This is a genomic window from Robiginitalea insularis, assembly GCF_052497835.1.
Window position 1 is genome coordinate 542,610 of the sequence record NZ_CP199296.1, and the last position, 230,686, is coordinate 773,295.

A 230,686-nucleotide genomic window follows, 5' to 3' on the forward strand; every position below is an offset into this window, starting at 1 on the left:
GCCTGAGATCGGTAAACCCCAGTGCTCCTTCTGAGCGTATCGGCAAGCCCGAGCTGCTGCGAATCTCTGTCAAATCAGGGGTAGTGACGTAAAAGGTGGTCTGTCCGTATTTCCTGAACAGATTGCAACCATTCCTGTTGCGGAGTTCAAGGACCCCCGAATTAACAGCTGCGCTAACCTCTGCCCGGAGATTGCTGCCTGTTTCCAGGCGCACCAGCTGCTCCGGGCCCTGACGAATAACAAGTCTTACATTCTCAAAAACGATGATGCTGCTGAAAGCAGGCAATACCAGTTCTTCGCTAATACGGTCCCCGGTCGTTTGGAAGCAGTCCGGACTGTTTTCACCGCAACCCAGCAAGAACAAGGACATAAAAGCCGGAATAAGCCAAGAAATCTTTTTGCGCATTGTATTAACTTTTATCGACTCCATTACAATCTCACCCCTATCCCGAATTCAAGGGCTTCTGCCTTGGCTGCGTGCGACTTCAGGCTAACAGCGGCGAACCAGCGCGGCCCAAAATAGCGCTTCAGCCCAATACGGTTGTATACCCTTCCCTCAAAATCAAAGGGATAGTAAATATAATACCCCAACTGGGTCACAACGCTCAGGGAATTTATAAACAATTCATGGCCTGCAAACAGGCCTACCCTCTTAAAATCTGCCCCGGGATCCACACCTAATTCCGGAAAGGAATTACTCTGGAAACCAATAAGTTCTTTAAGAAAGTTGGAAAAAAATACGTCGGTCCCCAATTGAATGGCACTGACCCTGCCCAGGCGCTTATCTGCATAGGCAGAAAATATATAGAAAGGAAATTGTCCGGATCCCACTACGTCACTTTCATTGATACCCGAGCGAAAAACCCCGTTAAACCGTATGGGTTCCGTCACTTTTTTGGCTTCATATCCTATATATTCCGGGGAAATTTCCGGATCGAGATCGTAAAGCAATCCCGCTCCGATCGCAATGGTATTGGTTGAGGTGTTAGGGGCCCGGAAATTGGCATTTGAATAGTGCACCAGGTTGATTCCGGCCTGTATCCCAAGGCGTCCCAGAAGTCGCTCACGCTGATACTGTAACATCAAATAGGTGGAACTCAGCAAATGACTGCCATAGGCATTATTGCGGAAATTATCACGGGCATCGTACGGATTGGTATTGTAGGCAATTCCCTGACCAATCCTGAATTGCAGCTTGCGACTGAGAAAATAAAAATTGTAATGGGCGTAAATCCCCAGGTTTACTCCCAGGGTTGCATTGCGCATGTCCTGGTAAACAAAGGAAATACCCGTATCGGGATAATTATAGAGGGACTCCCAGTTTTCCTCCCCAAAGGTTTTTTTGTTCAGGCTGAAGACAAAGCCGGAAGGATGCGAAGCAATCAGGTGAGAAATATCGGTATTATGCAGCAGCACCGAACCATAGAAAGGACTAAAATCCAGGTACCTGGAGGTCTCCCGGACCTGAGCCGACGCTACATTCATCCACAACAGGCTTCCGACTAAGATCCAAATCCATCCCCTCATGGGGGCTAAAGGTAGTATTTTTGGGTCAAGTCTCAGGGCAAGGAAGGGTTGATATTAAAAGACTGCTTCTGCAATTGCCTTGATATTATCGGACTGGCCCATAGAATAATAATGGAGGACGGGCACCCCTGCATCTTTCAATTCCCGGGACTGTTCGATAGCCCATTCAATCCCTACCTGCCTTACTGCCTTGTTATCCCTGCAACCCTCCACGGCCTCTATCAGTAAATCCGGGAGTTCCGTTCGGAAAACCTGGGGTAAGAGCTGTAAGTGACGTTTAACTGCAATGGGCTTGATCCCTGGAATAATCGGAACTTTTATCCCCATTTCCCTGGCCAGTTCCACAAACTCAAAATACCTGCGGTTATCAAAAAACATCTGGGTAACCACATAGTCTGCACCCAGATCCACCTTGTGCTTCAGCCATTTTAAATCGGTTTTAAGGGAGGGGGATTCCAGGTGCTTTTCCGGATAGCCTGCCACCCCAATACAAAAATCCGGGCAATTGTCGGTTTCGATTACTTCGTGCAGATACCTGCCTTTGTTGAGCTTTACAATCTGCGCTACCAGATCTGAGGCATAGCTATGGCCTCCTGCAGTAGGCTCAAAATATTTCTCTTCCTTCATGGCATCCCCCCTCAGGGCCATGACGTTGTCCAGACCGAGGTAGTGACAATCTACCAGCAGGTATTCGGTTTCCTCTTTGGTAAAACCTCCGCAAAGTACGTGCGGGATGGCATCCACGTTGTATTTGTGTTTGATTGCCGCACAAATGCCGAGTGTTCCCGGCCGCATACGGGTGACTCGCTTGTCGTAAAGACCATCGCGGTCTATATACACGTATTCCTCACGGGAAGTGGTCACATCTATAAACGGAGGTTTGAATTCCATCAGCGGATCTATATTCCTGTAAAGCTCCTCTATATTCTTCCCCTTTACCGGAGGGATAATTTCAAAAGAGAACAGGGTTTCTCCTGCCTTTTTAATATGTTCTGTAACTTTCATTTTATCGGTATATATAAAATTTCTGTGCCCTTCATCGCTTCTTTCAGTCTTCCGCCAGATTCGGACTCAGCCATCGGGTAGCCTCCTCCAGGGAAATTCCCTTACGCGCTGCGTAATCTTCTAACTGGTCCTGCCCTATTTTTCCAAGGCCGAAATAACGGGCATGCGGATGTGCAAAATAATAGCCACTAACACTGGCTGCCGGCCACATGGCCAGACTTTCCGTTAGCTTCACCCCTAGGCGCTCTTCCACTTCCAGCAACTCCCAAATAGTAAGTTTTTCAAGGTGGTCCGGACAGGCGGGGTATCCGGGTGCAGGCCTTATTCCCGTATAGGATTCACGGATAAGGGCATCATTGTCCAGCTGTTCGCCCAGGGCGTAGCCCCAGTGACGGATCCGTACTTCCCGGTGAAGGTATTCCGCAAAGGCCTCTGCCAGCCGGTCTGCCAGGGCTTTCACCATTATGCTGTTGTAGTCATCGAGCTTCTCCTGATAGTCTGTGGCCAGCTCCTCAGCTCCCCAACCCGCTGTAACGCAAAAGCAACCCATGTAATCCTGCAACCCGCTGGAAGCTGGGGCTATGTAATCAGCAAGCGCCAGATTGGGAACACCTTGTCGCTTCTTTCCCTGTTGCCGCAGGGTCCGAAAAACAAAAGTTTCCTTTTCCCCGGCTGTAATTTCAATATCATCAGCCCCCTGTCGCCTGGCCGGAAACAGCCCGAACACCGCTTTGGCCACCAGCTTTTTCTGACTAATCAGTTCCCGAAGCATTTTTTGGGCATCGCTGTACAGGGCACTGGCCTGTTTTCCAACAAGTTCATCTTCCAGAATTTCCGGGAATTTTCCATGCAAGTCCCAGGCCCTGAAAAAAGGTGACCAGTCAATAAAGGGAACGAGTTTATGGAGTTCAAACTGATCGATTTGTTGAATCCCCAATTGCCTGGGCACCGTAATATCTTCCTTGCGCCAGCTAATATCAGCCGCATTCAGACGGGCCTCCTCCAAAGAAAGGTAGGTTTTCTGTTTTTTTCGCTGCAGGAACTTTTCCCGAAAGGACTCATAATCCAGTTTTACCGCCTTTTTGTAGCCGGTACCCTGTTCTTTCTGCAGCAGATCACCAACTACCGTAACTGCACGGCTGGCATCATTTACATGCACCACCGCAGCCTTGTATTCAGGGTCAATTTTTACTGCTGTATGGGCCTTGCTGGTAGTGGCTCCCCCAATCAGCAGGGGAAGTTCCAGGCCCTGCCGCTGCATTTCCTTTGCCAGGAAAACCATCTCGTCCAGGGAGGGGGTAATAAGCCCGCTCAAGCCTATGATATCTACCTGGTGCTCCCGGGCGGCCTGTATTATTTTCTCGGGTGGAACCATAACCCCCAGGTCAATGATCTCGTAATTATTGCAGGCCAATACAACGCTGACTATATTCTTCCCTATATCGTGAACGTCTCCCTTTACGGTAGCCATCAGGATCTTACCAGCTGCTTTAGGGGATTCCCCGCCTTTGGCATTGGCCTCTTCTATAAACGGCGTGAGGTAGGCAACAGCCTTCTTCATGACCCTTGCCGATTTCACTACCTGAGGCAGGAACATCTTCCCGCTGCCAAAAAGATCTCCCACCACGTTCATACCGTGCATGAGCGGGCCCTCAATAACCTCAATGGGCTGCTTAAAGGTTTGTCGGGCCTCCTCAACGTCCTGCTCTATATATTCGTCTATGCCTTTGACCAGGGCCCGGGTAATCCGTTCCTGCAGAGAGTCTTCCCGCCAGCTGAGATCTACTTTACGAGTTTTCTGGCTACCTGAAACCCCTTCGGCATATTCCAGCAGGCGCTCGGTTGCATCTTCCCTCCTGTTGAGCAGCACGTCCTCCACATGTTCCAGCAGCTCCCCGGGAATATCGTCATAGACCTCCAAAAGGGATGGATTCACAATACCCATATTCATCCCGGCCTTTATGGCATGGTACAGAAATGCAGAATGCATGGCTTCCCGTACCGGATTATTCCCCCTAAAACTAAACGAAACATTACTCACCCCTCCGCTTACGCTGCAATGTGGCAGGTTTTCCCGAACCCAGCGGGTAGCCTCTATAAAATCCAGGGCATTGCGCTTGTGCTCTTCCATCCCGGTTGCCACCGGAAAGATATTCAGGTCAAAGATGATATCCTCAGCAGGAAAACGGGCCTGGTTTATCAGTAAGTCGTAAGAACGGCGCGCGATTTCTATCCGCCGCTGCAGGGTATCTGCCTGTCCCTTTTCGTCAAAGGCCATCACAATTATGGCTGCCCCGTATCTGCGTATCAGCTTGGCCTGCCTGAGGAAGGTTTCCTCCCCTTCCTTCAGGCTGATGGAATTGACCACACACTTCCCCTGCACCACCTGCAGCCCGGCTTCAATTATTTCCCATTTGGAGCTGTCGATCATGATGGGAAGGCGGGCAATATCTGGTTCCGCCATCAGCAGGTTCAGGAAAGTTACCATGGCCCTTTTACCATCTATCAGACCATCATCCATATTCACATCAATGATCTGCGCCCCGCCCTCTACCTGATCGCGGGCAATTTCGACGGCTTCCTCGAAGCGATCTTCCTTGACCAACCGGAGGAATTTACGGGAACCGGCAACATTGGTACGCTCCCCTACATTGATAAAATTACTCTCGGGAGTAATCACAAGGGGTTCCAGTCCTGCTAATTTTAAATATTTCTTTTGTCCGTTATTCAACACAAATCAATTTTCATTCTATCATATAGGGTGGGAAGCACTTCAGGCGATTGTTTTAAAAAGGCTGTTTTGTATGTACGGGCCGCGGTTTGTAATCTGCGCACAGCCTGGCAATAGCAGAGATATGTTCGGGAGTGGTGCCGCAGCAACCCCCTACTATGTTCACCAGGCCCTTGTCAAGATATTCCCTGATCTGCCGTGCCATCTGCTGCGGGCTTTGGTCGTATTCCCCGAAAGCATTGGGCAGGCCGGCGTTGGGATGGGCAGATACCCCACCCTCCCATTTGGCAGCGAGGACCTCGAGGTGCGGTACCAACTGGCTGGCTCCAAGGGCACAGTTGAACCCAACCGTTAACAGGGGTATATGTGATATGGAAATCAGAAAAGCTTCGGCCGTCTGCCCTGATAAGGTCCTGCCGGAGGCATCCGTTATGGTTCCGCTTATCATAACCGGAATGTCGATGGCCCGTTCTTCCCGAACCTCTTCAATTGCAAAGAGGGCCGCCTTCGCATTGAGGGTGTCAAATACGGTTTCCACCAGTAGTATATCCACACCTCCATCCAGAAGACCGGTTATCTGTTCTTTATAAGATTCGCGCAACTCGTTAAAGCTGATGGCGCGATACCCGGGGTCGTTTACATCCGGGGACATACTCGCCGTTTTGTTGGTAGGTCCTATACTTCCGGCAACAAAACGGGGTTTATCGGGCTGCTTGCGGCTAAATCGATCGGCAGCCTCCCGGGCAATACCGGCAGCCGCCTTATTGATTTCATAAACCTGTTCCTGCATTCCGTAATCTGCCATGGCGATCGAGGTAGCCGAGAAAGTATTGGTTTCGATTATATCCGCACCCGCCTCCAGGTATTTGGAATGAATTTCCAGGATAGCCTCCGGTTGGGTCAGGGATAGGAGGTCGTTATTGCCTTGTAAGGGCTGGTCCCAATCCGTAAACCGGTTTCCCCGGAAATCTGCTTCCTTAAAGGAATACTGCTGCAGCATGGTCCCCATGGCACCATCAAGTACCAGGATCCTATTCTGTAATAATGATTCTATTTCTGACATATGTAATGTATCAGGCCTGTTGCAGGATTCCCTTTAGGAAATCAAAAATCAAGAAAAGGAAAGGTAATTAGAGGCCCGGATAAAATTGTTATCTGCCCCGGGTAGTGAATCGCTTCAGTGTTCCCCTCGGGATAGAATGTAGCACCTTCTTTGCCTGCTAGGAGCGGCAAAGGGTTGCTAAGGTATCAAAGGGTCTATTCCCTCCACCTTTCTTGATAACTTCGCAAAAAGGCAATGAACTGCAACAAAGTAACGGCAGTACATTGTCAAAAGCAAACAATATACCTGCTTTTTACTATTAAAAAATAAGGCCGGGAAATCCCTGAGGATTATTGACCCGGCCTTACCAACCAACTTTCTTAAAGCTCATCCAATAGCCTTTATTACATGATATTTAGGCTTTATTGAGTATCGTTCAAAATGAGAATCACCTCTGTCGCCGGGGCAAAAGGTTTTAACTGCGAGAATCAAAGCATTTTTTTTGTATAAACCATACCCCTTTTAATCAGTATTTCAGGTGTTTAAAAAACCTACTGCTGCCGTATGATGGGTTTGCGGATCGATCAGGATAAAGGTCCCGTTTTCTTTATTCCGTGTATAATCATCAAAATAGATCGGTTTTGCCAACTTGATTTGTACCTCCCCTATTTCATTTAACCCTAAAGCCTGTGGTGAGGACTCCTGACCCGAATAATCCGTGGCTATGGTATTATCCAGGCTGATGATCTTGGAAGCTACCTTGTTCGAATGATGCTGCAGGGTATAGCGGGCTCCTGCCCTCAGCGGTTTCTGGTCCATCCAGCAGATAGTTGCCCGCAAGTCCTTTTCGACTGCCGGCTTCTCCCCACTTCTGACGATCATATCCCCGCGTACCACATTTACATCATCTTCCAGGGTGATGGTGATGCTGCTCCCCGGCGCGGCTTCAGAAAGGGGTCGGTCAAAGAAAAACAGCTCCTTTATCCTGCTTCGGGTACCCGAAGGGAGAATGGTTACTTCATCATTAGGCTTAAGGGTTCCCCCGTACAGTTTCCCGGCGTAGCCCCGAAAATCGTGGAAATCGTTGGTTTTCGGGCGAATAACCAGTTGTACCGGAAAGCGAGCAGTACCGGAATCTTCACGTAACTGTGCCAAATCCAGGCCTTCCAGATACTGTAACAGGCTGGGGCCTATGTACCAGGACATTTTCCCTGATTTGCGCACCACATTATCCCCCTGCAGAGCACTTACCGGGATATAGGTAATCCGCTGCTGATCATAGTTGCTGTTTTCATTGAGAGCTTCAAAAGCCTCCCGGATGCTATCAAAAACTTCCTGCTCATAGTCTACCAGGTCCATTTTATTCACGGCAACGATCACTTCCTTTACCCGGAGCAGGTTGTTTATAAAGAAGTGCCGGTAGGTTTGCTCCACCACGCCCTTGCGGGCATCTATCAGGATAATTGCAGCTTGTGAAGTGGAGGCGCCCGTTACCATGTTTCGGGTATATTCCACGTGCCCCGGGGTATCCGCCACAATATAACTCCTGGTTGGGGTGGAAAAATAAATATGGGCCACGTCAATGGTAATACCCTGCTCCCGTTCGGCTACCAGTCCATCAGTGGCCAGTGAAAAATCCAGGTAATCAAACCCCTTTTTCCGGCTGCTTTCGGCTATGGCCTGCAATTTATCCTCCGTAAGTGAGTGGGTGTCATATAACAGCCTTCCGATAAGCGTACTTTTCCCGTCGTCTACGCTTCCAGCCGTTGCAATTTTTAATACGTTCATATCTGCCTCTTAAAAATATCCCTGTTGTTTTCTTTTTTCCATGGCCGCCTCGGACCGCTTGTCATCTATACGTGCCCCGCGTTCTGAAATCTTTGAGTCCCTGATCTCCGAAACCACTTTATCCAGTGTGTCTGCCTCGGAAAGTACTGCCGCTGTGCAGGACATATCGCCAACCGTCCGGAAGCGGACTTTACGCTTTTCCACCTCTTCCTCAGGCGCCCGGAATACTACCTCATCTTCAGCAGACCAGATTAGCCCGTCCCGGATAAAGGTCTCGCGTTCATGTGCAAAATAAATACTGGGCAGGTCTATCTGCTCCTCCCGGATATAGGACCAAACATCCAGTTCCGTCCAGTTGCTTATTGGAAAAACCCGGACGTTCTGGCCATGGTCAATCTCTCCGTTCAGATAATCAAACAATTCCGGGCGCTGGTTTTTCTCATCCCATTGACCGAAATCATCCCGCACCGAAAAAATCCGCTCCTTGGCCCTGGCCTTTTCTTCATCCCTGCGGGCCCCGCCAATACAGGCATCAAATTTGAATTCTTCAATGGCATCAAGCAGAGTGGTGGTCTGCAGTTGGTTTCGGCTGGCGTATTTTCCGGTTTCCTCTACTACCTTGCCCTGGTCTATGGAGTCCTGAACGTGCCGGACAATGAGTTCCAGCCCTAGTTCCCGGACCAGTGCATCGCGAAAGGCGATGGTTTCCGGAAAGTTGTGACCCGTATCGATGTGCAGCAGCGGAAACGGAATGCGCGCCGGATAAAATGCCTTCTGTGCCAGCCTTACAAGGGTAATCGAATCCTTCCCTCCCGAAAACAGCAACACGGGTCGTTCAAACTGTGCAACTACTTCGCGAATGATAAAGATTGCTTCATGTTCCAGTGCATTGTCCGGATATCCCCCGGAAACTTGGTATGAATCCAGGGCCTGCCGGCTTAAGGTTTCTGTTAGTGTATTCAAAATGAATAGGGTTTAATTGATATATAATTTATGGGGCATTTTAATGATGCAGGCCGCACTCCCTGTTGGCCAGTACTTTGGTTGGGTCAAAGTACTTCAGCTCATTTGGTAAACCGTGCATTTTCAGATAGGCATCCAGTTCTGCATCGGTATAATGGTAAAAAGGGCTCACCTTGAGTATCCCGTCGGATGAATAACTGAGGACATCCAGGGAATCGCGATGGGGGGTCTGTCCTTTGCGAAGGTTTGTAAACCATATTTTGGGCTGGTGTGTCCGCATCGCCCTCCGAAAGGGCTCTAATTTTACTTCTTCTGTAAAAGCTGCATGCCTGGAGTCGTCAATATCAGGAATGCCCATGATCACATCACGGTGCGCCTTCGTTTTTAACGGCACGTATAAACTAAGGTTCAGATCCAGGCTCTTAATGAGCGCTTCAGCGTGCCTGTAGGTCTGTGGGGTATTATAACCCGTATCGCACCAGATTATCTCAATGCCCGGATCAACACGGGTTACTGCATGCAGGATGGCTGCCTCATAGGGCCTGAAATTGGTGGTTACCACCGCTTTTTGCCTGAGATCCAATGCCCAGCCGATGATTTCGGAAGGTGGGATCCCCTTAAACTGCTGATTCAGATGTTCTATTTGTTCTGCTGAATATTTCATAAATCAGATGATGGGATTTATTAATGTTTTCCCCAGGAGATGGCATTCCAAACCCTTTCATGGAAAAAGTAAAGCATCATTTTTGTTATCAGTTCCACCAGGCCAATAGAAAAAGCCACAGAGAGGGTCCCTGTAATAATCCAGGAAATCACAATGGTATCCAGTGTGCCCACTACCCGCCAGCTCAAGGTCTTGGCAATGCTTCGCCAGGGATGATCCGATTTCCGGTCAGCCTTATACTGATTTGCTGTCTTGTTTGATCTGTTAAAGAGTAGCTGGTCTGCAATCATTAAATAACCTATAGTTTTAGTAGAGTAAGCAAACATAACACTCTTTTGGCAAGTGAACCTTAAGGCAGAGTGAAAATTATCCTTTTATCCTATAGTTTTAATAGATTTTTAATAATCAGCAGGAAATATTAAGAAATTCACACAGCAGGCCTATATGAACCTGAATACAATCAGTAAATTTTACAGAATATCGGCAAGGGAATTGTTTCGGTAAACCTCCAGGGCGCTGTCGCGAACCCACAGCATCAATTTATGTACCGAACACTTTTGTTCATCCGGGCAATCCTCACAGGCCTCATAAAAGTTGAGGCTTACGCAGGGAACCATGGCTATCGGTCCTTCCAGTACCCGCATGACTGCGGTTAAAGGAATAGCAGCGGGATCTTTGATCAGGTAGTAACCGCCCCCCTTTCCCTTTTTGGAACCCAGGAATCCGTTTTTCCTCAGGGTAAGCAGAATACTTTCCAGAAATTTCTGTGAGATATTCTCATGACGGGCAATCTCGGCTATCTGAACCGGTTTGCGGTCCTCCCGTGTTGCCAGATAGGTCAGGGCTTTGAGCCCATATTTGGTTTTCTTGGAAAGCATCGTACTAAGATAGGAAAAATAGACAGATGCCTTAGCCCAGTTTACCCAGGGCCTGCCCCAGATCCTTAACTATATCTTCCGGATGCTCCAGCCCAACAGATACGCGCACCATCCCGTCGCTAATCCCGGATTTTGCCCGCTCCTCCGGGCCGAGTTTGCTGTGGGTGGTTGAGGCCGGGTGGGTTACGATACTCCTTGTATCCCCAAGGTTTGCGGAAAGGGACAGCAACTGGATCTGGTCAAAGAATTTCCGTCCTGCCGCTACCCCGCCATCTACTTCAAAGGCCACAACACAGCCGCCTGCCTTCATTTGCTTTTTGGCCAGGGCATATTGGGGGTGTGAGGGCAGGAAGGGGTACTTTACCCAATTCACCCTGGGGTGCTGCTCCAGAAACTGTGCAACGGCCAGGGCATTTTCGCAGTGGCGGTCTACCCGTACCGCAAGGGTTTCCAGGCTTTTGGATAGCAGCCAGGCATTAAAAGGGGAAAGGGCCGGACCGGTTATTCGCGAAAAACGATAAACTTTATCTATAAGCTCACGGTTTCCAACGGTAATACCCCCCAAGACCCTGCCCTGCCCGTCCATGAGTTTGGTGCCCGAATGTATGACCAGGTCTGCTCCGAAACGGATGGGCTGTTGCAGGTAAGGCGTGGCGAAACAATTGTCTATGATCAGCAATAAGCCGTGTTCCCGGGCAATTTGAGAAAGCCGCTCCAAGTCCAGGATGTCCACCCCTGGATTGGTGGGGGATTCTGCGTACAAAATACGGGTTTCAGGCCGTATCAAAGCTGCTATTTCCTCGGGCTTATCAAAAGGAAAATAAGAATGGTCAATATTCCAGCGGGGGAAAAACTGGTTGAACAGGGTATGGGTAGAGCCGAAAACGGAACGGGAGGCTATTATATGGTCCCCGCTCTGCAATAGGGCTGCAAAGGTGGAGAAAACGGCTGACATCCCTGAGGCAAAGGCAAAACCAGCCTCCGCCCCTTCCATCCGGCAAACTTTTTCAATCAGCTCAGAGGTGTTGGGGTTTGAATAACGGGAGTAAATAATGCGGTCTTTCTCTTCGGCAAAGGATGCCCGCATGTCTTCCGCATCATCAAAAACAAAACTGGAGGTCAGGTACACAGGGGCTGAGTGCTCCTGAAAATCGCTGCGTTTTGCCTGTATTCTGATGGCATCTGTTTCGAATTTGTTCTTTTCCATTTCCTGAAACTTAAAAATTAATCCGCATAGCCCTTTTCCGCTATCCTGAGAATATCCCCGAAAACCCCCCGGGCAGTAACCGCTGCTCCGGCTCCTGCCCCCTGAATAACCAGGGGTTTATCGCCATAAGATTCGGTGAAAATTTCTATAAGGGAGTCTGCCCCCTGAACCTGCCCCAGTGTACTTTCTTTGGGGACCGCAACCAGCTTTACCTGCAGTACGCCTTTATCCTGCTGTAAATCCCCGGAAAGTTCACCCACATAACGCAACACAAAACCCGGAGGCAATGCTGCCTTTTTTGAACGGTAATGTCCATCCAGTGGGGCTGAAAGTTCCCCGAGATCCTTTTCTGAATGGGTGCGGAGGTCTTCCGGGATCAGGTTTTCAATCTGAATATCTTCAAATTCATTTTTAAGGTCCAGCTCCCGGGCCAGGATAAGCAATTTCCGGCCCACATCATTACCAGACAGGTCTTCACGAGGGTCCGGTTCGGTATACCCCTTCTCCCTCGCTTGCTGCAAGACCTCGGAAAAAGACAGGTTTTCCGCAGAGAAGGTATTAAAAATATAGCTCAGCGAACCTGAAAAGACACCCCTGATACCGGTTATATTTTCCCCGGACAAATGCAGCAATTTGATAGTGTCTATGAGCGGCAGTCCGGCACCCACATTGGTTTCGTACAAATAATTTTTCTGGTTATCCTTCAGCAATTTGCGCAATTCACGGTATGCTTCAAACCCAAGGGTGTTGGCAATCTTGTTTGAGGACACCAGATCGAAGCTGTTCCGGATCAATTCCGGGTAATGCCCCACAAAAGCCGTACTGGCTGTATTATCCACAGCTATCAGGTTTTCCAGATGGTGTTTTCGGGCATAGTTGAATAACTGTTGCAGGGAATATCCCGGCTCAAGATCCTGAAGTCGCTTTTGCCAGTCTTTACCGATTCCCTTGTGATCCAGTAACAACCTGCTGGAATTGGCAATGGCAAAAATATTGAAACGGATGCTTTTGCGGGATTCGATATTCTCGGCCGAATCCAGTAGTTGTTCAATCAGGGTTGCCCCCACATTTCCGATGCCAAAGAGCACCAGGTTTATTTTCTGGCTGATACCAAATATCTGACCGTGAATAACATTGATCGCCTTGAGCATATCCGCTTTTTTCACTACCAGGCTTACATTTTTTCCGGTTACCGTATTGTTGAAAAGCAGCGGTACAATCTGGTTGCGGATCAGGGCCGTGTAGGGTTTGTGAAAACTACTGAGATCCTGTCCTACAATGGAAATTACGGAGACATCTGAAACAATCTGAATTCTGTTTATATCCTGTCGCTTCAGATCATCTTCAAACTCCCTTTCCAGTGCCGTTTTGGCCTGTCCGGCCTGTTCTGCTTTCACCACCAGCCCTATCCCTCTTTCGGAGGAACCCTGGGAAATAATCCCTACGCTGATATCGCTTTGCCCCAGTGCCCTGAAGATCCGCGCATCGATCCCTACCCTCCCTAAAAGACCGCGCCCTTCCAGGTTTATAAGGGCTTCATTTTCAATTACGGAGAGAGACCGGATACCTTCCTTACTGGGCTCCGCACTGATAAGTGTGCCCTCGCTGTCTTCCTTAAAAGTATTGAGGATGCGAAGCGGGATATTCTTTTCCAAAAGGGGGATAATGGTTTTTGCATGCAAAATATTTGCCCCGAAATTGGCCAGTTCATTGGCTTCACTATACGATAACCGGCTGATTTTCTGCGCCTCCGGAACCAGGCCAGGGTCTGCAGTGAATATCCCGTCTACATGGGTATAGTTCTGCAATTCATCGGCATTGAGAAAATTCGCCAGCAGGGAAGCAGTGTAATTACTTCCATTCCTGCCCAGAGTGGTAGTTTCGTTTTTTTGGTTGGAAGCGATAAAACCGGTGATCACCGGTATGTCTCCAGGCTTCAGGGAATGGTAAAAGCGGATCACATTTTCTTCGGAAAGTGGGTAATCCACCTGGGCATCCCCAAAACGGGTATCGGTCTTGATCAGCTCACGGGCATCTACCCGAATGGCCTGCAAGCCCTCTTTAAGCAACAGCTCCGTTAAAACCCATGCCGATATGAGCTCCCCGAAAGCAAGGACCTGATCTTTTGTTTTCGGGCTGTAATCTCCAACCAGGCGGATCCCCTGCAGCAAACTAAAAAGTGCCTCAAAGGATTCGCGCAAGTCAATTTCCGAATAGGTGTACTGCTGGTAGTTTACAAAAGCCTGATACCCCTCTGAGAAATCCTCTCCCGAAGCTGCTGTATTGAGTAATTCAATCAACTGGTCTGTGGCTTTCTGACGGGCAGAAAGCACCACTACCAAACGATCCCCGGCAGCCGTCTGTTTCTTGATAATCTGCAGTACGCGTTCCACACCCTCTCCGTTTGCCAGGGATTTCCCCCCGAATTTAAGCACCTTCAGACGGCCCTCCTTTTCGGCTTCCCTGAAAATGGGGCGCAGCAACTGCTCCATTTGTTCGAACTCGATCAAGAACGCATCGTGCCCGTGAACGGACTGTATCTCGCCATAGGTGACATTATTGTTTGCCTGAGCCAGCTGTTTGTAGGTCTCCTTGTTTTCCGTAGCTGTAAAAAACAAATCCGAATCTACCCCAATGATATGGATATTCGTATCGCTTTGCTGTAAGGCTTCAAAGGCAGTATCCCCGTTTCGGGTTATGTCAATGGTCTTCAGGAGCTGGTTGGTTAATTTATAGGCGGCCAGCTGAAAGCGTTCCTGTAATTTCTTCCCATGGTGCAGCAGCCAGCTTTCCACGTTAAATCGCTGGAGGAGCTGGTCGGTAGATCGCTGAAATCGCTGTTTGAAGGATTCAGGGGTCCTGTAGCACAGCATGGCATGCATGCGGGCATCGTGAACCGGCTGTCTTGAATTGACCAGGAACTGTTCCTGTATCTGGCAATTGGCAATCAACCAGTCTGTGGATTTCCAGTCTGAGGCAACCGGGATCAGATGGGTAAAGAAACCCGGCCTGAGAGCTGCCATTTCCCAGGCAATCCCACCGCCAAGGGAACCGCCTATCAGGGCAAATACTTTTTGAATCTGAAGGGATTCCAGACCCATCAAAAAGATCCGCGCAATATCTGCTGCTACAAATTCCTTGTAACGTTCTATTAAAAACCCGTCGTAACCATTACCCGGAATATTAAAGCATAGCACCGTGTACCTGTTGGTATCTATACATTTATCAGGCCCCACAAGCGAAGCCCACCAGCCATCCGGACCGGCCACCAGTGAATTTCCGGTAAGGGCATGGTTGACAAGGACCACAGGAGCCGAATGCAATGGTTTACCAAAGGTCTGGTAAGAAAGGGAAATATCGATCACAGCCCCATTAAGGGTGGTAAAACCGGGAATACCCAAATACTGTAATCCCGGTATTTCCTCCCTGTCCGTACTTTTAGTGGTACTTCCTCCCATTTCTTTGTTTATGGCCATACCTCCCGGGTTAGGATGCGGTTAATACCGATGCGTCGATGCTTGCAAATGCCTGCTCAAGGTCTGCGGTCAGGTCCGTGAGATCCTCAAGGCCCACAGACAACCTTATAAGGTCCTTGGTGACTCCTGTGGCCTCTTGTGCGGCATCGTCCAGCTGCTGATGTGTGGTGCTGGCCGGATGGATGATCAGGGACTTTGTATCCCCTATATTGGCCAAAAGGGAGAACACCTGGGTATTATCTGCAATCTTTTTGGCCGATTCGTAACCGCCCTTTACCCCAAAAGAAAGAATTCCGCTCTGACCCTTGGGCAGGTAAGCCTGCGCAAGGCCAAAGTAAGGGCTGCTTTCCAGGCCTGGATAGTTGACCCAGCTCACCTCTTTGCGCTGCTGCAACCATTTCGCCAGGGCCAGGGCATTTTCACTGTGCTTTTTAATCCTAACCTCCAGGGTTTCCAATCCCTGCAGGATCTGGAAGGCGTTGAAAGGACTCAGGCACGCCCCGTGGTCGCGAAGGCCTTCAATGCGGACCTTGGCGATGAACGCAGCAGGGCCAAGGGCTTCATGGTATACCAGGCCGTGGTAGCCCGGGGAGGGTTCGGTGAACTCAGGAAATTTACCATTCGCCCAATCGAAGGTTCCCGCATCTATAATAGCACCTCCAAGCGCGGTACCATTCCCGTTGATGTATTTTGTGAGTGAGTGAATGACAATATTTGCCCCGTGCTCTAAGGGGTTCAGCAAGGCCGGCGTCGCCACGGTGTTATCGACAATAAATGGAACCCTGGCCTTTTTGGCCTCACTTGAAATAGCCTTCAGGTCTAGCACATCCAGTTTGGGGTTGCCCAGGGACTCAACAAAGAAGGCCCGGGTGTTTTCCTGAACAGCCTTTCCGAAATTGGCAGGGTCTTCCGGATCCACAAAGGTGGTTGTGATCCCCAGCCGGGGCAGGGTTACGCTCAGCAGGTTATAGGTCCCTCCGTAGAGACTGCTGGAGGCCACAATGTGATCCCCGGCCTTCAGCAGCACCAGCAGGGCTGTGTTGATAGCACCAGTGCCCGATGCGGTCACTACAGAAGCAATACCGCCCTCGAGGGCGGCAAGACGCTGTTCGAGGATGTCGTTGGTGGGATTGTTGATCCGGGTATAGATATTCCCGAATTCCGCCAGGGAAAACAAATTGGCTGCATGGTCCGAATTATTGAACACATAGGCTGTGCTCTGATAGATCGGGATTGCACGGGTTCCGCCGTGCGCATTGGTGTCGTGACCGGCGTGTAATGCTCTGGTCGAAAATTTCTGATCGCTCATGATTTTAGTTTTTTTATTTGTTGAACATGAAATAAAAAAGCCAAACCAAACGTCAGCCCTCCTGGCTGGCGCACAAATCAAAAAAGTTAAAAAGAAAGAAAATACCCGAAATTAATGGGTGTGTGTTATCTGTCCCGCCTAATACGGGATAGAATGTAGCACCTTCTTTGCTTCTGACACAAAGGGTTGCTAAGGCTTCAAAGGGTCTATTCCCTCCACCTTTCTTGATAACTATTCAATAAGAGTTTGAACTTTGGAATCCCAAATATAGGGATGGATTTTCGAAAAATCCTAATTATCCTACTAATTTTATATGTTAAAAGCTTCCTTTACGGCTTCCACCATATCCAGTTTTTCCCAGGTAAACAGTTCCACTTCCAGCTCCACCCTTCCATTGTAAGGGGATTCAAAGACTTTGGATACTGTGCGCGGGGTTTTTCCCATATGTCCATAGGCCGCTGTTTCCAGATAGATCGGGTTGCGCAATTTTAAGCGCTGTTCTATGGCAAAGGGCCGCATATCGAAAAGTTCAGCCACCTTTGACGCTATTTGCCCGTCGGTCAGTCCTGTTTTGGAAGTTCCATAGGTATTCACGTAAATGGAGGTGGGTTCTACCAGGCCGATCGCATAGCTTAACTGCACTAAAATTTCATCAGCAACCCCTGCAGCAACCAGGTTTTTGGCTGCATGCCGGGCGGCGTAAGCAGCGGAACGGTCTACCTTACTCGGGTCTTTTCCGCTAAAAGCGCCACCCCCATGGGCTCCCTTTCCACCATAGGTATCCACGATAATCTTTCGCCCGGTCAGGCCTGTATCCCCATGCGGGCCCCCGATTACAAATTTTCCCGTGGGGTTAATGTGATAGGTGATGTCCTTATTGAACAGGGCAGCGATACGGGCGGGCAATTTGGCAATGACCCTTGGTATCAGGATGGACAGCAGGTCTTTTTTAATTTGCCTCAGCATTAGGGCATCATCCTGGTCAAAGGGATCGTGCTGTGTGGAAATAACCACCGTGTCTATACGGATGGGTTCGTTCTGATCCGAATATTCGATGGTGACCTGCGCCTTGGCATCCGGACGAAGGTAGCCTATGGCATCCCCCTCCTTCCGCAACAGGGCCAGTTCAAAGAGGATCCTGTGGGCAATATCCTGGGCCAGGGGCATGAAATTGTCCGTCTCCCGTGTGGCGTAGCCAAACATCATCCCCTGGTCTCCGGCCCCCTGTTGTTCCTTTTCACCCCGGTCTACCCCCTGGTTGATGTCCTGGGACTGCTCATGTATGAGGGATATAATGCCGCAGGAATCCCCGCTAAACTGATACGCCCCTTTGGTATAGCCAATATTGTTGATCACCTCACGGGTAATTTGCTGCAGGTCTACATAGGTGTGGCTCTTTACTTCCCCCGCCAATACCACCTGCCCGGTTGTAACCAGGGTTTCACAGGCAACCTTGCTCTCCGGGTCAAAAGCCAGGAAATTATCGAGCAGGGCATCACTGATCTGATCGGCTATTTTATCGGGATGTCCTTCACTTACGGATTCTGAGGTAAATAAATAAGGCATACTTATCTGTTGTTTAAGGGACCGATAAAACTGAGATAATGCCTGAAAGGAAGATTGCATTCGCTTTTACCGCGATGCAAACTGCTTTAGCATTTTTATGGAGAATCTAAGCCCCGAGGTTGCAATCAGTCAAATCTATCCTCTGTAATGGAACGCAAAAATAACCGAATTCTTATTGTCGGCAAAATCGGAAAACAAAAAAGCTGCTTTTTTACCTACCCCTGTATATTCCAACCAGATTTCGTGCAGTTCTTTGGATGACAAAGTATAAAAGTTTCGCTTTTAAGCAGTGAAGGCCCTATTTATCTCTTGGTAATGAAAGAGATGCAGGCTACAAACTGATCTGTTGAGATTTCTCCCTTATTTCATCTAATTTTTTTCCCTTAGCAGGAGATACTTCGTATATTGCTCAACCCTATTTCAGACGACTAAACACAAATAAGATCAGCATGCATATTGCAGTTGCCGGTAACATTGGCGCCGGTAAAACAACCCTTACGAAACTCCTTTCCAAACACTACAGATGGGAAGCCCATTTTGAGGATGTGGTGGACAATCCGTATCTGGACGACTTCTACACCCAGATGGAACGCTGGAGTTTTAACCTGCAGATCTATTTCCTGAACAGCCGGTATCGGCAGATCCTGAAAATCCGTGAAAGCGGGAAAAATGTGATCCAGGATCGCACCATCTATGAAGATGCCCATATTTTCGCCCCAAACCTTCACGCCATGGGGCTGATGACCAATCGGGACTTTACCAATTACTCCAGTCTTTTTGAGCTGATGGAAAGCCTGGTCCTCCCTCCGGACCTGTTAATTTACCTGAGGTCTTCCATCCCTAACCTGGTCAATCAGATCCATAAAAGAGGTCGGGATTACGAAAACTCCATCTCAATTGATTACCTGAGCAGACTCAATGAGCGTTATGAGGCCTGGGTGCAGAGCTATGAAAAGGGAAAGTTACTGGTCATTGACGTAGACCGGCTCGATTTCGTGGACAACCCGGAACACCTTGGAGAGGTAATCAATAAAATTGATGCCGAGATCCACGGTCTGTTTTAAACCAGTCCTAATTTTCGGGCATGCGCCTGAAACTCCCAACTATCATCTACCAAAAATACCGGGGTCTGCTGCTCTTGTTTTATGAGTGCCCTTACCCGTCTCATCCGCCCGCGATGACGGACGGTGCGTAAGAATATTGCCTTGATCCGACCGGGAAATTTCCGGGTAATTTCCAGATAGATATCGGCATCCCGCTCCCCGCTGTCACCAATCAGGATAAAAGGCAGCTCCTTATAGGTCTGAAGGATGTTTTCAATGGCGAGCTGCTTGTGGGGCCCGGGCGTTTTTTTCCGGCCCAATAAGCTGGCCATGCTTCTTAGCAGGATGGGTCCTTTCGGAAAATGGTTTTTTTTAAGAAAGTATTCCAGGTAGCGGTATAGGTTCCAGGGGCTGTGGCTTACATAAAAAACCGGGTTAGCCTGTTTTCCGTCGGTTCCGGCATGCAGTTTCTGATAGAGTTCTGCCGCCCCGTGCAGGGGAATCCGGCTTTCCGCATGCTTAAAAAGGGTATTGATGATTACCTGCCATTTCATGTAGGAGGTCACCCCCGTATGCAGGATGGTGTCATCTATATCGCTTATAATACCAAAGCGGGCTGAGGGTGAAGGGATCAGGAAGGTTCCTGGGAAGCGGTTATCTCGCAGCACCCTGCGTTTGCCATCCGGGGCTGTGAAAGAGACCTCATAAGAGACCCATCCTTCAGAATCGGCCAAAGCCTTCAGGTTTTCGGCCCTGGCATCGAGCAGGAAATAACCCTGGGAGTCGGTTTGTGCTCCCAGGCTCCTGCCATCCGGCAGGCGTAGTTGCAACGGACAATTTCGGATCTGGTCCGTATCAAAGCGTTCCCAGCTGTTAAAAATGAGCCGGAACAAGCCCTTCTGCCCCAGGTCTATTTCAGGATCTTCCAGTGCCCTGCCACGTGCGAACAATTGGGTGTCCGTTCCATAACTCAGAAAGGAGATAAGTTGAAGTGGATCGTTTTTGCCACGGATAAACATACCTTAAAAGTACAAAAGAACACCCCTTCTCAAACGGTTGTCAAAAAAAAGCCCCGGAAGATCTCCCGGGGCTTTGAATAGGTATGAATAACGGTATGTTTATTCCGTTGTAATCTTAATTTCCTTTTCTACCTTTTTTGAAGCTCCTTTAGGGGCCAGGTTGTCCAGTTGGGCCTGTACATCTTCTTTGGTACCCTTAATGGTTTCTTCGGTAACAGAAGCTTCCCCGTTCTCAGTGGTGGTTGTCGTAACCAGGGCGGTATACATGCCTGCCTCGTCACTTTCCATTTTCACTTCCACACGGGTGCTGGTTTCCGATTTTTCGGCATAGGCCGTAATCGCGTCGGCTGAAAGGGCAATACTGGGTGCAATTACCAGGGCCACAACCGAAATAAGCTTCAACAGAATGTTAAGGGAAGGGCCGGAAGTATCCTTAAACGGATCCCCAACGGTATCCCCAACAACAGCAGCTTTATGGGCGTCTGTTCCCTTACGTCCCTGCTCTTCTATCATTTTCTTGGCGTTGTCCCATGCACCTCCGGCATTAGACTGGAAAATAGCCATCAGTACACCGGCAGTGGTAACCCCTGCCAGCAGCCCTCCGAGCATTTCGGCTCCGCCGATAAACCCGATTGCGACCGGCACAGCAATAGCCAGTAATCCCGGTAAAACCATTTCCTTAATAGAAGCCTGTGTGGAAATAGCCACACATTTCTCGTATTCTGCTACACCATCAGCCTCGTCAAATATCTTACGGTCTGCTTCTGAGGCTTTGGACATATCCGAATCGTACTTCCGCATCACTTCCAGAGCTGCTTTGAGCTGCGGAATATCCCGGAATTGGCGCCTCACCTCTTCGATCATCGCCATAGCAGCGCGTCCAACAGCGTTCATAGACAGTGCTGAGAATACAAAGGGAAGCATCCCTCCTAACAGCAAGCCAGCCATGATATCCGGACGGGATACGTCAATTGCGGTTACATTGGCAGTTTTCATAAAGGCAGCAAACAGCGCCAGGGCCGTTAAGGCTGCAGAGGCAATTGCAAATCCTTTTCCAATGGCTGCAGTGGTATTACCAACAGCATCCAGTTTATCGGTGCGCTCCCTTACTTCAGGGGGAAGTTCGGACATCTCTGCGATACCTCCTGCATTGTCCGAAATTGGACCATAAGCATCTACGGCCAGCTGTATTCCGGTATTGGCCAGCATCCCAACGGCTGCAATAGCAATCCCGTAGAGCCCGGCAAAATGATGGGATACCAGGATGGCCGCCGCAATCAAAATGATCGGGATAGCAGTAGACATCATCCCAACTCCCAATCCTGCAATAATATTGGTAGCAGCCCCTGTTTCGGACTGTCGGACTATAGACTTTACGGGTTTGGTACCGGTACCGGTATAATATTCAGTTACTTTTCCAACCAGCAAGCCGGCAACCAATCCTGCGATAGTTGCCCAGAAAACGCCTAGTGAAGAGAATTCCTTTCCGCCTTCAACCCAGCTGGAAGGCAGCATCAGGTCAATCAGGAAGTAAGAAGCTACCAGCATAAAGACTGCTGATACGATCTCTCCTGTATTGAGGGCTCTGTGCGGAGATCCTCCGTCCTTTACACGAACGAAGAAGGTTCCGAGAATGGACATCACAATCCCGACACCGGCCAGAACCAATGGAAGGTATACAGCTCCCAGGCCGTCAAAAGCTTCCTGGAATTCGGGCAGCACTACAAAGGAGGCTCCCAATACCATGGTTCCTATAATGGACCCTACATAGGATTCAAAAAGGTCAGCACCCATTCCGGCTACGTCCCCAACATTATCCCCTACGTTATCAGCAATGGTGGCAGGGTTAAGCGGGTGGTCTTCCGGAATCCCGGCCTCCACTTTTCCTACCAGGTCGGCTCCCACATCGGCAGCCTTGGTATAAATCCCCCCGCCCACACGGGCAAAAAGGGCGATGGACGAAGCTCCGAGCGAAAAACCGGAAAGTACGTTCAGTACTTCCGCTATTGCCCAGCCTTGTCCGCTGTAAAACGTGAACAGCCCGCTCAGTCCGAGAACGCCGAGGCCTACAACACCCATCCCCATAACGGAGCCTCCTGCAAAAGCAACCTCAAGGGCTTTTCCAAGAGAGGTACGGGCAGCATGCGTGGTTCGCACATTGGCCTTGGTAGCTACTTTCATTCCAATAAATCCGGCAAGGGCAGAACAGATTGCTCCTACAATAAAGGATACGGCAACCATTCCGTTTGACCCGGCCTCATTCTGTCCCTTAAAGAAAAGGAGGACAGCTACGGCGGCGACAAATACCATCAAAACTTTGTATTCAGCCTTGAGGAAAGACATCGCACCGTCGGCAATGTTTTTGGCGATACGAGCCATTTTAGGATCTCCTTCTTCCTGTTTGGATACCCATGCATTTTTAACAAATACAAAGACGAGTCCCAAAATTCCAAAGACCCATAAATAATTCACGATTTGTTCCATCATGTCAGTTATTTAGTTATTTAAAGCGGCTGCAAAAGTAGTAAAAGGGTTTAGAATATAAAAGCTATTTTTCCATCGCGAAACCGTCCTTAAAATCCAGACAAGCATCTGAATCCATATCAGAAATGTATCCCGAAGGCACCCGTAATACTAAATGCCCGGGCGTCCGGATTATCCAGGTAATTACCCCTGAAATTGAAGTCTATCCTGAAAATTTTAAAAATATTGCCCACTCCAAAAGAATACTCCCAGTAAATCTGGTCATCAGGGGCCTGCAGGGGTATATTGGCAGGGGCACTAAGGGCGATGTTGGCATCCGAAAGGGATCCCCAGGCCCCCCTAATCCCGACAATCTCACGCAGATTCCATTTCCGGATCAGGGGCAGGCGCGAAAACAGCCGACCGTTAAAATTGTGCTCCAGGTGCACCGAAGCATAGGTGTCTGTTACGAATTCATAAAAATCCAGGTTGGGGAAGGTGTTGTAAATAGAGAAGAGGGTTTGGTTTCCCGGGATCACATTGAGCAGTCCCAGAGGCACTTCCCCGAAGGTTTTCCCGACTTCCACAGTGCTGTACAGGCGTCCGAAACCCCCAACCTGCCAGGGTTGGTTATAGGAAAACTGCAGGCGCTGATAATCAAAATCACTTTCCAGAAACCCCCGCAGCCCCTGGGTATATTGCAAAAACAGGGTGCTGTAATCATTGTTGATGTCCCGTCTTTCCACCCCGTAGCCAATAGTGCGTTTCCCGGGGGAGTAAATCAGGGTGGTGGCCAGTTCGAATTGCTTGATCTCCGAAGAAATCCCTCCGGGGGCATCCGGGTCAATATAATCCAGGCTGAAAGCATCGGGCAGGGCGGAACGAAGCGTCCTGAAACTGCCCCCAAACCGCAACCTGAAATTGGTCAGGGGCTCCGCTTCAATATTCAGCGTACTCAGGTTGATATTGGTCAGGCGGTCATTTTGCCCAACTGTAAATACGGCACTGGAGGCTATACTCCTTCCCAGCACATCTGTGGTGGTCGTCAGACTGATGCCCAGTTGTTCCACATCGCGCCGGTTGCCCCCAGAAATGATCAGGCGGTTTTTGCGATCCAGCAACCATTTCCCCGAGATCCCATATTTAAAACGCTTGTCCATGAAACCATAGGCCATATATCCTTCCAGCCGCCAGGGGTCGTTCTGGCCAAAATAGGTTCGTGCTCCCCCCCTGAGGCGGATACCTTCAGCGTCATTATACCCGAAAATACTGTAGATGTCTCCTATATCCAGGTTCCATTTGTCAATTTCGATATAACCGGAACCCAGGATACTGGCAATATTGTAATAGGTCCTGAATTTGGGTACCGTCCGCAGGGTGTCCAGCAGTTTATAGATTCCCGTTTCATCTTTATTTAAAGCCTCCAGCCGGTTTTGCTCCCAGAAAATTGAATCCCGCTCAAATATCCTGGGATCAAACGGGTCAGATTCGTTTTTGTAAAAACTCCTGGGCAACTCCCTGTTAAATAAGTAGTTGTCATACACCGTGGTCCGTTTTCCGTAAACCCCCCTTGAGGATTCCTTTTTGCTAAAGGCAAAATCAGAAAGCATATAATCCCTTTTGAGCAGAAATACCGAATCAGAAAGGACCTCAAAATCCTGTTCGATATAAATCTCCTTGACCCAATTGATATTGGCACTCTTGGTTACTTGCAAGTTTATTTTTGAAATGGCAAAAGTGGTGTCGTTTACCCAGAAATCTCCCTTGAATGTGAGCTCGTTTTTCCGCCTGGGGTAATAAATAATGTTGTAACACCATTTATTGTCAATATAGGCGCTGTCCGAAAGCACATAATTATAGGTGTCAACCCCTGTTCGCGATAATGGGCTGGTAAAGCTTTTATCAAAGAACTTGAGGTAGTTGTTATAGATGTCATATTCGGAGTAGAGATCCTGCACAAAGGCGATAATTGCCTGGTTATTGCTGAAGCCCGAATTTTTATTACCAAGGACGTCCCGTCTTTCCAGGGCCATCTTGTTGTCTCCCTGTACCTTGGTAATTTTTTCATTGATGAAAATGGGCAGGTAGGTCTTTCCGGTAATCCGTGAGGTATCCAGGTCTTCAAACATAAATTCGAGCCCCCTGAAGACCTTGCTCTGCATCAGGGCACTGTCTATGGTATTAAGGTCAAATTCAACCTTTTCGTATTCGTCGTACTGATACTGATCGAACATTTTCAGGCCGTTGATGCGCTTTTTGGCCCATATTTTCCTGAGGATGTCGATCGCAGGATTGTTTTTTTTGGACTGCTTCCCTACATAAAGGATCACTTCGTCCAGTTGCTCCCCCTCCTCCAAAACAATTTCCATCTGCAGATTAACGCGCCTTTCCAGCACTATTTCCCGGGTGGCATACCCCACAAAGGAAACGAGCAGCGTATCGTAATCCGATTCTGATTCCAGGTAAAAACGGCCATTATCATTGGTAATAGTGCCTTCTGTGGAATTCTTGAACAAGACATTGGCGAAGGCAACCTCCTCTCCGTTGCTGTCGGTAACCAACCCGCCAACCTTGGTTTGGCCTAAAGCCAGAAAACCGGTTAGCAGGAAGAGCAAACAAAAGGATATACGCATGTACTTTAGACTTTGTTCAGCTTATGAAATCGGTCAAAAACAGTGCCGAAAATTCTTTATTACAAGAGTAAAGTACTGATCGGATAGCTTGTGGTTTTAATTAAAAAACTTCGCATACTTTTCATTCGTCTGCGAAGTTTACACAGCTTGTGTAAGCCGTTTCTATTTATACATCACCTTCTTTACGGCCTTTATAACGTCCTCATGGTTGGGAAGCCATTCCTCCAGGAGTACCGGAGAATAAGGGGCCGGGGTATCGGCTGTATTTATTTTGACAATAGGTGCATCCAGGTAATCGAAAGCTTTGTCCTGAACCTGATAGGTTATTTCCGTGGCTACATTTCCGAAAGGCCAGGCCTCTTCCAGTATGACCAGGCGGTTGGTCTTGCGGACAGATGTCAGCACAGTATCTATATCCAGCGGTCGTACAGTACGCAAATCAATGATTTCACAGGAAATGTCCTCTTCCTGCAGCTTTTCTGCAGCTGTATACGCATCCTTGATGATCTTGCCAAAGGAAACAATGGTCACATCTGTCCCTTCCCGGCCTATTTCGGCCACTCCAAGCGGGATGGTGAACTCTCCTTCGGGAACCTCCCCCTTGTCTCCGTACATCTGTTCGGATTCCATAAAAATAACGGGGTCATCGTCCCGGATGGCAGACTTGAGCAATCCCTTAGCATCCTTTGGATTGGAAGGAACCACTACCTTCAGACCCGGGCAATTGGCGAACCAGCTTTCAAAAGCCTGTGAATGCGTAGCAGCAAGTTGTCCTGCAGAAGCGGTCGGGCCCCTGAAAACGATCGGGATGTTGAATTGCCCGCCGGACATCTGCCGCATTTTTGCGGCATTATTGATTATCTGGTCTATCCCTACCAGGGAGAAATTAAAGGTCATGAATTCGATAATCGGACGATTCCCGATCATGGCAGAACCTACCCCGATCCCGGCAAAACCCAGTTCCGAAATAGGTGTGTCAATTACCCGCTCCGGACCAAATTCATCCAGCATCCCTTTTGAAGCTTTATAGGCCCCGTTGTATTCTGCAACTTCTTCTCCCATCAGGTAAATGGAATCGTCCCGGCGCATCTCCTCCGACATGGCTTCGGCAATGGCTTCTCTGAATTGTAATGTCTTCATTCCGTATTAATTCTGCCCCTCCGGGCTTTTATCATTAAAATGCCCGTAAAAATAGAAAATAATACGGCAAAACCAGATTCGAAAAAAGTAAAATTTGGAAGAATTTTATTATGCATGCATAGTATTTTAGAAAAATATTGGCTATCTTAGCAGCCGTCAAAAAAATTGAAAATAACGGTCATATGAAGATATTAGTCTGTATCAGCAGCGTTCCGGATACTACTTCAAAAATTAACTTTACAGCCGACAACACGGCCTTCGACACCAACGGGGTACAATTTGTAATCAATCCAAATGACGAGTTCGGCCTTACCCGTGCCATGTGGTTCAAAGAAAAACAAGGGGCTACCGTCCATATTGCAACCGTTGGCCTGGCCACCGTGGAGCCCGTTATGCGCAAGGCACTGGCAATAGGTGCCGACGAAGCAATCCGGGTTGACGCAGCACCCACCGACGGCCTTTTTGTGGCCAACCAATTAGCAGCAATTATTAAAGACGGGGGTTACGATCTGGTAATCGCAGGAAGGGAATCTATTGACTACAATGGCGGGATGGTACCCGGAATGATTGCTGCCATGCTGGGTATGAATTTTGTCAACACCTGTATCCAAATGGAAATTGAAGGAGACAAGGCGAAGGCGGTCCGGGAAATTGACGGAGGGAAGGAAACTCTGGAAACCAGCCTCCCGCTGATTATAGGGGGGCAAAAAGGCCTGGTGGAGGAAAGTGACCTGCGAATTCCTAACATGCGCGGGATCATGATGGCAAGGCAGAAAAAACTGGAAGTTATACCTGCTACCGATGCCGCAAAGGGTACCGAGGAAGTACGATATGAAAAACCGGCACCTAAAGGCCCTGTTAAACTGGTTGATCCCGATAAGCTGGATGAATTGATCTCCCTGCTCCATAACGAAGCCAAGGTCATTTAAAGACCCCAAAATCAAACAAAAAAATTAGTCTTATACAATATGTCAGTACTCGTATATACCGAAACAGAAAAAGGAAATTTTAAAAAATCTGCCTTTGAGGTGGCCAGTTATGCCACCGCTCTGGCTTCCGAAATGGGAACAGATGCCATTGCCCTGGCCGTGAATGCATCCCAACCGGAAGCCCTGGGGAGCTATGGTATTTCAAAGGTTTTAAACCTGTCAGAAGACCGCTTGTCCGTATTCAATGCCAAGGCAATTGCCATGGCCTTAAAACAGGCGGCAGACCAAACAGGTTCCAGTATTATAATTGTGAGCTCCAGTACAGACTCCAAATTCGCCGCTTCCCTGCTGGGAGGTATGCTGGGGGCCGGATATACCCCAAATGTAGTTGCCCTGCCGGAAAGCACCTCTCCCCTTACGGTAAAGCGCACAGCATTCAGCAATAAAGGTTTTGCCATTACTGAAATCAAGACCGGGAAAGCCATTATCGGAGTCTCAAACAATGCCTTCGGACTAATCGAAAAAGCAGGGGATGCAGTCGTTGAATCTTTCGAGGCCAACCTGCCGGAAGAAGCCTTCAGTACCCAGTCGGTATCGGTTGACAAGGCCACGGACAAAGTAACTATTGCAGATGCAGAAATTGTCGTCTCCGGGGGAAGGGGCCTAAAGGGTCCTGAAAACTGGGGAATGATTGAAGAACTGGCAGAGGTGCTGGGGGCAGCCACCGCTTGTTCCAAGCCTGTTTCCGACCTCGGCTGGAGGCCACACGGGGAGCATGTTGGACAAACGGGAAAACCAGTTGCCAGCAACCTGTATATCGCCATTGGAATTTCGGGTGCCATTCAGCACCTGGCCGGGGTAAATGCCTCAAAAACCAAAGTGGTCATCAATACCGATCCTGAAGCACCTTTCTTTAAAGCGGCAGACTACGGAGTGGTGGGTGATGCCTTTGAAGTGGTACCCGAACTGGTCGAAAAATTAAAGGAATTTAAAGCTCAAAACGGCTAATTTTTGTTAATTTGTCCCTTTAAAGGGCTGTTAAATGACCGGACAACCCTGTTATTTAACAGCCCTTCTTTATTTACATATATTTATGAGCCTAGTAAGGTTGAAAATAAAAGGAATCTCGTACAGCCAGACACAAAATGGCGCCTACGCCCTGATTCTTAATGAAGTGGAAGGTGACCGAAAATTACCTATAGTGATAGGAGCCTTTGAAGCTCAGTCTATAGCGATAGCACTCGAAAAAGAAATCAAGCCCCCCCGTCCGCTTACCCACGATCTTTTTAAGAATTTTGCGGACCGTTTCGATATTGTGATCAAGCAGGTAATTATCCACAAACTCGTAGATGGGGTATTTTATTCCAGTATTATTTGCGAAAGGGATAAGATAGAAGAGATAATCGATGCCCGAACCAGCGATGCCATTGCCCTGGCCCTGCGTTTTGACGCCCCAATTTTCACCTACAAGACCATTCTTGACAAGGCCGGAATCTTCCTGAAATTTTCGAGTAAAGAAAAGGATAAAGAAGATAAGGACGACAGTATTGTAGTGGACGAGATTCTGCAGGAAAGCGAGGCCGTCGAGATTGATTCTGCCGCTTCCTCCGCCTACAAGGAAATGAGTCTGGACGAATTACATAAAGAACTGGAAAAGGCCGTTGCCAGTGAAGACTACGAAAAAGCGGCCCAGTTGCGGGACGAAATTTCTAAACGAAAAAGCTGATTTGAAAGCCCAGCGAACCTTTGTTTTTTGGTGTCTTTTACTGATGGGTTACGCCTTTACCGGGACATCAGCCCTACAGGCCCAAACTCCGGTAACCGATAGTATTGCCCTGCAGTCAGATACCAGTATTCTCAATGATATCAACGAGCCAGTGCTGCGGGAGATTATCCCCAATGAGGGATTCGGGACAGAATCACTGCTAAGGGGTATTCTCGGGATGCTGGTCTTGTTGGCCGTGGCTTACCTGTTTAGCGCCAACCGCAGGAGGATACAGTGGCGGACCGTGGGAATCGGCCTGGCCATACAGCTGTTACTGGCCATCGGGGTGTTGAAAGTGCCGGCAGTACAGTGGTTCTTTAACCTGTTGGGGCAGTTTTTCAACAGCATCCTTAATTTCACCATCGCCGGTAGTACCTTTTTGTTTGGGAACCTGATGGATTTGGATAACGCCAACATCGGTTATGTTTTTGCCTTCCAAATCCTGCCTACCATCATCTTTTTTTCAGCCCTCACCTCGGTCCTGTATTATCTGGGGATCATTCAAAAAATTGTAAAAGGCCTGGCCTGGCTGCTGAGCCGCTCCCTGGGCATTTCTGGTCCTGAAAGCCTTAGTGTTGCCGGAAATATCTTCCTGGGCCAGACTGAAGCCCCGCTGCTGATCAAGGCCTATCTGGAGAAGATGAACCGCTCTGAAATCCTGCTGGTTATGATTGGTGGGATGGCCACAGTTGCCGGTGGTGTTTTGGCCGCTTATATCGGTTTTCTGGGGGGTAACGACCCGGAATTGCGTCTGGAATTCGCGCGCCATCTGATTGCCGCCTCGGTAATGGCAGCCCCTGGTGCCATCGTAATCTCCAAAATGCTCTATCCGCAGACCGAAGCGGTAGATAGCGTTATTCGTATTTCCAATGAAAAAATCGGAAGCAATATCCTGGATGCCATTGCCAATGGAACAACTGAAGGCCTGAAACTGGCGGTCAATGTGGGAGCCATGTTACTGGTATTTGTTGCCTTTATTGCCATGCTCAATGGCATTTTAGGCTGGGTAGGAGATTTCAGTACCATCAATGGATGGATTGCTGCCAACACCCCTTATGAGTCCCTCTCCCTTGAAGCCATTCTCGGGGCTATTTTTGCCCCGCTTATGTGGCTGATCGGGGTAAATTCCCAGGATATCATGATGATGGGGCAACTGCTGGGAATCAAACTGGCGGCCAGTGAATTTGTAGGCTACATACAATTGGCCGAATTGAAAGACTTTACGAGCGACACTCATCTGAACTACCAGAAGTCTGTGCTGATGGCCCCTATATGCTGTGCGGATTTGCAAATTTCGCCTCCATTGGCATTCAGATCGGGGGTATTGGTTCCCTGGCTCCCGGACAGCGAAAAACCCTCTCCGAATTCGGTTTAAAAGCGGTTCTTGGAGGTACCCTTGCCTCCCTGCTGTCGGCCACCCTGGCCGGAATGATACTGGGCTGATCTGTAAGCCGCACCCGGGGGTTGATAAGTAGTGGAAAAAAAGCGCATCCTATCAGTCTTAACCACCTCCTCATTGTTTATTTTAGTCTGCGCCTAATGAAAAAGATCACGAGCGAAAAATAATCAGGCCCTTATGAAACAATACCACGACCTGCTGAACCACGTACTGGAAAACGGACAATCCAAAACAGACCGCACAGGAACCGGAACACTCAGTGTTTTTGGCTACCAAATGCGTTTTGACCTGTCTGAAGGCTTTCCACTGGTCACCACCAAGAAAATCCATGTTAAATCCGTAATCCATGAGCTGCTTTGGTTCCTCAAAGGAGACACCAACGTGCAATACCTGCAAGAGAACGGGGTGCGGATTTGGAATGAATGGGCCGACGAAAACGGTGACCTGGGGCCGGTTTACGGGCATCAGTGGCGCAACTGGAATTCTGAAAATATCGACCAGATCAAACAACTCCTCAGTACGCTGAAAAACAACCCAGACAGCCGCCGGATGCTGGTTGCCGCCTGGAATCCGTCTGTATTGCCGGATACTTCGCTTTCCTTTGCCGAAAATGTTGCAGCAGGCAAAGCGGCCTTACCTCCCTGTCATGCCTTTTTTCAGTTTTACGTGGCAGACGGCAAATTGTCCTGCCAGCTCTATCAGCGCTCTGCCGATATCTTTCTGGGCGTTCCTTTCAATATCGCGTCCTATGCGCTGTTAACCCTGATGATTGCACAGGTCTGCGATCTGCAACCAGGAGATTTTATACATACCTTCGGAGACGCCCATATTTATAACAACCATATGGAACAGATTCAGTTACAACTGAGCAGAGAACCCCGCCCGTTACCCAGCATGAAACTGAATCCGGAAATCAAGGATCTGTTTGCCTTTCGCTTTGAAGATTTCCAACTGGAAAACTACGATCCGCATCCGCATATCAAAGGGGCTGTAGCTGTTTAAGGTTTTAAGTAACAGCCGCCAACCCTTTCTCTGCTAATTGTCTATCACTTAAAGGCATCGCTTTCTGCCATTTTCGGAATAAATAAAATCGTAAATTATTGAATACGGTCAACTGAGTTCGGGAGGGTAACCCCAGTAACTTTGGGCCCCGACGTGATATTTTTCTATCTTTAGGGAAAAGATGCCATGCCGCTTACCTTAAACCGGGCCGAACAGTTTTTAACCACCCGATCGCTCTCAGAAAAAATCTGTAATCCCCTCCAAACGGAAGATTATGTAGTCCAACCGGTGGACTATGTGTCTCCGCCCAAATGGCATTTGGGGCATAGCAGCTGGTTTTTTGAGGCCTTTATCCTGCAGCAAAACTTTCCGGGCTACCGCAATTTTCACGAAGACTTTGCCTTTGTCTTCAACAGCTACTACGAGGCGATGGGAAAAAGGGTTATTCGCGGAGAGCGCGGGAATTTATCACGCCCGCCGGTATCTGAGGTATATGCCTACCGGAAACATGTAACGGATCACCTGCTGGAATTGCTCAATCGGGAAGTATCCGATGAATTACTGTCGCTGGTGGAGATCGGCATACATCACGAACAACAACATCAGGAGTTACTGCTAACCGACATTAAATACATCCTTGGCCATAACCCCTTACTACCTGCTTATTCAGACAAACCCCCGCAGGAGTACCCTGGCCCTTCGGAGCCATCCCAATGGATTTCCGTCCCGGCAGGCACCCATACCATCGGACATCATGGAGCGGGGTTTTGTTTTGACAACGAACTGGGGTGCCACCAGGTGCTGTTGCAGGACTTTGACATTGCCTCCCAGCCTGCAACCAATCAGTTAATGCTGGACTTTATAGCCGATGGAGGTTACAAGCGATTTGAGCTGTGGCATGCCGAAGGCTGGGACTGGGTAAAAACGGAAAATATTCAGGCACCGCTATACTGGCATTGTATTGACGGGGTCTGGCATTATTATACACTACAAGGGCTGATACCGGTTAAACCGGAAGCCCCGCTGGCGCACATATCTTATTACGAAGCCTTTGCCCTGGCCCAGTGGAAAGGCTTTCGCCTGCCTACGGAATTTGAATGGGAAGCAGCCCAAAGTATGTTTGACTGGGGGCTGCGATGGGAATGGACAGAAAGCGCCTATAGCCCTTACCCTGGCTTTTCAAAAGCTCCCGGAGCCCTGGGGGAGTACAACGGAAAATTTATGGTTAACCAGAAAGTCTTAAGGGGGGCATCCGTAGCCACCCCTCCGGGGCATTCAAGGGCTACTTACCGCAATTTTTTTCATCCGCATTTGCGCTGGCAGTATACGGGCTTAAGGTTTGCGCGCTAATCCCGACTAAAGATTTATATGCATAAAAAGAAAAACCAATTACTATCAGATTTTGCACAGTCCGTGATGGACGGCCTGAGTGACTATCCCAAACACCTGCCTTCGCGCTATATTTACGATCAGCAGGGAGATAAGTTGTTCCAGCAAATTATGCAATTGCCGGAGTATTACCTCACCCGCTGCGAGATGGAGATCCTGGCGGAAAATAAAACGGCACTGGCTGAAATCTTTTCCCCGGACGGGAAGCCCTTTAACCTGATTGAACTGGGTGCCGGGGACGGGACCAAAACCAGGCTATTATTACAATCCCTGAAAACGCTTGGGGCCTCTTTTACCTTTATGCCGATTGATATCAGTGAAAATGCGCTGGAGGAATTAGAAAACCGCCTGAAGAGCGAATTTCCAGGACTGGCCATAGACCCCTGGAAGGGCACTTACTTTCAAATGCTGGAGCAAATCAACACCCTAAACGAAGATCGGAAGGTAATCCTGTTTCTCGGATCGAATATCGGCAATATGCTGCATCCGGAGGCGGTGCGATTTTTAAGGGGCCTGCAGCAGGCAATGAGGGAAGGGGATTTTTTACTGGTGGGCTTTGACCAGAAAAAAGACCCGCAGAAAATCCTGGATGCCTATAACGATGCTACAGGGGTAACCGCAGCATTCAATAAAAACATCCTGAGACGCATCAACCGGGTATTCGGGGCAGATTTTGATCTGGATAAATACAAACACTGGGAGGTTTACGACCCGCAAACCGGTTCGGCTAAAAGCTATTTGCTGGCAACAGAGGCTATGGAGGTACGCATAGAGGCTCTGGATTTAAACGTATCCTTTCACCCCTGGGAAAGCATCCACGTTGAGTTATCCCAAAAATACGACGATTCCACGGTTGAATGGCTGGCCAGGGAGGCCGGGCTGCAAATAGTCAACAGCTATTCGGACCGCTCCAATTTTTACAAAAACTACTTATTCAAAAAACACAAATCCTAATACGAGATATAGGGTACGCAATTAGGTTCCTGTAAAATAAAAACGGGCCCTCCCTGAGGAAGGCCCGTTTAGCACTTTGCAATAAGCTCTTTGTTCTACACTTCCAGAACTGCGTTCTCGGCACCGGCATAGTCATTCCACTGGTAGCGGTCTGCCTCAGCCTCATTGACGTAGGAGCCATCCACCAGGTAACGGAATTCATAAGAATTCTCTTTTGGAAGGTCAAAAGTCCCCTTGAAGGTTCCGTTCTTCAATTTCTTTAATAGGCTGCCTTTGGGGTTCCAGTTATTGAAGTCTCCCACTACAGCTACTTTTTTAGCCTCTTCAGCAGGTACGGTAAAAGTTACCTTACATACCGGCTTTGATTTCAGATATTGTTTCTTTATTGCCATGATTTGTTGTTTTTCAAATTTTAGTGCAAAGCAACACATAAAAGGTGTAAAACACAATTTGACAAAATAGATTTATCATTTTCGTAAAATAGAAAATGGATTCCCTTAATCTTCTTAAAATATTGGGGGTTAAATTATTAAGCTGAAACCGGCCTTAGGTGGTTTTTATCACTTCCAAAAGCCTGTCCAGGTCGTTTTCTGAATTATAGCAATGAAAGCTTATGCGTATCCCCTCCCCTCTTCGCGAACAGACAATATCGTTTTTGCGAAGCTTTGAATAGCGATGGTTTGTATCGGGGATATTAAAAATGGTACTGTGTTGTTTTTCGGGCAAACCCTTCTCCCACATTCCCAGAGACTGTAATTCAGCCTGAATTTTCCGGCTAAGCTCGCGATTGTAACGGTCAATTTCAGACAGGCCCAAATCCTGTAATAATCCCAGGGAAAAATACAGGCTGCCGAAATTGTGGGTGTCCAGGTGTCCGGGCTCTAATTTCTTTGCAAAGGGAATTGCATCCTTCCGGCTGAGATCGGCCTCCACCGAATTAAAGCCTGTAGTTGGAATATCGAAAAATGCCTCTATTCCCTCCCGAAAACACATAAATCCATTCCCATTCCCCCCCAAAAGCCACTTATAACCGCTGGCCCCGAGAACATCTATACCGGATTTTTCAAAATCCATTTCAAAAGCGCCGAGGTACTGGGTGCCATCGGCAATGATCAGCAGGTCCGGGAATTCCGTTTTCAGTTGTGATAAATCCTCCGGGGAAATTATTTCACCCCCTATCCATTGAACCATACTAAGGGCAAGGACCTGAATTTGATGGGTGCTGACGGCCTCCCGGATATCCTGCAACAACTCATTGGACACAGGAATATGCTGCAGTTGAAACCCGCGGGTTTCAAAGGGCCAGTTTACAGAAGGATAGTCTCCCTCCAGCAACAGAACCTTTTTATCTTTGGACAGGCCTTCCAGAAGCAGGTTAAGGCCCAGTGAAAAATTTGGAATCAAAGCTATACGGGCAGAAGCGCAATTAAAGCACTCCGATATCCGGTTTCGGGTCTGGTCCAGGATTTTCAGTGCCGGGATTTTCATTTCACTTCCACCCATCAGATAATCCAGGTCGTCTTCCTGCCGCCATTCAAGTAAGCCGTCATGCATCAGGCCCCAGGCTGCTGTGTTGAGATAGGTATGCACTTCCAGGGCTGGAAAATGTTTTCTGAAGCTCTTAAATGCATCCATAAGACTGAGTTGAATTTCCGTTATCTTTGCTTTTAAAGATACATATTCGGATGTTATCTAAAAACAAAAAGGGAACTACACTGGACCTTGAACAGCACGAACAACTTGAATACGCCCAGAGGCGTATCCGTCAGAAAAAGAACCTCTATCGCCATTTTGTATTTTTTCTGATCGGATCGGTTTTCCTTGTTTTCCTGAACAAGATCCTGAAGTACGGCGAAACCTACGACTGGTATCTCTGGGTAATTTTGGTGTGGAGTTTTTTTCTGCTGGTCCACCTGGTGCAGGTTTTCATTATGGACCCCTTTATGGGGCAACAATGGGAGCGCAGACAGCGGGAACAATTGCTACAGAAACAGCAGGAGCGTATCCGTGCCCTTCAGAAAGAAGTAGAAGCTTCCCATCCGCTTCCTGAACCTACTAAAAAAAAAGACCTTTGACGCAACTGATTTTAATTGCAGCCGCAGGCGAGCAAAATGAACTGGGAAAGGATAACGACCTGCCCTGGCACCTTCCGGATGATTTCAAAAGATTTAAGCGAATTACCTCAGGACATACCATTATAATGGGTCGGAAAACTTTTGAGAGTTTTCCCAGGCCCCTGCCCGACCGGAAGCACCTGATCATAACCCGGGATACCCATTATACCGTATCCCACCCGGATTGTACGGTTGTACATTCTGTAAAGGATGCCCTTTCCATTGTAGCCAAACTGGACAAGGCCTTTATTATTGGGGGAGGTGAAATATACCATCAATTCTTGCCGTACGCCACCTCTATTGAACTCACCCGGGTACATGCCAGCTTTAAAGCAGATACCTGGTTCCCTAAAATCGAGGAAGCAAATTGGAAACTCATTGCGGAAGAACACCATCCGGCAGACGAGCGGCATAAGCATGCCTTTACCTACTTGTCTTACGTGCCGAGATCTTAAAATTCTGCCGCATCTGCTTTTTCGGGCTTTCCCATTTCTTTGAGTACCCGGTTTATCACTGCCGGATCTGCATTGGTATACAACTGATGAGTACCCGTTTCGCCGGATGGGTTCAGCAATGCTGCAGCTTCCAGTACAGCGCGGGTCTGACGGGCGACGGCGGGGCCGCAGTCTACAATTTGCACCGATTCGGGTAATAATTCCCTGAGCTGGGGTATGAGCAGGGGGTAATGCGTACAGCCCAGCACCAGATGATCAATGCCCCTATCCAACATCGGGCTGAGCAGCCCGGCAAGGTGCTCCCGGGCATTTTCAGAATCCTGCAAGCCCTTTTCGATTAGCCCGACCAGGCCGGTACCCTCCTGCCCGATCACCTCAATCCCCGCGGTATAGGATGCCGAAGTGGAAGAAAACAAATTGCTGGCCAGGGTGCCCCTGGTGGCTAGCACCCCTATCCGCTTGCTCCTGGATTGCAGTGCAGCCGGTTTGATGGCGGGTTCGATTCCAATAAAGGGCACATTGAATTCATTTCGCAGCCGGGAAATGGCATTGGTGGTGGCGGTGTTGCAAGCCACTACAATTAGCTTACAGCCCTTTTCCAGTAACCACCGGGTATTTTTCCTGCTCAACTGATAAATTTCTTCCACGGATTTTTCTCCGTAAGGAGCATTGGCCGCATCGGACAGGTAAATCGTATTTTCTGAAGGAAGCAGCAGCAGGAGCTCCCGCCAGACCGTCAGGCCTCCTACGCCCGAATCGAAAATTCCAATTGCTGCTTTTTCCATGCTTATATCTCCTACGCTCCCATAAAAATAAAAAAACCGCCCATCTAATGAGCGGTTTCCTTAAGCGGGTTTGCTTTTATCAGAATCCCAGTTCCTTTTTTACTTCAGGCATCAGGTCTTTTCCTTTTGCAACGATCAGACCCAGTCCTGGGCTGGCGTCTACAACGTAATCATAGCCCTGGGCAGCAGCTACTTTTTGAATGGCGTTGTTCGCCTTCTCTAAGATAGGCTGATACAATTCTGCCTGCTTTTTTCCGAGTTCCTGCTGGGCAGCCTGCTGGGCCTCCCCGATGTTCTTTTCAAAACCCTGCAGTTCAATTGCACGTTTCTGGTTCTCTTCATCAGTTTTTGAACTCGCTTCGTTATTGTACTGGGTGTATTTGTTTCGCAACTCAGTTACGGAGCTCTGGATATCTGCCTTGTAGGTTTCTTCCAGTTTTTTCAGTTCCGCCTGGGCAGCCTTCATCTCCGGCATTTGTGCTAACAACTCGGTCACGTTAATATGAGCCACCTTGCTCTGGGCTTGCATAAAGCCAGTAGCAGCTACAAACAAAACGACCGCTACAGCTACCTTTTTTAAATGTTTCATGATGTTTAATTTGCTAATTTGAGTTATTACTAATTGATTCTATGTTAGTTTATTGAATCCTTTTCTTTCTCGGTGGCCTCTTTGCGTTCTTCCTCTTTGGCTTTCCTGCGGGCCTCCCTTTCTTCCAATAATTTCTTTCTTCTCGCCTCGTATGCCTTCTTGCGTTCTTCTCTCAATTTCAGTGCTTCTGACCTTTTGTCGGCTGCGGCTTTCTGGCGTGCTTCCTCAGCCTCTGCTGCCCGGGTCTGTCGCTCTAGCAAGGCCTCTGAAACAGATTCCTCAATTTCATCATCCCCTTCAAACTGTTCCAGGCGATCATCAGCTTTTTTCTGAGGCTTGCTAACCCTTCTGGTCCTGGCTATTCCCCTTAAAATCAGGTCACTGATATCATGCCTTTTTTCGGAGTACAACATTACGACATCCGCCGATTTATCGAAAATAAAATCATACTTTTTATTCGCTCCTATTTTCTGTACTTCATTAAAAACCTGGTCCTGTATGGGCTGGATCAGGCGCTGCTTTTGCAAGACCAGATCCCCCCTGGGTCCGAAACGGGCCTGCTGGTAATCCAGCAATTCCTTTTCCATGATCTGAATTTCCTCCTCCCTTTCGAGGATAAGCTCGTCTGTTAGCAATACGCGTTCTGCGAGCAAATCCTTTTTCTCCTGTTCAATGAGGCGCTGTTTGGCCTCAATTTCAGATTTCCACTGGTTAACCCTCTTGTCTAACTGCTCAGTTGCTTCCCGGTATTCCTCTACATTTTCAAGGATATATTCCATATCAACGTAACCGATCCGTACTCCGCGCTGTGCCGTTGCCACTAATGACATTCCAAGAACGCCCAGAAGGATAATTATTTTGTGTTTCATTCCAGAACTGTTTTGTATGATAGAAAATATCGTGCCAAAATTACTAAATCTTTTAAAATGAACGATTTAACAAAAAAGGACTGTATCTAAAAACAGACATGGGATCAGAATTGTTGCCCAATAATAAAGTGCGTTTGCCACCCGCTAGGTCCCTGACCCGCAGATTGTGGCCTCAGATCTTCATCAAAACCGTATCCAAAGTCAATTCCCAACAGTCCGAAGGCTGGCATAAAAATTCGGAGCCCTACCCCGGCCGATCTTCTTAATGCAAACGGATTAAAGTCCCGAAAATTGTTGAAGGAGTTACCGGCTTCCATAAAAGTCAGGGCATAAATAGAGGCCGTGGGCTTCAGGGTTAGCGGGTAGCGCAGTTCCAGGGAATATTTGTTGTATACAATCCCGCCCTCCTGCTGCTGTGTAATAGGATCGACCGGGGTGAGAGAGTTGTTTTCGTATCCCCTCAGCTGAATAACTTCCCGTCCATCCAGGGTAAAGTTTCGCCCTAATCCATCTCCCCCAAGGAAGAAACGCTCAAAAGGAACTTTTCCCACCTCACTGTTGTAAGCTCCCAAAAATCCAAATTCCGCATTGGTGCGGAGGACCAGTTTTCCAACGATCCTGGAATACCAGTCTCCTTTAAACTTGATCTTGTAGTATTCCAGCCAGCGGAAACGCTCCTGGTCTACCTGTTCCAGTTCTCTTTGCTCTTCGGGAGTCAGGGATTGCCCCAGCCTTGCCCGTTCTACCTGCAATTCGTTCAGCTCTTCGCTGCGCTCTTTCAGACCCGCGAAATCCTTATTGCTAAACAGCGAATAGGGAGGAGTAAACTTGGCTGTAATTTCGAAAATACTTCCTGTAAGCGGAAAGATGAATCCCGGGCCTGCAGAACTCCTGGATATACCAAAGGTATAGGCAAAGGAATTGGATTGGCCATTACCAAAGTTAAATAGCCCGGTCCGGTAGTTCTGAAAATTATACAGCTGGTAGCTCAGGGCATGCGAGATGGTAAAAAAGTCATCCGGCCACTGTACCCGCTTGGCCAACCCGGCCGAAATACCCGTAATGGAGAACTGTTGGTTTTTATCTACCTGTACCCGGCCACTATTGTTAAAGGAAGCCAGAAACTGCTGGGTACGGGAAAGCGACAGGTTAAAGCGCACCGGCTTCCGCCCGCCCAGCCAGGGTTCAGAGAAATTCAGGCTGTAGACACGGAAGGTACGGCTCGCCTGCAAACGCAGGGCAAAGGTCTGTCCGTCCCCCATGGGGACCGGCTTGTAAGCTTCCCCTTTAAATAAGTTCTGAATTGAAAAATTGTTAAAAGACAGGCCAAGGGTACCTATAAAGCCACCACCGCCATATCCACCCTGCAACTCTACCTGGCTGGAGCCGGATTTTACAAGATCCAGTTTCAGGTCCACCGTTCCCTCATTAGGGTTGGGGTTATCTATGGTGGGCTTGATCTGTTCCGGGTCAAAAAAGCCCAGCTGTCCCAATTCGCGCACTGTCCGGATAATGTCTTCCTTGCTGTAGCGCTGCCCGGGCCGGGTCCTTATCTCCCTGTAGATAACATGGTCATTTGTAACCTCGTTTCCACCGATTGTTACCCGGTTTATAAAGGTTTCCTTCCCTTCAATAATGCGAATCTCAAAATCGATGGTATCCTTTTCGGCTGAAACTTCTACCGGATTAATCCGCGAGAATAAATAACCATTGTTCTGGTAGAGGTTGGTGATATCGTCGCTATCTGGTTTGGTGTCATCCGCAATCCTTTTGCGCAATAACACCCCATTATAGGTATCCCCTTTTTTGATCCCAAGGACTTGGCTGAGCTGCCGGTCTGTGTAAACGCTATTACCGACAAAATCAATATCGCCAAAGTAATACTTGTTGCCCTCCTCCACGGCAATCCGAATGTTGATCTTGTTGTCGCCAATGCGCTCAATCGTATCGGAAAGGACACGGGCATCCCTGTAACCATTTTCAGCATATTTGTCGATCAGGGATTTGAGGTCTTCCTGATAATCTGCCTCGATGTATTTTGATTTTTTCCAGAAACGACCCAATCTTTTTTCCTTGGTGTTTTTCATGGCGCCCCGGAGTTTGCCGCCGGATAGCTTCTCATTGCCCTCAAAAACAATATCCTTCACCTTTACCCGGTCGCCCTTGTTTACATTGATGACCATGTTGCGGGCGTTGGTCTCCGAAGTATCAACGGAAGTGGCAATGGTAACCCTGGCATTCAGGAACCCCTGCTTTTTGTACTTGTTTTCGAGATAATTCCGGGTATTGGAAATCAGGCTTTCGGTAATCTTCTTTCCCTTTTTGAGGTCTGTATCATTTACCAGGTCATCTACCTTACGCTTTTTCACTCCGTAAAACGTAACCTTGGAAAGTGAGGGGCGTTCCAGGATATTTAATTCGAGGAATATCTCGTCCCCCTCTATCCGGGTAATGTAAAAGGAAACGTCGCTGAAGAGCTCCAGACCCCAGAGCTTATTGATGACTTCGCTGATCTCATCTCCCGGAATGGTTATCGGTTGTCCTTCCCTCAGACCGGTGTATGTTTTTACGGTTTGTTCGTTATAGCTCTGTAACCCGGTAACTTCAATACCCCCGAGAATATATGTCTTCCCATTCTCGTAGGATATATCCTGAGCGTTGGCAAGCGCGGTAAGAAGAAATGCTATGGTTAGGAGTAGCTGCTTTAGTGGAAGGGTTGCAGAACTGCCACTAATGAATTTGTTCGCTTGTTTTTCCAAATCTTCGTTCTCTGTTCTGATAACTTTTAATAGCCTCTAGGAGGTGCTCCTCTCTGAAATCCGGCCAGAATGTTTCCGTAAAATACAATTCCGCATAGGCTATCTGCCATAATAAAAAATTGCTGATCCGATGTTCCCCGCTGGTTCGGATTAGCAAGTCCACGTCCGGCAAATTATGCGTGTAAAGATGATCATTAATAATGGTTTCATCAATATTATCGGGTGAAATTATATTATTTTTAACTTTGGATGCAATGGCCTTAAAAGCCGATGTTAGCTCCTCCCGGGAACCATAACTAAGGGCCAGGGTAAGGGTCATTGCGGTGTTCTGCCGGGTCTGTTCCATCACTTCCTTAAGCTGCTTCAGCACCTTTTTCGGAAGGCTGTCTATACGACCTATGGCATTGAGGCGAATATTATTCTTGTGAAGCGTCTTTACTTCTTTCCTTAGGGAAGCCACCAACAGGCTCATCAGGCTGTCTATTTCCAGTTTGGGGCGATTCCAGTTTTCTGTGCTAAAGGCGTATAAGGTGAGGTGTTTTATACCCAGTTTTCCGGAAGTTTCTACGGCATCCCGCACAGACTGTACTCCGTTTTCATGACCGAAGACACGGAGTTTACCCCGCTGTTTGGCCCAGCGGCCATTGCCATCCATAATGATGGCAAGGTGCGCAGGTATGCGCCCCTCTTTTAAGTCTTCTATAGTGTTCATCAAACCTAATTATACTCAAAGCAATCCGAGCAGGGCTTCCTTCCAAAGGTATACGTCAGGGTAATTCCTGAAAAAACATACCAGTCATCACTGAAAATATTCCCCAACCGAAAGGCTTCGAAATTCGAACCCTCCGGATTACTTGCGTCCAGGTTATCCGTAAAGGTATACCTGGCGCCAATTTCAGCCCCGAGGATTACTTGCTGGTGAAGCCGCAATTTGGCCCCAACCGTCATCGGAATGGCAAATGATCCCTCGCGCTGATTCACATCAATTAACAGGCCGGCGTCGAAATAATTAAAATCGTACCTGAAATAGGTAATCCCCGTATACAAATATGGGGTAAATGCCGGACCGATTTTATGAAGGTTATACTCCACAAAATTTACTTCCAGGCCGGCTGATGCCTCCAGAATGCTGTTATCCATTCGCAGGCCTCGCCGACTTCTCGATTGGAGCGATGATTTGCTGTCGTCTGCCGTAAAACTACCATGGATCACACTGGCCCTCCAGGCATACCGCTTGCTCTTGTTCCATTTGAAGATGGCCCCAAAAGCAGGCCCGCTGGGCAGTATGAAATTCATCCGGCCGATATCGCCAATATTATTAGCCCCTCCGGCAAATAAGCCCACTTCGTAGGTTTGCCCCTGAAGCGAACTGAAAATCAACATGCACAATACGGCAAAAACGATCCTCATCTAATCCAAAAGTTTGCAAATATAGCAATTTAACGCCCTACGACAGCAGTAAAAACACCATATTTATGTTTCATTTGATAAACAACTTTTGTGAATATTTATTGCCCGCCGGACCCGTTCAATTCCTGCGGTCTTCCCCCCAAAGCAGCTTATTGCGAATCGTTTTAAGGAAACTTTCAGAAGCGTACTCAACCATTTTAATACTAAAGTCTGCCTTTCTGACCCGTATTTCGGTACCATTGTCCAAACTGGCTATGCGCGAATCCATAGACAGCAAATGCTGTTCTTCACGCCCGGACACCACCAGTCTTATTTCGGTATCATCTGAAATGACCATAGGGCGCGCATTCAGGTTGTGCGGGGCTATAGGGGTGATAACCAGGGAGCGCGCGGTTGGCGTGATTACAGGCCCCCCGCAGCTAAGACTGTATCCGGTAGACCCGGTAGGTGTTGCTATGATAAGACCATCTGCCCAGTAAGAGGTCAGATATTCGTCGTTCAGGTAGGTGTCTACCGTAATCATGGAGGTTGTATCCTTGCGGCTCACAGTGATTTCATTCAGAGCGAAATTGAGCTGCGTCCCGCCCGGGGTCTGTCCATCAAAACTGGCAGCAACCAGGCTGCGGTCTACCAGATGGTAATTTCCTGCCACAAATTCCCGGACCAGGCGGTCAACTTCTTCCTTTCGGAAGGTTGAAAGAAACCCCAGCCGTCCCGTATTGACCCCTACTATGGGGATTCCCATATCCCTGATATAGGTGATGGCCCTGAGAATAGTCCCGTCCCCGCCAAAGCTGACCATCAGATCAAAACTGGAATCCAGGCCTTCAGAAACTGTAAAACCCGGATAGCGATCTGTTCCATATCCCAAAAAATCAGAAAATTCGGTTTCAATGGCTACCGATGCCTGTACCGATTCCAGTGCAGAAAGTAGTTCCGAGACCGGGCCGGCAACCTCCTCGTTGTAGGTTTGCCCGTAGAGTGCAACCTTCATGAGGTTTATACATTTAGATATTTATCCAAGTAATTGGAGCGTTGTTTGAGTTCTTCCAAAAAACGGTCTTCCATGTTACCGAACAGGATGTTGTAGCGATACCGCCTGAATGTCTGAATGACCTCATTGATATTCTGTCCGTTCATTTTCAGAGTAATCTGTACCGTATCATTAGTCATCTTGGTAATAAAAGCCCCCAGTAAGCGGGTATTGTTACCTTCCACAATTTGTGCGATCTCACTGAAACTGTAGTCTTGTATGGCTTTTGCGATTACCAGTACGGCTCCCGGCTCTGTAAAAAATGGCATTTCCGTAAAAATACCCACAACATCGCTCAGGTCGTAATACCCCAGGACCTGTTCCTGGGTATTGATCACCGGCATCAGGTTTGCATCATTTCGTGTAAATCCCTCGAGGATGTCCAGCCAGGAAGCATCTTCCCGGACAGAAAAGGATTCCAGTTGGTAGCGAAACTCTTCCACCAAACTGGTTTCCTGGAAATTCTCCAGATCGGCTTCCCCCAGTAATCCGACAAAACGCCCTTCATGCACAATGGCCACGTGTGAATACGTGCTGTGCGTGAAAAAGTGGATTACTTCCTTAAGTGAATCCTCCAATTCAAAGACCGGAATGGTACTGATTATGTGTTCCTGCATATCCATGAGCGCAAAACCTGTTGCAAATTACTAATTTTAAAGAGCAAAAGGCATGCCTAATTTGTATTTTTGCAGGGATTTTCAGTAATACCCAGAGATTTAATGACCCGACTCAGTGTAAATATCAATAAAATAGCAACCCTCAGAAATGCCAGGGGTGGAAACCTCCCCGACCTTCTGAAAACTGCAGAAGACATAGAATCCTTTGGTGCCCAGGGGATTACAATTCATCCCCGTCCTGACGAAAGGCATATCCGCTATCAGGATGCCAGGGATTTGAAGTCCGTTGTCCGTACGGAATTCAACATAGAAGGAAATCCGATTGAGTCTTTTGAAAAGCTGGTACTTGAGGTGCTCCCAGAGCAGGTAACTCTGGTCCCGGATGCCCCTGATGCCATTACCTCCAACGCCGGCTGGAATACTCTTAAACACCAGGACTATCTTCGGGAAGTGATCGGAAGATTCAAAAAGGCAGGGATACGCACCTCTATTTTCGTGGATCCGGACCCTGAAATGGTACGGGCGGCAAAAGATACAGGCACGGATCGGATAGAACTGTATACGGAAAGCTATGCCAAGGGCTTTCCGGACAATCCGGAAACGGCCATTGCTCCCTTCCGCAGGGCAGCGGAAGCAGCCCTTGAAGTAGGGTTGGGCCTCAATGCAGGCCATGACCTGAATCTTGAGAATATCCGCTTCTTTAAGGAGCAAATCCCGGGTTTACTGGAAGTGTCCATCGGCCATGCACTCATCTGTGAGGCATTATACCTGGGTCTTGAAAACACTATAAACATGTATAAACATCGCCTTTCCTGATGGAGTTATATTCAAAAGTACTTGGGGCAGGAAAGCCCCTGATAATCCTCCACGGTTTTCTGGGCATGTCCGACAACTGGAAAACCCTTGGAAAGAAATATGCAGACAGCGGGCTGGAAGTACACCTGCTGGACCAGCGCAATCACGGCAGAAGTGGTTGGGATTCCCGATTTGACTACCCTACCATGGCAGCTGACCTCCTGGAATATATGGATAGCAAGGGCCTTTCCAGCGCGAGTGTGCTGGGACATTCCATGGGCGGAAAAACGGCAATGGAATTTGCCTGCAGATATCCCTCCCGGGTATTAAACTTGCTTGTAGCAGATATAGCTCCTAAATATTATCCTCCTCACCATAAACATATCCTGGATGCATTACATTCCATCCCCCTGGAAAAAATGGAGTCCCGGACAGAGGCGGATGATTATCTGGCCCAAAGCATCACCGAATGGGGCGTAAGGCAGTTTCTGCTCAAAAACCTGTACTGGGAAAACCCTAAAAAGCTGGGATTTCGCTTTAACCTGAAAGTGCTGAGCAGCTCCATGGAAGCAATAGGCGCGACCCTGGAATCAAACGCTGCCTACAGCGGGCCGGTTTTGTTTCTGCGCGGTGGGAATTCTGACTACATTAAAGATTCAGATGCGCCGCTGATGAAAAAACATTTCCCCAACTATCAGCTGGTAACCATCCCCGAAACGGGGCACTGGCTGCATGCCGAGAAGCCGGATGTTTTCTTTGAAAAAACGATCACATTTATCAAATCCTGAATCAATTAGCCCTTATATTATGCATGCATAATTTTTTAAGGGGTCATATTGCGAGTGTCATAATTTTAGTTAATTTTGAGAATGCCTGCCCGAGAGGCGGCGCTATCAACTAACTCAAATTTGATCTTATGAAAAAGCTTTTGGCTTTACTGGCTGCTCTTGGCCTTTTTTTCGTCTCCTGTAGCGACGATGATGTGATAACAGATCCCGGACCCGATCCTGATCCGGTCAATTATACCAGTGGCTCTGCCGACTTTAGCAACTATGTTGCATTGGGTAATTCACTCACTGCCGGTTATTCGGATGCAGCCCTCTTTATAGACGGGCAAACGGCCTCTTTCCCAAACATGCTGGCAGGTTCATTTGCCCTGGCGGGGGGTGGCGATTTTACCATTCCTTTTATGGCTGACAATCTCGGGGGAGCAACCCTGGCGGGAACTCCTATTTTCGGGAACCGGCTTTTTCTTGATTTTTCTACAGGAGACCCCTTGCCTACCCCGGTTCCCGGGCAGGGAAGTACGGAAATATCAAATGTCCTCGCCGGGCCCTTTAACAATATGGGCGTACCCGGTGCCAAAAGCTTTCACCTGGTAGCTCCTGGCTATGGAAATGTTGCAGGGGTAGCCGCTGGCCTGGCCAACCCTTATTTTGCGCGTTTTGCTAGTAACCCTGGTACTACTGTCCTAACAGATGCCCTAACCCAGAACCCAACTTTTTTCACACTTTGGATTGGAAATAACGATGTACTGAGCTTTGCCACTTCTGGAGGCGCTGGGGTGGATCAAACCGGAAACCCAGATCCTACTACCTATGGTGGGAATGACCTGACCGATCCCCAGCTTTTTGAAAACATCTACACTGCCCTGCTCCAGGGCTTAACAGCCAACGGAGCCAAAGGGGTAGTTGCCAACATCCCGGATGTAACGACCATCCCGTTTTTTACAACGGTCCCTTTTGCGCCCTTAGATCCGACCAATCCCGACTTCGGGCCGCAGATACCGCTTCTGAATGCTCAATTCGCAGACCTTAACAATGTCTTTGCCTTTTTGGGAGTGCCGGAACGCTCCATAACGTTCAGTACCACCGGGGCAAGTGCTCTTTTAATAAAAGATGAAGATCTGCCTGATCTTTCCGCTCAGATAACGGCCACACTAATAGGGGGTGGCCTGGATGCTCCCACAGCAGGTCTGTTGGGAATGCTCTACGGGCAAGCACGGCAGGCCACGGCGGACGATTTAATTGTATTTACCAGTCAGACGGTAATTGCAGAACTCAATACAGATGCCTTCGCCATGTTGCAGGGACTCGGTCTTCCTGCGGAAACTGCCGGGCAGCTATCCATAAATGGTATCACCTACCCTTTGGAAGACCGGTGGGTACTGACGCCAGAAGAACAGGAAATGATCGCCAATGCAACAGCCAATTTTAATGCCACTATTGCAGCTTTGGCTGACACCTACAACCTGGGTCTGGTGGATGCCAGTGCCTATCTGAATACCTTAGCAGATGCAGGTATAACCCTCAGTGACGGAAGCGTTGTTACAGCAACCTATGGAACAGGTGGAGGTTTTTCGTTAGACGGGGTGCATCCCTCCCCGCGTGGCTATGCGCTGATTGCAAATGAATTTATTGAGGTTATTGAAAATACGTATGGAGCCGAACTGCCAAGGGTAAACCCGCTTGATTTCACCGGCCTGTATATCAATTAGAAAAAATTTAATCTTATATTTAAGGGTACTGCTTCTATAGTGGTACCCTTTTTTTAATTCAACCAATTATGAACTTTATCATCCGATTACTACTGAGCGCTCTTGCGGTTGTTTTATTGGCCAATATATTGCCTGGAGTTAGCGTGGATTCGTACGGGGTTGCCATTCTGGTGGCTGTAGTGTTAAGCCTTCTCAATTTTTTGGTAAAGCCCCTGCTGGTAATCTTTACTCTGCCAGTTACTATCCTGACCCTGGGGCTCTTCCTGCTCATTATAAATGCCATTATTATCCTGCTGGCAGATTGGCTGGTTACGGGCTTTGATGTTGCGGGAATCTGGTGGGCATTGCTCTTTTCGCTACTTTTATCGCTCCTGCAATCCATTCTTTTTTCCTTCCTGAAGCAGGATTCCAAATAGCAAACTACTTATTGAAAGACAGTCGGTTAAAAACTTGCCCGGCGATATAAAATACGCTATTTTTGCATCCCATTTTTATATGCATAAAAATCGCTAGATGAATATTACCAAAGAACAAATAGATGAGCTTAATGCCGTTCTGAAAGTTGCTATCACCAAGGAAGACTATCAGGACAAGGTCGATAAAATACTTAAAGATTACCGAAAGAATGCCAACATTCCGGGCTTTCGCAAAGGTCAGGTCCCTATGGGGCTGATCAAAAAGCAATACGGCCGGGCTGTTTTGGTAGATGAGGTCAACAAATTGATCCAGGATAACCTGAATAACTACCTTGTAGAAGAAAAACTGGATGTACTGGGGAACCCCCTGCCCAAGCAACAGGATAATTTCAACTGGGATGCCGATGAATTTGCATTCGAGTTTGAACTGGGCCTTGCCCCGGAATTTGAAGTTTCCCTGAAAACCAAAAAAGCAATTCCTCATTACAAGATTGTTGCAGACAAGAAAATGATCGATGATCAGGTCTTAAGGATCCGCAAGCAATACGGGAAGCTGGTTTCCAAAAAGGAAGTTGGCCCCAAGGATGAAGTGAACGGAACTTTTACCAATGAAGCAGAAGGGATCGATCAGAAAAGCACTGTAGAACTTTCCAAGATCAAGAGCAAGAAAGCTATTGACGCTTTAAAAGGAAGCAAGGTTGGAGAAACGGTTAGCCTGAAAACCAAGGGCCTGTTCAAGGAAGCTTATTTGCTGCCCAGCACCCTGGGAATTGAAAAAGAAAAGGCTGAAGGGCTCAATATTGAAGTTAATTTCACCATTGCCGAAATAAATGAAAGGGAGCCTGCAGAACTGAACCAGGAATTATTCGACAAGTTATTCGGAGAAGGCAAGGTAAGCTCTGAAAAGGAAATGCGTGCAAAGATCAAAGAAGATTCCGAAGGGCAATTCCAGCAGCAATCAGACCAGAAGCTGCTCAATGACGTAACCGAACGCCTTATTGAGACGGTGAAATTTGATCTCCCTACCGAATTCCTGAAAAAATGGATGCAAACCACCGGGGAAAACCCATTGACTGAAGAACAAGCCAGCGATGAATTTGAACGTTCCGAAAAAGGGCTGCGGTACCAGCTGATTGAAGGAAAACTCATAAAAGATCACGAGCTGGATATTCAATACGATGAATTAAAGGAATTCGCCAAAGGGTTCATCAAAACCCAGATGGCGCAATACGGCCAGCTTAACCCTAAGGAAGAAGACCTCGAAAATATCGCATCCCGGGTTATGAGCAACCAGGAAGAAGTCAAAAGGCTGTCTGAACAACTGATGAGCCAGAAGTTGCTGAAGTTGTACAAGGAAAAGGCCAATCTGAAGAACAAAGAGGTTACCTACGAAGAGTTCGTAAAAGAAGTGTACGGCTAGGGAAGACCCGGCTGGCACAAATTAGCGCGAATTTCAGCGGGAATTATTAAAAATAGTATCTTTACGGTGCCGGGGAATTATCTTTCGGCACCTTTTTTTTAACCACTAGTGAAGGCAATTGATGAACTATACAAAGGAATTTAAAGATTTCGCCATTAAAGACCAGGGGCTGAGCAGCCTGTATCTGGAAAGCGGGCTGCAGAGCATGTACCCGGTCAGTATGACCCCGAATATTATTGAGGAACGGCAGCTCAATGCCATCGCCATGGACGTGTTCTCACGGCTGATGATGGACCGGATTATTTTTCTGGGAACCGGAATCAATGATCAGGTAGCCAATATTGTACAGGCCCAGCTATTATTCCTGGCCAGTGCGGATTCCTCCAAAGATATTCAGATCTACATTAACTCCCCCGGGGGAAGCGTATACGCCGGGCTGGGTATTTACGATACCATGCAGTTTATTAAGCCGGATGTGGCTACCATTTGTACGGGGATGGCTGCCTCCATGGCCGCCGTACTGCTTTGTGCAGGCGAAAAAGGAAAACGCAGCGGGCTGAAACATTCCCGGGTGATGATCCACCAACCTATGTCGGGAGCACAGGGGCAGGCCAGCGATATCGAAATTGCAGCCAAAGAAGTCCTGAAAATCAAGGATGAGCTCTATGAGATCATTGCCAAGCACAGCGGGCAATCTTTTGACAAAGTTTATGAAGACAGCGACCGGGATTACTGGATGAAGGCAGAAGAAGCCCGGAAATACGGAATGATCGATGAAATCCTGGAGCGGGACACCGAATAACCGATGGTCCAACCTTTTGAACTGAAGCCCGAAAACAGGGACATGAAGACAATTTTACGCACAAAAAACGTTTTTATCTTATAGACGCGCTCAATTATGGCTAAGGAGAATTTAGAATGTTCCTTTTGCGGGAGAAAGAAACCCGAAACCAATCTGCTGATTGCAGGGCTGGACGCGCACATTTGCGACCGCTGCATTGAACAGGCACATGGGATTGTGGCGGAGGAGTCCCGGCAGGCCAAAAGCGATGACCTTTCATCTGAACTGGTCCTGAAGAAACCCATGGAAATCAAGGGCTTCCTCGATACCTATATTATTGGGCAGGAGCGTACCAAAAAAGTATTGTCTGTAGCTGTTTACAACCATTACAAGCGCCTTTTGCAGCCCTCTTCCAAGGAAGACGAAATCGAAATACAGAAAAGTAACATTGTAATGGTCGGACAAACCGGTACGGGAAAAACCCTGATGGCGAAGACCATTTCGCGGATGCTGAATGTACCCCTGGCCATAGTCGATGCAACGGTACTTACAGAGGCCGGATATGTTGGAGAAGATGTGGAGAGCATATTGACCCGACTTTTGCAGGCGGCTGACTACAACCTCGAAAAAGCAGAAAGAGGAATCGTCTTTATAGATGAAATCGACAAGATTGCGCGAAAGAGCGATAATCCTTCCATTACCCGGGATGTTTCAGGGGAAGGCGTACAACAGGGGCTTTTAAAGTTGCTGGAAGGCACTACCGTAAATGTGCCGCCCAAGGGCGGGCGCAAGCACCCGGACCAGAAATTTATTGAGGTCAATACAGAAAACATACTCTTTATTGCAGGCGGGGCCTTTGACGGTATCGAACGCATTATCACCAAGCGGCTCAATATGCAGGCCATTGGCTACAGTGCCACCAAGCGAGAAGAGAGCCTGGATGCCGAAAATGTACTGCAGTATATTATCCCGAAAGATTTAAAGGAGTTTGGACTGATCCCTGAGATCATCGGCCGGTTGCCGGTGCTCACCCATATGAACCCCCTGGATCGCAAGACCTTACGGGCCATTCTTACCGAACCAAAGAACGCCATCATTAAGCAATATGAAAAATTGTTCCAGATGGACGGCATCAGTTTTAAGATAACCGAGCAGGCCTTAGACTACATTGTGGACAAGGCTATAGAGTATAAACTGGGTGCGCGAGGGTTGCGCTCGTTATGCGAGGCGGTCTTTACCGATGCCATGTTTGAATTGCCGAGCTCTGACGAAAACGAGTTTAAGGTAACCAAGCCCTATGCAGAGGAAAAATTGTCCTTTGAAACGATCAAGAAATTGAAGGCTGTTTCCTGATTATCCCTGATATTGCTTTTTCAGCACATCATCCAGAAGGTTCATACACACTTCCCTGATAATTTTCTCATCCGAATACAGTTCACGACCAAAGCGTGGAACCATTTTATATTCGATGCCCCGGGAAACAGCCCAGGAGGCTGAAGGAATATCCCCGTGGTATTCCCCGAACATCAGTTTTACAGGACAGGAAGGTTTTTCCAGCTGCTCGCTGAGTAAAACTGGGGAGATCGAATACAAGGATTTTACAGGAAGGCCCATCAGGGCAGCTTGCCAGGCTATGGTTCCCCCTGCGCAAAAAGTCAGGTAGTGGCTGGGGATTTTCTCTTTTCGCAATAACTGCCGGGCCGCTCTTTCCACTCCGCCCCCGGCAAGGGCTTCACAAATGTTTTCAGGGGTGTTTCCAGCGGATTCAATTCCGCTTAATTGTTGGCTATCGTAAAAAACGATGTCAAAATACTGCTGCAGATATCCCAGATAAGAAGTAATCCACAGCCCTTTTTTGGAGCCCCACATGTCAGATAAAATCACAAGCCTTTCCGCCATAGTTGTAGTATTGATAAGAATAAGCAGGTTAATTCGGGACATGAATTTGGCTATTTATTTGCGGAAACCAGCCAATTTTTAGTTCAGCAGAGGTAAATCATCGATGTACATCCCTGTAAGGCACATTTTACAAGGATTTAAGGCATTTATTTACCACAAAACAATACCTATTATCTAACAATCTATTTATCAGCTTTTTAGAACCTCTTTCCAAAACTAATCCCTGCCCTGGGGTAGCCCAGGTCAAGGAGGTCTCCCCCACCTCCAAGGCGGCGTCCCAAGCCGATAAAGGCCATTCCCATCCAGCCTTTAGCACTGACCAGCTTAACCCCGGCTGCAAACCCCAGGCCAAAGGAAAATTCATTTTCTGAATCCGTACCATCAAAGCTAAAAATATCATACTTCGAATTATAGAAAGCGGCATTTGCCTCCACAAAAAACCCATCGGCCCGGTTATTCCCAAAGTAATACCTGAAAAAGGGTGCCAGGCCTTGCTGAATCTCAATTTCATCATTCAGGGCGATCGCTAGGGAAAAGCCTATCCCGGTTTCGTTTGAAAGGATGCGCTCGTACGTAATTTCGGGAATTTCCAGTACGGAATACAAAAGGTTCAGTGATAGTTCGTTAGAGCCCGAATCCGAACCGGCGGGCTGTTGGGCGCTTGCCATCCCAAGGGAAAGGCAAAGCAATACGGACATAAAGGATTTCATAATTTTGGATTTTGGTTCACTGCAAAACTATGAAGGGACAGGTTCTGGCTATCCCATTTCCTGTTGCAGGCAAAAATCCGGACAATTATTGCAAGATGGGGGCCATGTTCCTGCGATACTGCGTTGGAGTCATCCCGGCAAACTTCTTGAAGGCGTTATAGAAGGTGGATTTGGAATTAAAGCCGCATTCCAGGCCAATGGAAACAATGGTGTAAGGTGCAAATTCTTTCATCGAAAGCAGTCTGCAGGCTTCCTCAACCCGATAGGAATTGATATAATCGGAAAAGTTTTTGCCGGAATGCTGGTTGACCAGCCTGGAGAGTGTACTGCTGCCCATGATGACCTCTTCCGCCACGGTATCCAGGCTTAAATAGGGGTCAAGATATTTTTTTTCCTCGCGTATAAGGGCATCGAATTTTTCAAAATCCCGACTGTGCTTTGCATTGGACTGTCCCGATTGAGCGGGCTGTATTTGCGGACCAGAACCCCCATGCCCCACCCTGACGAATTCCCTGAGCGCCAGACGGTCTTTAAGCAGGACATACTGAAAAAAAGCCTGGTAGCCCACCCAGTAAATCAACAGGGAGGATCCGATTCTCAAAGGGTAATAGCTATAGGGTGGTTTTATGTTCTCAGAGAAAATATTTAAGAGGATGGCTACCAGCCAGAGTGCAATTACCACCCCTCCGAGTTTCATAAAGGTCTTCACCCAGTTCAGGTTGTCAAAGGTTAGAATGGGCCGGTAAAGGGAATCGTATTTATAGATAATGCGGATGCATTTCACAAAAAGGACAAGGGAATAAACCAGAGTTACCAGGTCTTCCAGGTAATCGTACATATTGATGTCTTCCCGGTCCATAATACCCCGTGAGATCAGATAGAGCATTGCGATCCTGCAGCCGACCTCCATAAAAAAAATGGTCAGGGTAAGCCGGATAAAGGGTAATTTCCGTTTTTCAATCTGCAGATAATACACCAGGAAGGTGTAGAAGAAAGGAACAATGAGCACATACCAGGGAAACACAAAATGCTCCACATAATAGTTGAAAGATAAAAGGCCCTTGTCCACACACCAGGACTGCAGGTTGTTCAGGGATATAAAAAGCACAAAGAGGTTCAGAAATATGACCGGCTTTTCGAGCCTGCGCCGCGTCAGGAAGGTGGCGATATTAAAGATAAAGCCTTGAACCGCACCGGCAATCATCAGAAAATTAAAAATTGCAGTCCAGTCCATATTCGATTAAAGCAGCATTAAACCTGACTTATAGGTTGGTTATCTTTCAGCAGCTCATCCATGTATTCCCGGCTGTTGGAAAGGCGGGGTATTTTATGCTGGCCTCCCAGTTTGCCCTTGGCCTTCAGCCAGTCGTAAAACAGGTTATCCCTGGCTACATTGAGCCGTATAGGGTTCAGGGTAATGTTTTTATAGCGCTTGGCCTCGTAATCTGAGTTAAGCTGCTGCAGGGCCTTATCCAGTTGTTCTGAGAATTCCTGCAAGTCTTTCGGAGGGTTACGGAATTCCACCAACCACTCGTGGGCTCCTTTCTCACCGCCTGACATAAAAATAGGCGCCACCGTATATTCCTTGATGCTTGCCCCGGTTTGGGTGCAAACCCGTTTGAGCGCCTCTTCTGAGTTCTCTATAATGAGTTCCTCTCCAAAGACGTTGATATGGTGTTTGGTACGGCCCGTAATCCGGATGCGGTAGGGGCTGGTACTGGTAAAGCGCACCGTATCTCCAATCTGATACCTCCAGAGCCCGGCATTTGTGGTGATGATTATCGCATAGTTCACACCCTGCTGCACCTCCCAGAGCGGAATAACCTTTTGTTCGGGCTTGCCGAAAGTGTCCATTGGGATGAATTCATAGAAAATCCCGTAGTCCAGCATCAGCAACAGGTCCTGGCTGTTATTCTGGTCCTGGATGGCAAAAAACCCTTCGGATGCGTTGTAGATCTCGTAATAACGGAAGCGCTCTCGGGGCAACAATTGTCGGTACTGCTCCCGGTAGGGGTTAAAGCTGACCCCCCCGTGAAAATACACCTCGAGGTTCTCCCATATTTCAAACAGGTGCCTCTTGCCGGTTTTCTCTATTACCTGATTGAGCAAAACCAGCATCCAGGAGGGTACCCCGGCCAGGCTGGTAACATTTTCCTGAATACTTTCTTCAATAATAGCCTGCAGTTTATGCTCCCATTCACTCATCAGGGAAACCCGGTTGCTGGGGGTACTGCTTAGTTCCGCCCAGAAGGGCATATTATCGATAAGGATGGCGGAAAGGTCCCCGAAATAGGTACCGTTGTCTTCGTATAATTCCTTACTGCCTCCCAGGCGCAGGCTTTTGCCTGTAAATAATTGCGAATCCGGGTTGTTGTTCAGGTACAGGCACAGGAGGTCTTTGCCAGACTTGTAATGGCAGTCCTCCAAAGCCTCAGTACTTACCGGGATGAATTTGCTCTTGGCATTGGTGGTTCCGCTGCTTTTGGCAAACCACTTGATGGCCGTGGGCCAGAAGATATTCTGTTCTCCTTTTCGGGCCCTTTCGATCATGGGCTCCATCTCTTCATAGGTCACAATGGGTACCCGTTCCGCAAAGCGCTGGTAGCTGGTGATGCTTTCATATCCATACTGCAAGCCCACTTCGGTCTCGTCCGCAAAATCGATCAGGTTCAGCAATACTTCCTGTTGCACTTCTTCCGGGTATTTCAGGAATAGTTCGATCTGATGATACCTTTTTTTGAGTAACCAGGAGGCAATTGAATTGAAAAGCGGAATAGGCATTTTTGGTATCTTTACGGCCGGGGGACAGTTTTTAAATATACTATAAAATTCTATTTCTTAAACCAAGATTTCATGCAGTACGAGGGTGTTTTACGAAAAATGCAGACTGAATTCCACTCCCCTATAGACTATTATCTGGTCTTCCCAGGAGATTTTATACATATGAACCTGCTGCTGGATCAGCAGATCCGGATCCATTTCATCAAATTCCAATGCCTCAACTGCGGGGAGGACCGCCCTATTTACCGGCAGGGATTTTGCCGGAACTGTTTCTTTGAGACCCCGGCTGCCGGGGACTGGATCATGCATCCCGAAAAAAGTACTGCCCATCTGGGCAAAGAAGATCGGGACCTTGAGTTTGAAAAAAAAATGCAGTTGCAGCCCCATATTGTATACCTGGCCAACTCCAGTAATGTGAAAGTAGGGGTTACCCGAAAGGCCCAGGTCCCGACCCGCTGGATAGACCAGGGAGCTCATGAGGCTATCGAAATTGTAGAGACCCCCAACCGCTACCTTGCAGGGATCACGGAAGTAGCCCTGAAGGAACACGTAAGTGATAAGACCAATTGGCGCAAAATGCTGAGTAACCACCTCGAAGATGTGGACCTTTTCGCCTGGCGGGAACGGCTAAAGCCCTATATCCCGGAAGAAGCAGCCCCATATTTTATTGGAAGCACCCAGGAAACTGTCCTGAAATTCCCGGTGCTGCAATACCCGGAAAAGGTCAAAAGCCTGAACCTTGATAAAACCCCGGAATACAAGGGTACCCTTAAAGGGATTAAAGGGCAGTACCTCCTTTTTGAGGACAATACTGTCTTTAACGTCCGCGGGAGTGAAGGATACTACGTTGGCCTGAGCCTTCTTTAGGAAAGCCTTTTAAACAAGCCTTACTGTACTGAATCCTTGGCGGTCTTGACGGTGTCTTTTTTCTTTTTTCCAAGCAAACCGCCCAACAGGTCTTTGGCCGCTTTTTTGGCTACCTGCTCTCCCGTACTGGTTTTTGGGGCTGTGCTGTCTTTGGGGGTGGTACCACTAACCTCTTTGAGGATCCCGCCGATTCCTTTTTCCGCTGCACCTCCGGTCGCAGTGCTGTCAGTGGTCGTCTGCTGCCCGGTCAGGATACTCCCCAGCAGGCTTTTGGCTTTCTCGCTGCCCTTGTCAATAAGGCGCTGTTTTTGCAGGGCCACCAAATGATCTCCCAATTGCTTTACCCCGCTGCTAAAATCGGTGCTGACCTGGGGGGAGTTGTAGTTCCCTCCTATTTGGGCTGTTACCGGGATAGTGAGTCCTTGCAGGGAAGGGTCATTCAGCTGGGTAATCAGTTTATTGACTTCCGGGCCCAGATATTTTGAGGGCACATTAAGTACTGCCTTATAATTGAGTTGCTGGTCAAAAGTATGGCCCCCGCTTACTTCAATGGCAATATCCTCGTAGGCTATGGTAAAGGGTTTAACCTGTACCCTTCCATTTTCAAAGGACAGGGCCGTTTTAAGCGACCTGAGATCGAGTTTTTCCATGTTCAGGAACTCCAGGCGAGAATCCAGGGCCTGCATTACCTGGGCTTTACGTCCGTTGATTTCCGATGTTAGCAGTTCCGCTGCCACCTTTCCGCCCAGACTCATCAGGTCCGGGCTGAAATCGTCCGTAAGCGCACCGGAAAGGTTTACTGTCGAATTCAGGCGGCCTTCCAGGATGGAGGCGATAGGTGCCAGGGTCCTGAACAATTCTATGGCTTTAAACGTCTCTGAAATTTTAAAGTCGCTGATACCGAGGTTCATATCAAAGCGGGGTTTGTCTTGCAGGGTGTTCAATTCCCCGTTCAGGGAAAGGCTCCCTTCGAGGGCCCTGCTGCGCACCTCCCTGAATTCGATTTTCTGATCGTGTATCCGCAATTCCCCACTCACCTCCTTTAGGGGAAGTTTGTCGTACTGTACCTCAGCTGCCCTGCCGTTGATCACCAAATCCAGGTTGGCCGGAATTTTGAACGCAGCTGCAGCCGGTTCCCCTCCCTGACCAGCTTCGGTTGCCTCCGGAGTTTGAAAATCACTTACTACCAGCTTTTGGGAGTTTAACTCAAAATTTCCCTGTAGCAGCCCGTCACTGAGCAGGGCCCCCAGGTAATTCCGAAGGCTGCCGGTAAGGCTGAAATCACTTTGTCCCAGACGGCCGCTGAATTGTTGCAGGCGGGCTGTGGCAGGGTCAAAACTAAGTGCGGCATTCTGAATGTTTACCGGATCCTTAAAGGAGGCCGACTCAAACCTGAGTTCCTTTGCTGAAAGGGTACCGGAGGTTTTAATCCTGGAGTAGTTCCTTTTTTCGACGGCTTCCATATCAAATTCCGATTGCAGGTCCATTTGCAGGCGGCCGGCCAGGCCGGGATCGCTTTCCAGCGGATAGGTCTGCGCAATCTTGCCCAGGTCCAGGCTTCCTTTCAGGGCTGCCTTTACACGGGGGTTTGTGGTTAGCTCGCGAATGGTGGAACTGAATTCAAAAACATCTGAATCGATACGGAAGCTGGCGCCCGGTATTTCGAGCCAGGTATCTTCAGATTGCCCGCTCTGGTTGCGCAAGGCTGCTTTAAAGTTAATATCGCTAACCCCTTTGGATAACTGTGGGTATTTGTAGGATGCTCCTGCTGCCTGCATTAAAATTTCAAAACCAGGGATGCGGGTTTCCGTATTTGCCCCCTTTATGGTCCCTTCCAGATTAAACTGCCCGGTAGTGGCAACCCCCTCAAGGTTGCCGGAATAGGCTTCGGGCACCAAAGCCAGGAAATTTTTAAAGTCGGAATCCGGGGTCTTGAACTGCAGGTCCAATTCCTGCCCCTCTTCCGTCAGACGGACGCTGCCTTCAAATACCAGCGGCATCTGGTTGATGGTACCCGTATTCTCCTTAAAGGTGTAGGTGTCGGTTTCCAGGTCCATCCCGATCAGGGCATCCAGTTGCAGGCTGTTTTTATTCAGGTACTGCAGGCTGTCCATGAAAAAACTGATCCTGGCATCTGTATGGGTTTGCAATTCCGACTGCTCCAGGGAGAGGTCCCCACGGCCATTGTGGTTGATTTCAGAGAGTTCAAATTGAATTCCCCCCTTCAGATCCTCATAGCGTATCCGGGCATTTTGCAGGCGGTATTCCTGCAGGTCCAGGGTGAACCCCTCAGAATCCTGCTCAGCAGTTGCAGGGGACTCATCCGGAAGCGCAATGAGGTAATTGGCCCGGTCTTCAGGGTCAACCTTAAGACGTAAATCTGCCCCGTCTACAAATAGTTCGCGAATGCCGATAGGTTCTCCTTCCCCTTTGAATAATTCAGAGATCCCCATCACCAGATAGGCTTCGGAGGCTTTAAAGAGGGTATCTCCCTCAAAAGGAGCCTTATTGATAATAACCATGTCGGTAAGCGAGACCCGGGCATTGGGAAAACTGCGCAGCAGACTCAGGTCCGCATCCGCGAAATCAAAACGGGCATTGATGGATTTATTTACGTTGTTTTTCAGGATGGGGCCTATTTTGGCTTCCAAAAACAGGGGGATGGCCACTAACAAGCCCAGCAGTACCAGCAGGGAGATAGCCAGCCATTTTAAAATTTTCTTTGTCTTCATGGGTGATTCAGGAGTTTGTATGCTCTTTCGTATTTATACGGTCCTGCCTGTGTCGATTTCCCGGCTGCTTCTTAAAAGTCCAGCTGGATTTCTTCGTTTTGCTTCAGGCCAAACCGCCGTTTCAATATATATACGAAAAAATAGAGAAAAGGGGTGTCGATAAAGGCAATTAAAACTTTGAAGAGGAAGCCGCTGATTACCAGGCCGTAATACAGCTCCCAGGGAATAACACCGAAGATACACAGCAGGCTAACCACCGTAAAGGTGTCTATGAATTGAGAGGAGAAAGTGGAAAAGTTATTCCGCAACCAAAGCATTTTTCCATTGGTTACCCGTTTCCAGAAATGGTAGATGGCTATATCCACATACTGCGCCAGCAGGTAGGCCAGCATAGAAGCCAGAACCGCTATGGGGGAAAGGGCAAATACCTGGCTGAAGGTCTCATCCCCAATGGGGGAAGATTCAATGGCCGGCGCCCAGTTGGCCAGCAGAATGATCCCCATGGAAAAAAAGGAAGCAAAAATCCCGGCGGTTACAACCTGGTTGGCTTTCTTTTTCCCGTAGATTTCAGAGATCAGGTCGGTAATGAGAAAGGTAATCGGATAGGGCAAAACACCAACCGAAATTTCGAAAAGTGGCGCCCCCAGAAATTCTATATCCCCAAAAGGCCTCCAGTAAAAAAATTTCTGGAAAATGAGGTTGGAGACCACCAGGGAGGTGATAAAAAGGGCTCCCAGATACAGGTAAATACGATAAGCTGCTTTCTGGTCTTTAAGATTCATATATTACTGGATCTTGAGGGTGTATGGCATCCGCGCCTGAAGCCCTTCCCGGCCCAGTTGGGTCCTGATTTCTTTTAGGATACGGGTCCATTCGGAACCCAGCTGAGCTTCCAGGCTTGCCTCCGAAACCTTTGCAGTTGCCCCCAGATCATCCATCAGCCGTTCCAGGCCCGATTTATAACGCGGCAGGTTCTGCACCCGGAATTCAGAAACGCCTGCAAGTTCTGCCGCTACTTCCAGGGCTCTATCAAGACCACCCAACTCATCGATCAAGCCCAGTTCCAGTGCCTGGGTACCACTCCAGACCCTGCCCTGTGCAAGGCTGTCTGCGCGCTGCAAGCTAATGCCCCGGCCATCGGCTACCCGTTTCAGAAAGGTTTGATAGCTTTCTTCAACCCCTTCGGTCAGGACTTCCCGAAAACCATCGCTCATGGGCTCAAAAAAGGAATAATCTATGCTGTACTGGTTGGTTCCCACCTGCTCTGCATTGATCCCGATCTTATCGGAAAGGCCTCCCATATTTGGTATGGTGAGGAAGACCCCGATAGATCCGGTAATTGCCGTAGGCTCTGCAATGATCTGTTCGGCACCCACAGCCATATAATAGCCCCCTGAAGCCGCAATGTCGCTTATAGAGACCACCACCGGCTTCTTTTCCTGTGTCTGTCTGATTTCCCTCCAGATGATTTCAGAACTCAGGGCACTTCCCCCTGGGGAGTTAATCCTGATGACCACGGCCTTTATCTGATCGTCCTCGCGGGCTTTTTTCAGGGCCTTTTGCATCATCCCCTGCCCTATAAATTCAGGACTGCCTTCCCCGTAAAGGATTTCCCCCTGGGCAAAGACAACAGCTATTTTATCTTTTCCGCTATACTGCCTCTTGGTTTTGGTGTAGATCAGGTAATCCGACAGATTGAGGATCTCCGGCTTATCGTCTCCTGAACCACTGGCAATAGCCAGCTTTCGGTCATACTCATCCTTGTAAAGAATTGCATCAATGAGGCCGGTGTTAATGGCCCCCCGGGCATTACGGGCTTCCAGGTTTTCCGCTATGGCGTCCAGCCGATCTACTTCTATGCCGCGGCTTTCGCCGATTTCCTGCCGGATCTGCAGCCAGATCGATTCGATCAGTTCACTGATCTGCTCCCGGTTTTCGGAACTCATTTGATCCGAAAGGAAGGGTTCTACGGCACTCTTGTATTTTCCATGGCGCACCACCTCCATCTTCAATCCGGTTTTTTCCTGAAAATCAGCAAAGTACAGCACCTCTGCCCCCAGGCCCTTAAAATCCAGGTTGCCTACAGGGTTCATAAAAATGCTGTCTGCCACACTGGAGAGGTAATAGTCTTTCTGCATGTAAAAATCCCCGTAAGCGTAAACGAACTTTCCGGATTCCCTGAAATCTTCCAGGGCGTTGCGGATGGCGCGCGTCTGGGAAATCCCGGCCAGCAGGTACGGCCCGTTCAGGCTGATCCCTTTGATTCGGTCGTCTTCTTTAGCCAGGTGGATGGCTTTGGTAATCTCATTGAGGCCCTGTGTCCCATTAAAAAGCAGAGCAAAAGGGTCTTCCGGATCGGTATCTGAATATTCGGCAATGGGGTAAGGAAAATTCACCTGCAGCACAGAATCAGAACGAATGACCACCTTACTGCCCGAATCCAGCAGGCTTACAAAAATGATGAACATAAAGAAAATGATCCCGAAAGCCATCAGGGTTCCCAGGATGGCTGCCAGCAAGTTGCGTAAAAATGCCATGTGTACCTTACAATTTTAGGCGCAAAGATAACCATAAAGAAGAGATATTTTCCCTTCCTCGGAACTATGCCACCACAGGGAAGCAAAGTCCGCAGCTTTTCCTTACTTTGCTCCCGGATATGAATGGCCTTACAACATCTTATTTGTCCCTGGGCAGTAATCTGGGGAACCGAGCTTACCATTTGCAAAAAGCGCTGCTGGAAATTGACAGGCGAGTCGGAAAGGTTTTGCGTATAAGTCCTGTTTACGAGTCTCCGGCCTGGGGATTTGAGGGGGAAGACTTTTTAAACTGCTGCATTTCAGTGCAGACCAGCCATACTGCGGAAGAGCTATTGGGGGAAGTACTCCGCATTGAATCGGAATTGGGAAGAATGCGATCGGCAGATGGGAATTACAAGTCACGAACGCTGGATATCGATATACTTTATTTCGATCGGGAAATATTTTCGGAAGACCATATCAGGGTCCCGCATCCGCAATTGCAAAAGCGCCGTTTTGTCCTGAAACCCCTGGCAGACATAGCCCCTCAGTTTTATCACCCGTTACTGAATAAAGACAGCCGAAACCTGCTGCAGGAATGCCGTGACAAGACCCCTTTAGAGAAAACAGGCCTGCAATTATATCCCGATCTGAAAAGCCTGTTTGCCAGCCAGGATTTTATCGCAATTGAGGGGAACATAGGGGCCGGAAAGACCACCCTGGCGACGAAAATAGCCGAAGAGCTAAACGGGAAACTCATCCTGGAACGCTTTGCAGATAACCCCTTCCTGCCCAAATTTTACCAGGACCAGGCGCGATATGCCTTTCCGCTGGAAATGTCTTTTCTCGCAGACCGCTACCAGCAGTTTATTGAGGATACCCGGCAGCTGGACCTTTTCAGCAGTTTTATGATCAGCGATTACGATATTTACAAAAGCCTCATCTTTGCCAAGGTTACCCTGGGACCTGAAGAATTTGAACTGTATCGCAAACTTTTCGGTTTTATGTATAAGGAAGTGCGCAAGCCCCGACTGTATATTTACCTCTACCAGCAAACCGATCGCCTTTTGGAACAGATTGCCCGCCGTGGGCGCGATTACGAACAGGGCATCCCGGCGGATTACCTTGAAGACATTCAAAAAGGGTATTTTGCCTTTATGAAGAATTCCCCGGACCTGAATTCACTAATTATAGACGTAAGCGAGCTGGATTTTGTCTCCAGCCGGGCGGACTACGAAAACATCATAGACCAGATGGTCCGATTTACGGTCGGAAAGTAGCAGAAGTCGAAAAATTTGGGCAGAATTTGCAAAAATGCCGGTTTTTTTATTTCTTGGAAGCCGGTTTAAATAACCAAACTGACTAACTCAAATACTAATACCTGTCCCGGCTCTAAGGAGCCGGGATTTTTTTTGTTTTCGACCAGAAGTCCCAGACCACTATTCCTGCAGCGACGGAGATATTCAATGAATGTTTGGTGCCCAGTTGCGGAATCTCCAACACGCCGTGGCAGCGGTTGACCACTGCCTGTGAAACCCCTTTGACCTCATGCCCCAAAATAAAGGCATAGGGCTTGCCGGGATCCGGCTCAAAACGATCCAGGGCAATCGATTCTTCGGTCTGTTCTACGGCATAGCACTGGTAGTTATTCCTGAGGGATGCCAAAAGATCCTCAGTGCTTTCGACATATTCCCAGGCCACACTCTCGGTAGCCCCCAGGGCCGTTTTCCGGATTTCCTTATGCGGGGGGCGGGCCGTTATGCCACAGAGGTATATTTTCTCAATTCTAAAGGCGTCGGCGGTACGGAAAACCGAACCCACATTGTGCAGGCTCCTGACATTATCCAGGACAAGCACGGCAGGGGTTTTAGGGGCTTCCTTAAAGGCCTCTACATCCAGGCGATCCAGTTCCTCGTTTTTTAATTTGCGCATCCGTATCTATTAGCGTTCACAAAAATACACTAAAAGTGGATTTTGACATCCGGTGTATCCCTTAAGTAAGTTATCCCAAAATATCAACATCCGTTGAACAGTGGCGGCGAATCCCTTATTTTCGTTTGTCTGCAACCCAAAATCACTTTTCACCCATTATGGCATCCAAAGGAAAGAAAGAAACCCCGCTGATGAAGCAGTATAACGGTATCAAAACCCGATACCCGGATGCGCTTTTGCTTTTCAGGGTGGGTGACTTTTACGAAACCTTCGGAGAGGATGCCGAGCGGGCCGCGAAGATCCTGGATATTGTCCTTACCCAGCGCAATAATGGCGGCGACCAGACCGCTCTGGCCGGGTTTCCGCACCATGCACTGAATACTTACCTGCCCAAGCTGGTAAAGGCAGGGCAAAGGGTGGCCATCTGTGACCAGCTGGAAGACCCCAAACAGACCAAGACCATTGTAAAACGGGGGGTAACCGAACTGGTGACGCCCGGGGTTTCGCTAAGCGACGAACTCTTACAGGCTAAAGACAACAACTTTTTATGCGCCCTGCATTTTGGCAATACCCGTATGGGGATTGCCTTCCTTGATATTTCCACCGGGGAGTTTTTCCTGGCCGAGGCGGGGCGGGAAGGAATTGACAAATGGCTTCAGAACTTCCGGCCTAAAGAAGTCCTGGTCTCCAAAAAACACAAGGAAGAATACAAGTCACTCTTTGGCAACCGCTTCCACCATTTCTTTGTGGAAGACTGGGTATTTCAGGAAGATTATGCCCGGGAGACGCTTATGGGTCATTTTAAAACGGCCGGACTGAAAGGCTTTGGAGTAGAGACCATGCCCGCAGGTATTGTTGCTGCCGGGACGGTACTGCACTATGTCAATGAAACGCGTCACCGGCAATTGGGGCACATCTGTACCCTGAAGCGGCTGGCTGAGGAAGAGCATGTCTGGATGGACCGCTTTACCATTCAGAACCTCGAAATTTTCAATACCCGCGAAGACAAAGGGGTTTCCCTGCTGGAAGTAATTGACCAGACTACCACCCCCATGGGCGGACGGCTGCTCAGACGCTGGCTGGCCATGCCGCTGAAAGAAATAGACGCTATCCGCAAAAGGCATCAAGTGGTTGCCCACTATGTCCAACAGGATGAGGAAGCCCTGAAACTACAGGGGCTGCTCAAACGTATTGGAGACCTGGAACGCCTGATAGCCAAGGTGGCTGCCGGGAAGATCAGCCCCAGGGAAACGGTACAACTCAAAAATGCGCTGGAGACCCTGGTTCCTGTTAAAGCCCTGGTATCTGCAGCTTCCGAAACGGAAGTGGCCGCACTGGGCACTGCCCTGGATCCTTGTGAGCCGCTCAGGGATCGTATTAAACAAATGCTGCTGGAAGAGGCCCCGGTAAGCATTGGCAAGGGTGCTACCATAGCGGAGGGGTTTTCGGAAGAACTGGATGAATTGCGCAAGCTGGCGCACTCCGGCAAGGACTACCTGGACCAGATGCTGGAGCGGGAGACGGAGCGCACGGGAATCACTTCGCTAAAGATAGCATCCAACAACGTTTTTGGCTACTACATTGAGGTGCGCAATACCCATAAGGACAAGGTGCCGCCGGAATGGATCCGCAAGCAGACCCTGGTAAGTGCAGAACGTTACATTACTGAAGAACTGAAGGAATACGAGGCCAAAATCCTGGGGGCGGAAGAACGCATCCTGGACCTGGAACAGCAACTGTTTGCACAGCTGCTGGTCTGGATGCAGGAATACGTACAAGCGGTGCAGCAAAATGCGCAGCTGATCGCCCGTCTGGATTGCCTCTGCAGTTTTGCCCGCCTGGCACTGGAAAACCAGTATACTGCCCCGGTCATGAATGAGGGCACTGCCTTAAGTATCACCAACGGACGCCACCCGGTAATTGAAAAGCAACTGCCGGCCGGGGAGCCCTTTATCCCCAATTCCCTGGAAATGGACCGGGAAAGGCAACAAATTATTATGATCACGGGTCCCAATATGAGCGGAAAGTCTGCCATCCTGCGGCAAACGGCACTATTGGTACTGCTGGCACAGATCGGGAGTTTTGTGCCGGCCGAGGCAGCCGAAATGGGCGTGGTAGACAAGATCTTTACCCGTGTAGGCGCCAGCGACAATATTTCTTTGGGGGAATCCACTTTTATGGTGGAGATGAACGAGGCCGCCTCCATCCTGAACAACCTGTCTGAGCGCAGCCTGATATTGCTGGACGAAATCGGCCGGGGAACCAGCACCTACGACGGCATCTCCATTGCCTGGGCCATTGCCGAATACCTGCATGAGCACCCCTCCCGGGCCAAAACCCTATTTGCCACCCACTACCACGAACTCAATGAGATGGCCACCACCTTTGAGCGGATCAGGAACTTCAATGTTTCCGTAAAAGAGCTTAAAGACAAGGTGTTGTTTTTACGCAAGCTGGAACCCGGCGGCAGCCACCACAGCTTCGGGATTCATGTGGCCCGTATGGCCGGGATGCCTCAACAGGTGGTTCAGAAGGCACAGAAAATCCTCAAAAAACTGGAGAAAAGCCACTCCAGCGACGAACTGACCGGGAAACTGAAAGCCAGCCAGGAGGAGCTGCAATTAAGCTTTTTCAACCTGGATGACCCGCTGCTGGAAGAGATCAAGGAGGAAATACTGGACCTCAACATCGATACACTCACCCCTGTGGAGGCCCTGATGAAGCTCAACGAGATCAAACGGCTGCTCACTGCCAAAAAACGGGCTACCTCTTAGAAATTTACTGCTTCCCGGGAGTTGGTTTTTAGGTAAAAAGTTCTTTCTATTTATCAGAATTGTATTAAATTTGCCTCCGCATCTTAGCGATGCAGGGTTCTTTTATAATGCGAAAATAGCTTCCCGATAGCTATCGGGAGTAGAGCGCAAGATTAGATACTAATCAATCGCTAGGTCGCTATTTCGTACTTGCGAAAATAGCTCAGTTGGTAGAGCGCCACCTTGCCAAGGTGGAGGTCGCGGGTTCGAATCCCGTTTTTCGCTCGACCAAAAACGCTGCAGGGCAGCGTTTTTTTGTTCATCACGGGCTCGAGTGGTGGAATTGGTAGACACGTTGGACTTAAAATCCAATGGCCATTGCGGCCGTGCGGGTTCAAGTCCCGCCTCGAGTACAGATAGGAAGAAAAGTCAGAGCAATTGCTCTGACTTTTTTGCTTTTAGGCGCAGAGCCGAGCTTGCTCGAGCGAATGGGCCGAAAACAAAAAAGCAGGCCGAAGGCCTGGCTTTTCTTTCTTCAAGATGTTCGGGCGGGACTCGCGAAGTCTGACAAGACGAGCAATTCCCGAATTGTTTCTCTTCCTTTCTTTTACTTGTCTAAAAGAAATCTTCGAAGAAAATTCACGAATTGCTTTTAACCCATAGAAATGCCGCGAGTAAAGGAATTAAAAATAAGACACTTTATCATAGGCGATTTGAATGCGCTGCATTCAAACCAGAGAAGAGCTCCTAAATTGCCTCAAGAATTTCGCCAATTTTTAACGGAGCTCATCTCTTTCGCTCACGATAAAGGAATCCTCATATTGATAATCCCTTCCAAAGAATTATGGGAAGGTTGGCTATCCGCACCGAAAACTGTGTAGGAAAGACCATAGCAAAAAAACATCTGCTTGAATCCTACTGATCTGCCTTCATTAATTGGCCTTCTATCTCCCGCTGCTCTACCTTCAGATTATCGATAACCTCAGTAAGATTCAGCACCACCGGATTGTTTTCTGAAGTTGATTGTAATAGTCGACCTTTCTCTGTTTGTAAACTTTCAATTAATTCGGTGAGGCTATCGCGGGATTTTTCAAGCTTCTGACGGGTCTCTGTTTTAAGGACTTCGCTTTCAGCATTTTTCGGGCCCTGCTTTTTACAGCTACCTAAAACTAAAAGAAGAACGAGTATGAATTGTATTCGCATGCTCAAATTTATCCAAATATTTTTGCCTTGAGGTACCAACCGTTCATCTCGGCAATATTCCTGATGGAAATCCCCTCCGGGCATTCCACTTCGCAGGCCCCGGTCAAAGAACAGTTGCCGAAGCCTTCCAGGGTCATTTGTTCGGTCATCCCTACGACCCGCTTGTAGGCTTCCGGCTTTCCCTGGGGCAAGGTATTGAGGTGGTTGATCTTGGCAGCAGTAAATAAGGCGGCCGAGGCATTTTTACAGGTGGCCACGCAGGCCCCGCAGCCGATACAGGCCGCTGCATCCATGGCCTTGTCTGCAATTTCCTTGCCGATGGGGATGGCATTGGCCTCCGGGGCCGTCCCCGTTTTGGCCGTGATATACCCCCCCTGTTCAATGATTCGATCCATGGCGGAGCGGTCTACGATCAGGTCTTTCAGCACCGGGAAAGCTGTCGCCCGCCAGGGCTCTACAGTAATGCTGTCCCCATCCCTAAAACTCCGCATGTGCAGCTGGCAGGTGGTCATGTTGCGGTGCGGGCCGTGAGCCCTTCCATTTATAAAAACCCCGCACTGCCCGCAAATGCCCTCGCGGCAATCGTACTCAAAGGCAATTACCTCCTCCCCTCTCAGTACCAACTGTTCATTGAGGTGGTCCAGGGCTTCCAGGAAGGACATGTCTTCATTCAGGCCATCGGTTTCATACTCCTGAAAATCCCCTTTTTGCCCCGGGGCCTTTTGTCTCCATATTCGGAATTTAACTTTCATCTATTCTTATTTATAACTTCTCACGGTTGGTTGTACATATTCAAATTCCAGCGGCTCCTTGTGGAGTTTAAAACCTTCAGGAGCATACTCCCAGGCAGATACGTAGGAATAAGCCTCATCCTTGCGTACCGCCTCCCCGTCTGCCGTCTGGTATTCCTCCCTGAAGTGGGCCCCGCAGGACTCTTCCCTTTGCAAGGCATCGGTACACATCAGCAAACCCAGTTCGATAAAATCGGCCAGGCGAAGTGCTTTTTCCAGCTCGGTATTCAGTTGCCGGTCATGCCCGGTTACCTTAACATCTTTCCAGAAGGAGGCCTTAATTTCCTCTATTTGCGACAGGGCTTTCTCCAGGCCGGCCTTGTTGCGGCTCATGGCGCACTCCTGCCACATTACCTTGCCCAGTTCCCGGTGATAATGATCTACCGTTTGATTCCCGTTAATGGAAAGCAGCCGGTCAATATGGTCTTTTACGCCCTTTTCCGCCGCCTCAAAGGCCGGGTGGGCCGTGGTTACCCCCTCGCTTTTTAATTCCGCAGCCAGGTAGTTATTGATGGTATTGGGGAGGATAAAATACCCATCCACACTGGCCTGCAGGAGGGAATTGGCGCCCAGACGGTTGGCACCATGGTCCGAAAAATTGCACTCCCCTACCGCATACAGCCCGGGGATGGTGGTCATCAGCTCGTAATCTACCCACAAGCCTCCCATAGAGAAATGGGCGGCCGGGGAGATCTGCATGGGTTCTTTATAGGCATCCACCCCGGTTATTTTTTTATACATATTAAAGAGGTTGCCGTAGCGGTCTTTTATGGTCTGTAGCCCCTGCCGTTCGATAGCGTGTTTAAAGTCCAGGTAGACCGCATTTTTTAGCCGGCCCACGCCATGGCCCGCATCGATGCGTTCTTTGGCTGCACGGGAGGCTATATCCCTGGGGGCGAGGTTGCCGAAGCTGGGGTAGCGCCGCTCCAGGTAATAATCCCGTTCTTCCTCCGGGATATCATTGGCCTTACGGGTATCCCCTTTAGACTTGGGTACCCAGATGCGGCCGTCGTTACGCAGGGATTCTGACATCAAAGTGAGTTTGGACTGGGCCTCGCTGGACTGTGGCAGGGCGGTGGGGTGGATTTGCGTAAAACTGGGGGCCGCAAAGAGGGCTCCCCTTTTGTGGGCCTTCCAGATAGCCGAGCCATTACATCCAATGGCCAGGGTAGAGAGCCTGAATACCCTGGAGTAACCCCCGGTGGCCAGCACCACCGCATCTGCCGCGTAGCGCTGTATCTCCCCCGTTGCCAGGTTGCGGGCAATTATTCCCCGGGCTTTGCCATCCACCAGTACCAGGTCCAGCATTTCAGTGCGGGGGTACATGCTTACTTTTTTGGCGCGGATCATTTTGTAAAGCTGGGAGTACGCTGCCAGCAAGAGCTGCTGCCCGGTTTGGCCGCGGGCGTAAAAGGTGCGCTGTACCTGTACCCCTCCAAAACTGCGGTTAACAAGTACCCCACCATATTCACGGGCAAAGGGCACCCCTTGCTGGGTAAAATGGTCGATAAGCGGGGCGGACAATTCAGCCAGTCGGTAGGTATTGGCCTCCCGTGAACGAAAATCACCCCCTTTGAGGGTATCGTAAAACATGCGGTAGACGCTGTCCCCGTCGTGCTGGTAATTTTTGGCGGCATTGATCCCACCCTGGGCAGCTACCGAATGCGCCCGGCGGGCCGAATCCTGATAGCAGAAACACTGCACATCGTAACCCAGTTCCGCCAGGGTGGCGGCAGCCCCGGCTCCGGACAGGCCGGAGCCCACCACAATTACATTGAGTTTTTTCTTGTTGGCCGGGTTGATCAGCCGGCTTTTAAGCTGGTAATTCCGCCACTTTTCCTGCAGCGGGCCTTCCGGGATCTTGGCATCTAATCGCATGAAGCTAAAATTGGTTACAGGTTGTAAGGGAGATGAATTTAACTGAATTCCCTATAGCCTCCAAATATGTAGTAGTACCCGATCGATTTCTATGATAATTATCAACAGGCCGGCACTATCTGCCAGCCGGCTGCAGGCAGCTGACTTTTATTCCAAGGCAAATGAAACCCCTTATTCAAGATGGGCCGATTTGCTGAGCTAATCAGCTTTGTACAATATATTGGCCTAAAAAAAGAAACCCAACAGCAAGGCTATTGGGTTCTTTTAAAAATAAACTATTTATTCCGATCAGAATCGATAGGTAATTGCCAGATTGAATAAAGTACCCAGCTGGCTGAAATGGTAGCCGTCATAAGTCATCTGCGAATACCGCTGATTAAAGGTGATCAGGTTACTTTGCTCCTCAATGGGGGTTAACCCGAGGGCATTGGTTGTTGTATCATCAATAATGGCCTGCCCGGCAGCATTTTCGGCCTTAAATTCCCATTCGGGCAATATATTGAAGATGTTGTTCACATTAAACAATACCGAAACCTTATCGGTCGCATCCCAATTAACACTCAGGTCGGTAACCACCTTAGGGATAAACTCTGTAAACAGGTTTGCATCCATACCCTGCTGGTTAAAGGTCGTTTTACCGAAATAGGTGTTATTAACCGTAAACGCTAATTTACCCAGGTCATAATTGGCCCCCAGAATCCATTTGGTCTGCGGCCTGGATGTAAAGAACAGGGCTTCCTGAGTCTCATTAACAACAGACTGGCCTGCGTTTTCCACCAGCGGAATATTCTTCACAGCCCCGTCCCGTTCATTGGTAATGGTATAATTACCGGACAGGTTAAAATCCAGGATTCCACTCCCCAAACCAATGTTCCTGTAATTGGCCACCAGGTCTATACCAGAGGTTTTGGTATCCAGGGCATTGGAGAAAAAGCTGACATCACTCAGGTTATTGGTTGCTAAAAGCACGTCCAGGGGGTTAGCAGGATCACCTGAAGGGCCGATTTCGGTTCCCAGAACAATTCTGTCCTTCACTGCAATGTTGTAATAATCCAGGGTGAAATTAAAATCGTTGGAGATCTTACCCCCTACTCCTACGGTAAAGTTGGTAGACTCCTCTGCATCCAGCTGTGGAATACCTAATAAGCGCGCCTGGGGGGATACATTACTAACCAGGCCTCCCACCTGAATCCCCTGTCCGGGCACAAAGCTGTACTGGGCCTTCTGGGTAAAAATCTGGTGTAGGGTTGGCGCCCTGAAACCGGTTGAGAGCGACCCCCTGAGGGTAAACTTGTCATCCAGCAATTTATAGCGCGAGCTCACCTTCCAGACAAAGGCATTTCCGAAATCGGAATAATTCTCGGTTCTGATGGTCCCGTTGATTAAAAATTCTTCATTTACATCCCAGGCCAAATCAAAATAGCCCCCTATGTTATAGCGGTTGAATTTCCCGGAATTCTCTGGACGGTTACCGGCAAAGGAATCTGCCCCTCCCCCGTCGTAAGAAGATAATTCCCCTTCGATAATGGTAAAGTTCTCACTCCTGAATTCCGCTCCAAAACCAATACTTACCTGGTCTGAAAGGGTACGGGAGATATCTATGTTTCCTACCACGTGGTTGAATTGGGTCCCCCCCGGATCAAAGCTGATCTGGCTGTTCTCCTGATAGAGCCGTGAGCTGGGGATGAGTTCCCCGGGATCTGTTACCCCATTACCGTTGGCATCATTGAAGACCGCAGGGGAAAATACTTCGTTCCGGTTATGCGAATCGCGCACCCGATAGGTCTGTCGGTTGCCCCCCACAGTCATGCTGGTATCGTAATACCAACCATTCTTATTGGCCTTAACACCAACCGTGGCATTGTAATCGTTCAAATCCCCATCAAAGGTTGGAACATAGCCATCATAACCATTCCCCTGGAAGGTATTGCCATAGGCGTCCGTGAAAGGCCCTGTAGTATTAGGGTTATTCCCGGGGAAGAAATTCCCCAGGTAGGGGAAAGACTCTATAGTCCTCCAGTAAGGCGTCCTGTAATTCGCAAAACTATTGACCTTCTTATATACATAGGCGGCATTGAAATACAGGTCTGCCGTTTCGCCAAGCTCCACTCCCCCGTTTATCAAAAACTTGGCAGCAGTGGTTTCCGGAGACCCGTTGATATTCCCCGCATCCGGTTTCCTGGATAAAAACTCGTTTACAAAAGCGATGTCTTCCGAAGTGGCCCCGGTAAAATCGGCAACCTCCCCTTCGGCATTTACGGTTCCAGGACGGTTGTATTGACCTATGGAAGACAATTCAATGGTATAGTTCATAAAGCCCTTGTCTTCGAAAATGGGCGTTCCATTGTTGATAGCAAAGGCAAAGGCCTCCCCATCCCCCTCTGAGGAAATACCCGTACGCAGGGAGGCATAACCCCCGCTCGGATTATCCTTCAGGATAATGTTCATTACCCCGGCTATGGCATCCGACCCGTATTGGGCAGAAGCTCCATCGCGCAGGATCTCGACCCTTTTAATTGCATCTGTCGGGATTGCGGCGATGTCTGCTCCGGTTTCACCCCTTCCCGGAGAGGTTTGGGTATACAACAGCGCACTGAGGTTTTTCCGTTTGCCGTTGATAAGGATAAGCGTACGGCTGGGCCCCATATTCCGGATTTCATATGGATCCAGTAAAGAAGTAGCATCATTCACCGGCGTCTGTACGGTGTTGAAGGAAGGAATCTTGTACTGCAGGGATTTATCAAAAGTTACCTGCCCCGTGTTCTGCAGTTCCTTCACCCCTACCATATCTACAGGCAAAGGGGTGTCTGTACTGGACCTGGCCACAGCCCTGGACCCTACCATGACCACCTCATCTAATGCCATTCCTTCATCTAGCTGTACTGTAATGCGGCTTGCACTATTAACTACCACTTCCCTGGTGGCAAAACCAATATAGGAAACTACAAGAGTAGCCGGAAAGCCGCTCACTACAATACTGAAATTACCATCAAAGTCTGTACTTGTACCATTAGTGGTCCCTTTCTCCACAATGTTTACCCCCGGTAATGGCTGGTTGTCTGCACTACTGGTAACGGTTCCGGTTACTTCCTGCCCAATGACCCAAAGGGGCAGGCAGAACAGTAACAAGGCCAGAAGCCCGGACCTTGCTGTTTTAAAATTTTCATTGTCCATAAGTGTGTTCTTTTAAGATTTCTTTAACAAAGTAGGAAATAAAAGCATTGCTTTAGCATTTCATCTCGTTTATTTTCAGAGCAGTCTGATGGCTACCCTAGCTTTTGATATAATTTATGAACGTTAGTTCAACCCTCTGAATAACAACCAATAAGGACTAATACGGATTTGCAACATGGATAGACTGCAACTGGCTTACGGGCAGAAAACTATCTTGGAAGCCCATGGCCAGCCCTGAAGTCCATATTGCCGTATTCCCCTATAATGGCCAGGAGTATGTCCGCATCAACTTTCCATATAACTTTAGCCTGAAGGAATGGGTAAAGGCCTTTCCCGGCACAAAATGGAACCCGGAATGGGGGTTCTGGTACCTCAGCGACAGCAGTTGCATTGACGAGTTGATTGCCCACATAAAGGCCGGGGGATACCGCATCCGCCTGGGTCAACAAAAAAGCGCGAAGGGCAAGCCTTCCCCCCTGCCCCCACCCCATGCGCTTAGCCTGGGCTTTACCCGCTTTTTAAAGGCCCGGAGGTATAGTGAAAGTACGGTTCAGGTGTATACCTCCTTCGCCAGTGGCTTCCTGCATTTTTTAAAAGAGGTCACCCCGGAGCAGGCACAAAATTCCGATGCGGAAGCCTACCTGGAATACCTGGTGCTCAAAAGACGTATCAGCATCAGTACGCACCGGCAGGCCATAAGCGCCCTGAAGCAACTGGCTGAATTCCTTCCGGACTGCAAGATTGAACCCGAAGGGCTGGTTCGGCCCAAACGCAGCCGGAAACTGCCCACGGTGCTCAGCACGGCAGAGGTGATACGGCTTTTGCAGATTACTGCCAACCTGAAACACCGCTGTTTGATAGGGCTGATGTACAGCAGCGGCTTACGCATAGGGGAACTATTATCACTTAAACTGGAGGATATTGACCTGCACCGAAAACTGCTCTACATCCGAAACGCCAAGGGCAGAAAAGACCGGCAGGTGGTCCTGGCCGAGCGAATGCTGCCGCTCATCCGGAACTACCTCAACACATACCGCCCCACACAGTATTTTGCAGAAGGAGCAGGAGGCGGACGCTACAGCCCTACCAGTTTCCGCACCTTTTTAAAGCGCAACGCCAAACGGGCAGGCATCCTCAAGAAAATCACCCCGCATACCTTACGGCACTCCTTTGCCACCCACTTGCTGGAAAAGGGAACGGATATCCGGCTGATACAGGAACTCCTGGGCCACGCCAAACCTGAAACCACCATGATCTACACCCATGTAAGCCGGCAGGATTTACTGCAGATCAAAAGCCCGCTGGACCTTATTTTCGAAACGATGGAAAACAAGGCAGCTTTACCAGAACCTCCAGATTCATCAGACAATAAAGTAAATAATTATTTACCTTTGTGATGAAGTGTTCCAAAGCCCTGGCTATCTTAAAGAAGCACGGCTGGTATGTGGTGAGCCAGAAAGGATCCCACCTTAAATTGAAACACCCACAACGCAAAGGGATCCTTATTTTCCCCAATCACGGGAGCAGGGAACTGGGCAAGGGATTACAAAAGCAGTTGTTTAAACAAGTCGGAATTGATTGAAAAATGAAGCAATTGAGGAAGAAAATTGATATCACCGTCGAAAAAACCAGGACAGGGTACTCTGCCTATGCAGACCATCCGGGAGTTTACACTACCGCTGCTTCCCTGAACGAATTGTATAACGAATTACTGGAAGCCCTGAACCTGTATTACCAGGACCAGGGTTATGAAGTTAACGCTGATTCCCTTCGCCTTCACCTGGACCTGCAGCAGTTTTTTCAATACTACCGGGTATTAAACGCTACCTTCCTGGCAGAACGCATTGGCATGAATCCTACCCTGCTCTCCCAGTATGTTCGGGGGAAAAAGAAACCCTCCGCCCGGCAAACCCGAAAGATCCTGGAAGGCATACAAGCTATTGGGCGGGAATTATCCGAAATCAAGTTTACCTGAATTGCCCGACTTATCAACCTGCTAAGCCTTATACCAACCTGCGCTTTCCAAGGGTTTTGTTCCGGATAAACGTTATCTTTAATTGGATAAAACAAGTTGTGCTTCATTACCCGAAACTCGAGTGAATTATATATCCTCTACCTTTCGAGAAACAACTAACCAATGATAAAATTCTTTAGAAAAATTCGCCAAAACTTACTTAGGGAAAACAAAACTGGAAAGTATTTAAAATATGCCATTGGTGAGATTATCCTGGTTATGGTAGGTATCCTACTAGCATTGCAGGTCAACAATTGGAATCAGCAACGTATCGCTGCACAAAAGGAACAACTGTTGCTTGAAGCGCTTCACGATGAATTCCTTGAAAATAAAGCTCAATTTGAGAATGTAATTGCTACGCATGAGCGTGCATTGAAGAGCACACAATATGTCATTGCTCAATTTCCTATCGACCCAAAAAGAATTGATTTGAAAACTTTCAAAGAGAAGATGAACGGTTGGGCAGCTTCCTATACATTCAACCCATCCCAGGGCGTAATTCGCTCACTGGTAAACACCTCTTCCTTCGAGCTTATATCCAATACAGAATTAAGGAGACTTCTTGTTTCATGGGAAGATGTACTTGCTGATTATCAGGAAGAAGAGGACTTGGCAAAAAAAGACAACTATGAGGTGTTATTTACTGAGATGGGGCGATTTACTGGGTGGAAGTTCGATTATGACGATGAACGCGTTGACGTAAGCTTTCTTTCTACCTTGCAGTTCGAGACTATATTTTTCCGCAGAGAGAGTAATTTGAAAGCGATATTAGAATCGGAAAATGACTTAAGGCAAATAAAGGAATTAGAGCTGATCAAATCTACCATCGACCGAATTATCGAGCTTTCAAATCCCACTAACCAATGATAAAATTCTTTAGAAGAATTAGACAAAACTTACTTATGGAAAACAAAACTGGAAAGTATTTCAAATATGCTGTTGGAGAAATTGTGCTGGTCATGATTGGGATACTTCTGGCATTACAAGTAAACAACTGGAATCAAGACCGCAAAGACCGCATTAGCGAGCGTAAACTATTAGATAATATCCATAGAGATTTTGTCCATAACAAAGTGGATTTTGATTCTCTTAAAGCCATTCACTATCGGGCGCTTGACGGTTTGGAAAAATTGATTGCTTTGTTTCCTTTAGGTAATGATTCTCTAAAGTATGCAGCTTATTACAAATACAACTTACAAATAGTAGGCATGACCTATGATCCATATTCTAGCTCTATAGAATCTGTAGTCAATTCAAATGCTCTTCAATTAATTCAAGATGAAGATTTACAGAAATATTTAGTCTCCTGGAAAGATGTTTTTCGCGACTATAAAGAAGATGAAAACACATACTATAATTATTTGAATGACTTCCTTTGGCCTTATTACAGAGATGTATTTGATTATACCTTAAAAGACACAGAAATGAATCTGGCCGCAAGAAACACCATAAAATTTCAAAATATGATTATAACCCGAAGAACTAATTTAAGAGGTATTATCGAAGCCATAGAGAATGAACCCATAGAAAATCACATCAATGAGATTATTCGATTAACACAACCTAAAGACCAATGATAAAATTCTTTAGAGGGCCGAACGGATAGCAAAGGTCTTGTAGACCTTTGTAAGTGAGGAGCCAGACGGTGCGATGGCCTAAAAATCAAAATATATGATCAAATTCTTCAGACGAATAAGACAAAACTTGCTTTCAAAAGGAAAAACCGGAAAGTATTTTAAATACGCTATTGGTGAAATAGTTCTTGTTGTCATTGGTATAGTAATCGCTCTGCAGATTAACAACAGTAATGAATTAAGAAAAGAAAAAGACCAAGAAGCTATAATTCTTTCAGACATTAAAGAAGACTTTATAGCCACACGTTTAAATTTTCTTGAAACCATAAAAAATCAAGAAAGAGCCATATTAAGCTCTCGAGATTTAATAGATGCTATAGAATCTCAAGATTATTCAATTCATCCAGATGTCATTAGAGAAAATATTCGCAGGGGTGCATTTTCACATCATCAAGCGGTAGCTATTACGGGAAGTTATAACGCAATTATAGGTTCAGGAAAAACCTCAATTCTAAAAAATAAAGAATTACTTAAAGCTTTAGCAAACTTCTCTTCGCAATACCAGGCTGGTTTTGAAGATGAAACTAAATCTGATAATCTTTTAAATTTAATGATGACCGCTTCGAAAGACTTTTTTTCCCCTTTGAGCGATGGTGGTGTGAGGAGATCTGTTGCTCTTAAAAAGAAATACAGTTTGCAAGAAAAAGAAATAGCCGTTAAGAGTCTTTATGAAAATGAATCATTTTTAGCGTATTTGCTTCAAAGAACACGCTGGGAAAACGAAAGAGCCAAACACCAAAAGAACTTACTCAAATTTTTAAATAAGGTTTTATATCAATTTAATTTTAGTGAACTCACACCTGAAAAAGAAGTATACAGCAGATACATTGGACACTACACTAATAAAGATGTTGAACCAATAAAAATTAGTTATGCTGATGAATCTCTATATGTTACTGGGTGGGGCGGAGCAAAATCGGAGCTCGTACAATTGAATAATTCTCTTTTCTATGCTATTAACTGGAATCAAACACTAGATTTTAGTGGTGTTGATTCTACAAACAAAGTCTTAACCCAATTTATTGACAAAGATCCAATAGAATGGGAGAAGGATGAAAACTAACGAAAGCACAACAATGTATATGAAATCAAAGCTCCCATTCGGTCGCAACGCTTCATATACTAGACGTTGTACAATATTAGAATTGAAGAATCAATTTACTTTTATAATTACACTTCTGTTTTTTGCAGGATGTAATTCTTTCTCTGAAAAGAGATATGAAGATTATGATGAAAAAGACTTCATTGAAGTTCAAGGCATTTTAGTAAAATCTTTCCGAAATACGGTCTATCCAGATGGATTTGAAGCTGACTTATACTTCATTTACAATTTAGACAAGGACAAACCGGATACTGGTTATGAAAAGGGAACGCCTTACCTGGGCCTCCATGATGGAGATCCCATAACAGTGCTTGTTCACAATGAGAATCCCAAAATCAGCTTTTATGGCTCAAGTGGAATCATCGAAGAAGAAGTCTTACTGGAATATCTGGATAAATGTGCCCAACTTGGAGGTGAATACCATGGGGTGGACATGGACCTCTCTAAATTCTGATTAACATTGTACAACAACGGGTATACCACATGGCTAACCCTTTCTTATTAGAAAATTCCTACTTTTAAAAAAACATTAATCAATCCCAGGAAGCCATCCGGCAACAGCGGGGTTTCGCTATGAAGCCGTTTTTACGGCGAAACCTTCCGCTGCCAATCGCCACGATGGCATACCCCGGGCCGTTGTGCTTCATTCCCGATAGTTATCGGGACCAACCAATAAACAATGATAAAATTCTTTAGAGGGCCGAACGGATAGCAAAGGTCTTGCAGACCTTTGTAAGTGAGGAGCCAGACGGTGCGCTGGCCTTAAAAAACAAAAGACATGATCAAGTTTTTCAGAAAAATCAGACAGAAATTACTATCTGAAAAAAAATTCGGAAAGTATGTGACTTATGCAATAGGCGAAATTATCCTTGTTGTCATCGGAATTTTGATTGCCTTGCAAATTAACAATTGGAACGAAGAGAGAAATGACAGAAGACTCGAAAAGGAATATATAGCTCGATTAAAAGGTGAGATGCTCAAAAACCTGGAAAGTTCGACTGATCAAATACTTTATAGTTCTTTTCAAATTGAAAACGTTGACAAAATTTTAAATGCCCTTTCAGGAGATACTGTTAATTCAAACCCAGAACCACTTGCAGTGGCAATAGAGCATGTAGGTTGGCTCAATTCAGTTTCATATGTGAATGACGTTTGGAATGAGTTAATTAATAATGGAAATATCCGTCTTCTTAAAAATGATTCTTTACGTGATAATCTCACTTCATTTCATAGCCGGATGATTGTTGTTTTAAATAATCATGAAGAATGGAATGGACATAATTTAGGTTATCGCAGATTAGCCGGAGATATTTTAGATCCTCAAATTCGAGAACAGATTGCTCTAAATTTAGTACCTGTACGATATGAGGGACATTTGACTAATTTACCGACACAACAATACTTAGTTAATAAATTAGAATCCTTGGAAGGATTAAATGGTTATTTGGCAGATATAAAAATGGGGCAGAGAACAAACATCCTTTTTTTTGAAGGACTCATTGATAAGATTGAAGAAACAATTAAAATTTGTGATAACGAATTGAAAAAATAAAAACGGAAGCACAACAATGGCTATAAGTAATTGCTTGTCCTGGCCTACTTCTGAAAATCCGCTCGGATTTTAGGCTTGGCATGTACTTGTAAAATTAATTACTATCACACGCAACTATTCATAGCCGAACCGTTGTAGGTAATTTTTTAGATGTCATACCAATCAGATTCCAGATATAACATTTTTGAGGCGCTGATTATTCCGATTACGGGAACTTTTGGTGTATACCTAACATTTGAAGCCACAGAAAATATAGCTGTTCAATTCAGCATAATAATCATTGCAGTGCTATTAACCATTTGGGTAATCATCCGAACAAAAAACAAAACAGTAGAAATTACCTTTATGGAAGATCATTTTAAGATTAAATACTTTTTTAAAAAAGAAGAACATAAAATCCCTTATAAGAATCTTTTACGCATCAAATATTTCGACTATCAATATAGAACAACAGCTAAAAATAAGATTTGGTTCTTGGATAAGCTTGGAATAGAATCGGTAGTGGTTAGACCTGTAGCCAAAGGTGAAGATTTCGTGACTTTTGTAAAATGGCTGAAAACCAAAAACAATAAAATTCAAATAGAAGCCACGGATGCTATGGATTATAAACTACAGGAAGCATTTGGTTTTAGGTATAGAAAAGTTCCGAAAATTGACACATAAAACTACCTACAACATCGGCTATACCCCATCGCTTCCCTTTTCCAAAAAGAAAATTCCTACTTTTATTTAATCAATAATCATCCCCAGGGAACTGCAACACCTGGCTGGCTGTTTTGCCATGAGCCGTTCTAAGGCAAAACAACCGCCCAAACGCAACGTTGCATAGCCGGGGCCGTTGTGCTTCATTATGAGAGACCACTAACCAATGACTAAACTTTTTAGAAAATTTAGACAAAACATACTTTTTGAGGGTAAAAATGGAAGGTACCTGAAATATGCTTTTGGTGAAGTTATACTAGTAGTTATTGGAATTTTGATTGCACTTCAAATTAACAATTGGAATGAAAATCGAAAGAATCGTATACTAGAAAAAGAAATATTAACTGAGTTAATCGCAACTGCTAAAAGTAACCATGAATCCTTGTTAAAAGGTCTGGAAAGTTGGGAATCTACCACGAAATCTTTAAATCTTATTATGCAAGTTATAGATCAACGTCTTCCTTATGCTGATTCACTTGCAGGATATTTTAAAGAGGCACACAGGAAAAGAGGAAATAACTTGAATGGTTTAAATTTTTCGGGATACAAATCTCTCGAAAACAGAGGTTATCATTTAGTACGAAACCCAGAACTTAGGAAGGAGATAATTAATTTATTTGAACAAAGGCTGTCACGTCTATCATCTACCAATAATCAGGTGGATATTGACAACTCTAGTTTCCACTATGAATATATAGCCAAAAACTTCAGGTTAGGTGATAAGGGCCATATCCCTCACAGTTATCAAAGTCTTTTAGATGATCCATTTTATTACTCTATTCTGAAGGGATTAGAGACTAGCTTAGACCGAAAGATAAACAGAGTATATGGTTTTCTTACAAATAACAAGCAGTTCCTTGAATTACTGGAAACCGAATTATCCGTGTTAGATTAATCTGAAAAAAATCTACCAAAGTAATATAGTCTTGATATGATAAAATTCTTTAGAAAAATTCGTCAAAAGCTATTGGCTGAAAATAAATTTACTAAATATTTGCTTTATGCCATAGGTGAAATAGTACTTGTTATGCTAGGTATTTTATTGGCTCTTCAAGTTAATAACGCAAACGAAGAAAGAAAAAACAGGGCATTGGAAAGAGCTTTCTTGTCAGATATACATCAGGACTTTTTAGAAAATAAAAGTCAATTCGAAGATCGTTTACAAACATTCAGAAATCAATATCAACTAGCTGATAGTTTGTGTAGACAAGTTTTTCCAATTACAGATAACAATTGGAAAGGTGTGAAAAAGGTATATGGTGGTGTGTTTTTACCCAGTACCTTTGATCCCAACAGGAGTAGCATTAATGCCTTAATCAGTTCTGGCAGAATTGATATTATTCAAAATGATTCGCTTAAAAAAAAGATCTTAGTCTGGAATGACAAGTACGAAGACTACAAAGAAAGTGAATATGCACTGTTAAAATTGTGGGATAATTGGAATGAGATTATGATAAACGAGCCACATTTTGATGATTACAGAGACTACACCAATCAATCAATTCCATTAAATTTAAAGCTAAAATTGGAAAAGTTAATGAGGCGAAGACGAGCTGAACTAGGGCTAATAACAAGTAAATGGAAAGTGAACCAAGAGTCCGAGGAACTTTTGCTACTCATTAATTCTATAATCTCATTGACTGAGCCATATTCCATTAAAAATTAAATAATAACGAAAGCACAACAACGTGTATAGCTCATTGCGGCTGAATTCCTAATCCAAATTCACTGCAATTTGCTATTTTTAGATTACGACTGAACCTTCACTCCTTGAAATTCAGCAACGAGCCATACACACAACCGTTATGTAGCATTTGAAAATATTATGTAGTTAACTATATAGTTGTCTAATTTAATGTATATTTGCCATCAAACAATTTTAATATGAACGATGACTTCATAAAAGAACTAGGTTATAAAGCCTTAGATAGTCGATTGAAAAGGATAAGTGATAGAATGTCGCATGATATAAGAAAGCTTTACAAAGAATTTGATATTGATGTCGAACCTAACTGGTATCTATTATTTATGCTTCTACAAAAAACAGAAAAGGTTTCAATATCATATATCGCCGAACGTTTAGGTTATGCACATCCATCAGTTGTAGTTATCGTAAAAAAGATGGCGAAAAAAGGCTATTTAGAAACAAAAAATGATATCTCAGACAAAAGAAAACAGATTATTTCATTATCAGATAAAGCACATAAGTTGATGCCAAAGCTCCAAATACTCTGGGATAGTTGCGAAAATGCAATCTTAAATATGATAGATAATGATTTGAGTATACTTACATACTTAGACAATATAGATTTAGAACTACAAAAAACTTCATTTCACCACAGATTTAAAAAAGAATATTTAAAAAGAAATCAATAATAATTATGATAAAAAACATTTTCCTCACTCTTCTAATTCTTTGTAGCCTAACATCAATGGCTACAGAAACAAAGATAATTGTACGAGCAAAAGCAAAGGATGCTAAGTTCGTTGGTAGTTCTCTTGGAGGAGCTTATATAATAATTACGAACAAAATAAATAACAGAATATTAGCAGAAGGTAAAACGAGTGGTTCTACAGGAAATACAGATTTAATTATGAAAGTTCCTGTAAAAAGAGGGAATTCAATTTCAGATGAGCGCACAGCTAAATTTTTAGCAACAATAGATATAGATGAGCCAACATTCGCACAGATTAAAGTGATTTCACCTTTTAACAACAAACAAGCGCAAAGCATTGTAAGTACTGAATTATGGTTAATTCCTGGAAAGGATATTTTAGGAGATGGCATAGTTCTGGAAATACCAGGATATATTATTGACATATTAAAACCCAGAACCCACAATTATATTTCTTTAAGCTCAATTAAAAATAAACCATTTGAAATAGAAGCCAACATAGTTATGATGTGTGGATGTACCATAAATAAAGGAGGGATTTGGGATTCCGAGAATATAGAAGTTAAGGCTATTGTTAAAAGAAATGACATACATATTAGAGATGTTACAATGTCACTCACAGAGACAAATCTTTTTAAAGGAAATATAAACATTACTTCTGCAGGACAATATGAACTTATAGTTTATGCCTATGATGCTAAAAGCGGAAATACAGGAGTTGATAAAGTTAACTATGTGATTTATGAATAAGATAATAGGTTTAATATTAGTACTATCTTTTACTACATCTTGTGTTAGAAATAGGCATACAAATACTGAAAACAGTAAGCAATTAAACAATACGCAAAATAGTATTGAAAAATTTATAATTGAAGAAATAACTGAGTTTATTGAAGCTCCTGAATTTTCTGCATTATCTGGTTCTATCTATGTCAATGGGAAAACACATCAATTTCACTTTGGAGAATTAACTGATGGTACAAAACCAAATAATCAAACTCTTTATGAAATTGGCTCAATATCAAAAACATATGTTGGATTACTCTTGTCTCAAGCCGTTCATGATGGAAAACTTAATTTAGATGAAGACATAAGAAAATATCTTAATTCTAAGAAGTACTCACATCTAAAACTTAACAACTCAGCAATAACCTTACGTCATCTGGCAACACATACATCGGGTTTGCCTGTAAACTTGAATTGCAACGATTTGGAATATCCCGAAAAATTGGACTGTATCAAATCCTATTCAAGAGAAGTGTTCTTTGATAAACTTTTGAAAGTAAAATTACTTGACGATTCTGGCAAAAAATATAATTACTCAAACGCGGGAATTAGACTTATTGGTTACATCTTGGAAGAAGTATATAACGATACCTTCCCTAATCTTTTAAAAAGATATGTTTTTTCTAAATCTGGAGAACAAAACACAATCTATAGACTAGATGAAAATTTAAAATTGGAAATGGCTTTAGGAAAAAATAGTGATGGAGAAATTATGCCTATTGCAAGTGAATTTTATGCAAGTGATGGAGCTTTGAAGTCTAATACAAGTTCAATGTTGAATTACATAAAAATGTATATGGAAAGTCAGGATGCAGCTGTGAAACAATCATTGAACTTACTCACAGAAAAGCATAATAGATTAGGAAGAGCTTATGTTTGGAACACATTTGAGTACAATACAACAAACCAAATGTTTTACCATAGTGGAGGCACTTTTGGTTTTTCATCTTGGATAGCGTTGTATCCTAAAAAAAACATAGGAATATTTCTTGTTACAAATGTTTCTACTTCTGATGCTCAAGAAAAGTTAAATCAAATATCAAACAGAATTATTGACAAAATAAAAAAAACGCTACATAACACGGTGTATAAGTAATAGCGGTTTCAGTGTTAAAACGAAAGTATGAACATTAAACAAAGGTTAGTACAAAACCGAAAGGTTTGTGCTTAAAAATCCGCTACTACTCATACACTAGACCGTTGGCAGCAATAACTATTAATAACATGAAATCAAATAGCAGATTACTCTATAGCATTTTGATTGCATATATCTTATGCATATTTCAATTGAATGCACAATCCAATACGGGAATTGATGCTTCACAAATGTCAAAACTCATCGCTTTTGCTGATTCAACATATGCAGATGAAATAATGATCATTCACAAAGATAAAGTTGTTACTCATTGGAAAAGTAAAAGATGTGAATTTCAATATATGGGTACTGCATCAATGAGCAAATCCTGGACTGGTTTAGTAATAGGGATCATGATTGATAGAGGTTTAATCAGAAATGAAAACGACCTGGTTTGCGAATATCTTCCTGAATGGGAGAATGGCTGTAAAAATAGGGTTACCATAAAACACCTTTTAAATATGACAGCTGGTTTTAATAGAAGAGGTCCCAAGGGAATTCTGGGTTCTGCAGATGCCAACCACTATGCCATAAATGCAGTCTTAGATACGGTTCCAAATATAAAATTTGGATACTCCAATGTATCAGTCCAATTATTAGGTATACTAATGGAGAAGGTTACTGGTAAAAATAACAATGAATATTTTAACGAAGTGCTGTTCGAGCCTCTTGGAATGGACTCGACCTGGCTTGGAAAAGACCAGTCTAAAAAGAATTATATCGTATATGGTGGCGCGACAACCACCATGGAAGATGCCTCCAAAATCGGGCTGTTGATGAAAAATGGTGGGTTAGCTAATGGAAAACGAATCATCTCCGAGTCCTGGATTCATAAATCCGTTACCGGGTCAGAACATGCAGCCTATTATGGTTATTTATGGTGGATAGACACTGTTTCTGAATATAAAAATTATGCTGCAACAGGGGACTTAGGACACCTTACAATAATCTACCCTGACATTGATCTTATTTTCCTAAGGCAGCAAAATTGTGATACTACCAAATTCAAGAAACTAGAATACATGGGACCCCAGTTTTTAAAATTAATTGCAAGTGTGGTCAATCAAGAGTAATTACTGCCAACACAGGCAATGACGTCCATGCTCCTGCGTCGTACGGCGCATAGCCAAGCCGTTGGGTGTAATATGAAGAATCGCAGGGCAGTATTTTAAATCCAAAACCAAACTGCTCTTGGCGCCGTTGCAGGTAAGCTAAAAACAAAAGCCAGTCCTTAAAACTATTGGATTACGAATTTTGAATTAAAACCGAGCTCTCGCTCGGTATTTTTATTAAATGATTTGATTATTTTTAAACGTCATCTGAAAAAACAGATAGTAATCTTTATGAGTATTTCCCTTAAGCGTGTTTTACCTTTCATTATATTATTAGTAGGGAGTTACTCTTTTGGGCAATATTCTATTTCAGGGTATTTGGACGTTCCAGAGAAAAACAAAAGAGTATATCTATGTTTATTACAATTTAATGAAGTTAATGCCATTAGTCCTGACCAAATTCTCACATCAACAGTGACAGATAGTCTAGGGTATTTTTCTTTTGAAGGAAGCTTACTATCAGATAAGCATGCACTTTACCGCATATATGCAAATTTGGATGAAGATGTTGAGGGTGTGCAAAAATACGATATGGAGGATCTTAAAAACTTTCACAACTTTATTTTCTCCAATCAGGACACCATCGTTTTTAAAAGAAACAGTAAGTTCTGGTTTTCTAGTAACCACAACACGAATCCCGTTGATAAAGAGTGGAATGCTTATGGAACGTACGCAGAAAAACTGCGTGTTGAGTTCTTGGATTTAAATAACGAGAAGGTCATCAATCAAACCACGGATCAATATCTAAGGGAATTAAAGTCTTTTGTGCTTGAGAAAGAATCGCACCCCTTAACAACTTTAATTTTACTGGGAAGCCTACCAAAAAATGCGATTAAAAAAGACTTGAACGATGAACCAGAATTCTATGTTGAACTTCTTAGCCAATTAAATGATTATTATGATAATTCCTCATATGCGCTTCAGTATAGAAACCTTTTGGATGACCTGAATAGGTCTGAAACCAAAGAAGAATTAGTTTTCTATAAAAAGTTAAGCTACGGTTTGGTTTTTTTATGTCTTCTATTTTTAGGAGGAATGGCATTTCTAGGCATCAAACTAAAACAAGCCAGAAGTATACAACAGAATTTAATAGATTTCAGTCTGACTACCCAGGAAGAAAAGGTAGCGGAATTAATGATTGACAATAAAAGCAACAAAGAAATTGCTTCAGAACTCTTCATATCCTTAAACACCGTAAAAACTCATATTCGCAATCTATACGCGAAGTTAGAAGTGAGTAATCGCACGGAATTCGTAGAGAAATTTAAAAATCACCCCAGGGATTAGCCCCTAAATCACCACCACTTTCCTTTAATTACCGCAGCATCGCCGATACTTTTGTTCAAAACAATTATCAAAATGAGCAAAAAAACGATCACGCTAAAAATCATGCTATTGTTAACAGTAATGGTTTTTAGTCAGACAACCCAAACAATCAAAGTTATTGTACCGAACAAAACTGACGACGTTTACATAACGGGGAATCAGGAGGCATTAGGAAACTGGAATCCTAACCAGGTTAAAATGGAAAAAATCTCTGACTTCGAGAGAAGCATAACTGTAGATCTTAGCTATCCAGCCGAATTTAAATTCACAAAAGGAGATTGGAATTCTGAAGGAATCATCAAAGAGCTAAATAACAATCCTAATCAGAAACTGGAGTCATCAGAATCTAAAAACATCTTTACTATCAAAGGTTGGTCAAATGCCATTGATGGAGAAGTTTTAGGTTTAGATTATCAAGTTGAATTTTTACCTTCTCAATATGTTTTGGGTGGTGGTAGACAAATTAAAATTGCACTACCCAACAACTACGACCCAAAGAAAAAATACCCTGTATTTTACATCACCGATGGTGAATGGAGAAACTTTGGGGTAGCTAAGAACTATATAGAAAGCATGGCAGGTGAACCTTACAATATTATTCCAGAAACCATATTGGTAGGAATAATTCACGGAAGCAGCAATGGAGAAACGAATAGAAATAAAGATCTGGATGTTTTATATGAAGAGTCTGGACAACAGTTTAAAAACTTCTTGTTTCAAGAGTTGGTTCCCCATATCAACAAGCAATACAGCACTTCAGGCTTTAATGTCATGATTGGCCATTCCAACGGAGCCGAATACAACCACTACTTATTTTTAGAAGAGGACAATCCCTTTGGAGGTTTTATATCCATTTCTACAAATTTCTTCGGAAAACGAAAAAATAAAGATGTAGATACAAGAATGGCCAATGTTATCAAAAACTATAATGGAGACAACTTCTATTATTTTGTAGCCAATGCAAAATTTGATTCACCAGACAGAATACAAGCAGGTGATGATTATGAAAAAATGTACAGTAAGAACCCTAATCCAAAACTTCAATTTCAGAAGAAGTTTTATGAAAAGGATCACAACTCTGTTGTGCCACCTGCCCTGTTTGATGCAATATCTTTTGTCTATAAAGATTACAAACAACTAGAAAAATACAACACGTTCTATGATTTAAGAGATAATTATGCAAAAGATATGAAGGCTTTATATGGTTTAGATATAGAATTCACATTTAGTGATGTGCAAGGTGTTTTTGGTCAAATCTTCGAAACTAAAGATGAGAAACAGCTGGATGCATTATACGCCTTTATAGAAAAACACAAGCTATTTCCAAATGGAGTAACTCAAAAACCAGGAGGTGTGGATGCCATGAATCAAGGAAACCTTTACTACCATATTGGAGCTTTTGAAAAGAGTGCCATAAAATTTGCAGAAGCACTTGAACAAATAAACATTACCGTAGAGCCCATGGTCTATTTTGGAAACTTTGATTCTTTAGTGGATTGCTTCAAAAAATTAAAAGATTACAAAAAACTAATGGAAATCCTAATCAAAAGCCGAGACTTTGCTGCTACAAATAAGGTGTATGATGATGGTAATAAAAGCATTTTGTTAAAACTTAATTACTTGATTGCCAGTTTATCTGCCGAGCACAATATTGCCAAAAAAGAAGGTAAAAAAGCAAAGCAATATTGTACTGAAAACTACTTCAAAAACAAGCTTTTTACGCTTGAAGAAATGAATCAGTTAAGCATCTAAATAAATCCGCACCAATAAAATATTACAATGAGAAGTCTGTATATAATCGCAATATGCTTCCTGAGTATTACCATGTATTCACAGGAAGTGGAGAAAATCGAAGTTTTTTCCAAAGCATTATCTCAGAACAGAGAGATAACCATCTACAAACCTTTGGGGTATGAAGAATACGTAAATCGTTATTATGATGTATTCTATGTTTTTGATGCACAAGTTTCTGCATTTCCAAAATATGTTAGTGCAATGTCTGAAATCTTACAAGGTGACAGTCATAAAGGGGCCATTGTAGTTGGTATTTCTGCAACGTACCTGGAAAACCCGATATATGCCAGAAATCATGATTTCCTACCAGAAGATTATGATGTCACTGGAAAAGGTTCCTACGGAAATCAAAAGAATTTTTTAGCCTATATTAAAAATGAAGTGATTCCCTATGTAGAAGACAACTTTCGAATCAGAAGGCATAGAACAGCTGTTGGACATTCTTTAGGAGGTTCTTTTGTAATGCATTGCTTAATAAATGACCCAACACTTTTTGATAATTACATAGCTGTTTCTCCTAACCTCTCTAACAAAGAGGAACGATTGGCACGAGGCTTAGAGAACTTTGACTTTGATCAATTCGAGGGCACCAAGTTTATCTATTTAAGCCATTCAGAGGAAAATAATGAAGAAAAATGGAAAGGATGGAAATCTGCAAATGAGAGAGCTTACAAAGTACTGAATAACGTTCCAAAAAATTCGAATGTTCAAGTTTTGGTTGAGCAATTTCCATATGAAGATCATATGTCAAACTTTGCTACAAGTGTTAACTCAGCTATGAGAACATACTTCACTACAATCCTACCAAAACAACATGCCGAGTTTAGTGATGATGCTTATTCGATTACTATAAGAGCCAAAGTACCCAATGAAAACGATGAATTATTCATTACGGGAAATCAGGAAAACCTGGGTAATTGGAATCCCGGATTATTAAAAATGAAAAAGGTATCAGCTTTCGAAAGAGAACTTACCCTACGCCTAAAAGATATCGTTGAATTTAAATTTACACGCGGAGGCTGGGATAAGGATGCCTGGGTTAAGTCAGAGAATGGGTTTAATAATTTTAATAGTGTAATCCGACCGAAAGAGGGACAGACCTATTCTTTTGAGATTGAAACCTATAGTGACCGAATGCTTGATTGATAAAAAAACAAAAAATTAACTGTTTTATTTAATGCAGAAAAGTTTCCAAGCATCTCTACCACCTTTGATGAATTAAAAAGCACAGGACAGATAAACTTAATCAAGAATAAGTCTGTCCGTGCTAAAATCATTTTATACTATCAAAACGCAAGAGATAGTCATGAAGCTATGAGTTTTGTAACATCCGATATCGTATATGGTCAAATATATCCAACCTTAAAATCTTCCATAATAATTCTACCGGAAAATTTGGGTATAACAACAGATGTAAAAGAAGTTCCGAGTAAATTACAATCGGCAATTAAAGAAAAGCTAACTGATTCATATAATGAGATCGAATTGTTTAATACAATCATTATGCGAATTAAAGCTGCTTTAGTTAATCGAAGTATCCTTTTAAAAAGTGCTGATGAAGCCGAACAATTATTACATGAAATAAGTAAAGAATTGAAACTTAATTAAAACAACGAAAACACAACAACGTATATAATGCATGCCAGAAGGCACACATCATATACGAAACCATTGCAATCAACTTAAAATTAATTATTGATGAAACAAACTACATTCCTTTTTGCGCTGCTTCTGTTAAATTCCTTTTATTCTTTTTCTCAAGAATTAGGATCTAAAACGCTAGAAGAGATTCGTCTTAAACAGATTGAAAACATCAATAATCCTGAATTATGGGATATGGAGCGAATGAAAGGTGATATCAAGGATATAAATGAACGTCACCCTATTAGGGATGGTGCATTCCCTGTCCCTCATTACAATAGTCTTTTTGGCTTAAACTACAGAGGAGGTGGAATTGTTAGCAACCATTTTGCTAGATCTGTTCCTGAGGGGAGGCTTGAGGTTGAAAATAAGGAAATTGTATTTTGCAGTTTACATATAGGCAATAGTCCATTCTATAAAGAAGAAAAACGAAATACGGCATTTTTTACTGTTATTACAGTAATAGATACTGTTGACACTAATAATTTCGCTTTAGGAAGCTCTTATTTTCTTTCCAGAAATCACCCAGATTATGGTGGCGAGGGATCGTTTATTACAAAAGATAACAAGGTCGAATTTGTTGCATTTACAACACCTGATAAAGGGAGCTTTGCAATCGTGAACATGAGGCTTTTTCATCTGGAATATGGAAATATTATTTTAGTCACTCCTCAAAAAGATGGTTCTTTTAGGTCTCTCCAGATACAGGGTTCAGTACCTCCTAAAGAAGCTAGTTTTGAGTATATAAAAACAAATGTGTTACAAAGAGAAGAAGTAATTAAGTTTCTTACTGCAGATGGAGTAATATAAAACTGATTACAACAATGTATATGGTGAATGGCTTCCCATTGTCAACCACAACACCATATACTGGCCGTTAGTGGTGTGATTATAAAATAAACACCAACTGATATGAAAAAAGTATTGACAATATGTTTGCTAGTTCTAATCTCCCCGGTGTGTAAAGCTCAAATTTACTATGTTCAAGACATGAGTACGATAGAGATTGAAGCTCTCGACAGAGAGCGGACAATTGTTCTTTTACCCGGAGGTATTCTTGAAGAACATGGTCCCTACTTACCCTCCTTTGCTGACGGTTACATGAATGAGGCATTAACTCTTGAAATAGCAAATTCAATTATTAAAAGACCAAATTGGAAGGTTTTAATTTTTCCGATAATACCATTAGGAACTGGAGGCGCTAATGAAATTGGAAGGAAGTACAGTTTCAGTGGTACATATGCCATTAGACAAAACACTTTGAGGGCCATATTTATGGATTTAGGATCGGAGTTAGGAAATCAGGGATTTAAAAAGATATTTGTTGTTCACATGCAAGGCTCTGCTAATCATAACCAGGCGATTGACCAAGCGGGGGAATTTTTCAAAGAAACATATGATGGCAACATGATCAATATTTGGAATCTGGCATTCAGGTTTTCTCCAGATTTGAAAAATGATGAAGAAAAAAAGGAAGACGGTCTTGGCTACCATGCTGGGATGAATGAAACAAGTATGCTATATTATTTAAAGCCAGAAATCATGAATATTGCTTTTAAAAAAGCAATACCAGTGACACTACTAAGCTCAGAGGATGTTGTAGCTAAGTCCATGGAAAGTGACTGGCAAGAATATTGGGGGTCACCTCGACTCTCTAGCTTATCCTTTGGTGAGAAATACTGGAAAGGTTGGGTAAATTCTATTATCGAACAGATAGATAATATCTTGGATAATAAATATGATTTTAATAGCCCAACATTTTATGAAATACAGTCTCGCGATCCGGTATTTAAGTTGCTTAATGAAGAAGCGAAAAATTATGAAAAGAAGAATGAAGCTAAGCAAAATGAATGGCTAAAGGAAAAAAGATATGATTGATGAAAACACAAGCCGCTAACAACAGCTAAAGCATATGCCCGTATAGTTTGCTGCTTTTGGCGAAGTTGAAACAAAAGCGGCGATTGTTTCAATTAGTAAAATTTATACTGCAATTTACCTCGCACATGGTTAAGCTTTGAGCGTTAGTAATAATAAACCATGAAAACATTGAAAAAACTACATGTAGTAATCTGTTTAGTTATTTTATTGGGTTGTAACGAAAAAAGGACTACTCAATTGACCATACTGGGTACAGTTCATTTTCCTACAACTGGCATGAATGCAGACTCGGTTTATCTTGCGATAAAAAAAGTCCAACCTCAAGTGATCTTAATGGAAAGAGATTCTGTGAGTTTTGACTCCGCCTTTAACAGGAAGGTTGAATACGAAGAAAACGAAGACCAGGCAGTTTCCAGGTTTTTAAAAGACAATCCTACAACAATTCTGAGGCCTATAGAATATGAAGGGAGAAACGAATACAGGATTAAAATGGGACTATATCCTCAAGCCAATGAGGTTTATCAAAAACTTAATGAACTAAGTAGGTCAAAAAAGTTTGATGCTGAAGAAAGCTTAATATGGAGAAGGTTTGCTCATTTTTGGGGTAAGATAGACAGTCTTTCATCGGCTGACCTGAGGGCTGTCAATAATGATGAAGCTGATGCTATTGTGGATAGTGCAAAGCATTATCAGTATACTCTAATGAAAAAAATTGTTAGTGAACGTGATGAGTTCACTGAACAAATACTTGACTCAAAAGGGGACTCTGTTTCTTTAAAAGAATATTTTGAGAAATGGGAACAATTTGAACATTATGATAGAAATGATGCCATGGTTGCTAATATCATAAGGACTATAGACAAAATGCCTTATAACCGATTTCTCCTAACTGTTGGATACCATCATCGGTATTACATAAAAAAAGCATTAGAAAAAAAGGCTCCCCATATCAGGATTGTTGAATTCTATGAATAAGACTATTGCCAGTACTGTATATTAGCCAGTAAAACAGCTCATATACGAACCGTCGTCCTTCATTCCCGATAGTTATCGGGACCAACCGCTAACCAATGTTAAAATTCTTTAGAGGGCCGAACGGGCAGCAAAGGTCTTGCAGACCTTTGCAAGTGAGGAGCCAGCCGGTGCGCTGGCCTTAAAAAAACAAAAGACATGATAAAGCTTTTCCGAAGAATCAGAGAACAACTACTGACTGAAGATAAGTTCAGCAGATATCTTTTATACGCCACAGGAGAAATAATACTTGTTGTTGTAGGGATCTTGATAGCACTTCAGGTCAACAATTTAAACGATAGCAGAAATGTTGCAGCCAATACGAAAAATAACTTAATTACACTTAGGGCCGAATTAATTTCCAATACAGAAAAATTGAAATTCAATATCGATGTTGTAAATGCTCAGATCAGAAACAGCCTTAATTTGATCGATTCATTGAATAACAATGTGGATTTGGACGATAAAGACCGATATCTATTAGATAAAATAGGAGAATTAGGACCCCTTAGACTAAAATCCTTAACAACAACCTCACTTGGTGATTTTATTAATTCTGGTTCTTATACTGCCTTCTTAACTGGGGAGATCAAAAACCATTTATTGGTATATAATTCAGAAATACAAAACGTCCATTTTACGCTTGACAGATTTGAAGAATACTGGAAAGAAATTGAGTTACCATATCTGACCAGGCACTTTAGTATTTTAGATATGTACACTCAAAGCTTCTCCAATTCGAGGGGAAAAGCTGGCAGATTGACTGAAAATACAATTCTGAGTTCTAATAAAAGCTATTTTACAAATGACCTTGAAGCATTTTTCAACAATCGGGAATTTGCGAGTATGTATACAGCAAGGTTTGCCGAATTAAGAGCCGTTTATTTTGCAATGGATTCATTAAACAGTTCTATGGATAACCTGATTAAAAGCATTGATACAACCCTTTAAAAAAAGGTACACCAATGTGTATGATCCATTAAAACGATTTATAAACAAGGCCGCTAGCCTTCGTTCCCGATAGTTATCGGGACCAACCACTAACCAATGATAAAATTCTTCCGAAAAATTCGTCAAAGCCTGCTAACTGAAAATAAAATCAGCAAATATCTTCTGTATGCCATTGGAGAAATTTTATTGGTGATAATCGGGATACTTATGGCTGTAGCAATTAATGATTGGAAAGAAGATAAAAAGCTATACAATGAAGAACAATCTATTCTAAAGGACTTAAAACAAGAAATGGATTTGAATCTTAAAACCTTGGAAATTGTTATCGAGCAACATGAAGAGTCTTTGAAGGCGGCACAAGAAATGAGAAAACTTTTTGATGACAGAGATTCTTTCAATAAAATGCCTGCAGAAACATTTCAGCAACTTGTTTCCCAGATGGAAACAAATTTTACCTATGACCCTCAAAACGGAATTCTTAATTCCTTAATTAATTCAGGACGTTTAAATTTGTTTTCCAACAAGGAACTCAAATATTTATTAGCCTCATTCAAGGAATTGACAGCTGATGCTTTTGAAAGTACCCATGCCATAAATAATGAAAGGCCACCATTAATGCACAAATCCTATTTGAGTGGATACGAAAAAAAGAATGGTGAAATTATTTCGTATGATACAAAACTAAAATATGATGATGAAGCATTTAGGCTATACACTATTTTATATTTCATAGTAGTACGAAAAGACGGTCTGGAAGAAGAGCACAACTTAAAACAAGAATTAGAAAAGATTATTAACCTAATTAATCAAGAGATCAAAAAATAAAGAAAGCACAACAATATAGAACTGCAATTTGCTGTATTGTTCGCTGCGCTCGGAACGGCGAATTTGAATACGTCCGAATTCACTCGGAATTGCTAACGTCAGTGTTTAAACTGAAAACTAATTTATTTTAATCCGTAACTGACCGTTATACGAGACCGTTCTGCTTCATTCCCGATAGTTATCGGGACCAACCAATAACCAATGATAAAATTCTTCCGAAAAATTCGCCAACAGTTACTCTCTGAAAACAAGACCGGTAAATATTTGATTTATGCTTTCGGAGAAATTGTTCTTGTGGTAATTGGTATTTTAATTGCTTTACAAATTAATAATTGGAAAGAAAACAATGAGAATTCCATTTTCGAAGGGAAGGTTATTGCTGAATTGTCCGTTGATGTAAGCGAAGATCTTAAAGAAATGAGCAGCGCATTAGACTCTTTAAAAGCAAGCCAAAGGTCTTCTATTATTATAGAGAATCTCATAGAAAACAAAAAAGAATATCACGATTCATTAAATAAGCACTTTGCAAGTGCACTGAGATTATGGTCTTTATCACCAAATAATACGGCATTCGAAATGGCGAAAGAAGAGGGTATGTATTTTATCACCAATGATTCAATTAGATTTTACAGTTCAAAATTAAACGGTTATCTATTAGATTACATTCGCGTTCTGGAAGATAGATTTGAAAATTATAAGTCTGCGGTGGTTTTACCACATATTCAACCGCTCTTTAATTCCTATGGCTTCAGTACGATGCGACCCATTAACTACGACGAATTAATTGAAGATCATACTTATTTGAGTATCATTAGATCCATTTTTTCTATGAGAGCTCGTTACATCAATGCGCTAAATATTAGATATAAATGGACAGGCAATTTGGACAGTTTGATTAAAGAAGAAATGGCAAAATCTAATATTTAACGAAAGCACAACAAAGGCTATAGTTCATTACGGCTGAATAATACTTGCGTCCCATTGCGCAACGAAACCATAGCCAAAAACGTTAGCGGTCAGCTTAGAACAACATTGTAACAAAACTAAAATGATTAAAGAAAAGATACTTTCTGCGTACGATGATATGGCTTATAGGTATAACGAACTTATAGACCACAAACCACATAACGCATATTATGACAGACCTAATATGCTTGAATTATTACCTGATGTAAGAGGAAAGATAATTCTTGACGCAGCTTGTGGCCCCGGAAAATACGCTGAAATCTTAATTAACAGAGGAGCAGTAGTTAAAGGTTTTGACATTAGCCCTAAAATGGTAGAATTGGCAATCCAAAGAAATAAAGGTGAAGGTGAATTTTTTATACATGACTTTTCCAATCCAATCAGTATGGTAGAAGATAACTCCTGCGACATAGTTTTATGTGCATTGGCACTTCATTATATAGAAGACTGGACTTTAACAATACAGGAATTCAATAGAGTTTTAAAAAGTGCTGGAACATTAGTAATATCAATTGAACACCCATTTTTTGAATACAACTATTTTAAGTCTAAAAACTACTTTGATGTTGAAAATGTGAAATGCACTTGGACAGGTTTCGGGCGACCTGTTGAAGTAAATAGTTATAGAAGACCATTAGGTGAGTGTATTACCCCTCTGACAAATAATGGATTTCTCATTGACAAATTAGTCGAGCCTAAACCAACCAAAGAGTTCGAAAAATTAGACCCGAAACATTACAAAGAACTAAATGAATTTCCCTCATTTATGTGCATAAGAGCGATAAAAAAGTAGGACTTATAAAAAGGCCGAACCGCTAACAATGTATATACGAAATAGGCGATATGGTAGTAAAATCAAAGGAATTAGCTAGGTTCAAATTTTCGCTTAATAGAAAGTTTCGTGCTTCGTAATCGCCTAATTTTCATATACTCACCGTTATATGGTATTTTCTGCAAAGAAATTAAAATACAGCCTTTTCAGATCTGAGACTCATAATAAATTATATTTTTTATAGATGGAAAAGGTAAACATTAAGATTCCCTGTGAAACGAATTGTGTTATAAGAATAACCAATACAGATTTTATAATACTCCATGCTGACCGCGTTTGATAAAACTGTAACACAGCTACTATGAACCAATAACTTATAAGAAGCCCGAAAATCAGACCTAAAATTGTCATGGACGACGGAAAGAGAATAAAGATGATTATAATAATGATATAATAAAGCATCGTTTGTCCACTTAGATAAGCAGATAAAGCTAAATTTTCGACAAAATTGGCTCCACGCCCTATAAAAAATAACCAGATCAGGGAACCGTAAATTGGACACGTGAATAGTATAAACACATTAAAATATCTAAAGGTAAAACGCAAAAACTCCATCTCATTGGTTTCTATCGAGGAATAATTGATTGTGGTATCTTCGAACTTCAGAATAAAAAAGAATGCAATCGCTACCATAATTGCCAAAAAGCTAAAGGGATTGTAATAGGTCTTTCTTTGCCCTGAAATATAGCCCCGGGCCACTTTACCTGGTCTGTATACTAACTGTCGAACCAATAGCAGCATTCCCCGGTCTGTATTGCTAAATGCCATCCATAGGTCTCTTAGCAAATGTTGGAAATTTAATCTTTCAATATCCGATTTCTGACCACAATGCGGACAATACTTATAATCATCCGTTATTGGCTTATTACAGTTTTTACATTTCATCCTCTGTTATCGGTTTAGTTTATGAATATTATTGAAGTAGTTTCTATCTGTCATTAAGATATTGATTTAGGTTACCGGTGTAAGCTTAAAAATTTAATTGCTCATTACGGTTAATTAACAAATCAGATAGAAAAAGATATGCCATTTTAACGGTTTAAATTTGGTAATAAGATAATATTATGGCACAAAACCAGAATCACAAAGCGGTTTAATGCCAAACAAAACACCATATAACAACGGCTATAATTCAGCGCTGTCTTCTCACTAAAACAAAATTTCCTACATTTAAATAATACTAAAAATGACTTCAATGGTTGAACGGTCAGGGTTCGCTTTTGCCGACATTAATTTTTCCTGCAAAGCAGAAAACCCAACGCTTAGCTTCATCCTCATTGTAGCGCCGGTATCATAGCCAAAACCGTTGTGCACCATTGTTAAAACCTAATCTGAAGCTTATGAAAAAAACTATCGTTATTTATTTTCATAGGCTGCGTGAGCAATTATGGTTTAGACCTTTGCTATTCTGTTTAGGATCAGTTGCTTTGGCATTATTTGCCCATCAAGCAGATGGAACCGGATTAGACACAGTGGTTCCCAGCATAAAAACAGAATCGATTAAGGGTTTGCTGGATACGATATCTGCCAGCATGTTAGTAATCTCAATATTTGCTGTTGCATCGATGTTATCAGCATTCGCTGCAGCAAGTAATACTGCTACCCCAAGGTCATTTAAGATTGTAGTTACAGATGATTTGTCGCAAAATGCTTTATCTGTTTTCATAGGATCATTCATATTTAGTATAGTTGCTACCGTAGCCCTGGATAATGGGTATTATGGTAAGTCTGGCATATTTATTCTTTTTTTACTCACTTTATCGCTATTGGCAATGGTCATTCTTACCTTCTTAAGATGGGTAAACGGAATTTCAAGATTAGGAAGATTAGAAAATACCATATCTCAGGTAGAATCGGTTGCTTCTAAATCATTATCCGAATACATTAAACAACCTTTCCTGAATGCGACGCCTATTACCACCCCTTTCACAGATGGACAATTCGTACTTAGCAACTCTGTTGGTTATGTCCAACATGTAGATATGGCAGCTTTACAAGCATTGGCTAAAAAGAAGGGCTTGAAAATTCAACTTCATTGTCTACCAGGCGATTTTATTCATGAAAATTTTGAGATTGTATCCTTCACTACTACTGAGGATTCAAACGTGGAGGAAATAACACAAAAGATAAATGCTGCCATTCATGTTGGTAATACCAGATTGTATGACGAGGATCCTCGATTTGGGCTTATTGCATTAACAGAAATTGCCAGCAAAGCCCTATCTCCGGGAATTAATGATCCGGGAACTGCCATTCAAATTATTGGCAGTCATGAGCGACTGTTTTTTTTATGGAACGAAGCAAATGAAAATAATAAAGAAACTACCATCCTTTATGATTGTATAGCAGTTCCCAAAATTTCGATGATAGATTTTTTTGATGATGCTTTCAGACCTATTTCCAGAGATGGTGCTAATAATATAGAAGTAATGCTACGGTTGCAAAAGGTATTTAAATCAATAGAAACGATAAATCAAACGGATATAAAAAAAATGGCTGTCGAATATTCAAAAAAGGCATACGATAGAGCGGAATTATCCATGAAATACAAGCATGACCTTGATATATTAAAAAAAGAATGCTTATTCTACAATTAAGTAAATAAAAAACGGATGCACTACAAAGACTATACCCAATAAGGGTTTCCGAGGTAAACCGAAAGTAAACACATATATTGAAAATTAGAAATAAATTGAAAAAGAAAAGCTTCGAAATCCCTTACTGGGGCAGAGCCAAAACGTTAGCGGTAATTATAAAAAAACCTCTAAATGAATAAAACCGTATTGACAAAAGAACTAACCATAAATCATAATCTTTTTCTGGAATATATAAACTCATTGACGGACAAAGAATTTAATGTAAGACTTGACCAAAAATGGAGTGCAGGACAAGAACTTGAACATATAGTTAAAAGTGTGGAACCATTATCAAAAATATTAAGTAATAAAGCTATAATTGTTGAGAATTTCGGAGCAATAAATCGTCCAATTTTGGACTATACTGAATTAATAAGCAAGTATAAGAATGAATTAAAAAATGGTGGGATAGCAACTGGAAAATATGTTCCTGACGAAAAAATTGGAACTAATAAGAAAAAGGAACTTTTTAAAATACTCTTGAGTTATGTGAAAATAGTAGAAAATAATCTTGAAAATTTCACAGAAAACGAACTTGACAATCTTATTCTTCCACATCCATTATTAGGAAAGTTAACAATTCGAGAAATGATTTATTTTACAATATATCACGTCCAACACCATAAAAAAAATATAGAACGGAATATTGCACAAATTACTGCCACTAACAAAGTATATAAAAAATAGCGATAGTCGATGCTAACATAAAGGTTTGCGCATTTTTGGCAATGCGGCTTATTTTAATCCGAAAAGTTATCCCTTATTTTCAGCGCTACTTTCCATATACGTTAGACGTTGTGCTTCATCATATTACCAACCATTGACCAATGATAAAATTTTTTAGAAAAATTCGGCAAAAGTTGATAAATGAAAATAGATTCAGCAAGTATCTGCTTTATGCAATAGGCGAAATAATACTTGTGGTTATTGGAATTTTGATTGCACTACAAATAAACAATTCAAATAACAAAAGATTAGATGCCGAAAGAGAATTTAAGTATTTATCAAATATTAAACTGGACCTAACAAAAGATATTGAAAGCCTTGAATACAATATAGATTTTAGACAAAAAAAGGCACGAGGAAATGAAAGATTAATAAACCAAATAAACGGACAACCAATTCAGGATTTAAACGAAACAACTTATAATGTGGTGAACACTTTATATCAGGAAAGATTTCAACCTAGTAATGTTACATACAATGATTTAGTGAGTTCTGGAAATATGAATCTTATTTCTAACGATTCAATAAAAATATATTTATTTGAATTATCTCTACTCTACCAACAAAATATATTCAACATTGAACACGAAACGGCGGAATATGATGAAAATATATCTAAACCAATTTTTAGATTAGCTGATATTGAACGTATGAAGCCTGTTTTTCTGGGAGAAAAAACTGCACAACAGGTCAATATTTCAGAAGAAGATTTTAAGGCTCTATTTGAGAGTCTTGAATATAAAAACGGATGTGTTGTTTCGAAATGGACTTCGGAAGGAATGATTGAACTCTATCAAAGTATTAAGGGAAAATCAGAAAATTTAATTGCACTAATTGATAGAGAAATTAAAAAATAACAAAAGCACAACAACGTGTATAATGTATGCCAAAAGGCACACATCATACGCGAGACCTTTGGCAATAATTTCACAGAATCGGTGCCAAATCAAGTACAGATGAATTTAAAAACCATAAGAGAGCAAAAACATTTAACTCAAGAAGAGCTTGCTGAGCTATCTGGGCTTTCCATACGAACCATACAACGTATAGAAGCAGGTCAAAAGCCAAAAGGACATACAGCAAAAATTCTTGCTAAAACTCTTGGTTTAGACTTGTCTTCTTTAAGTAAATCACAAAAACTGACAGAGAATGTTAATTATTCACTGGTTAAACGCATAAATCTCTCTATTGCATTTGTCTGCTTCATTCCATTGTTGAACTTCATTTTACCATTAGCTCTAACCTATTATTACAAACAAAACAACCACCTTACAAAAGACATTATCACCCTTCAAATTTTATGGAGTATCATCTCTATTCTAATATTCTTCATAGCAGGATTTCTCAAATTAACCTTTGGCTTGCATCATCTAACAGCACTTTGGGTTGCCATTGTTTTGATAGTAATAAACCTTATTATCATACTTGTCAATTCAGTAAATATAGAGAAGCATAAAGAGCTCTACTTCAAGTTAGGGTACAGCCTTATTTAACTGTTTTTCAAGTCCTTAAAACTGTTGTCGTGTTATTGACAGGAGATTGACGTGATGTTTTTATAGATATTAAATTCTCTTTTCTTGAATTTTGCCTCAAACAATTTAATCTATGAAAACATTACAAATTTTAACTATCCTCATAGCCATTGCATTATGCAATATTGCGGTTGCACAAAATCAGAATCAATCACCAACCCTTTATAATAGAATAGACAATTATTTGGATTCTGGATCTAAAAACGGATTTGCAGGAGCTATAACGGTTATAAAAAACGGAGACATTGTTATTAATAAAGGTTATGGGCTAGCCAACAAAAATACCCAAGCAAAAAATAACCCTAATACTATTTTTGATATTGGCTCTAATACAAAACAGTTTACGGCAACCGCTATTTTAAAGTTGATTGAAATGGGTGAAATAAATGAAAAAGACCCATTGTCCCTGTTTTTTAAAAATCTTCCAACAGATAAGCAAAATATCACTATTCACCAGTTATTAACTCATACATCTGGTTTTACTGAAACCATAGGAAATGATTTTGACGAAATCACTTCAAAACAATTTTTCGATACTCTTTTTGCAAGTAAATTACTGTTTAGTCCTGGAGAAAAGTATGAATATTCTAATGTAGGCTATAGTGTCTTAGGTAAGATTATAGAAATTACATCCGGATTAGAATATGAAGCCTTTTTATCCCGGTATTTATTTTTTCCGGCAGGAATGAAACAAACAGGTTACCTGTTACCCAAATGGAATACTAAGCAAATCTCACGAAGTTACAATCGGGGAATTCTAGAAGATGAATCACCTATTTTAAAGTATCAAAAAAATGGCACTATTAGTTGGCATTTAAAAGCTAATGGAGGCATTAATTCGACACAAAATGATATGATACTTTGGTATAAAGCTCTAAAATCCGATAAAATTATATCAAGGGAGTCGTTTAAAAAAATGACTGCGGCTTATGCAGATTCTCCCAGTGGTAAGTCAAGCTACGGTTATGGTTGGGGCATAAGGTTTCTGGAAGGTGACGTTAAACGAATCACTCATAACGGGTCTAATGGTGCATATTCACACTCGCTGATTTGGTTCCCCGAAAAGGATATCTATATTGTCTATGCTACAAATGCAAATAGTGAAAAGGTAGAATACATCGCATACGAAATTGCAAAAATGCTATTGGATGAGACTTATATTCCGAAGCCAGTTGAGAACAATGTTTATGCCTATGCTATTAACTATATGGCAAAAAACACCATTGCTAATGCCGAAGAACTAATAGCTTTACTAAAAGAAAAATATCCTGACAATTTTACAAGTTCCAGACTTTTAAATTCAATTGGAAATATTCTATTAATGATGGATAAACATAAAGATTGGGTTGTAGCATTGTTTAAGAAAAATGTTCAACTTTATCCTAATGACGGAAACCTATGGGATTCTTTGGGTGATGGCTATAAAGCAAATAACCGAAAAGAAGATGCTATAAAAAGCTACCGAAAGGCAATTGAATTAGGATACAATGATTCGCAGAAAAAGTTAACAGAATTACTTAAGAACTAGAATAACAACTGTTGCCAACAAGACCTAAACTGCATTAAAACACAGTTTAGGTAAAACCTCAGGCAAAATAATACCACGAATTATACATAAAAGTGACAAATAGAACAGACGGTAATCCGGACCGTACAAACTGAAAATTATAGTTGATATTTTAACTGGTAAACTAAAAACCCCAAGTGGGAAAACCCTATAGCATAGCTCCCACCAACCATGAGCGGAAAGAATGTCGTTTTTGTACTATCCAGACCTGGCAATGAAAGATAGCTTTGCATATAAACGACATTAAAATGGAAACTATTTTCAACCGCCATTCGGCACAACGACTTTTCACTGCAATTGCTTTATCAATTTCCCTGCTTATTTGCACGGTAGGCTGTTCGGACGATCAGATGATAAGCGAGGATTTACAGCAACAACTTCTTGAGATTGAACTGCGTAAATTAGAAAGTTCATCCGCCCATGTCAAAATACCCTTTCCCTCGGCAGAAGATCCGGGGCCACCGCTTTATATGCGCTTAGCCTCCATACTGAATCAGATTTACGCGGTGGACGGATGGGTGGTCATCGCCTTTTATCGTGAGCCAGGCTGCATAAACGAAGACTTTAACCTGCTCCAACTATTTGATGTGCCAGCCGCATTTTCATGCCATTTGCTCACCTCTGGATTTGTCATAAAGGAAAAGGATGCCGGTCCTGAGGTATTTCCCATCATAGCGCAAAGTACCGGAAATGCCGTTCCCTTCTGGTTTATAAACCAGACAGATTTTGAAACCCTGGCTTCAGACGGGGTGGTAACCATCACAGAACTCCGCAATTCTGAACACCTGGAGGGTATTGCCACAAAGTTTCATGAAACCCTGAAACCCAATTTTGATAATCACCTTGTGCAAATTAAAGCCGAAGGAAGCTTGTCCGATGGGCGTTCATTTAAGTATAACGTAAGCCATGTGGGTGATCAAACCCAAAACATTGGCCTGCGAATATGGTAGTGGCGTAAATTCACAAAAAACATCTGTACGATGCTCATTTCAAATGCTTTAAGTAGTATTTTTAGGGATTAGCATCCCAAATTACAAACCGAATATTATTAAAAGTGCCTGACACGATCTATATACCCCATCCAGCGCTACGTGAAATCGTCCTCTGCTACACAGCTGTAGATGTACAGATGCCTAATGATGTTGAGCCGACAATAACACCCTATCCGGCTACGCCACTGCAATCCATTATTTTCTATGGCAACCACCCCCTGAACATGAGGAAAGAAGGGATGAAGGACTTCGAACAGCAGGCCACCACAATGATCATTGGGCCCCAATACAGCCGTGTAGACCTGATGGTGAACCGATGCCTGAAATGTATACGGGTAGATTTCCGGCCTGGCGGTTTATTCAGGCTGTTGGGCATCCCCATGAAAGAATTGTTTGATGAAGCATATGACGCAGAGCAAATCTTCGGGCCGGAGCTAAAGGAATTGAACGAAAAGTTGGCGAATACCGACAATCTGGAAACCCAGAAATGCATCATAGAAATGTTTTTGCTGCATCGCCTCAGCAGGGCTCACGAATCGTTGCCTTTTGATAAAGCCATGCGCTTACTACTGCAAAACAATGGCAATATGCTTATTAAGGAGCTTGCGTCCGTTGCTTGTTTAAGCCTTCGCCAGTTTGAAAGAAGGTGTGGGGAACGCATTGGGATGCCACCGAAGACTTACGCAAAAATTGCCAGATTTTCGCAAGCGTACCGCCTGAGGGAAGCAAAACCCGATCTCAGCTGGACGGCCATTGCACATAGCTCGGGCTACCATGACCAGATGCACTTTATCAGGGATTTCAAAGAGTTTACAGGTGTTGTCCCCACACTAATTAATGCAGAACTGGATAATACGCCATTAAGGATGCAGGCCCGGTTAAGGGTATGAGCGAATGATACTTTAGAGGGCAGGGTAGATTTTGTAAAGAATATGGCTTAAAGAATGAAACTAGGAGGTTTTTGACAAAAACAGATATTTTGCGTTAAGGGTAATTGACTAAACACAACAATGTATTTAAACCATTAAAACCGCTTATATACTAGACCGTTGTGTTCCATTTGACAAAACATTGCCTTATCAGAAAAACATCAAAATGGAACACTCCTTATTCAGCATATTTACTTCCTGAAACCAATGCGCAAGCTATGATTTAGCCTTATCTTTATACTATTCCCGGTATCTTCCACTATAAGGTTTGCAATACTATTACATGTCCAAATTACCCAAAGAGAATAAATTTGTTGATCTTTCAGACTATGGAAGACCTATAGCCAAAGTACTCGCGAATTCATTAAAGAGTACTGCTGTCACTCCTGTACACCTTACTATTGGATTTATAATATCTGGCCTCATTGCCATTTATTGTATTATACAGGGTTATTATTGGCTGGCTGCATTCTTTCTGATTTTTAAGTCAATTCTAGATGCCGCAGATGGTGAATTGGCACGCGTAAAACAAAAACCATCGTATACTGGTCGTTATTTGGATTCTGTAGCAGACATTATATTAAATGCTTTATTTTTTATTTCTATCTGGTATATTACCGATACTAGCATTTGGACATGCCTTGCAGCATTCATAGGCTTGCAATTACAAGGCACGCTATATAATTACTACTATGTTATTTTAAGAAATAAATTTGATGGTGATACTACCAGTCGTGTGTTTGAAAACAAAACACCAAAAGCATTAGATGGCGAAAACCAAAAGCATGTGAATATCCTTTTTGGCTTGTATAAGCTGTTTTATAGTGCTTTTGATAAAACCATATATGCCTTGGATAGTAATGCAGATAAAGGAGCAGTATTGCCAAATTGGTTGATGACTTGCGTTTCTACCTTTGGTTTGGGTTTCCAACTGCTCATTATTTCAGCTATGCTTGTACTAGGCCTGAAAGCCATTATTCTACCTTTCTTTTTAGTTTATACAGTCATGGTTTTTGTTTTCATAGGTATTAGAAAGTTTTTCTATCCAGAACTGAAAGAGAAAGGTGAAAAACACAACACAACAATGTATATGAAATCATAACTCCCTTTGGGATGCTGCGTTTCATTTACTAATCATTAGCTGCAATAAAATAATATGTACATAAAGCCAGTATACTCACTAAAAATTGTACTCCTATGGACGAGAAAGTATATCTACTTTTTTTTCCTCCTGTCTATTATACCTGTAATACTGTATGATGTTGTTGGCTTAAAGTGGCTATATCTGCCTTGGCTTCCAGTTGGACTCATAGGAACATCACTCGCATTCATAACCGGATTTAAAAACAATGCTTCGTATGAGAGACTATGGGAAGCTCGCAAGATATATGGGGGCATTGTAAACGCTTCAAGACTATTAGCTACAATGGTCAATGACTTTATCACTAATGAATTTACACAATTGGAAAGAAGCGATGATGAATTCCTTAAAATCAAGAAAACTATTATCATGCGTCATATCGCCTGGTTAACTTCTTTAAGGCATGCACTTAGAACCAATAAACCATGGGAAACTATTGTGGGTAATAAGTCTTACAAAGAGCATATGGGAACCTTGGAAATAAAAGAACACAAATTCTCTCTACAAGAAGAACTTGAGGGATATCTAACTGAAGATGAAAAAGAATATATTCTCAGTATGACCAACAAACAAGCTGCCTGCCTCAATCTTCAATCAAAGCACTTTAAAAAATTAAAATTAGAAGGATTGATTGATGACTTTCGACACATGGAATTCAAGAACCTGATTGGCGAACTATTTACCTTACAAGGCAAAGTCGAAAGAATTAAAAATTTCCCGTATCCAAGGCAATTTGCCACACTAAACTTGTTTTTTGTTTGGATTTTTATGATTCTGCTCCCCTTTGGAATGATGCATGAATTTAACGAGATAGGACATAGCCTGGCTAGAGATGAAAATACAAACCTCATCAATAGTCTAATTGCTAAAAACTTTGTTTGGATGACTGTTCCAATCAGCATAGTTATATCATGGGTTTTTATGCTTATGGAAAGGGTAGGTGATGTGTCTGAAAACCCTTTTGAAGGAAGTAGAAATGATGTCCCAATTACTACAATTTCAAGAGCCATAGAAATCGATATCCGAGAGATAATTGGAGATGATAAAAATGCAATACCAAAACCTTATGCCAATAATGGTGATACTGAAATGTAAAATGAACCAGCAGCTAAAAATGCATACCTGCCCATAGCCATCAAAAGCTGGCTGCGTCAGGTATGAAGGCCGTTAGCCTTCATACCCGATAGTTATCGGGACCAACCTTTGACCCATGTTAAAATTCTTCAGAGGGCCGAACGGATATGCCATTGAGGAGCCATATGGTGCGCTGGTCTTAAAAAACAAAAGACATGATCAAGTTATTCAGTAGAATAAGACAAAACCTACTTTCAGAAGGAAAAACCGGAAAGTACTTGAAATATGCTATTGGAGAAATAGTCCTTGTGGTTATTGGAATTTTGATCGCTTTGCAAATCAATACTTGGAATGAAGGCAGAAAAGAACAATCCCGAGAATTGAACTATTTAACTGGTATTAAGGCTGATTTGGAAGTAGACCTTAACAGAATTGAAAGTGCTATTGAGCGTTATCACAGAAAAATCTCAAAATTATATTTTTTGGATTCTACGTTTATCTTACCAAGAAATTTTATTCCGATAAAATATACGCTGGATGAAGTTTCGGTGAGGGATATGATTAACAGAGGCGCTGGATTAAGACTTACTATGGGCTCATATAAGGTATTAACCTCAAACGCCTCTGCAGGATTAATAAAAAATGAGTTATTACTTCAAACGATACAGGAACTATATGAAACCCGAAAACCTTCTTTAACCAGCGTTTATGATGATATTAAACGACGACAAGACTTTATTGGACAGAAATATGCAGTCGAACATAAATATTTTAGCGCTAAAGATTTTTTCGTTGATAATCCTGATAAAAAAGAGGTGCTTGCCGACTTTGATTATTATTACACACAATTAAGACTCTATTATAACAGTCTCAGAAATATGCGGGATTTAATAGAAAGGTTAATAGATGACATCAATACAGAATTAGATACGCGCACCTGAAATAAAAATAACGAGAGTACAACAATGGCATATAAGCCATTAAAACAGCTCATATATGAAACGTTATCCTTCATTCCCAATAGTTATTGGGACCAACCAATAACCAATGATAAAATTCTTTAGAAAGATCAGACAAAGTCTACTCACTGAAAACAAGTATAGCAAGTACTTGCTATATGCCATTGGTGAGATTGTGCTTGTTGTGATCGGAATACTAATTGCAGTGAGTATCAACAATTGGAACGAACAGAGGCAATTGCTCATAAAGGAAGAGCAATATTTGCATAACCTGAGAAAAGACCTGATTTCAGATTCACTTGCAATTTCCGAAGGGCTGCAGAACAAAATACAAAAAGTCGAAAATCTGGAATGGCTCCTGAGAACAGATAGACGGATGGACATACCTATGGACACCTTAGTAGATCGGCTGGGTTTTGGCTACTTTGGATACAGTCTAAATGATGAAACCTACAAGAAGATGATCAATGCCGGTGTGACCAGTCTCAATTCAAATCCGGATATTTTCGAAAAAGTAAACCAATATTATACCCATACAGCCAACTATTTTGATTCCTTTAAGGTATGGGACAGAGACGCTAATCTTGAAATTGCGGGTTACTATACCAATTCAAGCGGAATAGAGATGGGGTCTGGAAATGCCGGGCTGTCGATAATGGCTAATAATTATCCGTTTGTACAAAGTGAAGAGGAAAGGAAAATTATTTTCTACGAATTTTTAAGAAACCCAACAACGCGTAATTATTTACGCCGTTCCATTTTTCGAAAAAGTCGGACTTATGAGAACATGGAGCAAACCTTATCTGAAGCCAGAGGACTGATAAAGGCAATTGATGAAGTCCAAGACCCCAAGCCCCAATAGTTTCTTTGTGCCGCTAATACGAGTTAAGAATCAGATTGGTTATATTTAAAAAACATGCATTCTCTGAACGTTCAAAGGAAAATCAGTAGAAAAAGCTGATAACCTACACCGGGAATGAACAAGCGTTTAGGCAGGCAGGAAATTTCGTATAGATTGGAACGTGTGACAAGGTTTAAATTTAAATCAAGGAGCTGTTATAAGCAAGACGCGGGATCAGTACTTTCTAATCCCCACTCAAAACAGCCAGAACCGATGTACTTTAGTGTTAAATACCGTTAACCAATGATAAAATTCTTTCGGAAAATTCGAGAAAATTTAATCTCTGAAAACCAATTCAATAAATATCTACTTTATGCCATAGGAGAAATTATCCTTGTTGTGATTGGAATTTTGATCGCTCTTCAGATCAACAACTGGAATGAGCAAAAAAGAGAACGAAGAATAGAACAAGAGTATTTAATATCTCTGAAATCAGAATTTAATACCAACCTGGAGAAAGTAAATATTTCAATTGCCAAGGCCAAGGACATTTTGAATGGTGTCAACGGATTAATAGCGTTGTTTGACAAGGATGTATCCAATGGTATTTCCAGCGATTCTGTGGACAAGAGGCTTCAAGTCCTTGGCAAATCCTTTGTTTTTCAACCTACAAGAGGAGTCTTAAGTGATATAGTAAGTTCAGGCAACTTAAATACGATTACAAGCCAAAAGCTGAGACAAAGAATAGCGTCATTCGAAAGCCTGGTAGAAGATTATAAACGTCAGGAAAATGCGGCGCAGACCAAAAAGGACAAAATAAAAACCATCCTTTTTAAGGAAGGTAGTTTGCGGAAAATTGCCAATGATGAATATAATGTTCCTTATCAATCGATCTCAGAAAATGTGGATAATAAACTGATTTTCTATTCTATTGAGCTCGAAAACCACCTATTTGAATACGCATTGTTCCTTAAATCAGTAACTTCAAATGAAATGTTTCTGGGTACCATAAAAAAAGAAATAGAAACAATATTGAAAGAAATTGATCAGGAGCTTGAATAATAGCGAAAGCACAACAAGGGTCATAAGTAATTACTTCGCAACTACTCATTATCAGGACCACTAGGCCCAACTAAAATTTACTAAAAATGAAAAAAATATTAGTTCTATTTCTGGTATTCACAGTTGGGTGTGGAACGCAAAACCAAAAATGCGATAAAGTGGATCCTGAACAGGCCAAACAGGTGATTATAGATTTTTTGTATTCAGGCAACCATAGTGATTTTGAAGAACTAAAAAATCTTACTACTTCGGATTTTCTCATGTACGGAGATGAAGGAGAAATAAATTTTAATGAACTGGTTCAATTCATTAAAGATTGGCCGGAGCCGGATGAATACAAATTCGATGAATTTGATTTTGAAATTGAGACTGACTGCAACAGCGCATTTGTTCATTATTATTATGGCCCTGATAACTTACACAGCGTTTATCTTAAACGAGTCGGAAATGAACTTAAAATAAGTTTTATACATTCAAATAGGATAAACTAATAAAGTTGCACCCTTTAAAAGCTATACGTAAATCGGATTTCATTATAGAATGCACCTTTATTTAAGATCGAACTATTAGTGAAGTATTGAAAATAGATCTGAGAAGAACATTTCTGTATTTAGCATTGAGTATTTTATCTGCACCTTTAATTCACATATTTTTTTCAGTATTTTTTGGTTGGAATGAATACATGCCTTTCTTGAAGATTTAATTGAAAGAAATGAAAAATTGGATCCTTTATGTTTTTTGCCTTGGTTTTGCCGTATACTGGGCTTCGAACCTCCTGCTTTGGTTTCCATGGAGTTATAGTCCATCTCTGGGAATTATTCTAATGCTGTCTGTTTTGCCATTTTTATGGATGTATGCCATTTTTTTAGCCTTAAAAACGTTCCCAGACAAGCATCTTTTCAAAGGAGCGTTAAGTATCTCGCTAATATTGTTGCTTTCAGCCGTAGTTATGGACTACATATTCTTCGGACTAATAAGAAATGCTATGGAAGAGTTATATCATCCGACTACACTTTATGGGTACGCGTTTCTATTGGTGTTGCCATTTATTGTTGGACTGATTTTTAAGAAAAGAATAATGCGCATAAGAATAGAAGCATCAAAATCCATGGCTGTAAAGACGGCCGCGATTGGTTTTGTCTGCATTGCAATTTTAACTTTGATAATTGTTAAAGACATTGAATTATAAAATGCATATGAAATACCAACAATGTATATAAGCCATTAGAACAGCTCATATAGAAGACCGTTGTAAAACAATTGACCTAATGCAACAATGAATTCAACAGAGAAGCTTTTTGCAATTAAGCTACTTCATACTGTAATCTGGGCATTTTTTGTTGCCGTAATCTTCTATGTGCTGTATTCCGGGATTGCCGATAAGGTAACCATCTATACGTGGATTGGTATCGCCCTTGTAATTGGCGAGGGCCTCACCTTACTAATCTTCAAAATGTTTTGCCCATTAACATTGATTGCCAGAAAGTATTCAGACTCAGAAAGGGACAATTTTGACATATTTCTTCCAAATTGGCTTGCCAGGCACAACAAAGTAATATTCACTTCCATTTTTGTTGTTGCAGTAGTGCTCGTCATTTATCGGTCGCTCTGACAATTGAGGAAATGCGGTGCACAAAAACGGGTATACTTCGTGGCTGGCCTTAGCTTCTTAGAAAATCCCTACTTTTAATTAATCAATAATCAACCCGGGCCACTGCCACCCCAGGCTGGCTGTTTTGTCGTGAGTCGTTTTGAAAGCGAACACCTGCCCGAGCGACCTTGCATAGCCTGGGCTGTTGGCAATAATTAAGAATAAATGAATAACTATATATATAAATCTGCTTGTGAGCTGGCAAGTCTGATTCGAAATAAGGAGGCCACTTCATCGGCTATTTTGCGGGCGCATCTTGAACATATCCATGAATATAACCCAAGGATCGGTGCCATCGTGGTGCTACTGGAGGAGCAGGCAATGAAGGAAGCGGAGGCTTGCGATAGGGAGGCTGAAGCAGGTAATTTTAGGGGTCCCTTACATGGTGTTCCGATGACGGTAAAAGAACAGTTTTGGGTAAAAGGCACCAGGAGCACCCTGAACAGTAACCGATTAAAGGACTGGGAAGCTCCTGAAGATGCTTTAGTTGTAAAAAGGTTGAAAGCTGCCGGAGCCATAATCATAGGGAAAACCAATGTTGCTAAAGAACTTCTGGACTATCAGGTCAGTGGTGATCTCTACCCAGATTGTAAGAATCCGTACAACCCGGAATATTCTCCCGGGGGAAGTTCAGGGGGAGCATCGGCTGCCTTGGCATCCGGGATGGTTCCCATTGAACTCGGTGGTGATTTGGGAGGGTCCATTCGGATACCTTCAAATTTTTGTGGTATTTATGGCCTGAAGCCCACTGAAAATACCATCCCGGGGCATGGGCTTGCACCCAAACCAAAAAATGCGAGAGGATACCTTTTTCAAATGGCTACGGGTGGCCCAATGGCAAGAACTCCCGAAGACCTGGAACTCTTATGGACACTATTGCAAGGACCCGACAAAAGCGACAGATCGATTCAACCGATTGCCTGGAGCAGGCCAGAAAACAAAATACTGACTGATTACAAAGTTGGATGGGTAGATTGCTGGCCTGGATATGAGACCAGTCAACAAACTCAGGATACGATCAAAAATTTCATTTCCCTCCTAAACGAGAAAGGTGTGGAAACGAGGCATGCACCGCTCCAAAATGATTTGCACGGACGTACACTGGAAGTCTTCAGCAGGCTTTCATTTCAAATGATCCTTCAGGATGTACCCTGGTTCATAAGACCCTTGATGATGCGATCCCTGAGAAGAGGATTTCTAAAAGGAATGAAAACAGATTTTTGGAAGCTCATAGATACATTTACTGATTATTCAGAACTAATAGGGCGAAGAGCTCAAATAATTGAAGAATGGGAGACGTACTTTGAAAACTTTGACTTTCTGGTTTGTCCGATTGGTTACGGACCAGCCTATAAAAGATGTAAGATCGGTACTCCAATCCACTATAACGACAAAGCCGTTACTTATATAAATTATGTTTGGCCCTTTAATGCCTGTTTTAATGGAAGTGGTCACCCGGCCATGAGTATTCCACTGGGATTAGGTGAAGAAGGATTGCCCATAGGAATACAGTTAGTAGGATCCTACTGGAGCGAACCGGATATGTTACATTTTACAAAATTGGTCTCTGAATTCATTCAAGGATTTGTAAAACCCAATGGAATCTGACTATTACCAACAACGTATTTAAAAAAGAGCACATAAGAATCCGCCATTTTTCATATACAAAACCGTGTTGCTTCATTCCCGATAGTTATCGGGACCAACTAATAATCAATGATAAAATTCTTAAGAGGGCCGAACGGATAGCAAAGGTCTTGTAGACCTTTGTAAGTGAGGAGCCAGACGGTGCGCTGGCCTTAAAAAACAAAAGATATGATCAAGTTTTTCAGAAGGATAAGACAAAACCTACTTACAGAAGGTAAAACTGTAAAGTATTTCAAATATGCAATTGGAGAAATTATTCTTGTAGTAATTGGAATTTTAATTGCACTTCAAATTAACAATTGGAATGAAAATCGAAAAGATAATTTCGTAGAGTTAAAAATTCTTCAAAGCCTGAATAATGATCTCATAACAGATATTAATAATCTAAAGGGAATGATTAAAAATGATTCCTTGTCAATTCAATACAACAGACAACTAATTAGCATTTTAAAAGACGAGTCAGTCAATTATGATGCTTCAATGGCAAGAATGTTTGGCGATATAAATCGATACGATGCTTTTTGGCCTCAAAAAATGGGTTTTGAATCGCTAAAATCTAAAGGATTGGAAATTATCAAAAATGACAAATTAAAATCAGAAATAGTCAATTTATATGATTTTCAATACGCTCAAGTTTCTGAATCCATGGACTTGAAGAAACAATTGTACTTAAATACAAATTCAATTTTTTTAGATTATTTGGAAACCATTAGTAGTGATACGAGTAGGAAATTCGATGATTCACATCTTAAAGTCCCTAATGATTTTAATGGTTTAAAAAAGGTTGATAGATTCATGAATCATTTGACACATATTTATACTGAACGCCTCATATTTCAGAATTATGCAAAAGCTGCATTGGAAAAAATGAAAATTATTCAGAAACAAATTGAAAAAGAAATAACGAAAGCACAACAATAAATACAAACAATGAAAAACAAGCATCTCACAATACTCAGTATCCTGCTATTTCTTTTGATATCGTGTAAAAATCAAGATAAAGAGAGTCAGTTTCCGACAGCTTCCTGGGAAACCTCAACTTTTGAAGCTGAAAGCTTAAAGAAGGCGCCTTTTGATGATTTACGAAATGGGATTGAAAATAGAGTTTATGGCAATGTTGACCAACTGCTCTTAATTAAAAATGGGAAGTTGGTATTCAGGCAGTCCTTTACGAATGATTACAAGAAAATAAGTAAGGGGAAGTCCGGTGTACTGGGATGCGGATATGCAACCTGCAGAGATTCTACTGTTTTCGGAGACTATAATTACTATCATCCCTACTGGCACCCCTATTATCAAAACCGACAGGTTCATACCCTGCAATCTGTTACCAAATCCATTGCTTCAATCTTGATTGGTGTAGCGATTAAAGAAAATGCTATAAGCAATACAGACATCAAAGTGCTTGATTTCTTTGAGGACTACAACTTATCTAAAACGGATGAAGCCCTTAAAACCGCAACCTTAGAAAATCTGTTGACCATGCAACTGGGGATGGAATGGCATGAAATAGACAGGCCCATAGATTCAACAAATACTACCGGACAACTCGAAGAAAGCAAAGATTGGATTCAGTTTACTTTGAATCAGCCAATGGATACAATTCCGGGAACGAAATGGGTTTATAACAGTGGGGCGAGCCATCTCATGTCTGGGATAATTAAGAAGGCTACAGGATTATACATGGATGAATATGCTGAGAAACATTTATTTACTCCATTGGGCATTGAGAATTACTATTGGAAAAAGACGCCAGCCGGATTTCCGGACACTGAGGGTGGTTTGTTCTTGGAAGCGCAAGATTTGGCAAAAATTGGATACTTAATGCTAAATAATGGCGCCTGGGACGGACAGCAAATAATTTCCTCAGATTGGGCTAAAACAAGTACATCGAAACACGTTGAATTCGATAACGAAAGGGGATATGGCTATCAATGGTGGAGAGAAGATCAGGGAGATGTTGAAATCTGGGCTGGCAGAGGTTTTGGTGGCCAGTTTCTCTTAGTTTTCCCGCAATATGAATCTATAGCCGTAGTTAATAGCTGGAATATTTTTGATGCAGAAAACGAGGATATTCTTCAGGCAACTAAAATGGCCGTGATTCAATCGAATACTGAATAAAGTTGATAATATTGTATATGAACTCATAGCTCCCATTGGGTCGCTACGTTTTAAACACTAATCAATAGGCAAATTGAACACATTGAAAATAAAACTTTTACTACTAGCTGGTGTTTGCATTCTCACAACCGCATGCCAGAATCAAAAAAATAATTCCCAGACACGAATTGAAAGTAATACCTCAGAGAATCAATTTGATTTACCCGATAGTTTGTCCACCCGAAGAATTTCTTTCGTTCTGAACCTGAAAAAAGCTGTTGCCGAAAGTAGTTGGTCTGACTTTGGCACCAAAAACAATGAAGGAACTCTGATTTACTTCGATTCAAATTGGTCTGAAATATTCTTTCCGGATTCCTATGTGATTGAAAAATTACGCGAGGGCAAAAAACACAGTGATAATTATTGGCTCTTAGAAAGGACAGACAGCATTCCATATCACATGGAAGTGATGATTAGTTTCAATGAAGAGGATTCTTCAGAGTTCTTCTTTAAAAATCCTGTGGAACAATATTCTTCAGTGGAAGAAATCGGGAAATACATTCCTTCTGTAGAAACCACAGAAATGTGGGCAACCATGGTAATTCATGAAATGTTTCATCATTATCAGTATAACAATAAGAATTATCGGAAATACGCTGATTCTGTAATTGCAATTTTACCCTTTGACTCCAGAAACCTGGTGGCCCTATGTCAGGAAGACGAGCAATTCCTAACCCTTATCCAGGGTGAAAACAAAATACTAATGAAAGCCCTTTCAGAGGGCAATAAAGATAATCGCAACTCATTAATTACGTCTTACCTGGACCAGAGGGAAAAGCGGATCACTAAGTACGGGGCAGATTATCCACTTCTTGAACGGGTAGAGGACTATTATGTCATCCAGGAAGGATCTGCCAGATACATTGAGTACAAGAGCATGTTTGTCCTTAAAAATTACTTCAATAATTCTGAGGCTCCAACGATCCTGAACGATCAGAAGTTCAATTCTTTTTCGGAATTTGAAGAAATTGATTTGGAAAGCAGTGCTTTTAATTACTTAGTCTATGCCGGTCCCACCGACTATCACTACACTATTGGCTTTAATATAATGCGCCTTTTAGATGAACTGAAAATTGAGTATAAAAAAGAGCTGCTCAATAATCCGGAAAAAGGATTACACCAATATTTAAAGGACTATATAAATACTTTGCCGAATAATAGCTGAACAGCATTAAAACGCAGTTAAGGGTAATAGTTGTAAGTAATTCAAAAAATGACCCGCCCCAAAATAACCATTGAGAAAAGTAAATTAGATAGAGTATTGGAGGTTCTGAGCTTTATATTGATACTGAGTTCAGCCCTGCTTATTCTTATCTATTACAATCATCTCCCAGAGGAGTTACCTATTCATTTTAACACAACTCAGAAAGATCCCAATGGATATGGCAACAAAAGCCTGTTGTGGCAACTACCCATAATTCTGGGCATTATTGTTCTGAGCATTATCAAGCTCAGTCAATACCCACATGTTTTTAACTACCCTATTAAAATCAGGCCCGAAAACGTGGAATACAACTATAAAATTGCATCACAGATGTTAAGGGTTTTAGCCACTGCCATAGGCTTTACTTGCTTTGTTCTTACTCTAACATCTATTCTAAACGGACTGGGATTGTATCCGGAACTTGTCAATTATGTGTCCCCATTTCTAATCGGTTTGCTTTTTGGGATCCCTGTTATTTATTTAGTGATAATTTTAATCAAACAATACTACCCGCAGCAACGGCAATAGCCCAGTGCCTGGGAAATTTTCCTATATTAGAGTTTACTAATCATTCCAAGGCTGGTCTGGGTAGTGAGGCACCAAACCATATACGGAACCGATGCCATTCATTGTAAGATCACTGAGCTAAAAATTTTTATAAAATGAAGATTTCAAAAAGAGACGTCGGTTTTTTCTTCTTAGGTTTTCTCACATTTTTTGTGATTGAAACGATTTACGATTGGGAAGGAACCAAAAGAGCATTTATGGATGGTTTTAACTCCGCTCAAAAAACTGAGACTTATAAATAAGTTTGGTTTATTCTTTTCCGAGTAATATTTGCACTTCAATGGTCGGTGACAACGAAACGACGAAATGCCAACGTTGGCTATGCTCCATTGCTTTCCTTTCAGCAAAAGGAAATTACCTACTTTTATTAATTCAACAAACACACGAAGTAACTGCAACACCTGGCAGATTGTGTTGCCTTGAGCCGTTTTTAGGGCATAACGACCACCCAAACGACCTTCCATAGTCTGGATCAATAGAAATTGATTATTATGAAAAAAATAAAAATAGTTTTTCTCGGGTTTTTTATTTCTGTGGGGTGCCACACAATGGCTGCGCAGACCTATGCAAGAAATGGCATGGTTGTATCCAGTAGCAAAATCGCATCGGAAGTAGGAATCGAAATCCTGAAAAAAGGTGGGAATGCAATTGACGCCTCTGTGGCAACTGCATTTGCATTGGCTGTCACGCACCCAACCGCCGGAAATATAGGAGGCGGGGGGTTTTTGGTCTATATGGATTCGTCCGGAACTACCACCACGATTGACTTTAGGGAAAAAGCACCTATAAAAGCAACTTCGGATATGTTTCTGGATGAAGCCGGAAACCTTCCCAAAGGCATAAACCTTTACGGAAGGGAATCAACCAGTAATCACGTCGGTCTGAAGTCAGTAGGTGTACCGGGGACGGTCGCAGGCCTTTATATGGCTCATAAAAAATACGGGCATCTGCCCTGGGCGGATTTGGTTCAACCCGCAATTGACCTGGCAACAAATGGTTTCGAACTCACCTGGAGCCTTGCCCGTAATGCCAATTATTTTGATGCCAACACCAAAATTCAATTCCTGAAAGACTATTTCAGGAAGGATAATGGGAGCCTAACAACATTCGGGGAAATCTGGAAACAACCCGAACTGGCCAATACGTTATCAATAATACGAGATAAGGGCCATGACGGTTTCTATAAAGGGAGCGTTGCAAAGGAGATTGCCCGATATATGAAGGAAAATGGAGGTATTATCACTAAAAAAGACCTTCAGAAGTACACAGCTGTGGAGAGAAAACCCATAAAAGGGACCTATAAAGGCTATGACATCTACTCCATGGCACCTCCCAGTTCCGGGGGGGTAGCGCTTGTTGAAATGATGAATCTTATGGAATTGGCAGACCTGGATGCAATCGAATTTAATTCTACCGAATATGTCCATTTACTGGCGGAGGTGATGCGAAGAGCCTTTGCCGACAGAGCAGAACATTTAGGAGATCCTGACTTTAACTTGAATACCCCGGTACAGAAATTGACTTCCAAAGAATTTGCCAAAATGCGTTTTGAAAATATTGATTGGTCAAAAGCATCGCCAAGTGACACGACAAAATTCGGACAAATATATGACGGCAGCAGCACCACCCACTTTTCTGTTATTGATAAAACCGGCAACGCTGTTTCTTTGACCTACACTTTGGAGCATCCCTATGGCTCCGGAATGGGGTCTCCCAAACTTGGCTTTATATTCAACAATGAAATGGGGGATTTCAACCCAATACCCAATGAAACCACAAGTTCCGGACTGATAGGAACAAAACCGAATATCATTGAACCGGAAAAAAGAATGTTGTCGAGTATGACCCCTACAATAGTAGCTAAAGACGGTAAACCACACTTAATTATAGGAAGTCCGGGTGGAAAAACCATTATTAACACTGTTTTTCAAACGGTTCTGAATGTTTTAGAATATGATATGCGAATTGACAGGGCTATTGAGTCAATGAAGATACATCATGAGTGGTTACCCGATATTATTGAATACGAGGAACACCTGCTATCTCCCGACACAAAGCGGAATCTTGAACTCATGGGCCATCAGTTGATCCCTGTATCGTCTTTAGGTGCCTTAATGGGGATCGTAATTGACCCGAAGAACAATATTCTGATTGGCGCATCCGATTCGTCCAGACCTGATGGGGCTGCAATTGGTTATTAACTATTTCTAATTTTGTATGCTCCGTAATAAAATGCAGGTTTAGCATAGACCATTCCGTTGATAACCGCAACCTCAACCTTTTCCTGTGGAAACATATCCGAAACTTGTTCAGGGGGGTTATTCTCAATTTCGCTTGGCATATGAGGTTCTACCAGGTTGGAGCCCCACTGATAGATCAACCATAAAATCAAAACACAGACTGAGACAAGGACTCCAACTCCAATAAGAACACCTTTTGTTCCAGATCGCTTCCCAATTTCAACGAATCCCATAACGACCAGTATCGTAAGCATAACTGCTGAAACCGCTCCCCCGAGCAATACAATAAATCCTCCCCCGAGAAAATTAAAGAATAACTCAATGCCTGAAGGATCCGTTGTTTCCTCATTGATTATTCCAAACCCCAGTCTCATCACCACCAACCCCGCCACGAGCAGAATTATTGCTGCCCAAAGCCCTATTTCTTTAAGTTTCTGCATTATAGCCGTACAATTGATTTGACTCCATACCACCCTAACTAAGTGGATGAACACTGATATAACTAGGTAAGATAAGCCATTTAAAATATATCAGTACCTTATTGACAAAAATGAGCTAATGCTTAAATTCTTTCGTAAAATCCGATTCGACCTCATGGAGAAAAATAAAACGGGGAAATACCTCAAATATGCCATTGGAGAAGTTGTGCTTGTGATGATAGGCATCCTCCTGGCCCTGCAGGTTAATGACTGGAACGAACAAAGAAAGGACCGAATAAAGGAACAGGTAGTCCTCCGCCAACTACAGGAAGATTATCAGGCGAATCTTGCACAGTTGGAAGAAAAAATGACCACCCGAAAAAGGATCATTTCTTCAGCACTCAAGGCATTAAAGGCATTTGACCAGCCTGTTGGCGCTAATCGTGACAGCCTGATCAAAAATCTTGGCAATGCCTTCCATGATCCTACATTCGACCCCATAGAAAACGACTTAACGAGTTCCGACAATTTAATACTAGTTCGCAACCCCAAATTAAAACGCCTGTTATCCAATTGGTCTTCGGATGTAGTTGGGGTCCGGGAAATTGAGGTAACGTGGAGCGAGTATGTAAACGGTCACTTTGATCAAATTCTATCGGATTTAGGCCTGGGAAGGGATGTCTCTAATAGTTTTATGAACGATTCTGAACATCTCTGGCTATTGGATCGAAATGAGGAGTCCTTTAAAGTAGAAATTGGAACCTCAAAATTAGGGGCTCCCGTAAATGAAATAGTAACCAGCCGAAAGCTGGAAGGTATTTTGGGAAGCGCCATTACTTTAAATAAAGCTGCAAACATGCAATCAGAGGCTTTAAGCAACAGAATACAGGAAATATTGGATTTAATAGAATCCGAAATTAAAGAATAACCAAAAATATTTCCCGCTTTCCGGGATACATCTATGATTAAATTCTTTCGAAAGATTAGACAAAAATTACTTTCTGAAAACAATTTCAGCAGGTACCTCTTCTATGCCATAGGCGAAATTATTCTTGTAGTCATAGGCATTCTTATAGCCATTCAGCTTGACGATTTCAATGAACAGAGAAAAGAACACAACAGGGAATTATCTTTTCTTCAAAAACTGAAAGATGATATCCAACTGGATATACAGGATTTAACCTTAGCAGATTCCGTTTTAGCCGTTTATCAATCCAGCCAGGATGAAGGATTGGAACTATTGCTAAAGGCGAAATCAGTAAGGGATATAATTACAATCGATTCGCTGATTAAATTCGGTTGGAATAATATAGCAGTAAACAGAAAGACCTTTGATGAAATGCAGAATACAACTGGTATTTACATTATTAAGAACAGAGATTTACTAAATCATTTAAGTGATTATTATGCTTTAGTAGAAAAGTATCAACAATTCCTAAGGGAGATTAACGAAGACTCGCGGGAACATTACAAAACCTCTCATTTAGACCCCTTCGTTTTTATTCTAAGGCATTATCAAAATCCATCATTCGATATAAGCAGTCTTGATACGAGTTGGATCAGAAATCATAATTCCCCTGCATATTTGGCCCTATCCAGATTATATAGTCATGTGATTGACGCTGTTAATGGGCTTAAGCGACGTTATATCACAGAAATACTAATAAAAAGCAATGAGTTGATAGCTGAAATTGAAGAGGAATTAAGAAAAAATAGTGTCAATAAATAACGATAGTACACCCTCGGCTATGCCCCATAGCTTTTCTATCCCGAAAAGAAAATCCCTACATTTAATTAATCAATGCTTAACCGCCGCTTAAGTATCACATAAGCAGTTGTTATGTTGTAGGCCCTTTTCAGGCAGAACAACTGTTCATACATAAGGTGGCATACCCCGGCCCATTGGGTGCTGTAAAATATAATACCGACATGAAAAAAGTAGCGATTACCCTGATGGCAATGTTTTGCCTTGGCCTGAATTTTTCATGTAGCCAGACCCATAATAGTTATAAAGCAACTGAACTTAATGACATTCCGTATGTGATTGATCCAATTCCCGGGGATTCGCTGCAGCGGCTGAACCTGGTTCTACCCAAAAAGAATGGTGAGATTCCGCTTCTGATTTGGATCGGAGGAGGGGCCTGGTCTTATGTGGACAAGGACAAGGAAATGGACCTGGCCAGAAAGATTGCTGCCCGGGGAATAGCTGTGGCAAGTGTCGGGCATAGGTTAAGCCCAGCTGTATGGCGAGATTCTAGCTTGAATAAAGGGATCAGGCACCCCAAACACATACAGGATGTGGCGTCTGCAGTAAAATGGCTTTATGAACATGCCAATGAATACGGATATGACAGTGATAAATTTTTTATTGGGGGGTTTTCTTCAGGTGCACATTTATCCGCACTCATCAGTATGGATAGTACCTATTTAAACCAGGTTGGAATTTCTCCTGAAATATTCAGAGGGATCATTCCCGTCTCAGGGGGGTTTGATATAATGGACTACCACAGTACTCTTGCAAACAGTGAAAGGCCTGAACTGGCCAAACTGCATGTGGAAGCCGTTTTTGGCGAAGGAGCAGAAAAGTTCAGGCAGGCATCACCCGTAACCTATCTTTCCAACTTATCAGCACCACTCTTGCTGATTAGTGACAATGAGGTATATAACTACTCCAAACTCTTTGAAGAAAAAGTTCGGGAAACGGCATTCAGGAAAATGCAGGTGGTATATGCTTACGACTTATCCCATGCAGCGCTCTGGAAAAACCTATCTTTTAGTGAACAAAGCATATACAGGCAAATAATTGTCCATTTTATTGAATCAAACTCGGAGTTGGGGGTGGCAACACAAAACAAAAAAGAGAATGAATAGACCAGATAGCCAATATAAAATTTATAGCAAAGCAGGGGCTTCCGTATTCCGGGTACCGCAGCGCATACTTATTCTAGTTGTCTATTTGCCTTCGTTATAATCAGCCCTTAAGCAATGATAAAATTCTTTCGAAAAATCAGACAAAACCTACTTTCAGAAGGGAAAAACGGAAAATATTTCAAATATGCTATTGGTGAAATTGTGCTTGTGGTTTTTGGGATTTTAATAGCACTACAGATCAATAATTGGAATGAGTATCAAAATGAGCGGGAAACAGAGATGATGGTACTGAATGAGGTAAGCGAAAATCTGGATGCAAATATTTTAAGATTGCAGTCAATGATAGAGCGATGCAACACCGACAACCATTCAGCTGACATTGTAGTCTCATTGCTCAATAAAAAAATTATATATTCTGATTCGTTAAACAGCCACTTTCCTCTGGCACTGAATCCGGCTGACCAGGAATCATTTATATCTTACGTAGGGTACGAGTCCCTGAAGAATTTAGGCTTCAATATCATCCAGAATAACGGCCTCAAAAACGAAATCATCAATCTTTTCGAAGGATCTTACCTAGATTTAAAAGCCAAATACAATCGTGCAGATGATTTAGATCCTGAAATAATTAAATTCCGTCATCAACATTTTCTTGTCCGATCAAAACCTGAAGGTGGCCGATGGTTCATACCCATTGATTTAGACAATTTATTGGAAAACAAGCAATTTGAGAGTCATTTGGTTGAGCTTAAAGGATTAAGGGGCTGGATTATGCTGACGCTAAATCAATGTCTTAAAGAAACACAGAGAGTCCATCAAATGATCAATGATGAATTGAAAAAAAACTGATTGATGGCATTGAAGCATTCAATAATGAGTTAAAACAATAAGGCGTTATCAATTAGCGTATCCCGGTAGTTATTGGTGTAATTAAAGGCAGCGAAACCAGGTCTAGTTCGTAGATTTTAACCGAAATAAGTAACTTAAGTTTCTCAATTTGTGTTTAAGGGATCCCCGTCGCCGTGATTTAGGTGCAGAGCGCTAATTCGAAATGATTTTATAAATACCGTAAGAACATTTGATACCATAATCTGATGAAACTAAAAACAGTTATCCTCCTTGCAATCACCTCTATTTTTATTTCTTCCCATAATCAGGCACAGAATAGCCTAAGTCCAAAACCAGGTGGTTTCGATTCAGACAAAGACCTGTTATTGGCACACTATGACTGTAAAACGGATGTGGATGATCTTCAGTCTGTGGCTGCATTCGCTACAGTATTGTCTCATAACAGGTATTCAGAAATAAACTATCATGCGGTTGCCGGCGCTTACGGTATTCAGGATGGGCTATATGTTCCACCAAATGATCTCTTTAATCTTGCCTTCGGAGACAACTGGTCAGATGCCCATAAAGATTTTCAAAAAGCCGTAGACCATGTCAAAACCATGGCCTCTGCTGTGCTCAAAAATCAGGGTGATATTTGGATTGCAGAAGCAGGTCAATCCGATTTTTCTGCCGCATTGATTCAGGCCATAACAGCTGATTTACCAGATGTGAATGTCTCAAAAAGGATTCACCTGGTACAACACAGTGACTGGAATGAGGAAGTTACCGCTCCTGCTGCCCTGGATTATGTGAAAACAACCATTGATTATCACAAAATAGCAGATGGGAACGCCGTTGGGAATGGAACACCAGGGTTTCGATCTGCTGAATTTACCGGTTGGAAAGACAAAATCTCAAATCCCGAATTGATTGCGATATGGAAATTGGCTATTGAGCTATCCAACCAATATAACGGGAAAGAGGGTAGATATCACAATGAAGCAATTTCAGCAGGCGGCTTGGATTTCTCTGACACTTCAGAGGTTTGTTGGATTTTGGGGTTACAGGACATCCGGGATTCAGAACAATTTTTTAATCTTTTTTCTGACTGAATAGTGGTTAAATTCTTAATTAATAAATGAAAAAGAAATTAAATCATTTGAGAGAATTAAGCCTCAGGCTAATAAAGAACAGCACCTTTATAAATTTATTTGCAACGACTCTGGGAGTACTCCTGGCCTTTTATCTGGATGGATTATATGAATCAAATGTAATCAAAACCAAGGTGGATGTGGCCTATTCCAACATTATTACGGAATTGGAGAGAAATAAACAATCTGTTTTAGAGGACCAAAAAAATGATACCGTAATTTTTGTTATTGATCAGATTCGAAAGTATGACAAATTCCTCAAAGGTGAGATCATAGCCACACCCAATACGTTTGGTTCCATAAGGGATGAAATAAATGCTATCGAAGTTGTTGATTCTTTAAACTTAGAAGAGCAGACTGTAAAATATTTCGTCAATTACAGCAATCTTCAATTCAGCATATCCACCTTGCCAAATGTTGCATGGGAAGCTGCTAAAACCGCTGAAATAGCCAATTATCTGGAATATGAGTGCCTGTCTGCCATCATTAAAATATACGAGCTCCAGGACTTGTTCGAAGCAGAAGAATATAAACTTCTGGAATATTATTCGGACGAAAAATATATCCAGTTTTACAATACTGCATCTATTTCACGCGGACTGAGAAATCAACTGCTAGAAAGATATGATGAGGCTATTGTGAAGCTAAAAAATTGTAACTGACATCGTGCAAAATCAATCACATAGTCGGTTAAGAGGGAACGTTTTTCATGCCTATTATAATTGATCTTCTACAGATCATTCCGCACTAATCATACAAAAGACCGAGATGTAAAATTATAAATATGAATTTTAAAATTTTCACCAGTTCACTATTCCTCATTCTGAGTACGGTCTTTGTTCATGCCCAGGTAATTGTAAATGAAGACATTGATTACTTTCCTGAGTCTGAATATACCGACAGCAAGGATTATTTAGATATATACATGCCTGAAGGCAAAAAAGATGTTCCTGTTATTGTCTATTTCCATGGGGGGGCCCTGTTAATGGGAAATAAAAGCTGGGGGAAGGATATAGGCCATAAAGTGGCCAAGTCTGGAATTGGCCTGGTTAGTGTCAACTATCGTTTGTCTCCAGGTTTTCAACATCCGGCCCATTTACAGGATGCAGCAGCTGCAACAGCGTGGGTTATCAATAACATAGAGAAATATGGAGGTGATCCTCAAAACGTATATGTTGCGGGTCATTCCGCCGGGGCTTACCTTGCCGCACTCCTTTCCATTGATTTTTCCGTATTACAAGCCCATGAAATTGAGCCATCAACGATAAGGGGTACCATATTGATCAGTCCTTTTCTTTATGTGGAAGAAACAGCAAAAGTTCGGATCGAAAGGGATTCAGTCTACAAAACTATTTGGGGCAATGAACCGGAAAATTGGGTACAGGCCTCTGTAACCCCCCATATCTTACCTGATCGAAATAATATTTTACTTATTTATGCTGATGGAGACGAGGCCTGGAGGAAGGAACAAAACGAACGATTTGCCAAGGCCATGACAGACATTGGCAACCTTCGTGTCTACACCAAAGAAGTACCAAACAGGGACCACCTGACATTACTTTCTAAAATTCTTGATGAGGATGACAGGATAGTTAAGTTGATACACGACTTTGTAATGAAAGAAGAATAGATAATAAGCCACATAGCACCTTAGAAAAATAATTGATTAATTATAACAACCTGCAATCTGGTCTTTCCCAAATCTATCTGCACTATTAATAATATGTTCTACCTTTAAGGAAGTCGCGCTGCATATGAATAAGTTAATCAAAGAACTTAAGCGCAGGAATGTACTAAAAGAGACAATTGCTTATTTGGTCGTTGCCTGGCTTGTTCTGCAAGTATTTTCAACCGTATTACCCATTTGGAATGCACCCGCCTGGGTTTTACAAATCATCACCATTACGTTGGGCCTGGGATTACCTCTTTGGGTTATCTTTTCATGGCATTACCAGTTTACGTCTTCCGGTATCAAAAAAACTGAGAAATTGGCAAGCGATACCAGGAGGTCTAAAAGCAACAGGGTGTTAAATACGGTTATCATGATTGCCCTGGCGGGAGCCATCGCCTTAATTTGGATTAAACCCGGTGCAGTCACTTCCGTATCGGCTGATAAATTATCTATAGCAGTACTTCCTTTTACCAATATGAGTGATGATCAGGAAAATGAATGGTTTAGTGTTGGTGTTACTGAAGACATATTAACGCACCTATCTAAAGTTAAAGGTTTACGCGTAATTTCACGAACCTCGGTGATGCAGTTCAAGAACACTGATAAATCCATTCCTGAAATAGCCAAAGAGCTCGATGTTGCATATATCGTTGAGGGCAGTGTTCGCAAGCAGGCCAACCAGGTCCTTATAACAGCCCAGCTTATACAAGCCAACGACGAACATCTTTGGGCTGACAACTACAATGAAAATTTGATTGATGCTTTTAAGATTCAGCAGGAGGTCTCTCAAAAAATCGTAAAACAACTTAAAATATTTATAAGCCCTGAAGAAGAAAAAGCCTTAAAATCAGAAACCACTACAAATGTTATGGCAGTGGAACTGTTTTCCAAAGGCCGGAACATTGCAGACAACAGGGCGCAGGACAATCTTGAAAATAGTATCGAGTTATTCAAAGAAGCGATAAAGCTGGATCCCTTGTTTGCGGAAGGCTATGCCGAAATAGCCAATTCCTATATGCTCCTTTATACCTATGGAGATCTTAGCAAAGAAGAATCCGCTCAAAAGGCCAATGAATATATAGATAAAGCCCTGGAGATCAATCCCGATATTTCCAGACCCTATACCGTCAGGGCCATGCTGCACTCATGGGATGGGGAATGGAAAAAGGCAAGGATAAACTTTGAAAAGGCCATTGAACTCAACCCGAATGATGCTACGGCATATCACCATTTTGCCATTTACTGGCGCGACAATCCGCAACCGGACGCACAAAAATTATTGAAGCACATAACGACAGCCCAAAAGCTGGATCCGCTTTCCAGACCTGTGAATCAGACAAGGTTGCAAGCGCTTTTGGTTAATGATAAATTTGAGGAAGCCAGAACCTACCTGGAAAAAATCAGATATATATTAAATCCGGATGGAATTTTTCAGACTGAAGCTTATATAAACAGTGCAATCAAAAAGGATCTAACAGAACTTATTTATACATATGAGCGTGCTTTGGAAGACGATCCTGATAATCTCACTTTACTTCATTCATTAAACAAATTATACACCTGGATTTTGCTGGATCGAGAAAAGAGCGTGGAATATGCAAAACGAATATTTGAAATCGATCCAAAAGATCCGAGATATATTCTGGATAAACTGAATAACTTTTATATCAATAAGCAGTTCAAAGAAGCGAGTAAAATTTTAAATGACACTGCTCTTATGGATTTGCTAAATCCGTTTCAAAAAATAATTGTGTTCCATGATTATTATGCATTCCAGGATAATTACGAAAAGGCCGAACACTATCTGGAGCAATTAAAACCCCTTAATCTGATAGGTTATTATTCCAATAAGGCATGGCTTTATTCAAAAAAGGGCGATTCAAAAACGACCTATGAAGTCTTTATGAGGCCTGAATACAATCCTTTAGATTATACCAAGGTAATCTGTTTTGCCCATTTGAAAGAGACCGATTCCTTGTTTCATTATTTGAATAGGATCTCTAATTATGCAAATCTGGATTTCAGGAATTACAGTTTAATGGTTATAAATGGCAGTCCTGCTATTGATCCTTACCGAAACGACACGCGTTATATGGATATTATGAAAGAGCATTACTTCCCCATTAAGGTCCTACAGAACTGACTTAAGAACATGATTTCTTTTCTCAATAAGGGATTGAATTAATCCAAAGAACACAGCTGTCCACATCGAAGATTCGCTCCCAGCTTTTTTTAGGGAGAAACTGACCGGCATACTTATTTTATTGCTTCCCCTTAAAGCCGTCATAAAGCTTTAGTTCGCCGGGCTCCGTAGCAGGGCCCATGCCGTTAATGGAATGGTTGATGCCTCCGTTCAGGCCGGCGAATGTTGAAATATGGGTGATTTCAATGCCTGAGTTGTCCGGGGTTTCCATGGCGTTTTCCAGCCTTACGTTATTTGAGACCGTTTGTTCCCCACTAAAAAAACTGTAGATGCCCAATCCATACGCCTGGTGATGTTGCACACTATCCGCTACCTTATACGAAGCATAGCCTGCTTTTCCGCTATCATTCCATGCCTCATTACTGGGCGGGTGATAGGGGATTTCTGATTGATAAAAATACGTGCTGCCGTATTCCCCTTTCCAAAACGTTTGGTACCCCTGAAAGTGCTCGTTAAACAGACCGTAAATCGTCACATGATCCCCGTTGACAACGAGTCCGTGTTTATTTTGTCCTTCCCCCCAGTCCGTTCCTATACCATGGTCGGCCCGCCATAACCAAAAATGATCGCCAATCACATAATTGCTGTTGATAGTCAGGGTAGTTTCCGCCTGCCCGACTCCTGCCCCCCCTACCCTGCAATAGATATCGTGAAGCGAAATGGGGTTATCGGGATAATCCGCATCGGAACCTGCAGTCCCGATCTCAATAAGGGTTGGCGAAAGCCCTGCTCCCGCATCTACCATAAAACCGGCCAGTTTTATTCCGGGGATATCATCGGTAACAAGGGCAATCTCCCCGTTTTGAGGGATGAGCGTTGGCAAACCCAGCCCGAGGACAACGGTATTGGGCTTTGTTATGGTTAGGGTTTTATCTAGCTTGTAGATCCCCGGTGTAAAGAGAATATGCCTGCCATTGGCCAGGGCCTGATTAATGGAAGTTGCGTTGTCCTTTTCCGGAAAGGCGATATGGAACGAAGTGATCGGTATGAGTTCACCTTGCTCATCCCGATTTCTCCAGGAAGGGCCGGAAGTTTCCCGTTGCAGTGCCGGAACAAAAACAGCGTATTCTCCGGATTCAGTATACATCAGGAAGGGTTTTTCGCGAATTATAGGGGTTTTATCAATTACGGTTGTAGGTTTGTCAGGCCAGGTGTCATCCGGAGCGCCTTCCACGCCAACAAATACCCTGTTCCAGTTTCCACCTTCCCAAAACCCGATTGTTGAATTTCGTGTCATCCACTGTTGTCCGGAAGTTAAACCTGCCCTGCCTTCTACAAGGGAGTTAGCAAGGACTCCCCCACTTGCCCAACTGCCTTTGTCAAAATTAATATCTCCGGCTACATGCATGCGCCTGTAGGGGGCGGCTTGCGATACTGCCCAGTAAATCATGTTGCCATCCCTGGGCACAACTTTAAAGTTCTCAGCCCCACGCCAAAACATGGTTGTAACCTTGTTCGGAATATTATTACTGTTGGTTGTGGTAGTGGATTGCACTGCCCCATTGATGGTTACCTCATCCGGGTACATCCCTAAGCCCAATGCCTGCATATAATAATCGACGGTCACATCTATCTCGTAGGTTCCGGGCTTAAACAGCAGGGCGTATCGCTCTGAGCCAAATTCGTTATACATCTGCTGCTTGTGTAAGGCGTCAAGGGTTGTCCTGATACCATCCAGGTCCATGGTATCTTCAAATACAAATACGTTATCACCAAATATGGTGGTATATTGTGATGTGTCGGGGGCATCAGAGCCTTTGCCTGGATTGGAACAGCCGGCAGCAATAGGCAGGGCCAGTAGGGCAATTAAGGTGTAGAAGAAATGTCTGCAAAAGGAGATGGGACGCATAGTAAACCAGATAAAGTGTACTGTTAGTATTCAACTAAAATACAGAGAAAACACATTTTTATTTCATTATACACCTCCCCTGAACTGGAAAATTGAATCGACATCACTATTGAAGTTTGACACCCTGCAACCAGCATCGTGCGCAAAAGGCTAATTGAGTTATTTGCAAAACAAATTGCTTAAAGATACTTTTATGGATATTTGACAGCAGAAACCTGCGGAGCTTAGCCAGGCGCTGGCATGTAGAAAAAACACTATTTAGTCCATGAAGCTCAAAAAGATTCACAACAAGTTGGAACCTTTGGCATCCAGATCAGGAGTAGTAGGCTTGTTCTTACTTTCTCATGCTGTCTTGGTATTGATGATGCTCTTTACTTTTCCGCGGATTAATGCCAAATTTGGCACACAGGCGTTCGATCTGAAAACTTTTGGATATTCTCTATTAGAAGCTAGAGTGATGCTTCGGGAATTGGATCAATCTACAGTAGATTTCTATCTTTTCCCCCAACTATTTCTTCTTGATATACTATATCCTGTTTTGCTAGCACTCTTTTTAAGTACGGCGATTATTGGACTATCTGGTTTATTAAAGATCAGCCGCAATCATGTATTTTCAAATTTATTTATGCTCCCGTTCCTTGCTATGTTCACGGACTACATTGAAAACATCTTGATTTCGGTGATGCTTATAAACCGAACAAATGTGCCGCCTGGAGTTATAAAAACAGCCAGTATCTTTACTCAGATGAAAGGAGGGTTTACTACCCTGAGCTGGTTGGTTGTATTAATCCTCCTCGTAGTATGGGTGGTTAAAAAAGGGAAGAATAAAAAACATACTGCCAACCCTGTGAAAAAATAGTTTAAAAAATGGTCGACACTAACCTTTGTGCTACATTGTGGCCAACTTTAACAAATGATAAACTTCTTTAGAAAAATCAGGCAAAACTTGCTTTCAGAAGGGAAAACCGGAAAGTATATCAAGTACGCACTTGGAGAAATTTTCCTTGTAATGATTGGCATTTTACTGGCATTACAAGTTAACAACTGGAATGAAAAACGAAAAAGCAATACCCTGAAAGAAGCGTATATAGAAAATTTAATTGCAGACCTGAATACTGATTTGGAGAATTTAGATCAGCTCAATTTTATAAATACGCACAATGAAAAAGAAGGGCGTTACCTCGCTGAATTTTTGGATAACAGATTAACTGAACCAGACACTTTAAGATTAACGTATGCCATCATTTCCACCGGTTTTATTCCGAACATTACGATAATATCATCAACCTATGATGACCTTATCAATAGCAATAACATTCACTTATTCAATGATGTTCAAATAAAAAAGCTCCTTGATGGCTATTACATCCCGGATAACTGGGTAAAACTCTTTAATGACCGCATCCTTCAAACGGCCTGGTATGACTATCGGGATGAAATGCTTAAATTCCATAGTCCTTTGCTCTATAAGGATTTTTACGCCGGGGATCAGTCAATAAATGCAAACTATTCCCGGAAGTACGATATAAAATGGGATCTTATGAAGGGCAACGACTATTTAAGAACACAGATAGGGATGCTGGAAGCCTTCAGGATACCCATAAGGAAGAATATTGAAGATCACATAATAAAAGCTAAGACACTTTTATCGTATTTGAACAAATTAAAGTAATGAACATTAGACTAACGCTATTAGCCGGAGTTTGCATTCTCGCAACGGCATGCCAGAATCAGAAAAATGATTCTCAGAAAAGTGATTCAGGCATATCATCGGAGGATCCCTTTGATTTTCCAGATAGTTTATCTGCCAGGAGAATTTCTTTCGTCCTGAATTTAAAAAAAGCTGTTGCAGAAAGGGCCTGGCCTGACTTTGGTGAAAAAAGAACGGAAGGAACCTTAGTTTACTTCAATGGGGATAAATCTGAAGTATTCTTTCCCGATTCACTGGTAATTAAAACTTTGGAAGATTACGATCAATATAGTGCTGATTATTTGATCACCTCGAGGACGGACAGTATTCCGTATCATATGGAAAATATGTTGAGTTTTGAAAAAGCAGACTCCTCCCGTTTTTTCTACGATAACCCTGTGGAACAATATTCTTCAGTTGAAGAAATTGGCAATTATATTCCATCGGTCGAAAGCACAGAAATGTGGGCGACCATGGTTATACATGAAATGTTTCACCACTATCAGCTCAATAATGACAAGTATAATGAATACGCTAAATCTTCCATCAGTACAGTGTCATTTAATCCCAATAATTTTGTTTCCATATGTCGGGAAGATCAGGAGTTCTTTCAAATGCTTCAAAAAGAAAACGACTACCTCATGGAAGCCCTTTCGGAGAATAATTCGGCCATTCGCGATTCATTAATTTCTACCTACTTAAAAGTGAGAAAAGGGCGTATTCAGAAATATAGCCGGGAATACCCTGACCTGGAACGGGTAGAAAACTTTTATGTAATACAGGAGGGATCAGCCAGATATATTGAGTATAAAAGCATGACAGTGCTATCCGATTATTACAACAAGCCGGATTCAATTACAATTTTAAATGACCCGATGTTTAAATCATATTCGGAATTTGAAGAAATTGATTTTACCAATCCGGCATTTAGCTACCTGACTTATGCAGCTTGTTCCGATTACCACTATACTATAGGCTTTAATATAATGCGCCTTCTTGATGCATTAGAAGTTGAATACCAAACAGAGCTGCTCAACCATCCCGAAAAAGGCTTGCATCGATATTTGCAGGAATACATGGATGCGTTGCCTGACCAAAATTAGAAAACAATATTATAACACATGCGAGGTAAACTAGCCTAATTGGCACTGATTTGTAATTTTTCAATAACAGGCTGCAAAACAGGGGATGTTGAGAAATCGTATTTTTCATCATCTGACGGAACAAAAATCGCCTATACCGATGAAGGAAGAGGCAACCCCGTATTGCTCATACATGGTTTTATAGTTGACGGCAATTTCAACTGGGGCAATTCTGAGTTTAGGAAACAATTGTTAAATGAGGGATATAGGGTGTTTATCCCGGACTTAAGGGGTAACGGAAATTCTGACAAGCCACAAAACAAAGAATCCTATAAAGATAATGCAGAGGTAAAGGATTTAATTGCCCTGGCAGACCATTTAGGCCTCAAAAACTACATGGCTGTCTGGTACTCCCGAGGCTCCATTATACTTGCAAAATTGCTGACAATGAAGATCCCAGGGATTTACAAAGGCAAATACCCAGTAGCAGGTTGAGTATTGTGAACGGAAACCATATGAGCACTTTTAACTCCAAAGGGTTTGCTATGGCTATTATCGACTTTCTCGAGGAAAAATTACGATGGCTATAATTCAGCGTGGCTGAGTCAATAAAATAGCCCAAAACGCAATAAACATAGCTGGCTTCCGCCGCGGAACGATTCTTCCAAACCAAAAAAAACACTACCTTATTACCCGTAACAGATGCTTATGGGATATAGCTGTGACATCTGAATTATCAAACCAAACCTCTTAGAAAATGAAACAACCCGGTCTAATCCTATTTACTGTTTTACTCCTCTTACAATTTCCCGCCTATGCACAGATCAGCGGAAGCCTTATGCAACACCCGGACGTATCCGTCACACAGGTGTGCTTTGTTTATGGGGATGACATCTGGATAGCCCCGAAAGGAGGAGGTACGGCGATGAAATTAAGTTCTCCCGAAGGAGTGGAAAGTTATCCCAGGTTTTCACCGGACGGCAGCAAAATTGCCTTTTCAGCAAATTATCAGGGCAACATCGATGTGTATGTGATACCCGTCCAGGGAGGCGTTCCCTTAAGGCTAACCTATCACGGGATGCCGGACCGGGTTTTGGGATGGACGCCTGACGGTAGTGCTGTGCTTTTTGCCTCTTCGAGAGAAAGCGGCCGCCAGCGTTTTAATCAATTCTACACTATCCCGGCCACGGGAGGTTCCCCGGTTAAATTATCTGTCCCCTATGGGGAGTTTGCTTCCTTTTCTCCCGATGGCGAAAAAATAGCCTTTACCGAGTTGTCCCGGGTGAACAGAAACTGGAAAAGGTACCGTGGCGGGATGGCCCCTGATATAACCATTTTTGACCTGAACACCTTTGACGCTAAAAACATCACCAATAATGCCGCAAATGACGAACTGCCCATGTGGGTTGGGAATGCTGTTTATTATATGTCGGATAACGGACCAGAGAAAAGGAATAATTTATGGAAATACGATTTGGCGTCCAACAGCAACTCCCAGCTTACAAATTTCACTGATTACGATATTACGTTTCCCCAAAACAGCGCTACGGATATTGTCTTTGAAGCAGGAGGAAAACTGTATTTATACGATATAGCTTCAGGTAACACCCGGGAAATTCAAATAAGGCTTATTTCAGATCAGAAAGGCCTAATTGTGCAACAGAAGCCGGTTGATAAATACCTTCAGAACGCCACGATCTCCCCAGACGGCAACAGGGTGGTGGCCGAGGCCCGTGGAGACTTGTTCGACCTGCCGGCCACTGAAGGCTTTGTGTCTAACCTGACGGCCACCTCGGGAAGTGCTGAACGCTATCCGCAATGGTCCCCTGACGGGAAGAATTTGGCCTACTGGAGTGATGCAAACGGGGAATACCAGCTTGTGCTGGCTGATATGACCGGGAAAAATCCCCCGGTAACCCTTACCGATTTCAGCAGTGGGTTCAGGTATACCATTTTTTGGTCCCCGGATAGTAAAAAGATTGCATTTGTAGATCAGGCCATGAATATCAACTACATGGATGTGACTACCAAAAGCATCCGGAAGATTGACAAAGGCAGATACCTAATGGAAGGGGGTCTGAGGAATTTCAGGGTATCCTGGTCCCCGGACAGCAGGTGGATTGCCTATTCCCGAACCACTGACAACCCCAGGACATCGGCCGTATTTCTTTATAACCTTCCAACAGGCAAGGTTTCCCAACTAACTTCAGGTTTTTATTCAGATTACAATCCTGTGTTCAGCAAAGACGGGAAATACTTGCTCTATGCGACTAACAGGACGTTTGATCCGGTGTACTCCGATATGGACAATACCTTTATCTATCCCAACAGCTCCGGAATAGCGGTAGCAACCCTGAATAATAAGGTTGAATCCCTGATTGGAGCAAAGAATGATGAATTAAAACCTGAAGAGAAAAATAAAGAGGGTGCCGATAATTCCAAATCCAAAAAAGAAAAATCGACCAAGGAGGATGGAAAGAAAGGGGAGGCAGAAATGACGGTTATTGACCTGGACGGATTCGAGAATCGGGTGGAACTACTGGACATAGCCCCTGGCAATATCGCAAGGCTCTCCACCATAGACGGAAAACTTTTGTTTGTCCGCTTTCCCAACTCCGGCTCCCCTGAGGGCTCCAAACCGGCCCTTTGTTATTATGACTTTAAGGAAAGGGAAGTAAAGACCATCATTTCCGATGTTCAGGACTATTCCGTGTCCGAAGACGGTTCCAAGATACTGGTTAATCAGGGGCAAAAACTGGCCGTGATCGAACCCAAAGCGGACCAGAAAATAGACAAACCTGTTCCTACACAAAACATGATGATGCAGGTTGTCCCAAAGGATGAATGGAATCAAATATTCAATGATGTCTGGCGGATTGAGAGGGACTATTTCTACGATCCCGGAATGCATGGGGTAGACTGGAACCTTATGAAGACGCGGTATGGTAAACTCGTAGACCAGGCCAACTCCAGAAATGATGTAAACATTATTATCGGCGACCTGATTGCGGAGTTAAATGCTTCGCATACCTACAATGGCGGAGGGGACAGAGAACAGGCCAGTCAGATAAATGTGGGGTATCTGGGGGCAGATATGGACGTTGCAAATGGATATTTCAGAATTAAAAAAATCATCAGCGGAGCCCCCTGGGACGTTGAGGTCAGATCGCCCTTGTCCCTTCCCGGTATCAATGTTAAGCAGGGCGATTATTTACTGGCGGTAAACGGACAAAACATCGATGCTGCCAAGCCGATACATGCCGCTTTGCAGGGGCTTGCCGGGGCAACCGTACAGTTAACCTTGAATAGTACCCCCTCCTTTGTGGGCTCAAGGAAGGTAGTTGTAAAGCTTTTGCCTTCGGAGACGCGATTGCGGCACCTTGCCTGGATTGAAAAAAACCGGCAAAGGGTGGAGAAAGCCACCGACGGGAAAATTGGCTATGTGTACGTAAGGAGTACCGGGCAGGATGGGCAAAACGAATTAATAAGACAGTTTTATGGTCAGATTGACAAGGAAGGCCTCATTATCGATGAACGCTTTAATAGTGGCGGACAGATACCTGACCGGTTTGTCGAATTGCTGGACAGAAAACCACTTGCCTTTTGGGCAGTGAGGGATGGTGAAGACTGGTCCTGGCCGCCGGCAGGCAATTTTGGCCCAAAAGTAATGCTGATAAACGGCTTCAGCGGATCGGGTGGGGATGCATTCCCGGACTACTTCAGGAAGTATGGCCTGGGCCCGCTCATCGGGACCAGAACATGGGGGGGATTAATAGGTGTTAGCGGAGCTCCTGCTTTAATCGACAACGGAGGTGTTACCGTACCCACCTTCCGGATGTATGACCCCGATGGCAATTGGTTTAAAGAAGGGCATGGGGTGGATCCAGACATCAAAATTATTCAGGACTTCCAAAAACTTGCCAAAGGCCAGGATACCCAGTTAGAAGCGGCCATTGAGGAAGTTATGAGATTACTCAACAGCCCTGCGCGCTTTGAAATCCCAGTTCGTCCGGACTATGAAAAACGAAATTAGATCGGGAATGGAATATGTACCTGGGCATCTGGAATAGAATTAAAGAGTAAGATTTACTAATACTCAACAATTTACAAGGCTATGACCTGCGTGCATGAGTCGTATAATCGTAAGTTTTAAAAATGAAAAAAATCAAATACTCAATCATCAACGTTTTTTGTCTGTCCCTCTTAATATTTAATTCGTGGCAATTAGCAGCCCAGGAAAACGAGCCTGATAGTGCCAGTCCATTATCTGACTTTTCTGTTTTGATTGGAGGTGAATGGTACCTGGATAATTCATATCAGACTTTTGAGTGGGGTGTTGGAAAGCTGTCTGTAATATCAAAAAGCTATTTTCTGGTAGACGGGCAGGCAAAACTTGTAGCCGAAGGAGCATGGATCTGGCATCCCGGTTTAAAAGTGATCAAAGGTTATTTCACGGCGGTGGATATGCCTTATAGTTTTTTTGAATACACTACTGCATTTGAAGGAAAAAATATGATGAATGCGTTAACTACTTACACCCCTGATGGCGTATCAGAAACCTATCAGGAGAACTGGGAATTTCTAAACGACAGCAGTTTTAACTGGTCGCTTTTTGCAAAAACCGAAGAAGGACTCTCCAAAATTATGGGAGGGGAATACCTCAGAAAGTAAAAGTCATTTAATAAATAAAAGCATAATAATCCTTGCAAATGAAACAGCTTCATAATTCCATTCTCATATTATTCCTGCTTACTGGCCTTGTTAACTGCAATTCCCCCAAAAAGGAAGTTGTATACGGTGATGCAACCAAAGAATTAATTACCCTTGTTGAAAGCAAGCCGGAACTAAAAGCAATGCTGCAGTCTTCTATAGATCAGGCAAAGGAAATCAATCCAAACAGGGATACAAATCCTGCTCAAACCCTTGAAGAATATTATGAGTTTATTACCTGGGCCGAAACAACCATGCCCTGGGCAATTGTAAAAAAGGAAGAATATCCGGAAATCTTTGATCATATTTTTCAGGGTTTTTGTGCGTTTTATTTCCTGATTGACCAGCCCTTGGCAGAACTTGAAGGAAAAGGCCTGGTCAATAATTCCTTGCAGTACTATGAACCCTTTGCAAAATGGCTCACAACCTTCAGCAAATCATGGGGTGCGTTTCTAGATACCGAAGCTTCATGGAATGAAGAATATTATCAAATGGCTTTGAATGATCCGAATTTTGGGTTGCAAAAGGGCTGGTATGAAGATCCCTCAAACTGGAAAACGTTTAATCAATTCTTTGCCAGGTACCTGAAGTCTCCAGATATGCGCCCCATTGCAAGTACAGAGCAGGACTCTGTAGTGGTCTCCTTTGCCGATTCACAACCTATGGGTGTATGGAAAATAGACAACAACTCCAACCTGGTGGAAAAAGACGGGGTTCCGGTAAAGTCTGCCACGCTGAATTCTGTATCAAAACTTATTGGTGAAGACAGTGCGTACAAAGACGCATTTGCCAACGGTACATTTACACATTCCTTCCTGAACGTAAACGACTATCACAGATATCACTTTCCCATAAGCGGAACCATAAAAGAAGTCAGGGTCATTCAGGGCATCAATCCTACGGGTGGCCAGCTGTGGTGGGACCAGCAGAACAACCGTTATGCATTTAACCCAAGTGCCAGGACCGGATGGCAGGCTATTGAAACAAGAGGCTGTGTTATTCTGGAAACCGAGGAGTTTGGCCATGTGGCCCTCTTACCTATCGGGATGGCAGTTGTGGGTTCTGTTAATTTTGAAGACAATATTACGGCAGGCACCAGAGTAAAAAAAGGCGATATGCTGGGCCATTTTGCCTTCGGCGGATCCGATTTTATCATGATCTTTCAGGAGGGCATTACCTTTACTTTGGATGCCCCCATGCAGGATGATGGAACTTCATACAAACACCTGTTAATGGGAGAACGTTTAGGGCTATTATCCAGAGAGGAATAATAAATTAGCAAATGCATTAGCAGCTATCCCCTACTCTAAGTTTTCAAAAGGAAATTTCCTACTTTTAAGCAACCCCGGTAAATAAAACACCTGTCTGGTTGATTGCTCTGGACCGTTTTAAGGCAGAACAATCGCGCTACAGAAAGGTTATGTTAACTGGACTGTACTCAAATAAAAAATGCAGTAATGACAGATAAAGCAAGCAATTCTCTATTGGCCAAACTTGGAAATCAGCTGCATAAAAATAAGCTGGTTAAGGCAGGGGAGATTTTATTGCTTTTCATTTTTACATATACCTTCATTAAGCTAATAATGCCTCTCGCCGGAGACAACCCCCTTTTAATACAAGCAGTTGTCTGGACGGCGAATATTCTGATGCTGATTTATGTTTGGATAGGACTTAAACTGCGCGGCGAAAGTTGGAAAGACTTTGGACTGGTCTTTGGATCCATTTCTTTGAGAAGCGCAGTTAAAGTTACGCTGCTCTCTCTGCTGGTGTTTGTTCTCGCAATAGCCGGCTTCATAATAGGGTCTGTTATCATGGCCAATATAACGGGCATTCCCGAAGGAGCCAACATGAGCGGTTATGATTATTTAAAAGGTAATATTTGGATGCTTATTATAACACTGGCAGGTGTTTATATCGTTTCTTCATTTGGTGAAGAAGTTATTTACAGAGGATTCCTGATAAACAGAATTTCCCAAATCGGCAATGATTCTAAAAAAGCTACCATTATCGCTGTTATCCTTAGTTCTATTATTTTCGGGCTTATTCATTATGCCTGGGGGCCCATGGGGATTGTGCAAACAGGCTTTATGGGATTAGCTTTGGGAATCAGTTATATCAAATTAAAAAAGAGACTTTGGATTTTGGTTTTAGCCCATGCCTATATGGACACCATACTTATGGCACAGTTGTATATGGCGAGCAATTAAAACAAAAAAGAAGGTATTAATTGATTATACGGACATTGAATTAAACGACCATAAACTCGGAAATATAGAAATTCCAATATGATTACCTCCCTGGATATTTCAAAAATAGCCATAGCAAAAGCGTTGTTCACCATAGCTCCAACTTCCCCAAGGAAAATTCCTATTTTTAAATAGACTATAATTAACCCCGGCTTATCTTGCACATAATCGAGCATTATATTAAAAGCCCTTTTTGAGGCTCAATTACACCGGGCTGCCTCGCACCTTCCACAGGCATCCCGGAAATAACTAAAGAACACCTAAGAATGAATAAATTCACAATAGTATTTATAGCTGCTTTATTTCTAATCTGCTGTAAACCTGAGCGTACAAACAAAAAAATCTTCAGCTCCTTCGACGGAACAAAAATCGCATTTGAAGACGAAGGGACCGGAGAAGCGGTATTGCTGATTCATGGCTTTATAGTGGATGGAAACAGTAACTGGGGTGATACTGCATTGAAAAGGCAATTGTTGGAACAGGGGTACCGGGTCATTATTCCAGACCTGAGGGGCAACGGCGATTCGGACAAACCACAAAACAAAGATGCCTATAAAAACGATGCAGAAATAAAAGACCTTATAGCCCTGATAGACCATCTGGGTATTGAAAATTATATGGCTGTTGGCTACTCTAGGGGCGCTATTGTACTTGCAAAATTGCTAACCATAGAAAATCGGATAACCAAAGCTGTTTTCGGGGGTATGGGACTGGATTTCACCAAGCCGGATTGGGACAGGAGGATTGCTTTCGGGAATGTTTTTTCAGGACGCACACAACCGGATGAAATGACGAAAGGAGCAGTAGATTTTGCAAAGGATCTTAATGTTGATTTCAGAATTATGGGGTATTTACAGGATTACCAACCTGAAACCAGCATTGATGAACTCAATAATATTAAAATTGAGACACTCGTAATTTCCGGAGAAGCGGATTTGGATAATGGGAAACCAGAAGAATTACAGAAAGAAATCCCCAACAGCCGGTTGCGCATCGTAAGCGGTAACCATATGAGCACTTTCAAACAGAAAGACTTTGCGGAAGCGATTATATCCTTCCTTAAAGAAAAATAGAAGTGGCTTAGCTGATTTCCGTACATTCCCAACTGAAAGAATTTACCTAAATTGAAACGAGCCCATTGGTTTAAAGATGGGATTTATCCAACCTAATGAGCGCTATTAAAGTGAAAGAACTCTCACAGCATCAGAAAATTCTTTGGGGAAAACGAAGCATAACCCTTTTATCCGGAATACTCATCTGGCACCTCCCTGTTCCCTGGGACCTGACGCCGGACACCTGGCATTTGTTCGCCGTCTTTATAACGGCCATCCTGGGGGTTTTAATTGAAGCCCTTTCTATTTTTACGGCATCTGTACTGGCACTGGTGGCCGTGGTGCTTTTAAGGGTGCTTCCCCCTGAACAGGCTTTTTCAGGGTTCTCAGAGAGCTTTATCCTGCTCATCTTAGCCGCTTTTTTAGTTGCAAAAGGAGTCATTAAGTCAGGTTTGGGCAGGCGAATCGCCTTTTTACTCATCCGCCGGTTTGGGAAATCTACTTTGAATTTGGGGTATTGCATTGTTGCCACAGACACCCTCCTCGGGCCTGCCATTCCCAGCAATACGGCCAGGTCCGGAATACTTTATCCCATTGCCCATGCCTTGTCTCTGGATACCGGCTCCCTGCCCACTCCGGAGGGCAGGAAAAAAACCGGAAGCTACCTTATGATGACTGCCATATCCGGACACACCATCAGTTCTGCACTCTGGTTTACCGGAATGGCCGCTAACCCGGTGGGTGCCGGAATTGCTGCCCAATTTGGCGTAAACATGAATTTTGGAAATTGGCTCTTAGTGGCCTCTGTACCCTGCATAGTAGCCCTGATTGCAATACCCTATGTTTTGTATAAGCTCTTTCCGCCCGAAAATAAATTTACTCCACAAGCCCCCAAAATAGCCAGGAAGGCATTGGATGAAATGGGCCCCATGAGCAGGCAGGAATGGATTATGGGAATGACATTTTTTGGAATGATCCTGCTCTGGGCACTTTCCCCTATCCTGGATCTGAATTTGGCAATTGTTGCCTTTTTTGGGCTAGCCATTTTGATACTGACCAATGTGTACTCCCTTGAAGATATCAGAGAAGGTGCCGGAGATGCACTTGAAACCTATGTATGGTTCGCCATTTTATATATGATGAGTACCGCCCTGAATGACATGGGTTTTATGAAGACCCTGGGAGCCCAGATAGCTACCTATATCAGTGATTATAATTGGTTTACTGTTTATATCCTTTTGACGGTCTTATACGTGTTAATTCACTATCTGTTCGTCAGTCAGACGGCCCAGTTGCTGGCATTGTACGCCGTTTTTTTGCAAGTAGCTGTAAATGCCGAGGTACCCGCTGCACTGATGGCCTTTATGCTTTCTTTTGCCACCAATTATTTTGCTGTCATGACCCCCCAGGCCTCCAGTTCCAATGTACTGTTTGCCGGAAGTGGGTTTTTACCCTCAAAGGACATATATAAACAGGGGGCAATCATAACCATTCTCAATACGACCATCTTCCTGCTGGCAACGCCCTGGATAATTTGGTCTTCCTCCTTATAAGGGAATCATGAATATCAGATTTCAGGAAAATTGTATTAATTAGCTGAAAAATTCGGATGGAAATAGTAATTATTTCAATCGTAGCATTTCTGGTTGCCATTTTGACCTTCTTTTCAGGGTTTGGATTGGGCACAATCCTTACGCCGGTCTTGATGATTTTCTTTCCTGTTGAGCTGGCAATTGCCCTTACAGGCGTGGTGCATTTCTTCAACAACATTTATAAACTGGGTTTAGTGGGCAGAAATGCAAACAAAGATGTTCTGATCCGCTTTGGGATTCCTGCAGTAATTGCAGCCTTTTTTGGTTCCTGGGTATTAATAAACATTAAAGACGTCCAACCGCTATTTTCTTACCATGCCTTTGGTTCCTTTTTCGAAGTATATCCCGTAAAATTCTTAATATCAATTCTCCTGATCATCTTCGCGTCCATTGACCTTATCCCCTATTTCAACAAACTGCAATTTGGAAAAGACAAATTGCCTGTGGGTGGGGCCTTAAGTGGGTTCTTCGGCGGGCTTTCAGGCAATCAGGGAGCCTTGCGCACTGCCTTTCTGATTAAGGCCGGGCTGTCGAAAGAGGCATTTATTGGAACGGCGGTAGTGGTTTCCACCTTTGTTGATTTTACAAGATTGAGCGTCTATGCTTCCGGGTTTTTAAAATCCGGCCTGATCGATAACCTAAGCCTGGTAATTTTCACAACACTTTCGGGAATTGCCGGGTCATTTATTGGAAACAAACTATTGAAAAAAGTTACACTTAGGTTTGTGCAGGTTACCGTAGCCATTTTATTAATTATAATATCTCTTGCCCTGGGCGCAGGCATTATTTAGAAAAGTCAGGGGGCGATAACTAAGCGAGAGTAAATCAGGCAAATACCTGCTGTTCACAATTGGAGAAATCATTCTGCTGGTTATCGGGAATTTGATTGCGCTTCAAATCAATATCAGCCGGGAGATTAAATCAAACCAAAAATTGAGTATCTTTTATCCATAGGCCGGGTTGTATATATCCGTTTAACTATATCAGATGAAACCTGCAAGGTGCAGCCTTTTTATTCATTTTTAAAAAACCACTAAATACTTTTATGACAACCACCAAAAACGTACAGATTATCGATTCTTTATACGACGCCTTTTCTACCGGGGATATACCAACCGTTTTAGGGCTGATGCATCCCAAAATCACATGGAACGAAGCGGAAAGCAACTCCCTTGCAGACGGCAACCCCTACGTGGGTCCCGATGCCGTCCTGGAGGGTGTCTTTGCCCGCCTGGGAGCGAATCACGAATACTTTGGACTGCAGGATGTCAAAACCCATGGCATGGACAACAATATGGTCTTTGCCACCCTCCGGTATGACGCTAAAGTAAAGGCCACTGGCAAAAGCTACAATGCACAGGCCGGACACCTGTGGACCCTTAATGAGGACGGTAAAATAATTGCTTTCCAGCAATTTGTTGACACCAAGAAACTGGCGGATTCTGAGAACTAAACCAAATGATATAACCGGGTCAAAGGTAAAACTGAATGGATCGCTAAGATAGCTCTGCTATTTTCAGCACCGTGCAGCGCGCTCCAACGGAATTCCTTATCCGTGTTTAGGAAAGGCGAAATGGATAATCTGGCAAAGGATTAAATCCGGATCAAACCACCGATTTGGTCAATAGCTGGATTACCGATAAATTAAGGGCACAACGTATCAAAACAATATCGGATCTTGGGGCGGCCTTTTTATCTATGAGGTTCTCTATGATTTAAGACACCTGAAATATGATCAGATTTTTCAGACGCATCCGTCAGCAGTTCCTCTCTGAAAACAAATTCAGCAAATACCTTTTTTATGCTATAGGGGAGATTGTGCTGGTTGTGCTTGGAATCCTGATTGCCCTACAGATTAACGATTGGAATGAGAAAAGAAAGTCCAAGCTGGTTGAAACGGAACTACTGAGGCAGTTTCAGGTAGAATTAAACTCGGATATTGCGGCCATTGAACACACCCTGGAAGTGTATCAAAAAGCGAACAATTCGTGCGCAGTCCTGATCCGGCACCTCAAAAATAACGGCGCCTACCACGATACCTTAAATTATCATTTCGCGGTCTGGAATGATTACGAACATTTCAATATCAACAACGGAGCCATCTCAAACCTCAATTCAAGAGGGGTCGAAATCATTTCTGATGCGGATTTGAGAAACCAAATACTAAAACTATACAACCAGACCTATTCCTATAGCAAAGATATTGGGGGCTTCTACAGGGAAGACCTTGTTCAGTTTGTTTATCCTGTATATTTAAAAAAAGTGGAGCCGGTAAGTTGGGGAAAGATGGCTATCCCAAACGATTATGATGCCCTTTTAAAGGATACTGAATTCATGAACCAATTGCAATGGATCAAGAATGCTACCGGCCATAACATGGATGTCTACAGGGAAGCCCTGGCAGAAATTCGACAGATTATAAACGCCATTGAAAAGGAATTGGAATAGAGTTCAATATTTTGAGTTTAAAAAACTGAAAATAAGAAGTGTTATGCTCAAAGACATACATCCAAAATTACCGATGCGTGACAATGGTGTTACGCGCTGGTTCTATCTAAATCAATTGGGATTCAATGTTTTCGGCAATGCAGACTTTGATAGCTACCTGATGATGGAAAAAGACCAGATCCAAATCCATTTTTTCGAGTTCAGGGTGCTGGACCCAAAAGAGAGTTACAGGCAGGTTAATATCAGGACGGACAATATTGAAGCGTTTTACAATTCACTACTGGAAAAAGGGACCCCTATTCACCCGAACGAACCCTTAGAAACCAAAGCCTGGGAACAAAAAGAGTTTTCAATACTGGACCCCGACCATAACCTGTTAACCTTTGGACAGGCTATTTAACATATACCGAACCGTCCATTTGGGCTTTGCACCACTTCAGCCCCCCCTTCAAGAAGAAAAATCGCTATTTTTAATTAACCGTGAATTAAGCAGGGCTTATGCCATACATAACCCGAAGTTAAGTTGCAAGCTGTTCTGGGAAGCCACTCTGTTGCCAGAGCTACTATAAGAAAAAGCAGATTACGCATTTTTTGAAAATAATATCTGAACCAATACCCGAAAAATGAAAACAACAACATTTCTGACTTTTGTAGGGGATCAGTGCGGGAAGGCTCAGGAGGCCCTGGATTTGTACACTTCCATTTTTCCGAATTCGGAAATTAAAAGCATCGTAAAATACGATGAAGGTGAGGCCGGAGGAACCCCGGAGCTTATCAAATACGGGGTTTTTACGCTTAATGGCACCGAATACATGGTTTCCGAAAGTAATTACAATCATCCCTGGTCTTTTACGCCGGGGGTATCACTTTTCGTTGAAAGTGACTCAGAAACGGAAATACAAAAAGTATTCGAAAGGCTTGTTTCAAATGGCGGTCAGATAATGGTTCCATTGGATTCTTATGAGGCCGGTGATTATGGCTTTGGAAAAAAATTCGGCTGGTGTGAAGATAAATACGGCATTTCATGGCAATTCCTGCTTTCTGACTAAAGGCAGGGGAACCTATGGCCAATTTTGAAAAATCAGATGAAAATAGGCATAGCCCAGATAGAACCGATTAAGGGGCATATTCAAAAGAATATTGAAATCCATAAAAGATGGGTTGAGCGGGCTGTGGCCGAAAATGTAAACTTTCTTGCCTTTCCAGAATTGTCGCTTACAGGTTACGAGCCTGCACTTGCCAGGCAGCTGGCAATAGACCCCTCTGATTCGCGTTTGGATGCATTTCAGAAAATCAGTGACCGGAACAGTATCACAATCGGGCTGGGGGCACCCACCAAATCTGCGACCGGGATACGGATAAGCATGATTATTTTTCAACCCAAGCAAGGCCGGAAAATATATTCGAAACAACGGTTGCATCCGGACGAGTTGCCCTATTTTGAGGAAGGGGACCAACAACTGCTTTTAACCCTTGGCAATACAAAGATTGCACCCGGCATTTGCTACGAGTCCCTTCAGCGGCCGCACGCAGCAGATGCAAAAAAGCTGGGGGCCGACATTTACTTGGCCAGTGTAGCCAAGTCTGAGAAGGGGGTTGAAAAAGCGTTTACGCACTACCCGGCAATGGCCCGGGAGTTCAATATGCCCGTATTGATGTGTAATTGTTTTGGGTTTTGCGATACCTTTCAAAGTGGAGGTTCTTCTGCGGTGTGGAATGCCAGGGGAGACCTGCTGGGGAAACTCGAAACTGATAAAGCGGGAATGCTTATCCTCGATATGGAATCGAAGCAGGTGATCAGAAGGGAAGATTTTACCTCCCACACTTTTTGAACATCCTTAAAAACACATTTTAGGAGAAATGCTCGCTAAAATCATGATATGAGCAACCCTTTTTATCTTATGCCTCTTCCTATATGCCGTAAGAAATGCCCGGGAAAGAGGCAATTTACCATCCGGCTTGTACAACAACCTGCGAAGCCAGGTTTCCGCCTAATTGGCAGAACCGGTTGTTTTTTGGTTCTTTAGCAGAGGGTCTCGTAAAGAAAGGTTCCCCAATCGCAGCCTTGTCATATGGCTGTCCCGGACCTGGATAAAGAAGGGTGATTCGATCAATTTTAAGAGTATTATCTGAGAATTGCCCGAATCACTTAAAGCAGTGGAAAGGGATAGATCCTTAACAAAAAAGAAGGAATCCAATGGGTTGCAGGATCTGCCCTTATAGACCGCTCCATTATTTTGTTAAATTAGTTCTACTGGACTAAAACGACCCCAACGGAGCTATTATTCGGGCTCACCAATAGGAAAAAGACTTTTTCATGATCGCAGGAGGTATTCAAAAGAACAGGAACACAGGAAATTGTACTATAAAGATCTCTCAGGAATGCTATTGAAATCAGGAGATTCTAAAGATGCCGTTACAATGCGCAATCGCGTGTTCAAACACATGCTCGAAACAAGGGGTTGGAAATATCGCGCTTTCCTGCGTTATCTGAGGTTCTTTAAATATGCGGCTTTTGCACCAACAAGAGGAGCATTTCTGGAATCTTACTATGTCCTGATGCGATTCCTTGATGATATAGTTGATGGTGATGCCCCATTACCTTCTGGCTATAGTTCTGAAAGTGAATATATTGCTGATAAAATAAAATTTTCGAAAAACCCAATTAACCCAAAGGATGAAGTAGAATATTTGATGGTTTATTGCTTTAAATTAGCTGAAAAGTTCGGGGAAGAATTCAGAGCAGAAACCGATGATATCCTCCACTCCCTGCTCTTTGATGCGAATCGGAGGGGTAAGATGATAATCTTTACCCAGGAGGAATTGATGCATCACTTTCATTTACTGGATATCAGGGGAACCATAAAAGCCACTTTAAAGGTTTTTAAAGACGATCCAGAAAAGTATACCCTATTGGAACCACTTGGTGTGGCGTGCCGATACCAGTATGATATTGAAGATATCAAGACCGACCTTGCTGCCGGCTATGTGAATATCTCACAGGAAGAATGTACGCAGCACAACATTGCAAAGGAGGATCTGTCAAATCCTGATTCCCCCAAGCTAAAAGAATGGATACAAACAAGGGCTGTAGCCGGTTTGAGGCTTCTCGAGGAACATCACCGAAGGTTGCCGGAAGGACGTTTTTCATTATTGGAAAGATGGACATTTTCCCTTGTTTATGAATCCCCGGCAAGAAAAGTTTTTAATCGGACATTGTCTGAAGGCAAAGTAACGGACTAAATGGGAACCACTGAATTTCATCTTGCGAAATGGTACCTGGATTTCATAAGTGATGACGGGCAGGTGATGATCTTTTATGCAGCCAAACTCTCATTTATGCATCGCACCGTTTATTATTCGAGCATGATACACCATCATCCGGATACAGGAACAGATGAGGCATCCCATTTTCATAAAGTGGAACTCCCTGTGCAGAACGGGGAGTCCATCAGCTGGAAAAACGACAAATTCAATATTTGCGCAGAATGGAAATCAAGATCAAAACCCCTGCATGCACGGCTCTTTGAAGACAGCGTTGGTTTTGTGGACTGGAATTGTCATCAGCCCCTGTCAGACGTGGAGGTAGAAATAAAGGATACCGTATTGCACGGAAAAGGCTATGCGGAACTACTGACACTGACTACTTTTCCTTGGAATATCCCTATGTCCGACCTGCGCTGGGGACGATTCCACTCCGATGATCATACCATGGTTTGGATCGAACTTCGTAACAACAAAAAGGATCAATGGCTGTGGCTAAATAATGAAAGATTGAGCAATAGCAGCATTGAAGATGATCACATTGTATGCGTAGAAAAAGGTTTGAAATTGATCCTGGATCCAAAAACAAACCTGGAACCGGAAAAGAAATTAGTTAAGGTTATAAATAAAATAATTCGCTACCTGCCCGGATTCAGGAGGTTAATGACTTCCAAATTTTTAAGGGCAACCAACAGAAAGTGGAGAAGCCATGGGGCATTATATAAAAATGACAAATTGATTGCCAATGGGCAGGTAATTCATGAATGGGTAAATTTCAAGGATACTGAACCGTGATTTTAAGGTTGGAACATATTGCAAAGGCTTTCGGGAGAAAAAAGGTATTAAGCGATGTTTCTTTTCAGCTGGATGCGGGTTCGCTTACCGGAATCGTTGGTGAAAACGGTTCGGGAAAAACCATCCTGCTAAAGATCATTGTTGGTATTCTCAAGGCTCAACGGGGCATTATTCATTTGGAGGGGACTTTTGGCTATTGCCCGCAAATCCCCCTTCTCTATCCGCAACTCACCGTCAATGAGCATTTTAAATACTTTTCGGCAGCCTACGGATTAGGAAAAGAAAGGGGTGAAGGGCAGGCGGCCGCATTGCTTGAGCATTTCAACTTCACCAAATATCAGGAGGAGAGAGTTAACAGGCTAAGCGGTGGTACCCAACAAAAACTAAACCTCTCCCTGGCCCTTCTCCACTCCCCGGACCTGTTAATTCTGGATGAGCCCTACAATGGTTTTGACTGGGATACCTATCAGCGATTCTGGACCTATACCGATGAACTCAAAGATCGAGGTTGTGCCATTTTGGTGGTAACCCATTTACTAAGTGAAAAAGGAAGGTTTGATCGCATATATGAACTGGAAAACGGAGTGTTAGTATGACTATTCGAAAGATTGGAATTGGTTTGTCTATGATTTTGCGTATGCTAATGCGCCAGAAGATTGTGCTCCTCCTGATCCTGCTTATCCCGGCATTCTTTTTGTTCATCGTGGATTTTACAACATCAGACAGGCTGCTTCCTTTTCAACTGGCTTCGGTAGGATCAGATGTTTTTATAAACATCAGTGAAAAGGGTATTTCCTCTATTTTTTTTGCGGTTGCTTCCACTGGTTTTCTGGTTGCATTCCTAGCCCTTAATCTGATTCAGAAAAATAACCAGGTAAATCGAAGACTGATTATTTGCGGGTATCATCCTTTAGAGGTATTGCTTACAATCCTGATGGCTCTGGTATTGGCGATAGTGTCCATTGCCATATATGTGGGCTTACTTACGGATACTTTTTACCCCGTCGTGCATTTGGGCAGGTTTATTTCTGGTTTAGCACTTATTGGTTTTGTGTATGGATCTTATGGCCTTTTGGTAGGTAGCCTGATCCGAGGGGAGCTTGAGGGAATTTTATTCATTGTATTGCTTGTAAATATTGATGTGGGCTGGCTGCAAAACCCTTTATTTTATGCTGAAGCGCAGAATCAAATGATTATTAGATTTCTTCCAGCCTATTTTCCGTCGCAAACGGCCATTATCACTGCAGTAACCGATTATTCCTCCTATTCCGCGACCCTAAACGGAATTCTGTATGGCTTAATTTTCTTATTTTTTTCGATGTTACTGTTTTTTTTAAAAATGCGCGCAAAGTGAATACATTATCCGAACAAATCAAGAAAACCTTATACGCTGGAATATTTCTGATAATAATCCCCGCCATACTTTTGTTGTGGGCCCGGTATACGGAGGTATATATTAACCTTCCTGTTTTTGAATCTACCTTAACTGGCTGGATTCTTCTAATTTCTGGCATTGCTCTAATGGCCTGGGCCATGTATTTCTTAAAAAAGTTCGGCAAGGGGTTACCGATGAATGCATTTCCTCCGCCAAAGCTTGTAACAAAGGGGCCTTTCCTGTTTCTACAACATCCAATTTATTGGGGGTTTACCCTTTTTATTATAGGCTATTTTATCATCACCAAGTCTGCCAGCGGTCTTTGGATGGTAACACCCCTAACCATTCTTTCGATGATCGCTCTCGTTTGGGGTTATGAGGCTATTGATTTGAAAAAAAGGTTTCCAGATCAGTCGTTTCAAACCCTTTCAGATCTTCCCGAAAACACAAGAGAATTACCTACTGTCCGGGTAAGGATAGTTTCCCTGGGCTGGGTTGTTTTACTTCTTTTGCTGAGTAATCTTGTGGTTGTAAAATTGGTTGGGCATGTAGCTCCTTTTACAGGAAGACCCTTATCCTTGCCCTTTTCAATTGAAATCTCTTATATAAATGTGTTGGCTGCTTTAATTGTAGGGGTTGTACCATTTATCCTCAATAGAAAGGATCTCTTGCGATATTGGACTATTACCTGCCTGATAGGACTGAGCATCTCCACTTTTGTTGCGTTGCTTTATCCGGCTGTTGGGGCTCAATTTTTGACCACTGAAAATTCTACTACCTATATTGTACCTGTTTTGTTACTGCTTCTTTCTGTTTATTCCCTCTATAAACAATCGAAAGGCCTGGGACTTTTATGGGGCCTGCCTGCAGCTGTACTGATCATTCTGCAATTAAGCCTTAGTAGATCTGCTGCGCTGCATTTGAGTTCAGCTGTGCTGATATCCCTGTTGGCCCTGAATTATTTTCATATTTGGGTATTTTTAAAAAATACTTCAGAAAAAGTTGCCAATTCATGGAAAGAATGGGTCTTCGGAAAAGTGAGGATCATCAATCACGGATTTTATGTCGGGTTTGGCAGTTTTCTCGGAATTTTGCTAACGGGCTTTTTGGTAGGCGATGAATATGCATGGGCAATACTTATGTTTGCTATTGTGGTAATTGTATTTTCAGCTCTTTGGGCACAAATCATTGAAGGGTCGGAAAAATTGAAGAGGCCCTATGGTTATTACGGCGCCCTTGTAGGTATTGTTTTTGCCAGCCTTGCAGTCTGGGCCATGGGGTATAATGGCTGGGTGTTGATTGGAGCCATATCGGTTATGATGCCGTGGGTTCAGGGCATTGGTCGTTTTCGATGTCTGGTAAATGGGTGTTGCCATGGGGGGAAAGTGGATAATGCAAAGATTGGTATCAGATATTTTCATTACCGTTCGCGTGTATGCGGCATCTCACATTTAAAAGGCGAACTCATACATCCAACGCCTTTGTATTCCATGATATGGCTTTTTTTAGTGGGTTTTATTTTATTGGCACTCTGGCAGTACAACTGTTCCCCCCCATTTATTTTTGGTATTTATTTAATCCTTACCGGTATTGGCCGATTTGTTGAAGAGGCCTATAGAGGGGAGGTACAAACTCCTGTATTAAATGGCCTGAGACTTTATCAATGGACAGCCATCCTGTCGGTTTTGATAGGGATCCTCATGACCCTTATCAATATCAAAATAGTATTATTACCCTCAGAATTCGGTTGGCAGACGCTAGTGTCGGCCCTACTAGGAGGTTTGTTTACACTATTTGCCATGGGTATTGATTTCCCTGAATCCAACGCACGGTTTTCAAGGCTGGTTTGATAAACCTGAAGAGGTTGACAGGAAAAGATAAAGTTGTAATTTCATAATCAAAATATAGTAATATGGACAGAACAGCATTTATTAAAACTACCGCCCTGGGAGTGGGAATGCTTTCCTTTACACCCTTACAGGGCCAAAAGAAATCATCCCCTCCATCCAAAACCCCAAAAATTGTCAGGAACGAAGAGGGCCGGAAACTGAATGTGATTGGAGACAACCAAAACATCAAACTCACCGGGGATGATACCAATGGGCAGTTTACTCTGATCGAACAATTCAATGATCCTGGCATAGGAATTCCTCCCCATGTTCATGAAAATGAAGATGAAGTGTTCCAGGTACTTTCAGGAGAGGTGGAAATGACCATTGGGGATAAAGCTACTACCTTAACTGCCGGGGATTTAATTTTCTGCCCCAGGGGAATCCCTCACTCCTGGAGGGTTGTGGGCACTGAAAAGGCCCGGGCCATGCTCAGCATATTTCCGGCTGGTTTAGAGAAGATGTTTGAAGAGCTCTCTCAGTTACCTCCGGGACCGCCAGACCTGGAAAAGGTTGGGCAGATTTGCGGAAAATATAATCTGCGGTTTGTTTAAAAAAAGAGCCTGCAGCAACTTTCTACGGTCGTAACCAATATCAGATAATACCATGTAACATAATTACCGATGGGGCGTCCTATACAAACACTAATCAATTATATCCAACCAAATTGAGTAAAAAAAAGACTCCTCCGGAATCCCTGACCAATTACCGGATCAACGTAAAAATAAAACTGGCCCTTCTCTGGACGTCATTGATGTTCCTCTACATCTATGCTGACTACTTCCAGCTGATGACCCCCGGGAAGCTGGAACGCATGATAGCGCTTGAAACGCCCATGGGGCCAACCTCCCCTGCCCTTTTGGTAGTTTTTTCAACAATTTTGATTATCCCGGCCCTGATGATCTTCCTTTCCGTTTTTCTCAAACCACAGATCAACAAATGGCTGAATATCCTCATGGCCTTTTTATATGCCTGTATATCCATTTTGATTGTCATTACCAGTTTCGGAGCTGAATGGTATACCTTCTATGTCTTATTTAACCTGATAGAACTGCTGGTCTTTATCCTGATCATAGCTCAGGCATGGAAATGGCCGAGAACAGAAAATTGATGAAAACCATGAACACAAAAGACGACCAAAGTCAATTGATAACCACTGCAAGAACGGCAGGAGTCTGGTACCTGCTGATGGCCATTTCAGGCATTGTGGGGTTTTTGATAATCCACCCACAGGTGTTTTCATCAGCAGACCCACAGAAAACACTGACCAACCTTATGGAGCAGGAATCCCTTGCCCGTACCCGCTTGTTGTTGGAGTTTGCAATTGTTGTTTCTCAAGCCCTTACGGCCGTATGGTTTTATAAATTATTCAGAAGTACAAACGAGTGGGCGGCATGGACCGTCGGCATTTGGGGTATGGTCAATGCAGTTGCCATTATGGTTAGTGCCATTGCCATGGGAGCCGCTATTAAAATTGCCGGCGCCTCCTCCCCCGCTGAGGATAAATTGATTTCCATTGAACTTTTGACTGGTTTACTCGGAAATGCCTGGGGAGTTGGAGGGCTTTTCTTCGGGCTTTGGCTGATCCCTTTGGGGCACATTGTAACCAGCTCAAAAAGGATGCCCGTCTGGCTGGGCCGTACCCTGATTGCCGGTGGTTTCGGATACCTCACAAGCACTGCACTTAACTATTCGGGTCTTGAAATTTCCTGGGCAGGTTACTTAACCCTTCCCGCCACAGTGGGGGAGTTCTGGATGATCGGGTATTTATTGATTTTTGGGATACGGCCCCGGAAGGAGAAATAATACCGATTATAAAATTAATTGCAGATAAGCCTGTCTACATGTAAGGGCCAAGTAAATATTGCTCAAATTCATGGTCCCGACACTGCATCAGAAAAATTAAGGTTCTTCTAAATAAATCGGTAAGAGATCTTCCCTTTATCATATTGTAATCAAGCCAGACTATTTCCGACTAACGGGAAAAGATAAAAAGTAAATACCCGGAACGATCAACTGAAGTGTTAGATTTAATTTGTGACAGTTTCCAGTATATACACACCTCCCGGAACGTCTTAAGTAGTATTACAACCGGATTATATGAATTGTATTTCAGTAACTGGCGATAACCAAAAGCTGATTAGGATGAAACTAAAAGACAAAGATGAAGCAATAGATTTTGAGGCCACAGACTACCTTGGCAACAAAATTCAGCTGTTCGGGTATGCAGAAAAAAAAGTACTTCTGACTTTCTTTAGAGCCGCTTCTTGTCCATTTTGCAATATGCGCGTAAATGAATTGATAACCAATTACTCAAAATTTGAAGAAAACGAAATTGCAATCATTACCATTTTTGCAGCATCCAAAGATGAAATTATCCGATACGCAGGTAAACAAAATGCACCATTTCCAATAATTGCTGACCCGAATTTGGAATTATTCAAGAAATATCAAATCGAGGAATCTTTTTCAGGTATGCTTAAAGCCCTGATAAATCCTATAAAGATGTGGAAAGTAATGTTTAGTGGTTTTTTCAACATGAAATCAGTAAAGGAAAAACCCATTATTCCAGCTGACTTTTTAATAGATGAGAATAAGAACATACATAAGGCATACTACGGTAAAGACTTTGGCGATCATATTCCCATAACTGAAATATTGAACTGGAAATAATATTTACACATAACCCTGCAAGAACAGCCTGGGTACGGTACTTACTCATAGCCATTTCAGGCATTGTAGGGTTTCTGCCCAGTATTAAAAATAGCATTCAAACAAAGGCCTGAGATAGCTCCTTTAGTGTCCGCGCTCTTCAATTTATATCTACTCAGAAAACGGCTTTAGCTTGCGCTTCGAAAGCTTGGCTGCTCTTTTCTCCTTTGCCGTTTTGGCAGCAGGCGTTTTATCGTTTTTTAGTTTTCCTTTTTTCTCTTTTGACATGCTGGGCAGGTATTAAATTTATGTGTCCTTTAAGGTACTGCCTTTTTCGCCATTGCATTTGCACTAAAAAATCCATGAGTTACATATATCACAGATATTCAGGCCGTTTTCGGAAATACTTACCGGCTTGATATTTCATTCCGCCTACAAAAAATCTGTAATTTATATAAGCTTTTAAAAGTAGACTGTAACATAAATCCTGTAGAAGAGCCTCAACTTTGCAGAACAAAAAAAAGATTATGAGCCCTTTAAAAACAGATTACACGAACATTACAGAAAATACAAATCAAAAAAACATGTTTACGAAATACAGGATTGAACTAAAACCGGTAGTCCAGGGATTACTCAGGGCCTTCCAAGAGAAGCCCGTCCTTTTATGTGTGGCCGGCAACGGAAGGAAACAAATACAGTTTGCCAGAAAAATAGAACCCATGACATGGAAATAAACGCAAATTGAACCATAAAAAAAGCAGACTTTTTAAGTCTGCTTTTTTTTGTGCCCTATAAGCTGCTTATACAGAACATGAAAATAGGGCAGACTGTAAATAGCCTGCCCTGTGATTTAATGAATTGTGTTCTATGAATGAGCCGCCTGAGCTACTTTGGCCTGGTTGGATTTTAAAATCCCCACCACTTCATGGCGGTCTTTGGCCAATTTATTTTCTAATCGCTTAATCAAATCCAATTCCTTTCCACTCTCAAATTTTACATCTTCTGAGGTTAGTTTTGGATATTTTGCCATTAAGGCTTTAGACTGTTTCTCCCAATCTCCACTAAACTTAAAGAGTTCATTCGACTTTCTTTCACCTTCTTTACTCTTGGTTTCCATTATTGTATTGTTTACCGGTACTTAATTGTACCATTACAAAGATGCCAAATAACTCATCCAATAGCCTTACACATGAGGAACGCATATTTATACATCTTACAGGTTTTCAAGATTGCGCTTTCTTTTTTCACCTATTTTTTTATAGTAGGAAGGGGTATGGCCGGTGACTTTTTTAAATTGGTTGGACAGGTGCGCCACACTGCTGTAATTTAATTTATAAGCGATCTCGGTGAGATTGAGTTCGTTGTAGAGGATCAGTTCTTTGGCCTTTTCTATTTTGTGCTTAATGATAAAGTGCTGAATGGTGATCCCCTTTACTTCGGAAAACAGATTGGATAAATAGGTGTAATCATAGTCTAATTTCTCGGCTAAGTAATCTGAAAAATTTATCTCTGGAATTTCATCGGAATAATGGATCATTTGGATGATGATGTTTTTGATCTTATCGACCAGGATACTCTTTTTATCATCTAGTAATTCCAGGCCGGATTTTGCCAGGTTTGTTTTCAGTTCCTGCAGGATTTTATCGGGAATAGCTTCTTTTAATTCTACCATCCCCAATTCAATACTTATATAATGGATATCCAGTTTTTCCAGCTCATGCTTTACCATCAGCTTACATCTTAAACTTACCATATATTTGATGTAGATTTTCATATCCGGAGCAGGAAAAGGATTCTTTTGTATTAAAAGTAAGTCTTATTTGGAGAATGAATTGGCAATTAAATTAAATAAGTTTAAAAGGGGGAATAGTTTGTGGGAGGTCCTTGGCCATAAATTAATTTGCAAGTAACTTATAGCTGGAACCGACCCGCGAACAGCTCAAACGAATGAAGATTGCAGGCAATTGAAAAAAAATGAAAACAGCATATCTGGAAAGTGCCAAAAAGCAATTTGAATATTACAAATCAGTGGGTGAAAAAACCTTTGACCAACTGAGTGAAACGGATTTCTTCTGGCAGTATAACCAGGAGTCTAATTCCATTGCCATTATCGTAAACCATCTTTGGGGAAATATGAGATCCCGATGGACAGATTTTTTGAATTCGGATGGAGAAAAACAGTGGCGCAACCGGGATATGGAATTTGAGCCGGTAATACAGTCCAAAGAGGAATTGTTTCAAAAATGGAATGAGGGATGGGTCTGTTTATTTGACGCCCTGGACATGATAAACGAGGATAATTTCGACACCAAAATTTATATCCGGAATCAGGAACACTCAATTCTTGAAGCCATAAACAGACAGCTCGCCCATTACGCGTATCACACTGGGCAAATTGCCTATATCGGCAGGATGATTTTGGGAAGTAAGTGGAAGAGTTTAACCATCCCCAAAGGAAAATCTGATGAATTCAATAATGCGAAATTTGCCAGGGGAAAACACAAAGGACACTTCTCTGATGAGCATTAAACTTCCTCTTAAACCAACCCTATTTCTTCTCCCCTTTTAGTCCAAAGAATTTCCCTAAATTGGATGGAAGTTATTGAAACATGTTTTGCGATAGGGTTCGGGAGTCTGAACTCCTTCATCACCCTTTTTAAAAAAAGGCCGGATCCCATAACTGCAAAAGTTCTGACCTTATTTCTTATCTTAAACTCAAATTTATCTACCTAACTGAAAACCTTACCCAGAAGCCCCTTTTAAGAGCCTCAGAAACTACGGGTTTCACAAAAAAGTAAAACTATGAATTCTAAATTCACATTACTCATTTGCGCAATAGCTTTAATAGGTTGTAAACAAGCAGAAAAGTCCGGGGAAACCACAGCAGAGGCGGCCCCGGCAGAACCTATGGCCTATCAAACTTCCCTCTCAGGGAAAGAGTCTATTGTGTATACCACGGCAAGCGGTACAGACCTCAGGCTTACAGAGACAGCTAAGGTAAATTTCACAGAAGCCAAACAACCCCTGGAAAATGAGGTTTCGGTTTTCGTGAATCCGCAGAAATCTTTTCAAACCTTACTGGGTATTGGAGGCGCAATTACCGATGCCTCTGCAGAGGTATTTGATCAGTTGCCGCCCGAAAAACAAGAAGCGTTTTTAACCGCATACTATGACCAGGAGAAAGGGATTGGCTATTCACTTTGCCGTACCCCAATCCACAGTTGCGATTTTAGCAGCGGCAGCTATACCTACATCGAAGAAGGGGACAAAGCGCTGGAGACCTTCAGCATCGAACATGACAAAATGCATAAGATCCCGCTGATCAAAAAAGCCATTGAAACCGCCGGGGGCAGCCTGCTGCTGTACGCCAGCCCCTGGAGCCCGCCAGCATTTATGAAAGACAACAACAACATGCTGCAGGGCGGTAAGCTCCTGCCGGAATATGCCGATTCCTGGGCGCTTTATTATGCCAAATTTATAAAGGCATACGAAGCCGAGGGTATGCCCATATGGGGGATCACCATCCAGAATGAACCCATGGCGGTGCAGCGCTGGGAGTCTTGTATTTATACGGCTGAAGAAGAACGCGATTTCCTGAAGAATCACCTGGGGCCTACCCTGGAGCAGGAAGGGCTGGGCGATAAAAAGATAGTGGTTTGGGACCATAACCGGGACCTGATCAACCACCGGGCCAATACAATTTTCGAAGATCCGGAAGCTTCAAAATATGCCTGGGGCATAGGCTTCCATTGGTATGAAACCTGGGCTGGCGGGGACCCTATGTTTACGAACCTGGGCAACATCAATGAATCCTTCCCCACCAAAAACTTGTTGTTTACAGAAGGGTGCCAGGAAGGGTTTGATAGTGAAAGATACCAATACTGGCCAAACGCAGAACGCTATGGACGTTCCATTATCAATGATTTCAATAACGGCACTGTTGGTTGGACAGACTGGAACATCCTGCTAAACCAAAATGGCGGGCCCAACCACGTAGGCAATTATTGTTTTGCCCCAATTCATGGTGACACGGCATCCGGGGACCTGATTTTTACCCCTACCTATTATTATATTGGCCACTTTTCAAAATATATTCGGCCAGGAGCCAAAAGGATCAGTACGGTTAGCAGCAGGAGCCACCTGCTGAGTACTTCTTTCGTAAATGAGGATAACAGCATGGTAAACGTGATCATGAACCAGAGTGACAGCGCCATTGATTATAAACTCTATGTGGGTAGCGCAGAAGCCATTTCCCTGAGTATCCCGGCCCATGCCATCCAAACGGTGGTAACGCAATAAGGGGTTCAGGATCTCACCGGCTTTATAAGGAACGAAAAACAGACGGATGCACTTTTATATATTTCAAAACAGCATATTGCATGGTTATAGCATTGATTGTATCAATTATTTGCGTAAGAACAGTCAAAGCCTGTTATGATTAAGATTTTTAGAACTATCCGCAAACGCTTCCTTTCTGAAAACAAATTCAGTAAATACCTGGCATATGCCATTGGGGAAACCATCCTTGTAGTATTAGGGATATTAATCGCATTGCAGGTAAATACCTGGAATGAGGAAAGGAAGGACCGGCAGGAAGAACAATTGATCCTTTCTGCCCTGAATAAAGACTTCACAAAGAACCTGGAACTGTTTGAAACGGCCAAGGAAATCCATTATACCGCCAAGGCAAACGCAGAAAAGCTGCTGGCGCTTGTCAACAGTCCGAAAGAAGAAAACTTTTTTACAGATGAAAACATTGCCCTGGTAAAAGGGGCGCTGGAGTCCCATACCTTCAACCCTTCCAACGGAGTAGTGCATTCCCTGATCAGTTCCGGAAATTATCAGCTTTTGCAAAATGACAGCCTGCAAAGCCTGATTATCTCCTGGAACGATGTGCTTCAGGATTATACAGAAGAAGAATTGGCCGCAACGGATTTCTGGAATACCCGATATGAGCCATTTCTGATTGAACAGGCTGTATTTTCCATTCAGGACATGGAGAAAGCGCTGGGTATACTGAAGTCTCCGGTTCACAAATCTCTAATTGCAAGGAGAATCCATTATGTAGGCAATATCACCAGAGCTATTGAGGAAGAGCCTATAGAACATTATTTAAAGGAGGTCGTAAGGCTTACATCGTCTTCCTTAAGGAACGATTAAAAATGCACCGGTTAAAATTACTAACACTAATCATTTTACTGCTATCCCGCTGGGCGGAGAGAAGAAAAACATACCTGTAGACAGGGAAGGGGAAATTTACCTATATGTCTTTGACAAAATTTGGAAACAAATAGATTCCCAAATAACAGCCCCTGTCGGCAACGTTTTGGATTAGGCAACAGCTATCTGTTTTCTTTGAATTTTTCCCAATGGTGAATTCACCCTACGGGTGATGCGAATTACCCTCCGTTAGGGATTCATTATTCGAGGCTTTTCATCATCTGATCCACGTACTTCTCTGCAGTCTTATAGGCTTCTTTGGGATCGTCAATACTTGAAGTTACTACAGCCACCAATTGGTTTTCACTTGGTTCATCAAGATTGTAGGCCACTGTTTCCAAAATATAGGTGGTGTAAGTCTTTGTGGTGGTAGACATGGGGACATATCCGCCAAAAGAGTCGTAATAGGGCCCAAAAGCATACGGGTAAGCATAGTAATCATAGAAAGTACCGTAATAACCAGGATAGTATCCTGAATAGGTCGCCCCAACATAGATCCCACTGCTCGAAGTTCGTTGCGTTTGTTGCTTGTCCTTTATTACGGTGAGAACAACACCGTTAAACCCCTCACTGGCCATCAGGCTTTTGATCAGGGCCACCCGCTCTTCCGTAATTTCTCGGTTTGGGTAGATTTTGGGTGCCTTTTTAAAGCTTTCTGTAGCTTTTATACCCCGCGCTTTTAAGGCATTTGCAATGTTTTCCTCAAAGGCAATACGGGCATGATCGTCTGCCGTACGGGCAATGACCAGTACATTTTTCTCCTTGAATTTTTCAATATTTTCCTGCTCTCCTTTCCATGCATCAAGCACTTTAACGCTTCCACAGCTTTTCATTACCATCCCTGTGATAAGGAGCAATACCATCTTCCATTTCCAATTCATAGCACTCAGTTTAATTTGAAGCGGCAAAATAGCTAAAACCCCTGTCCTATCCCAAAAAAATAATTGCGGGGATTCTTAACCTACAGTATCCCGATCAAAACCCGGATAATTTCTCCGGTGCTTCCCAATTTCCATAGTTGGGAGCTGCCTGCCATGAACAAAACACCAGGCGCTTTAGAAGTAATGCCTCCAGTGGAATAAGAGCCGCATACTCAAATACCAAACCTCTTCAAGGGAGATATTCTCTGCGGTTGCCGGCACCAGGACTTGTTCCTTCCTTGGAACATCCACTCCAAAGGAGAATTGAAATTTTAAAATAGCACTTTGCGTATTTGAGAACGTTCGGGTAGGCTGATATTCCAAAAATGGGAAGTCCCATTTGGTTGACCTGTAACCTACCAGCAGGGATTCACTGAAGGAGTTATTAGGAATAACAAGGGACTCCTGAATTCGACTGACCCCGTATAGAGAAACCCCTATCTCCCGGCCTAAAATAAACTGGAATCGGCCTATTGGAGTTGAAATTCCGGATTGCCAGGGAATCAACCCGCCGTTGCCTGCCGTTACAGCCATCCGTTCAAACGTTTTTGGAGCTGCCCAGGTAAGAATAGGCGCAAAGAGGACCAGATCGCCGGGAAGGAGCCAAAAAGGCATACGGACCCGAAAGTTATAAGCTGACCTTCCTGGTATTGTTGCGGTAACCGAGCTGCCCTGAAGGCTTCTGCTGGGGTCCGTAAACTGACTGGTAGTGGGCGAGTCCTGCCGCCATCCCAACTGTATAAATGCCAATCCATCCCCGGCCTTATTCATTACCCCGTCCAGGCCGAGTCCAAAAACGAGGTTCGCTTCAATACTCCCGATCAGGGCCTGCTCGGCCTGTTCGGGACCAAACCCACCCCTTAAATAAGAGGATTCCACGGATGAGGAGGCCCCGATAAAAGGTCCCAACTCGGTTCGGAAACGGGGAAGTTGCCCCATCCCTTCGGCAAGACCGGGTATGGGGGTTTCCAGCAGTATTTCTGACAGCTGTTCCCTGTCGGGCTCAAGCGTTGGCATATAGTTATTAGAACAAACGTCAAATGTGTCCGGCGCCAGGGTTTCTGTCCCCGGAAGACCTGTGGCCGCTGTGGTGCTGGCCAGGACCTGGCAGATTTGTTCCAAACTTTTCTGAATGGCGCGGGAAACGAATTGTGCATCTTCCGGGCGCATATAGGCATCCCCGGAGAGGACCAGCCGCTGCCCTTCCCAGGTTTCCGCTTCCAGCCCTGCTTCATTGTAGTGGTCATGTGTGCCTTTGCGCTGGGCGGCATTACCCCAGGTGCCGGCTACATGCCCGGCGGCATAGGCATCCTGCAGAAAATGAAGTGCAAAGGCTTCGTTGGCCAGCAGGGCCAGAAACATAGCCGATCGCTGATCCGAAGTGAACTTTCCTGTCTGTGCCTGCGCAGCGAGCTCCATGGCTTTACCATGGAAATACGAATAAGCACCCAGGGCGTTGAGCGGAGCGTCTTTCTGAATGGACATATTGAAATAATCCTGGGCCGTGCCTTCAACAGAATTCCGTGCGAGAAGAAAGTGAACGTTATTGGATCCGGCGCGGGTTGCATACTCCATATCCGCCCGCTGCAGCCTGATGTCGGAATTCCGGATGGCATTGATGGTCTGGTCTGGTCTTTTGGCTTTCGCCAGATCATCCCGCAATTTCATGGCGATATGGTCTACACTCAGAATCCAGTTACTCTGAAGGATAATGTCCATCATATCCCTGGGGGAGCAGCTGTGATCCCCGGCAATGGCGGGCCATGATGCCAAGTCCAGTGTTTCGGAGTCCGGTCCGTGCCCAGGGTCTATGATCGAAACGGAAAGGCGGCCCTCATGGCCGATTCGTACCTGCTTCCATATGTCCTCCAGGATACTTCGATACTCAGGACCTAATTGTTGGATTGCCAGGAAAGTGATTTGCCTGTGTTCCGGATATACCCAGGCCCTTAGGGGCAAGAACACAAGGAGGAGTCCAATGCATATCAACCGGTGTGCTATTTTGTCGAAACGAATAATCTGTATAGAGCGTATCCTCATTAAATGGCTGTTTTTGACCTACTCCCTTCGGTTCTTGCCGAGTGGGTTAAAGGTGTTTGCTATCCCGGAACTAATCCCCTTAATGACATATCCTACCACCCCCTTGGTCGGATCACGTTCGGCATAGATATTTGCCGTCAGGGTCCTTCCTTTACGGTTCGGGTTGGATTGTTTAACAAAGGTATTGGCTACCCATGAGAGGGTCTTTTTTTTCTGAAGATCCGGTTTCAATAACTCCACATCCAGATCGGAATACAACATGGTGAATTCACCCTCGAGGTGATGGGAATTACCCCTTGCCTTAAAACTTATCCCATGGAGCCGTCCGTCTCCAAAGCGCAGGTTCATCGCCGGGATCGTGGTCTGGTTCAGGGCCGCGAGATTGGAACTCCCGCTTGTGCCTCCTGTAATGTAAAGGGCATCTTCACCATACGGTAACTCCATTGCCAGGGTAAGCTCGATGGCACCCAACAGATCCGCCCGGAAATCAACCTCCAGTGGAGGGCCAGAATCAAGGGCCCACCTGGCAGATCGGATATTTCGTATTTCCCCCCTTACCGACGTGAGATAGGTTTCCAAATGATTATTTGTATTGGGCATTTTTTCGTAAAAGGAAAACCGCGTACCGTTGTACCTTAATGTATCCAAAGAAAGGTTGAAGTCCAGGTCCTGCAGCATTTTGTTTGGCAGCGAAACATCCAGATTGGGGTCCATAGGGTTGCTTTCGTCTTTATAAATATTAGCCCGCAGGCTGTCCACCGTTACCTTGGAAATGTCCAGGTCCCCCGTAGTAATAATGCGATGCAATCCCAGGCCATCAATCTGCAGTGCCTTCAGGCCCATCTCTGCGCGCTCGAAGTTTTTACCGTAATTCCTCAATGCGAAGGAATCCAATGAAATGCGTGGTTCAATATTGACTTCCTCCACAAGCAGAGATTCATCCCTGTGAACGTAGATCAGGCTGTCATAGCTTATGGAATAAAGTCCGTTCCCAACAAGGTATTGTTGCTTCCCCAGGCGTAAAATCAAATCGTCCAGCTCCGGGATAAACGTATGCGCTTTTCCAGACCCCACTTCCCTCAGGCCAACTCCCTGAATGTGCAAATCCCTGCTGCTGTAACTGGAAATTGTATCCCCATCCTTGGCCCCGATTATGTTGAGCGTAAAATGGAGCAGGTCCACATCGCCCAGTTTTATTCTGTTAATACCCGGCAATTTCAGGGAATCCAGCACGGGTTTTTCCTGTTTCTTTTTTTCCCTCTTTGCGGATATGTCCGGTTTCAGGAATGTCAGGTTAACGGAGTCCAGGTCTATCTCAGAAACCTCAAGGGAGTGGTCCCAAAGGAAATTCCCAAGGTCCACCCCTTCTATCCGGGCCATACCAATATGCATTTCGCGAAGCAGGCCTGCTTCATTATCCTGACCGGAGGAGTCTGTTTCAGAAAGCGAAAGGATCTTTAAGCCTCTGAGTTCAAATTCCTTGCTGAAGAGGTTCAGATTCAGCTCCTCATAGGAAATCCGGAATACGGTTGAATCCTGCAGGAAACGCATTTTGTTTTGCAGGTAGCGATCAAGGGAAGATTCCATCACCGGGTTAACCCCCATCAGGACTATCACCAATGCTGCCAAAGGGAGGCCAAATTTAAGTAGCCGCTTTCGATTCATATGCTGATTCACAGAATACAAGCTTAAGATACTGTATTCATCGCTATATCCGTAAAAAAATTATTTCAAATTAGGTTTTGGTTCATACTGCTGCGGGAAATTTGATAACCAGTCTAAAAAAAATTATTATCTTTCCCTTAGGATCCTAAGCCACTTGGACAGGTTTCTGCCAAACAACCACTCCAAAAAGCATTACAGTTAATCAACTAAAAATCATTTAAAATGAAAAAAATTCTATTGCTGACTATGGCATGTTTTTGCCTTGCCCTTTCGGCCCAGGAAAAGCCCAACATCCTTATCATTTTCCCGGATGATGTTGGCTGGAGTAATGTGAGTGCGTATGGAAATGGGGTTATGGGCTATACAACACCCAACATTGACCGGATTGCCAGGGAAGGCGTAATGTTTACTGAACACTATGCGCAGCCGTCCTGCACTGCCGGACGTGCCGCCCTCATTACCGGACAGTATCCGATAAGGAGCGGGATGACCACAGTAGGAAGGCCTGGTGGCGAATTAGGCCTGAAAAAAGAGTCCCCCACCCTGGCCGAAGTCCTGAAAACACAAGGATATGCAACGGGACAGTTCGGAAAGAACCATCTCGGCGACCGAAATGAACACCTCCCAACCGTTCATGGTTTCGATGAGTTTTTTGGGAACCTGTACCACCTGAATACGCAGGAGGAATACCAGCAGAAAGATTATCCCCAGGATCCGGAATTTTTCAAGAAATACGGTACACGAGGGGTTTTGCATACCTATGCGACCAATGTGGATGACCCGACAGTAGATCCCCGCTTCGGCAAGGTCGGCAAACAGCGGATTGAAGACACCGGACAATTGTCGCGGGAGCGGATGGAAACAGTCGACCAAGAATTTATTGATGCATCTCTGGATTTTATGAAAAGGGCGCAAAGCAATGACAAACCGTTTTTTGTCTGGTTGAATCCGAGCCGGATGCATATGTTCACCCGCCTAAAACCCGAAAGCCGCTACCTGGCCCTCCCCTATACCACAGAGCACGATTTTTACGGAAGCGGGATGATTGAGCACGACAAGCAGGTCGGCATGATCCTGGAAGAGCTCGAAAAAATGGGGGTGCTTGAAAACACCATCATTATCTATTCCACCGATAACGGACCGGAGCACAGTGCCCGGCTCCACGGTGGCACCACTCCTTTCAGGGGAGAGAAAATGACCACGTACGAAGGCGGAGTGCGGGTGCCTATGATGGTCATGTGGAAAAATCAAATTCCGGAAGGAAGAGTCCTGAGGGGAATACAGGCCCACATGGATATATTCACTACTTTGGCTGCCGCCGCAGGCGTTGAGAATGTTGCCGAAAAGATGCTAAAGGATCGAAAACAATATATCGACGGGTTAAATAACCTGGGTTACTGGTTGGGAAAAACGAATGAGAGTGAACGGAACAACTTCATTTACTACCATGAATCCGACATCCGGGCCGTAAGGGTCAATCAGTGGAAACTGCATTTTCAAACCAGCGAAGACTACTACGCACCCTATGAAAAGCAAAAATTCCCTATCATCTACAATCTTCATTTTGACCCTTTCGAAAGTTTTGACAACGTAACGGACCGTTCAGACATTTTACAGCGGAAGCAGTTCCTGAACGAGCCCGTTCAGGAACTGCTTGGGGAGCATATCAAGTCACTGGCTGAATATCCTCCGGTACAGAAGGCCGCCACCCTGGATTTCTCCGAATTGGTGGAACAACTGCAGGAAGGGAAACAATAGTTTAACGTCAATTAATCAAATATCACTAAAAATGAAAAAAATGCTATTACTTATACTGGGATGTTTTTGCCTTGCCCTCTCGGCCCAGGACAAACCCAACATTCTCGTAATCTGGGGGGACGACATCGGGTGGTCCAACCTTAGTGTGTACAACCATGGTTCCATGGGCTACACCACCCCAAACATTGACCGGATTGCCCAGGAAGGGGCCTTCTTTACAGATCATTATGCGCAGCCTTCCTGTACAGCAGGGCGGGCGGCATTCATTACGGGACAGTATCCCATCCGATCTGGGATGACTACGGTAGGACAGCCCGGGGATGCGTTGGGCCTCCAGAAGGAATCTCCCTCGCTGGCGGAAGTCATGAAAGAACAGGGTTATGCAACCGGTCATTTCGGAAAAAACCACCTGGGGGATCGCAATGAACACCTTCCCACCGCACATGGTTTCGATGAGTTTTTCGGAAACCTCTACCACCTGAACACCCAGGAAGAGGCCGAACAGCGGGATTATCAAAACTTCGGCGTTCAGTATTCCGGTTCCCTTGAAGAATACGAGGAGAAATTCGGGACGCGGGGCGTAATCCATTCGATTGCCACAAATACCGAAGATAATACGGTTCAACCCCGCTTTGGCAAGATAGGGAAGCAGCGGATCACCGATACGGGGCCGCTTACACAAGAGCGGATGAAAAATTTTGATGGAGCAGAAGTAATCCCCAGGGCTTTGGAATTTATGGAAAAATCTAAAGAGGCTGATAAACCCTTCTTCGTTTGGCTCAATACCAGCCGGATGCATCTCTATACAAGGGTAGAGGACGAGTGGTTGCGAAAAGTTGAAAAAATCACCAGTGAAGCAGACTACCACGGCGCGGGTATGCTGCAGCATGATCACGATATCGGGACCGTGCTGAAATCGCTGGAGGATATGGGATTGCTGGACAACACGATCATCCTCTATTCCACAGATAACGGCCCTGAGCACTCCTCCTGGCCCCATGGAGCCACAACGCCCTTCCGGGGGGAGAAAATGACAACCTATGAAGGGGGCGTTCGCGTTCCCTGTATGGTACGGTGGCCGGGCAAGATCCCTGCCGGTCAGAAACTTAACGGCATTCAGGGGCACCAGGACCTTTTTACCACCCTGGCATCAGCGGCAGGAGTGCCCAACGTTGCTGAGAAGATTATGCGTGAAAAGAAACAATTCATAGATGGGGTTGACAACCTGGATTACTGGATGGGCAAAAGTGACCATTCCAACAGGAATCATATTTTTCACTATTATGAAAGCAAACTGACCGCAGTCCGCATGGGGCCCTGGAAATTTCATTTCTCCACAAAAGAGGACTATTATGCCAATGTAATTCCAAGAACGGTACCCCTTGTTTTCAATATCCGGATGGATCCATACGAAAGTTATGACAGTAAAGATTCCTATGGGCATTTAATGCAAAAGGTTTCCTGGTTGATCCAGCCTATGGGCGAATTAATGGGAGCCCACCTGAAATCCCTTGCCGATTATCCGCCCGTACAGGGAGGAAAGTCATTTGACATGTCCAACGTCGTACAGGAGTTTATAGAAAAGGCCCGTCAATAGAAAGGGTTAACCTTAAAACAGAACAGGCCCCTTCCGGGCCTGTTTTTTTATGCCCTTATACAGTTGACAAATAAGCAACAGTTTGGATTTACCTGTTTATGCCTTATTACCAAAAGGAAACCCCTAACTTTGTGATACAGGCTCTGGAAGCCCAAGCTTTTATTTTATTTATGCATTCATATAAAAAAGGAATTGTAGGCCGCAGGTTTACGATATTCATATTAAGTGTTTTTATTCTTGCTGCCCTGGCCTCCTGCAAAGAAGAAAAGGCAGCAATAGCAGATAACCCCGATATTTCACCCCCGCAAGGGATGGTATACATCCCTGCGGGCAGCTTTTTGATGGGGGGTAAAACAGAGCAGGCCCAGCCCGACGAATTCCCAAGGCGAAAAGTAGGTGTGTCTGCCTTTTTTATGGATGTAACGGAAGTGACAAATGCCGATTTTGAGGCATTTGTAAAGGCCACAGGCTACGTAACCACAGCAGAACGCCCGCTGGACTGGGAGGTCATGAAACAGGAATTACCCGAAGGGACCCCCAAACCTCCGGATTCTATCCTGCAGCCGGGCTCCCTCGTCTTCCATCCCACCGAAGGTCCTGTGGATTTGAGGGATCTTACCCAATGGTGGGAATGGACCCTGGGCGCGAACTGGCGGCAACCCGAGGGGCCCGGGAGCAACCTGGAAGGCCGGATGGACCACCCGGTAGTCCATATTGCCCTGGAAGATGCCAGGGCCTATGCAGAGTGGGCTGGCAAACGGCTGCCAACCGAAGCGGAATGGGAATGGGCGGCCATGGGCGGTCTGGACGACCCAATATACCCCTGGGGGAATACCCCTAGCACGGATGCGGCAGAAAAGGCCAATTTCTGGCAGGGGGTGTTTCCCTTCAGGAATGACAAAACGGATGGGTATGCGGGCACTGCCCCTGTTAAGACCTATCCAGCAAATGGATATGGGTTGTTCGATATGGCGGGGAATGTCTGGGAATGGTGCCAAGACAAGTACCGGGCGGATGCCTATGAAATGCAATCGGGAACTTTTGACCCGGCAGGCCCGGAAGAATCCTACGACCCTGCTGAACCCCTGGCTGAAAAGTATGTAGTTAGGGGTGGATCTTTCCTATGCAGCGACAGCTATTGCAGTGGCTACCGGGTATCAAGGCGCATGCGTACCACGGCCGACTCCTCTTTCGGCCATACGGGTTTTCGCTGCGTTCGCGATATTAACCCCTAATTTTGGATTAGGGTGCAATGCTTTCCAGAAGCAAGGCCCCTGTTAGTTCCGAAGCGTATTTTTCAACGGCTTTCCGAATATCTGTGGGATCTTTGAGGCGGAAGGTTCCCACCCACTGCAGGCCTCCCTTACTTTCGTCCAGAGAATAAAGGGTACTTTCAAAAACATAACGGGTTCCCGTTTCTACATAGTCAGGCCCCCAGGTAGTTATAGGATAATACCCATAATACCGGCCAAAAGTACCATATCTGGTTCCCACATACGTTGTTCTTGGAGTGCCCGGAATAACATCCGTATATTGCTGTGAATCCACAAGGTTCGTAACAATTACTCCGTCGTAGCCAGCCTTTACAAGACTTTCACGAATAGCCTCCCGATCCGCCTGCCCCGGCCTTTCCTCCAGGGGGAGGTCCAGGAAGTGGTCTGCTGAAGCCTCCGCAGAAACTCCCTTAGCCTCCAGCTGGGCGGCTACTTCCCTTTCGAAAAGCACCCGGGCCGTTTTACTGCTGGTCCTACCCACAACCAGTATCTTGTCATAAGATTGTTTTTCTTTGCTGACGTTTTCTGACTGTGTTAAATAAGTAGAACAGCCCAACAAGAATAGCAATAGCACAGGGTACAAAAATAATTTTCGCATAGTATTTCGATATTATAATTAAAGCGTAACCGGAGGGATAGGTTGTTGGATGCCCGAAAGTTAAAACTTATCGGTCTGAAAAGCAATACCCCCTAATTAAGATTATAATGCAGGCCTAGTGTAAGGTTGTTGAATCCCTGGAAGGTATAACTCAAATGGGTGGAGAAACGCCGGAACGTATAACTGCCACCTGCAGTAAGCCGCATTCCTGATACATTCTCTCGCACATCAAAAGGGTCTGTAAATTCGAGGGTGCGGTTGGGAAGATCGATCTGGTAAGTTCCCAATAACTCATAAAGGGAATTCCCAAAAACATATCCTATTCCCCCAAAAAGGTTCCAATGTTCATATCGGGTGGAGGTGAGCAATTCAAAAAGCCAGGCATTCATCGCTCCTTCAATCCGGTGGTCAGGCCCGGTCACAAACCCCCCTTCCGCTAAATTGTACTCCGCGTCCAGGCGTGTATAAGCCCCCATAAGTGACAGGTCTAGAGGAATGGATTTCCAGGGTCCGTTTACGTCATTGATCTGGTGCTTGAACCCCAATCCAACTACTCCCACAGAGCCTTCCCCCAGCCCCAATTTCGGAAAATACCTGAATTGGACCTCACTCTTCCAGGGAAGCCCCATACCTACATGAATAAAAGCCGTTGGCAGCAAATCGAGTTGCAGCAAGCCAATACCGGTGGGAGCATCAAAGGTAAAGGTCTGCCCATCTACGGTAGCTTGAAACGTGACGTCCGAATCCCTACTTCCCAGGATGGTCGGTATCCGCACCTGCTGCCCACCACCTAAAACCTCCAGATTATCTATTGCGGCAATGTCGAGGTTAAAACTCTTTGTGTCGGAAGGCACCAGGGAGCCATTGGCGGCAATTGAAAATCGGAATTTCCAGGGCTGCAGGACCTTGGCCTCGTAATACCAGCCTGAGGAGAGCCCGTACAGAATCCCCTCCGAAACAGGCTTAAGATATCGCTCTGAAACATCCTCGGAAACCTCCACTCCCAAAATCAGGAAATCCTTGATGGTAATCTCCTGGGAAGTGCCTTTTAAGGAAAAAATCAGAAAAATAAATAGGATCGAATATTTAAACCGCATGTCTTAATTCGTCTTGTTTATCTGCTTAAGGGTATAAGCAGGTATTCCCTGTATTAAATATAGTTAATTTTTAAACCCGAATGGTGCTGTGCAAAAGCTTTTCAAAGAACCAAGTTATTTTAAATATGCAAACGCAAATAATGGCTAAGACCACGTCATTCCTGCTTTAGCTAGCTTTTATTAATCCTGTAATTTCTTATATTAGTGACCTTTATAAAAAACGCTGAAAATGAAATTGCGAACATCAATAGTACTTTTTGTGCTCCTTCTTTGCACCTTTTACGCGGGTGCCCAAAACGACACCCTTAGGTTAAAGAACGGAAATGTCCTGTATGGGGAAATAAAAGGCCTGAACACAGGGGTCCTGACCATGGAAACGCCCTATTCTGATGACGATTTTACCATCGACTTTGACGAGGTCGCAGGCCTGAGTATCGAACGGCGGAGTATTGTTATCCTGGCTGGCGGCAGGCGTTTGCTTGGCTATTTAAATTCAGAAACAGACGGGACGGTAACTATTAGAACCACCGATGAAGGCGATGTTTCGATAGGCCTCTCAGAGCTTACACAATTTCAACAGGTCAAGAAACGGTTCCTGGACAGGTTTTACGGAAATATTGACCTGGGTTTCAACCTCACAAAAGCCAATAACAACAGGCAATTTACCTCTTCCGGCGGCTTGCATTATCGGGGCCTGAAATGGATGGGAGACCTGGAAATTTCCTCTCTGCGCTCCGAGCGGGATGAAGTAGCCAAGGTAGAGCGGAATTCCGCTTCACTGGGAATTCTCTATTTGTTATCGGACAAATGGTATGCCATGGGTTCAGCGGCCTTTCTTTCCAATACCGAACAACAGCTGGATGGACGGGTAAGTACCCGGGTGGAGCCGGGTCGGTTTTTGGCCATTTCGCATCGCTTGGTTTGGGGTTTGACCACGGGGATTAACTATAATGTGGAAAATTTTGCCGGGGAAGACTTTGACAATCAATCAACCGAGGCCTTTGTAGCCACTTCGTTCGATATGTATGATTTTGGAGACTTTAGCCTGAATACCCGGTTTGAGTTTTATCCAAGCCTTTCGGAAAGCGGCCGGATACGGGCAGATTACCTCCTGGACGTTAGTTATGACCTGCCCTGGGACTTTTACATCAAGGCAGGGTTTCAGTTTAACTATGACAACCAGGCAATAGTTGCCGGCACCGAATTTGACTATATTCTCACTTCAGGCTTCGGCTGGTCGTTTGATTGAGCCTCTTTTCAGGAATTGCAGGCCGTTTCGGCCTGATCAAAGGATTGCGTAATCCTGATGAATGAAATTGTCATCATTAATGACATTTGGTATACTAAACTCAAATGCTTGAAATATGAAATTTATTAGTAAACCTTCCGGGTCCGTCCTTTTGGGGGGCGTGTTTTTTATCCTCCCCATCCTGCTGATTTTACTCCTGGTAAAAAGCGCCCTGGACATCCTTGTTCCCCTGGGGATAAAACTCTCTGAAATATTTGACATCCATTCTTTTATTGGTGCCACTTCGGTAACCATAGTGAGCCTGCTGATCCTGGTCGCTTTATGTTATATCAGCGGGCTGCTCCTTAAAAGAGGCCTGGTAAATGACTGGGACAGCAAGATGGAAGACCGCTTATTCCTGTTGATCCCGAGTTTGCAGATGATCAAATACCGCTTGCTGACCGAAGGGGAGGGAATGGACAATAAAAACCGGTGGAAGGCTATTCTGTTAAAAGAAGACAGGCATTACAGTATAGCATTCATTACGAATACAGATCCGGAAGGCAACCTGAGCATCTACATCCCCGATGCCCCCCGCATGGATGCGGGTGAGATTCGTTTTATGGCCGCGGAGGATTGCAACTACCGGCCCATTTCCATGAAGCAGGCTATGTCAGCCCTGGGCAGTTTTGGAAGGGATGGAGATTTGGGGGGAGTGCTGGGCACAAAGAGCAATGGTCAGTAATTTCCCGTTTTATTTTTTGCTTCTAAGGAGGTATTTCACGCCTGGTGTCAGAATTTCTTACCCAACACAAAACCTATCCCAAAAATATCGTATATGTCTTTCCAGATGTAGTTCAAACCAGCGGATAGCTCCCATTCGTTTTGTTCCAGTAATACATATTCAGTGCCGAAACGCACAATGGAAAGCGTCTCGTTCCGGTCCGTTTCAATACCACCTCCCAGGGATAGGGTCCACCTGGGGCGTGCTTCCCAAGTGGCTCCAAGTGAAAGCACAACAGCATTCTCACGCTCCAGAAATGATCCTTCATTTTCCTCCACCTGTATACGGATGATTTCAATATCATTATAAGTGCCAATGGCCCATCGTTCTGTAAGCCAGTATTCGTATGAGAATCCAATACTGGGGGCTATCAAAAATTCCTCCTGCCCGGTTTCGGGATCCAGCCCGCTTGGAATCCAGGAATACCCTGCATAGAGCGAAAGTTTATTGCGGAGAAAAACTTCTTCTCCTGCCGGGTTTTCGCCTGCTTCCTGCGCACAAGCTAAATCCGGAAACAGGCAGACTAATGCGCCGATCAGGATCAGGGGGTTTAATCTTATAATATTCATTAATGATAGCGGTTTCTGCCACAAGATAGGAATATTTCCAGTATAGATATTTTGCTGATTCCAGTTGCTTGTAAACATTCCGGCTTATAGAGCCGGATAATATGTCTGAAGTCCTTAACTAATTGCATTTCACGATTTGGTAGCTACCAAAAACTTTAAAACAGCATAATTATTTGATTATATTTATCTTAAACATAGAAAACCTAAGTAATGACTAAGAGCGTATTAACCTACCTAATCCTGATCCTCTGCGGAAATATTTTCGTGATCAGCGCCCAGTCCGATGCAGACGCATTGGCCAAGCAATTGCAGAACCCGGTAGCCAGCCTTATCAGCGTGCCCTTCCAGGGCAACCTTGATTTTGGTATTGGCCCCGCAGACGGAACGCGTTTTACCCTGAATATCCAGCCGGTTGTACCCATGAGCATAAGCGAGGACTGGAACCTCATCGGGAGGGTGATCCTGCCCTTCGTTTCCCAGACAGATGTTTTTGGTAACAGCGGGAACCAAACCGGGCTTGGGGATGCCGTAATCAGTGCATTCTTTTCCCCCAAGGAACCTACTTCAGGCGGCCTTATCTGGGGGGTCGGACCTGTGCTATTGGCACCCACGGCAACTGACGACCTTTTAGGGACTGAGAAATTCGGGATTGGGCCTACAGGGGTTGTGCTGAAACAGGTTGGTCAATATACAATCGGGGCCCTGGCGAATCACATCTGGTCCGTGGCAGGAGCGGACGATCGTGCCGATGTAAATGTTACGTTTATACAGCCCTTTATTGCACGGAATTTTTCGGGGGGTTATGCCCTTTCTTTTAACACGGAACTTTCACAGAATTGGGATTTTGATGCCACTTCTGGCACTTTCAATATCGTTGGATCCAAGGTTATAACCCTGGGCTCCCAACTCGCCCAGGTCTTTGTAGGTCCGCGTATCCCATATGGAAATGGGAACGCCGCCGGCTGGGGAGTACGCGGAGGCCTTACCCTGCTCTTTCCGAAATAAGCCATCCTCCGGGACTGCCTGCCGATTAAACAGATGTAATCTTTCTGGCAAACCCGAATTGCTGCATCCGCCCATACCAAACAATTTTCCTAACTTTAATTGGAATATCTCCCCCGTTCCCGGAATGTTGCTACCCCTGTAGCCCTATTAAGAAGCACTATGAAGCGAACTCTTTTAGTTTTTGTTTCCCTCTTATGCTCCACAAGCCTCGCCTTTAGTCAAACAGACACAACCCTTACGGCGGCACAGTGGGAGGAAGATTTACAGTACCTGGAGCAAACCCTTTTCAAAGAACACAAAAATCCGGTTCACAATATTCCGGAGGAGGAGTTAAAAGAAAGGTTTTCTTCCTTGAGGAGCAGATTTAGCTCCCTTACTTCCAAACAGAAACTAATTGAATTGATCATGCTGATGTCTTCCATCGGGGACGGGCATACCACAATCCGCTCGTACGATATCTTCAATTATCTGCCATTCCACGTTTATTGGTTTGGCGATGACCTGCGGGTCATTTGGGCAAAGAGCGCCTACGCTGATATCCTGGGGCATAAAATCCGCTCTATAGACGGGGTGGATATAACAGCGGCTAAGGAATTGGTCAATACGCTGTCCCCCAAAGGGGAGAACAACTATTTATTGATGCAATGGGGGCAACAATGGTTCCGCAATATTGATGTTCTGCACTACCTGGGGATTTCAAAATCAGATACGGCAATAGAGCTTTCCTTAGAGGACCCCGATGGCGAACTGTTTACGGAAAAAATACCTATCCTCAGCGAAGACCTATCAGGCCAACCATGGATTTGCGCCTATAAACCCCTTCCCTTATACATGCAAAACCCTGCTGCTCCTATTACATATGAAGCCCTGGAAGGGGCCTTGTATGTCAACTTCAGGTCCTACCCTTCCAAAAAGGAGATGAAGGCAAAAGTGGGTGAGTTAGTGAATACTTTATCCTCCGGAAAGGATTTAACAAAGCTGATCTTTGATTTCAGGGTCAATGGAGGGGGAGACTTTACGATTGGCCGCTTAATGATTGACCGGCTAAAGAAAAGTAATGTCCTGAAGAATAGAGAGGTATATGTTATTACCGGTAGGAGGACGTACTCCGCCGCTATGGTCAATGCCCTGGATTTAAAAAAGGAACTGGGTGCTATGCTGTTGGGGGAACCCCCCATGCAAAGGCCCAATGGCTATTCTGAAAGCCACCCGTTTACCTTGCCCCATTCCAATATTAATGCATCTGTTTCCACTGAATTTTATTCCTTCCAGAACGAGGACCTGGATGAAGTTGTTCTTGACAAACATTTTAAACCCAATTTTGACTTGCTAAAGGAGGGAAGGGATGAAATACTGGAGTGGATACTGCAGCAGTAGGCGAACGCAATGGCCACAGCCGGAAAGCTTCCGGAAAAATACCTATTTTTAAATAACCGTTGAATAAGTTGCACTTAAGCTGCTGTTAAGTCCTGCTTAAGCCAAGGGTCTTATATTGGAATAATCAGGCTAACGTATTCCCTGCCTGCAAAAGATGGGTTAAACCAACTGCTGAACGATGATCAAATTCTTTCATAAAATCCGCCAAGGCCTGCTTTTTGAAAACAAACTCAGCCGGTACCTGTTATACGCTATCGGAGAGATTATTTTAGTGGTCATTGGGATATTGATTGCGCTGCAGATCAATAATGCCAATGAAGCTGAGAAGCAGGATGTGGTTGAAGAGGCCTATTTAAAGCGGATGCTGATTGACCTGGAAAAGGATCATGAGTTGTGGATAAAAACAATTGATCAAAAAAAGGCCCAGCTCAATGCCATTGACCGCATTCAGCAAATAGCAGCTGAGGAGCGGGATTCCTTGCTGGCCATAATGGATTACCTGTTCACTGCTTTTACATGGGCAGACCTGAATACGCATCAGAGTACTTTTACTGAAATGCTGAGCAGTGGCAACCTCAACCTCATAAAGAATGATTCAATTAAAATTCGATTACTTGAATTGAATGAGGGGTATCAATCTGAATCAAGCAGGCAAAACACCTTTAAGATTGAGTACACCAATACCATGGAAGCCTTTCGGGAGAACGTACTGTTTACAGACATTAGGAAACTATATCAGAACGGGGCCTCCCTAAACCAAGATGAAAGGGAGGGTCTTTCCATAAGGGTCCGCAGGGATCTGGCTGCCCTTACCAGCGATAAGAAGTTTTTAAATAACCTGATTGGCCTTGCCTATAACTACGGGAACCAGCTACAGAGCATGGGGACTCTGAGAACGCGCACAGAAGAATTAAGGGATCTTATTCAAAGAGAAATTGATGCGGAATAGGATAAACAGGCGGAAGGAAGCGAAACTTTGAAAATGCGCCACTTGCTGACTATCTCCGTACCCGGGTGACCAAAATTGTAATTAGGAATTGCGGCTGGAGCAGAAACCATAAATCTATTAACTTTGATTAATCCCGGGATTATGCAGATGCGCTACTGATGTCCACAGACATTAAATCTGATGGTATTTACGGATATGAGGAAACGGAAATGAAGTCGGAAATACCCATAAATGACAGCATCTCCAAAAATTAAAACCCTCCTGTTATGAATAAGATACTCAAGGGAAACCTGCTAACCGATATCATTTGGCTGGGCTTTGGCCTGGCCGGGGGGATCTATTTTTATCTGGAAGGGAGGTTTTGGGAAAGTGGGTTGTTTTTTTTCGTGGCCTTGCTTTATCTGATCAAAATAATAAACAATAGAATGGGCAATCGATCTGGTTTCAAATTACCCGACTAAACAAATAATAATGAAAACAACTAAAACACTTCAAACCGTTTGTGCTATTGCACTTTCCTTTTTGTTTCTGAATTGCAGTGAAAAGTTCACCACCGAATCCAGAGACGGCTTTATTGTTGTTACAAACGAAAACGGCAGTACCCTTGGGTATAATGCCAATTCGGGAGTGAGCCTGCTGACTGTTGACCGATATGCCTTTAAAGACCTCAACCAGAATGGCACCCTGGATGATTATGAAGACTGGCGTTTGCCGGTTGAGCAAAGGGCTGCAGATCTGGCTTCCAAAATGTCCGTGGAACAAATCGCAGGACTCATGCTCTATAGTGGCCATCAGGCCATTCCTGCCACGGGAAGAAGAGGGTCTACCTACGGAGGGAAGCCCTTCGGGGAAAGCGGGGCTTTGGCAAGCGACCTTTCAGATGACCAAATAAAATTCCTGACCGAGGATAACCTCAGACATGTTTTGATTACCAGTGTTGAAAGCGCTGCGGTATCTGCCCGGTGGAACAACAATGCACAGGCCCATGTGGAAGGCATTGGTCTGGGAATACCCGTAAACACCAGTTCTGATCCGAGACACGGAAGCGACACCTATGCCGAATTCAACGAAGGGGCCGGGGGTGACATTTCCTTATGGCCGGGAACCCTGGGCATTGCCGCCTCCTTTGATCCGGAACTGATGAAACAATTTGGGCAGATCGCCTCAAAAGAATACCGAGCCCTTGGGATTGCCACTGCCCTGTCCCCCCAGATTGACCTGGCCACAGAGCCCAGGTGGAGCCGTTTTGACGGCACAATGGGCGAAGACCCCGACCTGGCAACCGATTTAGCCAGGGCCTATGTAGATGGGTTCCAATCTTCCGAAGGAGGGGGCTGGGGTTTTGAAAGTGTCAACACCATGGTCAAACACTGGCCCGGAGGAGGCCCGGAGGAAGGTGGCCGGGACGGGCACTTTGGGTATGGCACCTATGCCGTTTATCCCGGGAATAATATTAAAGACCATTTGCAGCCTTTCACCGAAGGGGCCTTTAAACTGGAAGGGGCCACCGAAAAAGCAGCTGCCGTGATGCCGTATTACACTATTTCCGACGGGCAGGGGGAAGCCGTGGCCAATGGGTTTAACCAATACCTGATTACCGACCTGCTCCGTGGCAAATACGGCTATGACGGAGTCCTATGCACGGATTGGGGCATAACGAGGGATGTTTCTTCCATCAGTACTTTCCAGGGAAAGCCATGGGGGGTAGAGAACCTTACGGAAGCCGAACGACATTATAAGGCGATAGCAGCAGGCATGGACCAGTTTGGCGGCAACAACGATATGAAACCAGTAATAGCCGCTTACGAATTAGGTGTGGCGGAACACGGGGAGGAGTATATGCGCCAGCGGTTTGAAACCTCGGCAGTACGCCTTTTAATGAATATTTTTCGGGTTGGCCTATTTGAAAACCCTTACCTGGATGCTTATGAGACCAGAGCTATTGTAGGAAACCCCGATTTTATGAAAGCCGGGTTTGAGGCACAATTGCGCTCGGTGGTGCTGCTAAAAAACCAGGAAAATACCCTCCCAAAACAGGAAAAGCAAAAAGTCTATGTCCCCCAGCGCTATATAGCGCCCACTACCGACTGGTTTGGCAACAGGACCCAGGCGAAAACCGAATCTCCCTTTAATATGGAGGTGGTTGCCAAATATTATGAAGTTGTGGAAAACCCTATGGATGCCGACTTTGCTCTGGTAGGGATTCAAAGCCCGAACGGAGGGGTCGGATACGATGTTAATGACCTGGAAAATGGCGGCAACGGCTACGTCCCCATTAACTTACAGTATGGTCCTTATACGGCTGCAACAGCCCGCGAGATCAGTCTGGCCGGTGGCAGCCCTCTGGAAGACTTTACCAACAGGTCTTATAAAGGTAAAACCGTGCAGACGGTTAATCATTCTGATATGGATTTGGTAACGGATACCAAAATCAAAATGGGTGATAAACCCGTCATTGTAGTAGTGAAGGTATCCAAGCCCATGGTTTTTGCTGAAATCGAAAAAAGTGCCTCGGCTATTTTGATCCATATGGGTGTTCAGGACCAGGCACTGATGGAACTGATATCCGGCAGGGCCGAACCATCCGGGCTGTTACCTTTTCAGATGCCAGCCGATATGCTGACGGTTGAAGGCCAGTTTGAGGATGTCCCCCGGGATATGACCCCATATACTGATGCAGAAGGCAATGCCTATGATTTTGCCTATGGCCTGAATTGGAAAGGTGTTATCAATGATGAGCGCGTAAAAAAATATAAATAGGATATCTTAATCAAGCCCCTACCCTCACATTGGATAAACGGATCATGTATTAACAAAGGAAGAATGCCGGGACCCATATTTAAAAAATGAAAGCAGCAGTAACCACAAAAGCAGGAAATCCAGAGGTGATCGAACTTCAGGAAGTTGAAATCCCGAAACCCAAAACGGGTTGGGTACTCATTAAGGTAAAGGCGTTTGGCTTAAACCGATCGGAGCTCTTTACCCGAAGAGGGGATTCACCCGGGGTGTTATTCCCTCGTATTCAGGGAATTGAATGCGTTGGAATCATTGAGGCAGATCCCTCCGGGACCTATATACAGGGCCAACAGGTAGCCGCAATAATGGGAGGAATGGGCCGGTTTTTTGACGGGAGCTATGCCGAGTATACCCTTGTACCCCTTGAAATCGTTTTCCCCTTTCAAAGCAATCTTCCCTGGAAAACCCTTGGGGCCATACCCGAGATGTTCCAAACCGTCTCCGGCTCCCTGCACCAGGCTCTGGAAATACGCAAAGGAGAAATCCTGCTCATACGAGGGGGTACATCATCCATCGGGATGCTGGCCTGCCAGCTGGCCAAAACTAAAGGGGTAACCGTCCTGGCGACCACCCGAAACCCGGATAAGAAACAAGCCTTGCTGGACAATGGTGCTGATCAGGTGGTAATCGATACGGGAAGTATTCATAAAGAGGTTCGAAAATTATTTCCGGAGGGAATTCATAAAGTACTGGAGCTGGTGGGCACCCGGACCCTGAAGGATTCACTTCAGTGTATCGCGCCCAGAGGAATAGTCTGTATGACTGGCATCCTGGGGAATGAATGGACTTTAAAAGAGTTTACTCCTATGGGAGACATTACTTCTTTAGGCCGGCTTACCGTTTATATGGGAGAAGCCGGCAACCTTTCCCAGCCTTTGCTTCAGGAATTTATAGGCCATGTAGAGGCGGGTAAAATCCACTTGAATATAGATTCTGTCTTTTCGCTGCATGAGGTCGCCGAAGCGCATCAATACATGGAGGCCAATAAGGCCAAAGGAAAAATTATTGTTACAACCTAAAAATGGACCAGGCTAAAAATACCTGCAGCCAGGAAGTTCCATTACCCTCACCACAGGCATCCTGGCGGATAACCCGGTGGCTAAAACCAGCAGTGCAGCCCTGGTCAATAGCGGTCTTTACAGTTTTGTGAAAGCCGTTGCCCTTGAAATCAAAGGAGGGATTGGCGTTAATGTGGTGTCTTCGGGGGTAGTAGCTGAGGCCTATGAGAAGTACAGGGATTTCTTTCCGGGCCATAACCTGTTGACGTTCGGACAATCCTTATAACCCAGGCTCAACCAAATTTCCTATCTTTTCACAACGAAATTTAGTGGACCGCTATCCCTTACACTTAACATTATCTGACACGTATGAGATACCTTTTGATTGCCCTGCTGGCCATAGTTACCTGCTGTAAATCCCCTGCAGACCAAAAAATTGAAACCAGCTCCATGGCCCTGGAGCAGCTTAAATCCAAAATAGACTCCATGTTCCATGCTGAAATAGGCGAAAATGAACCCGGTGCTGCTGTACTCGTATCTTATAATGACGAGATGCTAATTGGCAAGGGATACGGGCTGAGGGACCTGGAATCCAAACAACCCATCACGCCATCGACCAACATGCGAATGGCCTCCGTTAGTAAGCAGTTTACCGCCCTTTGTATCTTAACGCTGGTAGACCAGGGAAAAATTAGCCTGGCAGATGAAGCCTACCAGCACCTTCCCTACCCAATATTCAAAGGGATTACCATTGAACATCTGCTGAACCATACTTCCGGGCTGCCGGATTACTACGAGCACTTCGATAAAGACTGGGACCGGGATAATGTTCTGGAGAATCACGAAGTCCTTGAATGGCTGGCCACATCTCCTGAGCGCGTTTTTCCTCCCGGGGAGCAATGGGAATATTCCAACACAGCCTACCTTATGCTGGCATTGATTGTTGAGAAGGTAAGCGGGATGGAATTTTCAGAATTTGCCAGGGAAAAGGTCTTTAAAAAAGCAGGGATGGAAAACACGAATTATTTCAACCTGGCCAAACCAATAGAAATCCCCGAACGCTCCTGGTGTTACGAAATAGACAGCCTGGGGTCCATTAAAAAGGTGGACGGCTTCTTTATGAACGGGGTAATGGGGGATGGGGCGGTCTATACCAGCGTAAATGACTATTTCCGGTATGACCGGGCTTTGAGGGATAAAGCGATCCTTTCCCCGGAAACACACCAACTGATCTTCAGGCCCAGTTCTACCAATGACAATGGGGAAACCACCAGGTACTATGCCATGGGATGGGGGGTCACAGATAGTACGGCTTCCCATTCCGGAGGCTGGTTAGGCACCAATACCTATACCCGGAGGTACCTAAACAAACCCCTGACTTTTGCGATTTTTATGAACCGGAATACCTTGTTTCAAAACAACCTTGTACAAAAAACGGATTCCCTCCTTGCGGAATATTTAAGAGCAATCGCTAAGGGTAATGAAAAAGACCTTTAGGTTGTATCTGAATGGGGTGTCACCATTTTTATAAATGTCAATTAATATCAAACCTGGTCTCAATGTTTAAACAAACCCCTCAATGCCCCCCAAGAATGATCGTAAGCCTGGCTTGCTTTGTATTACTTTTCCAGGCGGGGTGTTTACGAAAGGGGAACCTCGAGGATTCCCTGGATACCCTTGCCCTGGATTACACCCTGGAAAACACCCCTCCGGGATTGTCTGTATCGGTCATTGAAAGGGATGCCATTGTCTGGTCTTATTCCTATGGGTTTGCGGATATCGATAGGAAAACCCCCATGGACGGGGAAGTGATCATGAACATCGCCTCCGTTTCCAAAACCATAACGGCCACAGCTGTCCTGCAGCTTTGGGAAAAAGGGCTGCTGGACATCGATTATGACGTTAATACCTACCTGGATTTCCCGGTTCGCAACCCGAATTTTGGAGATAGCCCCATTACAATAAAGCAACTCCTGACCCACACCGCTTCCATAAAAGACAGCCCAGTCTATGGGGATAGCTACAAATGCGGGGACCCAGAAATTTCCCTTGCCGACTGGCTTGGCAATTATTTCCGCCCGGATGGAAAATTCTACAGCGAAACAGACAATTTCTACACCTGGGAACCCGGTGCACAGTACCAGTATTCCAACGTCGGGTACGGGCTCCTTGGTTTGCTGGTGGAAAAGGTAAGCGGGCAGGCTTTTAACGCATATTGCAGAGAGCATATTACTGTTCCTTTAAAGATGGACTATTCGGCCTGGTTTATCAGCGAAACAGACACCTTGAAACAGGCGAAGCAATATTCAAAATCCACCCAGGACAATGTGGACAACGAGTGGCTGGATAAACTGATCAAAAAACAAACAGGGGAATACCTGGAATTATGCAATTACAGTTTTTACAACTATCCGGACGGCCTCTTTAAAAGCACCATTTCGGATTTATCGCACTTTTTGATTGCCATTATGAACAGGGGTAACTACCAGGGCAATCGCATCCTTCAGGAAGCCACTGTGGCCAACATGCTCTCCCTGCAAATAACCGGGAACGACATACAGGGGCTGGGCTGGAAAAAAATATACACAGACACTACCGCCCTGTGGGGCCATAGTGGTCGCGACCCGGGGATCAGGACACATATGTACTTTAATCCGGAAACCGAAACCGGGCTGATCCTCTTTCAGAACAATGGGGACGGAACCACCATTGAGTTGGTTAAGGACATCTTTGACCTGTTGGCCGAAAGGGGTCGTTAAAATCGGTAACTGGCCTCAAAATATCTTTTCAGAATAAGGCATATCATGGGGCTATCCTTTATGAATAACCGTTTTGACTGCCCCGAAATAGTCGGAAAAAACCTATCTTGAGGGAAACAAACCTAACATTATGAAATCCGTAATCGCTTTCCTATTACTCTTATCGGGTTTTACTTCATTCAGCCAGATCAATGCTAAATTGATGCGGTATGTGGATGTATCCGATACACAGATTTGCTTCGTCTATGGCGGTGACATCTGGGTAGTCAATAAAAATGGAGGCATGGCCGTCCAACTCACCAATTCCCCCGGAGAAGAATCCTATCCGAAATTCTCCCCGGACGGTCGGGAAATTGCCTTTACGGCCAGTTACAGGGGAAATCCGGATGTTTACGTGATGTCCGCCTCCGGAGGGGTTCCCTTGCGGCTTACCTACGGCTCACATAACGACCGCATGGTGGAATGGCATCCTTCCGGGGAGAAGGTACTGTTTGCTTCAACCCGGGAAAGCGGCATGCTTCGTGAGTTCTTTTTGATAGGGAGAGAAGGCGGGATGCCTGAGAAATTGCCGATTCCCTACGGGGAGTTAGCCACCTACTCCCCCGACGGGAAGCAACTGGCCTATATAACCAAGATTACGGAGAACTATCCTTTTAAAAGGTACAGGGGTGGTCTTACTTCAGATGTCATATTATTCGACATGGAGACGAATACCGCCAAAAACATCACGGAAAATGAGGCTAATGATGGTAAACCCGCCTGGGGGAACGAAAAGATTTATTTCTTGTCGGATCGGGCTGAAGACATGCGCCTGAATGTATGGAGCTATGATGTAAACTCGGAGGCCCTGAGGCAGGTAACACAGTTTGACGAATTTGATATTACGTATTTATCTGCCGGGCCGGGCGATCTGGTCTTCGAGGTGGGCGGTACCCTGTACCTGATGGACCTTGCCACCGAAACCCCAAAGGAGGTAAAGGTATCCGTGGTAAGCGACCTGACCCTTGAAATGCCCAAAAGGGTTGAGGTAGACAAACAAATCCGTAATATGACGGCTTCCCCCGGTGCCAGCCGGATCGTATTTGAAGCAAGGGGGGAACTATTCAACGTGCCGGCAAAGGAAGGGTTTGTACAGAACATTACCGGCTCCTCAGGGGCCTTTGACCACAGCCCCGCCTGGTCCCCTAACGGGGATCGTATCGCTTATTGGAGCGATACTTCCGGGGAGTATGAAATATACCTGCAGGATATGCGAAACGGAGGGGAAGCCCGGAAAATCAGTTCCCGGAACAAGGGGTACGGCTACACCCTGTACTGGTCGCCAGACAGCAAAAAGCTTGCCTTTATAGATGAAAAAAATGATATCAGTATCATTGATGTGGCTACGGGTGCCGTTCAGGTGGCCGATAATTACGAATGGAATTACGGGCATGGCGGCCGATATAACTATCCCATTAGCTGGTCTCATGATTCGAGGTTCCTTACCTACTCCATCGGGATGGAAAATAGGAACGAGGCGGTATTCATCTATGACCTGGGGAGCAAGCAGGCAAGGCAGGTCACCAGCGGGTTCTACAATGACAGCAATCCTGTTTTCAGCACAGATGGCAAGTACCTGTTTTTCCTCACCGACCGAAACTTCTCCGCGGTCTACAGCGGGTTGCGGGATGGCACCTGGATCTATCCGAATGCCACCCAAGTAGCCGCCATCAGCCTGAGCAAGGATTCCCCTTATCTGCTGCAGGCCAAGAATGACGCATTAAAAACCGACGAAAAAGACGGGGGGGAAAACGGGGATGAGAAAGAAAAATCTAAAGAAACTACGCCGGAACCTGTTAAAGTTGACTGGGGCGAAATGGAGAGCCGCCTGGCCATCCTGCCCGTGAAGCCGGGGAACCTGCGCAACCTGATGGCCTTTGACGGCAAGGTAGTCTACCGCAGGTTACCCAATTCGGGGTCCGGGGGAGGCGATCCGGAATTGTTCTTCTACGACCTGAAGGAGCGGGAAGAAAAATCCATCATGGCCAAAATAAACGGGGTGGTCCGGACTGCAGACGGGGAAGCCCTCCTGGTAAGGAGCGGGCCACAGTTCGGGATTATCAAGCCCGAGGCGGACCAGAAGATCAAAGATGCCATTCCTACAAGCGGTCTGGTAATGGAGCTGAACCCCAGGGAAGAGTGGCGACAGATTTTTAATGATACCTGGAGGCGGCACAGAGACTTTTTCTATGACGAGGACATGCAGCAGGTAGACTGGGACGCTCTGCGCACCCGCTACGGGGATTTGATTGAAGATGCACGCTCGCGCTGGGATGTGACCTACCTGCAATCCAATTTGGCAGCAGAGCTTAGTGCCGGCCATACCTATACCTTCGGGGGGGACAACCAGGAGGTCGATAATGTAAGTACCGGCTACCTTGGGATTGACTGGGGCAGGGACACCAAAGGCTATAAAATCAAAAGAATCGTAAAACCAGCCCCCTGGGACGCGGAAAACAGATCTCCCTTCGACAGGCCCGGGATGGATGTTTCGGAAGGGGATTATATCCTTGCCATAAACGGGAAATCGCTTCCTCTTGACAAAGAACCCTATGCGGCTTTTGAAGGGCTTGACGGGCATACGGTGGTGCTGAAAATCAGCAAAACAGGGAAAGTAAGCGACGCCAAAGATGTAGTGGTAACCTGCCTGACGAGCCCGCAGGAGGGCAATCTCCGTTTTCTCGACTGGATTGAGCAAAACAGGCAAAAAGTTGAAGAACTCTCCGATGGGAAACTAGGCTATGTGTATATGACCAATACGGGAGGCCGGGGGCAGCTGGACCTGGTAAAAATGTATTATGGACAGCTGGACAAAGAAGGGTTTATTATAGACGAGCGCTTCAATGGGGGCGGGCAACTGGCAGACCGCTTCCTCGAACTGATGACCCGTCCGGTGATATACAACCTGTACTGGCGCCATGGCAAATCACATCAGGCCCCGGTAAAAGCAAATACCGGGCCTATGGGCATGCTTATCAACGGCTGGGCAGGTTCCGGAGGGGATGGGTTGCCCTGGGCTTTCCGGGAACTGGATGCAGGCCCCATTGTGGGTGAGCGTACTACTGGGATTTTAGTGGGCCCGGCTACCGGGCACCAGCTGATCGACGGGGGAGGCATTACCGTGCCGGGGGCACGCCTGTACTACAACAGTGGCCGCTGGTTCGATGAAGGGGTCGGGGTACGGCCCGACATCCCGGTCTGGGACGATCCAAATATGCTTATAAAAGGGCGAGACCCCCAGATAGAACGGGTTGTTACCGAGGTTTTAAAATTGGTGGAGGAGAAGCCCGGAAGGGCAACACCGCCGCCCGCAAAAGAAGATCGAACGGCTTCGGGGTTGAAGCAAAATTAGGCTAAAACATTGCTCACCTAATGATTCGATTCTTCCGCAATATCAGGCAAAGGTTGCTTACTGAAAACAAATTCAGCAAATACCTGCTCTATGCCATAGGGGAAATCATCCTTGTGATGATAGGGATTCTAATGGCTTTACAGGTAAACAACTGGAATAATGAAAGGGCCGACAGGGAGAAAGAAATTACTATTTTAAAGGAAATACAGCGAAACTTACAGACCAATGTTAAGCAGTTTACAGAAGAAGCAAAGATGCAGGGGTCTATTGTGGAGAGTATTAGCCTGATAATGGATCAGATCAAAAACAAGGTGCCCTATCATGATTCCCTAGGGGTGAAATATGCCGCCATTGCCTGGACTGAGGAATTCAATTTCGCAAATTCTGCCTTTGAAACCCTGAAGACCATTGGCTTCGACTTAATCTCCTCCGACCCGCTGCGGGAAAACATCATCCAATTATTTAATATCAGGTATACCCGGATTTCAGATGTGATACAAAAGGTAAGTGTAACGGAACACAGCCAGCTCAATACCTTGTACCTTAAGTACATTGAATTTGACGAACAGGGAAAAGCCATTGTGGTTGATTCTGAAAAGCTGTTTAAGGATACGGAATTCACGAATATGTTAAGCAGCAGGAGGATCTGGAAGATCGATATTATCAGTACCTATAAGGAACTAATCGAAGAATCTTTGGCCTTGTCTGAAATGATTGACCGGGAATTAAAACAATAAAACGGGTATACTAATTCCCAGACTGCCTGGAAATGCCTGGGCCGGGGACCTGTAGTTCAAATAAACTGACCGCCAGACACAGATGAAAAAAATTAAGATAGGGCAACATTCCTATGAATTTGTGAGTGATTACCAAGACAATACAAAACTTCGGACAGGCCTGAATAAACTTACGCAAGCAACCTTCGGGTTCAGTTTTGAATTCTGGTATCAGGCGGGTTACTGGGGTAAGCAGTATATCCCCTACTCCCTGCTATATAACAAGGAAGTAGTGGCCAATGTATCGGCAAGCAAGATGGAATTTCTCCTTGAAGGTAAGAAAAAGACTGCCATTCAAATCGGTGCGGTAATGACAGCAGAGACGCATCGCGGAAGGGGCCTGAGCAGGTTCCTGACCGAAAACCTCGTTAGGGAGTGGAAGGAAAAAACCGATTTTATCTTCCTCTTTGCCAATTCCAGCGTGCTGGAATTCTATCCTAAATTCAATTTTAAAAAAGTGAATGAATACCAACACTTTAGGCTTTTAAAAGGCAAACAGAACCTGGCGGAAGGTTTCAGGAAACTGAATATGGATGACAGCAGTGATGTGGAGTTGCTGCGCAAAGCGATCCGAAATGCACTCCCCCTTGCAAAACTTTCCATGCTGAACAATGAAGCTTTGATCATGTTTTATTGCCTGTCTTTTATGAAAAATGACGTTTACCATCTTCCAAATAAGGAGGCCGTGGTAATTGCTTCTTATGAGGGGGATACCTTATACCTGAATGATGTATTTTCGCCAGAGGCAGTAGCCCTGGAAGAACTTATAGCTTCCATGGCACCCCAGGCTATCCGTAAAGTGGTCCTGGGTTTTAGCCCGAAAAATGACAGTGGTTTCGAGAAACGCCTGTTAGTGCCGGATGATACGCTTTTTGTATTTAAGGAGCAGGCGGCTATATTCAGGCAATGGCAATTGCGGTTTCCGGTATTATCACATGCCTGATGGAAGTGGAAACTCAAAATGCTCTTTAACCAAAAAAATAATGACAAGGAAAATCATCCGTAGTATCTATAAAAAAATCCTGATTGCCTGTTCCTTCATTCTGGGGACGACCGGGATACTGTTCGCTCAAAGCCATTCTGCAGAACCGTTAATGGAATCTGGGGAAACCCCTTTCACTACTCTGGTCTGGTCCGATGAATTTGACGGATCGGGTGCCCCGGATCCTGAGAAATGGTTCCATCAAACCCAGTTACCCCCGGGAGGCAGCTGGTGGGGAGGTATCATCCAGCATTATACGGACCGGCAGGCCAACACCTATCTAAAGGATGGGAAGTTACACCTGGTGGCCAGGAAAGAAAGGTTGGAAGAGCAGGGGGAGATCAAGGACTATACCTCGGCCCGTTTGAATTCAAAATTTGCATTTACGCACGGGCGCGTGGAAGTTCGGGCCAAACTCCCGGAAGGCCGGGGTACCTGGCCGGCCATATGGATGCTGAACACCAACATAGATGAAGACGGCGCCTACTGGGACAACCACGGATATGGTACTGTTAAATGGCCTGCCTGCGGGGAAATTGACATCATGGAACACTGGGGGAAAAACCAGGATTATGTTTCAAGTGCCGTGCACAACGCCTCCAGTTACGGCTATAATGTCCAAAACGTAGGAGGTCAGGAAATAGCGGGGGCTTCCAGCGGCTTTCACATCTACAGCCTGGAATGGACTGCAGATAAAATGGTCTTTAGCGTGGATGGGGTTGCCCATTTTACATATGAGCCGGCACTTAAGAATTCAGAAACCTGGCCTTATAACAATGATTATTACTTTATTTTAAACATCGCCATTGAGCCTGGAATTGATCCTGAATTCACTGAAAGTGTCATGGAGGTAGATTATATCAGGGTTTATCAGTAGAGGTCAGAATACCACCAGATTGACACTAAATATCCTATCACTAATAACTTCAAACTTCATTCCGATAGTTATTAAAACAAAGCACGGACATCATGATAAAATTCTTCCGAAAGATCAGACAGCAACTGCTAACCCATAATAAAACAAGCAAATACCTGCTGTACGCATTTGGAGAAATTGTCCTGGTAGTTATCGGGATTCTGATTGCCCTGCAGATCAACAACTGGAATGAGCATCAAAAGGCAATGGCAGATCAGCGGAAATTATTTGCCAACCTTAAAGTGGATTTTGAATCCCGCCTTGCAGAACTGAGCGAACTAAATGCGTCAAGAGGATCCTGTATTGAGGCTGTCCTGCAACTCAATCGCTATATTTCCCAGGGCATTAACGAAGAAAATAAACCGGAAATAGACAGCCTGCTTTCAAAAACGATCAATGGCCTGAAGTTTAATGAGGAATTCCGGATGTTAGAGGTGGTTTTTAATACCGGTTTGATAAATGACATCCAAAATGATAGCTTAAAGCGGGAGCTTATACAATGGCCGCAAAAGGTGGAGGAAATGTTGGAAGAACAACGGATGCACAACCAACTGATAGACGAAAAATGGGTGTATCACTTGTCTGCTTACCTCTCCTTAAGGGCCATCTACGAAAATTTTAACTTCAGGCAGTATAACATAGCTCCAGGTGAGCCGGTAAGTCTGGTCAAGAATTACGAAGGTTTTATATCGGATCCGCGCACCGAAAATTACCTGGCCCAGTTTCAACAGTTAATGCGGGTCAATTATATCGATACCCAAACCTTGATCGCATCCGCTGAAAATATCATCGCTTTGTTAGATAAAGAATTATGAATGGAATCAGCAGACCTGTTGGAGATTCAGGGTTGACCACTTTCTAAAAAAGAAATCAATACTTTTAACCACACAGTACCCTCCCTGGTAATACGCCTGTCCTTAATAAATTAATATCGTTTTATAATAAGGATCGGCTTGCACGAGTAATTTCGAATCCTAAGGCACTTACAGAATAATTAAAGAAACACCAGTGAGCCAAAAAATCGGACTAAAAATGCTATTTTCATCCGGATCGGGGCACGGTTGGCGAGGTATTTTTTCCGTCCCAGGCCTGGCCGTTTTCGATAAATCAGGCAAAAAATTAAATTAATACTGATTGATTCAAACCCGGATTCAGCTGCCATATAATCCATAATAGTTTCCATGTACAAAACCATTTTTAATATCCCCAAAATGGATTGTCCCTCTGAGGAAAACCTCATCCGGATGAAACTGCAGGGTATCCCGGGTATTGCCGGGCTGGATTTTGATATTCCCGGGCGGAAACTTGTGGTTTATCACACCGGGGAGGCAACCCCCATCGAAAAGGCCATACAGGAGCTCAAACTGGGTGGGAAGCAAATTTCAAGCGAGGAAACAGATCGGACAGGCTTTGACAAGAGTGCCCATCAAAAGAAGCTGCTATGGGCAGTACTTTCCATCAATTTCGCCTTTTTTGGGATCGAAATGGGTACAGGCCTCATCTCCAAATCCATGGGCCTGGTGGCGGACAGCCTGGATATGCTGGCAGACAGTTTTGTCTACGGTCTCAGCCTGTTTGCGGTAGGCGGGTCTTTGATCCTTAAAAAACGAATCGCCAAAATCGCAGGCTATTTTCAAATTACCCTGGCCATTATTGGCTTTGCCGAGGTACTGCGGCGCTTTTTTGGGACGGAGCAGCTTCCGGACTTCACAACTATGGTTGTGGTTTCCGTTTTTGCCCTGATCGCCAATGCCATCTGTCTGTATATCCTGCAAAAGTCCAAAAGCAGGGAGGAGGCGCATATGAAAGCCAGCATGATCTTTACCTCCAACGATGTGATCATCAATTTAGGGGTCATTATTGCCGGGGTTTTGGTACATTGGCTGCAATCCGCCCAACCCGACCTGATCATAGGCTCTATCGTTTTTGCGCTGGTTATCCGCGGGGCCTTCCGGATATTGAAATTGGGCAACTAATAAAAAAGCTACTGATATGGATACGGAAGAACTACTCTGGGTTTACCTCCCCCTCCTGATCGCATTGTTTGAAACAGGCTTTACTATAAAGCTTATGCTGGCCAAACCCCTGCCGCTGAATTCCCTGCTGGGCTTTTTGATCATCAGCCTGAATACGTTCAGCATCTATCTATTGATAACCCATTTGGGTGCGACTGCTGCCACCTATACTCCCCATATAGCAATTTTAATAGCAACCGCACTGATTCTTATTCAAAGAAGTGTTGTAAAATAAGGCTAGTAGTCGCCAAAAGATCCTGGGAAAACGTTGGCAGGAAAAAGCAGTAATACATTAAAAAATTTTGAATTAACTTTAGGAAACACCTCAAACCCAGTTAATGATGAAAACAAACAGAAAATCAAAAAGCACTCATGTGTTTGCGCTTTTTGGATTGATGCTGTCAAGCCTTCTATTATGTTGCCCAACCTACGGGCAGTCTGAAATAGGGGTAATGGAATTTCCCGAAGGAGCGGTTCAGCACACCGTCTATGCCAATGACATTCAATGGAATCCCTGCCCGGGGAACCTGCCGGAGGGATGCAATATCGCCGTCCTTGAAGGCAGCCCGCAGCAGCCCGACCTCTTTACGGTTCGCTTTAAAATGGACGGCAGCTTTTACATGCCGCCCCACCGGCATCCGAAAGATGAGCGGGTAACCATCCTGGAGGGAAAAGCCTATGTCGCCTTCGGGGAAGCCGGCACACGGGAAAACGCAAAAGGTTTTGGCCCGGGCGACTACTATGTGAACAAACGGGAGGCCATCCATCAGGTGTGGGCAGACCAGGGTACCATCCTGCAGATTACCGGTATTGGCCCCTGGGAAGTGCATTTCCTGGATGAATAGTTAATTCAAGGTTAATACCCGCATATGCCAGACATAAGGTTTGATTATCCGTAGTATATACTATCAGTAAACAAATAAGCTGTTTTCACAACCGGAATCCCCCTTAAAAGCGGATACTTTACAACTGCATACCAAGGCGTGGTAACATGTTTCGGAATGATTCTCCCTTTGGGACTTGCTTTTCAGTTTTACGAGCCTCTGGATTATAGTTGTATATGAAAGTATCCCTGGGATAAGGCTGCTTACACTTATATTTTGTAACATTTCTGTTGTTCCCTCGTCTCATTGATCGAGACATTATTTTTGATGTCAATCAAACTTTATACACCAACCGTATTATGAAGAAAAGTGTCCTGAACACCATTCTTTTATGTTTTTTTATTGGATCACTGACGGCTCAACGCTCTGCAGTTAAAGAAGTAAGCATTGAATCTGCCGAACTCAACCAGACCCGCGATTTGTTAATCTTCACCCCTATAAATTACGATCATTCGGAGTATTACTATTACAACGTGATTTATGTTTTTGATGCACACGATCGCCCCCTTTACGATTATGTAACCTCTGTTTCCCACCTTTTAAGGGAAGGCCAAAGGGGCTTTATAGTTGTTGGGATCAAAGCTACTTATATTAAGGAGCTGATGTATGGCCGAAATCACGATTTGCTGCCCTCCGACACTGAAAGAAACCTCGGACCCAAATCGGGCGGAAATGCTGAAGCCTTCCTGGCATATGTCAAAAATGAAGTAGTGCCTTACGTTGAATCCAATTACCGGGTATTGCCCCACAGGACTGGTGTAGGACACTCCCTTAGTGCCTCCTTCCTTATTTATAGCATGCTGAATGAACCCGATCTCTTTGATAATTTTATCGCGGTATCCCCTAATTTGGCAGATGATGATCAGCGCCTTGTTAAAGATCTCGATAACTTCGATTCTGCACAGTTTAATTCCCTGCATTACCTTTACATGAACCATGCAGACGATTATATAAACTATCCTGGATGGGGAGCTGCCAATGACAAGGCTTATCCTATCCTGAAGAATAAACTGGCCAACGAAAACTTTAAAGTGGTCACGGAACAGTTTCCGGATGAAAGCCATATGTCGGGGTACATGCCGGCCGTGAAGTCGGCCCTGTCAACGCTTATCGATAGTGTTCTTCCTGTGCAAAACAAGCAACTATCGGAGAATACCTATGAGCTTACTTTCCGGGTAAAAGTACCTGATGACAATGACGTAGTTTATATTACCGGAAATCAGGAAAGCCTTGGAAACTGGGAGCCCGGCCTGGTCAGGATGGAGCGGGTTTCTCCCCTGGAACGTGAAATAACCGTTAAGGTTCAAGACCCCGTGGAAGTTAAATTCACCCGGGGTAGCTGGGAATCAGAAGCCTGGATCAATATAGGTGATGGAAGGACCACTTTCCCTATGATAATCCGCCCCGAGGCCTCGGCTGAATATTCCTTCGAAATTCTTGGGTTCCGCAATTAGGCTCTCATAGATTGCAGGGCAACCCGTATTTTATCCCTATACACATACTAACTATTCTTATAAATGAAGCTACTTAAACGATTTTTCAAATGGATTTTTATCCTCATTGTCTTATGCATATCTGCATATGGCATTTTCAGGGGGGTTGAATATTTCAAAGGCAGTGATTACATCGCTTACCTGGAGGCCAACCAGGAATCGGTGGGCCTGGATGAACCTTTTACCTTTGAAATTTGCAGGAAGGACATCGAAGAAAAATCCCTAATTCTCGTTGGAGAAATACACGGATTTGAAGAACCCACGAAATTTGACGTCGACTTTTTTCAATACCTGAGAACTGATTTCAATGTTGAAACCTACCTGATGGAGATGGACCACAGCCAGGCTTATTTTATGAACAAGTATAACCAAACCGGAGATCAGGACCTGCTAAAACGCATCCTGCAAAACTGGGTGGTAAATGCGGGAAAAAATAATCAGGACTATCTGGACCGGTGGATAAATTTGCAACAGGTTTATAAGGATCATCCCTTCCAATATTACGGCATTAACAACATTTCCGACGTGGACCTTTTGGTTGACCACCTGAACGATCTTACGGGGGAGGAACTGGTTATGCCACAAGAATCAAAATCAGACAGCCTTGTTCTGGTAGAGGTAAAAGCTGTCCTTGAATCACTTTCACAATCAAAGGATTCCGCCACCTATTCACCGGAAGTGACCTGGGATATTCAATACTTACTTAAGAATGTAAATTACTGGCTGGAAGACACCTACCGGGAAGAAATCCTGACTGATAATCTACAGGATGTTTACGAGCGCTTCCAATTGAAAGAAGAAAAAGTATATGGTTCCTTTGGACTGGGTCATACGCTTACAGGCCCATTTGAAAGCGGCTACCAGCCCATGGCTTACAGAGTTATACAAGCAGACCCCTGGTTTGAAGATAAAATCCTGAGCATGAATTTTGTCTTCTGTGACAGCCATACGGTTATGCCCAGCAAGTCATTGCCGGGTATACTGCAGGATGACGGCAAGTATACCAGGGTGCCTGTATCGTATGACAATATTTGGCTGAGTTATTTGTACGGCATTGAAGATCTCAAGCGCGTAACAGACAAAGAATCAAAGACCATTTTCAAATTAAATGCAGAAGACTCCCCTTACAAAAGCTCCGACCGTCTTTTCAGAATGTTTAAAATCCTGCCCGTGGGCCAGGTGATAAATGCCGGTAAAGGGTTTAATACCACAGACCTTGCCCAGTATTTGATCTTTGTGAGGAATTCAGATTGGGCTGAACCTATCCAGGATACAGATGGGTAATTCGTTTTGATAATGGAAATTAAGTCTGCCAGCAGCCTTAAGGTATACCCTAAAAAACTGAAGATAAAGTGTAACTTGCAGGCATGAAAAAAGACCTATAAGGCGCTAAAATAAGAACTCGTTTCCTATGAGAAAGGCCTCAGGACTGCTCCCCGTATATGCTTTCGGACTTCCCCTTCTGATTTTCGGAACGATGGCACTCCTTGTGCGTTCTCCATACTTTAAAAGCAGGCCCGACCTTATTTCGCTGGGGGTAACCGTAGATTTACTGCTGACTGCCCCACTGCTTTACTTTGTGCTTATCCGCAAAACACGCATTCCCGGAACTACTGTAGTCCCTGTGCTGTTTGCAGGTGTCGTTTTGTGCTCTTTTATCCTGCCGGGTGAAAATCAATATTATCTCAACTTGTTTAAAACCTGGGGGCTCCCGGTAGTAGAAGTTTCGGTTCTGGGCTATGTTGTTTATAAATTGCGAAAGGCCATACAACACTTTAAAGCCAAAAAGGAAAATTCGTTTGACTTTTTCACCACCCTGAAAGCCACCTGTGCCGAAATCCTGCCCGGGGCGGCCGTAATGCTGGTGGCAACTGAAATTGCCGTTTTTTATTACGGCTTTCTTTCCTGGAAAAAACACCGGTTAAAACCACGTGAATTCAGCTATCATAAAAACAGTGGCACGGTTTCCCTTTTGTTTGCAATAATCATAATCGTTGGTGTGGAAACCTTCGTCCTGCACACCCTTTTACTGAAATGGAGCAGTATGGCGGCCTGGATCATTAGCCTGCTGAGCATCTACACGGGGCTTCAACTCTTTGGGTTTTTAAAGTCCCTTTTTCAAAGACCTATATCCATAGAATCCGGACAGCTTTATCTCCGCTACGGGATTATGGCTGAGTCCGTAATTGAGCTGCGCAATATTGCATCTATTGAGATGCATTCGGGAGACATAGGTGACGATAAAAATATCAGGAAACTCTCCCCACTGGGCAGCCTGGAAAGCCATAATATGATCATCCACCTGAAGGAATCCAATACGGTAAGCGGGCTCTACGGAAGGGAGCGGGAATACAAAAGCATTGCTTTGTTTATTGATTCTCCCGGATCCTTTAAATCAGTATTGGAGGCTGCTTTTTGAATTAGGGTTTTTCTTTGTTAGTTTACAATGAAATTTAAAATCATCCCGTGATAAAAGGCCTGTACGAAACCCATTTATTTGTAAGCGACCTGGAGCGGTCCATAGATTTCTATGGGAAGGTGCTTGGGTTAAAGCAATGCCATTACGAAGCGGCCCGGCGTGTTGCTTTCTTTTGGATTGGCAAGGACAAGCAGGCGATGCTGGGCCTCTGGGAAAAACCAAAAGACCAGATAGACCCACGGCATTTTGCCTTTGAATGTGACCCTGACTGGGTCCTGAACGAATCGGTAGCCTTTCTTAAAGAACGGAACCTTAAATGTCATAATTTCCTTAACGATGGCACCGAAAGGCCCATGGTTTTTGCATGGATGCCTGCAATTGCCATTTATTTTGACGACCCCGACGGGCACTCCCTGGAATTTATAGGGATCCTGGAAGGAGATTCCAAACCTGAGAACGGAATCTTATCCTATGACGCCTGGAAAGCACTGGAAGAGGGCAGTGCCGGAAGCTGAGAAAGCAAAGGTTGGGAAGACCAAATTTCTGCCAAATGGCTCCCTCCCGATTGCTTGCTTTTGGTAATTCCCTCTCGGGATGTTCCTCCTTGCCGGTACAGCGACCTATAAATTGAGTATCTTATGGGTGTAAAACCATCCATAATGAAACGCAGAAATTTTCTGGCCACAGGAGGTGCTCTGGGGGCGATTAGTTTGCTCCCCTACTCCTGCTTAAAAGCACCGGAACCCCGATATAAATTGGGGTATCAGCTGTTTTCCATCCGGGATGAAATGGCCAAAGACCCGGTTGAAACCTTGAAGGCCCTTAAGAAAATGGGGTATGAGGATTTCGAACATTATGGCTTTGATGCAGATGCCGGCACCTATTACGGCATAAAGACCTCCGAATTCAAATCGATTCTGGATGACATGCAGTTGGGGATCAGCAGTGGCCACTATCCCTTTGCAACCTTTTTTGAAGGTCCGGAGGCGGACATGTTCCGATATCTGGAACAATGTATTGAAGGGGCACTGGCCATGGGCAGCAAGTACATCGTATGGCCCCTGGTGGAAGAAGCCCACCGGACTTTGGAAGGGTATAAAAGACTGGCCCCATTGCTTAACCGCATGGGGGAAAGGGTTGCGGAAGCCGGCCTGGGTTTTGCTTACCACAACCACGGATATGAATTTGAAGATTTTGATGGGGTTACCGGTTTTGACATTATCACCAGCGAAACAGACCCTTCCCTGGTTAAGTTACAAATGGACATGTACTGGATCATGTACCAGGCCAAAACAACCCCCATTGCTTTGATTAATGTGCATCCAGGCCGCTTTGTGATGTGGCACCTCAAAGATATGCACCCGGTTACGCGCGACTATACCGAACTGGGGAACGGCTCCATAAATTACCTGAATGTCCTGCCCGACCCGGTAACAGCCGGTCTGGAATACTTCTATATTGAACAGGGGGGTAATTACACGGAGAATTCCACAAAAAGTGCCGCCTTCAGCGCTGCTTATTTTAAGGATAAGCTACAGGTGTACCTATGAGGAATTATTCATTAAGAAATAACAAGAGACCCGTCTACAGCCTATGATACAATTCTTCAGGGGAATCCGCCAAAAACTCTTTTCGGAGAACAAATTCAGCAAGTACCTTTTTTACGCAATAGGGGAAATCACCCTTGTAATGATTGGGATTTTGCTGGCCCTGCAGGTAAACAACTGGAATGAAGCGCGAAAAATAGACAAGCAGGAATTAGATCTTCTTGAATCGCTTCTTGAAGAGTTCAGCTTTAACCGGGACGAACTGGAGCGATCCATAAGGAAAGCCGGGGCCATTCAGGCGGGATGTCAAAGGCTATTGGCCAATACGGGGAAACATGGCGTAAAAATATCCCGGCAGGAATCGGACTCGCTCATCAATGCCGGTTTTCTCAATATCATTTCTTTTGATGCAAGTAATGGGATATTGGATAACATTATCAGTTCAGGCCAAATCCATGTTATAAAAAATAAGGAACTTAAAAAGTATCTGGCCAATTGGGAAGGCGTGTTGCATGACATTAAGGAAGATGAAACCTGGGCCATTGATTCCCGCAATAATATCCTGCTGCCTTTTATCTATAAGAATTCAAATTATGTAAATATTTCGGGCATCTACTTATCAGACCGCAACATATCTTCAGGTTTTACTGGGGATTACAGGGACATTTACAATTCTCTGGAGTTTGAAAACCTGGTCAACAGCCAGCTTATCTGGAATGTAAAAAATGAGTGGGGATATAAAAGGCTTAAAAGTATGGTTGAGGAGATAATAGACTTGTGTGAACAGGAAATTAAGATAAAACAACTATAAGTTTTTATAATTGATACCCGTGTACTAAAGAAAATTAGTTTAAGTAATTGTTTATGAAAAATCTGTTTTTTATTTCGGTACTGGTGATGACCCTTTTTGGATGCAGGGATGATATCAGGCAGGCTCATCCAGAAGGCACCATACCTGAATTGTCTGATTACTTCGAAAAGAGCAGTATCCCGGCTGCCGTGATGGGGCATGTTAGCCAGAATGGAGAAGTACAATGGCAATCCTTTGGCCCCGCCATTTGGGGAGGTACGGATTCGATTAGCGAAACCCACATTTTCCGGATTTATTCCATGACCAAGGCCATCGCTTCGGTTGCCGCCATGCAACTGGTGGAGACAGGTAAAATTGGCCTGGACGACCCCCTGGACGAATTGATGCCAGAAATGGCTGCCATACCCATCCTGACAGAATCCGGAGAGTTGGTTTCTGGAAAAGAGCCCATCACCCTGCGGCAATTATTGACCCATACAGCTGGATTTGGATATGATTTCACCTCTCTAAGGCTGCAACAATTCCAGCCGGAGGATTGGGAATTTGAAGGCAAACCCAGGCTTTTTGGAGCGGGAACCCATTGGCGTTATGGCACCAGCACCGAATGGGTCGGAAAGCTTATTGAAAAGATCAGCGGTAAAAACCTTGAGGCCTACCTAAGACAGAATATTACCGGGCCGTTGCAAATGGACCACACCTGGTTTAACGTGCCAGATTCCTTAAAGGACAAGATTGTTTCCTGGGGGATGAAAGACTCCACAGGACTAAGGGAACTTCCCCGTGTCCCGGAAAAAAAGACAACTACCTATAACGCTGGCGGGGGGTTATTCGGTTCCCCGGCCGACTACCTGAAATTCCTGCAGTGCATGCTTAACTATGGTGCCTATGAAGGTGGAAGGATCCTGAAAAAGGAAACTGTTGAGCTAATGATTCAGGACCATCTCCCGGAAACGATTGCCCTGAATTTTGAGGTCTTCCCCAACGATGTAATGACTTTTACAGGGAATTTTGGGGACACGGCAGACCGCCACGGCCTGGCCTGGGCTATAGAAGCAAACAAAAACGAAAAAGTCAGGCCACAGGGGGTGGTTTACTGGGCCGGGGCAGCGAATTCCTATTATACCCTGGATATCCCTAATCAAACGGCTATTGTTTATTTTACTCAATACCTGCCCTTTAATGACAAGGAAACCTTCGATTTTTACAGGCTGTACGAACAACAGGTATACAATTCGCTTGCCAGCGATTAACATCCGGATTCTACTCCCTCGAATCCTGCGGGGTTCAACTCAGGGGCCATAAGCTACATGATGAAACCTGAAATTTTACATAAACCTTACACACATCTGGCTAGCACCATTTACCTTGGATGAAAAAATTAGTGCTATTGGTGGTAGCTCCATTCCTGATGGCTACCCAATGTGATGACGATTTTGACAACTCCGGTTTTGTGACCACGTATTTTATTCAGAACGATTCGGGAGCAGACCTTTACCTGTTGGGTGACGATGGGCAATTTATGGAAATCCCCGATCAGGCGGCTGCTGAGATTGGCAGTGAGCTGAATAACATCACTGAAGCTATTCCTCCTTCCCAATCCGGCACCTTTGTCCAGGTGCGGCTGTACCGGATGGAAAATGACAACTTCATCCTGGCATACCAGCAAAACCCAGTATCGGATAGGGATTGGACATTTAGTGAGCACAATCAAAATACTTTTGAATATTCCCTTATCATAACGGCGGATTTGATAACTCCGTAACGTATTTTTTTCTCAAGAAATCCAGGAATATCCCCCTATGGACTTTCGAAATTTTCAAGGGTTCGTATCTTTAAGAAACCCTAACTAAAATAATAGCCCATGGATGACTTGGAAAATTACCTGGATCCGCATTACATACAGCGGAGCAACTGGCTCAGGGCTGCTGTACTGGGTGCAAATGACGGCATACTGTCTACTGCCAGCCTGGCTATTGGGGTGGCCGCTGCAAGCGATATGAGGGAACCCATTGTCCTGGCCACACTGGCCGGCCTGGTGGCCGGGGCCTTATCCATGGCTGCCGGTGAATACGTCTCGGTAAGTTCCCAGACCGATGTTGAAAAAGCAGATATTGCCCGCGAAAAACAGGAACTTGAGGAAATGCCGGAATTTGAACTGGAAAGGCTGACGGATATCTATGTGGAAAGGGGACTGAGCAGGGAAACGGCCTCTCAGGTAGCCAAGGAATTAACCGCACACGATGCCCTTGGGGCGCACGTGAGGGATGAATTGGGAATCAATGAGATCAGCCAGGCCAGGCCGATACAGGCTGCCCTGGCATCAGGGGGCGCTTTTACGGTCGGGGGCATACTTCCCTTATTGGTTGCTGTATTTGCCCCTCTTAAGGAAATGGAATACCTGTTATATATCTTCGCAATCATTTTCCTGATTCTCCTTGGAGCTGTTGCCGCCAAAGCCGGCGGCTCAGGAATCCTGAAAGCTATTTTGCGGATAACCTTTTGGGGTACAGTGGCCATGGGGTTGACTGCCGCAGTGGGCTATTTGTTCGGGGCAACTATCGGCTGATAGAAGCCAGTCAGAATAGAGTATGGAATATATAAATTACTGCCCTTTATTTGCAGAAGCTGACCTTTGATTCCCCTTAATAGGTCTTCAAAGTAAACCCAAAGGTCAGGAACTGGTCCTCTTCCTTTTGATTGGCTATCACAACGCTCTCAAATGTACGCAGGTAATTGATCTTGAAATTCAGGAATTTCCAGACGGGCAGTTCCAAACCCAGGTCGGTTTGCCAGCGCCAATTATCCCCTTGCTCCAGAGAGGGCTGGAAATAACTTTCATGGGTAATTATTAGTCGTTTCTTAAATAGTTGGTACCTTCCATTTACCCATAGAGTAGCCCTCCAGGTATTTATGGATTCACTCCCGTCATATGCGGAGCGGTTAAAGTCTGTTTCGTTAAAAGTGGTTTGTTCGTATTCACTGGTAAGGGAAAATTTGAGCCAGTCCTTTTTATTCTGGAAAAGTTGAAAGGTCACCCCTGCCCCAACCAGCGAGCGCAACTCTATTTTCCGCCGGAAATTGGTGCTTATAAAACCCAGCAGAAGCGGATAAACCTTACGGTCCGGATTCAGATACAGGAAATTCAAACTCAGAATGTCCTCATCTGCCTTGGACTTTCCGAACTCCTGATAAACATAGGAATTCTGGGTCTTAAAGACCCACTTCTTCCAGGGCACAAAGCTTATGTCGGATTTCGCCCTGAAGATCAGGGTTTCCACATTCCCGCCCTGCCAGAAACCGGTCAGGGAAAGCCTGGCTTTAAATTTCAGGGTGTCGCTCTCATTGATTTGAGCACTAAGCAGGATGGGGGAAAGAATTAAAAAATACAGTAGTTTTCTCATCTGGCTTTCTAACAGGATATTTATGGGATTTCGGCAGCCGTCCCCCAGTATTGCCCTGAGTTGCCTGCAAGTTTATGAATTTTTTCAAAAACCCTTGTTCATGGCAGCATTATCAAAGCATTTTGCCAAAGGCTCAGATACCCCAAACTGCTTTGAATAGTTTAAAATCCGAATAAATTAATTGTAGTTTTATAGATAGTCACCGTATAGACTTCCATGCCCCTTCGTATCCCAATTAAACTGCGCCCATGTTATATATAATCAGCGGGGCCTCCCGCTCCGGGAAAACCCTTATTGCAAAGAAATTACTTGCCAAAAAGGGATTTACTTATTTATCCCTGGATTGGCTGGTAATGGGCTTTACCAATGGCATCCCTCAGTACGGCATCCACGACAAGCTGATGCCCGATGAGATTGCCAAACGGGCCTGGCCCTTTCTGAAGGCCATGATGGAAAGTATGATCTATGTAGGCACAGATTGTGTAATCGAAGGAGAGGCTTTACTTCCTGAATTAATGGTGGAACTCAGAGACCGTTACCCGGACGAACTGAAGATGTGCTTTCTGGGCTACACAGAAATTGCCATTGCCAAAAAAGTCCGTGAACTGAAATCTTATAAGCCAAAGGGAAACGATTGGCTCCTTGAAAAGCCGGATCATTATATAACTGATCATGTGCAAAACATGATTGGTTTTAGTAATCAGATTAAAAAGTCTTGCAGGGAACATTCAATACCCTATATAGATACCTCGCTTGATTTTAACAAGGCTGTGGATGATACCGTCCTTTACCTGCTCGGCTAATAGAAAAAATAACCACACTCCACTGAAGAAAGTATGAATAAGCTCATATGAAAATTCTACTTTTCTGTTCAGCCCTACTTACCGTCCTTTAGGCGGGTTATACGAAAAAGCAACACATGGTAATCTGGATCCATATGAATGCAAATAAACCTGATGGCGACGCCACCCCTGTAACCAAATCCCTTTAAAAACGTCTAATAGGGGAAACCAACTTTCTGAAACTATGAAATCCATCTTTGTGAATGCTGGCGAAAAGAGATTACGCGCCGGTTGGCGAATCCTCCTTTTTCTACTGCTCTTCTTTTCTTTTTCCTCCCTGATATTTCTGGTTAAACCCCTTTTGGGGGAAATGACCAAAAAGGCCTATATGGAAAATTACAGGCTGCTGATTGTATCCCTGCTGGCTTTTGGAGCGACCCTTTCGGTCTGGGCCTCCAGAAAATGGTGGGACAAAAAATCCTTTATATCCCTAGGGCTGAAATGGGGCCGCCGGGCCGTGAAAGACCTGCTTTTCGGCTTCCTCCTAAGCGCAGCAATGGCAGGGGTTTTCTTTTCAATCCTTTTCTTTTCAGGCCTGATAAAGTTTGATGGAATTGATTTCCACAGTGGCTTCGGGACTACCGACCCATTTGACTTTGTACAATTTATGAGTATTCTCTCGGTTGGTTCCCTGGCCCTTCTCCTGCTGGAGCACATCCTGGTTAGCTTTTGGGAAGAACTGGTCTTCCGCGGATATTTGTTTCAGAATATGGTGGCAGGGATGGGACTGAACCTGGCCGTATTGATCTCCTGTATACTCTATGGGCTGATCCATGCCACCAACCCCAATGCCGGCCTCTTGTCTACACTGATTATTGTAGGGTTCGGCTTCCTCAGGCTCTACGGCTACCTCAGCACCAAAATGCTTTGGTTATCCATGGGGATGCATATTGGGTGGAATTTTTTCCAGGGGCCAATTTTCGGTTTTGGAGCAAGCGGACATAAGAGTGCAACCCTTTTGCAGCATACTTTTGTCTCCGATAAGGAGTATCTTACCGGCGGAGCCTTTGGCCCGGAAGGCAGCATTCTGATCCTTCCGATCCTTATTGCCGCCTTGCTGGTAATGAGATGGTACGCCAAAAAGACCTCTTTAAAATGATAAGGTGAAAGAATACCTGTTTAAATCTGAGCGGCTCGGATTCCGTCCATGGGGAGATGAAGATTTAAAGGCGTTCGCTCAGATCAATGCGGACCGGAGGGTGATGGAATATTTTCCCGAGCCCCTAACAGAAGTACAGACCACAGCCTTTGTAGCCAAACAGCAAATCCAACTTCTCACCCATGGCCATTGTTATTTCGCGACAGATGTTCTTGAATCACGAGAATTTATAGGCTTTATTGGACTTTCCCATCAGGAATACACATCCCCCTTTACCCCCGCTACCGATATCGGGTGGCGCTTAAAAAAGGAAGCCTGGGGGAAGGGGTATGCAACGGAGGGGGCCAGGCGCTGCCTGGAATATGGTTTTAAACAGATCGGCCTGACGGATATCATTGCTGTATGTCCTGTTAAGAACCTACGATCCGAAAACGTCATGAAGAAGATTGGGATGGAAAAAAGAGGCACCTTCAGCCATCCCGGTTTAAAAGATTATCCCGATCTTGAAAACTGTGTCTGTTACGGGCTCTATAGAAAAGAATGGCAGAAAAGCAGCTAACCGAAAATCAGGCCTGAATCACTGCAGTAATTAAACTGATTTTATGACAAAATTATTTCGGGCCCTGCGCCAGCGATTGCTTTCAGAAAACAAATTCCGAAATTACCTCCTTTACGCCATTGGGGAAATCATCCTGGTTGTAATCGGGATCCTGATTGCCTTATCGATCAACAACGCCAATGAATTTCAAAAGGAGCGAAACGAAGAACAGGTATTGCTCCGGCAGCTACTCGCTGAATTCAACAGCAATCTGGAACAACTGGACCAAAAGATTGAAATACGCAATGGAATGATGCAGTCTGTCAAGCAATTTATGAGGCTGATAGACCACCCGGAACTGCGGAATAAAGACAGTGTAGATATGCTGATTGCAAAGACCTTACCCTATACCACTTTTGACCCTATTATTAATGACCTGGGCAGTTCCGGGGAGCTGAAGTTGATCCGGGATACCGAACTGAAACAGGCCCTGACCCGATGGAGTTCCAACATTAAAGATGTGATGGAAGAGGAGGAAATATGGAAATACTACCGCAATGAACTGTATATGCCCTTTTTGATAGCGCACTACCAGTTCAGGACCCTGAGGAACAAGGCCATGAAAAATAATCTCCTGGAGCAGTATTCCATAGACCTGGATAAGGGTACCCTGCTCTATGCAGATGATGAAATAGGCCCCTCACAACATGAGGAAGATTTCAATGCGCTTTTGGACCACCCGGACCTGGAGGACCACCTCTCCAGGTGTTTCAGCATCAATAAATGGTCTAATGTACAGTCCCTGATCTTACGAAAGAGGATACTTGAAATTATCGGGTTGATCGAAGGGAATTTAAGCGATGAGCAAGGGTAAATTTCGAATCCTTTACGACCCGCATTACCTCCTGCAGGAACTAGTAAAGAAGGGCTTCCCGGATAGCGAGGCCTCTTTATAGCGCTTCAATAAAAATGGAGTTTCCCAAGCTGGGAGAAATCTACTATATTTAATACAAGGCCAATCTTTGGTATTGGTGTTTTATAACCGGGCTTCAGCCCCAAACCTTTATCCGGGTTGTTCATTCATTTTATAAACCGCTTTATGAGAAAATTCATCGCATATTTTTTATTAATCGGCTTTTCGACAGTACTTAGTGCGCAGGGACAGTGGAACTATAATGAGCACCCGGCAGAATCAGGATGGGATACTACCAAAATAAGAGAGTTCAATCGCTACATTATAGACAGCACCAAAGTCACCGGTTTGGTCATCGTTCAAAATGGGGAAATAGTTTTTGATTACGGGGATATTCGCGAGAACAGTTATATCGCCTCCTGCCGCAAAAGCGTCCTGGCCATGCTCTACGGCAAGTACGTTGAGGACGGCACCATACAGTTGGATAAAACCATTGAAGCCCTGAAATTAGATGATGTGGAGGGGATCCTTCCCGTAGAAAAGCAAGCCAGCATACAAGATTTGATCTCGGCGCGATCCGGGGTTTACCACCCGGAGGGCTACCCCGGCGGGATGCAGCAATATGCCCCGGAAAGGGGTTCGGTAAAGCCCGGGGAATACTGGTTATACAGCAACTGGGATTTTAACGTGGCCGGATATGTCTTTGAACAGGAAACCGGGAAAAACATCTATGACGAAGTGGAGGTGCAATTGGCCCGACCCCTTCAGATGGAAGACTGGGACCGCAGCCTGCAGCAAAAACAGGGCGATACCACTATTTCCAAATACCTGGCATACCCCATGTGGTTTTCAACCCGGGATATGGCACGCATAGGCCAGCTGATGCTCAATCGTGGAAAGTGGAATGGCGAGCAAATAATATCGGAAGACTGGGTGGACGAAATGCTGGCACAACGGACCACCTACCAGGAAATCAACTCCAACGTACCTGTTTTCAGGGATACGGGGGTGAACTTCGGATACGGCTACATGTGGTGGCTGTTTGAGAACATGGGGGATGAGCGATTTAAAAACGCCTATGCAGCCCTGGGGGCCATGGGGCAGGCTATTGCCGTATACCCGGAAATAAATGTAGTGGTGGCCTATAAAACAAAGGCGGCCTACCGCAGGGTCAACAGCGGGCAGGTGCGGATGAACCTGCTCCTGAAGGCAGCTCAAATTTATGACCCGCAGTTTTAATTCTTAATTCCTTATGAAGTACTTTCAGCTTTTTCTGATATTGCTAGTTGCCCTAAGCTGTAAAGAGCAGGCAACAAACCAAACCGATAAAACTGTTGTTCCCGTCCAGGTAGAACTGCAGACGGAAAAGGGCAACATTGTTTTGGAACTTTCGGACAAAACTCCGCTGCACCGGGATAATTTTATTAAAATAATACAGGAAGGCCGGCTGGACAGCATGCTGTTTCACAGGGTGCTGGATGGCTTTGTTACCCAGGCCGGGGAATACGACAGCCTCAGATTAGCCCGTATGGACAGTGCGCAAATGCAGGCACTGGATTATCGCATCCCAGCAGAAATAGATACATCGCTTTTCCATAAACGAGGTGCCCTGGGTGCAGCCCGCACCGCCAATCCGGAACGGGCCTCTTCCTCCCTGTCCTTCTATATCGTTCAGAGGGGGCCGCGGCCCGATAGCCTGATCAATCGGGATGAAGAGCGGATCAACACCTGGTTGCAACAGCATTTTTTTCTCAATGCACCTGAAAATAAACAATGGAAAGATTCCCTGAGCCAAGCTGAAGCTGATGAAGACCGGGAATTATTTCTTAGGCTAACAGACACTATCAACACCCTGGCTGAACCCTTTGAATTTATGCCTTACCGAATACCGGAAGCGCATCGGGAAGTTTACCGAACCCTTGGGGGTACCCCCCATCTGGATCAGAATTACACGGTTTTCGGGGAGGTAATCAGCGGGATGGAGGTGGTGGATTCCATTGCCAGGGTTCCCGTTAATGAAGCCGGGAGGCCGGCAAAAAACTTATACATTCTCAAAGCACGAATTATCTCCGGAGAGGAGTGATTACATCGGTAGGGGGAAGCAGTTTAATCCTCATATTGAAGAACAGAAGTCCCCGGCAAAGGAAAATTCCCTAAATTTCATACTAAACAACGTCGCTAACCATTTAATAATCAAAGTATGAAATCTCTCCGTCTCGAATTCAAATGGGCCCTGATCTTCATTGTCATGTCCCTGCTCTGGATGCTGCTCGAAAAACTGAGTGGCCTGCACAGCACGCATATCGATATGCATATGTACCTGACCAACCTCTTTGCCATTCCGGCTATTATTGTCTATGTCCTGGCCCTAAAAGACAAAAAGAAAACAGATTACAACGGGCAGATGAGCTACAAACAGGGTTTTATTTTCGGTCTTATTACAACCCTCATCATCACGGTGTTTGCTCCTTTAACACAGTGGGTTACCTCAACGGTCATTACCCCGGAATACTTCCCGAATGTAATCGCACATTCCGTTGAAACCGGCTATTATGCTAACCAGGAAGAAGCTGAAGCCTTTTTCAACCTTAAAAGCTACATGGTACAAAGCACCATTTTCACCTTTGTGATGGGGGTGGTTACCACCGCAGTGGTTGCCATCTTTGTACGAACGAAATCACAAACGTAACGCCCCGGGAGGAGCGTCAGAGGTAAGCTGCCCTCGCGTTTATGTTTTACAAAAGGCAGCCTGCTGCTTCGGATAAAATTTAACCAGGGTAAATAGTTCCTTTCCGGGAAACTCAAGCTTCCATCTATTCCTCTAATCGTCCTTCTGTATTGCCGTAAAGAGGGATTCTTCGTATATTTAATAGGTACCTGTTTCATTCACAGCACTATATATTATAACAAAAAGGTCATTCCGGCCTGAAAAACTATTTGGAATGTCAATCAATAGCAAAAGAATTATAAGTTGGGTGGTCTTTATTCTGGCTGTGCTAAGTATTCCCCTGTTGGCCATGCAATTTAGTGAGGAAGTGCAATGGTCGCCTGTGGATTTTATGATAATAGGCGGAGCCCTTGCCTTTATCGCTTTTGCCTATGAATTTATTTCCCGGAAATCCAAACATCGATTATTTCGGATTGCATGTGCATTAAGCCTGGTATCCGCTTTTTTGCTTTTCTGGGTCAACGCTGCCGTTGGAATAATTGGAGCTGAAAACCAGGATGTAAACCTGCTTTTTGCAGGGGTTTTACTGATCGGCCTGAGCGGGGCAGCCATTTCTGGTTTAAAGCCCCTCGGAATGCGCAACACCTTGTATGTGATGGCCGCAGCACAGATGCTTATTCCGGTTATAGGCCTGATGATTTGGCCGCCATCGGAGATTTCGTGGTCACCCGGGATTCTCGGAGTATTTGTTTTCAGCGGTTTTTTTGCCTTGCTTTTTGCAGTCTCCGGGCGATTGTTTCATAAAGTTGCCAAAGACATAGCTGGCGTGGACAGCGCTATAGTGTGAATAACTTTTGAACCTAATTTTACAAAATAGTATGGCAGACCATAGCAGGGTATACAAAATGTCGTTTGCGGGGGTATATCCGCATTATATAACCAAGGCCGAGAAAAAAGGCCGGTCACAGGAGGAAGTAGACCGGGTAATCTGCTGGCTCACGGGTTATGACACAGAGCAACTGCATTCACAAATTGACAAAAAGGTCAGTATGGAAACCTTTTTTGAGGAGGCACCGGAACTCAACCCCAATGCTTCCAAAATTACAGGGGTTATTTGCGGGCATCGGGTCGAGGAAATAAAAGAACCGTTGATGCAAAAAATCCGGTATATGGACAAAATTGTGGATGAGCTTGCCAGGGGTAAGGCCATGGAGAAAATTTTAAGGAGTTAATAGGACAAACCTTGGAAATGGCAGCTTTAAGCTGCCTGATCATAATAAAAAACATAATGAATCAAACAAAAACCTGGCCGGAGCTGGAATTCTCCAAAATACACGACACTTTGGAGACCCTGCACCAATGGATACAGATTGTCGGAAAGATACGATTGAAAACCATGCCCTGGCAAAACCATTCCTGGCATGTGGCGCTCTATGTAACCCCCACCGGCTTTTCTACCCATGGCATTCCCTACAAAGGACGCATTTTTCAAATCGATTTTGATTTTTTAAAGCACCGGCTATTAATACAATGTTCCAATGCCAGAGCCACCGAGATGGCTTTGTGCCCCAGGACTGTTGCCGATTTTTACCGGGAGCTTTTTGAACGTCTGTCTCAATTGGGTATAGATGTAAGCATACATCCCCACCCCAATGAAATGGAGCCGGCCATTCCTTTTGCAGAAAATACAGTCAATAAAATATACGACCCGGAAGCTGCCTATACCATCTGGCAGGCCATGCTAAAGGCTAACGAGGTGTTCAACAAATTTCGGTCCCAATTTATAGGAAAGGCGAGCCCTGTACATCTGTTCTGGGGCGCCTTTGACCTGGCTGTAACCCGTTTTTCCGGTAACCCTGCCCCCCTGCACCAGGGAAGCATGCCCAATATGCCTTCTGAAGTTATGCAGGAGGCTTATTCACAGGAAGTAAGCAGTGCCGGGTTCTGGCCGGGCTCCAAAGACTTTCCGGAACCGGTTTTCTATTCCTATGCCTATCCGGCCGGCGAGCGATTCGCCGGGCAAAAAGTTTCGCCGGAAAGCGCCTTTTACAGTGAAGACCTGGGCGAATTTCTTTTAAAGTACAGTGATGTTGTGGCCTCGAAAAATCCGGACAAGACCCTAATGTCCTTTTTGCAGAGCACTTATGAAGCAGCGGCTATTACCGGCAACTGGAACCGGTTAAAGCTGGAGAAAGAACTGTAGCGTATGTAATTATACATAAACTAAGAAATCAAAAAGGGCCAAAACAGTAACGCTGAATTGGAGGGAGGCTGACCTCTTTTGGCCAGAGAACATTCATCTGATTTCCAACAAAGCTTTCTTATTGACCATAGCTGCATTTAATTGTTGTACCTTACTGAAAACCAATTAATAAACAAATATGAAAACTACGTTTACAGTGTTAGTTGCATTATTACTGATTATGGCCTGCGCAGAAAAAAAAGAAAAACCAGCTGAAGATGCCATGGAAGAAGCTCCTTCCATTGAAGGGGCCTGGGAAATGTCTCATGCAAAATGGGAAAGCCCGGATACCACCAGTTACTGGAAGCCCCACAAAAGTATTTACATCTTTACTGATAAATTCTACAGTGAGGAAGTGGCCCGCTATGAACGGCCTTCATGGGCAGAACTGGAAGAAGGGGAAGAACGAAGCATGGATGATATTAAAAATGCCTATCAGGGGTTGATATCGAACTCCGGCACTTATGAAATTATTGGTGATTCACTGATACGCTATGCAATGGTTGCCAAATCTCCCAATTACATGAATGACAACCCCCGCAGGGCCATGCATGTTACCATTGAAAAAGATTCTGTTTACTTTACCAATACAAGGGAGGACGGTGTACAGACTATGGTCCTGAAAAGGCTGCAATAGGCCGGTTCTTCTGGAGTTTATTGGCTTGTGGAAACTAGAGGGTATACACCAGACGGAATGTCACGAAGCGCGGTTGTATAAAGGTCTCCGAACTGAATACAGACAGATTATTCGCGCTGTTACGGACCTGTGAATCTATATCCAGGATGTTGGTGGCCCTGATTTCGTATTCCCATTTGGCATCCCGGTCCTTGCGATATGAAAGGGTGGCATTCCAGGTCTGGAAGGATTGCGAATTGCCGTTACCCAGGTCCTGGTTGGTATAGGTGTAATCGCTGCGCAGCGTAACTTTTTTCCAGATATAGGCATCGAAATCAATGGAAGGGGCGTTGGTGATAAAGGTAGTTTCCCCCCCACCCTGGTTGTTGTTGGTGACGCTGTAGCGGTAACGCAGGCTGATATTGGGGGCGATCTTGAAGTTCGTCCGAAGCCCCGGAGTGTAGGTCTGTGTGAAGCCTTCATTAAGGGACTGCTGGCCCTGAATAAACTGGTTGATTTTACTATAGTTAAAACTTGCATTCAGGGTAGCCCGTACCTTGCCAAAGGTCCGCTGTATCCGCCCGAAGAAGTTGAAGTTTTCGTCTGCAAAACTTGAATTGAAAAAGGTACTGGTTCGGATAACACTTTCAAAATTTGTCAGGCTCCTGATCTGGTCAATATTGCTGGAATAAGCCGCCCTGGCGAATACATTGGTATAATTAAACAGGTTAAAACTACTGTAAAACAAGCTTACATTATGGGAAAGCGCATTCTGCAGGTCGGGTTCCCCGAACTGAATACTGTTGAAATTATTCAAAACCAGTCCCCTGGCCAGACGGGTGACGTCGGTAAACTGGTTACGCATTTCGTATCTCAGGGTAAGCGCCTCACTTTTTTTCAACTGCAGGCGGGTCTCAAAATCCGGTAAAAACCTGAAAAAATTATCTGTAACCGTTTCTCCGAACTGTATATTCTTGTTGCCGTACGCATGGGCGGAAAAGCCCGGGGTTATGGTAAAGATTCCTGTTTTTACACGATAGTGCACCCCCAGGTAAATATCGCTGAAATTGTATTCGGTATCATTAACGGCCAGTCCGTCATTAAATGTTGGGGTGGGCTCAAAAGTAGACCCATCCTCCAGGAATTGGAAAATATCCGAATTGAACTCCTGCCTGCTCAAAATGGTTCCCAGGGTCAGGTTTAAATTGCTTTTGGTGTTCAGGATATGGTAATAATCCAGTTTGGCATCCAACTGATTGGATTTAATCTTCCTGTTCTGTCCCAGGTCATATGCATTCAGGCTTGTATCCAATCCAAGGGCCTCTGCAGTGGTATCGAATGCATCCGGCCCGGCGGGGTCGTTCACAAGAACCGCGTTGTAGAAAGGGTCTTCATTCCTGAGGAGGTGCTGCGCCTCCAGGGCGAAAATATTATTTTCATCCAGGGTGTAATAGTAATTCAGGTTTTGATTGATACTGTAAGGGGTAACCTCATCCAGTTGCCGGGTGTTTCCTATTACCGATGAAAACACGTTTTGATTTTGCCCGTCGTTGGAGATACGAGCCAGGATGTCGTAATCCATTTGATTGTTCAGGTTGGGCTGGTAAGAGGCGCTTAATTTTAACAAGCCCTGGTTGGACCGCTCATTACTGGTCTGCTCAGTAGCCTCATCGGGAATGCCCAGTTCCGGGTCAGTATATTGGATAAAACTCGTTTCCCTGGAAAGGATCCTGCTGCTGTTATAAATAAAAAAACCGCTTAAATCCAGGGCGGCATTCGGGGAATAGCTAAAATTGGCCGTACCCAGTTTGTTCTCAATTTCAAGGGCGTTAGCCTGATTTGTCAGGAAACTAAGGCTGTTATCCCCAAGGTTGAGGCTGGTACCGCTGCTGCGGCTGGGAGAACGAAAACCCCCGCCAAAATTCCGGATATCCCTTCGGGTAAGGGCTACTTCCCCGGTGTTGTTGAAATCTCCTATAAAATTAAGGCTGTACTTCGGGCTGTAATAAAAAAGCTTCGGCTGCACCAAATAAAGGGCCTTTTCGGGCGAACTCCCGGTTCCTGCAGTCACATTACCAAACCAGAAATTTTCCTTCCCTTCCTTAAGCTTGATGTTCATGGCCACGTTGTCCTGGTTGTTGGTAACGCTTCTTAGCTGTCCTACTTCAGAATAATTTCGCAGGACCTGGATTTTATCGACTGCCTTTGAGGGAATATTCTTGGTAGCCAGTTTGGTATCCCCGTCGAAGAAATCCTTCCCGTTTACCATCAGCTTGTTTACCACCTTCCCTTCCACTTCAATTTGTCCGTCTTCATTTATCTCCACCCCCGGGAGTTTTTCCAGGACATCTTCCAGTTTCCGCTCCGTCCCATTCTGAAAAGAGTCTGCATTATAGACAATGGTATCTCCATTTACGGTTACGGGCATTTTGTAGACCAGTTCCACCTCGTCCAGCATATTTTCAGCCCTGAGGGTAAACTCCCTGTCCATATCACTCTCGCCCACCGTAATGATTTCCTTAAAGGTCTGCATTCCCACGTAACTGATCTGTATCTCGAAAGTTCCGTTTTTGGCCAACTGTAATTTAAATCTGCCGTTCTCATCGGTAATGCCATAGGATTCCAGCGCTTTACTCTGTTGATTGATCGCGATTACATTGGCGAGTTCCAGCGGAGTATTCAAGCTGTCCTGAACTACCCCCTCAAACTTTATTTGCGCCTGGCTGCTAATAGTGGCCAGGAGCAGCGCAATAAAAATAAGCTGTTTCATGAGGGTATGGAGGTAGTCTGTTTAAGGAAAATGTTGAGGGAATTCTATTAGCTGCGCCTTCTGCCCCTGTTATCCCTCATTTCCTGCATTTTGGAAATGATGGTGGCCCGGTAGTCCTTTTTGGTTATTTCTTTGCCTTTGTCCGGAGCTTCAATTTCTATTTTCTCCTGAGGATTCAGGGCAATTTCAGAGCACAACATGGTAGTGTTTCCGGCACTTACCTCAAGAATCAATCCGGGTAAGCCCCAGTATTCGGCCGGGCCATGTGAAACAGGGATTTGGGGGGTATACCAGGCTATAATCTGGGTGAGATCTACAGCGGGCTCTGAGGTTTCCCCTTCGCCCTCGGTCTGCTCATTTTGCCTCAGATCGCCCCAGGAGAAGTCAAACCAGGTCAATTCTTCTGTTGGGACCACCGCAGTAGCTTTAAAGCACATGTATTTGCCGATCTGCTTTGTTTCACTACCCATTACCCAATTGATCTTCTGCAATTCATCCTTAACCAGAAATCGCTTCCCGTAAAATTCCTGGCTCTGGACTAATTGATTCTCTTTTACATTTTTGTATTGTTCCCCTCTGGCGAAATTTTTTCCCCAGGAATCCGTAGCCCCGGACATGGCGTCCAGTTTGTCTTCTTCTTTAAAGACAGAAGCCTCCTTATTGAAACTCAGGGTGTAGGTCTTCTCCAGTCTATTTTTCAGTCGCGCATAGACCTGTTTTTTCTGCGCCTCACTCATGCGGGCTCCCCAGCTACCCAATTCCATGGTAGATTTGGAGTAGTATACCGCCCTTCCCTGAAATTCCTGAGTTTCAGGTTTGAGGGAAAAAAGGAGAATCAAAACGAAAAAACTGAATTTAAATAGAATGGCTTTCATGGAACTAGCTGGTTTATATAATGTTCAACGAATATAATTAAAGATTAAACATTATTACCCCTTGTTTATCAAAACATTAACACTAGAATAGGCTTCAAATAAGACCATCCTAAGGTGCTCCCCCGGATATCTGAAAAATATTATCCTTACATTAGAGGAGTACGCTTGCAGGCATATGACCCTTCACTTTATTTATTCAACTTTATTTCCATGAAAATCACCTCCCTGACACTCTTCTTTATTTTTTCCTGCTTGTTTTTGCAAGCCCAGACTACCTTGGAAAGATCACAAACCGAGACTATTAAAAAAGATGGCCGGGAAATACTTACTTATCGCCAAAAACCTTATTCCGGAGTGGTAACGGAAGCTTATACTTCCGGTAAACCAAAATCCTGTATAACCTTTGCTGAAGGTATAGCAACCGGGTCCTGGCAGGAATGGTATGAAAACGGCCGCCTGAAATTTAATTCTTCCTGGAAGCAGGGGAAGGGCCATGGCCTCTGGGAATATTATTATCCCAACGGACAAATCCGGCAGGAAGAATTCTATCGGATGGATATTCCCATAGGTATCTTCAGGGACTACTACAACAATGGGCAGTTAAAGGTTCGGTCCACCTGGCTGGATGGCAGGAAAGAAGGGGAATGGACTTATTACTCTGAAACCGGAATACTCATTAAGACCGAATACTATCGCGACAATGAGTTAATTGGTGTTGAGTAGTAATACCTACCTTATGCTGCTTCAGATGTGTCTTCTATAGGATGGAATTAAAAATAATTTCATCAATGATAATTGTCATGAAAGCTGGCAGGACGGGCTCTTACCTTTGTATTACCTTCAACTCTCCATTCTGAAAGCCCCCTTCCGGGTTAAATTACTATTGTACCATATAAAGAGAATTTACATGAAAAATCTGTTTACATTTTTATTGTTGTTTTGCTGTGTTCCCTGGGTATTTTCCCAGGCCGGGCATATTATGCAGGGAGTAGGATCCGTCAATATGTCTATGGGAGGAGCTGCCACTGCCCAACCCCTTGATATTTCTGGGGCCTTACACTGGAATCCTGCCAGTATCACGGCCTTTGACCAAAATCAGATCCGACTGGATATCGGCCTTTTCTTCTCCTCTCCAGAACTGCGTTCTACCGTTCCCGAATTTGACAGTAACGGCCAGCCCACCGGAAACTTTTTTAGCGGACGAACCGAGGATGACAGGGGGCTCTCGCCCCTGCCAGCCCTTGCCTATGTCATAGGCTCTGAAGCCAGCAAGCACCATTGGGGCTTCTCGGCATTCGGGATCAGCGGGTTTGGGGTAACCTTTCCTGAAAGCGCTTCCAACCCTATAAACATGCCTCAAAATATGGGAGGATTCGGACGTATAGAATCCGACTACAGCTTATTGCAATTGGGGGTTGCCTATGCCTATGAACTTTCAGATCAGTGGTCTGTGGGGATACAGCCAACTTTTAACTATGCCAGCCTTGAGTTGATCCCTAACCCCACTGCCAACCCAACAGGGGCAGGCTATCCCAGTACAGACAAAGCCTCCGCTTTTGGCTTTGGTGGTCAAATAGGGGTCTTTTTTGATAGTGGCAGTGGCTTTAAAGCCGGTACTTCTTATAAAACCACCCAGATTTTTGGCGCCTTTGAACTGGACAACACCTATCTGGATGGAAGCCAGTCAACCAATGAATTCACCATTGACTACCCGGCTATCTGGTCGGTTGGCCTGGGGTACTCCCTGGGACAGATAGACCTGGCCCTGGATTACCGCCTGGTTAATTATGAAAATACTGAAGGTTTTGACGCCACTGGCTGGTCCCCAACATTTTCTGTTGCCGGATTTGGCTGGGACAACATCAGTGTTATATCGGCTGGGCTACAGTACAAGCGTTTCCCGAAAGTACCCATTCGGCTGGGATATACTTACAGTTCAAATCCTATCAGCTCCGAAACGGCCTTTTTTAATATCCCGGCTACTGCCATCATAAAAAATGCCTTTCAGTTAGGTATAGGGATTGAAGCCGGTTCTCATTTACAGATTGACGGGGTGTTCCATTATGGATTTAGCGGAGACGCAACTTCCGGCCCGGTTTACAATCCGCAATTTATCGGGAACTTCCCTCCTTACGGCGCCATTCCGGGAAGTGAGGTTTCCTACGAAATGACTACTTCCATGATCATGTTCGGAGCACAATATAAGTGGTAAGCGCCTCTTCACATTCGTATAAAACCCCGGGAAATCCCGGGGTTTTTATTTTGTCCCATCAACTTTGGTGTGACCACATAAGAGCGGAAATAAATTTGGTATCTTTAAAAGACTGAATACCAGCCGATGCGTTCATCCATATTTATTTATGTCTTGGTCCTTTCCTTCTGTTCACTTACACTTTGTAAGGCGCAGGAAACGGCTGCATCCGCTATGCCTGCTCCGCTTTTTCAAACCGCGGATCCCCTGGCCCTGAAATTTGAATTTTCCGGAAAAGAATTGAAACGGGAGACTAATGACAGCACATACCTGAAATCAGACCTCTGGTATAAAATAGCAGATGCACCCTGGGACTCTGTGCAGGTAAAAATACGGGCAAGGGGTATTTTTCGTCGAAGTCAGTGTTATTTTACGCCCATCCGGATTAAGTTTAAGAAGCGGCGGGTAAAAGAGACCTTATTTTCAGATATCAAAAAATTAAAAGTAGTGCTGCCCTGTAAATTGGAACGGGGTAAGGATGATCTGGTCCTTAAGGAATATATGGCATACAAGCTCTATGAGGTAGTGACCCCCTACCATTTAAAAGCGAAACTCGCCCAAATTACCTATACCGAAGTCAGGGGAAAACGCACGAGGGACCACCAGCTTACGGGCTTTTTGATAGAAGATATGGACAACCTGGAAGACCGCAGCGGAGGCAAAGAAGTAAAGAGACCCGTTCACCCGCGTCAACAGGATGATTATCACTCTGTGTTACAGGATTTTTTTCAATTTATGATCGGGAATACCGATTATTCTACCAGCAAATTGCATAATGAAAAACTCTTTTACATAGATGAAAAGATCCTTCCCATCCCCTATGACTTTGATATGTCTGGTCTGGTAAATGCTCCCTATGCCACCGTATCCAACACCCAGCGCCTGCCCAGGGACATCGGGAGTGTTACGGAGCGGGCCTATAAGGGTTATGACCGCGGAGCGGCCTTAAGGGAGCAGGTACGTAGCTATTATCTTGAAAAGGAAGCAGAATTGCTGGCTGTTGCCGACAGTCTGCAAGACCTCTTTGAGGACCCTCGGGAATATCGCAGTGCGCGAAGTTTTCTGGAATCCTTTTTCGAAATTCTCCGGGATGACCAACAATTTGAGCGTTATTTTATAAAATATTTGCGCACTGATTAATTCACCGGAGCCGCAGGTTCCAAAGCAAAATATAGCGGGGATACAAGCGCGGTTTTCTGCGTACTTTGTACCTTTATTTCCCTGTAGTTTAAACATGCTAAAAAAATATAAATTCCGGTTGCTTTTGCTGACTATTTTACCCCTGCTAATTATTTTAGGATGTTATTGGGTTATAGAAATTTCAAGCAAGAACAGGGTTTTCGACAGCCTGGATGTGGTTCCCTATAACAAGGTGGGAATAGTGCTGGGTACCGCAAGGCACCGTGTAGAGGGTGGTATCAATCCCTATTATCAGCACCGTATTGATGCAGCCCTTCGGCTGTATAAGGCCGGGAAAATATCCTATATCCTCGTTAGCGGGGACAATGGCAGTGTATATTACAACGAACCCAATACCATCAAAAAAGACCTTATTGAGGGTGGGATTCCCGAAACCCGAATTTTTCTTGATTACGCCGGGTTCCGCACCCTGGATTCCATGGTGCGGGCCAAAATAATTTTTGGCCTGGACTCGGCAACGGTAATTTCCCAGGAATTCCACAATGAACGGGCCATTTTCATTGCCCGAAAAAAGGGCCTTGCCGCAGTGGGCTTTAATGCCCGGGATGTAGAGGGCAGCCAGGGGATTCGGGTACATACCCGGGAATACTTTGCACGCGTTAAGGTTTTCCTGGATCTGATTTTTAATACTCAACCCCGTTTTTATGGCAATCGTATCCGGATTGAGTAAGTCTAAATCTTTTGTATTTTAGTTTCAGACCAAACGGCATGAACCAACTCAGAACGCTCTTAAAAAACCTTGGGCCAGGCCTGCTCTTTGCCAGTATGGCAATAGGCACGTCCCATCTGGTCCTCTCCACCAAAGCAGGGGCCACCTATGGATGGCTGATGATCATTCCCATCCTGCTGGCCAACCTGTTTAAGTATCCCTTCTTCGAATTCGGTATTCGCTATACCAATGTCTCAGGACGCAGCCTGGTGGAAGGCTATTCCCGCAGGGGTAAGGCATATATCTGGATGTACGCGGTCATCACCCTGGTAACCACCTTTACCATCCTGGCCGCGCTTTATGTAGTTACGGCAGGGCTGTTCGCCAATTTATTCGGAATTAAAGGAGTTTCGGTGAGCGTCATTGCCCTGGGCCTGTTTGCCTTTATCAGCTTGTTATTGATTGTTGGGAGGTACCGCCTGTTGGAGACTTCCCTGAAGTTTGTGGTGAGTATACTGTTTATCGCACTGCTGGTGACCACCATTCTGGTTCTTTATAAAGCCCCTGTTGAGGCGGTCTCCGGATTTGAAAGACCGGTTATTTTCAATGAGGTCGGCATTCTGTTCCTGATCAGTCTGATCGGATGGATGCCCACTGCAGTGGAGGCCAGCAGCTGGATCAGCCTCTGGAGCCTGGAAAAGTATAAAACCACCGGAAAGCCGCCTCTAAAAGATGCCCTGAGAGAGTTCAATGTTGGATATGTTACTACTGCCCTGCTGGCCGTTTTTTTCCTGCTGATCGGTTACCGGACCCTCTTTGGAACCGGCACCGAACTCAGTGGCAATGCGGTTACCTTTGCCGATCAGGTCGTACAACTTTTCACAACCCACATTGGAGACTGGGCCTATATTTTTATTGCTGTTTCTGCCTTCGCCACCATGTTCAGCACCTGCATGACGGCACATGATGCTATTTCCCGGGTAAGTATTGATGTACTGGAGTATCTGCAACCCAGGAAGAAACGCTATGAAAAACCATGGTATTATGCCGTTGCCGTGCTGGTACTCACTGCCGTAAACTTCATAGTCCTCACTGCCTTTTCTGCCAATATGGGGGTATTGGTGGCCCTAGCTACTTTTATTTCCTTCGTCCTGGCCCCGGTGGTTGGATATATGAATCTCAGGAATGTTACCAGTGAAGACCTCCCTCAGAACACACATCCGGGCAAAGCCATGAGATGGCTCACCTATGCCGGCATCCTGTTCCTTTCCTGCTTTGCCATTTATTATTGCTGGATAATATTAATGTAACTAATTGTATATGTGTTATTTACAATATAAATAACACATGTTTAACGCTTTGAACTTGACATTGGCCCCTGCTTTTCGGAGATTTGCACTTTATTTTGAGTATTATGAAGCTGATCCGAGTAGACCGAAAAACCAAAACCGAAAAACGCTACAGTCCTAAAATGGGACGTTTACACACCCGCGTGACCTATATCCGCAAATCCCTGCTGGGAATCCCTGTCCGTACCCTTCACAAATATCGGGAAACGTATTACGGTGAAGTGAAGGACTGTGAAGATTGCCTGATCGCAAAATAGATCAGAGCTCCTCGTAATTGAGGATGATCATTGGGTAGCGCTCGTTCTGCCGGTGCAGCATTTCCAGGCAATACACCCCATCAGTACAATTATTGATGATTTGCTCCTCCCCGTATCCCACAGCCTCCTGAATGCTTTCCTGGGAAGCCCCTTTGGATATCAGATAATTTTTGATAGCCTGGACCCTTCTATTTGAAAGACTCAGATTGGTACTGGCACTGCCACGGCTATCAGTATGGGCTTCAATCCGAAGTTTCATCCCCGGAAACTTTACTAGGGCTGCAGCTGCCTTATCGAGCTCTATAGCAATTTCGTCTGTAAGTTCCGCCCGGTTTGTATCAAAATAAAAAGGTTCTAATTTCAGAAGTGTCTGGTTATTCCTGCGGCGCACCAAATCTTCAAGGGCAAAAAGTTCAAATTCTACTTCCTGACCCTGATCGGCCAGTTGCGAAGCATCTGTTATCGTTAGCTGCTCATGTTTTTCTTTATAAATGGTAATCCCTACTTCTTCACGCCAGGGAATCTCCATCCAGAATTCGCCTTCTTCACCTGTGTAATATTCCCGGATCACACGTCCGCTGTTGTCTTTTAACTGGACGGCAACCTTCTCAATCCCCCTTTGCGTTCCCTGCTTCACTATTCGCCCGCGGAAAACCAAAGTCCGGAGTCCGGGAATGTCGTCCACACTAAACCCGTAAAGATCATCGCCCCCAAGGCCTCCGGGACGGTTAGAAGAAAAATACCCCATAAATCCGGATTCACCCTCTTTAATGATCAGGCCAAATTCGTCGTGCTTTGTATTGATTTCCGGTCCGAGATTGATAGGCGTTGTCAGGGAGTTGTCTGCCTGGAGTTGTGCTTTATACAAATCCATTCCCCCGAGACCGTAGAATACGTCGGAGGCAAAAAACAAACTGCCTTCAAAAATATAAGGAGACACCTCGTTGCCAGGAGTATTTATTCTGGGACCCAGGTTGACCGGGCTGGACATGATAACCCCGCCATTTGTATTTACATAATACAGGTCTGTGCCACCAAAGCCTCCCGGCAGGTCGGCTGCAAAATATAAACGATCGTTCGCCCTGTCGAAAAACGGATAATAGAAGGAAGTGCTAAGATCTTTTAGAAGGTAGGTGTTCTCATTTCCGGAAGCAGCCATGGCGATTGCCAGGGCATTCTTTCCGCGTTTATCAAATGCCAGTTTGCCGGAATCGGTATTGGAAAGCACATAGAATACTCTTTGGATTCCGGGATCGTAATAGGGGGTTGCCTTATGAAAATCAGAAGGTGGGAGCCCTTCGAACAATTGCACTCCCTGGGTTTGCCCGCCTTCCGTGATACGGGAAACGTATATATCCAGGTATCCTTCCCCGGTAGGATAATAGGTTTCCTTTTCCGGCTGCGGCCTTGCGCTGGAAAACAGCAGTTGGTCATCTGTATAGAAACTGGCAGAAAAATCAGACTGGTTACTGTTGCAGTACAACTGAAAGACCTTATAATTCAGCCTGGGTGCCAGTTGGTTCTCCAGGAGTTCAAAATTAAAGGACGCACTCTCCAGTAATTCCCCGGAAAGCTTATCGGTCCTTGTGGAGAGGAAAGCTTTTACCCGGTCCAGGCCTGAAGACTTAGACATGGCCTGCAACATGGTATTGAAGTGATAATTAGACATGGTTGTATCCTTTTTAAAAATATCCAGGAATTCTTCCATGGCCTTGGTATACTGCCCGACCTTAAAATAACTTTCGGCAAAATTCAATTGTTGGGTCGCACTAAGCGGCTGCCTCATTTGTTCCAGGCGATACGCCTCTGCCGCCTCCTTGTAATTATAGGCGTAGAACAGGCGGTCACCATCGGATTGCTGTGCTACAACTCCAATAGTAGCGAAGATTAGAAAAACGATAAAAATTGATCTCAAACGCATGCTGTCACTTTAAAAGAATCTGGGTGAATCGATTTGTTTGGGTTCCTTTTTACCCTTGATTTTGGAATTCTTCGTCCGTTTTTCCCTTCCGAAGTAAAACTTAAGTATGGCCTCGTGAGAACCATTGTTAAAGGCTCCCAATCCGTTGGTATTGTAATCATACGAATATCCGAGAAATAGCGAATTTGAAATTTGAAAGCCGGCCAGCCCGCTAACGGATTCATTTACCCGGTAGGATGCGCCAACAGTCACCAAATCACTTATCAGAAAGTTCGCTGAGCCATTAAAGGTTAAGGGGTTTCCTTCCAGGTAGTTCAGAAGAACAGCCGGCTTGAATTTAAGCCCGTCCGAAATATTGAAAACCACACCGGCGATAAAATTGTATTGCAGCACATCTGCGGTTATCGTGGCTACTTCATTGTTGTATAGCCCATCTGTCAACAGGTTTGGGGTGGATGCCCCAAGGTACCAGTCACTTCCGTAAATAAATATCCCCGCCCCCACTGTGGGGTAGAACTCATTTACCGATTGCTGGTCCAGGATGGGTTCCCCGGGGTTTTCAAAACTGCCTTTGCTGAAATCTACATCCAGGATACTTCCCCCCGCATCCACGCCAAAGGAAATAAAGCTCTCTTCCCCGAGGCGTACCTGGAAGGAATAGGAAACATCTATAAAAGTCTGGCTGCTTGGCCCGAGTTGGTCGTTTATGGCATTGAATCCTATACCGTGTTTTTGGTTCCCAAGGGGAATGTTCGCCCCAAACCGGATGGTTCTGGGGGCCCCGGGGAAATCAATCCATTGAGAGCGGTACAGCAGCGAAAGGTCTGTATGCTCCACACTACCCACATATGCAGGGTTAAAACTACCTATATTGTACATATACTGGGTATATACCGGCTCCCTCTGGGCTGTGGCAAACAGAGCGGTAAGGGACAGTATCCCGAAAAGGATTCTCCTTAGTTTTCCGCTATCATTCATTAGTGCCCTCATAATTTTTTCGTATCAGCGTATCAGCTGTATCCATCCTCTTTGAACCTCGCGGTCTGTACCCAATTCAAGAATATAAAAATAGGTACCCTCCGGGGCCTGTTTGTTTTCATAAAACCCATCCCAAACTGCGTCATCCTGCATATTCCGGTCCTCAAATACCAATTGCCCGGATCGATTGAAAATTTGAATAAAACTATTCGGGAATGAAGCGATCTCGCGAATGACCAGAAAGTCATTGGTGCCATCCCCGTTGGGTGAGAATTGATTAAACACAAAACCGGGATCTGCTTCCGTAGGATTACTCACCCTTACCTCTACCGAGTCCTCGTCATTATCGGCATTGCCGTCACCGGGGGAGACATCCAGCAGGCGGGCTGTATTTACGAAGGTTCCTGCAACAGGTACCCGTACATTGATAAGCAGTTCCGCTTCCTGTCCGAGTTCCAGCCCCGGGATAGCCCACAAGCCGCTATTCGGATCGTAATTTCCAAGGGTGGTAGTGTGTGATATATATTCAAACCCGCTCGCGTCTGCCGGGCCTATGATGTCTTCAATTTCAATATTGCCAAGCCGCAACTCCCTGGATTCGTTCCTGGCAATGATCCTGAAAACAACTTCTTGCCCTGCCAGTGGGTTTATTCTATCGTTCTGAAAGTTACTGCCGGATATGGCAGCGGCCTTTTCAATGGCCAGGTCCAGGCCTTCCGGAACAGCTACGTTTATGCTGACTGTGGATTGGTTGTTACTGTTATTATTGTCAATAGGGAAGGATTCCAACAAGACTGCCGTATTGGTAAAGACCCCGCTTTCCAACACCTCAACGGTTATTTCCAAGGTGGCTGATTGACCAGGTACCAGCTGAAAATTACTCCAGATCCCGGTTTGATCGTCGTAGGTTCCCAATGTGGCAACAGCATTTAAAAACTCAAAGCTGGTTTCCAGTAAATCGCCCACCTCAATGGCCTTGGCGGTTTGGTCGGAGAGGTTTGTAAGGGTAATGATAAACTGCAGTTCCTGCCCTACGGCTGCCTGATCTGTATTTACTGATTTTACAACCTCCAGATCAACTGGGTCTGGCTGACAGTCCGGAGTTAAATTCGGATCACAGGGATCCAATGGGTCCGATCCATTCTGGATTTCCACCCCGTCCGTTATTCCGTCACCATCCGTATCACAAAGGTTATTGGTATTGTCCGGAATACAGGGATTGTCATTGGCGGGGTCCTGCTGGTCATTTACCCCATCACTGTCCGAATCCAGAATATTTGAATCGAGTGCATCAATGATCCCGTCATTATCTTCGTCCAGCGGGTTTAAGCTATCTGCTCCCACCTCTGCTCCGTCTTCAATACCGTCTCCGTCTGTATCACGATTGTTAACATCGGTTCCCAGCCGAAGTTCCTCCCCGTCAAAAAGGCCATCCCCATCTGAGTCCTGGTCACAATTCGAAACCGTGATACTGACATCTGCAGATTCGTTGGTACAGGGGGCTTCGGCGCCGGTAGTTGTAAATCGGAACTGGTATTCCCCTGCTGTGAGCCCTTCAAAATTCACGATGTTCCCGGCTCCAATTACCAGGCTGGTAGAGGGATCTGTCAGGATTTCCCAGGTACCCGCATCTTCCCCATTCAGCAGGTTATCCAAATCTACCGTTACCGGTCCGTTTGCTGTCACATTACAGGCGGTTCCGTTTGAAGGAGTTCCTGCGGTTACCGTGGGGATTATGGTGGCGACTACTTCTATTCTAGGGCTAAAGCAGCCATTGGCATTGGCCTCTACGTAATAAGAAGTAGTAGCATTAAGGGTGTCGGTTGTAAAACTGGGTCCAGTGGCCAATGGAATTTCACTAGAGGGAGTATCGAACCAGAGGATTGTCGGGGCGGTCGCGCTGTTAGGGATGCTTGCTTCTGCCAGAAGGGTCACGGATCCAGGGCCGCAACGGGAGGCCTCCGTGGTTGAATCGATTACCGGGGTTTGGTTCTCCACTATGGTCAGTTCCAGGGTTGGGCTGGCACAATCATTCGCTGCATCGTAAAAGAAGCCATAATAGGTTCCGGCTATCGGGCTGGCCACTTCTGCCGGGCTTAAATGTCCGGCAAGCACCAGCGGATCGGGGTTTCGGCTCCAGATCAGTTCCGTACCCCCGGGAGGAATACTCTGGGTAAAATCATTGAGGCTGGGGATGGTGTCATCCGTACAATAAATCCTGTCAACACTGTTATCCAGCTCGGGCGGACTATTCCCTGCCGGGCAATCATTGTCCAAAATAATCAGGGTATCACTGTTATTCGGGCCAAGGGTTCCAATAGAGGTTCCGGTCAGGGTCACTATAACCGATTCAGGGCCTTCTATATCAGCATCATCCACAATCCCGTCTACCGCGATAAAACCAATAGTGGAAGCCGCGGGGATGGTAAGGTTTCCGGAAAGGGCTGTATAATCTACTCCTCCGGCGGCCGTGCCCGCTACACTATAGGTGATATTAGTATTTCCAGCAGCCGGAAGAGAAAGGGTAACGCGAAACGTCCCCGGATTCGCCCCCTCTTCAGAGGCATCAGCATCATCCACGGCAATGCTTACCTCTTGTGCAAAAAGGGGAAAGCAGAGCAAAAAAAATGCCCCGAAAACCAGCTTTTGAAATAATCGGATTAACATAGCAATATCCCGCTTTTGCATTTTCTGAATAAGGGAATCAATAATACAAAAAAAAGAAGGGCCTGACCGAATTTTACTACCTAAATAGTACTTTTTCGGATAAAGTACAGGCAGGTTCTGAATCCCGGCTTACAAGTCTGCAGAACTGGCCTCTACAGCAGGTTCGATCTTTTTGACCAGCCCCTGTAAAACCTTGCCCGGACCAACCTCCAGAAAGCTGGTTGCGCCATCGGCAACCATCTGCCTGACACTCTGGGTCCACTTTACCGGAGCGGTAAGCTGGGCCATTAAGTTTTTTTGAATTTCAGCCGTATCGGAAACAGCCGTGGTGGTAACATTTTGATAAATAGGGCAAAGAGGCGTATTGAATGTGGTAGACTCTATTGCGGCTGCCAGCTCTTCCCGGGCCGGCTCCATCATAGGGGAATGAAAAGCCCCCCCAACTGGCAGGAGTAACGCACGTCTGGCTCCTGCTTCTTTTAAGCTTTCGCAGGCTGCTGTTACCGCTTCCACTTCCCCTGAGATCACCAGTTGACCGGGGCAATTATAGTTGGCAGCCACTACAATGCCAGGGGTTTCCTGGCAAACTGACTCTACCACAGCATCTTCCAGACCCAGCACTGCAGCCATGGTGCTTGGTGCAACTTCACAGGCTTTCTGCATGGCCATGGCCCGCTTGGAAACCAGCTTTAATCCATCTTCGAAGGAAAGGGTCCCATTGGCCACCAAAGCTGAGAATTCCCCCAGGGAGTGACCTGCAACCATATCCGGACGAAAAGCATCTCCCAACACCTTGCTCAGTATAACAGAATGCAGGAAAATGGCCGGCTGGGTTACCTTGGTTTGTTTTAAATCCTCAGCTGAGCCCTCGAACATAATATCAGTAATCGAGAAACCCAGGATCTCATTCGCTTGTTCAAATAACTCCTGGGCAACAGAATGATTTTGGTAAAGATCCAGTCCCATTCCGGAAAATTGCGCTCCCTGTCCGGGGAAAATATAGGCTTTCATATGCTGATGGTTTTTAGGACCCCAAAGATATGGAAATAGGTTGATTTAGTAAATGGGCATAGATCGAGTAACACCTAAAAAGCATCCCGGGAATACCTGAGGTCGATTTGCCCGGAAAAAACCTCCTAGCGATCCTGCAACTGTTTTTTGTACTTCCCCTTGCTCTTTCGGATCCTGACGGCAACCACCTTATATTCAGGGCACATGGCCTCGGAATCATGGATATCGCTGGTAATATTATTTACCATGATATCCGGAAAATGGAAAGTGGTGCTGAGAATTCCGGGTTTCACCTCGTCCGTGATACGCGCCCTGACGTCTACCTTCCCTCTTGGAGATTCCAGACAGACAAAGTCCCCTTCATTGATCAGGTTCGCGGCGGCATCTTCAGGGTGTATCATCAGGTAATCGCTTTTCAGGATTTTCTCGTTAGCGGTACGGCGTGTCATAGCCCCGCAGTTATAGTGTTCCAGCTCCCTGTTGGTTGTCAGTATGTAGGGATATTCTTTTCCGTGGGCCGTAATTTCCTGAGATTCCTCCCAATTGTGGAATTCAAAATATCCCAACCCGCGTTTGAACTGCTCCTGGTGCAGGATTTTAGTATCCGTACCATTTGCTGCCACAGGCCATTGCAGGCCATTTTTGCCAAGGCGCTCCCAGCGTATACCTTCAAAGAAGGGCACGATTTGCGAAATTTCCTCCAGCATCCCATCCGGGGTATATTCGGGTTGGGCATATCCCATCCGGTTCATCAGCTCCACAATGATCTGCCCGTCCGGTTTAGACCCTTCAATAGGTTCCACCACCTGCCTTACGGCCTGTACCCTTCGCTCTCCATTGGTAAAGGTGCCGCTTTTCTCCAGGAATGAGGCCCCCGGAAGAACAACATCGGCATATTTGGCGGTTTCCGTCATAAACAATTCCTGCACGATTACCAGTTCGGTAGCTTCCAGGGCCCGGATAACCTTTTGGGTATTCGGGTCCGTTTGAACTACGTCTTCCCCAATGATCCAGATAGCCTTGAGTTTACCCTCCAGGGCAGCCTGGAACATCTCCGGGATTTTGTATCCTATATGCTTGGGTACCGTGGTCCCGTAAAATTTATTGTAGCGCTGGTTAACCTCATCTTTGGTCACATCCAGGTACCCGGCACCCTGATGGGGCTGGACCCCCATATCTGCACTACCCTGGACATTGTTCTGCCCCCGTAGCGGGTTTACTCCTACCCCTTTGCGGCCTATGTTGCCGGTTAGCATGGCGAGGTCGGCAATCTGCATAACAGTGAAGGTACCCTGGGAATGTTCCGTAACCCCCAGGCCGTGGAAAGACATGGCATTAGCTGCCGTTGCATAGGCGATAGCCGCCTCCCTTACCTGCTCTTTCGGCACCCCGGAAACTGCTTCCAGCTCATTGAGGTCTATTTGCATCAATTCCTCCTTAAAATCCTGGTACCCTTCCGTACGCTTCGAAATAAAGCCTTCATCCACCAGGCCTTCTGCAATAATGTAATACATCATCATGTTCAGGACCGCCACATTGGTACCGGGCCGTAGCGCCAGGTGGTGGGTGGCGTAACGGGCCAGCTCAGTCCGCCTGGGGTCGATAACGATGGTTACCGAATCCGATTTCATGGCAAATTGCTTGAGCTTGGCCCCGGTAACCGGGTGGGCATCGGTAGGGTTCGCCCCGATCACCAGGATACAGTTGGTGTGTTTCAGGTCCTCAATGGAATTGGTAGCAGCCCCGGTGCCGAATGTCCGCTGCATCCCGAGGGCGGTTGGCGAATGGCAGACGCGGGCGCAGCCATCAATATTGTTGGTCTGGATTACGGCCCTGAAAAATTTCTGCATCAGGTAATTCTCCTCATTGGTGCAACGGGAAGAACTGATTCCGGCCAGGCTGTCCGGGCCAAAGGTTTCCTTGTAATGTTTAAATTTTTCGGTGATGAAATCGTACACCTCATCCCAGCTGACTTTTTCAAAATGTCCGTTCCGTTTGATCATCGGGGAATCCAAACGGTCCGGGTGATTGTAAAATTTAAATGCGAACCGGCCCTTCAGGCAGGTGTGTCCCTGGTTCACCTCGGCATCGTACGGGGCAGTAATACTGAGGATTTCCCCTGAATTGGCAGCAATGTCCAGGTTACAACCTACCCCGCAATACGTACAAACTGTTCGGGTTGTTTCGGTAGCCTGAATGGCCTTGGATTGAAATATATCCGAAATAGCGGAAGTGGGGCAGGCCTGTGAGCAGGCCCCGCAGCTCACACAATCCGATTCCATAAAGCTTTGGTCCAGGCCCTTGACTATATGGGCATCGAAGCCACGGCCCGCCATGCTCAGTACAAACTCCCCCTGAACCTCATCACAGGCCCGGACGCATCTGTAGCAATTGATGCATTTACTAAGGTCTGAGGTCATATAGGGATGGCTGAGGTCTTTTTCCCGCTCGAGGTGGTTCTCCCCTTCAGGGTAGCGGACCTCCCTGATCCCAACCTGTGCCGCCACCGTCTGTAATTCACAATTCCCGT

208 protein-coding genes, 2 tRNA genes, 1 pseudogene and 2 riboswitches (2 of these 213 only partly in view) are annotated in these 230,686 nt (G+C 44.5%); of the genes and pseudogenes, 152 read left to right on the forward strand and 59 right to left on the reverse strand.

The window, feature by feature from the left end:
* From ACT6NV_RS02485 to metK, 14 genes are all read right to left on the reverse strand, one after another.
* Positions 1 to 370, reverse strand: partial view of a head GIN domain-containing protein gene (locus tag ACT6NV_RS02485; protein WP_445385693.1) — the 5' portion only. The gene continues 356 nt to the left of window position 1, outside the view; the window shows 370 of its 726 coding nt (coding positions 1–370); its start codon is at positions 368 to 370; its stop codon lies beyond the left edge, outside the window.
* A gap of 59 nt (positions 371 to 429) precedes the next feature.
* Positions 430 to 1,485, reverse strand: a complete 1,056-nt coding sequence (locus ACT6NV_RS02490) for an acyloxyacyl hydrolase (RefSeq protein WP_445386658.1) — start codon at positions 1,483 to 1,485, stop codon at positions 430 to 432.
* 96 nt (positions 1,486 to 1,581) lie between these two features.
* Complete coding sequence (gene metF / locus ACT6NV_RS02495; RefSeq protein WP_445385694.1) at positions 1,582 to 2,532, reverse strand: methylenetetrahydrofolate reductase [NAD(P)H]; 951 nt, start codon at positions 2,530 to 2,532, stop codon at positions 1,582 to 1,584.
* A 43-nt stretch (positions 2,533 to 2,575) separates the two neighbouring features.
* Positions 2,576 to 5,266, reverse strand: a complete 2,691-nt coding sequence (gene metH / locus ACT6NV_RS02500; protein ID WP_445385695.1) for a methionine synthase — start codon at positions 5,264 to 5,266, stop codon at positions 2,576 to 2,578.
* 52 nt (positions 5,267 to 5,318) lie between these two features.
* Positions 5,319 to 6,326, reverse strand: coding sequence for a homocysteine S-methyltransferase family protein (locus ACT6NV_RS02505; protein ID WP_445385696.1), 1,008 nt, complete (start codon positions 6,324 to 6,326; stop codon positions 5,319 to 5,321).
* A gap of 85 nt (positions 6,327 to 6,411) precedes the next feature.
* A riboswitch (SAM riboswitch) is annotated at positions 6,412 to 6,548 on the reverse strand.
* Between the two features lie 291 nt (positions 6,549 to 6,839).
* Positions 6,840 to 8,093, reverse strand: coding sequence for a sulfate adenylyltransferase subunit 1 (locus ACT6NV_RS02510; RefSeq protein WP_445385697.1), 1,254 nt, complete (start codon positions 8,091 to 8,093; stop codon positions 6,840 to 6,842).
* 9 nt (positions 8,094 to 8,102) lie between these two features.
* Positions 8,103 to 9,020 (reverse strand): sulfate adenylyltransferase subunit CysD, encoded by a 918-nt coding sequence (gene cysD, locus ACT6NV_RS02515; protein ID WP_445386659.1) that lies wholly within the window; start codon positions 9,018 to 9,020, stop codon positions 8,103 to 8,105.
* A 76-nt stretch (positions 9,021 to 9,096) separates the two neighbouring features.
* Positions 9,097 to 9,720: a phosphoadenosine phosphosulfate reductase domain-containing protein gene (locus ACT6NV_RS02520; protein WP_445385698.1), complete on the reverse strand. Its 624-nt coding sequence runs from the start codon at positions 9,718 to 9,720 to the stop codon at positions 9,097 to 9,099.
* 20 nt (positions 9,721 to 9,740) lie between these two features.
* Positions 9,741 to 10,010: a DUF2061 domain-containing protein gene (locus ACT6NV_RS02525; protein ID WP_445385699.1), complete on the reverse strand. Its 270-nt coding sequence runs from the start codon at positions 10,008 to 10,010 to the stop codon at positions 9,741 to 9,743.
* 180 nt (positions 10,011 to 10,190) lie between these two features.
* Positions 10,191 to 10,598 (reverse strand): RrF2 family transcriptional regulator, encoded by a 408-nt coding sequence (locus ACT6NV_RS02530; protein ID WP_445385700.1) that lies wholly within the window; start codon positions 10,596 to 10,598, stop codon positions 10,191 to 10,193.
* Positions 10,599 to 10,629: 31 nt separating this feature from the next.
* Complete coding sequence (locus tag ACT6NV_RS02535) at positions 10,630 to 11,805, reverse strand: trans-sulfuration enzyme family protein (RefSeq protein ID WP_445385701.1); 1,176 nt, start codon at positions 11,803 to 11,805, stop codon at positions 10,630 to 10,632.
* Between the two features lie 17 nt (positions 11,806 to 11,822).
* The gene (gene thrA, locus ACT6NV_RS02540; RefSeq protein ID WP_445386660.1) at positions 11,823 to 15,263 is read right to left on the reverse strand and encodes a bifunctional aspartate kinase/homoserine dehydrogenase I; all 3,441 of its coding nucleotides are present in this window, start codon (positions 15,261 to 15,263) and stop codon (positions 11,823 to 11,825) included.
* 28 nt (positions 15,264 to 15,291) lie between these two features.
* Entirely contained in the window at positions 15,292 to 16,590 is a 1,299-nt protein-coding gene (locus ACT6NV_RS02545) for an O-acetylhomoserine aminocarboxypropyltransferase/cysteine synthase family protein (RefSeq protein WP_445385702.1), read from the reverse strand.
* Positions 16,591 to 16,712: 122 nt separating this feature from the next.
* Positions 16,713 to 16,824, reverse strand: a riboswitch (SAM riboswitch).
* A gap of 75 nt (positions 16,825 to 16,899) precedes the next feature.
* Positions 16,900 to 18,156, reverse strand: a complete 1,257-nt coding sequence (gene metK / locus ACT6NV_RS02550; RefSeq protein WP_445385703.1) for a methionine adenosyltransferase — start codon at positions 18,154 to 18,156, stop codon at positions 16,900 to 16,902.
* 449 nt (positions 18,157 to 18,605) lie between these two features.
* Here metK and ACT6NV_RS02555 point away from each other — a divergent pair, with 449 nt between their 5' ends.
* Positions 18,606 to 19,220 carry a deoxynucleoside kinase gene (locus ACT6NV_RS02555; RefSeq protein WP_445382915.1) on the forward strand — a complete coding sequence of 205 codons (615 nt, stop codon included), beginning with the start codon at positions 18,606 to 18,608 and terminating at the stop codon, positions 19,218 to 19,220.
* Here the strand turns inward: ACT6NV_RS02555 and ACT6NV_RS02560 are convergent.
* The 4 genes from ACT6NV_RS02560 to ACT6NV_RS02575 all read right to left on the reverse strand — a co-directional run bounded on the left by ACT6NV_RS02560 (position 19,217) and on the right by ACT6NV_RS02575 (position 26,454).
* Entirely contained in the window at positions 19,217 to 20,218 is a 1,002-nt protein-coding gene (locus tag ACT6NV_RS02560) for an App1 family protein (RefSeq protein WP_445385704.1), read from the reverse strand. The genes ACT6NV_RS02555 and ACT6NV_RS02560 overlap by 4 nt on opposite strands.
* Positions 20,219 to 20,317: 99 nt before the next feature.
* Complete coding sequence (locus ACT6NV_RS02565; RefSeq protein ID WP_445386661.1) at positions 20,318 to 22,702, reverse strand: sodium-translocating pyrophosphatase; 2,385 nt, start codon at positions 22,700 to 22,702, stop codon at positions 20,318 to 20,320.
* A gap of 119 nt (positions 22,703 to 22,821) precedes the next feature.
* A complete protein-coding gene (locus ACT6NV_RS02570) occupies positions 22,822 to 25,314 on the reverse strand; it encodes a DUF5686 family protein (protein WP_445385705.1) in 2,493 nt (830 codons plus the stop codon).
* Between the two features lie 162 nt (positions 25,315 to 25,476).
* Complete coding sequence (locus ACT6NV_RS02575; RefSeq protein WP_445385706.1) at positions 25,477 to 26,454, reverse strand: pyruvate dehydrogenase complex E1 component subunit beta; 978 nt, start codon at positions 26,452 to 26,454, stop codon at positions 25,477 to 25,479.
* A gap of 182 nt (positions 26,455 to 26,636) precedes the next feature.
* On the opposite strand from ACT6NV_RS02575, the gene ACT6NV_RS02580 reads away from it, so the two are divergent.
* The 7 genes and pseudogenes from ACT6NV_RS02580 to egtD all read left to right on the forward strand — a co-directional run bounded on the left by ACT6NV_RS02580 (position 26,637) and on the right by egtD (position 33,892).
* The gene (locus ACT6NV_RS02580; RefSeq protein WP_445385707.1) at positions 26,637 to 27,383 is read left to right on the forward strand and encodes an electron transfer flavoprotein subunit beta/FixA family protein; all 747 of its coding nucleotides are present in this window, start codon (positions 26,637 to 26,639) and stop codon (positions 27,381 to 27,383) included.
* Positions 27,384 to 27,422: 39 nt separating this feature from the next.
* Positions 27,423 to 28,391 carry an electron transfer flavoprotein subunit alpha/FixB family protein gene (locus ACT6NV_RS02585; RefSeq protein ID WP_445385708.1) on the forward strand — a complete coding sequence of 323 codons (969 nt, stop codon included), beginning with the start codon at positions 27,423 to 27,425 and terminating at the stop codon, positions 28,389 to 28,391.
* Positions 28,392 to 28,476: 85 nt separating this feature from the next.
* Positions 28,477 to 29,109 (forward strand): bifunctional nuclease domain-containing protein, encoded by a 633-nt coding sequence (locus ACT6NV_RS02590; protein ID WP_445385709.1) that lies wholly within the window; start codon positions 28,477 to 28,479, stop codon positions 29,107 to 29,109.
* Between the two features lie 43 nt (positions 29,110 to 29,152).
* Positions 29,153 to 30,591 (forward strand): annotated as a pseudogene (locus ACT6NV_RS02595) (NupC/NupG family nucleoside CNT transporter).
* Positions 30,592 to 30,724: 133 nt separating this feature from the next.
* Complete coding sequence (locus ACT6NV_RS02600; protein WP_445385710.1) at positions 30,725 to 31,549, forward strand: thymidylate synthase; 825 nt, start codon at positions 30,725 to 30,727, stop codon at positions 31,547 to 31,549.
* Between the two features lie 186 nt (positions 31,550 to 31,735).
* Entirely contained in the window at positions 31,736 to 32,899 is a 1,164-nt protein-coding gene (gene egtB / locus ACT6NV_RS02605) for an ergothioneine biosynthesis protein EgtB (protein ID WP_445385711.1), read from the forward strand.
* A gap of 18 nt (positions 32,900 to 32,917) precedes the next feature.
* Positions 32,918 to 33,892 (forward strand): L-histidine N(alpha)-methyltransferase, encoded by a 975-nt coding sequence (egtD, locus tag ACT6NV_RS02610; RefSeq protein ID WP_445385712.1) that lies wholly within the window; start codon positions 32,918 to 32,920, stop codon positions 33,890 to 33,892.
* 95 nt (positions 33,893 to 33,987) lie between these two features.
* Here the strand turns inward: egtD and ACT6NV_RS02615 are convergent, their stop codons facing one another.
* Together ACT6NV_RS02615 and ACT6NV_RS02620 are read right to left on the reverse strand one after the other, a co-directional pair.
* Positions 33,988 to 34,284, reverse strand: a complete 297-nt coding sequence (locus ACT6NV_RS02615; protein WP_445385713.1) for an isoamylase early set domain-containing protein — start codon at positions 34,282 to 34,284, stop codon at positions 33,988 to 33,990.
* A 154-nt stretch (positions 34,285 to 34,438) separates the two neighbouring features.
* The gene (locus ACT6NV_RS02620) at positions 34,439 to 35,527 is read right to left on the reverse strand and encodes an aminotransferase class V-fold PLP-dependent enzyme (protein WP_445385714.1); all 1,089 of its coding nucleotides are present in this window, start codon (positions 35,525 to 35,527) and stop codon (positions 34,439 to 34,441) included.
* Positions 35,528 to 35,577: 50 nt separating this feature from the next.
* Here ACT6NV_RS02620 and ACT6NV_RS02625 point away from each other — a divergent pair, with 50 nt between their 5' ends.
* On the forward strand, positions 35,578 to 35,967 hold the full coding sequence (locus ACT6NV_RS02625) for a 2TM domain-containing protein (protein WP_445385715.1): 390 nt from the start codon (positions 35,578 to 35,580) through the stop codon (positions 35,965 to 35,967).
* On the forward strand, positions 35,964 to 36,461 hold the full coding sequence (locus ACT6NV_RS02630; RefSeq protein ID WP_445385716.1) for a dihydrofolate reductase: 498 nt from the start codon (positions 35,964 to 35,966) through the stop codon (positions 36,459 to 36,461). The genes ACT6NV_RS02625 and ACT6NV_RS02630 overlap by 4 nt, the downstream gene beginning before the upstream one ends.
* On the opposite strand, the gene murI is transcribed toward ACT6NV_RS02630, so the two are convergent.
* The 8 genes from murI to ACT6NV_RS02670 form a co-directional block, all read right to left on the reverse strand.
* Positions 36,458 to 37,246 (reverse strand): glutamate racemase, encoded by a 789-nt coding sequence (gene murI / locus ACT6NV_RS02635; RefSeq protein ID WP_445385717.1) that lies wholly within the window; start codon positions 37,244 to 37,246, stop codon positions 36,458 to 36,460. The genes ACT6NV_RS02630 and murI overlap by 4 nt on opposite strands.
* 79 nt (positions 37,247 to 37,325) lie before the next feature.
* Positions 37,326 to 37,835, reverse strand: coding sequence for an OmpH family outer membrane protein (locus ACT6NV_RS02640; protein WP_445385718.1), 510 nt, complete (start codon positions 37,833 to 37,835; stop codon positions 37,326 to 37,328).
* 44 nt (positions 37,836 to 37,879) lie between these two features.
* Positions 37,880 to 38,704 carry an OmpH family outer membrane protein gene (locus ACT6NV_RS02645; protein ID WP_445385719.1) on the reverse strand — a complete coding sequence of 275 codons (825 nt, stop codon included), beginning with the start codon at positions 38,702 to 38,704 and terminating at the stop codon, positions 37,880 to 37,882.
* Positions 38,705 to 38,808: 104 nt separating this feature from the next.
* The gene (locus ACT6NV_RS02650) at positions 38,809 to 41,463 is read right to left on the reverse strand and encodes a BamA/OMP85 family outer membrane protein (RefSeq protein ID WP_445385720.1); all 2,655 of its coding nucleotides are present in this window, start codon (positions 41,461 to 41,463) and stop codon (positions 38,809 to 38,811) included.
* Complete coding sequence (locus ACT6NV_RS02655; protein ID WP_445385721.1) at positions 41,435 to 42,175, reverse strand: isoprenyl transferase; 741 nt, start codon at positions 42,173 to 42,175, stop codon at positions 41,435 to 41,437. The genes ACT6NV_RS02650 and ACT6NV_RS02655 overlap by 29 nt, the downstream gene beginning before the upstream one ends.
* A gap of 5 nt (positions 42,176 to 42,180) precedes the next feature.
* Complete coding sequence (porG, locus tag ACT6NV_RS02660) at positions 42,181 to 42,873, reverse strand: type IX secretion system protein PorG (RefSeq protein WP_445385722.1); 693 nt, start codon at positions 42,871 to 42,873, stop codon at positions 42,181 to 42,183.
* Positions 42,874 to 42,991: 118 nt separating this feature from the next.
* A complete protein-coding gene (locus ACT6NV_RS02665; RefSeq protein ID WP_445385723.1) occupies positions 42,992 to 43,867 on the reverse strand; it encodes an NAD kinase in 876 nt (291 codons plus the stop codon).
* A 5-nt stretch (positions 43,868 to 43,872) separates the two neighbouring features.
* Positions 43,873 to 44,529: a CBS domain-containing protein gene (locus ACT6NV_RS02670; protein ID WP_445385724.1), complete on the reverse strand. Its 657-nt coding sequence runs from the start codon at positions 44,527 to 44,529 to the stop codon at positions 43,873 to 43,875.
* A gap of 96 nt (positions 44,530 to 44,625) precedes the next feature.
* Here ACT6NV_RS02670 and ACT6NV_RS02675 point away from each other — a divergent pair, with 96 nt between their 5' ends.
* The 7 genes from ACT6NV_RS02675 to clpX all read left to right on the forward strand — a co-directional run bounded on the left by ACT6NV_RS02675 (position 44,626) and on the right by clpX (position 51,785).
* On the forward strand, positions 44,626 to 45,339 hold the full coding sequence (locus tag ACT6NV_RS02675) for a pyridoxine 5'-phosphate synthase (protein ID WP_445385725.1): 714 nt from the start codon (positions 44,626 to 44,628) through the stop codon (positions 45,337 to 45,339).
* A complete protein-coding gene (locus ACT6NV_RS02680) occupies positions 45,339 to 46,106 on the forward strand; it encodes an alpha/beta fold hydrolase (RefSeq protein WP_445385726.1) in 768 nt (255 codons plus the stop codon). The genes ACT6NV_RS02675 and ACT6NV_RS02680 overlap by 1 nt, the downstream gene beginning before the upstream one ends.
* Positions 46,107 to 46,234: 128 nt before the next feature.
* Positions 46,235 to 47,815, forward strand: a complete 1,581-nt coding sequence (locus ACT6NV_RS02685) for a G-D-S-L family lipolytic protein (protein WP_445385727.1) — start codon at positions 46,235 to 46,237, stop codon at positions 47,813 to 47,815.
* A 68-nt stretch (positions 47,816 to 47,883) separates the two neighbouring features.
* A complete protein-coding gene (locus ACT6NV_RS02690; protein ID WP_445385728.1) occupies positions 47,884 to 48,231 on the forward strand; it encodes a phage holin family protein in 348 nt (115 codons plus the stop codon).
* Between the two features lie 97 nt (positions 48,232 to 48,328).
* The gene (tig, locus tag ACT6NV_RS02695; RefSeq protein ID WP_445385729.1) at positions 48,329 to 49,651 is read left to right on the forward strand and encodes a trigger factor; all 1,323 of its coding nucleotides are present in this window, start codon (positions 48,329 to 48,331) and stop codon (positions 49,649 to 49,651) included.
* Positions 49,652 to 49,772: 121 nt separating this feature from the next.
* Positions 49,773 to 50,453 carry an ATP-dependent Clp endopeptidase proteolytic subunit ClpP gene (gene clpP, locus ACT6NV_RS02700; RefSeq protein ID WP_445385730.1) on the forward strand — a complete coding sequence of 227 codons (681 nt, stop codon included), beginning with the start codon at positions 49,773 to 49,775 and terminating at the stop codon, positions 50,451 to 50,453.
* Positions 50,454 to 50,549: 96 nt separating this feature from the next.
* The gene (clpX, locus tag ACT6NV_RS02705; protein ID WP_445385731.1) at positions 50,550 to 51,785 is read left to right on the forward strand and encodes an ATP-dependent Clp protease ATP-binding subunit ClpX; all 1,236 of its coding nucleotides are present in this window, start codon (positions 50,550 to 50,552) and stop codon (positions 51,783 to 51,785) included.
* Here clpX and ACT6NV_RS02710 read toward each other — a convergent pair whose 3' ends face one another.
* From ACT6NV_RS02710 to ACT6NV_RS02725, 4 genes are all read right to left on the reverse strand, one after another.
* The gene (locus ACT6NV_RS02710; protein ID WP_445385732.1) at positions 51,786 to 52,373 is read right to left on the reverse strand and encodes a hypothetical protein; all 588 of its coding nucleotides are present in this window, start codon (positions 52,371 to 52,373) and stop codon (positions 51,786 to 51,788) included. It abuts the gene before it with no gap.
* 155 nt (positions 52,374 to 52,528) lie between these two features.
* On the reverse strand, positions 52,529 to 53,041 hold the full coding sequence (locus tag ACT6NV_RS02715; RefSeq protein ID WP_445385733.1) for a hypothetical protein: 513 nt from the start codon (positions 53,039 to 53,041) through the stop codon (positions 52,529 to 52,531).
* A gap of 85 nt (positions 53,042 to 53,126) precedes the next feature.
* Positions 53,127 to 54,275 (reverse strand): helix-turn-helix domain-containing protein, encoded by a 1,149-nt coding sequence (locus ACT6NV_RS02720; protein ID WP_445385734.1) that lies wholly within the window; start codon positions 54,273 to 54,275, stop codon positions 53,127 to 53,129.
* A gap of 17 nt (positions 54,276 to 54,292) precedes the next feature.
* Positions 54,293 to 55,822: a GH3 auxin-responsive promoter family protein gene (locus tag ACT6NV_RS02725; RefSeq protein ID WP_445385735.1), complete on the reverse strand. Its 1,530-nt coding sequence runs from the start codon at positions 55,820 to 55,822 to the stop codon at positions 54,293 to 54,295.
* Positions 55,823 to 55,894: 72 nt separating this feature from the next.
* Between ACT6NV_RS02725 and ACT6NV_RS02730 the strand changes: the two genes are divergently transcribed.
* A complete protein-coding gene (locus tag ACT6NV_RS02730; protein WP_445385736.1) occupies positions 55,895 to 56,689 on the forward strand; it encodes a DUF2797 domain-containing protein in 795 nt (264 codons plus the stop codon).
* Between the two features lie 20 nt (positions 56,690 to 56,709).
* Here ACT6NV_RS02730 and ACT6NV_RS02735 read toward each other — a convergent pair whose 3' ends face one another.
* The 3 genes from ACT6NV_RS02735 to sppA form a co-directional block, all read right to left on the reverse strand.
* Positions 56,710 to 59,421: an AsmA family protein gene (locus tag ACT6NV_RS02735; RefSeq protein WP_445385737.1), complete on the reverse strand. Its 2,712-nt coding sequence runs from the start codon at positions 59,419 to 59,421 to the stop codon at positions 56,710 to 56,712.
* 71 nt (positions 59,422 to 59,492) lie between these two features.
* Complete coding sequence (locus tag ACT6NV_RS02740; protein WP_445385738.1) at positions 59,493 to 60,203, reverse strand: queuosine precursor transporter; 711 nt, start codon at positions 60,201 to 60,203, stop codon at positions 59,493 to 59,495.
* Positions 60,204 to 60,206: 3 nt separating this feature from the next.
* Positions 60,207 to 61,958: a signal peptide peptidase SppA gene (gene sppA / locus ACT6NV_RS02745; protein WP_445385739.1), complete on the reverse strand. Its 1,752-nt coding sequence runs from the start codon at positions 61,956 to 61,958 to the stop codon at positions 60,207 to 60,209.
* A gap of 119 nt (positions 61,959 to 62,077) precedes the next feature.
* Here sppA and folK point away from each other — a divergent pair, with 119 nt between their 5' ends.
* Positions 62,078 to 63,217, forward strand: coding sequence for a 2-amino-4-hydroxy-6-hydroxymethyldihydropteridine diphosphokinase (gene folK, locus ACT6NV_RS02750; protein WP_445386662.1), 1,140 nt, complete (start codon positions 62,078 to 62,080; stop codon positions 63,215 to 63,217).
* Positions 63,218 to 63,329: 112 nt separating this feature from the next.
* On the opposite strand, the gene ACT6NV_RS02755 is transcribed toward folK, so the two are convergent.
* Positions 63,330 to 63,869: an RNA methyltransferase gene (locus ACT6NV_RS02755; protein WP_445385740.1), complete on the reverse strand. Its 540-nt coding sequence runs from the start codon at positions 63,867 to 63,869 to the stop codon at positions 63,330 to 63,332.
* Positions 63,870 to 64,027: 158 nt separating this feature from the next.
* On the opposite strand from ACT6NV_RS02755, the gene mutS reads away from it, so the two are divergent.
* From mutS to ACT6NV_RS02770, 3 genes are all read left to right on the forward strand, one after another.
* Positions 64,028 to 66,643 carry a DNA mismatch repair protein MutS gene (gene mutS / locus ACT6NV_RS02760; protein WP_445385741.1) on the forward strand — a complete coding sequence of 872 codons (2,616 nt, stop codon included), beginning with the start codon at positions 64,028 to 64,030 and terminating at the stop codon, positions 66,641 to 66,643.
* A gap of 191 nt (positions 66,644 to 66,834) precedes the next feature.
* A tRNA-Gly gene (locus tag ACT6NV_RS02765) sits at positions 66,835 to 66,907 on the forward strand.
* A 43-nt stretch (positions 66,908 to 66,950) separates the two neighbouring features.
* Positions 66,951 to 67,035, forward strand: a tRNA-Leu gene (locus ACT6NV_RS02770).
* A gap of 502 nt (positions 67,036 to 67,537) precedes the next feature.
* Here ACT6NV_RS02770 and ACT6NV_RS02775 read toward each other — a convergent pair.
* The 4 genes from ACT6NV_RS02775 to ACT6NV_RS02790 all read right to left on the reverse strand — a co-directional run bounded on the left by ACT6NV_RS02775 (position 67,538) and on the right by ACT6NV_RS02790 (position 73,668).
* On the reverse strand, positions 67,538 to 67,825 hold the full coding sequence (locus ACT6NV_RS02775) for a hypothetical protein (RefSeq protein WP_445385742.1): 288 nt from the start codon (positions 67,823 to 67,825) through the stop codon (positions 67,538 to 67,540).
* An 8-nt stretch (positions 67,826 to 67,833) separates the two neighbouring features.
* Positions 67,834 to 68,577 (reverse strand): succinate dehydrogenase/fumarate reductase iron-sulfur subunit, encoded by a 744-nt coding sequence (locus ACT6NV_RS02780; RefSeq protein WP_445385743.1) that lies wholly within the window; start codon positions 68,575 to 68,577, stop codon positions 67,834 to 67,836.
* 6 nt (positions 68,578 to 68,583) lie between these two features.
* Entirely contained in the window at positions 68,584 to 70,494 is a 1,911-nt protein-coding gene (locus ACT6NV_RS02785) for a fumarate reductase/succinate dehydrogenase flavoprotein subunit (protein ID WP_445385744.1), read from the reverse strand.
* Positions 70,495 to 70,782: 288 nt separating this feature from the next.
* A complete protein-coding gene (locus ACT6NV_RS02790; RefSeq protein ID WP_445385745.1) occupies positions 70,783 to 73,668 on the reverse strand; it encodes a TonB-dependent receptor in 2,886 nt (961 codons plus the stop codon).
* A 224-nt stretch (positions 73,669 to 73,892) separates the two neighbouring features.
* Between ACT6NV_RS02790 and xerA the strand changes: the two genes are divergently transcribed.
* The 26 genes from xerA to ACT6NV_RS02920 all read left to right on the forward strand — a co-directional run bounded on the left by xerA (position 73,893) and on the right by ACT6NV_RS02920 (position 97,286).
* Positions 73,893 to 75,065, forward strand: coding sequence for a site-specific tyrosine recombinase/integron integrase (xerA, locus tag ACT6NV_RS02795; RefSeq protein WP_445385746.1), 1,173 nt, complete (start codon positions 73,893 to 73,895; stop codon positions 75,063 to 75,065).
* Positions 75,065 to 75,250 carry a type II toxin-antitoxin system HicA family toxin gene (locus tag ACT6NV_RS02800; RefSeq protein ID WP_445385747.1) on the forward strand — a complete coding sequence of 62 codons (186 nt, stop codon included), beginning with the start codon at positions 75,065 to 75,067 and terminating at the stop codon, positions 75,248 to 75,250. Before xerA ends, ACT6NV_RS02800 begins: the two co-directional genes overlap by 1 nt.
* Positions 75,251 to 75,262: 12 nt before the next feature.
* Positions 75,263 to 75,643: a helix-turn-helix domain-containing protein gene (locus ACT6NV_RS02805; RefSeq protein ID WP_445385748.1), complete on the forward strand. Its 381-nt coding sequence runs from the start codon at positions 75,263 to 75,265 to the stop codon at positions 75,641 to 75,643.
* A 162-nt stretch (positions 75,644 to 75,805) separates the two neighbouring features.
* Entirely contained in the window at positions 75,806 to 76,549 is a 744-nt protein-coding gene (locus ACT6NV_RS02810; protein WP_445385749.1) for a DUF6090 family protein, read from the forward strand.
* Entirely contained in the window at positions 76,546 to 77,259 is a 714-nt protein-coding gene (locus ACT6NV_RS02815; protein WP_445385750.1) for a hypothetical protein, read from the forward strand. The genes ACT6NV_RS02810 and ACT6NV_RS02815 overlap by 4 nt, the downstream gene beginning before the upstream one ends.
* Before the next feature lie 94 nt (positions 77,260 to 77,353).
* The gene (locus ACT6NV_RS02820; RefSeq protein WP_445385751.1) at positions 77,354 to 78,379 is read left to right on the forward strand and encodes a DUF6090 family protein; all 1,026 of its coding nucleotides are present in this window, start codon (positions 77,354 to 77,356) and stop codon (positions 78,377 to 78,379) included.
* A gap of 19 nt (positions 78,380 to 78,398) precedes the next feature.
* Positions 78,399 to 78,872, forward strand: coding sequence for a hypothetical protein (locus ACT6NV_RS02825; protein WP_445385752.1), 474 nt, complete (start codon positions 78,399 to 78,401; stop codon positions 78,870 to 78,872).
* 324 nt (positions 78,873 to 79,196) lie between these two features.
* The gene (locus ACT6NV_RS02830) at positions 79,197 to 79,970 is read left to right on the forward strand and encodes a DUF6090 family protein (RefSeq protein WP_445385753.1); all 774 of its coding nucleotides are present in this window, start codon (positions 79,197 to 79,199) and stop codon (positions 79,968 to 79,970) included.
* A gap of 150 nt (positions 79,971 to 80,120) precedes the next feature.
* A complete protein-coding gene (locus ACT6NV_RS02835; protein WP_445385754.1) occupies positions 80,121 to 80,633 on the forward strand; it encodes a hypothetical protein in 513 nt (170 codons plus the stop codon).
* A gap of 205 nt (positions 80,634 to 80,838) precedes the next feature.
* The gene (locus ACT6NV_RS02840; RefSeq protein ID WP_445385755.1) at positions 80,839 to 81,567 is read left to right on the forward strand and encodes a DUF6090 family protein; all 729 of its coding nucleotides are present in this window, start codon (positions 80,839 to 80,841) and stop codon (positions 81,565 to 81,567) included.
* Between the two features lie 36 nt (positions 81,568 to 81,603).
* Positions 81,604 to 82,338 (forward strand): DUF6090 family protein, encoded by a 735-nt coding sequence (locus tag ACT6NV_RS02845; RefSeq protein ID WP_445385756.1) that lies wholly within the window; start codon positions 81,604 to 81,606, stop codon positions 82,336 to 82,338.
* 218 nt (positions 82,339 to 82,556) lie between these two features.
* On the forward strand, positions 82,557 to 83,048 hold the full coding sequence (locus ACT6NV_RS02850) for a MarR family winged helix-turn-helix transcriptional regulator (RefSeq protein ID WP_445385757.1): 492 nt from the start codon (positions 82,557 to 82,559) through the stop codon (positions 83,046 to 83,048).
* A 56-nt stretch (positions 83,049 to 83,104) separates the two neighbouring features.
* A complete protein-coding gene (locus ACT6NV_RS02855; RefSeq protein ID WP_445385758.1) occupies positions 83,105 to 83,818 on the forward strand; it encodes a hypothetical protein in 714 nt (237 codons plus the stop codon).
* Positions 83,811 to 84,950, forward strand: coding sequence for a serine hydrolase domain-containing protein (locus tag ACT6NV_RS02860; protein WP_445385759.1), 1,140 nt, complete (start codon positions 83,811 to 83,813; stop codon positions 84,948 to 84,950). Before ACT6NV_RS02855 ends, ACT6NV_RS02860 begins: the two co-directional genes overlap by 8 nt.
* Positions 84,951 to 85,078: 128 nt before the next feature.
* Positions 85,079 to 86,062 (forward strand): serine hydrolase domain-containing protein, encoded by a 984-nt coding sequence (locus ACT6NV_RS02865; protein ID WP_445385760.1) that lies wholly within the window; start codon positions 85,079 to 85,081, stop codon positions 86,060 to 86,062.
* Positions 86,063 to 86,332: 270 nt separating this feature from the next.
* Complete coding sequence (locus tag ACT6NV_RS02870; protein ID WP_445385761.1) at positions 86,333 to 87,388, forward strand: response regulator transcription factor; 1,056 nt, start codon at positions 86,333 to 86,335, stop codon at positions 87,386 to 87,388.
* 72 nt (positions 87,389 to 87,460) lie between these two features.
* Positions 87,461 to 89,179 (forward strand): alpha/beta hydrolase-fold protein, encoded by a 1,719-nt coding sequence (locus ACT6NV_RS02875; protein WP_445385762.1) that lies wholly within the window; start codon positions 87,461 to 87,463, stop codon positions 89,177 to 89,179.
* 87 nt (positions 89,180 to 89,266) lie between these two features.
* Positions 89,267 to 90,367, forward strand: a complete 1,101-nt coding sequence (locus ACT6NV_RS02880; RefSeq protein WP_445385763.1) for an alpha/beta hydrolase-fold protein — start codon at positions 89,267 to 89,269, stop codon at positions 90,365 to 90,367.
* Between the two features lie 168 nt (positions 90,368 to 90,535).
* The gene (locus ACT6NV_RS02885) at positions 90,536 to 90,829 is read left to right on the forward strand and encodes a hypothetical protein (RefSeq protein ID WP_445385764.1); all 294 of its coding nucleotides are present in this window, start codon (positions 90,536 to 90,538) and stop codon (positions 90,827 to 90,829) included.
* 90 nt (positions 90,830 to 90,919) lie between these two features.
* On the forward strand, positions 90,920 to 91,672 hold the full coding sequence (locus ACT6NV_RS02890) for a hypothetical protein (RefSeq protein WP_445385765.1): 753 nt from the start codon (positions 90,920 to 90,922) through the stop codon (positions 91,670 to 91,672).
* A gap of 102 nt (positions 91,673 to 91,774) precedes the next feature.
* Entirely contained in the window at positions 91,775 to 92,740 is a 966-nt protein-coding gene (locus ACT6NV_RS02895; protein ID WP_445385766.1) for a creatininase family protein, read from the forward strand.
* 159 nt (positions 92,741 to 92,899) lie between these two features.
* Positions 92,900 to 93,715 (forward strand): hypothetical protein, encoded by an 816-nt coding sequence (locus tag ACT6NV_RS02900; RefSeq protein WP_445385767.1) that lies wholly within the window; start codon positions 92,900 to 92,902, stop codon positions 93,713 to 93,715.
* A 195-nt stretch (positions 93,716 to 93,910) separates the two neighbouring features.
* Positions 93,911 to 94,702 (forward strand): hypothetical protein, encoded by a 792-nt coding sequence (locus ACT6NV_RS02905; RefSeq protein ID WP_445385768.1) that lies wholly within the window; start codon positions 93,911 to 93,913, stop codon positions 94,700 to 94,702.
* A 96-nt stretch (positions 94,703 to 94,798) separates the two neighbouring features.
* A complete protein-coding gene (locus tag ACT6NV_RS02910; protein ID WP_445385769.1) occupies positions 94,799 to 95,527 on the forward strand; it encodes a DUF6090 family protein in 729 nt (242 codons plus the stop codon).
* A gap of 201 nt (positions 95,528 to 95,728) precedes the next feature.
* Positions 95,729 to 96,454, forward strand: a complete 726-nt coding sequence (locus ACT6NV_RS02915) for a DUF6090 family protein (protein WP_445385770.1) — start codon at positions 95,729 to 95,731, stop codon at positions 96,452 to 96,454.
* A 121-nt stretch (positions 96,455 to 96,575) separates the two neighbouring features.
* The gene (locus tag ACT6NV_RS02920) at positions 96,576 to 97,286 is read left to right on the forward strand and encodes a class I SAM-dependent methyltransferase (protein ID WP_445385771.1); all 711 of its coding nucleotides are present in this window, start codon (positions 96,576 to 96,578) and stop codon (positions 97,284 to 97,286) included.
* A gap of 198 nt (positions 97,287 to 97,484) precedes the next feature.
* Here ACT6NV_RS02920 and ACT6NV_RS02925 read toward each other — a convergent pair whose 3' ends face one another.
* The gene (locus ACT6NV_RS02925; protein ID WP_445385772.1) at positions 97,485 to 98,210 is read right to left on the reverse strand and encodes a DUF3667 domain-containing protein; all 726 of its coding nucleotides are present in this window, start codon (positions 98,208 to 98,210) and stop codon (positions 97,485 to 97,487) included.
* A gap of 455 nt (positions 98,211 to 98,665) precedes the next feature.
* Between ACT6NV_RS02925 and ACT6NV_RS02930 the strand changes: the two genes are divergently transcribed.
* The 20 genes from ACT6NV_RS02930 (at position 98,666) to ggt (ending at position 120,214) form a co-directional block, all read left to right on the forward strand.
* A complete protein-coding gene (locus ACT6NV_RS02930) occupies positions 98,666 to 99,922 on the forward strand; it encodes a DUF2254 domain-containing protein (RefSeq protein WP_445385773.1) in 1,257 nt (418 codons plus the stop codon).
* A 171-nt stretch (positions 99,923 to 100,093) separates the two neighbouring features.
* Positions 100,094 to 100,648: a DinB family protein gene (locus ACT6NV_RS02935; RefSeq protein ID WP_445385774.1), complete on the forward strand. Its 555-nt coding sequence runs from the start codon at positions 100,094 to 100,096 to the stop codon at positions 100,646 to 100,648.
* Positions 100,649 to 100,788: 140 nt separating this feature from the next.
* Complete coding sequence (locus ACT6NV_RS02940) at positions 100,789 to 101,544, forward strand: DUF6090 family protein (protein ID WP_445385775.1); 756 nt, start codon at positions 100,789 to 100,791, stop codon at positions 101,542 to 101,544.
* Between the two features lie 99 nt (positions 101,545 to 101,643).
* Positions 101,644 to 102,180, forward strand: coding sequence for a helix-turn-helix domain-containing protein (locus ACT6NV_RS02945; protein ID WP_445385776.1), 537 nt, complete (start codon positions 101,644 to 101,646; stop codon positions 102,178 to 102,180).
* Between the two features lie 112 nt (positions 102,181 to 102,292).
* Positions 102,293 to 103,747: a serine hydrolase gene (locus tag ACT6NV_RS02950; RefSeq protein ID WP_445385777.1), complete on the forward strand. Its 1,455-nt coding sequence runs from the start codon at positions 102,293 to 102,295 to the stop codon at positions 103,745 to 103,747.
* Positions 103,748 to 104,034: 287 nt separating this feature from the next.
* Positions 104,035 to 104,736 (forward strand): hypothetical protein, encoded by a 702-nt coding sequence (locus tag ACT6NV_RS02955; RefSeq protein WP_445385778.1) that lies wholly within the window; start codon positions 104,035 to 104,037, stop codon positions 104,734 to 104,736.
* A 104-nt stretch (positions 104,737 to 104,840) separates the two neighbouring features.
* Positions 104,841 to 105,668: a helix-turn-helix domain-containing protein gene (locus ACT6NV_RS02960; RefSeq protein WP_445385779.1), complete on the forward strand. Its 828-nt coding sequence runs from the start codon at positions 104,841 to 104,843 to the stop codon at positions 105,666 to 105,668.
* A 322-nt stretch (positions 105,669 to 105,990) separates the two neighbouring features.
* Positions 105,991 to 106,809 carry a CDP-alcohol phosphatidyltransferase family protein gene (locus ACT6NV_RS02965; protein ID WP_445385780.1) on the forward strand — a complete coding sequence of 273 codons (819 nt, stop codon included), beginning with the start codon at positions 105,991 to 105,993 and terminating at the stop codon, positions 106,807 to 106,809.
* 54 nt (positions 106,810 to 106,863) lie between these two features.
* Positions 106,864 to 107,943 (forward strand): bestrophin family protein, encoded by a 1,080-nt coding sequence (locus ACT6NV_RS02970; RefSeq protein WP_445385781.1) that lies wholly within the window; start codon positions 106,864 to 106,866, stop codon positions 107,941 to 107,943.
* Between the two features lie 194 nt (positions 107,944 to 108,137).
* Positions 108,138 to 108,863 (forward strand): DUF6090 family protein, encoded by a 726-nt coding sequence (locus tag ACT6NV_RS02975; protein ID WP_445385782.1) that lies wholly within the window; start codon positions 108,138 to 108,140, stop codon positions 108,861 to 108,863.
* Positions 108,864 to 108,969: 106 nt separating this feature from the next.
* On the forward strand, positions 108,970 to 109,743 hold the full coding sequence (locus ACT6NV_RS02980) for a DUF6090 family protein (protein ID WP_445385783.1): 774 nt from the start codon (positions 108,970 to 108,972) through the stop codon (positions 109,741 to 109,743).
* A gap of 282 nt (positions 109,744 to 110,025) precedes the next feature.
* On the forward strand, positions 110,026 to 110,784 hold the full coding sequence (locus ACT6NV_RS02985; RefSeq protein ID WP_445385784.1) for a DUF6090 family protein: 759 nt from the start codon (positions 110,026 to 110,028) through the stop codon (positions 110,782 to 110,784).
* Positions 110,785 to 110,870: 86 nt separating this feature from the next.
* Positions 110,871 to 111,275, forward strand: a complete 405-nt coding sequence (locus ACT6NV_RS02990) for a hypothetical protein (protein ID WP_445385785.1) — start codon at positions 110,871 to 110,873, stop codon at positions 111,273 to 111,275.
* A gap of 221 nt (positions 111,276 to 111,496) precedes the next feature.
* On the forward strand, positions 111,497 to 111,973 hold the full coding sequence (locus tag ACT6NV_RS02995; RefSeq protein ID WP_445385786.1) for a hypothetical protein: 477 nt from the start codon (positions 111,497 to 111,499) through the stop codon (positions 111,971 to 111,973).
* Between the two features lie 627 nt (positions 111,974 to 112,600).
* Positions 112,601 to 114,043, forward strand: coding sequence for an amidase (locus tag ACT6NV_RS03000; protein ID WP_445385787.1), 1,443 nt, complete (start codon positions 112,601 to 112,603; stop codon positions 114,041 to 114,043).
* Between the two features lie 207 nt (positions 114,044 to 114,250).
* Entirely contained in the window at positions 114,251 to 115,003 is a 753-nt protein-coding gene (locus ACT6NV_RS03005) for a DUF6090 family protein (RefSeq protein ID WP_445385788.1), read from the forward strand.
* Positions 115,004 to 115,012: 9 nt separating this feature from the next.
* A complete protein-coding gene (locus ACT6NV_RS03010) occupies positions 115,013 to 116,203 on the forward strand; it encodes a serine hydrolase domain-containing protein (RefSeq protein ID WP_445385789.1) in 1,191 nt (396 codons plus the stop codon).
* 82 nt (positions 116,204 to 116,285) lie between these two features.
* Entirely contained in the window at positions 116,286 to 117,407 is a 1,122-nt protein-coding gene (locus ACT6NV_RS03015; protein ID WP_445385790.1) for a hypothetical protein, read from the forward strand.
* 48 nt (positions 117,408 to 117,455) lie between these two features.
* Positions 117,456 to 117,974 carry a DUF1648 domain-containing protein gene (locus tag ACT6NV_RS03020; RefSeq protein WP_445385791.1) on the forward strand — a complete coding sequence of 173 codons (519 nt, stop codon included), beginning with the start codon at positions 117,456 to 117,458 and terminating at the stop codon, positions 117,972 to 117,974.
* A gap of 530 nt (positions 117,975 to 118,504) precedes the next feature.
* Positions 118,505 to 120,214: a gamma-glutamyltransferase gene (gene ggt, locus ACT6NV_RS03025; RefSeq protein WP_445385792.1), complete on the forward strand. Its 1,710-nt coding sequence runs from the start codon at positions 118,505 to 118,507 to the stop codon at positions 120,212 to 120,214.
* On the opposite strand, the gene ACT6NV_RS03030 is transcribed toward ggt, so the two are convergent.
* Positions 120,211 to 120,693: a hypothetical protein gene (locus tag ACT6NV_RS03030; RefSeq protein ID WP_445385793.1), complete on the reverse strand. Its 483-nt coding sequence runs from the start codon at positions 120,691 to 120,693 to the stop codon at positions 120,211 to 120,213. The genes ggt and ACT6NV_RS03030 overlap by 4 nt on opposite strands.
* 118 nt (positions 120,694 to 120,811) lie before the next feature.
* Between ACT6NV_RS03030 and ACT6NV_RS03035 the strand changes: the two genes are divergently transcribed.
* The 8 genes from ACT6NV_RS03035 to ACT6NV_RS03070 all read left to right on the forward strand — a co-directional run bounded on the left by ACT6NV_RS03035 (position 120,812) and on the right by ACT6NV_RS03070 (position 129,337).
* Positions 120,812 to 121,600 (forward strand): DUF6090 family protein, encoded by a 789-nt coding sequence (locus tag ACT6NV_RS03035; RefSeq protein ID WP_445385794.1) that lies wholly within the window; start codon positions 120,812 to 120,814, stop codon positions 121,598 to 121,600.
* Between the two features lie 33 nt (positions 121,601 to 121,633).
* Positions 121,634 to 122,401, forward strand: a complete 768-nt coding sequence (locus ACT6NV_RS03040; RefSeq protein WP_445385795.1) for a DUF6090 family protein — start codon at positions 121,634 to 121,636, stop codon at positions 122,399 to 122,401.
* Between the two features lie 200 nt (positions 122,402 to 122,601).
* Complete coding sequence (locus ACT6NV_RS03045; RefSeq protein ID WP_445385796.1) at positions 122,602 to 123,543, forward strand: alpha/beta hydrolase fold domain-containing protein; 942 nt, start codon at positions 122,602 to 122,604, stop codon at positions 123,541 to 123,543.
* A gap of 114 nt (positions 123,544 to 123,657) precedes the next feature.
* A complete protein-coding gene (locus tag ACT6NV_RS03050) occupies positions 123,658 to 124,392 on the forward strand; it encodes a DUF6090 family protein (RefSeq protein ID WP_445385797.1) in 735 nt (244 codons plus the stop codon).
* 245 nt (positions 124,393 to 124,637) lie between these two features.
* Complete coding sequence (locus ACT6NV_RS03055) at positions 124,638 to 125,483, forward strand: hypothetical protein (protein ID WP_445385798.1); 846 nt, start codon at positions 124,638 to 124,640, stop codon at positions 125,481 to 125,483.
* A gap of 26 nt (positions 125,484 to 125,509) precedes the next feature.
* A complete protein-coding gene (locus ACT6NV_RS03060) occupies positions 125,510 to 126,184 on the forward strand; it encodes a hypothetical protein (protein ID WP_445385799.1) in 675 nt (224 codons plus the stop codon).
* Between the two features lie 122 nt (positions 126,185 to 126,306).
* On the forward strand, positions 126,307 to 127,152 hold the full coding sequence (locus ACT6NV_RS03065) for an alpha/beta hydrolase (protein WP_445385800.1): 846 nt from the start codon (positions 126,307 to 126,309) through the stop codon (positions 127,150 to 127,152).
* Between the two features lie 124 nt (positions 127,153 to 127,276).
* Positions 127,277 to 129,337, forward strand: coding sequence for a hypothetical protein (locus ACT6NV_RS03070; RefSeq protein ID WP_445385801.1), 2,061 nt, complete (start codon positions 127,277 to 127,279; stop codon positions 129,335 to 129,337).
* Between the two features lie 118 nt (positions 129,338 to 129,455).
* Here the strand turns inward: ACT6NV_RS03070 and ACT6NV_RS03075 are convergent, their stop codons facing one another.
* Positions 129,456 to 131,246, reverse strand: coding sequence for a hypothetical protein (locus tag ACT6NV_RS03075; RefSeq protein ID WP_445385802.1), 1,791 nt, complete (start codon positions 131,244 to 131,246; stop codon positions 129,456 to 129,458).
* 265 nt (positions 131,247 to 131,511) lie between these two features.
* Here ACT6NV_RS03075 and ACT6NV_RS03080 point away from each other — a divergent pair, with 265 nt between their 5' ends.
* From ACT6NV_RS03080 to ACT6NV_RS03200, 25 genes are all read left to right on the forward strand, one after another.
* A complete protein-coding gene (locus tag ACT6NV_RS03080) occupies positions 131,512 to 132,105 on the forward strand; it encodes a hypothetical protein (RefSeq protein ID WP_445385803.1) in 594 nt (197 codons plus the stop codon).
* Between the two features lie 54 nt (positions 132,106 to 132,159).
* The gene (locus tag ACT6NV_RS03085) at positions 132,160 to 132,918 is read left to right on the forward strand and encodes a DUF6090 family protein (protein ID WP_445385804.1); all 759 of its coding nucleotides are present in this window, start codon (positions 132,160 to 132,162) and stop codon (positions 132,916 to 132,918) included.
* Positions 132,918 to 134,039 carry a hypothetical protein gene (locus ACT6NV_RS03090; RefSeq protein WP_445385805.1) on the forward strand — a complete coding sequence of 374 codons (1,122 nt, stop codon included), beginning with the start codon at positions 132,918 to 132,920 and terminating at the stop codon, positions 134,037 to 134,039. The genes ACT6NV_RS03085 and ACT6NV_RS03090 overlap by 1 nt, the downstream gene beginning before the upstream one ends.
* A gap of 39 nt (positions 134,040 to 134,078) precedes the next feature.
* On the forward strand, positions 134,079 to 134,513 hold the full coding sequence (locus ACT6NV_RS03095) for an alpha/beta fold hydrolase (RefSeq protein WP_445385806.1): 435 nt from the start codon (positions 134,079 to 134,081) through the stop codon (positions 134,511 to 134,513).
* A gap of 262 nt (positions 134,514 to 134,775) precedes the next feature.
* On the forward strand, positions 134,776 to 138,051 hold the full coding sequence (locus tag ACT6NV_RS03100; RefSeq protein ID WP_445385807.1) for a S41 family peptidase: 3,276 nt from the start codon (positions 134,776 to 134,778) through the stop codon (positions 138,049 to 138,051).
* Between the two features lie 122 nt (positions 138,052 to 138,173).
* Positions 138,174 to 138,689, forward strand: coding sequence for a hypothetical protein (locus tag ACT6NV_RS03105; protein ID WP_445385808.1), 516 nt, complete (start codon positions 138,174 to 138,176; stop codon positions 138,687 to 138,689).
* Positions 138,690 to 138,727: 38 nt separating this feature from the next.
* The gene (locus ACT6NV_RS03110) at positions 138,728 to 139,999 is read left to right on the forward strand and encodes a phosphatidylserine decarboxylase (protein ID WP_445385809.1); all 1,272 of its coding nucleotides are present in this window, start codon (positions 138,728 to 138,730) and stop codon (positions 139,997 to 139,999) included.
* Positions 140,000 to 140,185: 186 nt separating this feature from the next.
* Positions 140,186 to 140,935 (forward strand): CPBP family intramembrane glutamic endopeptidase, encoded by a 750-nt coding sequence (locus tag ACT6NV_RS03115; RefSeq protein WP_445385810.1) that lies wholly within the window; start codon positions 140,186 to 140,188, stop codon positions 140,933 to 140,935.
* Positions 140,936 to 141,240: 305 nt separating this feature from the next.
* Entirely contained in the window at positions 141,241 to 142,047 is an 807-nt protein-coding gene (locus ACT6NV_RS03120) for an alpha/beta fold hydrolase (RefSeq protein WP_445385811.1), read from the forward strand.
* 95 nt (positions 142,048 to 142,142) lie between these two features.
* Positions 142,143 to 143,579, forward strand: coding sequence for a DASS family sodium-coupled anion symporter (locus tag ACT6NV_RS03125; RefSeq protein WP_445385812.1), 1,437 nt, complete (start codon positions 142,143 to 142,145; stop codon positions 143,577 to 143,579).
* A 56-nt stretch (positions 143,580 to 143,635) separates the two neighbouring features.
* On the forward strand, positions 143,636 to 144,409 hold the full coding sequence (locus ACT6NV_RS03130) for a TSUP family transporter (protein ID WP_445385813.1): 774 nt from the start codon (positions 143,636 to 143,638) through the stop codon (positions 144,407 to 144,409).
* Between the two features lie 254 nt (positions 144,410 to 144,663).
* Positions 144,664 to 145,071 (forward strand): nuclear transport factor 2 family protein, encoded by a 408-nt coding sequence (locus ACT6NV_RS03135; protein ID WP_445385814.1) that lies wholly within the window; start codon positions 144,664 to 144,666, stop codon positions 145,069 to 145,071.
* Between the two features lie 278 nt (positions 145,072 to 145,349).
* Positions 145,350 to 146,066 carry a DUF6090 family protein gene (locus ACT6NV_RS03140; RefSeq protein WP_445385815.1) on the forward strand — a complete coding sequence of 239 codons (717 nt, stop codon included), beginning with the start codon at positions 145,350 to 145,352 and terminating at the stop codon, positions 146,064 to 146,066.
* A gap of 43 nt (positions 146,067 to 146,109) precedes the next feature.
* Positions 146,110 to 146,466, forward strand: a complete 357-nt coding sequence (locus ACT6NV_RS03145; protein WP_445385816.1) for a bleomycin resistance protein — start codon at positions 146,110 to 146,112, stop codon at positions 146,464 to 146,466.
* A gap of 223 nt (positions 146,467 to 146,689) precedes the next feature.
* The gene (locus ACT6NV_RS03150; RefSeq protein WP_445385817.1) at positions 146,690 to 147,115 is read left to right on the forward strand and encodes a VOC family protein; all 426 of its coding nucleotides are present in this window, start codon (positions 146,690 to 146,692) and stop codon (positions 147,113 to 147,115) included.
* Positions 147,116 to 147,151: 36 nt separating this feature from the next.
* Positions 147,152 to 147,898, forward strand: coding sequence for a carbon-nitrogen hydrolase family protein (locus ACT6NV_RS03155; protein WP_445385818.1), 747 nt, complete (start codon positions 147,152 to 147,154; stop codon positions 147,896 to 147,898).
* 550 nt (positions 147,899 to 148,448) lie between these two features.
* The gene (locus ACT6NV_RS03160) at positions 148,449 to 149,309 is read left to right on the forward strand and encodes a class 1 isoprenoid biosynthesis enzyme (protein WP_445385819.1); all 861 of its coding nucleotides are present in this window, start codon (positions 148,449 to 148,451) and stop codon (positions 149,307 to 149,309) included.
* Positions 149,310 to 150,125, forward strand: a complete 816-nt coding sequence (locus ACT6NV_RS03165) for a hypothetical protein (RefSeq protein ID WP_445385820.1) — start codon at positions 149,310 to 149,312, stop codon at positions 150,123 to 150,125. It abuts the gene before it with no gap.
* Positions 150,126 to 150,133: 8 nt separating this feature from the next.
* A complete protein-coding gene (locus ACT6NV_RS03170) occupies positions 150,134 to 150,721 on the forward strand; it encodes an ABC transporter ATP-binding protein (RefSeq protein WP_445385821.1) in 588 nt (195 codons plus the stop codon).
* Between the two features lie 338 nt (positions 150,722 to 151,059).
* Positions 151,060 to 151,479, forward strand: coding sequence for a hypothetical protein (locus ACT6NV_RS03175; RefSeq protein ID WP_445385822.1), 420 nt, complete (start codon positions 151,060 to 151,062; stop codon positions 151,477 to 151,479).
* A complete protein-coding gene (locus ACT6NV_RS03180) occupies positions 151,476 to 153,350 on the forward strand; it encodes a prolipoprotein diacylglyceryl transferase family protein (RefSeq protein ID WP_445385823.1) in 1,875 nt (624 codons plus the stop codon). The genes ACT6NV_RS03175 and ACT6NV_RS03180 overlap by 4 nt, the downstream gene beginning before the upstream one ends.
* A gap of 62 nt (positions 153,351 to 153,412) precedes the next feature.
* The gene (locus ACT6NV_RS03185; protein WP_445385824.1) at positions 153,413 to 153,943 is read left to right on the forward strand and encodes a cupin domain-containing protein; all 531 of its coding nucleotides are present in this window, start codon (positions 153,413 to 153,415) and stop codon (positions 153,941 to 153,943) included.
* A 113-nt stretch (positions 153,944 to 154,056) separates the two neighbouring features.
* Positions 154,057 to 154,500, forward strand: coding sequence for a DUF6326 family protein (locus ACT6NV_RS03190; protein WP_445385825.1), 444 nt, complete (start codon positions 154,057 to 154,059; stop codon positions 154,498 to 154,500).
* 8 nt (positions 154,501 to 154,508) lie between these two features.
* On the forward strand, positions 154,509 to 155,195 hold the full coding sequence (locus tag ACT6NV_RS03195; RefSeq protein WP_445385826.1) for a DUF4386 domain-containing protein: 687 nt from the start codon (positions 154,509 to 154,511) through the stop codon (positions 155,193 to 155,195).
* A gap of 339 nt (positions 155,196 to 155,534) precedes the next feature.
* On the forward strand, positions 155,535 to 156,062 hold the full coding sequence (locus ACT6NV_RS03200) for a peroxiredoxin family protein (RefSeq protein ID WP_445385827.1): 528 nt from the start codon (positions 155,535 to 155,537) through the stop codon (positions 156,060 to 156,062).
* An 844-nt stretch (positions 156,063 to 156,906) separates the two neighbouring features.
* Here ACT6NV_RS03200 and ACT6NV_RS03205 read toward each other — a convergent pair.
* Positions 156,907 to 157,158 (reverse strand): hypothetical protein, encoded by a 252-nt coding sequence (locus tag ACT6NV_RS03205; protein ID WP_445385828.1) that lies wholly within the window; start codon positions 157,156 to 157,158, stop codon positions 156,907 to 156,909.
* 96 nt (positions 157,159 to 157,254) lie between these two features.
* On the reverse strand, positions 157,255 to 157,815 hold the full coding sequence (locus ACT6NV_RS03210) for a helix-turn-helix domain-containing protein (protein ID WP_445385829.1): 561 nt from the start codon (positions 157,813 to 157,815) through the stop codon (positions 157,255 to 157,257).
* A 200-nt stretch (positions 157,816 to 158,015) separates the two neighbouring features.
* Here ACT6NV_RS03210 and ACT6NV_RS03215 point away from each other — a divergent pair, with 200 nt between their 5' ends.
* The 3 genes from ACT6NV_RS03215 (at position 158,016) to ACT6NV_RS03225 (ending at position 161,201) form a co-directional block, all read left to right on the forward strand.
* Positions 158,016 to 158,570: a DUF1572 family protein gene (locus ACT6NV_RS03215; protein WP_445385830.1), complete on the forward strand. Its 555-nt coding sequence runs from the start codon at positions 158,016 to 158,018 to the stop codon at positions 158,568 to 158,570.
* 273 nt (positions 158,571 to 158,843) lie between these two features.
* Complete coding sequence (locus ACT6NV_RS03220) at positions 158,844 to 160,340, forward strand: glycoside hydrolase family 30 protein (protein ID WP_445385831.1); 1,497 nt, start codon at positions 158,844 to 158,846, stop codon at positions 160,338 to 160,340.
* 135 nt (positions 160,341 to 160,475) lie between these two features.
* Positions 160,476 to 161,201, forward strand: coding sequence for a DUF6090 family protein (locus ACT6NV_RS03225; RefSeq protein ID WP_445385832.1), 726 nt, complete (start codon positions 160,476 to 160,478; stop codon positions 161,199 to 161,201).
* A gap of 260 nt (positions 161,202 to 161,461) precedes the next feature.
* On the opposite strand, the gene ACT6NV_RS03230 is transcribed toward ACT6NV_RS03225, so the two are convergent.
* The 3 genes from ACT6NV_RS03230 to ACT6NV_RS03240 form a co-directional block, all read right to left on the reverse strand.
* Positions 161,462 to 162,142 (reverse strand): hypothetical protein, encoded by a 681-nt coding sequence (locus tag ACT6NV_RS03230; protein WP_445385833.1) that lies wholly within the window; start codon positions 162,140 to 162,142, stop codon positions 161,462 to 161,464.
* Positions 162,143 to 162,316: 174 nt separating this feature from the next.
* Complete coding sequence (locus ACT6NV_RS03235) at positions 162,317 to 164,221, reverse strand: hypothetical protein (protein ID WP_445385834.1); 1,905 nt, start codon at positions 164,219 to 164,221, stop codon at positions 162,317 to 162,319.
* 18 nt (positions 164,222 to 164,239) lie between these two features.
* The gene (locus ACT6NV_RS03240) at positions 164,240 to 165,850 is read right to left on the reverse strand and encodes a hypothetical protein (RefSeq protein ID WP_445385835.1); all 1,611 of its coding nucleotides are present in this window, start codon (positions 165,848 to 165,850) and stop codon (positions 164,240 to 164,242) included.
* Between the two features lie 258 nt (positions 165,851 to 166,108).
* Between ACT6NV_RS03240 and ACT6NV_RS03245 the strand changes: the two genes are divergently transcribed.
* The 3 genes from ACT6NV_RS03245 to ACT6NV_RS03255 all read left to right on the forward strand — a co-directional run bounded on the left by ACT6NV_RS03245 (position 166,109) and on the right by ACT6NV_RS03255 (position 170,476).
* The gene (locus ACT6NV_RS03245) at positions 166,109 to 167,644 is read left to right on the forward strand and encodes an arylsulfatase (RefSeq protein WP_445385836.1); all 1,536 of its coding nucleotides are present in this window, start codon (positions 166,109 to 166,111) and stop codon (positions 167,642 to 167,644) included.
* Positions 167,645 to 167,684: 40 nt separating this feature from the next.
* Positions 167,685 to 169,241 (forward strand): arylsulfatase, encoded by a 1,557-nt coding sequence (locus ACT6NV_RS03250; RefSeq protein WP_445385837.1) that lies wholly within the window; start codon positions 167,685 to 167,687, stop codon positions 169,239 to 169,241.
* A gap of 170 nt (positions 169,242 to 169,411) precedes the next feature.
* On the forward strand, positions 169,412 to 170,476 hold the full coding sequence (locus ACT6NV_RS03255) for a formylglycine-generating enzyme family protein (RefSeq protein ID WP_445385838.1): 1,065 nt from the start codon (positions 169,412 to 169,414) through the stop codon (positions 170,474 to 170,476).
* 7 nt (positions 170,477 to 170,483) lie between these two features.
* On the opposite strand, the gene ACT6NV_RS03260 is transcribed toward ACT6NV_RS03255, so the two are convergent.
* On the reverse strand, positions 170,484 to 171,113 hold the full coding sequence (locus tag ACT6NV_RS03260; RefSeq protein WP_445385839.1) for a hypothetical protein: 630 nt from the start codon (positions 171,111 to 171,113) through the stop codon (positions 170,484 to 170,486).
* A gap of 92 nt (positions 171,114 to 171,205) precedes the next feature.
* Positions 171,206 to 172,210, reverse strand: a complete 1,005-nt coding sequence (locus ACT6NV_RS03265; RefSeq protein WP_445385840.1) for a DUF6588 family protein — start codon at positions 172,208 to 172,210, stop codon at positions 171,206 to 171,208.
* 229 nt (positions 172,211 to 172,439) lie between these two features.
* Here ACT6NV_RS03265 and ACT6NV_RS03270 point away from each other — a divergent pair, with 229 nt between their 5' ends.
* Together ACT6NV_RS03270 and ACT6NV_RS03275 are read left to right on the forward strand one after the other, a co-directional pair.
* Complete coding sequence (locus ACT6NV_RS03270) at positions 172,440 to 173,459, forward strand: DUF481 domain-containing protein (RefSeq protein ID WP_445385841.1); 1,020 nt, start codon at positions 172,440 to 172,442, stop codon at positions 173,457 to 173,459.
* Between the two features lie 115 nt (positions 173,460 to 173,574).
* On the forward strand, positions 173,575 to 174,183 hold the full coding sequence (locus tag ACT6NV_RS03275; protein WP_445385842.1) for a hypothetical protein: 609 nt from the start codon (positions 173,575 to 173,577) through the stop codon (positions 174,181 to 174,183).
* Between the two features lie 47 nt (positions 174,184 to 174,230).
* Here the strand turns inward: ACT6NV_RS03275 and ACT6NV_RS03280 are convergent, their stop codons facing one another.
* Positions 174,231 to 174,791: a hypothetical protein gene (locus ACT6NV_RS03280; protein ID WP_445385843.1), complete on the reverse strand. Its 561-nt coding sequence runs from the start codon at positions 174,789 to 174,791 to the stop codon at positions 174,231 to 174,233.
* A gap of 210 nt (positions 174,792 to 175,001) precedes the next feature.
* Between ACT6NV_RS03280 and ACT6NV_RS03285 the strand changes: the two genes are divergently transcribed.
* From ACT6NV_RS03285 to ACT6NV_RS03410, 26 genes are all read left to right on the forward strand, one after another.
* The gene (locus ACT6NV_RS03285; protein WP_445385844.1) at positions 175,002 to 175,796 is read left to right on the forward strand and encodes a hypothetical protein; all 795 of its coding nucleotides are present in this window, start codon (positions 175,002 to 175,004) and stop codon (positions 175,794 to 175,796) included.
* Between the two features lie 159 nt (positions 175,797 to 175,955).
* Positions 175,956 to 177,173, forward strand: coding sequence for a hypothetical protein (locus ACT6NV_RS03290; protein ID WP_445385845.1), 1,218 nt, complete (start codon positions 175,956 to 175,958; stop codon positions 177,171 to 177,173).
* A gap of 178 nt (positions 177,174 to 177,351) precedes the next feature.
* Positions 177,352 to 178,122 carry a DUF6090 family protein gene (locus ACT6NV_RS03295; protein WP_445385846.1) on the forward strand — a complete coding sequence of 257 codons (771 nt, stop codon included), beginning with the start codon at positions 177,352 to 177,354 and terminating at the stop codon, positions 178,120 to 178,122.
* 266 nt (positions 178,123 to 178,388) lie between these two features.
* Positions 178,389 to 178,583, forward strand: a complete 195-nt coding sequence (locus ACT6NV_RS03300; RefSeq protein ID WP_445385847.1) for a hypothetical protein — start codon at positions 178,389 to 178,391, stop codon at positions 178,581 to 178,583.
* Positions 178,584 to 178,593: 10 nt separating this feature from the next.
* A complete protein-coding gene (locus ACT6NV_RS03305) occupies positions 178,594 to 180,882 on the forward strand; it encodes a glycoside hydrolase family 3 N-terminal domain-containing protein (RefSeq protein ID WP_445385848.1) in 2,289 nt (762 codons plus the stop codon).
* A gap of 86 nt (positions 180,883 to 180,968) precedes the next feature.
* Positions 180,969 to 181,937 (forward strand): zinc-binding alcohol dehydrogenase family protein, encoded by a 969-nt coding sequence (locus tag ACT6NV_RS03310; protein WP_445385849.1) that lies wholly within the window; start codon positions 180,969 to 180,971, stop codon positions 181,935 to 181,937.
* A 22-nt stretch (positions 181,938 to 181,959) separates the two neighbouring features.
* Complete coding sequence (locus ACT6NV_RS03315; protein ID WP_445386663.1) at positions 181,960 to 182,202, forward strand: hypothetical protein; 243 nt, start codon at positions 181,960 to 181,962, stop codon at positions 182,200 to 182,202.
* Between the two features lie 83 nt (positions 182,203 to 182,285).
* A complete protein-coding gene (locus ACT6NV_RS03320) occupies positions 182,286 to 183,413 on the forward strand; it encodes a serine hydrolase domain-containing protein (protein WP_445385850.1) in 1,128 nt (375 codons plus the stop codon).
* Between the two features lie 62 nt (positions 183,414 to 183,475).
* Positions 183,476 to 184,675: a serine hydrolase domain-containing protein gene (locus ACT6NV_RS03325; protein WP_445385851.1), complete on the forward strand. Its 1,200-nt coding sequence runs from the start codon at positions 183,476 to 183,478 to the stop codon at positions 184,673 to 184,675.
* A 130-nt stretch (positions 184,676 to 184,805) separates the two neighbouring features.
* The gene (locus ACT6NV_RS03330) at positions 184,806 to 188,066 is read left to right on the forward strand and encodes a S41 family peptidase (RefSeq protein WP_445385852.1); all 3,261 of its coding nucleotides are present in this window, start codon (positions 184,806 to 184,808) and stop codon (positions 188,064 to 188,066) included.
* A gap of 20 nt (positions 188,067 to 188,086) precedes the next feature.
* A complete protein-coding gene (locus ACT6NV_RS03335) occupies positions 188,087 to 188,803 on the forward strand; it encodes a DUF6090 family protein (RefSeq protein WP_445385853.1) in 717 nt (238 codons plus the stop codon).
* Positions 188,804 to 188,885: 82 nt separating this feature from the next.
* Complete coding sequence (locus ACT6NV_RS03340) at positions 188,886 to 189,785, forward strand: GNAT family N-acetyltransferase (protein WP_445385854.1); 900 nt, start codon at positions 188,886 to 188,888, stop codon at positions 189,783 to 189,785.
* A 40-nt stretch (positions 189,786 to 189,825) separates the two neighbouring features.
* Positions 189,826 to 190,701 carry a glycoside hydrolase family 16 protein gene (locus ACT6NV_RS03345; protein WP_445385855.1) on the forward strand — a complete coding sequence of 292 codons (876 nt, stop codon included), beginning with the start codon at positions 189,826 to 189,828 and terminating at the stop codon, positions 190,699 to 190,701.
* 92 nt (positions 190,702 to 190,793) lie between these two features.
* Complete coding sequence (locus tag ACT6NV_RS03350; protein ID WP_445385856.1) at positions 190,794 to 191,555, forward strand: DUF6090 family protein; 762 nt, start codon at positions 190,794 to 190,796, stop codon at positions 191,553 to 191,555.
* Positions 191,556 to 191,921: 366 nt separating this feature from the next.
* A complete protein-coding gene (locus ACT6NV_RS03355) occupies positions 191,922 to 192,716 on the forward strand; it encodes a cation transporter (RefSeq protein ID WP_445385857.1) in 795 nt (264 codons plus the stop codon).
* A 16-nt stretch (positions 192,717 to 192,732) separates the two neighbouring features.
* Entirely contained in the window at positions 192,733 to 192,990 is a 258-nt protein-coding gene (locus tag ACT6NV_RS03360; RefSeq protein ID WP_445385858.1) for a hypothetical protein, read from the forward strand.
* 103 nt (positions 192,991 to 193,093) lie between these two features.
* A complete protein-coding gene (locus ACT6NV_RS03365; protein WP_445385859.1) occupies positions 193,094 to 193,600 on the forward strand; it encodes a cupin domain-containing protein in 507 nt (168 codons plus the stop codon).
* A 338-nt stretch (positions 193,601 to 193,938) separates the two neighbouring features.
* Positions 193,939 to 195,093, forward strand: a complete 1,155-nt coding sequence (locus ACT6NV_RS03370) for an alpha/beta hydrolase-fold protein (protein WP_445385860.1) — start codon at positions 193,939 to 193,941, stop codon at positions 195,091 to 195,093.
* 63 nt (positions 195,094 to 195,156) lie between these two features.
* A complete protein-coding gene (locus tag ACT6NV_RS03375) occupies positions 195,157 to 196,416 on the forward strand; it encodes a hypothetical protein (protein WP_445385861.1) in 1,260 nt (419 codons plus the stop codon).
* 127 nt (positions 196,417 to 196,543) lie between these two features.
* Complete coding sequence (locus ACT6NV_RS03380; RefSeq protein WP_445385862.1) at positions 196,544 to 197,551, forward strand: hypothetical protein; 1,008 nt, start codon at positions 196,544 to 196,546, stop codon at positions 197,549 to 197,551.
* A gap of 47 nt (positions 197,552 to 197,598) precedes the next feature.
* Positions 197,599 to 198,066: a VOC family protein gene (locus ACT6NV_RS03385; RefSeq protein ID WP_445385863.1), complete on the forward strand. Its 468-nt coding sequence runs from the start codon at positions 197,599 to 197,601 to the stop codon at positions 198,064 to 198,066.
* A gap of 144 nt (positions 198,067 to 198,210) precedes the next feature.
* Positions 198,211 to 199,101 carry a sugar phosphate isomerase/epimerase family protein gene (locus ACT6NV_RS03390; RefSeq protein WP_445385864.1) on the forward strand — a complete coding sequence of 297 codons (891 nt, stop codon included), beginning with the start codon at positions 198,211 to 198,213 and terminating at the stop codon, positions 199,099 to 199,101.
* A 43-nt stretch (positions 199,102 to 199,144) separates the two neighbouring features.
* Positions 199,145 to 199,909, forward strand: a complete 765-nt coding sequence (locus tag ACT6NV_RS03395) for a DUF6090 family protein (protein ID WP_445385865.1) — start codon at positions 199,145 to 199,147, stop codon at positions 199,907 to 199,909.
* A gap of 53 nt (positions 199,910 to 199,962) precedes the next feature.
* Positions 199,963 to 201,159, forward strand: coding sequence for a serine hydrolase domain-containing protein (locus tag ACT6NV_RS03400; protein WP_445385866.1), 1,197 nt, complete (start codon positions 199,963 to 199,965; stop codon positions 201,157 to 201,159).
* Positions 201,160 to 201,278: 119 nt separating this feature from the next.
* On the forward strand, positions 201,279 to 201,671 hold the full coding sequence (locus tag ACT6NV_RS03405) for a hypothetical protein (RefSeq protein WP_445385867.1): 393 nt from the start codon (positions 201,279 to 201,281) through the stop codon (positions 201,669 to 201,671).
* Positions 201,672 to 201,770: 99 nt separating this feature from the next.
* A complete protein-coding gene (locus tag ACT6NV_RS03410; RefSeq protein WP_445385868.1) occupies positions 201,771 to 202,475 on the forward strand; it encodes a VIT1/CCC1 transporter family protein in 705 nt (234 codons plus the stop codon).
* Between the two features lie 76 nt (positions 202,476 to 202,551).
* On the opposite strand, the gene ACT6NV_RS03415 is transcribed toward ACT6NV_RS03410, so the two are convergent.
* On the reverse strand, positions 202,552 to 203,310 hold the full coding sequence (locus ACT6NV_RS03415; protein WP_445385869.1) for a DUF481 domain-containing protein: 759 nt from the start codon (positions 203,308 to 203,310) through the stop codon (positions 202,552 to 202,554).
* Between the two features lie 248 nt (positions 203,311 to 203,558).
* On the opposite strand from ACT6NV_RS03415, the gene ACT6NV_RS03420 reads away from it, so the two are divergent.
* The 11 genes from ACT6NV_RS03420 to ACT6NV_RS03470 all read left to right on the forward strand — a co-directional run bounded on the left by ACT6NV_RS03420 (position 203,559) and on the right by ACT6NV_RS03470 (position 212,249).
* A complete protein-coding gene (locus tag ACT6NV_RS03420) occupies positions 203,559 to 204,113 on the forward strand; it encodes a hypothetical protein (protein ID WP_445385870.1) in 555 nt (184 codons plus the stop codon).
* A gap of 223 nt (positions 204,114 to 204,336) precedes the next feature.
* Positions 204,337 to 205,251, forward strand: coding sequence for a lysostaphin resistance A-like protein (locus ACT6NV_RS03425; RefSeq protein ID WP_445385871.1), 915 nt, complete (start codon positions 204,337 to 204,339; stop codon positions 205,249 to 205,251).
* A gap of 4 nt (positions 205,252 to 205,255) precedes the next feature.
* A complete protein-coding gene (locus tag ACT6NV_RS03430; RefSeq protein ID WP_445385872.1) occupies positions 205,256 to 205,810 on the forward strand; it encodes a GNAT family N-acetyltransferase in 555 nt (184 codons plus the stop codon).
* Positions 205,811 to 205,853: 43 nt separating this feature from the next.
* Complete coding sequence (locus ACT6NV_RS03435; RefSeq protein WP_445385873.1) at positions 205,854 to 206,663, forward strand: DUF6090 family protein; 810 nt, start codon at positions 205,854 to 205,856, stop codon at positions 206,661 to 206,663.
* A 225-nt stretch (positions 206,664 to 206,888) separates the two neighbouring features.
* Positions 206,889 to 207,941, forward strand: coding sequence for a serine hydrolase domain-containing protein (locus tag ACT6NV_RS03440; RefSeq protein ID WP_445385874.1), 1,053 nt, complete (start codon positions 206,889 to 206,891; stop codon positions 207,939 to 207,941).
* Positions 207,942 to 207,954: 13 nt separating this feature from the next.
* Positions 207,955 to 208,785 carry a peptidylprolyl isomerase gene (locus tag ACT6NV_RS03445; protein ID WP_445385875.1) on the forward strand — a complete coding sequence of 277 codons (831 nt, stop codon included), beginning with the start codon at positions 207,955 to 207,957 and terminating at the stop codon, positions 208,783 to 208,785.
* 117 nt (positions 208,786 to 208,902) lie between these two features.
* The gene (locus ACT6NV_RS03450; protein WP_445385876.1) at positions 208,903 to 209,391 is read left to right on the forward strand and encodes a DUF4199 domain-containing protein; all 489 of its coding nucleotides are present in this window, start codon (positions 208,903 to 208,905) and stop codon (positions 209,389 to 209,391) included.
* A 253-nt stretch (positions 209,392 to 209,644) separates the two neighbouring features.
* Positions 209,645 to 210,217 (forward strand): hypothetical protein, encoded by a 573-nt coding sequence (locus ACT6NV_RS03455; RefSeq protein ID WP_445385877.1) that lies wholly within the window; start codon positions 209,645 to 209,647, stop codon positions 210,215 to 210,217.
* A 31-nt stretch (positions 210,218 to 210,248) separates the two neighbouring features.
* Positions 210,249 to 210,602 carry a DUF2200 domain-containing protein gene (locus ACT6NV_RS03460; protein ID WP_445385878.1) on the forward strand — a complete coding sequence of 118 codons (354 nt, stop codon included), beginning with the start codon at positions 210,249 to 210,251 and terminating at the stop codon, positions 210,600 to 210,602.
* 56 nt (positions 210,603 to 210,658) lie between these two features.
* The gene (locus ACT6NV_RS03465) at positions 210,659 to 211,573 is read left to right on the forward strand and encodes a DUF5996 family protein (RefSeq protein ID WP_445385879.1); all 915 of its coding nucleotides are present in this window, start codon (positions 210,659 to 210,661) and stop codon (positions 211,571 to 211,573) included.
* 178 nt (positions 211,574 to 211,751) lie between these two features.
* Positions 211,752 to 212,249 carry a hypothetical protein gene (locus tag ACT6NV_RS03470; RefSeq protein WP_445385880.1) on the forward strand — a complete coding sequence of 166 codons (498 nt, stop codon included), beginning with the start codon at positions 211,752 to 211,754 and terminating at the stop codon, positions 212,247 to 212,249.
* A gap of 34 nt (positions 212,250 to 212,283) precedes the next feature.
* Here ACT6NV_RS03470 and ACT6NV_RS03475 read toward each other — a convergent pair whose 3' ends face one another.
* Positions 212,284 to 214,998: a carboxypeptidase-like regulatory domain-containing protein gene (locus tag ACT6NV_RS03475; RefSeq protein WP_445385881.1), complete on the reverse strand. Its 2,715-nt coding sequence runs from the start codon at positions 214,996 to 214,998 to the stop codon at positions 212,284 to 212,286.
* A 47-nt stretch (positions 214,999 to 215,045) separates the two neighbouring features.
* Positions 215,046 to 215,873 carry a GLPGLI family protein gene (locus ACT6NV_RS03480; RefSeq protein ID WP_445385882.1) on the reverse strand — a complete coding sequence of 276 codons (828 nt, stop codon included), beginning with the start codon at positions 215,871 to 215,873 and terminating at the stop codon, positions 215,046 to 215,048.
* Between the two features lie 276 nt (positions 215,874 to 216,149).
* Between ACT6NV_RS03480 and ACT6NV_RS03485 the strand changes: the two genes are divergently transcribed.
* From ACT6NV_RS03485 to ACT6NV_RS03510, 6 genes are all read left to right on the forward strand, one after another.
* The gene (locus tag ACT6NV_RS03485; RefSeq protein WP_445385883.1) at positions 216,150 to 216,596 is read left to right on the forward strand and encodes a toxin-antitoxin system YwqK family antitoxin; all 447 of its coding nucleotides are present in this window, start codon (positions 216,150 to 216,152) and stop codon (positions 216,594 to 216,596) included.
* Positions 216,597 to 216,780: 184 nt separating this feature from the next.
* A complete protein-coding gene (locus tag ACT6NV_RS03490; protein WP_445385884.1) occupies positions 216,781 to 218,085 on the forward strand; it encodes an OmpP1/FadL family transporter in 1,305 nt (434 codons plus the stop codon).
* Between the two features lie 126 nt (positions 218,086 to 218,211).
* On the forward strand, positions 218,212 to 219,264 hold the full coding sequence (locus ACT6NV_RS03495) for a hypothetical protein (RefSeq protein WP_445385885.1): 1,053 nt from the start codon (positions 218,212 to 218,214) through the stop codon (positions 219,262 to 219,264).
* Positions 219,265 to 219,388: 124 nt separating this feature from the next.
* Positions 219,389 to 219,994, forward strand: a complete 606-nt coding sequence (locus tag ACT6NV_RS03500; protein WP_445385886.1) for a SanA/YdcF family protein — start codon at positions 219,389 to 219,391, stop codon at positions 219,992 to 219,994.
* A 38-nt stretch (positions 219,995 to 220,032) separates the two neighbouring features.
* Positions 220,033 to 221,283: an NRAMP family divalent metal transporter gene (locus tag ACT6NV_RS03505; RefSeq protein WP_445385887.1), complete on the forward strand. Its 1,251-nt coding sequence runs from the start codon at positions 220,033 to 220,035 to the stop codon at positions 221,281 to 221,283.
* A 104-nt stretch (positions 221,284 to 221,387) separates the two neighbouring features.
* Positions 221,388 to 221,579: a hypothetical protein gene (locus ACT6NV_RS03510; protein WP_445385888.1), complete on the forward strand. Its 192-nt coding sequence runs from the start codon at positions 221,388 to 221,390 to the stop codon at positions 221,577 to 221,579.
* 1 nt (position 221,580) lies between these two features.
* On the opposite strand, the gene ACT6NV_RS03515 is transcribed toward ACT6NV_RS03510, so the two are convergent.
* The 5 genes from ACT6NV_RS03515 to fdhF form a co-directional block, all read right to left on the reverse strand.
* A complete protein-coding gene (locus ACT6NV_RS03515; protein ID WP_445385889.1) occupies positions 221,581 to 223,500 on the reverse strand; it encodes an OmpA family protein in 1,920 nt (639 codons plus the stop codon).
* Between the two features lie 9 nt (positions 223,501 to 223,509).
* On the reverse strand, positions 223,510 to 224,478 hold the full coding sequence (locus tag ACT6NV_RS03520) for a PorP/SprF family type IX secretion system membrane protein (RefSeq protein ID WP_445385890.1): 969 nt from the start codon (positions 224,476 to 224,478) through the stop codon (positions 223,510 to 223,512).
* Between the two features lie 24 nt (positions 224,479 to 224,502).
* The gene (locus ACT6NV_RS03525) at positions 224,503 to 227,145 is read right to left on the reverse strand and encodes a T9SS type B sorting domain-containing protein (protein ID WP_445385891.1); all 2,643 of its coding nucleotides are present in this window, start codon (positions 227,143 to 227,145) and stop codon (positions 224,503 to 224,505) included.
* A gap of 129 nt (positions 227,146 to 227,274) precedes the next feature.
* Entirely contained in the window at positions 227,275 to 228,156 is an 882-nt protein-coding gene (fabD, locus tag ACT6NV_RS03530; protein WP_445385892.1) for an ACP S-malonyltransferase, read from the reverse strand.
* 125 nt (positions 228,157 to 228,281) lie between these two features.
* Positions 228,282 to 230,686: the 3' portion of a formate dehydrogenase subunit alpha gene (gene fdhF / locus ACT6NV_RS03535; protein ID WP_445385893.1), read on the reverse strand. It continues 328 nt past the right edge of the window; 2,405 of the gene's 2,733 nt are visible here — the last part of the coding sequence; its start codon lies off the right edge, out of view; its stop codon occupies positions 228,282 to 228,284.

What these genes read in the sequence shown, in the direction of transcription:
- thrA (WP_445386660.1), bottom strand. Translation starts at nt 15,263, where the DNA reads ATGGGAGGAAGTACCACTAAAAGTACGGACAGGGAGGAAATACCGGGA.
- ACT6NV_RS02520 (WP_445385698.1), bottom strand. Translation starts at nt 9,720, where the DNA reads ATGAAATATTCAGCAGAACAAATAGAACATCTGAATCAGCAGTTTAAG.
- porG (WP_445385722.1), bottom strand. Translation starts at nt 42,873, where the DNA reads ATGAGGATCGTTTTTGCCGTATTGTGCATGTTGATTTTCAGTTCGCTT.
- ACT6NV_RS03055 (WP_445385798.1), top strand. Translation starts at nt 124,638, where the DNA reads ATGAAACTAAAAACAGTTATCCTCCTTGCAATCACCTCTATTTTTATT.
- ACT6NV_RS03145 (WP_445385816.1), top strand. Translation starts at nt 146,110, where the DNA reads ATGCTCAAAGACATACATCCAAAATTACCGATGCGTGACAATGGTGTT.
- ACT6NV_RS02525 (WP_445385699.1), bottom strand. Translation starts at nt 10,010, where the DNA reads ATGATTGCAGACCAGCTACTCTTTAACAGATCAAACAAGACAGCAAAT.
- ACT6NV_RS02710 (WP_445385732.1), bottom strand. Translation starts at nt 52,373, where the DNA reads ATGTCCCGAATTAACCTGCTTATTCTTATCAATACTACAACTATGGCG.
- tig (WP_445385729.1), top strand. Translation starts at nt 48,329, where the DNA reads ATGAATATTACCAAAGAACAAATAGATGAGCTTAATGCCGTTCTGAAA.
- ACT6NV_RS03455 (WP_445385877.1), top strand. Translation starts at nt 209,645, where the DNA reads ATGTCAATCAATAGCAAAAGAATTATAAGTTGGGTGGTCTTTATTCTG.
- ACT6NV_RS03470 (WP_445385880.1), top strand. Translation starts at nt 211,752, where the DNA reads ATGAAAACTACGTTTACAGTGTTAGTTGCATTATTACTGATTATGGCC.
- ACT6NV_RS02790 (WP_445385745.1), bottom strand. Translation starts at nt 73,668, where the DNA reads ATGGACAATGAAAATTTTAAAACAGCAAGGTCCGGGCTTCTGGCCTTG.
- ACT6NV_RS02870 (WP_445385761.1), top strand. Translation starts at nt 86,333, where the DNA reads ATGAGTATTTCCCTTAAGCGTGTTTTACCTTTCATTATATTATTAGTA.
- ACT6NV_RS02890 (WP_445385765.1), top strand. Translation starts at nt 90,920, where the DNA reads ATGAAACAAACTACATTCCTTTTTGCGCTGCTTCTGTTAAATTCCTTT.
- ACT6NV_RS02970 (WP_445385781.1), top strand. Translation starts at nt 106,864, where the DNA reads ATGTACATAAAGCCAGTATACTCACTAAAAATTGTACTCCTATGGACG.
- ACT6NV_RS02615 (WP_445385713.1), bottom strand. Translation starts at nt 34,284, where the DNA reads ATGGCAATAAAGAAACAATATCTGAAATCAAAGCCGGTATGTAAGGTA.
- ACT6NV_RS02825 (WP_445385752.1), top strand. Translation starts at nt 78,399, where the DNA reads ATGAAATCAAAGCTCCCATTCGGTCGCAACGCTTCATATACTAGACGT.
- ACT6NV_RS03480 (WP_445385882.1), bottom strand. Translation starts at nt 215,873, where the DNA reads ATGAAAGCCATTCTATTTAAATTCAGTTTTTTCGTTTTGATTCTCCTT.
- folK (WP_445386662.1), top strand. Translation starts at nt 62,078, where the DNA reads ATGAATGGCCTTACAACATCTTATTTGTCCCTGGGCAGTAATCTGGGG.
- ACT6NV_RS03020 (WP_445385791.1), top strand. Translation starts at nt 117,456, where the DNA reads ATGACCCGCCCCAAAATAACCATTGAGAAAAGTAAATTAGATAGAGTA.
- ACT6NV_RS02575 (WP_445385706.1), bottom strand. Translation starts at nt 26,454, where the DNA reads ATGAAGACATTACAATTCAGAGAAGCCATTGCCGAAGCCATGTCGGAG.
- ACT6NV_RS03380 (WP_445385862.1), top strand. Translation starts at nt 196,544, where the DNA reads ATGAGAAAGGCCTCAGGACTGCTCCCCGTATATGCTTTCGGACTTCCC.
- ACT6NV_RS03415 (WP_445385869.1), bottom strand. Translation starts at nt 203,310, where the DNA reads ATGAGAAAACTACTGTATTTTTTAATTCTTTCCCCCATCCTGCTTAGT.
- clpX (WP_445385731.1), top strand. Translation starts at nt 50,550, where the DNA reads ATGGCTAAGGAGAATTTAGAATGTTCCTTTTGCGGGAGAAAGAAACCC.
- ACT6NV_RS02555 (WP_445382915.1), top strand. Translation starts at nt 18,606, where the DNA reads ATGCATATTGCAGTTGCCGGTAACATTGGCGCCGGTAAAACAACCCTT.
- ACT6NV_RS03445 (WP_445385875.1), top strand. Translation starts at nt 207,955, where the DNA reads ATGAAGTACTTTCAGCTTTTTCTGATATTGCTAGTTGCCCTAAGCTGT.
- ACT6NV_RS02565 (WP_445386661.1), bottom strand. Translation starts at nt 22,702, where the DNA reads ATGGAACAAATCGTGAATTATTTATGGGTCTTTGGAATTTTGGGACTC.
- ACT6NV_RS03300 (WP_445385847.1), top strand. Translation starts at nt 178,389, where the DNA reads ATGAATAAGATACTCAAGGGAAACCTGCTAACCGATATCATTTGGCTG.
- ACT6NV_RS02680 (WP_445385726.1), top strand. Translation starts at nt 45,339, where the DNA reads ATGGAGTTATATTCAAAAGTACTTGGGGCAGGAAAGCCCCTGATAATC.
- ACT6NV_RS02925 (WP_445385772.1), bottom strand. Translation starts at nt 98,210, where the DNA reads ATGAAATGTAAAAACTGTAATAAGCCAATAACGGATGATTATAAGTAT.
- ACT6NV_RS02785 (WP_445385744.1), bottom strand. Translation starts at nt 70,494, where the DNA reads ATGCGATTAGATGCCAAGATCCCGGAAGGCCCGCTGCAGGAAAAGTGG.
- ACT6NV_RS03465 (WP_445385879.1), top strand. Translation starts at nt 210,659, where the DNA reads ATGAATCAAACAAAAACCTGGCCGGAGCTGGAATTCTCCAAAATACAC.
- ACT6NV_RS03000 (WP_445385787.1), top strand. Translation starts at nt 112,601, where the DNA reads ATGAATAACTATATATATAAATCTGCTTGTGAGCTGGCAAGTCTGATT.
- ACT6NV_RS02715 (WP_445385733.1), bottom strand. Translation starts at nt 53,041, where the DNA reads ATGAAATCCTTTATGTCCGTATTGCTTTGCCTTTCCCTTGGGATGGCA.
- ACT6NV_RS03010 (WP_445385789.1), top strand. Translation starts at nt 115,013, where the DNA reads ATGAAAAACAAGCATCTCACAATACTCAGTATCCTGCTATTTCTTTTG.
- mutS (WP_445385741.1), top strand. Translation starts at nt 64,028, where the DNA reads ATGGCATCCAAAGGAAAGAAAGAAACCCCGCTGATGAAGCAGTATAAC.
- ACT6NV_RS03435 (WP_445385873.1), top strand. Translation starts at nt 205,854, where the DNA reads ATGACAAAATTATTTCGGGCCCTGCGCCAGCGATTGCTTTCAGAAAAC.
- ACT6NV_RS02900 (WP_445385767.1), top strand. Translation starts at nt 92,900, where the DNA reads ATGAAAACATTGAAAAAACTACATGTAGTAATCTGTTTAGTTATTTTA.
- ACT6NV_RS02670 (WP_445385724.1), bottom strand. Translation starts at nt 44,529, where the DNA reads ATGGATATGCAGGAACACATAATCAGTACCATTCCGGTCTTTGAATTG.
- fabD (WP_445385892.1), bottom strand. Translation starts at nt 228,156, where the DNA reads ATGAAAGCCTATATTTTCCCCGGACAGGGAGCGCAATTTTCCGGAATG.
- ACT6NV_RS02945 (WP_445385776.1), top strand. Translation starts at nt 101,644, where the DNA reads ATGAATTTAAAAACCATAAGAGAGCAAAAACATTTAACTCAAGAAGAG.
- ACT6NV_RS02625 (WP_445385715.1), top strand. Translation starts at nt 35,578, where the DNA reads ATGTTATCTAAAAACAAAAAGGGAACTACACTGGACCTTGAACAGCAC.
- ACT6NV_RS03260 (WP_445385839.1), bottom strand. Translation starts at nt 171,113, where the DNA reads ATGCGAAAATTATTTTTGTACCCTGTGCTATTGCTATTCTTGTTGGGC.
- ACT6NV_RS03310 (WP_445385849.1), top strand. Translation starts at nt 180,969, where the DNA reads ATGAAAGCAGCAGTAACCACAAAAGCAGGAAATCCAGAGGTGATCGAA.
- ACT6NV_RS03215 (WP_445385830.1), top strand. Translation starts at nt 158,016, where the DNA reads ATGAAAACAGCATATCTGGAAAGTGCCAAAAAGCAATTTGAATATTAC.
- ACT6NV_RS03285 (WP_445385844.1), top strand. Translation starts at nt 175,002, where the DNA reads ATGACTAAGAGCGTATTAACCTACCTAATCCTGATCCTCTGCGGAAAT.
- ACT6NV_RS03090 (WP_445385805.1), top strand. Translation starts at nt 132,918, where the DNA reads ATGAACATTAGACTAACGCTATTAGCCGGAGTTTGCATTCTCGCAACG.
- ACT6NV_RS03085 (WP_445385804.1), top strand. Translation starts at nt 132,160, where the DNA reads ATGATAAACTTCTTTAGAAAAATCAGGCAAAACTTGCTTTCAGAAGGG.
- ACT6NV_RS03275 (WP_445385842.1), top strand. Translation starts at nt 173,575, where the DNA reads ATGAAATTTATTAGTAAACCTTCCGGGTCCGTCCTTTTGGGGGGCGTG.
- ACT6NV_RS03505 (WP_445385887.1), top strand. Translation starts at nt 220,033, where the DNA reads ATGAACCAACTCAGAACGCTCTTAAAAAACCTTGGGCCAGGCCTGCTC.
- ACT6NV_RS03330 (WP_445385852.1), top strand. Translation starts at nt 184,806, where the DNA reads ATGAAATCCGTAATCGCTTTCCTATTACTCTTATCGGGTTTTACTTCA.
- ACT6NV_RS02545 (WP_445385702.1), bottom strand. Translation starts at nt 16,590, where the DNA reads ATGAGCGATCAGAAATTTTCGACCAGAGCATTACACGCCGGTCACGAC.
- ACT6NV_RS03510 (WP_445385888.1), top strand. Translation starts at nt 221,388, where the DNA reads ATGAAGCTGATCCGAGTAGACCGAAAAACCAAAACCGAAAAACGCTAC.
- ACT6NV_RS03140 (WP_445385815.1), top strand. Translation starts at nt 145,350, where the DNA reads ATGATCAGATTTTTCAGACGCATCCGTCAGCAGTTCCTCTCTGAAAAC.
- ACT6NV_RS03135 (WP_445385814.1), top strand. Translation starts at nt 144,664, where the DNA reads ATGACAACCACCAAAAACGTACAGATTATCGATTCTTTATACGACGCC.
- ACT6NV_RS02995 (WP_445385786.1), top strand. Translation starts at nt 111,497, where the DNA reads ATGAAAAATTGGATCCTTTATGTTTTTTGCCTTGGTTTTGCCGTATAC.
- ACT6NV_RS02505 (WP_445385696.1), bottom strand. Translation starts at nt 6,326, where the DNA reads ATGTCAGAAATAGAATCATTATTACAGAATAGGATCCTGGTACTTGAT.
- ACT6NV_RS03115 (WP_445385810.1), top strand. Translation starts at nt 140,186, where the DNA reads ATGACAGATAAAGCAAGCAATTCTCTATTGGCCAAACTTGGAAATCAG.
- ACT6NV_RS02665 (WP_445385723.1), bottom strand. Translation starts at nt 43,867, where the DNA reads ATGAAGGTTGCACTCTACGGGCAAACCTACAACGAGGAGGTTGCCGGC.
- ACT6NV_RS02875 (WP_445385762.1), top strand. Translation starts at nt 87,461, where the DNA reads ATGAGCAAAAAAACGATCACGCTAAAAATCATGCTATTGTTAACAGTA.
- ACT6NV_RS03345 (WP_445385855.1), top strand. Translation starts at nt 189,826, where the DNA reads ATGACAAGGAAAATCATCCGTAGTATCTATAAAAAAATCCTGATTGCC.
- ACT6NV_RS03230 (WP_445385833.1), bottom strand. Translation starts at nt 162,142, where the DNA reads ATGAATTGGAAATGGAAGATGGTATTGCTCCTTATCACAGGGATGGTA.
- ACT6NV_RS02620 (WP_445385714.1), bottom strand. Translation starts at nt 35,527, where the DNA reads ATGGATGCATTTAAGAGCTTCAGAAAACATTTTCCAGCCCTGGAAGTG.
- ACT6NV_RS03080 (WP_445385803.1), top strand. Translation starts at nt 131,512, where the DNA reads ATGAAGCTCAAAAAGATTCACAACAAGTTGGAACCTTTGGCATCCAGA.
- ACT6NV_RS03440 (WP_445385874.1), top strand. Translation starts at nt 206,889, where the DNA reads ATGAGAAAATTCATCGCATATTTTTTATTAATCGGCTTTTCGACAGTA.
- ACT6NV_RS03320 (WP_445385850.1), top strand. Translation starts at nt 182,286, where the DNA reads ATGAGATACCTTTTGATTGCCCTGCTGGCCATAGTTACCTGCTGTAAA.
- ggt (WP_445385792.1), top strand. Translation starts at nt 118,505, where the DNA reads ATGAAAAAAATAAAAATAGTTTTTCTCGGGTTTTTTATTTCTGTGGGG.
- ACT6NV_RS02775 (WP_445385742.1), bottom strand. Translation starts at nt 67,825, where the DNA reads ATGCGAATACAATTCATACTCGTTCTTCTTTTAGTTTTAGGTAGCTGT.
- ACT6NV_RS03155 (WP_445385818.1), top strand. Translation starts at nt 147,152, where the DNA reads ATGAAAATAGGCATAGCCCAGATAGAACCGATTAAGGGGCATATTCAA.
- ACT6NV_RS02855 (WP_445385758.1), top strand. Translation starts at nt 83,105, where the DNA reads ATGGCTACAGAAACAAAGATAATTGTACGAGCAAAAGCAAAGGATGCT.
- ACT6NV_RS03150 (WP_445385817.1), top strand. Translation starts at nt 146,690, where the DNA reads ATGAAAACAACAACATTTCTGACTTTTGTAGGGGATCAGTGCGGGAAG.
- ACT6NV_RS02845 (WP_445385756.1), top strand. Translation starts at nt 81,604, where the DNA reads ATGATAAAATTCTTTAGAAAAATTCGTCAAAAGCTATTGGCTGAAAAT.
- ACT6NV_RS02730 (WP_445385736.1), top strand. Translation starts at nt 55,895, where the DNA reads ATGCAGTACGAGGGTGTTTTACGAAAAATGCAGACTGAATTCCACTCC.
- ACT6NV_RS03490 (WP_445385884.1), top strand. Translation starts at nt 216,781, where the DNA reads ATGAAAAATCTGTTTACATTTTTATTGTTGTTTTGCTGTGTTCCCTGG.
- ACT6NV_RS02820 (WP_445385751.1), top strand. Translation starts at nt 77,354, where the DNA reads ATGATCAAATTCTTCAGACGAATAAGACAAAACTTGCTTTCAAAAGGA.
- ACT6NV_RS03340 (WP_445385854.1), top strand. Translation starts at nt 188,886, where the DNA reads ATGAAAAAAATTAAGATAGGGCAACATTCCTATGAATTTGTGAGTGAT.
- ACT6NV_RS03365 (WP_445385859.1), top strand. Translation starts at nt 193,094, where the DNA reads ATGATGAAAACAAACAGAAAATCAAAAAGCACTCATGTGTTTGCGCTT.
- ACT6NV_RS03295 (WP_445385846.1), top strand. Translation starts at nt 177,352, where the DNA reads ATGATCAAATTCTTTCATAAAATCCGCCAAGGCCTGCTTTTTGAAAAC.
- ACT6NV_RS02490 (WP_445386658.1), bottom strand. Translation starts at nt 1,485, where the DNA reads ATGAATGTAGCGTCGGCTCAGGTCCGGGAGACCTCCAGGTACCTGGAT.
- ACT6NV_RS02930 (WP_445385773.1), top strand. Translation starts at nt 98,666, where the DNA reads ATGAAAAAAACTATCGTTATTTATTTTCATAGGCTGCGTGAGCAATTA.
- ACT6NV_RS03110 (WP_445385809.1), top strand. Translation starts at nt 138,728, where the DNA reads ATGAAACAGCTTCATAATTCCATTCTCATATTATTCCTGCTTACTGGC.
- ACT6NV_RS02720 (WP_445385734.1), bottom strand. Translation starts at nt 54,275, where the DNA reads ATGGACTGGACTGCAATTTTTAATTTTCTGATGATTGCCGGTGCGGTT.
- metK (WP_445385703.1), bottom strand. Translation starts at nt 18,156, where the DNA reads ATGCCTTATTTATTTACCTCAGAATCCGTAAGTGAAGGACATCCCGAT.
- ACT6NV_RS03335 (WP_445385853.1), top strand. Translation starts at nt 188,087, where the DNA reads ATGATTCGATTCTTCCGCAATATCAGGCAAAGGTTGCTTACTGAAAAC.
- murI (WP_445385717.1), bottom strand. Translation starts at nt 37,246, where the DNA reads ATGGAAAAAGCAGCAATTGGAATTTTCGATTCGGGCGTAGGAGGCCTG.
- ACT6NV_RS02975 (WP_445385782.1), top strand. Translation starts at nt 108,138, where the DNA reads ATGATCAAGTTATTCAGTAGAATAAGACAAAACCTACTTTCAGAAGGA.
- ACT6NV_RS03035 (WP_445385794.1), top strand. Translation starts at nt 120,812, where the DNA reads ATGCTTAAATTCTTTCGTAAAATCCGATTCGACCTCATGGAGAAAAAT.
- ACT6NV_RS03235 (WP_445385834.1), bottom strand. Translation starts at nt 164,221, where the DNA reads ATGAGGATACGCTCTATACAGATTATTCGTTTCGACAAAATAGCACAC.
- ACT6NV_RS03070 (WP_445385801.1), top strand. Translation starts at nt 127,277, where the DNA reads ATGAATAAGTTAATCAAAGAACTTAAGCGCAGGAATGTACTAAAAGAG.
- ACT6NV_RS02510 (WP_445385697.1), bottom strand. Translation starts at nt 8,093, where the DNA reads ATGAACGTATTAAAAATTGCAACGGCTGGAAGCGTAGACGACGGGAAA.
- ACT6NV_RS02955 (WP_445385778.1), top strand. Translation starts at nt 104,035, where the DNA reads ATGGAAACTATTTTCAACCGCCATTCGGCACAACGACTTTTCACTGCA.
- ACT6NV_RS02895 (WP_445385766.1), top strand. Translation starts at nt 91,775, where the DNA reads ATGAAAAAAGTATTGACAATATGTTTGCTAGTTCTAATCTCCCCGGTG.
- ACT6NV_RS02585 (WP_445385708.1), top strand. Translation starts at nt 27,423, where the DNA reads ATGTCAGTACTCGTATATACCGAAACAGAAAAAGGAAATTTTAAAAAA.
- ACT6NV_RS02985 (WP_445385784.1), top strand. Translation starts at nt 110,026, where the DNA reads ATGATAAAATTCTTTCGGAAAATTCGAGAAAATTTAATCTCTGAAAAC.
- ACT6NV_RS03325 (WP_445385851.1), top strand. Translation starts at nt 183,476, where the DNA reads ATGTTTAAACAAACCCCTCAATGCCCCCCAAGAATGATCGTAAGCCTG.
- ACT6NV_RS03165 (WP_445385820.1), top strand. Translation starts at nt 149,310, where the DNA reads ATGGGAACCACTGAATTTCATCTTGCGAAATGGTACCTGGATTTCATA.
- ACT6NV_RS03030 (WP_445385793.1), bottom strand. Translation starts at nt 120,693, where the DNA reads ATGCAGAAACTTAAAGAAATAGGGCTTTGGGCAGCAATAATTCTGCTC.
- ACT6NV_RS02815 (WP_445385750.1), top strand. Translation starts at nt 76,546, where the DNA reads ATGATAAAATTCTTTAGAAGAATTAGACAAAACTTACTTATGGAAAAC.
- ACT6NV_RS03410 (WP_445385868.1), top strand. Translation starts at nt 201,771, where the DNA reads ATGGATGACTTGGAAAATTACCTGGATCCGCATTACATACAGCGGAGC.
- ACT6NV_RS03130 (WP_445385813.1), top strand. Translation starts at nt 143,636, where the DNA reads ATGGAAATAGTAATTATTTCAATCGTAGCATTTCTGGTTGCCATTTTG.
- ACT6NV_RS02830 (WP_445385753.1), top strand. Translation starts at nt 79,197, where the DNA reads ATGATCAAGTTTTTCAGAAAAATCAGACAGAAATTACTATCTGAAAAA.
- ACT6NV_RS03200 (WP_445385827.1), top strand. Translation starts at nt 155,535, where the DNA reads ATGAAACTAAAAGACAAAGATGAAGCAATAGATTTTGAGGCCACAGAC.
- ACT6NV_RS03050 (WP_445385797.1), top strand. Translation starts at nt 123,658, where the DNA reads ATGATAAAATTCTTTCGAAAAATCAGACAAAACCTACTTTCAGAAGGG.
- ACT6NV_RS03255 (WP_445385838.1), top strand. Translation starts at nt 169,412, where the DNA reads ATGCATTCATATAAAAAAGGAATTGTAGGCCGCAGGTTTACGATATTC.
- ACT6NV_RS02735 (WP_445385737.1), bottom strand. Translation starts at nt 59,421, where the DNA reads ATGAAGACAAAGAAAATTTTAAAATGGCTGGCTATCTCCCTGCTGGTA.
- ACT6NV_RS03375 (WP_445385861.1), top strand. Translation starts at nt 195,157, where the DNA reads ATGAAGCTACTTAAACGATTTTTCAAATGGATTTTTATCCTCATTGTC.
- ACT6NV_RS02965 (WP_445385780.1), top strand. Translation starts at nt 105,991, where the DNA reads ATGTCCAAATTACCCAAAGAGAATAAATTTGTTGATCTTTCAGACTAT.
- ACT6NV_RS02600 (WP_445385710.1), top strand. Translation starts at nt 30,725, where the DNA reads ATGAAACAATACCACGACCTGCTGAACCACGTACTGGAAAACGGACAA.
- ACT6NV_RS02935 (WP_445385774.1), top strand. Translation starts at nt 100,094, where the DNA reads ATGAATAAAACCGTATTGACAAAAGAACTAACCATAAATCATAATCTT.
- ACT6NV_RS02675 (WP_445385725.1), top strand. Translation starts at nt 44,626, where the DNA reads ATGACCCGACTCAGTGTAAATATCAATAAAATAGCAACCCTCAGAAAT.
- ACT6NV_RS03120 (WP_445385811.1), top strand. Translation starts at nt 141,241, where the DNA reads ATGAATAAATTCACAATAGTATTTATAGCTGCTTTATTTCTAATCTGC.
- ACT6NV_RS03475 (WP_445385881.1), bottom strand. Translation starts at nt 214,998, where the DNA reads ATGAAACAGCTTATTTTTATTGCGCTGCTCCTGGCCACTATTAGCAGC.
- ACT6NV_RS03405 (WP_445385867.1), top strand. Translation starts at nt 201,279, where the DNA reads ATGAAAAAATTAGTGCTATTGGTGGTAGCTCCATTCCTGATGGCTACC.
- ACT6NV_RS03395 (WP_445385865.1), top strand. Translation starts at nt 199,145, where the DNA reads ATGATACAATTCTTCAGGGGAATCCGCCAAAAACTCTTTTCGGAGAAC.
- ACT6NV_RS02865 (WP_445385760.1), top strand. Translation starts at nt 85,079, where the DNA reads ATGAAATCAAATAGCAGATTACTCTATAGCATTTTGATTGCATATATC.
- ACT6NV_RS03290 (WP_445385845.1), top strand. Translation starts at nt 175,956, where the DNA reads ATGAAGCGAACTCTTTTAGTTTTTGTTTCCCTCTTATGCTCCACAAGC.
- ACT6NV_RS03205 (WP_445385828.1), bottom strand. Translation starts at nt 157,158, where the DNA reads ATGGAAACCAAGAGTAAAGAAGGTGAAAGAAAGTCGAATGAACTCTTT.
- ACT6NV_RS02885 (WP_445385764.1), top strand. Translation starts at nt 90,536, where the DNA reads ATGAGTTTTGTAACATCCGATATCGTATATGGTCAAATATATCCAACC.
- ACT6NV_RS03305 (WP_445385848.1), top strand. Translation starts at nt 178,594, where the DNA reads ATGAAAACAACTAAAACACTTCAAACCGTTTGTGCTATTGCACTTTCC.
- ACT6NV_RS03075 (WP_445385802.1), bottom strand. Translation starts at nt 131,246, where the DNA reads ATGCGTCCCATCTCCTTTTGCAGACATTTCTTCTACACCTTAATTGCC.
- ACT6NV_RS03195 (WP_445385826.1), top strand. Translation starts at nt 154,509, where the DNA reads ATGAACACAAAAGACGACCAAAGTCAATTGATAACCACTGCAAGAACG.
- ACT6NV_RS02780 (WP_445385743.1), bottom strand. Translation starts at nt 68,577, where the DNA reads ATGAAAGTTAAATTCCGAATATGGAGACAAAAGGCCCCGGGGCAAAAA.
- ACT6NV_RS03370 (WP_445385860.1), top strand. Translation starts at nt 193,939, where the DNA reads ATGAAGAAAAGTGTCCTGAACACCATTCTTTTATGTTTTTTTATTGGA.
- ACT6NV_RS03225 (WP_445385832.1), top strand. Translation starts at nt 160,476, where the DNA reads ATGATTAAGATTTTTAGAACTATCCGCAAACGCTTCCTTTCTGAAAAC.
- ACT6NV_RS02755 (WP_445385740.1), bottom strand. Translation starts at nt 63,869, where the DNA reads ATGCGCAAATTAAAAAACGAGGAACTGGATCGCCTGGATGTAGAGGCC.
- ACT6NV_RS02810 (WP_445385749.1), top strand. Translation starts at nt 75,806, where the DNA reads ATGATAAAATTCTTTAGAAAAATTCGCCAAAACTTACTTAGGGAAAAC.
- ACT6NV_RS03390 (WP_445385864.1), top strand. Translation starts at nt 198,211, where the DNA reads ATGAAACGCAGAAATTTTCTGGCCACAGGAGGTGCTCTGGGGGCGATT.
- ACT6NV_RS03185 (WP_445385824.1), top strand. Translation starts at nt 153,413, where the DNA reads ATGGACAGAACAGCATTTATTAAAACTACCGCCCTGGGAGTGGGAATG.
- egtD (WP_445385712.1), top strand. Translation starts at nt 32,918, where the DNA reads ATGCATAAAAAGAAAAACCAATTACTATCAGATTTTGCACAGTCCGTG.
- ACT6NV_RS03045 (WP_445385796.1), top strand. Translation starts at nt 122,602, where the DNA reads ATGAAAAAAGTAGCGATTACCCTGATGGCAATGTTTTGCCTTGGCCTG.
- ACT6NV_RS02840 (WP_445385755.1), top strand. Translation starts at nt 80,839, where the DNA reads ATGACTAAACTTTTTAGAAAATTTAGACAAAACATACTTTTTGAGGGT.
- ACT6NV_RS03360 (WP_445385858.1), top strand. Translation starts at nt 192,733, where the DNA reads ATGGATACGGAAGAACTACTCTGGGTTTACCTCCCCCTCCTGATCGCA.
- ACT6NV_RS03515 (WP_445385889.1), bottom strand. Translation starts at nt 223,500, where the DNA reads ATGCGTTTGAGATCAATTTTTATCGTTTTTCTAATCTTCGCTACTATT.
- ACT6NV_RS03400 (WP_445385866.1), top strand. Translation starts at nt 199,963, where the DNA reads ATGAAAAATCTGTTTTTTATTTCGGTACTGGTGATGACCCTTTTTGGA.
- ACT6NV_RS03160 (WP_445385819.1), top strand. Translation starts at nt 148,449, where the DNA reads ATGCTATTGAAATCAGGAGATTCTAAAGATGCCGTTACAATGCGCAAT.
- ACT6NV_RS03005 (WP_445385788.1), top strand. Translation starts at nt 114,251, where the DNA reads ATGATCAAGTTTTTCAGAAGGATAAGACAAAACCTACTTACAGAAGGT.
- ACT6NV_RS03450 (WP_445385876.1), top strand. Translation starts at nt 208,903, where the DNA reads ATGAAATCTCTCCGTCTCGAATTCAAATGGGCCCTGATCTTCATTGTC.
- sppA (WP_445385739.1), bottom strand. Translation starts at nt 61,958, where the DNA reads ATGGCATTTTTACGCAACTTGCTGGCAGCCATCCTGGGAACCCTGATG.
- ACT6NV_RS03495 (WP_445385885.1), top strand. Translation starts at nt 218,212, where the DNA reads ATGCGTTCATCCATATTTATTTATGTCTTGGTCCTTTCCTTCTGTTCA.
- ACT6NV_RS03105 (WP_445385808.1), top strand. Translation starts at nt 138,174, where the DNA reads ATGAAAAAAATCAAATACTCAATCATCAACGTTTTTTGTCTGTCCCTC.
- ACT6NV_RS03350 (WP_445385856.1), top strand. Translation starts at nt 190,794, where the DNA reads ATGATAAAATTCTTCCGAAAGATCAGACAGCAACTGCTAACCCATAAT.
- ACT6NV_RS02690 (WP_445385728.1), top strand. Translation starts at nt 47,884, where the DNA reads ATGAACTTTATCATCCGATTACTACTGAGCGCTCTTGCGGTTGTTTTA.
- ACT6NV_RS03460 (WP_445385878.1), top strand. Translation starts at nt 210,249, where the DNA reads ATGGCAGACCATAGCAGGGTATACAAAATGTCGTTTGCGGGGGTATAT.
- ACT6NV_RS03355 (WP_445385857.1), top strand. Translation starts at nt 191,922, where the DNA reads ATGTACAAAACCATTTTTAATATCCCCAAAATGGATTGTCCCTCTGAG.
- ACT6NV_RS03060 (WP_445385799.1), top strand. Translation starts at nt 125,510, where the DNA reads ATGAAAAAGAAATTAAATCATTTGAGAGAATTAAGCCTCAGGCTAATA.
- ACT6NV_RS02850 (WP_445385757.1), top strand. Translation starts at nt 82,557, where the DNA reads ATGAACGATGACTTCATAAAAGAACTAGGTTATAAAGCCTTAGATAGT.
- xerA (WP_445385746.1), top strand. Translation starts at nt 73,893, where the DNA reads ATGGCCAGCCCTGAAGTCCATATTGCCGTATTCCCCTATAATGGCCAG.
- ACT6NV_RS02980 (WP_445385783.1), top strand. Translation starts at nt 108,970, where the DNA reads ATGATAAAATTCTTTAGAAAGATCAGACAAAGTCTACTCACTGAAAAC.
- ACT6NV_RS02835 (WP_445385754.1), top strand. Translation starts at nt 80,121, where the DNA reads ATGTCATACCAATCAGATTCCAGATATAACATTTTTGAGGCGCTGATT.
- ACT6NV_RS03425 (WP_445385871.1), top strand. Translation starts at nt 204,337, where the DNA reads ATGAAATCCATCTTTGTGAATGCTGGCGAAAAGAGATTACGCGCCGGT.
- ACT6NV_RS02580 (WP_445385707.1), top strand. Translation starts at nt 26,637, where the DNA reads ATGAAGATATTAGTCTGTATCAGCAGCGTTCCGGATACTACTTCAAAA.
- ACT6NV_RS02560 (WP_445385704.1), bottom strand. Translation starts at nt 20,218, where the DNA reads ATGTTTATCCGTGGCAAAAACGATCCACTTCAACTTATCTCCTTTCTG.
- ACT6NV_RS03250 (WP_445385837.1), top strand. Translation starts at nt 167,685, where the DNA reads ATGCTATTACTTATACTGGGATGTTTTTGCCTTGCCCTCTCGGCCCAG.
- ACT6NV_RS03525 (WP_445385891.1), bottom strand. Translation starts at nt 227,145, where the DNA reads ATGTTAATCCGATTATTTCAAAAGCTGGTTTTCGGGGCATTTTTTTTG.
- clpP (WP_445385730.1), top strand. Translation starts at nt 49,773, where the DNA reads ATGAACTATACAAAGGAATTTAAAGATTTCGCCATTAAAGACCAGGGG.
- ACT6NV_RS03420 (WP_445385870.1), top strand. Translation starts at nt 203,559, where the DNA reads ATGTTATATATAATCAGCGGGGCCTCCCGCTCCGGGAAAACCCTTATT.
- ACT6NV_RS03040 (WP_445385795.1), top strand. Translation starts at nt 121,634, where the DNA reads ATGATTAAATTCTTTCGAAAGATTAGACAAAAATTACTTTCTGAAAAC.
- ACT6NV_RS02570 (WP_445385705.1), bottom strand. Translation starts at nt 25,314, where the DNA reads ATGCGTATATCCTTTTGTTTGCTCTTCCTGCTAACCGGTTTTCTGGCT.
- ACT6NV_RS03245 (WP_445385836.1), top strand. Translation starts at nt 166,109, where the DNA reads ATGAAAAAAATTCTATTGCTGACTATGGCATGTTTTTGCCTTGCCCTT.
- ACT6NV_RS03265 (WP_445385840.1), bottom strand. Translation starts at nt 172,210, where the DNA reads ATGCGGTTTAAATATTCGATCCTATTTATTTTTCTGATTTTTTCCTTA.
- egtB (WP_445385711.1), top strand. Translation starts at nt 31,736, where the DNA reads ATGCCGCTTACCTTAAACCGGGCCGAACAGTTTTTAACCACCCGATCG.
- ACT6NV_RS02990 (WP_445385785.1), top strand. Translation starts at nt 110,871, where the DNA reads ATGAAAAAAATATTAGTTCTATTTCTGGTATTCACAGTTGGGTGTGGA.
- ACT6NV_RS02535 (WP_445385701.1), bottom strand. Translation starts at nt 11,805, where the DNA reads ATGGAAAAGAACAAATTCGAAACAGATGCCATCAGAATACAGGCAAAA.
- ACT6NV_RS03125 (WP_445385812.1), top strand. Translation starts at nt 142,143, where the DNA reads ATGAGCGCTATTAAAGTGAAAGAACTCTCACAGCATCAGAAAATTCTT.
- ACT6NV_RS02530 (WP_445385700.1), bottom strand. Translation starts at nt 10,598, where the DNA reads ATGCTTTCCAAGAAAACCAAATATGGGCTCAAAGCCCTGACCTATCTG.
- ACT6NV_RS03100 (WP_445385807.1), top strand. Translation starts at nt 134,776, where the DNA reads ATGAAACAACCCGGTCTAATCCTATTTACTGTTTTACTCCTCTTACAA.
- ACT6NV_RS03175 (WP_445385822.1), top strand. Translation starts at nt 151,060, where the DNA reads ATGGCTCTGGTATTGGCGATAGTGTCCATTGCCATATATGTGGGCTTA.
- ACT6NV_RS03065 (WP_445385800.1), top strand. Translation starts at nt 126,307, where the DNA reads ATGAATTTTAAAATTTTCACCAGTTCACTATTCCTCATTCTGAGTACG.
- ACT6NV_RS03280 (WP_445385843.1), bottom strand. Translation starts at nt 174,791, where the DNA reads ATGAATATTATAAGATTAAACCCCCTGATCCTGATCGGCGCATTAGTC.
- ACT6NV_RS02685 (WP_445385727.1), top strand. Translation starts at nt 46,235, where the DNA reads ATGAAAAAGCTTTTGGCTTTACTGGCTGCTCTTGGCCTTTTTTTCGTC.
- ACT6NV_RS02645 (WP_445385719.1), bottom strand. Translation starts at nt 38,704, where the DNA reads ATGAAACACAAAATAATTATCCTTCTGGGCGTTCTTGGAATGTCATTA.
- ACT6NV_RS03270 (WP_445385841.1), top strand. Translation starts at nt 172,440, where the DNA reads ATGAAATTGCGAACATCAATAGTACTTTTTGTGCTCCTTCTTTGCACC.
- ACT6NV_RS02920 (WP_445385771.1), top strand. Translation starts at nt 96,576, where the DNA reads ATGATTAAAGAAAAGATACTTTCTGCGTACGATGATATGGCTTATAGG.
- ACT6NV_RS02740 (WP_445385738.1), bottom strand. Translation starts at nt 60,203, where the DNA reads ATGAATCTTAAAGACCAGAAAGCAGCTTATCGTATTTACCTGTATCTG.
- ACT6NV_RS02590 (WP_445385709.1), top strand. Translation starts at nt 28,477, where the DNA reads ATGAGCCTAGTAAGGTTGAAAATAAAAGGAATCTCGTACAGCCAGACA.
- ACT6NV_RS02950 (WP_445385777.1), top strand. Translation starts at nt 102,293, where the DNA reads ATGAAAACATTACAAATTTTAACTATCCTCATAGCCATTGCATTATGC.
- ACT6NV_RS02905 (WP_445385768.1), top strand. Translation starts at nt 93,911, where the DNA reads ATGATAAAGCTTTTCCGAAGAATCAGAGAACAACTACTGACTGAAGAT.
- ACT6NV_RS02655 (WP_445385721.1), bottom strand. Translation starts at nt 42,175, where the DNA reads ATGAACACTATAGAAGACTTAAAAGAGGGGCGCATACCTGCGCACCTT.
- ACT6NV_RS02915 (WP_445385770.1), top strand. Translation starts at nt 95,729, where the DNA reads ATGATAAAATTCTTCCGAAAAATTCGCCAACAGTTACTCTCTGAAAAC.
- metF (WP_445385694.1), bottom strand. Translation starts at nt 2,532, where the DNA reads ATGAAAGTTACAGAACATATTAAAAAGGCAGGAGAAACCCTGTTCTCT.
- ACT6NV_RS03210 (WP_445385829.1), bottom strand. Translation starts at nt 157,815, where the DNA reads ATGAAAATCTACATCAAATATATGGTAAGTTTAAGATGTAAGCTGATG.
- ACT6NV_RS02910 (WP_445385769.1), top strand. Translation starts at nt 94,799, where the DNA reads ATGATAAAATTCTTCCGAAAAATTCGTCAAAGCCTGCTAACTGAAAAT.
- ACT6NV_RS02860 (WP_445385759.1), top strand. Translation starts at nt 83,811, where the DNA reads ATGAATAAGATAATAGGTTTAATATTAGTACTATCTTTTACTACATCT.
- ACT6NV_RS02640 (WP_445385718.1), bottom strand. Translation starts at nt 37,835, where the DNA reads ATGAAACATTTAAAAAAGGTAGCTGTAGCGGTCGTTTTGTTTGTAGCT.
- ACT6NV_RS03220 (WP_445385831.1), top strand. Translation starts at nt 158,844, where the DNA reads ATGAATTCTAAATTCACATTACTCATTTGCGCAATAGCTTTAATAGGT.
- ACT6NV_RS03520 (WP_445385890.1), bottom strand. Translation starts at nt 224,478, where the DNA reads ATGAATGATAGCGGAAAACTAAGGAGAATCCTTTTCGGGATACTGTCC.
- ACT6NV_RS02940 (WP_445385775.1), top strand. Translation starts at nt 100,789, where the DNA reads ATGATAAAATTTTTTAGAAAAATTCGGCAAAAGTTGATAAATGAAAAT.
- ACT6NV_RS02800 (WP_445385747.1), top strand. Translation starts at nt 75,065, where the DNA reads ATGAAGTGTTCCAAAGCCCTGGCTATCTTAAAGAAGCACGGCTGGTAT.
- ACT6NV_RS02725 (WP_445385735.1), bottom strand. Translation starts at nt 55,822, where the DNA reads ATGCCTATTCCGCTTTTCAATTCAATTGCCTCCTGGTTACTCAAAAAA.